Origin of the sequence: Mammaliicoccus sp. D-M19 (assembly GCF_022386695.1) — a bacterium.
GTDB lineage: Bacteria > Bacillota > Bacilli > Staphylococcales > Staphylococcaceae > Mammaliicoccus > Mammaliicoccus sciuri.
On record NZ_JAJNHW010000001.1, the window covers coordinates 173,014 to 403,699 of the forward strand.

Annotated in this window: 242 protein-coding genes, 1 tRNA gene, 1 pseudogene and 1 riboswitch (2 of these 245 running past the window's edge); of the genes and pseudogenes, 50 read left to right on the forward strand and 194 right to left on the reverse strand. The window is 31.7% G+C overall.

The window, feature by feature from the left end:
• The 40 genes from LQ675_RS00855 to LQ675_RS01050 all read right to left on the reverse strand — a co-directional run.
• On the reverse strand, positions 1-707 hold the 5' portion of the coding sequence (locus LQ675_RS00855; RefSeq protein ID WP_239726934.1) for a phage minor capsid protein. Its footprint begins 343 nt before the window's first position; 707 of the gene's 1,050 nt are visible here — the first part of the coding sequence; its start codon is at positions 705-707; its stop codon lies off the left edge, out of view.
• 8 nt (positions 708-715) lie between these two features.
• Positions 716-2,332, reverse strand: coding sequence for a hypothetical protein (locus LQ675_RS00860; RefSeq protein ID WP_239726931.1), 1,617 nt, complete (start codon positions 2,330-2,332; stop codon positions 716-718).
• Positions 2,333-2,349: 17 nt separating this feature from the next.
• Positions 2,350-3,630, reverse strand: a complete 1,281-nt coding sequence (locus tag LQ675_RS00865) for a PBSX family phage terminase large subunit (RefSeq protein WP_204184512.1) — start codon at positions 3,628-3,630, stop codon at positions 2,350-2,352.
• Positions 3,627-4,058, reverse strand: coding sequence for a terminase small subunit (locus LQ675_RS00870; RefSeq protein ID WP_204182433.1), 432 nt, complete (start codon positions 4,056-4,058; stop codon positions 3,627-3,629). Before LQ675_RS00870 ends, LQ675_RS00865 begins: the two co-directional genes overlap by 4 nt.
• Before the next feature lie 132 nt (positions 4,059-4,190).
• On the reverse strand, positions 4,191-4,376 hold the full coding sequence (locus LQ675_RS00875; protein ID WP_239726928.1) for a hypothetical protein: 186 nt from the start codon (positions 4,374-4,376) through the stop codon (positions 4,191-4,193).
• 40 nt (positions 4,377-4,416) lie between these two features.
• Positions 4,417-5,076: a hypothetical protein gene (locus LQ675_RS00880; protein ID WP_239726926.1), complete on the reverse strand. Its 660-nt coding sequence runs from the start codon at positions 5,074-5,076 to the stop codon at positions 4,417-4,419.
• 259 nt (positions 5,077-5,335) lie between these two features.
• Positions 5,336-5,740, reverse strand: coding sequence for a hypothetical protein (locus LQ675_RS00885; RefSeq protein ID WP_204174536.1), 405 nt, complete (start codon positions 5,738-5,740; stop codon positions 5,336-5,338).
• A gap of 26 nt (positions 5,741-5,766) precedes the next feature.
• Positions 5,767-6,261 carry a Holliday junction resolvase RecU gene (locus LQ675_RS00890; protein ID WP_239726924.1) on the reverse strand — a complete coding sequence of 165 codons (495 nt, stop codon included), beginning with the start codon at positions 6,259-6,261 and terminating at the stop codon, positions 5,767-5,769.
• 69 nt (positions 6,262-6,330) lie between these two features.
• Positions 6,331-6,528 (reverse strand): hypothetical protein, encoded by a 198-nt coding sequence (locus LQ675_RS00895; RefSeq protein WP_239726922.1) that lies wholly within the window; start codon positions 6,526-6,528, stop codon positions 6,331-6,333.
• Complete coding sequence (locus LQ675_RS00900; protein WP_239726920.1) at positions 6,525-6,710, reverse strand: hypothetical protein; 186 nt, start codon at positions 6,708-6,710, stop codon at positions 6,525-6,527. Before LQ675_RS00900 ends, LQ675_RS00895 begins: the two co-directional genes overlap by 4 nt.
• A gap of 214 nt (positions 6,711-6,924) precedes the next feature.
• Entirely contained in the window at positions 6,925-7,164 is a 240-nt protein-coding gene (locus LQ675_RS00905) for a hypothetical protein (protein ID WP_239726918.1), read from the reverse strand.
• Positions 7,161-7,313 (reverse strand): hypothetical protein, encoded by a 153-nt coding sequence (locus LQ675_RS00910; protein WP_239726916.1) that lies wholly within the window; start codon positions 7,311-7,313, stop codon positions 7,161-7,163. The genes LQ675_RS00905 and LQ675_RS00910 overlap by 4 nt, the downstream gene beginning before the upstream one ends.
• A 3-nt stretch (positions 7,314-7,316) precedes the next feature.
• Positions 7,317-7,508 (reverse strand): hypothetical protein, encoded by a 192-nt coding sequence (locus LQ675_RS00915; protein ID WP_239726914.1) that lies wholly within the window; start codon positions 7,506-7,508, stop codon positions 7,317-7,319.
• 3 nt (positions 7,509-7,511) lie between these two features.
• Complete coding sequence (locus tag LQ675_RS00920; RefSeq protein ID WP_239726911.1) at positions 7,512-7,904, reverse strand: YopX family protein; 393 nt, start codon at positions 7,902-7,904, stop codon at positions 7,512-7,514.
• A 66-nt stretch (positions 7,905-7,970) separates the two neighbouring features.
• Positions 7,971-8,486, reverse strand: a complete 516-nt coding sequence (locus tag LQ675_RS00925; protein ID WP_239726909.1) for a dCTP deaminase/dUTPase family protein — start codon at positions 8,484-8,486, stop codon at positions 7,971-7,973.
• Positions 8,487-8,705: a hypothetical protein gene (locus LQ675_RS00930; protein WP_239726907.1), complete on the reverse strand. Its 219-nt coding sequence runs from the start codon at positions 8,703-8,705 to the stop codon at positions 8,487-8,489.
• Between the two features lie 132 nt (positions 8,706-8,837).
• Positions 8,838-9,011, reverse strand: coding sequence for a hypothetical protein (locus LQ675_RS00935; protein ID WP_239727059.1), 174 nt, complete (start codon positions 9,009-9,011; stop codon positions 8,838-8,840).
• Positions 9,004-9,210 (reverse strand): hypothetical protein, encoded by a 207-nt coding sequence (locus tag LQ675_RS00940; RefSeq protein ID WP_239726895.1) that lies wholly within the window; start codon positions 9,208-9,210, stop codon positions 9,004-9,006. Before LQ675_RS00940 ends, LQ675_RS00935 begins: the two co-directional genes overlap by 8 nt.
• Position 9,211: 1 nt before the next feature.
• Positions 9,212-9,556 (reverse strand): hypothetical protein, encoded by a 345-nt coding sequence (locus LQ675_RS00945; protein ID WP_239726892.1) that lies wholly within the window; start codon positions 9,554-9,556, stop codon positions 9,212-9,214.
• The gene (locus LQ675_RS00950; RefSeq protein ID WP_204188772.1) at positions 9,557-9,733 is read right to left on the reverse strand and encodes a hypothetical protein; all 177 of its coding nucleotides are present in this window, start codon (positions 9,731-9,733) and stop codon (positions 9,557-9,559) included.
• A 13-nt stretch (positions 9,734-9,746) separates the two neighbouring features.
• A complete protein-coding gene (locus LQ675_RS00955; RefSeq protein ID WP_239726889.1) occupies positions 9,747-9,968 on the reverse strand; it encodes a DUF3269 family protein in 222 nt (73 codons plus the stop codon).
• Positions 9,952-10,434 (reverse strand): DUF3310 domain-containing protein, encoded by a 483-nt coding sequence (locus LQ675_RS00960; RefSeq protein ID WP_239726887.1) that lies wholly within the window; start codon positions 10,432-10,434, stop codon positions 9,952-9,954. The genes LQ675_RS00955 and LQ675_RS00960 overlap by 17 nt, the downstream gene beginning before the upstream one ends.
• Positions 10,428-10,847, reverse strand: a complete 420-nt coding sequence (locus LQ675_RS00965; protein ID WP_239753232.1) for a hypothetical protein — start codon at positions 10,845-10,847, stop codon at positions 10,428-10,430. Before LQ675_RS00965 ends, LQ675_RS00960 begins: the two co-directional genes overlap by 7 nt.
• Before the next feature lie 33 nt (positions 10,848-10,880).
• Positions 10,881-11,099: a hypothetical protein gene (locus tag LQ675_RS00970; RefSeq protein WP_191835905.1), complete on the reverse strand. Its 219-nt coding sequence runs from the start codon at positions 11,097-11,099 to the stop codon at positions 10,881-10,883.
• Between the two features lie 2 nt (positions 11,100-11,101).
• The gene (locus LQ675_RS00975) at positions 11,102-11,434 is read right to left on the reverse strand and encodes an SA1788 family PVL leukocidin-associated protein (RefSeq protein WP_191835904.1); all 333 of its coding nucleotides are present in this window, start codon (positions 11,432-11,434) and stop codon (positions 11,102-11,104) included.
• On the reverse strand, positions 11,406-11,735 hold the full coding sequence (locus LQ675_RS00980; RefSeq protein WP_191835903.1) for a hypothetical protein: 330 nt from the start codon (positions 11,733-11,735) through the stop codon (positions 11,406-11,408). The genes LQ675_RS00975 and LQ675_RS00980 overlap by 29 nt, the downstream gene beginning before the upstream one ends.
• Before the next feature lie 38 nt (positions 11,736-11,773).
• Entirely contained in the window at positions 11,774-12,268 is a 495-nt protein-coding gene (gene ssb / locus LQ675_RS00985) for a single-stranded DNA-binding protein (protein ID WP_239726885.1), read from the reverse strand.
• Positions 12,265-12,453, reverse strand: coding sequence for a hypothetical protein (locus LQ675_RS00990; RefSeq protein WP_239726883.1), 189 nt, complete (start codon positions 12,451-12,453; stop codon positions 12,265-12,267). Before LQ675_RS00990 ends, ssb begins: the two co-directional genes overlap by 4 nt.
• Before the next feature lie 17 nt (positions 12,454-12,470).
• Positions 12,471-13,265: an ATP-binding protein gene (locus LQ675_RS00995; RefSeq protein ID WP_191835900.1), complete on the reverse strand. Its 795-nt coding sequence runs from the start codon at positions 13,263-13,265 to the stop codon at positions 12,471-12,473.
• 9 nt (positions 13,266-13,274) lie between these two features.
• A complete protein-coding gene (locus LQ675_RS01000; protein WP_239726881.1) occupies positions 13,275-14,036 on the reverse strand; it encodes a DnaD domain protein in 762 nt (253 codons plus the stop codon).
• 15 nt (positions 14,037-14,051) lie between these two features.
• Positions 14,052-14,765, reverse strand: coding sequence for an MBL fold metallo-hydrolase (locus LQ675_RS01005; protein WP_239726879.1), 714 nt, complete (start codon positions 14,763-14,765; stop codon positions 14,052-14,054).
• The gene (bet, locus tag LQ675_RS01010) at positions 14,755-15,534 is read right to left on the reverse strand and encodes a phage recombination protein Bet (RefSeq protein ID WP_239726877.1); all 780 of its coding nucleotides are present in this window, start codon (positions 15,532-15,534) and stop codon (positions 14,755-14,757) included. Before bet ends, LQ675_RS01005 begins: the two co-directional genes overlap by 11 nt.
• Before the next feature lie 22 nt (positions 15,535-15,556).
• Positions 15,557-17,533, reverse strand: coding sequence for a hypothetical protein (locus LQ675_RS01015; RefSeq protein WP_239726875.1), 1,977 nt, complete (start codon positions 17,531-17,533; stop codon positions 15,557-15,559).
• A gap of 42 nt (positions 17,534-17,575) precedes the next feature.
• Positions 17,576-18,115, reverse strand: coding sequence for a helix-turn-helix domain-containing protein (locus LQ675_RS01020; protein ID WP_239726873.1), 540 nt, complete (start codon positions 18,113-18,115; stop codon positions 17,576-17,578).
• A 22-nt stretch (positions 18,116-18,137) separates the two neighbouring features.
• Complete coding sequence (locus tag LQ675_RS01025) at positions 18,138-18,422, reverse strand: hypothetical protein (protein WP_217843752.1); 285 nt, start codon at positions 18,420-18,422, stop codon at positions 18,138-18,140.
• 13 nt (positions 18,423-18,435) lie between these two features.
• The gene (locus LQ675_RS01030) at positions 18,436-18,609 is read right to left on the reverse strand and encodes a hypothetical protein (protein ID WP_204256601.1); all 174 of its coding nucleotides are present in this window, start codon (positions 18,607-18,609) and stop codon (positions 18,436-18,438) included.
• A 10-nt stretch (positions 18,610-18,619) separates the two neighbouring features.
• Positions 18,620-19,123, reverse strand: a complete 504-nt coding sequence (locus LQ675_RS01035; protein ID WP_239726870.1) for a helix-turn-helix domain-containing protein — start codon at positions 19,121-19,123, stop codon at positions 18,620-18,622.
• A gap of 194 nt (positions 19,124-19,317) precedes the next feature.
• Positions 19,318-20,094 (reverse strand): phage regulatory protein/antirepressor Ant, encoded by a 777-nt coding sequence (locus LQ675_RS01040; protein ID WP_239726868.1) that lies wholly within the window; start codon positions 20,092-20,094, stop codon positions 19,318-19,320.
• 286 nt (positions 20,095-20,380) lie between these two features.
• Complete coding sequence (locus tag LQ675_RS01045) at positions 20,381-20,557, reverse strand: hypothetical protein (protein WP_239726866.1); 177 nt, start codon at positions 20,555-20,557, stop codon at positions 20,381-20,383.
• 13 nt (positions 20,558-20,570) lie between these two features.
• Entirely contained in the window at positions 20,571-20,834 is a 264-nt protein-coding gene (locus tag LQ675_RS01050; protein ID WP_239726864.1) for a helix-turn-helix domain-containing protein, read from the reverse strand.
• A 205-nt stretch (positions 20,835-21,039) separates the two neighbouring features.
• Here LQ675_RS01050 and LQ675_RS01055 point away from each other — a divergent pair, with 205 nt between their 5' ends.
• Together LQ675_RS01055 and LQ675_RS01060 are read left to right on the forward strand one after the other, a co-directional pair.
• Positions 21,040-21,231 carry a hypothetical protein gene (locus LQ675_RS01055; RefSeq protein ID WP_167811883.1) on the forward strand — a complete coding sequence of 64 codons (192 nt, stop codon included), beginning with the start codon at positions 21,040-21,042 and terminating at the stop codon, positions 21,229-21,231.
• A 326-nt stretch (positions 21,232-21,557) separates the two neighbouring features.
• Positions 21,558-21,758 carry a hypothetical protein gene (locus LQ675_RS01060; protein ID WP_239726862.1) on the forward strand — a complete coding sequence of 67 codons (201 nt, stop codon included), beginning with the start codon at positions 21,558-21,560 and terminating at the stop codon, positions 21,756-21,758.
• Here the strand turns inward: LQ675_RS01060 and LQ675_RS01065 are convergent.
• A complete protein-coding gene (locus tag LQ675_RS01065; RefSeq protein WP_204168927.1) occupies positions 21,733-21,939 on the reverse strand; it encodes a hypothetical protein in 207 nt (68 codons plus the stop codon). The genes LQ675_RS01060 and LQ675_RS01065 overlap by 26 nt on opposite strands.
• 46 nt (positions 21,940-21,985) lie before the next feature.
• Positions 21,986-22,219 (reverse strand): helix-turn-helix transcriptional regulator, encoded by a 234-nt coding sequence (locus LQ675_RS01070; RefSeq protein ID WP_107590691.1) that lies wholly within the window; start codon positions 22,217-22,219, stop codon positions 21,986-21,988.
• Positions 22,220-22,359: 140 nt separating this feature from the next.
• On the opposite strand from LQ675_RS01070, the gene LQ675_RS01075 reads away from it, so the two are divergent.
• From LQ675_RS01075 to LQ675_RS01100, 6 genes are all read left to right on the forward strand, one after another.
• Complete coding sequence (locus LQ675_RS01075) at positions 22,360-22,728, forward strand: helix-turn-helix domain-containing protein (protein WP_107590692.1); 369 nt, start codon at positions 22,360-22,362, stop codon at positions 22,726-22,728.
• 206 nt (positions 22,729-22,934) lie between these two features.
• On the forward strand, positions 22,935-23,138 hold the full coding sequence (locus LQ675_RS01080) for a hypothetical protein (RefSeq protein WP_204255617.1): 204 nt from the start codon (positions 22,935-22,937) through the stop codon (positions 23,136-23,138).
• A 273-nt stretch (positions 23,139-23,411) separates the two neighbouring features.
• Entirely contained in the window at positions 23,412-23,975 is a 564-nt protein-coding gene (locus LQ675_RS01085) for a DUF4352 domain-containing protein (RefSeq protein WP_204255616.1), read from the forward strand.
• A gap of 95 nt (positions 23,976-24,070) precedes the next feature.
• Positions 24,071-24,442: a hypothetical protein gene (locus LQ675_RS01090; protein ID WP_239726859.1), complete on the forward strand. Its 372-nt coding sequence runs from the start codon at positions 24,071-24,073 to the stop codon at positions 24,440-24,442.
• Positions 24,443-24,458: 16 nt separating this feature from the next.
• Entirely contained in the window at positions 24,459-24,920 is a 462-nt protein-coding gene (locus tag LQ675_RS01095; RefSeq protein WP_058612451.1) for an ImmA/IrrE family metallo-endopeptidase, read from the forward strand.
• A gap of 11 nt (positions 24,921-24,931) precedes the next feature.
• The gene (locus LQ675_RS01100; RefSeq protein WP_239726857.1) at positions 24,932-26,134 is read left to right on the forward strand and encodes a tyrosine-type recombinase/integrase; all 1,203 of its coding nucleotides are present in this window, start codon (positions 24,932-24,934) and stop codon (positions 26,132-26,134) included.
• Between the two features lie 99 nt (positions 26,135-26,233).
• Here LQ675_RS01100 and priA read toward each other — a convergent pair whose 3' ends face one another.
• The 4 genes from priA to gmk all read right to left on the reverse strand — a co-directional run bounded on the left by priA (position 26,234) and on the right by gmk (position 30,830).
• The gene (priA, locus tag LQ675_RS01105) at positions 26,234-28,642 is read right to left on the reverse strand and encodes a primosomal protein N' (RefSeq protein ID WP_152291681.1); all 2,409 of its coding nucleotides are present in this window, start codon (positions 28,640-28,642) and stop codon (positions 26,234-26,236) included.
• The gene (coaBC, locus tag LQ675_RS01110; protein ID WP_152291682.1) at positions 28,639-29,841 is read right to left on the reverse strand and encodes a bifunctional phosphopantothenoylcysteine decarboxylase/phosphopantothenate--cysteine ligase CoaBC; all 1,203 of its coding nucleotides are present in this window, start codon (positions 29,839-29,841) and stop codon (positions 28,639-28,641) included. The genes priA and coaBC overlap by 4 nt, the downstream gene beginning before the upstream one ends.
• A gap of 165 nt (positions 29,842-30,006) precedes the next feature.
• Positions 30,007-30,207: a DNA-directed RNA polymerase subunit omega gene (rpoZ, locus tag LQ675_RS01115; protein WP_048542480.1), complete on the reverse strand. Its 201-nt coding sequence runs from the start codon at positions 30,205-30,207 to the stop codon at positions 30,007-30,009.
• Positions 30,207-30,830: a guanylate kinase gene (gene gmk / locus LQ675_RS01120; protein WP_025904573.1), complete on the reverse strand. Its 624-nt coding sequence runs from the start codon at positions 30,828-30,830 to the stop codon at positions 30,207-30,209. The genes rpoZ and gmk overlap by 1 nt, the downstream gene beginning before the upstream one ends.
• Positions 30,831-31,003: 173 nt before the next feature.
• Between gmk and LQ675_RS01125 the strand changes: the two genes are divergently transcribed.
• On the forward strand, positions 31,004-32,695 hold the full coding sequence (locus LQ675_RS01125; protein ID WP_048542478.1) for an Rqc2 family fibronectin-binding protein: 1,692 nt from the start codon (positions 31,004-31,006) through the stop codon (positions 32,693-32,695).
• Positions 32,696-32,777: 82 nt separating this feature from the next.
• Here the strand turns inward: LQ675_RS01125 and LQ675_RS01130 are convergent, their stop codons facing one another.
• The 36 genes from LQ675_RS01130 to bshC all read right to left on the reverse strand — a co-directional run bounded on the left by LQ675_RS01130 (position 32,778) and on the right by bshC (position 72,943).
• Positions 32,778-33,188 (reverse strand): VOC family protein, encoded by a 411-nt coding sequence (locus LQ675_RS01130; RefSeq protein WP_048542477.1) that lies wholly within the window; start codon positions 33,186-33,188, stop codon positions 32,778-32,780.
• 243 nt (positions 33,189-33,431) lie between these two features.
• A complete protein-coding gene (locus tag LQ675_RS01135) occupies positions 33,432-35,027 on the reverse strand; it encodes an SLC13 family permease (protein WP_454104994.1) in 1,596 nt (531 codons plus the stop codon).
• 137 nt (positions 35,028-35,164) lie between these two features.
• Positions 35,165-35,443: a hypothetical protein gene (locus LQ675_RS01140; RefSeq protein ID WP_048542476.1), complete on the reverse strand. Its 279-nt coding sequence runs from the start codon at positions 35,441-35,443 to the stop codon at positions 35,165-35,167.
• A gap of 25 nt (positions 35,444-35,468) precedes the next feature.
• Complete coding sequence (pyrE, locus tag LQ675_RS01145) at positions 35,469-36,077, reverse strand: orotate phosphoribosyltransferase (RefSeq protein WP_119649484.1); 609 nt, start codon at positions 36,075-36,077, stop codon at positions 35,469-35,471.
• A 5-nt stretch (positions 36,078-36,082) separates the two neighbouring features.
• Positions 36,083-36,775: an orotidine-5'-phosphate decarboxylase gene (pyrF, locus tag LQ675_RS01150; RefSeq protein WP_239726854.1), complete on the reverse strand. Its 693-nt coding sequence runs from the start codon at positions 36,773-36,775 to the stop codon at positions 36,083-36,085.
• A 1-nt stretch (position 36,776) separates the two neighbouring features.
• Positions 36,777-37,703 (reverse strand): dihydroorotate dehydrogenase, encoded by a 927-nt coding sequence (locus tag LQ675_RS01155; RefSeq protein WP_048542470.1) that lies wholly within the window; start codon positions 37,701-37,703, stop codon positions 36,777-36,779.
• Positions 37,700-38,458 (reverse strand): dihydroorotate dehydrogenase electron transfer subunit, encoded by a 759-nt coding sequence (locus tag LQ675_RS01160; protein ID WP_049319175.1) that lies wholly within the window; start codon positions 38,456-38,458, stop codon positions 37,700-37,702. The genes LQ675_RS01155 and LQ675_RS01160 overlap by 4 nt, the downstream gene beginning before the upstream one ends.
• A gap of 13 nt (positions 38,459-38,471) precedes the next feature.
• Positions 38,472-41,645, reverse strand: coding sequence for a carbamoyl-phosphate synthase large subunit (gene carB / locus LQ675_RS01165; protein WP_075577849.1), 3,174 nt, complete (start codon positions 41,643-41,645; stop codon positions 38,472-38,474).
• A complete protein-coding gene (locus LQ675_RS01170) occupies positions 41,638-42,738 on the reverse strand; it encodes a carbamoyl phosphate synthase small subunit (RefSeq protein WP_048542463.1) in 1,101 nt (366 codons plus the stop codon). The genes carB and LQ675_RS01170 overlap by 8 nt, the downstream gene beginning before the upstream one ends.
• A gap of 1 nt (position 42,739) precedes the next feature.
• Positions 42,740-44,014 carry a dihydroorotase gene (locus tag LQ675_RS01175; RefSeq protein WP_048542460.1) on the reverse strand — a complete coding sequence of 425 codons (1,275 nt, stop codon included), beginning with the start codon at positions 44,012-44,014 and terminating at the stop codon, positions 42,740-42,742.
• Positions 44,002-44,904, reverse strand: a complete 903-nt coding sequence (locus LQ675_RS01180; RefSeq protein WP_239726852.1) for an aspartate carbamoyltransferase catalytic subunit — start codon at positions 44,902-44,904, stop codon at positions 44,002-44,004. Before LQ675_RS01180 ends, LQ675_RS01175 begins: the two co-directional genes overlap by 13 nt.
• A gap of 19 nt (positions 44,905-44,923) precedes the next feature.
• On the reverse strand, positions 44,924-46,225 hold the full coding sequence (locus LQ675_RS01185; RefSeq protein ID WP_048542456.1) for a solute carrier family 23 protein: 1,302 nt from the start codon (positions 46,223-46,225) through the stop codon (positions 44,924-44,926).
• Positions 46,226-46,370: 145 nt separating this feature from the next.
• Complete coding sequence (gene pyrR, locus LQ675_RS01190; RefSeq protein ID WP_048542454.1) at positions 46,371-46,898, reverse strand: bifunctional pyr operon transcriptional regulator/uracil phosphoribosyltransferase PyrR; 528 nt, start codon at positions 46,896-46,898, stop codon at positions 46,371-46,373.
• Positions 46,899-47,113: 215 nt separating this feature from the next.
• Positions 47,114-48,037 (reverse strand): RluA family pseudouridine synthase, encoded by a 924-nt coding sequence (locus LQ675_RS01195; protein ID WP_048542452.1) that lies wholly within the window; start codon positions 48,035-48,037, stop codon positions 47,114-47,116.
• Complete coding sequence (gene lspA / locus LQ675_RS01200; RefSeq protein WP_037587555.1) at positions 48,034-48,513, reverse strand: signal peptidase II; 480 nt, start codon at positions 48,511-48,513, stop codon at positions 48,034-48,036. Before lspA ends, LQ675_RS01195 begins: the two co-directional genes overlap by 4 nt.
• A 187-nt stretch (positions 48,514-48,700) precedes the next feature.
• Positions 48,701-49,642 (reverse strand): MSCRAMM family adhesin SdrC, encoded by a 942-nt coding sequence (locus LQ675_RS01205; protein ID WP_239726850.1) that lies wholly within the window; start codon positions 49,640-49,642, stop codon positions 48,701-48,703.
• Positions 49,643-49,677: 35 nt separating this feature from the next.
• A complete protein-coding gene (locus tag LQ675_RS01210; protein WP_239726848.1) occupies positions 49,678-50,598 on the reverse strand; it encodes an LPXTG cell wall anchor domain-containing protein in 921 nt (306 codons plus the stop codon).
• Positions 50,599-50,622: 24 nt separating this feature from the next.
• On the reverse strand, positions 50,623-52,683 hold the full coding sequence (locus LQ675_RS01215) for a trypsin-like peptidase domain-containing protein (protein WP_207593110.1): 2,061 nt from the start codon (positions 52,681-52,683) through the stop codon (positions 50,623-50,625).
• Positions 52,684-53,095: 412 nt separating this feature from the next.
• Positions 53,096-54,028 (reverse strand): LPXTG cell wall anchor domain-containing protein, encoded by a 933-nt coding sequence (locus tag LQ675_RS01220; protein WP_239726836.1) that lies wholly within the window; start codon positions 54,026-54,028, stop codon positions 53,096-53,098.
• A gap of 288 nt (positions 54,029-54,316) precedes the next feature.
• Complete coding sequence (gene ileS, locus LQ675_RS01225; RefSeq protein ID WP_239726822.1) at positions 54,317-57,067, reverse strand: isoleucine--tRNA ligase; 2,751 nt, start codon at positions 57,065-57,067, stop codon at positions 54,317-54,319.
• Between the two features lie 201 nt (positions 57,068-57,268).
• Positions 57,269-57,853 carry a DivIVA domain-containing protein gene (locus LQ675_RS01230; protein WP_025904594.1) on the reverse strand — a complete coding sequence of 195 codons (585 nt, stop codon included), beginning with the start codon at positions 57,851-57,853 and terminating at the stop codon, positions 57,269-57,271.
• Between the two features lie 18 nt (positions 57,854-57,871).
• The gene (locus LQ675_RS01235; protein ID WP_239726809.1) at positions 57,872-58,645 is read right to left on the reverse strand and encodes a YlmH family RNA-binding protein; all 774 of its coding nucleotides are present in this window, start codon (positions 58,643-58,645) and stop codon (positions 57,872-57,874) included.
• 71 nt (positions 58,646-58,716) lie between these two features.
• The gene (locus LQ675_RS01240) at positions 58,717-59,013 is read right to left on the reverse strand and encodes a YggT family protein (protein ID WP_048542438.1); all 297 of its coding nucleotides are present in this window, start codon (positions 59,011-59,013) and stop codon (positions 58,717-58,719) included.
• Between the two features lie 13 nt (positions 59,014-59,026).
• Positions 59,027-59,608 carry a cell division protein SepF gene (locus LQ675_RS01245; RefSeq protein ID WP_107601779.1) on the reverse strand — a complete coding sequence of 194 codons (582 nt, stop codon included), beginning with the start codon at positions 59,606-59,608 and terminating at the stop codon, positions 59,027-59,029.
• Between the two features lie 11 nt (positions 59,609-59,619).
• Complete coding sequence (locus tag LQ675_RS01250) at positions 59,620-60,291, reverse strand: YggS family pyridoxal phosphate-dependent enzyme (protein ID WP_048542436.1); 672 nt, start codon at positions 60,289-60,291, stop codon at positions 59,620-59,622.
• 8 nt (positions 60,292-60,299) lie between these two features.
• Positions 60,300-61,091 carry a peptidoglycan editing factor PgeF gene (gene pgeF / locus LQ675_RS01255; protein WP_048542433.1) on the reverse strand — a complete coding sequence of 264 codons (792 nt, stop codon included), beginning with the start codon at positions 61,089-61,091 and terminating at the stop codon, positions 60,300-60,302.
• Positions 61,092-61,150: 59 nt separating this feature from the next.
• Positions 61,151-62,308 carry a cell division protein FtsZ gene (gene ftsZ, locus LQ675_RS01260; protein ID WP_025904600.1) on the reverse strand — a complete coding sequence of 386 codons (1,158 nt, stop codon included), beginning with the start codon at positions 62,306-62,308 and terminating at the stop codon, positions 61,151-61,153.
• A 28-nt stretch (positions 62,309-62,336) separates the two neighbouring features.
• Complete coding sequence (gene ftsA / locus LQ675_RS01265) at positions 62,337-63,710, reverse strand: cell division protein FtsA (RefSeq protein ID WP_048542432.1); 1,374 nt, start codon at positions 63,708-63,710, stop codon at positions 62,337-62,339.
• A gap of 109 nt (positions 63,711-63,819) precedes the next feature.
• Positions 63,820-64,764, reverse strand: a complete 945-nt coding sequence (locus LQ675_RS01270; RefSeq protein ID WP_239726807.1) for a cell division protein FtsQ/DivIB — start codon at positions 64,762-64,764, stop codon at positions 63,820-63,822.
• 26 nt (positions 64,765-64,790) lie between these two features.
• Positions 64,791-66,140, reverse strand: a complete 1,350-nt coding sequence (gene murD, locus LQ675_RS01275) for a UDP-N-acetylmuramoyl-L-alanine--D-glutamate ligase (RefSeq protein WP_048542430.1) — start codon at positions 66,138-66,140, stop codon at positions 64,791-64,793.
• A gap of 1 nt (position 66,141) precedes the next feature.
• Positions 66,142-67,107, reverse strand: a complete 966-nt coding sequence (gene mraY, locus LQ675_RS01280; RefSeq protein WP_048542428.1) for a phospho-N-acetylmuramoyl-pentapeptide-transferase — start codon at positions 67,105-67,107, stop codon at positions 66,142-66,144.
• 44 nt (positions 67,108-67,151) lie between these two features.
• Positions 67,152-69,416, reverse strand: a complete 2,265-nt coding sequence (locus tag LQ675_RS01285) for a penicillin-binding protein (protein WP_207593108.1) — start codon at positions 69,414-69,416, stop codon at positions 67,152-67,154.
• Entirely contained in the window at positions 69,403-69,783 is a 381-nt protein-coding gene (gene ftsL, locus LQ675_RS01290) for a cell division protein FtsL (protein WP_037587528.1), read from the reverse strand. The genes LQ675_RS01285 and ftsL overlap by 14 nt, the downstream gene beginning before the upstream one ends.
• A gap of 19 nt (positions 69,784-69,802) precedes the next feature.
• A complete protein-coding gene (gene rsmH / locus LQ675_RS01295; RefSeq protein ID WP_048542422.1) occupies positions 69,803-70,738 on the reverse strand; it encodes a 16S rRNA (cytosine(1402)-N(4))-methyltransferase RsmH in 936 nt (311 codons plus the stop codon).
• A gap of 11 nt (positions 70,739-70,749) precedes the next feature.
• The gene (gene mraZ, locus LQ675_RS01300; protein ID WP_048542420.1) at positions 70,750-71,181 is read right to left on the reverse strand and encodes a division/cell wall cluster transcriptional repressor MraZ; all 432 of its coding nucleotides are present in this window, start codon (positions 71,179-71,181) and stop codon (positions 70,750-70,752) included.
• A gap of 145 nt (positions 71,182-71,326) precedes the next feature.
• Positions 71,327-72,943, reverse strand: a complete 1,617-nt coding sequence (gene bshC / locus LQ675_RS01305) for a bacillithiol biosynthesis cysteine-adding enzyme BshC (RefSeq protein ID WP_239726794.1) — start codon at positions 72,941-72,943, stop codon at positions 71,327-71,329.
• A gap of 134 nt (positions 72,944-73,077) precedes the next feature.
• Between bshC and LQ675_RS01310 the strand changes: the two genes are divergently transcribed.
• A complete protein-coding gene (locus tag LQ675_RS01310) occupies positions 73,078-73,524 on the forward strand; it encodes an N-acetyltransferase (RefSeq protein ID WP_048542415.1) in 447 nt (148 codons plus the stop codon).
• 48 nt (positions 73,525-73,572) lie between these two features.
• Here the strand turns inward: LQ675_RS01310 and LQ675_RS01315 are convergent, their stop codons facing one another.
• A complete protein-coding gene (locus LQ675_RS01315; protein WP_229412510.1) occupies positions 73,573-74,568 on the reverse strand; it encodes a YdcF family protein in 996 nt (331 codons plus the stop codon).
• A gap of 162 nt (positions 74,569-74,730) precedes the next feature.
• Here LQ675_RS01315 and LQ675_RS01320 point away from each other — a divergent pair, with 162 nt between their 5' ends.
• On the forward strand, positions 74,731-75,789 hold the full coding sequence (locus LQ675_RS01320) for an aminotransferase class IV (RefSeq protein ID WP_075577844.1): 1,059 nt from the start codon (positions 74,731-74,733) through the stop codon (positions 75,787-75,789).
• A 336-nt stretch (positions 75,790-76,125) separates the two neighbouring features.
• Here the strand turns inward: LQ675_RS01320 and LQ675_RS01325 are convergent, their stop codons facing one another.
• On the reverse strand, positions 76,126-79,473 hold the full coding sequence (locus LQ675_RS01325; RefSeq protein ID WP_275066816.1) for an endo-alpha-N-acetylgalactosaminidase family protein: 3,348 nt from the start codon (positions 79,471-79,473) through the stop codon (positions 76,126-76,128).
• A 169-nt stretch (positions 79,474-79,642) separates the two neighbouring features.
• Entirely contained in the window at positions 79,643-79,879 is a 237-nt protein-coding gene (locus tag LQ675_RS01330; protein WP_037559882.1) for a hypothetical protein, read from the reverse strand.
• 155 nt (positions 79,880-80,034) lie between these two features.
• Here LQ675_RS01330 and LQ675_RS01335 point away from each other — a divergent pair, with 155 nt between their 5' ends.
• Together LQ675_RS01335 and LQ675_RS01340 are read left to right on the forward strand one after the other, a co-directional pair.
• On the forward strand, positions 80,035-80,472 hold the full coding sequence (locus LQ675_RS01335; protein WP_107601783.1) for a GNAT family N-acetyltransferase: 438 nt from the start codon (positions 80,035-80,037) through the stop codon (positions 80,470-80,472).
• A gap of 125 nt (positions 80,473-80,597) precedes the next feature.
• On the forward strand, positions 80,598-81,230 hold the full coding sequence (locus tag LQ675_RS01340) for a helix-turn-helix domain-containing protein (protein ID WP_107601784.1): 633 nt from the start codon (positions 80,598-80,600) through the stop codon (positions 81,228-81,230).
• Positions 81,231-81,492: 262 nt separating this feature from the next.
• On the opposite strand, the gene LQ675_RS01345 is transcribed toward LQ675_RS01340, so the two are convergent.
• A complete protein-coding gene (locus LQ675_RS01345; RefSeq protein ID WP_048542409.1) occupies positions 81,493-82,659 on the reverse strand; it encodes an FtsW/RodA/SpoVE family cell cycle protein in 1,167 nt (388 codons plus the stop codon).
• 926 nt (positions 82,660-83,585) lie between these two features.
• Between LQ675_RS01345 and LQ675_RS01350 the strand changes: the two genes are divergently transcribed.
• Entirely contained in the window at positions 83,586-84,158 is a 573-nt protein-coding gene (locus LQ675_RS01350; protein ID WP_075577842.1) for a GrpB family protein, read from the forward strand.
• Positions 84,159-84,185: 27 nt separating this feature from the next.
• A complete protein-coding gene (locus LQ675_RS01355) occupies positions 84,186-84,623 on the forward strand; it encodes a GNAT family N-acetyltransferase (RefSeq protein WP_107601785.1) in 438 nt (145 codons plus the stop codon).
• A gap of 176 nt (positions 84,624-84,799) precedes the next feature.
• On the opposite strand, the gene LQ675_RS01360 is transcribed toward LQ675_RS01355, so the two are convergent.
• The 16 genes from LQ675_RS01360 to zapA all read right to left on the reverse strand — a co-directional run bounded on the left by LQ675_RS01360 (position 84,800) and on the right by zapA (position 99,450).
• A tRNA-Arg gene (locus LQ675_RS01360) sits at positions 84,800-84,873 on the reverse strand.
• 122 nt (positions 84,874-84,995) lie between these two features.
• Entirely contained in the window at positions 84,996-85,211 is a 216-nt protein-coding gene (locus LQ675_RS01365) for a hypothetical protein (RefSeq protein WP_037587508.1), read from the reverse strand.
• A gap of 182 nt (positions 85,212-85,393) precedes the next feature.
• Entirely contained in the window at positions 85,394-85,900 is a 507-nt protein-coding gene (locus LQ675_RS01370) for a metallophosphoesterase family protein (protein WP_239372125.1), read from the reverse strand.
• Positions 85,897-86,481, reverse strand: a complete 585-nt coding sequence (locus LQ675_RS01375) for an XTP/dITP diphosphatase (RefSeq protein ID WP_048542319.1) — start codon at positions 86,479-86,481, stop codon at positions 85,897-85,899. The genes LQ675_RS01370 and LQ675_RS01375 overlap by 4 nt, the downstream gene beginning before the upstream one ends.
• Positions 86,482-86,493: 12 nt before the next feature.
• The gene (racE, locus tag LQ675_RS01380) at positions 86,494-87,291 is read right to left on the reverse strand and encodes a glutamate racemase (protein WP_239726791.1); all 798 of its coding nucleotides are present in this window, start codon (positions 87,289-87,291) and stop codon (positions 86,494-86,496) included.
• Positions 87,288-87,746, reverse strand: a complete 459-nt coding sequence (locus LQ675_RS01385) for a MarR family winged helix-turn-helix transcriptional regulator (RefSeq protein WP_075577841.1) — start codon at positions 87,744-87,746, stop codon at positions 87,288-87,290. Before LQ675_RS01385 ends, racE begins: the two co-directional genes overlap by 4 nt.
• Before the next feature lie 127 nt (positions 87,747-87,873).
• On the reverse strand, positions 87,874-88,683 hold the full coding sequence (sdhB, locus tag LQ675_RS01390; RefSeq protein ID WP_037587502.1) for a succinate dehydrogenase iron-sulfur subunit: 810 nt from the start codon (positions 88,681-88,683) through the stop codon (positions 87,874-87,876).
• A gap of 2 nt (positions 88,684-88,685) precedes the next feature.
• Positions 88,686-90,449, reverse strand: coding sequence for a succinate dehydrogenase flavoprotein subunit (gene sdhA / locus LQ675_RS01395; protein WP_107601787.1), 1,764 nt, complete (start codon positions 90,447-90,449; stop codon positions 88,686-88,688).
• A 32-nt stretch (positions 90,450-90,481) separates the two neighbouring features.
• Positions 90,482-91,093 (reverse strand): succinate dehydrogenase cytochrome b558 subunit, encoded by a 612-nt coding sequence (locus LQ675_RS01400; RefSeq protein ID WP_048542311.1) that lies wholly within the window; start codon positions 91,091-91,093, stop codon positions 90,482-90,484.
• A gap of 195 nt (positions 91,094-91,288) precedes the next feature.
• Positions 91,289-93,070 (reverse strand): excinuclease ABC subunit UvrC, encoded by a 1,782-nt coding sequence (uvrC, locus tag LQ675_RS01405; RefSeq protein ID WP_048542309.1) that lies wholly within the window; start codon positions 93,068-93,070, stop codon positions 91,289-91,291.
• Between the two features lie 150 nt (positions 93,071-93,220).
• On the reverse strand, positions 93,221-93,535 hold the full coding sequence (gene trxA, locus LQ675_RS01410) for a thioredoxin (protein WP_025904628.1): 315 nt from the start codon (positions 93,533-93,535) through the stop codon (positions 93,221-93,223).
• Between the two features lie 111 nt (positions 93,536-93,646).
• Complete coding sequence (locus LQ675_RS01415; RefSeq protein WP_239726789.1) at positions 93,647-94,393, reverse strand: enoyl-CoA hydratase/isomerase family protein; 747 nt, start codon at positions 94,391-94,393, stop codon at positions 93,647-93,649.
• 120 nt (positions 94,394-94,513) lie between these two features.
• The gene (locus tag LQ675_RS01420; protein WP_239726786.1) at positions 94,514-96,862 is read right to left on the reverse strand and encodes an endonuclease MutS2; all 2,349 of its coding nucleotides are present in this window, start codon (positions 96,860-96,862) and stop codon (positions 94,514-94,516) included.
• A gap of 26 nt (positions 96,863-96,888) precedes the next feature.
• The gene (polX, locus tag LQ675_RS01425) at positions 96,889-98,592 is read right to left on the reverse strand and encodes a DNA polymerase/3'-5' exonuclease PolX (RefSeq protein ID WP_048542304.1); all 1,704 of its coding nucleotides are present in this window, start codon (positions 98,590-98,592) and stop codon (positions 96,889-96,891) included.
• Between the two features lie 61 nt (positions 98,593-98,653).
• Complete coding sequence (locus LQ675_RS01430; protein ID WP_048542302.1) at positions 98,654-99,181, reverse strand: CvpA family protein; 528 nt, start codon at positions 99,179-99,181, stop codon at positions 98,654-98,656.
• Positions 99,178-99,450 (reverse strand): cell division protein ZapA, encoded by a 273-nt coding sequence (gene zapA / locus LQ675_RS01435; RefSeq protein WP_025904633.1) that lies wholly within the window; start codon positions 99,448-99,450, stop codon positions 99,178-99,180. Before zapA ends, LQ675_RS01430 begins: the two co-directional genes overlap by 4 nt.
• 177 nt (positions 99,451-99,627) lie before the next feature.
• Here zapA and rnhC point away from each other — a divergent pair, with 177 nt between their 5' ends.
• Entirely contained in the window at positions 99,628-100,554 is a 927-nt protein-coding gene (rnhC, locus tag LQ675_RS01440; protein ID WP_481817157.1) for a ribonuclease HIII, read from the forward strand.
• Positions 100,555-100,728: 174 nt separating this feature from the next.
• Here the strand turns inward: rnhC and pheT are convergent, their stop codons facing one another.
• From pheT to LQ675_RS01465, 5 genes are all read right to left on the reverse strand, one after another.
• Positions 100,729-103,134, reverse strand: coding sequence for a phenylalanine--tRNA ligase subunit beta (gene pheT, locus LQ675_RS01445; RefSeq protein WP_239726783.1), 2,406 nt, complete (start codon positions 103,132-103,134; stop codon positions 100,729-100,731).
• Positions 103,134-104,192, reverse strand: a complete 1,059-nt coding sequence (gene pheS / locus LQ675_RS01450; RefSeq protein ID WP_048542297.1) for a phenylalanine--tRNA ligase subunit alpha — start codon at positions 104,190-104,192, stop codon at positions 103,134-103,136. Before pheS ends, pheT begins: the two co-directional genes overlap by 1 nt.
• Before the next feature lie 297 nt (positions 104,193-104,489).
• A complete protein-coding gene (locus LQ675_RS01455) occupies positions 104,490-105,230 on the reverse strand; it encodes a TrmH family RNA methyltransferase (protein WP_048542295.1) in 741 nt (246 codons plus the stop codon).
• 122 nt (positions 105,231-105,352) lie between these two features.
• A complete protein-coding gene (gene rpmF / locus LQ675_RS01460; protein ID WP_025904638.1) occupies positions 105,353-105,526 on the reverse strand; it encodes a 50S ribosomal protein L32 in 174 nt (57 codons plus the stop codon).
• Between the two features lie 38 nt (positions 105,527-105,564).
• Positions 105,565-106,107 carry a YceD family protein gene (locus LQ675_RS01465; protein ID WP_025904639.1) on the reverse strand — a complete coding sequence of 181 codons (543 nt, stop codon included), beginning with the start codon at positions 106,105-106,107 and terminating at the stop codon, positions 105,565-105,567.
• A gap of 125 nt (positions 106,108-106,232) precedes the next feature.
• Here LQ675_RS01465 and LQ675_RS01470 point away from each other — a divergent pair, with 125 nt between their 5' ends.
• Complete coding sequence (locus LQ675_RS01470; RefSeq protein WP_239726772.1) at positions 106,233-107,378, forward strand: nucleotidyltransferase; 1,146 nt, start codon at positions 106,233-106,235, stop codon at positions 107,376-107,378.
• 19 nt (positions 107,379-107,397) lie between these two features.
• Here the strand turns inward: LQ675_RS01470 and coaD are convergent, their stop codons facing one another.
• Both coaD and rsmD read right to left on the reverse strand, forming a co-directional pair.
• On the reverse strand, positions 107,398-107,892 hold the full coding sequence (coaD, locus tag LQ675_RS01475; RefSeq protein ID WP_037587476.1) for a pantetheine-phosphate adenylyltransferase: 495 nt from the start codon (positions 107,890-107,892) through the stop codon (positions 107,398-107,400).
• Positions 107,885-108,439, reverse strand: coding sequence for a 16S rRNA (guanine(966)-N(2))-methyltransferase RsmD (gene rsmD, locus LQ675_RS01480; protein WP_048542292.1), 555 nt, complete (start codon positions 108,437-108,439; stop codon positions 107,885-107,887). The genes coaD and rsmD overlap by 8 nt, the downstream gene beginning before the upstream one ends.
• A gap of 81 nt (positions 108,440-108,520) precedes the next feature.
• Here rsmD and LQ675_RS01485 point away from each other — a divergent pair, with 81 nt between their 5' ends.
• Positions 108,521-108,910, forward strand: coding sequence for a DUF7147 family protein (locus LQ675_RS01485; protein WP_025904643.1), 390 nt, complete (start codon positions 108,521-108,523; stop codon positions 108,908-108,910).
• Here LQ675_RS01485 and LQ675_RS01490 read toward each other — a convergent pair whose 3' ends face one another.
• Positions 108,911-109,177 carry a DUF2129 domain-containing protein gene (locus LQ675_RS01490; protein WP_037587474.1) on the reverse strand — a complete coding sequence of 89 codons (267 nt, stop codon included), beginning with the start codon at positions 109,175-109,177 and terminating at the stop codon, positions 108,911-108,913.
• A gap of 158 nt (positions 109,178-109,335) precedes the next feature.
• On the opposite strand from LQ675_RS01490, the gene LQ675_RS01495 reads away from it, so the two are divergent.
• A complete protein-coding gene (locus LQ675_RS01495) occupies positions 109,336-110,250 on the forward strand; it encodes a glycerophosphodiester phosphodiesterase family protein (RefSeq protein ID WP_048542289.1) in 915 nt (304 codons plus the stop codon).
• Positions 110,251-110,300: 50 nt separating this feature from the next.
• Here the strand turns inward: LQ675_RS01495 and LQ675_RS01500 are convergent, their stop codons facing one another.
• Together LQ675_RS01500 and LQ675_RS01505 are read right to left on the reverse strand one after the other, a co-directional pair.
• A complete protein-coding gene (locus LQ675_RS01500; protein WP_048542287.1) occupies positions 110,301-110,741 on the reverse strand; it encodes a YlbF/YmcA family competence regulator in 441 nt (146 codons plus the stop codon).
• 14 nt (positions 110,742-110,755) lie between these two features.
• Positions 110,756-111,823, reverse strand: a complete 1,068-nt coding sequence (locus tag LQ675_RS01505) for a CAP-associated domain-containing protein (RefSeq protein WP_048542285.1) — start codon at positions 111,821-111,823, stop codon at positions 110,756-110,758.
• Between the two features lie 168 nt (positions 111,824-111,991).
• Between LQ675_RS01505 and LQ675_RS01510 the strand changes: the two genes are divergently transcribed.
• The gene (locus LQ675_RS01510; RefSeq protein WP_048542283.1) at positions 111,992-112,363 is read left to right on the forward strand and encodes a YugN family protein; all 372 of its coding nucleotides are present in this window, start codon (positions 111,992-111,994) and stop codon (positions 112,361-112,363) included.
• Between the two features lie 80 nt (positions 112,364-112,443).
• Positions 112,444-113,490 carry a sporulation integral membrane protein YtvI gene (gene ytvI, locus LQ675_RS01515; RefSeq protein WP_048542280.1) on the forward strand — a complete coding sequence of 349 codons (1,047 nt, stop codon included), beginning with the start codon at positions 112,444-112,446 and terminating at the stop codon, positions 113,488-113,490.
• Between the two features lie 51 nt (positions 113,491-113,541).
• Here ytvI and LQ675_RS01520 read toward each other — a convergent pair whose 3' ends face one another.
• The 7 genes from LQ675_RS01520 to cyoE all read right to left on the reverse strand — a co-directional run bounded on the left by LQ675_RS01520 (position 113,542) and on the right by cyoE (position 120,048).
• Positions 113,542-114,003 (reverse strand): DUF420 domain-containing protein, encoded by a 462-nt coding sequence (locus LQ675_RS01520; protein ID WP_037587463.1) that lies wholly within the window; start codon positions 114,001-114,003, stop codon positions 113,542-113,544.
• 11 nt (positions 114,004-114,014) lie between these two features.
• Positions 114,015-114,968, reverse strand: a complete 954-nt coding sequence (gene ctaG, locus LQ675_RS01525) for a cytochrome c oxidase assembly factor CtaG (RefSeq protein WP_048542279.1) — start codon at positions 114,966-114,968, stop codon at positions 114,015-114,017.
• Positions 114,969-115,127: 159 nt separating this feature from the next.
• The gene (locus tag LQ675_RS01530; RefSeq protein ID WP_048542277.1) at positions 115,128-115,481 is read right to left on the reverse strand and encodes a cytochrome C oxidase subunit IV family protein; all 354 of its coding nucleotides are present in this window, start codon (positions 115,479-115,481) and stop codon (positions 115,128-115,130) included.
• Between the two features lies 1 nt (position 115,482).
• On the reverse strand, positions 115,483-116,112 hold the full coding sequence (locus LQ675_RS01535; protein WP_048542275.1) for a cytochrome c oxidase subunit 3: 630 nt from the start codon (positions 116,110-116,112) through the stop codon (positions 115,483-115,485).
• Entirely contained in the window at positions 116,112-118,013 is a 1,902-nt protein-coding gene (ctaD, locus tag LQ675_RS01540) for a cytochrome c oxidase subunit I (RefSeq protein WP_048542273.1), read from the reverse strand. The genes LQ675_RS01535 and ctaD overlap by 1 nt, the downstream gene beginning before the upstream one ends.
• Positions 118,014-118,036: 23 nt before the next feature.
• Positions 118,037-119,104 (reverse strand): cytochrome c oxidase subunit II, encoded by a 1,068-nt coding sequence (gene coxB, locus LQ675_RS01545; protein WP_037587457.1) that lies wholly within the window; start codon positions 119,102-119,104, stop codon positions 118,037-118,039.
• Positions 119,105-119,142: 38 nt separating this feature from the next.
• A complete protein-coding gene (gene cyoE, locus LQ675_RS01550; protein WP_049319430.1) occupies positions 119,143-120,048 on the reverse strand; it encodes a heme o synthase in 906 nt (301 codons plus the stop codon).
• 357 nt (positions 120,049-120,405) lie between these two features.
• On the opposite strand from cyoE, the gene LQ675_RS01555 reads away from it, so the two are divergent.
• Positions 120,406-121,317, forward strand: a complete 912-nt coding sequence (locus LQ675_RS01555; protein ID WP_048542269.1) for a COX15/CtaA family protein — start codon at positions 120,406-120,408, stop codon at positions 121,315-121,317.
• 51 nt (positions 121,318-121,368) lie between these two features.
• On the opposite strand, the gene LQ675_RS01560 is transcribed toward LQ675_RS01555, so the two are convergent.
• The 3 genes from LQ675_RS01560 to LQ675_RS01570 form a co-directional block, all read right to left on the reverse strand.
• Positions 121,369-124,815, reverse strand: coding sequence for a pyruvate carboxylase (locus LQ675_RS01560; protein WP_239726769.1), 3,447 nt, complete (start codon positions 124,813-124,815; stop codon positions 121,369-121,371).
• A 136-nt stretch (positions 124,816-124,951) separates the two neighbouring features.
• Complete coding sequence (locus LQ675_RS01565) at positions 124,952-126,151, reverse strand: FtsW/RodA/SpoVE family cell cycle protein (protein ID WP_048542264.1); 1,200 nt, start codon at positions 126,149-126,151, stop codon at positions 124,952-124,954.
• Between the two features lie 66 nt (positions 126,152-126,217).
• Positions 126,218-126,493, reverse strand: a complete 276-nt coding sequence (locus LQ675_RS01570) for an Fpa/YlaN family protein (RefSeq protein WP_025904660.1) — start codon at positions 126,491-126,493, stop codon at positions 126,218-126,220.
• 141 nt (positions 126,494-126,634) lie between these two features.
• Between LQ675_RS01570 and LQ675_RS01575 the strand changes: the two genes are divergently transcribed.
• The gene (locus LQ675_RS01575) at positions 126,635-127,117 is read left to right on the forward strand and encodes a hypothetical protein (protein ID WP_239726757.1); all 483 of its coding nucleotides are present in this window, start codon (positions 126,635-126,637) and stop codon (positions 127,115-127,117) included.
• A 5-nt stretch (positions 127,118-127,122) separates the two neighbouring features.
• On the forward strand, positions 127,123-127,269 hold the full coding sequence (locus LQ675_RS01580) for a DUF2197 domain-containing protein (RefSeq protein WP_075578086.1): 147 nt from the start codon (positions 127,123-127,125) through the stop codon (positions 127,267-127,269).
• Positions 127,270-127,302: 33 nt separating this feature from the next.
• On the opposite strand, the gene LQ675_RS01585 is transcribed toward LQ675_RS01580, so the two are convergent.
• A complete protein-coding gene (locus tag LQ675_RS01585; RefSeq protein ID WP_037587446.1) occupies positions 127,303-127,641 on the reverse strand; it encodes a YlaH-like family protein in 339 nt (112 codons plus the stop codon).
• A 5-nt stretch (positions 127,642-127,646) separates the two neighbouring features.
• On the reverse strand, positions 127,647-129,494 hold the full coding sequence (gene typA / locus LQ675_RS01590; RefSeq protein WP_048542260.1) for a translational GTPase TypA: 1,848 nt from the start codon (positions 129,492-129,494) through the stop codon (positions 127,647-127,649).
• A 220-nt stretch (positions 129,495-129,714) separates the two neighbouring features.
• Here typA and LQ675_RS01595 point away from each other — a divergent pair, with 220 nt between their 5' ends.
• Positions 129,715-129,900, forward strand: a complete 186-nt coding sequence (locus LQ675_RS01595; RefSeq protein ID WP_048542258.1) for a DUF5325 family protein — start codon at positions 129,715-129,717, stop codon at positions 129,898-129,900.
• A gap of 221 nt (positions 129,901-130,121) precedes the next feature.
• Here LQ675_RS01595 and LQ675_RS01600 read toward each other — a convergent pair whose 3' ends face one another.
• A complete protein-coding gene (locus LQ675_RS01600; protein WP_048542257.1) occupies positions 130,122-130,943 on the reverse strand; it encodes an inositol monophosphatase family protein in 822 nt (273 codons plus the stop codon).
• 104 nt (positions 130,944-131,047) lie between these two features.
• Between LQ675_RS01600 and LQ675_RS01605 the strand changes: the two genes are divergently transcribed.
• Positions 131,048-131,659, forward strand: a complete 612-nt coding sequence (locus tag LQ675_RS01605) for a YktB family protein (protein ID WP_037587436.1) — start codon at positions 131,048-131,050, stop codon at positions 131,657-131,659.
• Between the two features lie 56 nt (positions 131,660-131,715).
• Here LQ675_RS01605 and LQ675_RS01610 read toward each other — a convergent pair whose 3' ends face one another.
• The 13 genes from LQ675_RS01610 to LQ675_RS01670 form a co-directional block, all read right to left on the reverse strand.
• Positions 131,716-132,234 carry a DUF4064 domain-containing protein gene (locus tag LQ675_RS01610; protein WP_058611428.1) on the reverse strand — a complete coding sequence of 173 codons (519 nt, stop codon included), beginning with the start codon at positions 132,232-132,234 and terminating at the stop codon, positions 131,716-131,718.
• Between the two features lie 47 nt (positions 132,235-132,281).
• The gene (locus tag LQ675_RS01615; RefSeq protein WP_158258865.1) at positions 132,282-133,271 is read right to left on the reverse strand and encodes a DUF4064 domain-containing protein; all 990 of its coding nucleotides are present in this window, start codon (positions 133,269-133,271) and stop codon (positions 132,282-132,284) included.
• A gap of 81 nt (positions 133,272-133,352) precedes the next feature.
• A complete protein-coding gene (locus tag LQ675_RS01620; RefSeq protein WP_107601794.1) occupies positions 133,353-134,426 on the reverse strand; it encodes an ABC transporter substrate-binding protein in 1,074 nt (357 codons plus the stop codon).
• Positions 134,423-135,235, reverse strand: a complete 813-nt coding sequence (locus LQ675_RS01625) for an ABC transporter permease (protein ID WP_049319340.1) — start codon at positions 135,233-135,235, stop codon at positions 134,423-134,425. The genes LQ675_RS01620 and LQ675_RS01625 overlap by 4 nt, the downstream gene beginning before the upstream one ends.
• A gap of 1 nt (position 135,236) precedes the next feature.
• Positions 135,237-136,040, reverse strand: coding sequence for an ABC transporter permease (locus LQ675_RS01630; RefSeq protein ID WP_088592420.1), 804 nt, complete (start codon positions 136,038-136,040; stop codon positions 135,237-135,239).
• Complete coding sequence (locus LQ675_RS01635; RefSeq protein ID WP_048542244.1) at positions 136,033-137,130, reverse strand: ABC transporter ATP-binding protein; 1,098 nt, start codon at positions 137,128-137,130, stop codon at positions 136,033-136,035. The genes LQ675_RS01630 and LQ675_RS01635 overlap by 8 nt, the downstream gene beginning before the upstream one ends.
• Positions 137,131-137,140: 10 nt before the next feature.
• Positions 137,141-137,683, reverse strand: coding sequence for a helix-turn-helix domain-containing protein (locus LQ675_RS01640; protein WP_048542242.1), 543 nt, complete (start codon positions 137,681-137,683; stop codon positions 137,141-137,143).
• A gap of 114 nt (positions 137,684-137,797) precedes the next feature.
• Positions 137,798-138,070, reverse strand: a complete 273-nt coding sequence (locus LQ675_RS01645; protein WP_048542241.1) for a UPF0223 family protein — start codon at positions 138,068-138,070, stop codon at positions 137,798-137,800.
• Between the two features lie 64 nt (positions 138,071-138,134).
• A complete protein-coding gene (gene lpdA / locus LQ675_RS01650) occupies positions 138,135-139,541 on the reverse strand; it encodes a dihydrolipoyl dehydrogenase (RefSeq protein WP_048542237.1) in 1,407 nt (468 codons plus the stop codon).
• 2 nt (positions 139,542-139,543) lie between these two features.
• A complete protein-coding gene (locus LQ675_RS01655; protein WP_049319345.1) occupies positions 139,544-140,830 on the reverse strand; it encodes a dihydrolipoamide acetyltransferase family protein in 1,287 nt (428 codons plus the stop codon).
• Between the two features lie 42 nt (positions 140,831-140,872).
• The gene (locus LQ675_RS01660; RefSeq protein WP_048542233.1) at positions 140,873-141,850 is read right to left on the reverse strand and encodes an alpha-ketoacid dehydrogenase subunit beta; all 978 of its coding nucleotides are present in this window, start codon (positions 141,848-141,850) and stop codon (positions 140,873-140,875) included.
• Between the two features lie 3 nt (positions 141,851-141,853).
• Positions 141,854-142,966 (reverse strand): pyruvate dehydrogenase (acetyl-transferring) E1 component subunit alpha, encoded by a 1,113-nt coding sequence (pdhA, locus tag LQ675_RS01665; RefSeq protein ID WP_048542229.1) that lies wholly within the window; start codon positions 142,964-142,966, stop codon positions 141,854-141,856.
• 164 nt (positions 142,967-143,130) lie between these two features.
• Positions 143,131-143,763: a YkyA family protein gene (locus tag LQ675_RS01670; protein WP_048542228.1), complete on the reverse strand. Its 633-nt coding sequence runs from the start codon at positions 143,761-143,763 to the stop codon at positions 143,131-143,133.
• Between the two features lie 121 nt (positions 143,764-143,884).
• On the opposite strand from LQ675_RS01670, the gene def reads away from it, so the two are divergent.
• The gene (def, locus tag LQ675_RS01675; protein WP_239726755.1) at positions 143,885-144,439 is read left to right on the forward strand and encodes a peptide deformylase; all 555 of its coding nucleotides are present in this window, start codon (positions 143,885-143,887) and stop codon (positions 144,437-144,439) included.
• Between the two features lie 445 nt (positions 144,440-144,884).
• On the opposite strand, the gene LQ675_RS01680 is transcribed toward def, so the two are convergent.
• Both LQ675_RS01680 and LQ675_RS01685 read right to left on the reverse strand, forming a co-directional pair.
• Positions 144,885-145,157 (reverse strand): hypothetical protein, encoded by a 273-nt coding sequence (locus LQ675_RS01680; protein WP_025905179.1) that lies wholly within the window; start codon positions 145,155-145,157, stop codon positions 144,885-144,887.
• A 12-nt stretch (positions 145,158-145,169) separates the two neighbouring features.
• On the reverse strand, positions 145,170-145,949 hold the full coding sequence (locus LQ675_RS01685; protein WP_239726752.1) for a Cof-type HAD-IIB family hydrolase: 780 nt from the start codon (positions 145,947-145,949) through the stop codon (positions 145,170-145,172).
• 236 nt (positions 145,950-146,185) lie between these two features.
• Here LQ675_RS01685 and LQ675_RS01690 point away from each other — a divergent pair, with 236 nt between their 5' ends.
• Positions 146,186-146,398, forward strand: a complete 213-nt coding sequence (locus tag LQ675_RS01690) for a DNA-dependent RNA polymerase subunit epsilon (RefSeq protein ID WP_048542221.1) — start codon at positions 146,186-146,188, stop codon at positions 146,396-146,398.
• Positions 146,399-148,072: a ribonuclease J1 gene (gene rnjA, locus LQ675_RS01695; protein WP_025905182.1), complete on the forward strand. Its 1,674-nt coding sequence runs from the start codon at positions 146,399-146,401 to the stop codon at positions 148,070-148,072.
• A gap of 43 nt (positions 148,073-148,115) precedes the next feature.
• Here the strand turns inward: rnjA and LQ675_RS01700 are convergent, their stop codons facing one another.
• Genes LQ675_RS01700 through LQ675_RS01710 form a run of 3 tightly spaced genes read right to left on the reverse strand, consistent with a single transcriptional unit; the run spans position 148,116 to position 151,168 of the window.
• On the reverse strand, positions 148,116-148,778 hold the full coding sequence (locus tag LQ675_RS01700) for a potassium channel family protein (protein ID WP_025905183.1): 663 nt from the start codon (positions 148,776-148,778) through the stop codon (positions 148,116-148,118).
• A 27-nt stretch (positions 148,779-148,805) separates the two neighbouring features.
• On the reverse strand, positions 148,806-149,822 hold the full coding sequence (locus LQ675_RS01705; RefSeq protein ID WP_048542219.1) for a cytochrome d ubiquinol oxidase subunit II: 1,017 nt from the start codon (positions 149,820-149,822) through the stop codon (positions 148,806-148,808).
• A complete protein-coding gene (locus tag LQ675_RS01710) occupies positions 149,822-151,168 on the reverse strand; it encodes a cytochrome ubiquinol oxidase subunit I (RefSeq protein WP_048542217.1) in 1,347 nt (448 codons plus the stop codon). The genes LQ675_RS01705 and LQ675_RS01710 overlap by 1 nt, the downstream gene beginning before the upstream one ends.
• Positions 151,169-151,353: 185 nt before the next feature.
• Here LQ675_RS01710 and LQ675_RS01715 point away from each other — a divergent pair, with 185 nt between their 5' ends.
• The gene (locus LQ675_RS01715; RefSeq protein ID WP_048542216.1) at positions 151,354-151,584 is read left to right on the forward strand and encodes a glutaredoxin family protein; all 231 of its coding nucleotides are present in this window, start codon (positions 151,354-151,356) and stop codon (positions 151,582-151,584) included.
• Positions 151,584-152,345 (forward strand): metallophosphoesterase, encoded by a 762-nt coding sequence (locus tag LQ675_RS01720; RefSeq protein WP_078355656.1) that lies wholly within the window; start codon positions 151,584-151,586, stop codon positions 152,343-152,345. The genes LQ675_RS01715 and LQ675_RS01720 overlap by 1 nt, the downstream gene beginning before the upstream one ends.
• A gap of 79 nt (positions 152,346-152,424) precedes the next feature.
• Here LQ675_RS01720 and ptsP read toward each other — a convergent pair whose 3' ends face one another.
• From ptsP to auxA, 7 genes are all read right to left on the reverse strand, one after another.
• Positions 152,425-154,137, reverse strand: coding sequence for a phosphoenolpyruvate--protein phosphotransferase (gene ptsP / locus LQ675_RS01725; protein WP_239726750.1), 1,713 nt, complete (start codon positions 154,135-154,137; stop codon positions 152,425-152,427).
• Complete coding sequence (locus LQ675_RS01730) at positions 154,137-154,403, reverse strand: phosphocarrier protein HPr (RefSeq protein ID WP_016912884.1); 267 nt, start codon at positions 154,401-154,403, stop codon at positions 154,137-154,139. The genes ptsP and LQ675_RS01730 overlap by 1 nt, the downstream gene beginning before the upstream one ends.
• Positions 154,404-154,539: 136 nt before the next feature.
• Positions 154,540-155,457: a pseudouridine-5'-phosphate glycosidase gene (locus tag LQ675_RS01735; protein ID WP_048542209.1), complete on the reverse strand. Its 918-nt coding sequence runs from the start codon at positions 155,455-155,457 to the stop codon at positions 154,540-154,542.
• Entirely contained in the window at positions 155,457-156,548 is a 1,092-nt protein-coding gene (locus LQ675_RS01740; protein ID WP_048542207.1) for a carbohydrate kinase, read from the reverse strand. Before LQ675_RS01740 ends, LQ675_RS01735 begins: the two co-directional genes overlap by 1 nt.
• Before the next feature lie 153 nt (positions 156,549-156,701).
• Positions 156,702-157,238: a hypothetical protein gene (locus LQ675_RS01745; RefSeq protein ID WP_058611473.1), complete on the reverse strand. Its 537-nt coding sequence runs from the start codon at positions 157,236-157,238 to the stop codon at positions 156,702-156,704.
• 72 nt (positions 157,239-157,310) lie between these two features.
• Positions 157,311-158,483: a class I SAM-dependent rRNA methyltransferase gene (locus LQ675_RS01750; protein WP_239726748.1), complete on the reverse strand. Its 1,173-nt coding sequence runs from the start codon at positions 158,481-158,483 to the stop codon at positions 157,311-157,313.
• A gap of 347 nt (positions 158,484-158,830) precedes the next feature.
• Positions 158,831-160,129: a lipoteichoic acid stability factor AuxA gene (auxA, locus tag LQ675_RS01755; RefSeq protein WP_048542200.1), complete on the reverse strand. Its 1,299-nt coding sequence runs from the start codon at positions 160,127-160,129 to the stop codon at positions 158,831-158,833.
• A 147-nt stretch (positions 160,130-160,276) separates the two neighbouring features.
• On the opposite strand from auxA, the gene LQ675_RS14950 reads away from it, so the two are divergent.
• From LQ675_RS14950 to LQ675_RS01770, 4 genes are all read left to right on the forward strand, one after another.
• The gene (locus tag LQ675_RS14950) at positions 160,277-160,402 is read left to right on the forward strand and encodes a hypothetical protein (protein WP_255201038.1); all 126 of its coding nucleotides are present in this window, start codon (positions 160,277-160,279) and stop codon (positions 160,400-160,402) included.
• A gap of 179 nt (positions 160,403-160,581) precedes the next feature.
• Positions 160,582-160,686: riboswitch (TPP riboswitch) on the forward strand.
• A 90-nt stretch (positions 160,687-160,776) separates the two neighbouring features.
• Positions 160,777-161,352: an ECF transporter S component gene (locus LQ675_RS01760; RefSeq protein WP_048542198.1), complete on the forward strand. Its 576-nt coding sequence runs from the start codon at positions 160,777-160,779 to the stop codon at positions 161,350-161,352.
• Between the two features lie 11 nt (positions 161,353-161,363).
• Positions 161,364-162,767, forward strand: coding sequence for an ABC transporter ATP-binding protein (locus tag LQ675_RS01765; RefSeq protein WP_239726746.1), 1,404 nt, complete (start codon positions 161,364-161,366; stop codon positions 162,765-162,767).
• Entirely contained in the window at positions 162,757-163,548 is a 792-nt protein-coding gene (locus LQ675_RS01770) for an energy-coupling factor transporter transmembrane component T family protein (protein ID WP_075577833.1), read from the forward strand. The genes LQ675_RS01765 and LQ675_RS01770 overlap by 11 nt, the downstream gene beginning before the upstream one ends.
• A gap of 92 nt (positions 163,549-163,640) precedes the next feature.
• On the opposite strand, the gene purD is transcribed toward LQ675_RS01770, so the two are convergent.
• From purD to purE, 11 genes are read right to left on the reverse strand one after another with little or no spacing between them, the layout of a single operon-like run.
• Positions 163,641-164,894, reverse strand: coding sequence for a phosphoribosylamine--glycine ligase (gene purD, locus LQ675_RS01775; protein ID WP_048542194.1), 1,254 nt, complete (start codon positions 164,892-164,894; stop codon positions 163,641-163,643).
• 9 nt (positions 164,895-164,903) lie between these two features.
• Complete coding sequence (gene purH, locus LQ675_RS01780) at positions 164,904-166,382, reverse strand: bifunctional phosphoribosylaminoimidazolecarboxamide formyltransferase/IMP cyclohydrolase (RefSeq protein ID WP_239726734.1); 1,479 nt, start codon at positions 166,380-166,382, stop codon at positions 164,904-164,906.
• A gap of 15 nt (positions 166,383-166,397) precedes the next feature.
• On the reverse strand, positions 166,398-166,964 hold the full coding sequence (gene purN / locus LQ675_RS01785) for a phosphoribosylglycinamide formyltransferase (protein ID WP_048542190.1): 567 nt from the start codon (positions 166,962-166,964) through the stop codon (positions 166,398-166,400).
• On the reverse strand, positions 166,961-167,995 hold the full coding sequence (gene purM, locus LQ675_RS01790; RefSeq protein WP_048542188.1) for a phosphoribosylformylglycinamidine cyclo-ligase: 1,035 nt from the start codon (positions 167,993-167,995) through the stop codon (positions 166,961-166,963). Before purM ends, purN begins: the two co-directional genes overlap by 4 nt.
• Entirely contained in the window at positions 167,979-169,475 is a 1,497-nt protein-coding gene (gene purF / locus LQ675_RS01795; RefSeq protein ID WP_239726732.1) for an amidophosphoribosyltransferase, read from the reverse strand. Before purF ends, purM begins: the two co-directional genes overlap by 17 nt.
• Positions 169,454-171,643, reverse strand: coding sequence for a phosphoribosylformylglycinamidine synthase subunit PurL (purL, locus tag LQ675_RS01800; protein ID WP_239726731.1), 2,190 nt, complete (start codon positions 171,641-171,643; stop codon positions 169,454-169,456). Before purL ends, purF begins: the two co-directional genes overlap by 22 nt.
• On the reverse strand, positions 171,636-172,307 hold the full coding sequence (gene purQ, locus LQ675_RS01805; RefSeq protein ID WP_048542181.1) for a phosphoribosylformylglycinamidine synthase subunit PurQ: 672 nt from the start codon (positions 172,305-172,307) through the stop codon (positions 171,636-171,638). The genes purL and purQ overlap by 8 nt, the downstream gene beginning before the upstream one ends.
• Positions 172,307-172,567, reverse strand: coding sequence for a phosphoribosylformylglycinamidine synthase subunit PurS (purS, locus tag LQ675_RS01810; RefSeq protein WP_239726728.1), 261 nt, complete (start codon positions 172,565-172,567; stop codon positions 172,307-172,309). Before purS ends, purQ begins: the two co-directional genes overlap by 1 nt.
• Before the next feature lies 1 nt (position 172,568).
• On the reverse strand, positions 172,569-173,270 hold the full coding sequence (gene purC, locus LQ675_RS01815) for a phosphoribosylaminoimidazolesuccinocarboxamide synthase (RefSeq protein WP_048542178.1): 702 nt from the start codon (positions 173,268-173,270) through the stop codon (positions 172,569-172,571).
• A 1-nt stretch (position 173,271) separates the two neighbouring features.
• The gene (gene purK / locus LQ675_RS01820; protein WP_239726717.1) at positions 173,272-174,399 is read right to left on the reverse strand and encodes a 5-(carboxyamino)imidazole ribonucleotide synthase; all 1,128 of its coding nucleotides are present in this window, start codon (positions 174,397-174,399) and stop codon (positions 173,272-173,274) included.
• On the reverse strand, positions 174,386-174,868 hold the full coding sequence (gene purE / locus LQ675_RS01825; protein WP_239726715.1) for a 5-(carboxyamino)imidazole ribonucleotide mutase: 483 nt from the start codon (positions 174,866-174,868) through the stop codon (positions 174,386-174,388). Before purE ends, purK begins: the two co-directional genes overlap by 14 nt.
• 206 nt (positions 174,869-175,074) lie before the next feature.
• On the opposite strand from purE, the gene folD reads away from it, so the two are divergent.
• Positions 175,075-175,932, forward strand: coding sequence for a bifunctional methylenetetrahydrofolate dehydrogenase/methenyltetrahydrofolate cyclohydrolase FolD (gene folD, locus LQ675_RS01830; protein WP_048542174.1), 858 nt, complete (start codon positions 175,075-175,077; stop codon positions 175,930-175,932).
• Between the two features lie 184 nt (positions 175,933-176,116).
• Here the strand turns inward: folD and LQ675_RS01835 are convergent, their stop codons facing one another.
• The 7 genes from LQ675_RS01835 to LQ675_RS01865 all read right to left on the reverse strand — a co-directional run bounded on the left by LQ675_RS01835 (position 176,117) and on the right by LQ675_RS01865 (position 183,473).
• The gene (locus LQ675_RS01835) at positions 176,117-177,451 is read right to left on the reverse strand and encodes a GntT/GntP/DsdX family permease (RefSeq protein WP_048542173.1); all 1,335 of its coding nucleotides are present in this window, start codon (positions 177,449-177,451) and stop codon (positions 176,117-176,119) included.
• A gap of 52 nt (positions 177,452-177,503) precedes the next feature.
• On the reverse strand, positions 177,504-178,229 hold the full coding sequence (locus tag LQ675_RS01840; RefSeq protein ID WP_048542172.1) for a GntR family transcriptional regulator: 726 nt from the start codon (positions 178,227-178,229) through the stop codon (positions 177,504-177,506).
• A 6-nt stretch (positions 178,230-178,235) separates the two neighbouring features.
• A complete protein-coding gene (locus LQ675_RS01845; protein WP_048542171.1) occupies positions 178,236-179,252 on the reverse strand; it encodes a sugar kinase in 1,017 nt (338 codons plus the stop codon).
• Complete coding sequence (gene dagF / locus LQ675_RS01850; RefSeq protein WP_376700366.1) at positions 179,245-179,997, reverse strand: 2-dehydro-3-deoxy-phosphogluconate aldolase; 753 nt, start codon at positions 179,995-179,997, stop codon at positions 179,245-179,247. Before dagF ends, LQ675_RS01845 begins: the two co-directional genes overlap by 8 nt.
• Entirely contained in the window at positions 179,994-181,100 is a 1,107-nt protein-coding gene (locus LQ675_RS01855; protein ID WP_048542166.1) for a DgaE family pyridoxal phosphate-dependent ammonia lyase, read from the reverse strand. The genes dagF and LQ675_RS01855 overlap by 4 nt, the downstream gene beginning before the upstream one ends.
• Positions 181,078-182,145: an amidohydrolase/deacetylase family metallohydrolase gene (locus LQ675_RS01860; RefSeq protein WP_239732942.1), complete on the reverse strand. Its 1,068-nt coding sequence runs from the start codon at positions 182,143-182,145 to the stop codon at positions 181,078-181,080. The genes LQ675_RS01855 and LQ675_RS01860 overlap by 23 nt, the downstream gene beginning before the upstream one ends.
• A gap of 170 nt (positions 182,146-182,315) precedes the next feature.
• Positions 182,316-183,473: a globin domain-containing protein gene (locus LQ675_RS01865; RefSeq protein ID WP_239726711.1), complete on the reverse strand. Its 1,158-nt coding sequence runs from the start codon at positions 183,471-183,473 to the stop codon at positions 182,316-182,318.
• 187 nt (positions 183,474-183,660) lie between these two features.
• Here LQ675_RS01865 and LQ675_RS01870 point away from each other — a divergent pair, with 187 nt between their 5' ends.
• From LQ675_RS01870 to qoxD, 7 genes and pseudogenes are all read left to right on the forward strand, one after another.
• On the forward strand, positions 183,661-184,089 hold the full coding sequence (locus tag LQ675_RS01870; RefSeq protein WP_048542161.1) for an RrF2 family transcriptional regulator: 429 nt from the start codon (positions 183,661-183,663) through the stop codon (positions 184,087-184,089).
• 131 nt (positions 184,090-184,220) lie between these two features.
• Positions 184,221-184,532 (forward strand): annotated as a pseudogene (locus LQ675_RS01875) (immunoglobulin-like domain-containing protein); the annotation flags it as partial.
• Complete coding sequence (locus LQ675_RS01880; protein ID WP_241893168.1) at positions 184,524-185,117, forward strand: immunoglobulin-like domain-containing protein; 594 nt, start codon at positions 184,524-184,526, stop codon at positions 185,115-185,117. The pseudogene LQ675_RS01875 and the gene LQ675_RS01880, both read left to right, overlap by 9 nt.
• A gap of 372 nt (positions 185,118-185,489) precedes the next feature.
• On the forward strand, positions 185,490-186,593 hold the full coding sequence (gene qoxA / locus LQ675_RS01885; RefSeq protein ID WP_048542159.1) for a cytochrome aa3 quinol oxidase subunit II: 1,104 nt from the start codon (positions 185,490-185,492) through the stop codon (positions 186,591-186,593).
• Positions 186,593-188,587 carry a cytochrome aa3 quinol oxidase subunit I gene (gene qoxB / locus LQ675_RS01890; protein WP_048542158.1) on the forward strand — a complete coding sequence of 665 codons (1,995 nt, stop codon included), beginning with the start codon at positions 186,593-186,595 and terminating at the stop codon, positions 188,585-188,587. Before qoxA ends, qoxB begins: the two co-directional genes overlap by 1 nt.
• Positions 188,580-189,188, forward strand: coding sequence for a cytochrome aa3 quinol oxidase subunit III (gene qoxC / locus LQ675_RS01895; RefSeq protein ID WP_048542156.1), 609 nt, complete (start codon positions 188,580-188,582; stop codon positions 189,186-189,188). The genes qoxB and qoxC overlap by 8 nt, the downstream gene beginning before the upstream one ends.
• The gene (gene qoxD, locus LQ675_RS01900) at positions 189,185-189,478 is read left to right on the forward strand and encodes a cytochrome aa3 quinol oxidase subunit IV (RefSeq protein ID WP_025905215.1); all 294 of its coding nucleotides are present in this window, start codon (positions 189,185-189,187) and stop codon (positions 189,476-189,478) included. The genes qoxC and qoxD overlap by 4 nt, the downstream gene beginning before the upstream one ends.
• A gap of 615 nt (positions 189,479-190,093) precedes the next feature.
• On the opposite strand, the gene LQ675_RS01905 is transcribed toward qoxD, so the two are convergent.
• The 14 genes from LQ675_RS01905 to LQ675_RS01970 form a co-directional block, all read right to left on the reverse strand.
• Positions 190,094-190,849: a nucleoside phosphorylase gene (locus LQ675_RS01905; RefSeq protein ID WP_048542153.1), complete on the reverse strand. Its 756-nt coding sequence runs from the start codon at positions 190,847-190,849 to the stop codon at positions 190,094-190,096.
• A 13-nt stretch (positions 190,850-190,862) separates the two neighbouring features.
• A complete protein-coding gene (locus LQ675_RS01910; protein ID WP_048542150.1) occupies positions 190,863-191,624 on the reverse strand; it encodes an alpha/beta fold hydrolase in 762 nt (253 codons plus the stop codon).
• 56 nt (positions 191,625-191,680) lie between these two features.
• Positions 191,681-191,962: a hypothetical protein gene (locus LQ675_RS01915; protein WP_048542148.1), complete on the reverse strand. Its 282-nt coding sequence runs from the start codon at positions 191,960-191,962 to the stop codon at positions 191,681-191,683.
• A gap of 145 nt (positions 191,963-192,107) precedes the next feature.
• Positions 192,108-193,433, reverse strand: a complete 1,326-nt coding sequence (locus LQ675_RS01920) for a glycosyltransferase (protein WP_048542146.1) — start codon at positions 193,431-193,433, stop codon at positions 192,108-192,110.
• Between the two features lie 23 nt (positions 193,434-193,456).
• Positions 193,457-194,299 carry an ABC transporter ATP-binding protein gene (locus tag LQ675_RS01925; protein ID WP_481817158.1) on the reverse strand — a complete coding sequence of 281 codons (843 nt, stop codon included), beginning with the start codon at positions 194,297-194,299 and terminating at the stop codon, positions 193,457-193,459.
• A gap of 58 nt (positions 194,300-194,357) precedes the next feature.
• The gene (locus LQ675_RS01930) at positions 194,358-195,569 is read right to left on the reverse strand and encodes a glycosyltransferase family 4 protein (RefSeq protein ID WP_048542143.1); all 1,212 of its coding nucleotides are present in this window, start codon (positions 195,567-195,569) and stop codon (positions 194,358-194,360) included.
• A gap of 12 nt (positions 195,570-195,581) precedes the next feature.
• Positions 195,582-196,394: an ABC transporter permease gene (locus tag LQ675_RS01935; RefSeq protein WP_239726701.1), complete on the reverse strand. Its 813-nt coding sequence runs from the start codon at positions 196,392-196,394 to the stop codon at positions 195,582-195,584.
• Between the two features lie 21 nt (positions 196,395-196,415).
• Positions 196,416-198,242, reverse strand: coding sequence for a hypothetical protein (locus tag LQ675_RS01940; RefSeq protein ID WP_239372140.1), 1,827 nt, complete (start codon positions 198,240-198,242; stop codon positions 196,416-196,418).
• A gap of 30 nt (positions 198,243-198,272) precedes the next feature.
• A complete protein-coding gene (locus LQ675_RS01945; protein WP_239372141.1) occupies positions 198,273-200,906 on the reverse strand; it encodes a glycosyltransferase in 2,634 nt (877 codons plus the stop codon).
• Complete coding sequence (locus LQ675_RS01950) at positions 200,906-201,850, reverse strand: hypothetical protein (RefSeq protein ID WP_048542139.1); 945 nt, start codon at positions 201,848-201,850, stop codon at positions 200,906-200,908. Before LQ675_RS01950 ends, LQ675_RS01945 begins: the two co-directional genes overlap by 1 nt.
• 18 nt (positions 201,851-201,868) lie before the next feature.
• Positions 201,869-203,152, reverse strand: a complete 1,284-nt coding sequence (locus LQ675_RS01955) for a nucleotide sugar dehydrogenase (RefSeq protein WP_239372142.1) — start codon at positions 203,150-203,152, stop codon at positions 201,869-201,871.
• Between the two features lie 209 nt (positions 203,153-203,361).
• Positions 203,362-205,350, reverse strand: a complete 1,989-nt coding sequence (locus LQ675_RS01960) for an acyltransferase family protein (protein WP_239726699.1) — start codon at positions 205,348-205,350, stop codon at positions 203,362-203,364.
• Positions 205,351-205,495: 145 nt separating this feature from the next.
• Positions 205,496-206,662, reverse strand: coding sequence for a glycosyltransferase (locus tag LQ675_RS01965; protein ID WP_207593094.1), 1,167 nt, complete (start codon positions 206,660-206,662; stop codon positions 205,496-205,498).
• A gap of 14 nt (positions 206,663-206,676) precedes the next feature.
• Entirely contained in the window at positions 206,677-208,350 is a 1,674-nt protein-coding gene (locus LQ675_RS01970) for a CDP-glycerol glycerophosphotransferase family protein (RefSeq protein WP_239372143.1), read from the reverse strand.
• Positions 208,351-208,485: 135 nt separating this feature from the next.
• Here LQ675_RS01970 and LQ675_RS01975 point away from each other — a divergent pair, with 135 nt between their 5' ends.
• Positions 208,486-209,913 carry a glycosyltransferase family 2 protein gene (locus tag LQ675_RS01975; protein WP_239726697.1) on the forward strand — a complete coding sequence of 476 codons (1,428 nt, stop codon included), beginning with the start codon at positions 208,486-208,488 and terminating at the stop codon, positions 209,911-209,913.
• A 51-nt stretch (positions 209,914-209,964) separates the two neighbouring features.
• On the opposite strand, the gene LQ675_RS01980 is transcribed toward LQ675_RS01975, so the two are convergent.
• Together LQ675_RS01980 and LQ675_RS01985 are read right to left on the reverse strand one after the other, a co-directional pair.
• Positions 209,965-213,156, reverse strand: a complete 3,192-nt coding sequence (locus tag LQ675_RS01980) for a CDP-glycerol glycerophosphotransferase family protein (protein WP_239372145.1) — start codon at positions 213,154-213,156, stop codon at positions 209,965-209,967.
• Positions 213,153-214,391 (reverse strand): CDP-glycerol glycerophosphotransferase family protein, encoded by a 1,239-nt coding sequence (locus tag LQ675_RS01985; protein WP_158259773.1) that lies wholly within the window; start codon positions 214,389-214,391, stop codon positions 213,153-213,155. Before LQ675_RS01985 ends, LQ675_RS01980 begins: the two co-directional genes overlap by 4 nt.
• Before the next feature lie 476 nt (positions 214,392-214,867).
• Between LQ675_RS01985 and tagD the strand changes: the two genes are divergently transcribed.
• Positions 214,868-215,260, forward strand: coding sequence for a glycerol-3-phosphate cytidylyltransferase (gene tagD, locus LQ675_RS01990; RefSeq protein WP_048542127.1), 393 nt, complete (start codon positions 214,868-214,870; stop codon positions 215,258-215,260).
• Between the two features lie 89 nt (positions 215,261-215,349).
• Positions 215,350-216,483, forward strand: coding sequence for a serine hydrolase domain-containing protein (locus LQ675_RS01995; RefSeq protein WP_239726695.1), 1,134 nt, complete (start codon positions 215,350-215,352; stop codon positions 216,481-216,483).
• A 27-nt stretch (positions 216,484-216,510) separates the two neighbouring features.
• Here the strand turns inward: LQ675_RS01995 and LQ675_RS02000 are convergent, their stop codons facing one another.
• The 4 genes from LQ675_RS02000 to LQ675_RS02015 all read right to left on the reverse strand — a co-directional run bounded on the left by LQ675_RS02000 (position 216,511) and on the right by LQ675_RS02015 (position 221,722).
• Positions 216,511-218,496 (reverse strand): acyltransferase family protein, encoded by a 1,986-nt coding sequence (locus LQ675_RS02000; RefSeq protein WP_075577823.1) that lies wholly within the window; start codon positions 218,494-218,496, stop codon positions 216,511-216,513.
• Positions 218,497-218,687: 191 nt separating this feature from the next.
• Positions 218,688-219,740: a glycosyltransferase family 2 protein gene (locus LQ675_RS02005; protein ID WP_107610478.1), complete on the reverse strand. Its 1,053-nt coding sequence runs from the start codon at positions 219,738-219,740 to the stop codon at positions 218,688-218,690.
• 4 nt (positions 219,741-219,744) lie between these two features.
• Positions 219,745-220,800, reverse strand: coding sequence for a CDP-glycerol glycerophosphotransferase family protein (locus LQ675_RS02010; RefSeq protein ID WP_075577822.1), 1,056 nt, complete (start codon positions 220,798-220,800; stop codon positions 219,745-219,747).
• Between the two features lie 118 nt (positions 220,801-220,918).
• Complete coding sequence (locus tag LQ675_RS02015; RefSeq protein ID WP_048542119.1) at positions 220,919-221,722, reverse strand: ABC transporter permease; 804 nt, start codon at positions 221,720-221,722, stop codon at positions 220,919-220,921.
• Between the two features lie 207 nt (positions 221,723-221,929).
• Here LQ675_RS02015 and tagH point away from each other — a divergent pair, with 207 nt between their 5' ends.
• Positions 221,930-222,724 (forward strand): teichoic acids export ABC transporter ATP-binding subunit TagH, encoded by a 795-nt coding sequence (gene tagH, locus LQ675_RS02020; RefSeq protein WP_048542117.1) that lies wholly within the window; start codon positions 221,930-221,932, stop codon positions 222,722-222,724.
• Between the two features lie 43 nt (positions 222,725-222,767).
• Here the strand turns inward: tagH and LQ675_RS02025 are convergent, their stop codons facing one another.
• From LQ675_RS02025 to LQ675_RS02050, 6 genes are all read right to left on the reverse strand, one after another.
• Positions 222,768-223,835 (reverse strand): acyltransferase family protein, encoded by a 1,068-nt coding sequence (locus LQ675_RS02025; RefSeq protein ID WP_048542115.1) that lies wholly within the window; start codon positions 223,833-223,835, stop codon positions 222,768-222,770.
• Positions 223,836-223,957: 122 nt separating this feature from the next.
• A complete protein-coding gene (locus LQ675_RS02030; RefSeq protein WP_048542113.1) occupies positions 223,958-224,209 on the reverse strand; it encodes a hypothetical protein in 252 nt (83 codons plus the stop codon).
• 8 nt (positions 224,210-224,217) lie between these two features.
• Complete coding sequence (locus tag LQ675_RS02035) at positions 224,218-224,580, reverse strand: hypothetical protein (protein ID WP_075577821.1); 363 nt, start codon at positions 224,578-224,580, stop codon at positions 224,218-224,220.
• Complete coding sequence (locus LQ675_RS02040) at positions 224,543-225,685, reverse strand: thiolase family protein (protein ID WP_239726692.1); 1,143 nt, start codon at positions 225,683-225,685, stop codon at positions 224,543-224,545. Before LQ675_RS02040 ends, LQ675_RS02035 begins: the two co-directional genes overlap by 38 nt.
• Complete coding sequence (locus LQ675_RS02045; protein WP_239726690.1) at positions 225,667-227,076, reverse strand: AMP-binding protein; 1,410 nt, start codon at positions 227,074-227,076, stop codon at positions 225,667-225,669. Before LQ675_RS02045 ends, LQ675_RS02040 begins: the two co-directional genes overlap by 19 nt.
• 85 nt (positions 227,077-227,161) lie before the next feature.
• Positions 227,162-228,010 carry a WecB/TagA/CpsF family glycosyltransferase gene (locus LQ675_RS02050; RefSeq protein ID WP_239726688.1) on the reverse strand — a complete coding sequence of 283 codons (849 nt, stop codon included), beginning with the start codon at positions 228,008-228,010 and terminating at the stop codon, positions 227,162-227,164.
• 230 nt (positions 228,011-228,240) lie between these two features.
• On the opposite strand from LQ675_RS02050, the gene LQ675_RS02055 reads away from it, so the two are divergent.
• From LQ675_RS02055 to LQ675_RS02065, 3 genes are all read left to right on the forward strand, one after another.
• Positions 228,241-229,482, forward strand: a complete 1,242-nt coding sequence (locus LQ675_RS02055) for an LCP family protein (protein ID WP_239732940.1) — start codon at positions 228,241-228,243, stop codon at positions 229,480-229,482.
• An 18-nt stretch (positions 229,483-229,500) separates the two neighbouring features.
• Complete coding sequence (locus tag LQ675_RS02060; protein WP_025905460.1) at positions 229,501-229,980, forward strand: DUF2538 family protein; 480 nt, start codon at positions 229,501-229,503, stop codon at positions 229,978-229,980.
• A 471-nt stretch (positions 229,981-230,451) separates the two neighbouring features.
• A protein-coding gene (locus LQ675_RS02065) for a GNAT family N-acetyltransferase (protein WP_239372151.1) crosses the window boundary here: on the forward strand, positions 230,452-230,686 show its 5' portion. The gene runs 188 nt beyond the window's last position; the window shows 235 of its 423 coding nt (coding positions 1-235); the start codon lies at positions 230,452-230,454; the stop codon falls past the right edge of the window.

The window sequence follows — 230,686 nt, forward strand, 5'->3', positions numbered from 1 at the left end:
CGTACATCTAATTGTGGAAATCTCGTATCTTGACCAGTTAAAGAAAATACTCTGTCTTGATACTTAGCACATTCTCCACATGTATTTAAATTGCCTGTAACATACACTAAGTCATTGCTAGTCTCTAAGTAATGGTTAACATGAGCATGCGTTCTAGCAGTGCTTATTTTCGTTCTCACTACTGTTTCTGTGTAGAAGTCTAAAGGTAATAGTTTATTATCTATTGTTCTAAATGATTTCATACCACCTTTAACAAAAGAATCAGACACCCGTTGAATTATCTTCCTACGATTTTGACCGTATAGGATACCTCTTGAAATGTCTGATTGAACTTCTAATAATGTTTGATTAATTGTTGAAACTGTTGTGAAGTATGCTTGCCTTAGTGCTGCTTGTAAATCTAGCATTGTATCACTTGTGATAGTGGCTAACGCACTTGTATGAACTTGTGAATTGAGTTCGTTTGATATTGGTATACCTTGCTTGCTTAATTCTTTCATTGCTATATTCAATTCCGATTCGTATACTTTTGCGAGTTCGGGTTCAATAAACTCAAAAACATCTGTACCAAATTGTTGAATCAAGTTTTCAATGTTTCTAAACATAACTTGTTTATCTCTAGCACTTAATAAATCAACTTCTTGAATTAACTTTAATATTTCATTTTGCAAAAACTCAACTGTAGGCTTAATTTGTTCAATCTTCATTCAATCACCTACTCAATCTCTTTTAATTCTTCATCAACTGGATTAGTTTCATCCTCGTCTTCTTTGTTGTCATTGAAGTTTAATCCTGTCATGTTACCTCTTAACAATGACATGCTATCTTGTGATGTTCGTTCAGCTTCAATCTTTTCTACTTCTTCCATAATCCATTCTTCTGACTTGTCTGGATTGTTGTTACGAACAGTTTGTTCAAGTGATTGCGTTCCAGCTGCGTAACTTTGATTGTTTAATGTTGAAGTTTCTTTTGAAGTAACTGGCATCATATCTTTTTGAACAATGATTGGTTTTTCAATGATGATGTCGCTATTAATCTGATTGAGTAACCACATACAGTTTTCAACGCCTTGTTGAATGAACTCGATGTATTCATCTCTCATTTGTTCAGCTTTCATAATCGATAAGAATAAATCGTAAAACTTAGCTGTACCCGATTGTGCTTGAGCGCCTTCCGACGTAAAGAAATCAATTGCCTTCTCACTTGTTTGTGTTTCCATTAACATCATCTTGATAACATCTTTCACATAAGTAATGTCACCAATCTTTGAAATATCAATTTGATGTATTTGTAATGATTGCCCGTCTTCATCAATTGTTGTAACTTCTAAATCACGATGATCAAACTTATCTTCAACACCATAACGTTGCCTAGATACATCTATTAATCGTTCCATTACTTCTTTCGAAACCGATATTCTTGGCTTTCCATTACGCTCGAAGATTTGCGCTGTACGTGTCATAGTCCAGTTCACTTCGTCCTGTTTGCCTTCTTGCCCCATTAGAACACTTCTACCATATCTATTCATAAACGTTGGATTGTAAGGTAGGTAAACAAATAATGTACGCTTACGACCTTTTAAAACATAATTACGTTGGTCTTTTTCAAGTTTAGTTATATCAAATATAATTTCTTCATCATCAACTATTTGTAAGTCTCCGTTGTCGTCCATATGATAAACTGTATGACTTCCTGTTAATTCGTTTTCTCCTTCGACTTCTTCATGAACATGTACATACTTGTCATCGCCACGTTCTACGATGTAGCGAAGTTGATATGTCTTACCGTCTTCTAGTTCGTAATAAACATTACGTTCTTTAAAAGATAACTTAACTTGTCCATTAACAACTTCTGGTACTGCCACAATGCCACCGTCTATTTGCCATTGTTTTATATTCATACCATGATGCTTGTTGAAGTTTGAGTTTACTTCAATTTGGTCTAACGTTTCTTGCTGCAAGTCAAACAGTTCTCCATTTAACGAATCATCTTGTGTTCCTTCGATATGATTATCTTCTGTGTTGAAGTCTTCATCATCTTCTATCTCGTTGATTGGATAGTTCGTTTGAAGTTTGCCCATTGACCTTGTAATAAACAGTGTAGGGATATCTACAATCATTTTAGATATGTTCACTACAATATATGGCGTTTGTACATTCTGTGCTTTAACATCTCCATATTCTATACGGTCGATAATTTCACCCTGTTCAATCAATGCTTTTGCTCTATCGAACAACTTCGAATGACGACCGTCATATAAGTCTCTATATAAAAACATATCACCATGTGTTTCAGTTATTTCTTCTTGCGTGAATGATTTTAACTCTGCCATTGTCTACCTCCTTATCCTTACCACATTGTTCTAGATGAAATGACTGCCTTAGGTTTCTTCTTCATGTCTTCACTAAAGGCATATCTTGTAGCATCTATTGTGTGGTTATCTTTATCTTCTAGTCTTGGTTTAGGGTTACCGTCTTTATCTGTTTCATAATCGATATTCTCGAATTCCTTTGCAATGTTTGGTGTACGTTTAGGGTCAATGATTATTGCATCTAAATCATCAAGCCATTGTTCACCGTATTCAACACTGTCCGGACCTTTCTTCACACCTTTAATACGTTTGATACCATGTTCGTTTTTTAACTCGTCAATACTTTTAGGTTCAGCACTATCAGCGAATATCTCATCAGACATATATTTCTTTCGTGTTAACCATTTAGCTAACTCTCTATTAGATATCTTCTGGCCATAGTATTCATCAACTGCATATATAACATTTTTCTTTTTGTCATAATGCCAACGAACAAAAGCTAATGGATCAGTAGCATAACCAAAATCGACTGCACTTCGAATGTTATCGAATGAGTTATATAATTCATCAGGTATCGTTTCAATTTGTAGGTTGTCGAATGGAACAACACCACTACCGATAGCTTCACCTAAATACTCCCAACGATATCTCATTTCACTTTTTTGTTTAGTTGCTTCTGCTTCTTCAACGAACTGCTTTGAAATATGTTGGTTATCTTTGTATGTACTGTGATGTACAAAAGTATTATCTGGTTGAATAGATGATTCGTACTTTTTATTAACCCATGATTGTTTTCTCTTAGGTGGGTTGTAACTATAAAAGAATTTATAAAAAAGACCATCGTCCAACTCTCCACGTAATAGTGAGTTAGTGATGGTCTTTACTTCATCTTCCGTTTTAAACTCTGCTAATTCTTCTATCCAACCAATAGCGAATGGAAAGTTAGCGTCTTTCAATGATTTAATTCTTTCTGGGTCTTTAGCACCTCTAAAGGCGATATAATTACCTCTAGGAATATAAGTAATCCTCATAGGCGATTTAGTTACTTTAAATAAATGCGAAACACCTTGATGGCTAATAGCCCACTTCAATTGTTCATATATTGATAATTCAATTGTGTTATCTACTTTACGTATACAAACTGCATTAACTGGATATCTCATAATCAGTTGAACAATAATGATTGCTAGATCAGTTGATTTCCCACTACCACGTCCACCTTTTTCCACAATGTGCAATATATTTGGGTCTTTAGCTGCTTTCCATGACTTGTGAAATTCCACAGGCAATAGTTCTGACAGTTTCTTTATGTTTGTCATTCTATATCATCTACAAACATAACTGCGCCACTATGTTCCACCTCTTGCTTTTCAGTCCACATTGCATAGCGTTTACCTAATAATTCAGCAGCTTTAGTTCTAGCAACTATATCAGCACGTTTCTCATGCCTTTCAACTTCGCTCATGAAATCGCCAGTAGGTACTAACATCAATTCTTCATCTTTAACTTTACCTCGCATAACTGAAGTGAGGTATTGGAGTATTTCATCTTGTTCTGCAATACTCTCTTTTTTCAATTCTTCTAATCTTGCATCAATATAAGATTTAACGCTCACATTTTCCAACAATTTTACAATGTTTCCTTTAGCATAGTTATGACTATAACCAGCACTTACTGCAGACTGATAAGCGTTACCTGTTCTAATATACTCATCTGCGAACAACTGTTGTTTTCTTGTTAATTTCATTTCATCTACCACCAACTCTCACGATAATCTCATTCATTTATTTTAGTTCCTTAACTTTAAACACTTTCATAATCACTAAATGCATATGTGCTTGAATATAAAAAATAGAGTTAATCACATATTTGAATTTCTTCATGTAATCAACTCTACTTCTATATCGTAATCTTTATCACCTTTAACAACTGGAACATAATCTATTAACACTTTACTTACATTAGCATCGTTTTTTAATCTCTTAATCATTGCTATTAAGTGACAATCATTATTCACTTTTCTAATGCCTTTTAAAGTTCCGTCGGCGACTACCATTACTCTCATATGTTCAACTCCAAATAAAAAACACCCACGTTAGTGAGTGTTAAAGTTTTTTAATTTTTTGCCATTCAAGCTTAGAATATTTAGAAACTTTATATGCATATTGCTTGATAGTTTCTTCAACTGTATCGTAATAATTCTTTTTTGAATCATTAGCATTACCAGTACCACAAAATATTGTAGTCCTAACTGCATTAACGTGTTCAATTACATCTTTATTTTGCACATTATCTTTTTCAGGATCATCACCTTCACCTTTAACAGGGTACAATAAAACTAGGGTGTAATATAATCTCCAAAATTCATTATCAAACTTGGTAATACTATCAGATTTACCTACAGTACCATTCTTCATTTTGTCTTCAATTAAGTCATAGCAGGCTTTTATAAACTGAACGTTAATATCTCTCGCTTGTTGGAGCCAGTCTATTCTAGCTTGCGCAATAATATTAGCATTAAGTTCTTTATTCTTCATTTCCTCAATAAATTTATTTTGTTTTTCTAATATTTCGTTATTGTTCGTTCTATTTTCTTTTTCTATTTGTTTAACTGTATCATTACTTCTTTTTGTATTAGCATATGTTACCCAAACAGTTGCTACTCCGATTAAAAAAGTCAATATAGGTGCAAAAAGACTAGACCATTTAAATCCACTAGCACTCTCTTGCATATATTCTACAATCATATTTCCATCAATATACATTCATTTTGCCTCATTCCCTAAATTAATTTATTGCAATCTAATTATACGAAATCCACCTAACTTTAGCTAGATGGATTTTCATTAATATTAGGGTTATAGAAAGGATATGGAAAATAGCCGTTAGGCTTGGTGTAGGGCGACGTACAAACTTAACCAGTTTGTCTGATTGAATGTTCAACGCTCCGACCTACCTCACATTTTACCGGAAATTTTGTATAAACTCCTAGCTTGTTAAATTCGTTAAGTTTGTCTAGTTTGTCTAGTCCGTTAATATGATTGCAATATCATTTATAATCTGATGTACCCTTTGTTTAGATATCCCCATTGTTTCAGCAATATATTCATAACTTGTTCCAGATAACACTTGGCTTAGAATCACTTCTTGTGTTTCATCTGTAACTCTATCCCAACGATTTTGAATATATTTCACTTTATTTTCGAACCTTTGAATAACTTTGTCTTGTTTAAGTAATCTGTTTACTTCTTTAAAAACTGGATCTGATGTTTGTCCTGCTGCTTTTGGCATTGATGATTCTATTCCATACTGAGCAATATTACCACCACATATACTTTCTAAATATTCTTTTCTCAAATGTGCAATAGCCTTTACATTCTTTTGATACTCTTTTATTAAAGTTAAAACTTGTTTAGTCGAATAAGTCATGTGTTCAATTCCTCCGATTAGTTTAGTTATTTGATGTGGTCAACATCATGTAAATAGTCGTAAATTACGCCATTACCACTCCTAACTAATTCAGCATATTCATTAAACCATTCATACGGAATACTTTTACGGTCATGTTGTTTCTTGAAATCATTAAACTGGTCAATGTCTAACTTAAAACATGTGTCATTAAATCTAAATAGTACGAGCAGGAAAGCTTCAGCACCCATTCGTTTAGTATCAGTCAAATACTTAACTTGATGATCACTCACATTTTTAAAAGGTAAATTCTTAATTTTAACTTCTTTCGTATCAAAGGCTATGTACTTACCTTTGTTGTTGCAGCCTACAAAATCAACTGTACTCTTTTCTTGATATCGTGCTTTACCTGTCCTAGTGTTATAACTTATAGGCGTTGCTACTTTATCGATTATTGCTATATTCTTTTGTTTGTACACACGATTGATATTGCCTATTACTGTTTCAAACCACATACCTCGATTGGCTTGTTTTCTATTCAATTTACCCCTCCTTAACTGCATTTATTATTAGTGCAATGACTATAACTGCGAATAGTATTAATCCGAATGTCATAAAAAACTACCTATCATTAATCCGATTATTGCACCATTAACTAAACCTAATAACACCGACTTTATAACTAAGCCTTTCATATACTTAATAGTGAATTCTTGCATTTCGTCATCATGCTTTTTCATTATTTTTCTATAACCCTTATGCATATCTTCCATAATTTCATCTACTTGCTCTTGAGTGTATGTTTTCATTCAACATCTTCCTTTCGTTTGAAAGCATTCCTAAAATTCTGACCAAACTTTCGAAATAGTAATGTAACCTTTTCAATATCATTCTCTGGTACATCTTTAAATTCTAATCGTGCAATAGGATGTTCCTTAACTTCGTCTTTGTATTTGTATGTGGGTTTTATGAATACTGGTTCTCGTTTCATTCAACATCACTCCTATTATTGATACGAAGTATTGTGACTTTCTCTTTTTCTAGTTTTTTAATGTCGCTAAGTTGTATTATGATTTGTAGACAAAGTATTATGATGAGAAATTTGTCCCATAGCAATGGATATAAACCATGCTGAACTTGGAACACTATTGTTGAAGAATTCAAAGTTATTACAATGATCATTAATATTTTCATAAACTCTCTCATTAGCAACGCCCCATTCCACTGAACCACGGCTCATTATCTTTATATGCTTGTGTGTCTTCATAATAGATTGGTGCCACATAATTTTTATCATAATGTTTGTAGTAATCATCGAATTTTTTAATTTCAAACATATCATTTGTAGCACCATAATAGATTTCCCATTGCTTTGCATCTTCCACATGCCATTTATCTCCCACTGCTATTGGGTCATTGTTAAAAATCAATACGTATTTAGTCATTTATACACCTCATAATCAATTGGTGCTGACATATCACTTGCGTAACTTTCGACGTCTATACTATCTTGCACACTCGCATACTTATATGATCGTTTGATGAATGTGTACAATACTAGAAGTGATATTGTTAATGTGATTAGTAGTTTCATAATTTAGTCCTCCTTAAATGACGACAGTGGTATAGGGCATCTATCGTTCATAATATCTTCTAGTAAATATTGAGCATCATATTGGCTTATATAACCTTCATTGTGTAAATCGTATATACAATCGTGAATAACTCCAAAATTAAAATTTTTGATGTTATCGTTTAATTTATTTACTATTTCTTCAAGTCTGTTCATAACTTATTCCTCCCCTAGTAAGTGTGGATGTTTAAATTTGTTTCCTAACACAGTACAATGTTCATGTACATCTAATAAAGAATCATCGTTATTAGTTGTCCAACCTAACCTCTCTTGATTAAGATAGCCGTCTGAATCATCACCAGTACCAAATTTCACGTAACCAATTCTGTCTACGATATCTATATTGCTATAACCCTTATCAATAATATCTCCCTCAAATATTTCTTTTCCGTTCTTGTCTAATAGTCCAGTTGATTGCATTAATTCAATATCCTTAAACGGATAAAAACACAAATTACTTGTTACTATCATTTCTGCTTTAAAATGAATACTGGCAACATCTTCTATCATTTCTTTATTGACTTTATCCCATGCTCTAACATTTGGTATCATTCTAATCACTCCCTGTTCAATATTTCTCGTACCTTATCTACAATATCTGGGTGACTTTCGCCACCCTTAATATCCACTTGATCCAAAACCGTTTGTTCCTCTTTCGCTTTCACTTTCAAACTCCTCTACAACATTTACTTCTGGTGTAACGATTGGTACGATAACCAATTGAGCTATTTTGTCGCCTTTGTTGATTTGGTATGTTCCTATTCTATAAGTTTCGTTATCTTTTGCTTTAATATAGCTATCATTTAAGTTTTTATACTTAGCTTGTTTTAAATTAGGTATTCTCGGCAAATCATCATTCTTAATGTTCACTTTCATTTGCCATTGATACCCTGCGTCAATCTTGCCAGTTTCAACGACTAAATGCGTTTTACTACTTACACCACTTCTGCTAGTTAATAGCCCTACATAACCCTCTGGAATGTCTACTGCTATATCTGTAGCAAGTAATATCTTTTCTTGTGGCTCAATCACAACTGTTTCTGCTGCGTATATATCTAGACCTGCACTCACACCATATGCCCTAGTTGGTGTTGTTGCGTTGTCTGATAGTAATTTGATGTTTAGGTTGTTCATTTATTTGTCCTCCAAATATTTATCTACAATTTTTGTGACTTCATGTGCATAATCATCAGGTGCTACTATATAATCAACATTTAAAATCTCATCAAATGCTTTTGCTTTAGCGTAAACTTCTTCTAACTCTTTTATAGGTTTAGTTTTCTTACTAGACCCTGTCATTACGTTGTACAACCTTACTTTTCTGATGTTTTCTCCCTCATAATCATACGCCATAGTCACTCACGCTCCTTTATATAATCAATTAACTTAATAATGTAATACGTAGCATATAAAGTTATACCTGACCAAAATAAAAGAAGCGCAATTAAAAAACTAATTGTTATACGAACTTGTTCATACATCTAATCACGCTCTTTCCATTCTTTTATTCATATAAGGTAAGTTTTTATAGAAATATCTAGCATGATGCTTATAATAAAACCTTTTACCGTGTGACTTTCCTTTATCATCCACCCACAATACATTCCATTGGTTCGTGTCGAATGTATCAGTGATATCTTGAAATATTTCTCTAATCATGAGTATCACCCTCCGTATCAAACGTATTTTTCGATTTCTTTCGTTTATAAATATTTATTTTGTTTTCGGTAGCAATTTTGTTAATTACTATAAAACCATTGAAATCATCTTCTTCTAAATAACTTTCAATCTCTTCTCGAGTGATAACGAATAATTCTTGACCATCTTCAAACATATTTAATTTAATGTGCTCTACCATGTTAATCACCTTCTATCTCATCAATGAAATGTACTAACGCAATATATCTACTGTTACCTGGATTATTCCATGCTTTATATTTGATGTGTTCAGTAAGATTAATATATTTAATTTGACTTTTAATCAACGCACCACGTAACTTCTCCACATCTTTGATAAGCGAGTCACGTTCGTTGTTAAGATTTTTATTTTCTTCTTTTAAATTATCGATGAGTTTATCACGAGTTTTTTGATTCTTTTTTAATAAAGCTATATCTTCTCGTAACAGATTACCTTGGTGTTTTAACTGATCTCGTTCATTCTTTAACTTAGTTATATCTTCTCTCGTGTATTTTATTGTTGGCATCTACTCCACCTCCACATATTCATCATCTAACTTTGCACCATTCTCAATCTGTTTCATCACTTCTCTTAACACTTCTTTACCGAAGGAATCTGTCATATTATCCATGTGCAAGTTACCTGTTTTATTTTTGTTCAAATTATTATTAGCTATGATAAGTTCGTCTAAGATTGTTGGCATGTTTTAGTCCTCCTTAAATATCAAATATACTTAACTGCATTCCTAATTCTTCTTCTAACTTCAAATCATGTGCTGCTTTGAATTGCCTTAACTCACTGTCAGTCAACTTATGTTCTTGTCTTACAAATGGTGTATGTGGCATACCTAGTAAAGTGTTAATTTCTTTACCAGGTACCACTGTGAACATCTTTTTGCCTTCTGAATTGTATAGATCATATTTATCTAGTAATCCCACTCTCTAACACCTCTTTATATCGTTTAGCGTAATCAATAATTTTATCTAACTCTTTAACTATGTCGTCTTTACGCCCTAAACGTGTTGGATATTTGATAAGGTTAAATTTCATAGCGCCTTTAAATTCTTCGTCAGTGAAATGTTGTCTACAAAACTCAATCACATCTATATCAGCTTGATAATGAGTTGGTATATCGTTATACATATCGTTAATACGCTGAATAACTGGTTCCTCTGTATCTTCTTCGTCTGTTGCTAGGGTGTAGTAGTCTTTTTTGTTTTTACCGTAGAGTTCCGAACGCTCATTCCAAACTCTTTCATTTTCATAATCTGAATTTGAACAGTTCTTTAATTTATGAAATATATGCGGATTATGAGCCAGTTTAAGCGTTGCGTAAAAATCTACATTTTCATAACAATACCTCGTCACATGCACTCTATCGCCTGCTTTGAATTTCATTAGCATATACCTTCTTTCTTCATTCTTTGTGCAAACGCTGGATTACTTTCGATATACTTTAATTGTCTTGGATTGAGTGGTAGTTTATTTTCAATAAATCGAATGATATCTTTTTCAGTTTCCTTCATTTTTTCTACTGATTTCAATGGCGTTGCACCATAACTTAACCTTTCTGTAGTTAAAGCTTTTTCCAATGACCAACCTCTTTTTGCTCTTCCAGTAAAAGTAGATATATTCACTTTGGCTTTATCTTCGTATAGTCGATAGTAATAAGTCGGACTTGTTTCAAATGTGGTTTTGTATTGATCGTTAATCATCTTGTAGATAACATTCTCACTAGGTGTTCTTTTCTTGTTGTTTAAATATCTGTATATTTCAAACAACATTGCCAGACTTCCTTTTCCATTTAACTTTTTCACCATCTATATCACCTTCTAAAATTAATAGCATGACTAAATATCAAATATGCTTAGTTGTTTTTTAACTTTTTCTTCATGTTCAACTTTGTATTTTTTATTAATAAACCCTTTAAAAGCTAGTAGATGACCATTAATATCAGCTACTCTATAGATGTCTACTACATCAACATTTACTCTCCACTCGGTAATAGTGCCTACGCCATTTTTACCAATTTCATAGCAAGATTTTTCATCACTAATTTTAGTGATCATATTTACCAACTCCCACAACAGTCATTGAATAATTGTTTAGCGTAATCTCCGAATTCTGTTTTCTGAGGATATTTTTCTAACCATGGTTTCGGTTTTGAATAATCTTTTTTAGGTTTTCTCTTACGTCCATCTAACTCTTCGAACTTCATATATGCTTCGGCATCACATTTCGGTACACCTTGAGGAACACTTACAGCTAAATTCAACGACCAACCTGCTCTTATACGCATTCTTATAAAAGTTTTATCAAAGTTGTTTTCTTCAGCCATTCTTACTTGTTGTGGCGTTAAAATGTATTCATTGCCATCAGCTGTTATTTTTTCTTTTTGTAACATTTTTTACACTCTCCATTTGGTCATTTAGTTTGTTTAAACTTTTTCTATTTGAAACCAATCTTTGTTTTTCAACCGACATCGTTACTCTAATTTCGTTCTCAGTGGTCATGCCGATGTATAAGATAAAGCCATATACATCATTTTTTCTTAAAAACCACTGCAAAGCATCTGTATCGTTTATATAGTGTCCAGATTGTTTAATACTTGCTATAAACGTCTGAAATTGGTCAATTAACGGACGTTTTAACTTATAGTTTTGTTTAACTGCATCTGATAACCTAAAAATCGGTTTTGTTGTCATATTTCGCACCTCGTCGAATAAAGGATATATTCTAAAATTTAGTCAAAAGGTAAATCTGTATCATCAAAATCACTGCCATTGTTGAATGGATTGTTTTGTTGGTCGTATTTCGCTTTATTTTGCCCTTGTTGAACGTTTTGGTTATTTTGGGTATAGTTGTTACCTTTTTGATAACTCGTTCCATTTTGATATGAATTTGAGCCGTTTTGACTATCTTTAGGCTCTAAGAATTGAACGTTATCGCAAACTACTTCAGTTACATAAACACGACGACCTTCTTGGTTCTCGTAGCTACGAGATTGTAGCCTTCCATCAACGCCTGCTAATTTCCCTTTAGATAAATATTGGTTTACATTCTCTGCTGTTTTTCTAAATACAACACAATTGATGTAATCTGCTTCACGTTCTCCTTGTTGATTAGTAAATGTTCGATTGACTGCTAAAGTGAAGTTGCCTACTTCAACGCCACTCGGAGTAGTTCTAAGTTCAGGGTCTTTTGTAAGGCGACCGACAAGGGTTACAGAATTGATCATATTGTTGCTACCTCCATTGGTTTATTAATTATGATTGCTGGTGTTGTTTCTCTTTTGTGAATTTGTCTTGCGAGTTCTTTTCTGATTAACGCTTGGTCGAAGTTGCATAAACTCATGAACTTTTGAGCGTATGCTTCACTGCAATTCAACCGTGTAATAATGTCTTTAACTGTTATTGGCATCATTAATTTCCTCCTGTTAATTACTTTAGACTTCTAAATCCTTTCATTCGGTAATCGTCACCCTCCAAAGTAATGCCAGTGGTGTTAGACATTAACCGGCTAAATAATCTTTGTTGGTCTTTTGTTTTCGTTAATTCTTTGACTGATAGATTAGTTGTTATGATGTTGTGCTTGCCTACTCTACTTTCAGCAATTTGAAATAGTTTTGACATGCCATAGTCTGTAACATTCATACCGAAGTCATCGAAAACCATTAAATCAACTTGTCCAATCGCTCTTTCTAAATCTGTTTCTGAATACTCGCTATCTTTATCAAAGGTAGATCTAAACTTCGAAATCAATTCAGTTAAATTAATAAAGAGTACTGAATAATTTTTATCTTTCACTTCTTTTAAAATCGACATAGCTAAATGAGATTTTCCTAATCCAAATGAGCCTTGTAATAAAAGCGACTGCTTATTATCTTTATCAAATGAATTGGCATATCTTTCGCAGATTACTTTTGCTTTTTCTTGGTTTTGATTTTCTGGAATGTAAGTTTCGAAAGTAGCGTTTTTAGTTTCTTCGTTCTCACTTGAGAAACTTAAAATTCTATTTATTTCTTTCTGTTTTTGACGTTGCTTGAAATTACGTGTTAACTCTTTACCGTGTTCAATCATGTCGCAGTCACAACCTAGTCTGTAGGTATAACCATTTTTAAATTGGTATTCCTCATAATCGCGACCACATTTCTCACACTTGCCTTTTTCTAATAACTTAGGCTGCATTTTTTGTTCTAACTTATTCGCTAACTTTGGATTGAATAGACCATTCATTTAATCACCTCAACTATTCATATATTTAAGATACGGATTATCTTCATCAGCTATTTCTTCTTGTTTACTACGTTTATTATTTCTTGCTAAAATATCATCTACTGATCTAATTCCATCGTTGAACCATGATTTCAAAATTGAATTCACATAATTCCATTTGTATACATTGTTGTTTAAAGACTCTTTCATTGCTTCGATAACAATTTCATTTCCATTCTGTTCAAAGTCATCTATCCATGCTCCGATTTGGTCAGATATATATGGTTTAAGAACTCCAAACCCATTAACTTGGTAAAAGTCGAACGGTGACTGTTGCTTACTACTACTGTTATTCTTATTACTATCAATATTATTTAAATCATTATTATTACTGTTATTATTAGTAGCTTGCCCTTTCGCGTTTTCCCCGACCGCGTTTTCCATTTTGGCGTTTTCCATTTTCGCGCTTTCCCCAAATGGCATATCGCGAATTTTCTTCGGTTTTTCATAAACATAGTATTCGTATTCACCAAAATCTCCGTTCTCTTTTCTGGTTTGTTTCCGTTCAATATATCCAATTGCGATTAGTTCATTTACGCCACTATTAACAGCTTTTAATCCATCGGTCATATGTTTTTGAATTTCACTTGTGTATATTTTCCAATTATTAGGTCGACTTAATAAGTACAGCAATATTCCCTTAGCTTTAGCCGATATATTTGGATCATATATAAACCCCTTATGAACTAATACAAAATCGCCATCTTCTTTAACAGTTCTAAAAGTTGCCATTCATATTCTCCTTTCTTAAAGTACATATACTGGTCTACCAGTAACTTTCTGAATAGATTTCTTAAACAATACTTCGTCTGAATTGCTGTCAGATAAATGAATTAAATATGTTTCTTTCAATCTCGATAAATCACAATCATTTAGAAAATCAATTACATTCTCTAAACTGAAATGACTTTTTCTAATTCGCTTTTTCAAAGATGAATTTAGTACGCCGTTTTCTACATTTCGATTTAATATTTCGATACTGTTATTACACTCAATAAGCATGTGTGTAAGTCCTGTAAACGTGTATTTGATGTAATAGGTATCAGTCGCAAACAGTAGCTTGTCGCCACTGTCTGACTGAATGAGATAACCTAATGGCTGACCTGTGTCATGCTGAACATCAAAGGGCAATATTGTTAATGTGCCAATCTTGAAATGTTCTAGTGGTTGAATACCTTTTAATCTAAAGTTGTTATACCTTTTATCTATTGCTATCAGTTCGTCTTTTTCGATTTCTCCGATATAACAGTTGATACCGTAGTTTAATAATTCTTTTAATCCTTTGATGTGATCATTGTGTCTATGGCTGATTAAACATGCTGAAATGCTTTTTAGTTGGTAATTTAAAGCTTGTTGTATCTTTTTGAAGTTAAACCCACATTCAAGTAATAATTCTGTTTCACCGTCTGTAATGTGGTAGCAGTTCCCACTGGAACCACTACCTATACAATTAATTTTCATTACCAAATAATCCTTCATCGAATATTGATTGTTTAGCTTGTTTCTGTTCTTTAACTTCTTCAAACTGTGCAGGCTCAACTTCAACTTTTTCTTGTTGTTTTGGTGTTTCAACTTTTTGAGGTTCTTCTTTCGGAATATCAATTGCTGTTTTGTTAGCATTTTGTTTAATTTCTTGCTGAACATCATCGTTTACATTGATTGGTTGAATACTTTCTTCTTCGGTATACATAGCACCTAAATTTTCTGGAAAAGCTTCACGTAGTGCGTTTACAATCGCTGTTTTTCTAATCATTGTTAATGGCATTTGTTTCCATGTAGATTGCTTTTTATCGTATTCTTCAAGTGATACTTTAGCTACAATCGGCATTTCTCTATCTTCTCGATAAACCTTCGCCCAACCTCCAATTAAAACATCATTTTTAAGCTTTACAGCACCTTCAATTTCGTGTAATTCGTTGTTACGTTCTACAATGATTCCTGCTGCAATACCTTTGTATTTAGTGTTAGACTCTGCGCGTTTCATAAATGCCTCTTTACCAACAATTATTTGAGCATCTCCACCAAACTTAACGATGTACGCCTCATTTAAGAATGGGTTCAATTTTTGATACTTACAAAGTGATAAGAACATCATAATTTCTTGATCATTAACTTCTTTGTTACCTCTTACTAAATATTTTTTGATGATTGAAGGTGATAACTTAACTGTTTCACCGTTAACCTCATATGTTGTACTTGATTTCTCTACTATTTGATTTTGATTTGTCATTTTAATTCCTCCATTATTTTTATTAAATTACTTCTACAGTTAAGGCTTTGTCCTTTTTACTTACTTCTAATTGAATTTGTTGAGATGTTGTTTTATGAACGTCTGTAACAGATTCTGCATTGTCAATCATGATTGGTGCATAGAAATTATAGTGCTTAGATAAAGCATTTATGATGTCTAAACCGACATTTATTCTTGCTGCGTTATTTAATCCACTATCAAATGGAACACCGTTATGTGTTGCTATACAAACATCTTGAACACCTTGATTAATTTGCACATCAAACAATTTAAATTTAGTGATTTCAAATTTGTCATTGATTGAGCCTTCCATCAGATTTACTTTTTGTTTCGTAAATTCTTCTGTTAAAAATGTTGCATGTTCTAATTCGTTATATTCTTGGGCTAATTGTTCTTGTTTAGTTTCAAGTTCTTTAATACGATCTATAGCGCGTTGACTTACTTGGATATCATCTAACTTTTGTTTAATCTCTTGTTGCTGGTTAATTAATGGTTCTTTTTTGCTCTTAACGATGTTCTGAACGTCTTCATTGATACTTTGGATAGATTGTCCCTTTTTCTCTTTTAAGGCTTTAATTTCACTATCTAATTGCTTGTATTCGTCTGTATCTTTCACATCTGTATTATTGCTTTCGATTTTTTTGATACTTTCTTTGATTTCTTCTACATTCTTTGTTTCTTTTTCAATTTCTTCTTTCAGTTCTTCCATAGTTGATTCAATTTCATCGTTTTGTTCGGATAGTTGTTTCACTTTATTTCTAATTTCAATACCTTCTGATTGTATTTTTTCTAATCTTTCAGACTTATCAGCGTTGTAATTCTCTTTCATTTTCTGTATTGCTTCTTGTTGCATATGTTCTGGTATATCTTGACCACAGCAATCACATACAGTTGCTGTAGTAAACTCTTTCTGTTCATTTACTAATTCTTTATGTTTAATACCTAATGCTTTGAATTTTTCGTTTTGTTCTTCAATTACACTTTCATTTTTTTGCAGTTCAGCTGTTAAATTGCTTAAATCTCTACGTTTTGTTGCAATGGCTCTTTGTAGTTCAGAATCTTGGTTGATCAATGACGATAATTCTCGTTTGTTACCATGATTGTGATTATCTTTTAAATACTGGATATCAAGTTCTTTTGATTTGATATCTTTTTCAATCTTTTCAATTTCCAAACCGTTCTCTACATCTTTAATTTCAATATCTACTTGCTTGATTTGATTGTTAATTTCTTTTAACTCTTCTTCTAAAGTTTGTTTATTATATTTTCGAACGTCTGGCATGTTGTGGTTGATTTCATCTACACGTACTGGAATAGCCTTTAAATCTTCATTGATAGATTTCTTATTTCGACTAATACGCATCTTAAAATCTTCTAGTGATCCGTCGCCTAATAGTTTTTTGAGTTCTTTCAACTTACTATCTGAATTAATTACATCTTTGTCTGTTACTTCATCAACTAAACTCATTAATATCTTTTTACGTTCATCTTGTTTTAAACTGTTAAACCAAAACGGATTAGTTGTTAGTTTGAAAATTTGTTCGTCACTGATGATTGAGTTGATAAATTCATTAAAGTCTTTTAATTTTTTAGGTGTTAATTCTTCTTCTGAGGAACCTAATTCATATACCGTTTCGTGTCCTGTGAAAGTTGATTTCGCTTGTCCTCGTTTTCTTGTCCATTTCTCTGAATACGTTTTTTTAATATGTTGTTCTTTACCGTCAATATCTAAAACTGCATAAACACTGTGCTTTAAATTGTTTATTTCTTCTCCTGCGCTATCTAATGTTTTGATTGAAAATTTAGTAGCACCTTTACTATCTTTGTTGAAAAGTAACCAATAAAAAGCATCTGCAATCGTTGTTTTACCTGTGTTATTTTCTCCTTTTACAACAATATCTTTACCTTCGGCGTTTAATTCAAAGTGTTTAGCGCCTTTAAAGTTATCTAGAACTAACTTAATAAGCTTGATTTCCATATCCATATCCTCCTGTGGTATAATATTTACAAATCTTATTTCTTATTTGGACACCTTGGTCGAGGTGTCTTTTTTATTGAGTAAATTTAATTGTTCTTTTAATACTTGAATTTCTTGTTCCAATAATGAATTACGTTCTTTTTCTAATTCGTATAATTCTTGATAGTTTGTAATGTCTAGTAATTCATCAACTGTAATGTTTCCTAGTTTTGCAATCTTTTTAAGCCTTAATTTATTTGGTATTTGTTTACCATTTTCCCAATTTGAAACTACTCCAGATTTAACGTTATCAATTAATTTTCCGAACTCAGTCATCGACATTCCATGCTTTAACCTTATTGATCTGATTCTTTTTCCAACCGCTAAATGTGGTGGTTCTTCGGCACCTTTCAATAATTCTTCTACGGTGATATTGGCGAAATTTGCAATCTTTCTTAACCTTTCTGGATTAGGTCTATTTCTACCACTCTCCCATTTAGAAACTAAACTTTTTGTACCTAAAAACCTGTCTCCGAACTCTTCTTGTGTTAATCCGTTTTGTAGTCTTATATTTTTAAGTTTTCTTCCTAAATCATTATTCATTACTTTCTCCTTTCATCTTTTTTTAGTCGAATAAATCACGTGTCCAATTGTTACTACATAAAAACTTAAATAATCTCTCTACTTCGGTCGTGTTTGCTAGTACATAATCTCTTATCGCATTTTCGATAATATCTCTCTGACATTCGTAATCTGATTGGTCATAAAAGAATGTACGAATAATCATTTGGTCAGTTTCGATACATTTGATATCTAATGAAATGCCAGATGGTAACAAAGTCACTTCACTCATAAATTGAAAACCGTGATAAGGAAATATTGTTTTGCCTGCTGTTCCTACTTCAATCATTTAGATCCCTCCTTTAAATTTCATCATTTTTCAAACTGTTAAATACATGGTCAAACATTTCGAAAAACAATACTGTTACAAGCCAAAACATAAAGGAATGTTCAATAGGTGTTACCGAAAAACTAGCTATGATAAAGAATTCAATTACTATGATTAAAGTGAGTAACGGATACTTTAAAATGTTCATATAATCCCTCCTATATTCTGCGTTCCATTTTCAATTTTTGTTCGTGCGCTTTTACTAAATCTCTAATATTTTTATTAATGTGTTCACATGTCTTGTTGATAAATACAGTTCCCTGGAACAATACATCTTCACATTCGGACATTGTCTTAACGATTTCTTCTTTTTCATCTCTAGTCATATATTCTGGTCTTTTTAAGAAATTACATTCTTCTAAGGCGTATATTGCTTCTTTCATTTCTTTTATAAGTTGATATTTAACTAAACCAGGGTGATCATAATAATATTCGTCACTATGTGCAGGTGTGGAGAAACCATCTGAAAATTCATTTAAGGTATCTGTTACAAAAACTCCGTCATTACTATTTGTTGCTAACGCTTTATAAGTGTCTGCCGATATATTTCTTTGACCGTTAATCATCATTGACATGTTACTCTTTGTTGTTAATGCCATATCTGCCAATCTCTGTTGTGTCATTCCTGTTCTATCAATTTGTCTTTTGATTACATGTGTCATATTGTTCTCCTTCTTTCTATAATCCTTAATGATTAATGCGTGTGTTTGGTTAACTGTTCCGTCTTTAAAGTTCACATCATGTGATGTATTATTTAGTTATCATCATTTGGTCGAATAAATGATGTGTTCTAAAATCTCAATTTGGTCATTGAGTGTAACTGGACTAGGTTTGGTCACCTGGTTCAGTTATTTTTTTATGCAATCTCACTCGATAACTGTGCTTCATAGCCTTTTTCAGTCAAAATTTCATGTATTTTCAATCGACCTTTTTGTGTCCATTTAGTTTGAAGCTTTGTATCTTGTCTTCCATCCGAACGTACAATTGAAATCGTGTTCGACTTTGTTAATCCTTTATTCATATGTTCTTTATACAAAATCCATTGATTACCCACTTTTCTTTGTAATCTCGCTTCGTTTAATATCTTGTTTAATTTGTTAGCTGATAAACCATAGTCTGCTGCGATTTGTGTCGCTGTCATTGTTCCGTTGCTTTTAAGAATTTCATCTACATAGTCTGCTTTAGGTTTTAATTCTCCTATTTCTTGTTCTAGCATTAGTTTTTCTTGCTGTTCCTCTATCCAACGCTTCGCTCTCTGTACTGGATCTTCAATCATGTAACTATCTGACATTGAAATTGCTGTTTGCTTTATTTGTTCTTGCATTTGATAAAAAGCATCTACATAAGTTGCAGTGAATAAAATTCCTTTCTCACCAGTCATTTTGTTTGCTACCATGTCACAACCTTTTTTTGTTAGAAGAAATCTTTTTCTTAACTCTCCTTTTTTATCTTTATAAGTTGAAGGTACGAAATAATCTAACGAACTCAATTTTGAGTCGGTTAAAATTACAGAAGAATAATTCTCAATATCTCTTACCAAATTTGCATGTCGCTTGTTTGTCATTTCTGCTATTTCTCTACTGTCTACATATAATTCTTTGTTTTGTTCAATCACTTTTAAAGTTGTGCTCATTTGAAATTCCTCCAATTTTTTGTTTTTCGCATTGTAGTCACTAACTATATTTATTTGATACAATTAATTTAATTTACAATGAAAGCGTGGTGAGAAAATATGAAATTCTATTATTTAAATTTACATCCAAAAAATAATAACTATGAAGTACACGAAGAAGACTGTGTATTTATGCCAACTCTAGGCAACAGGAAATATTTGGGTTACTTTAGTAGTTGTAAAGATGCTGTAGAAAAAGCTATATCTTTATATCCAACATATAAAATTGATGGATGCTACTATTGTTCTAAAGAGTGTCATCAATTTTAGGATGTAAATAATCAACAAGTTTGTTGTACTCTTCTTCAAATTTTTCTAATTCAATTAGTCTATTAAAATTTATTAATTGATAATTAGTACTCCTAATCTCCTCCGCCAAGATGATGATTAGGAGTGTTATTTTGATTAGCCTTATTTTTTTCATTTATATCTCTCCTTTACATCCATTCTTTGTGTCTTCTATTCAGATACTGTTTAAATTTCTGAATATCTACTAATGTCAACGTTGCTGATAAACTTACATATAATTCTTTGACTCCTTTATTGTCTTTGTTATAATCTTTTAGCAATTTATAAACTGTACTTCGTCCTATCCCAAATAATTTATGGAGTTGATTTGGTTTTGCATATAATTGTTCAACGAATTTTTCTCTACCTGTTAAAGTGTTTGTTTCATTAGGTGGTGAAATTACTTTTGGCATGTTTATATCCTCCTTTTCTTTAGTTGACGTCCTATTACAACGTTTAGTCTTGGCAATGACTATTAAATGTATTTAAGCGTGGCTCATATCGTCGCTCACTCTCGCTCTTAAACGCTCTAGTAGGACGTCAACATGTTCGTTTTAAGTTCTGTCTTACTTATTTACTTTCAAATTTGTAATATTAAATTTGAAGGGTGGTGATACTGTGGATATCGATAAATTTATTGAAGATAATTGGCAAGATCATAATTCTGATTTAGAAAAATTGTTTAATAAATTTTCTAAATTAAGACCATTAAACAAAACCGAAAAATATTTAATGGAAGAAGCTATGAAAACCAATTCAAAAATTCAATTATCATTAATTTCAAAATTCTTAGATGAACGTTCAAAATGATTAGTCGTTTTAAAATAAAGTTCAAAAGCATTTTCACAATCTTTGAATTCTAACCACCAATGTTTCAAAAATTGATACGTATAAGTTATAAGCACTATATTTAAAGTTATTAGATGTAGTGCTTTAAACTTCTTAGTACTAATTTCGTATTGATAGTGATTCCACAATTTAAATCTTTTCATTGTATCCTCTCTTTCTGTGAACTGACTGGTCTATCATGTTCACTTTATATTTCGTATTATTTAGTTAGTCGAATAAATCATATGGTCTGTATGATTTTTAGTTGGTATAATTCGTTTACACCTTTAGTAAAGGGGGTGTAAAACATGTCTAAACTTGAATATAAAAAGTTAAACGCTCTATTCGCTGAACGTGATGAAAGATATCAAGAAATATTTAATTCTAAAATGCAAAACACAGAAAATTTATCAGATTATAAATCATTGGAACTAAAATTCAGTGCTTATCAAGAAGCTAATGATGAATTTCTCTTGCAATTACTTAGAACAATGAATCAATTGCATTAGGATTTTTATTCTCGTGATATTCTTTAAACCATTTTTTTCTTATTTGTTCACCGCGATATAACTCAACTTCTCTAACCAGTTTTTCGAAGTTATCGAATTTTAATTTTTGTTCAAGTTTATAAATCTTCCATATTACAACGGCAATTGTAATGTGGGAGATTAATCTAAAAATCTTTACCATATTTGTTCCTCCTTTTAATTATTGGTCGAATAAATCAAGTGTTCTATTAAGTTTCCTTTTCGGTAACTTTCGGTGTAAAAAAAATATCTTCATAATTTACATCTAGTATCAAGCAAATTTTAGATATATCATTTGCACTAAATTGTCTTAACCCAACTTCTTTTTTGTAATATCCTTGATAACTATTGAAGCCCATTTTGTTTGACATCTGTTCGATTGAAATACCTTTTTGCTTGCGTATTTCTTTGATCCTGTTTGTATTAACTTCTGGGAATGTCATGTTGTCACCTCCTATTACCGTATCGGTAACTATAATATATATTACCTAAATGGTAATGTCAACAATTTTATTACCGAAAAGGAAATTTATTTAATTTTACCAATATGGTAACATATGAGTAGAGAGTGGAGGTATACATTATGCCTAATGTTTTAGGGAATAATATAAAGCTTTATCGCAAACAGAAAGGTATTAATCAAAAAGATTTAGCCACTAAACTTGGGGTTTCTAATGTTGTGCTTTCAAGATATGAAAGTGGGATAAGAACTCCAGATATAAGTACTCAAAATAAACTAGCTGATATTTTAGAAGTATCATTAGATGAATTACACGGTCGTAAAACTAAGAAAAGACTTAACCTCTTTGAAGATGCTGAAGTTTTGATGTTTTCAGACAAAGAAGGCTGGGACGAACTATCCGATGACCGTAAAAAAGAAATTATGCGAGAATTATCAGATTTAGCCGACTTCTATATCGAGAAAGACAAAAAGGCTAAAGGTGATCAATAGAAAAGAGTATGAACTAACACCCTGTTGGTTTATATTTTTTAACCAAATTTTAGATTGTACTAAATTAGTAAACTACGTTTTAAAATTTGATTTTAGCAAAAGAGTGCTAAATAAAAATATTTATAATTATAATGGGATAAACACATATGCTGAACTTTATGGAAACATAAAGAAGCCACCGATAAAAAACGGTGGCGATAACATAATTGAGTAACGGAACGACTACCAACCTTTCAACAATTGTAAGCAAGTCAATTGCTTCGGGTTCTTATAAAACAGTTAAATCACAGCGAGAAGGGACTGGTTCAACTATAGTGAAATCAACTTCAATTGGAGATATGCTCTCTCGTGTGACAGATACTAAATCAAGTCTTGGCAGTTTCGCTACAAACACGCTTACAGGTAATTAATTGCCCTACTGTATAGTAATATATAGTATGCATCGGGTGAATTCAAAGGAAACCTAAGTCTAATTTAAAGATATGGCAACTTTGAGCTAAGCTAACAAACTCAGTAAAAGTAGTTAGAAAGTGCAACGCATAGTCATTGAGTATGAGAACAATATTATGACCACGAGCGCCCGATATCCCTTTCATTATATCAATTATTTTTTAAAAATAAATGTATATATAATAATTATAAAAGGTAGTTATAAAAAATTTACATATAAAAGGAGAACAAGTATGAACAATCAAGAAGGTATCAATACTAAAAGTAACAAGAAAAAATGGATATGGGGATGTGGCGGTTGTTTAGGAATTTTTATAATACTTGCTATAATCTTTGGAGCATGTAGTGCAGTATTTGTTAATAGTGTTGATGAAGAAGTAAATGGAACTAAAGAAGAACAAAAGAAAAATAAAAAAACATCTGAAAAAAGATATAAAGTCGGTGACGATGTTACTATCAAAGATGTGCAATTTAAATTGGTTGATGCATATTATACTGATGAAAGAAATGAATTCGCAGATGTAGAAGCTGATAAAGTCTTAGTTGTAGATATGGAAATTAAAAACAATGGAGATGAAGACATTCCAGTTGGAACTGATGTAAAAGCATATGCTGATGGAAAACAGTTAGAGAGTTACCCTGTGGATGATGAATTATTAGATGGTTTATCGCCTGGTAGAAGTATACAAGGAAAAACCGGTTTTGCTATTACTGGTAACCCTAAAAAACTAGAATTAGAATTTAGTCCTTTTGCTGATTTCAGTGGGACAAAAGCAATATACAACTTAGAACCATAATAAACTTTATTTTTAGCTGACCACTAAATATTTTGGTCGGCTTTTATTTCAAACTAAAACCGAACATACGTTCTTATAAATTGGAGGAATAGAACATGAATACAAACACTTTAATTGAAATGCCAGAAAGATATAAACAATTTAGAACTGGAATATCAAAGTTTGCAACTTCAAGAGATAACAAAAGGATAGAAAATAACGATCAAGCAATTATTATTTACTTTGATGAAACAGACAATATTGAACCTTTACTGTTCGATAAAGATATTGTAGTTATTAATGATGAAATGAACGGTACTCCTTTTAACCAATTTGTTGCAGAAATTAATTTTATTGAATCAGATAGATTTGAAATAAAAAAATTATCAAACTATGTTGCTATTGATAACACTAGCTACTCTATTGAAGATATAAACAACGTAAATATAATCGGTAAAGTGATTAAGTTAATTAGATCATTTGATTAGATTTGGAGGATATTTTATGAGAGTCGAAGATATAGTAAATGATATCACTGCGTATACAATTTTAGATAACAGTGATTTGAATATAGAGTTTCTAAGCAATATTTATAACATTCTAGTCGTTTATAACTCCCCTATTACACTTTATGCCAAAGTAAGGAACAGAGACGTTATATTTGTTAAAAATGATACTACAGAAAACATGTGGAAAGCATTTTGTCATGAGTTTGCACATTTTCATTTGCATTTTGGCAATCAAACGAAAACAAAAAGCTTATTTAATTTTAAACAAGAAGCAGAAGCTGAAAAGTTTTCTTTATTACTACGTATGCCTGAAAGATTAATCGTTACAAATGAGTTGTGGACTGCTGAGCAGCTTGTGTATTACTTTAAGGTAACGTATTTAGAAGCTTATAAAAGATTAGAAATGTTGATAAATAGAAGTAAGACACATCGTCTAGTAGGCATTAAATCTATCTAGGAGGAATATTAATGTGGGTAGAAAAAATAAAAAATAAACATGGAAAGACACAATATAGATACTATGAGAAGTTTAAAGACCCATATACTACAAAATGGAGAAGAACAAGCGTAGTTCTAAATACAAACAACAAACAATCAAATCGTGAAGCAATTAGATTGCTTGAAGAAAAGATAAAAAAAGAGATTAATGATTATTCTAGGGAAAATAAGGAATTAACTTTTCACGCTGTGATTACTGAATGGTTTACATTACACACAAAAACATCAGGCATTAAGCCCACAACGTTACAAAATCATAAAATATTAATCAATCATTTAAAAGATTCAATAAATAAAGATGTATTACTATATAAAATAGATCATGCCTTTATGCAAAAACTTGTCATTAAATTATTTGATAATCATTCATCAAAAGTTTCAATTAGAGTATTAAATATGTTTGTAAGAATAATCAAGTATGCTGATAGTCATTTTAAAACTAATCTAAAAACAGAATTTGATACTATTACAATTCCAAAAAAACCAAAAACTATTGAAGAAATTGAAAAGGAAAAGAAAAAGCAATTTAATTACTTGGAAATGAATACTGTTTTAGAAATTAGAGACACCATTTTAAACAGCAAATATAATAACAAAAGGATGAAGTTCCTAGTTGCTAGTATTATCGAATTACAAGCATTAACTGGACTTAGAATAGGAGAAGTACAAGCGCTTAAAGTTGGAGATATTGACTTGCAAAACAAAACATTATCTGTAAATGGTACAATACACTGGTTAAAAAATGACGAAGGTTATGGTTATAAAGATACAGCTAAAACTATAGGTTCACATAGAACCATTTCATTGAATAAACGTTCATGTGATATATTAAAATCGGTTTTACTAGAGCATAAAGCAATGGCTAGGTGGGTTGATAAATATAAGGATAGAGGCTTTATATTTACTACTACTGGTGGAAATCCTATATACTCACATAAAATAAATAGACTCTTAGCAATGGCAGCTAAGAGCCTAAATCTTGATAAACATATTACAACACACACATTTCGACATACACATATTAGTTTGCTTGTTGAAATGAATATATCACTAAAAGCTATAATGAAACGTGTAGGACATACAGATGAACAAACAACTATAAAAGTGTATACTCACGTCACCGAGAAAATGGACAAATTACTTATTGAAAAACTCGAAAATATCCCATATTAGATAAAATCAATCAAATCTGCCCTTAATTTGCCCTTTGATAGTTTTAAAAATATATTTATTAGCTACAAACACTGGAAATTAAGGGTATTTTTCAATTATTTACATCATCATCTGCGGATTAATATCTATCTCTAGTGATAGTTTATCTTTCAAGTATTGCTCGTGATAAAAATCATCCAGATATTGTAAGGCTGTTAATAAATCTGGTTCATTCTTAAATTTAATTAATATTTGGAATCGATGTTTATTATTAATACGTGATAACGGGCTTGGTGATGGTCCTAATACAAAGGATTGTGTAGTAACGTGTTGCAACAATATGCCATGTATATGTTTGGATGCTTTTAATACTTTTTTAATATCTGTATGACTAATGGTCAAATTCACAAGATAGTAATATGGTGGGTACTTACCAATTTGTCTAAATTTCATTTCTTTTTGATAAAAGGACAGATAGTCATTACTTGTGACATCTAAGATAGCGTAATGATCCGGGTTATATGTTTGAATCATGACTTCGCCTTGTTTCTCGTGTCTACCTGCTCTACCTGCCACTTGAGTCAGTAATTGGAATGTCTTTTCACTCGATCTGAAATCTGGCAAGTTTAACATCGTATCTGCATTAAGTACGCCTACTAATGTAATATTTTCAAAGTCCAATCCTTTAGCAATCATTTGTGTTCCTAACAAAATATTTGCTTCTTGGTTTCCGAAAGCTGTTAATAATTTTTCGTGGGCACCTTTTTTCGAAGTTGTATCGACATCCATTCTAATGACTTTAGCGCGGTCGAATGTGTCGTATATAATTTCTTCGACTTTCTGCGTGCCAACACCCATTTGTCGTATATGTTCACTTTCACAACTTGGACATCTTTGAGGCATAGGTTCACTGTATCCACAATAATGACATTTTAAATCATCATGTGTTTTGTGATATGTAAGCGAGATATCACAATTTGGACATTGTGGCACATGCCCGCAATCTCTGCATAATACAAAAGATGAATGCCCTCTTCTATTTAAGAACAATACAATTTGTTCACCTTTATCAATGCGATCTTGAATGGCTTTTGTCAGGTCATTAGAGAACATCGAACGATTACCTTCTTGAAGTTCTTCCCTCATATCAATTAGTTCAATTTCAGGCATTTTCTGTTGATTCACACGTTCTGGCAATCCTAAATATTGATAAACATTTTTCTCTGCACGTGCAAATGTTTCAAGACTTGGTGTAGCTGATCCTAATACGACTGGGCATTTGTGATATTCACTTCTCCATATCGCGATTTCTCTTGCATGATATCTCGGATAATCTTCTTGCTTATACGTTGCTTCATGCTCTTCGTCAATTATAATAAGACCTAATTTTTCAAATGGTGCAAACACACTTGATCTCGCACCGACTGAAACACTTGCTTTACCATCTCTTATTTTTTGCCATTCATCATATTTTTCACCTTTAGATAAACCGGAATGTAATACAGCTACTTCATCACCAAAGCGCGCTTTAAATCGGTTAACCATTTGCGGTGTTAATGCAATTTCAGGCACAAGCATAATCGCCTGTTCGCCTTTTTTGAGTACATTCTCAATAGTTTGTAAATATACTTCTGTTTTTCCTGAACCCGTCACACCGTGTAAAAGAAACGTCTTCGATTCATTATTACGAACCGCTTCATCAATCTGTGTAAAAGCTTCATGTTGGGCTTCAGTTAATGCTTTATTATGTTCTTTTTCAAAAATACGATGCTCATACGGATCTCTATTCATGATGCCATCGTATTTTTCTAATATTTGATTTTTAACAAGCGTATTGATACTCGATTCTGAGAAGCCTTCTTCTTTTAATGTTCTGAGCATGACATCTTCTCGTCTATGCTCAATTAAATAGTTCATGACATCAAGTTGTTTTTCTTTTTTACTCAATGACATTAAAATCTCATCTAATCGATCTGTAGGTACGATTCTTACGCAAGTTACATATTTTCTTGTGAGTTGTTGACCTACGATTGTGTCTTTTATAATCGCATCATTTTCTACAAATTCTTCTAAAATAGAAACAATTTGAAGTTGTTGCGCTTGTTCAAATGTTAAAATACCTTCTTTATTAAAATGATTTAAATATTGTGCAGGAATCCCTTCTGAATCAGCAACACAATATACTTTCTGATATTTAGCTTTGACAGCACTCGGTAACATAATTTCTAAAGCAGAGATACGCTTTACTAAGTGAAAGTTAGACATCCATTCACTCAATTCAATGAGTTCCGCTGTTAGCTCTGGTTTAAAGTCTTTAACACGAATAATTGATTTTAATTTAGATTGATCAATGTCACTTGTTAATTCTTCACTTATGCCAATGACAAATCCTTGAATTTTACGTGGACCAAAAGGCACTTCAACTCTAACACCGACTTTGACGATATCTACAATATCTTGCGGAATTAAATAATCAAATATTTTGTCGACATTTTTAGCTGGAATATCTACGACTACATTTGCAATCAATCTTCCCACCTACTAGTAATTTCATTTAAAATTTTAATGGCAACTTTTTGTTTAGAAGCTTTAGCAATTGGTACTTTATCGCCATTTGCAAAATACATATCTACTTCATTATCTGAAGATCTAAAGCCAATTGCCTCATTCGCGACGTGATTTGCGACGATGACGTCTGCATTTTTCTTTTTCAATTTACCCATCGCATATTCTTCAACATTATCCGTTTCAGCCGCAAATCCAACTAAATATTGCTTATCTTTATGTTCCCCTAAATATTTAAGGATGTCTGTCGTTCTTTTAAATGTTAGCTGTAAGTCGCCATCTTTCTTTTTCATTTTATGTTCAGAAGTTTCAACTGGTGTATAATCAGCGACTGCTGCTGCTTTAATAATCATGTCCATATCATTCATACGCGATTTAACAGCTTGGAACATATCTTCAGCACTTGTTACTTGAACAAACTCTACGCCAACAGGTTGTGTTAAATTCGTTTCTCCACTTACTAACGTAACGTTCGCCCCTAAATCTCTTGCAGCCTCAGCTAATGCATAACCCATTTTTCCACTTGAACGATTTGTAAAATAGCGTACAGCATCTACTTTTTCAACTGTTGGTCCAGCAGTTACAAGTACATTTTTACCTTTTAAAGCAAAAGTTTGTGGTTGTGCTTGTTCTTTAAAATAATCATCAATAATTGTCAAAATGGTAATCGGTTCTTCCATTCTACCTCTTGCAACATAACCACAAGCTAAATAACCTTCCCCAGGCGCAATGAATTTATAACCATAATTTCTTAAACGAGACATATTTTCAACGGTAGAAGGATGTTCAAGCATATGAACATTCATTGCTGGTGCGATAAAAACAGGAGCAGTCGTAGCGAGTAATGTTGAAGTCACCATGTTATCTGCTAAGCCATTTGCTAATTTACTAATTGTATTAGCTGTTGCAGGTGCAACGATGACTGCATCAGCCCAGTCAGCTAACGTAATATGTTGAATTTCACTGACATCTTTTTCGTCAAAAGTATCTGTATAAACGTGATTGCGACTTATAGCTTGAAATGCCAATGGTGTCACAAATTGTTTCGCATGTTCAGTTAACATGACGCGCACTTGATAGCCGCTTTGTGTTAATTTGCTCGTTAAATCTATAGCTTTATAGGCAGCTATTCCCCCAGTTACAGCTAGAAGTATATTCTTCATTTGTGTAGTCCTCCGATTAATTCGATTCTTAAACTTTATACTTATTATACATTCTTTAAAAAAGACTGTCATGAATCTAAATTCCAATATACATATTCAATAAAAAGACCTTTCATGTATGGATTGGTCGTCCAAACATAAAAGGTCTTTCGTTAATTCAAATGATTAGTCTTCTAATTTAGCATATACTTTATGTGCTGCTATTTCTTCTAGTGCTTGACCTACATTTTTTAGTGAACGGTATTCATCTAATAATAAACTGTCAGGGTTTTCTTGTAGTTCACGTGCTCTCTTAGCTGCAGTTGTTACAACTAAATATTTAGAATTGATGCTGTCTTTTAATTCGTTTTGTGGTGGGTATAACATTATTTTTTTGCCTCCAATATCATTTTTCTGTAACGTGCTTCAACGCGTTCTCTTTTTAAGTGTTCAGCTTCTACGATGGCTTGAATACGCTCTTTCGCTAATTCAACTTCATCGTTTACAACAACATAATCGTAAAGGTTCATCATTTCAACTTCTTTACGTGCTTCAAGAATACGGTTCTGTATGATTTCATCTGATTCAGTTCCACGACCGACAAGTCTTTCTTTTAAATGCTCAAGACTCGGTGGTGCTAAGAAAATAAATAATGCTTCAGGAAATTTCTTTCTAACCTGTTTCGCACCTTCTACTTCAATTTCTAAAAATACATCATAACCGTTATCCATCGTATCTCTTACGTATTGTACTGGCGTACCATAGTAATTACCAACATACTCAGCATACTCTATAAATTGGTCATCAGCAATTAAAGCTTCAAATTCTTCTCTTGATTTAAAGAAATAATCTACGCCATCCGTTTCTCCTTCACGCATGTTTCGAGTAGTCATAGAGATAGAATATTTAAAATCCGTACTCGGATCATCAAATATTGATTTACGTACTGTTCCTTTACCAACTCCAGATGGGCCAGAGAGCACTATCAGTAACCCTTTTTCTATGTTCATGTCAAACGACCTTTCCTAATGAATACTTACGATTTATTATCATTTTGTTTTTTTATATCTTACCATATTTCAATTCTATATGGCTAGAGACGTTTAAAGATTAAACAGAATTATACTCATTTAATCTCTTACATGTTACAATAAATTGACTTTTGATAAAGGTGTGAATGCAAATGGCTTTTGATGGCTTATTTACTAGAAAGATCGTTGAAGATATACAATCGCTCGTAACTGGGCGAATTCATAAAATTACTGAACCGAGTAATGACACAATTATATTAACAATTCGAAGTGAACGAAAAAATAAACAATTACTATTGTCAACACATGCAAATTTCAGTCGTTTTCACTTAACTGCTGAAAAATTTGATAATCCTTTCGATCCACCTATGTTTCTTAGAGTACTACGTAAACATTTAGATGGCGGTATTATTCAAAGTATTACACAAATTGGTAATGACAGATTAGTAGAAATCGATGTTCATTCTCGAGATGAAATTGGTGATTTAAGAAAACGAACAATTGTATTAGAAATTATGGGTAGACATAGTAATATCATTTTAATTGATGGAGACCGTAAAATTATCGACGGCTTTAAACATCATACACCTAATACCAATACCGCTCGTACAATTATGCCAGGTTTCAAATATGAATATCCACCTACTGTTAAGAAATTAAATCCATTCGAAGTGGATGATATCAATAAATATATTGATTTTAATTCGGGTAAAATTGACCGACAGCTCCTTCAACAATTTGAAGGTTTTAGTCCACTTATAACGAAAGAAATTACATCAAGACGACCATTTATGAATCAAGAAACATTAGTAGAAGCTTTTAATGAAGTGATGGACGAAGTACAACAATCACCTAAACCTGTTATTTATAGTGATGATTCGACTGGAAAAGAAATTTTCTATTTTATGCCGTTACATTCATATGGGAATGACTATATGTCCTTTAATAGTTTACATGAATGTTTAGATAGATTTTATGAATCACGTGGTGAAAGAGAGCGTGTTAAACAACGTGCATTAGATTTAGTTAAGATTGTTGACCAACATCTTCAAAAAAATCGCCATAAACTAGAGAAATTAATTAATGAGCGAGAAGCGGCTCGTAACAAAGATGAGCAACAATTATTTGGAGAATTAATAACGGCAAATATGTATCAAATTAAACAAGGCGACAAATCGTTAGAAACTATTAATTATTATAACAATGAGCCTATTACGATACCTTTAAATCCAACAAAATCACCTTCAATGAATGCACAATATTATTACAAACAATATAACAGACTTAAGACACGTGAAATAGAATTAGATAAGCAAATCAAATTGACACAATCTAATATCTTATATTTCGAATCATTAGAACAACAACTTGCTCATATTTCTGTTGATGATATTGATGACATTAGAGAAGAATTAGAAGATCAAGGTTTTGTGAAGAAACGTAAAAATAAGAAAAAGAAAAATTCTAACAAAATTACGTTAACGACATTTATTTCTACAGATGGTCAAACGATTTTATTAGGTAAAAATAATAAACAAAACGATTACTTAACGCATCGTGTCGCAAGAAAAAATCAATTATGGTTCCATACGAAAGATATTCCAGGTTCACATGTTGTCATACAAGAAGATGAACCAACACAAAAAACAATCGAAGAAGCGGCAATGATTGCTGGGTATTATTCTAAAGCAAGTCAATCAGGTCAAATCCCTGTTGACTACACTGCTATAAAGAATGTCCATAAACCGAGTGGTGCTAAACCAGGATTTGTCACTTACGACAGTCAAACAACACTTTATGTCACGACTGATTATGACGACATTAAAAAATTACTTAAAAAATAACAAAAACTTTCATAACTTGATTGGCCAGAAATCATTTTCAAAGGCTGATAAGTTATGAAAGTTTTTCTATTATATATTGCATTTATGACTGTTGTTCAGGTAAAGCAAGTTGGAAGTTCACGCCAAATTTATCTTGAACCCACGCAAACTCTCTAAATGTTGGTGGTAATTCTGTTTTCGGCATGAGAATCGCGCCTCCAGATTTAAGTTTAGAATATAAATGTTCCATTTCCATTGCTGATTCACACGTTACATATAATGACATTGCAGGATTCATCTCAATTTCAACACCATTTGTTTGATCGATTCCCATAAATATTTGTCCATTTATTTTAAATATAGAATGTTGAACAGTCCCAGGTTCACCAGGTCCTTCTTCACCATACTTAACCATTGTTAAAATTTCACTATCTTTAAAAATAGACGTATAAAAATTAATCGCTTCTTCAGCTTCACCGTTAAACATTAAAAATGTCGTAATTTTTGGTATCATTGAATAAACACTCCATCAACAGATTTTAATCATTTTTTAAATCGTATATTATTTAGTATAATCTTATTAAGCTTTAAAGACAAAGGAGAGATTTTATGTCACTTTCATTATTGTTACCGATCGTTATTATGTTAGCCATCATCATTGTCGGATATATATTTATTAAACTATTTATGGATTAAAATACAACATAAAGAAATGCTTGGAACAATGTCCAAGCATTTCTTTTTTATTATATTTCAATTATTTACTTGCTACTAAATCTATTCCAAATAACCATGGAACCATGAACCATACAAATCCGACGATAATCACACAGCTGATTAAGTTTAACCAAAATCCGGCTGTCGCCATTTCTCGAATGGTTACTTTGTCTGTACCAAATACAATCGCATTTGGTGGAGTACCAACTGGTAACATAAATGCACAGTTTGCAGCCATTGCTGCTGGAATCATTAATGCTAGTGGATGAACATGAATACCAACTGCAATTGTAGCTAAAATTGGTAAGATCATTGTAGCCGTTGCAGTATTAGATGTAATTTCTGTTAAGAATAATACAAACAGCGTAACAATTCCTATAATTAAGATGATATTGACGCCATCTAATCCTGAAATTTGTTTACCCATCCATTTATCTAATCCACTTTCTGTAATGGCAGAAGCTACTGCTAAACCACCACCAAATAGTAATAAAATACCCCACGGTAAATCTTTAGCAATTGACCAATCAAGAATTCTAGCAAATTTGCGTCTTGCTGGAATTAAGAAAAGAATTACTGCTACGAACATTGAAATAGTGCCATCTTTAACTAATTCTGTAAAAGGTAATTGTGTTAATAAAAATTCTCTAGATACCCATAAAAATGCTGCTAAACAGAATAGTGTGAATACAACTTTTTCTTCATAAGTCGTCTTACCTAAAGACTTTAACTCTCTTGTGATAATTTCTCTTCCACCAGGAAGTTCTTTCATATCATGTTTAAATATTACGAAATTTAAATATGCCCAAGTTATTGCGAGTAAGATAATGACTGTAGGTACACCCATAACCATCCATTGACCAAATCCAATTTCTTCTCCGAAAATCTTTTCGTATTGACCTTTCAAAATAATAAGTGGCGGTGTCCCAATTAAAGTACCCAATCCTCCGATAGTACCTGCATAACCGATACCGAGTACTAAAGATTTTTCAAACTGTGATAAATTGTGATTGTCATTGCCTTCAGCTGTTAATTCATTCGCTTCTTTAATAATTGCCATACCGATTGGAATCATGATCATTACGGCTGCTGTGTTTGAAACAAACATCGATAAAGCACCCGTTGCAATCATAAATCCTAATAAAATTCTACCTGTACTCGTACCAATACTTTTAATAATGACGAGTGCAATTCTAGTATGTAAATTCCATCTTTCCATCGCAATAGCAATAATGAAACCTCCTAAGAATAGGAATACTATATCATCTCCATATGCACTTGAAACGGTCGCGCTATCCATAATTCCGCCTAAAGGAAAAAGGAATAAAGGCATTAAGCTTGTTGCTGGAATAGGAATCGCTTCAGTAATCCACCATATAGCAATCCATAAAGTAGCTGCCATAACGTAGACACCATTTTGACTTAATCCATCTGCTTTAAAAAATAGTAACACAACTAAAAATAGTAATGGTCCTAGTATTAATCCGATAAGTTGCGCAGTATTGTAAGCTTTTAATTCAGGATCTGGCTTATTTTGATTTTTCATTGCATCCGCAGAAAAGAATTTTAACATTTCTTTCGTACGTCCACTTTCTTTCCAAAGTTGATTCGTAAACTTATTGTCATGTTTATTCATAATTTTCGCCCCCTTTAAAAGTGTATACGTTTACATTTTAACAAAGGTTTTATGCAATTCATACAATTTTCTGAATATTCATGGTTATATATAAAAAAACTGCTGAAAAATTGAATATCAATTTTTCAGCAGTTTTTTTACTTTTCTTCATGTTGATCATCAAAGAATCCTTTTGCTTCTAATTCTTTTTTGATACTTTTGAATATATTTTTGTCGCCTAAATCATATCTTCTCTGTCTATTCACGTTTGTGTTATTTGAATAACCTGTACGTTCGTACATATTTTCGTCTCTTACTTCATAGTGATTAAAGTCAGGTTTCGCATTAGAATCTTTTTTAAGAAAATCATTAATATGTCCCCATTTTTTTATCTGCTCTTGTTCTTCTGCAGCAGATAATTTATGTTGGCTTTCCATAAAGACCCCCCTTATCTTGACTTTATTATAAAGTATCTTTCCAAGCTTTTAAAGTTTTTATATCTTTATTTTCGATATAACCTTCTTTTTCAGCTACTGAAATCAGTTCATCATAATTAGACAAAGTATAGAATGGAACATTGATTTCTTTGAAAGCTTCTTCTGCTTTGTTAATACCATATGTAAAGATTGCAAATACCCCTAATACTTCCGCGCCATCTTCAATTAAAGCTTCCACAGCATTAATTGATGAGCCACCTGTTGAAATTAAATCTTCAATTACAACTACTTTTTTCCCTTTGCTTAAAGCACCTTCGATTTGATTCCCTTTACCATGACCTTTGCTTTTAGATCTCACATAGCTCATCGGTAATTTTAGTTGATCCGCAACAAATGCTGCATGCGGAATACCTGCTGTTGCCGTACCAGAAATAATTTCAACATCTTGAGCATGTTCTTTAATCATTTGAATTAAACCTTGATAAATATTTTCTCTAATTTCAGGATATGCTAATGTCACTCTATTATCACAATAAATCGGTGATTTTATCCCTGAACTCCATGTATATGGATCCTCAGGTGAAAGTGTTACAGCTTTAATTTCTAATAATGATTGTGCAATATTTTGAGTCATATGAATTATCCTTCCCATCTTTGTAATATTTCTTGATATCTTGCTACTGGATCTTCATGTTGTGTAATTGAACGACCTACTACTATATGTGTTGAGCCTAATTTTTTAGCATCTTCTGGCGTTGTCACACGTTGTTGATCATGTGTCTTATCAGATTCTAAACGTATACCTGGTGTCACTTTCAAGAATATTTCACCGATATGGTCTTGAATTAAAGTAGATTCTAATGGTGAACAAACGACACCATCAAGTCCTGCTTCATGTGCTATTTTTGCATAGTGCACGACTGATTCATTGATGGATGATTGAATATTTTGTTCATCTTTCATTTGTTGTTCTGTAGTAGAAGTTAACTGAGTTACAGCTATTAACTTAGCATTAGGATTTGTCTCACGTAAGCCTTCAAGTCCAGCAGCCATCATGTTTTTACCACCTGCTGCATGCACATTGATTAAGTCGATATTGAGTTTACCTAATCCTTTTAATGCGCCTTTAACAGTGTTTGGAATGTCATGTAACTTTAAATCTAAAAAGATATCATGACCTCTTTGTTTAATTCGATTGATTGTATCAGGACCATTTTGCAAATAAAGTTCCATACCTACTTTTACAAATAGGGGTTCATTAAATAAATCTAAAAATTGATCAACTTCCTCTAGAGTTGCAAAGTCTAATGCAATTATTGGTGTATTCTTCATGTTATTTGACAACTCCTTGTTGGTTATAAGTTCTACCTTTAAGTTCTGTAATATGTTCAACGCCTAATTGGTCGAGTAATGTAGGTAATTCATCAATAATATCTTTACATACTGTTGGATTTTCAAAGTTTGCTGTTCCAACTGCTACTGCATCAGCACCAACTGAAATATAATCAATGACATCTTGAGCCGTTCTTACGCCACCCATTGCGATAATTGGAATATCAACATGTTGACTGACTTCATATACCATTCTTAATGCAACTGGCTTGATTGCTGGTCCGCTCAGTCCACCTATAACATTGCTTATGATTGGTTTTCCAGTCTTCGCATCGATTCTTAATCCTACTAAAGTGTTGATCATCGTTATACCATCAGCGTATTCTGCAATAGCTTTCGCCATTTCTACAATATTCGTTACATTAGGTGATAACTTTACATACACAGGCACTTCTGAAACAGCTTTTACTTTTCTCGTCAGTTCTTTAGCCACCTCAGGAACAGTACCGAATTGAATCCCACCTTCTTTAACATTTGGACATGAAATATTCAATTCTAGTGCATGAACATTTGATGCTTGTGAGATATGTTTTGCGACGTAAACATATTCTTCTTCAGTAGATCCTGCTACATTAGCAATAATGGGTACATCATATTGTTCAAGGTATTTCAACTCATGTTCCATAATATGGTGAACACCTGGATTTTGAAGGCCAATCGCATTAATCATACCGCTTGCCGTTTCAGCGACACGTGGTGCTTCATTACCGTATCTTGCAAATTGAGTTGCTGCTTTAATCATGATTGCGCCAAGTTCTGATAAATCATAAAACTGACTGAATTCTTTTCCGAAAGCAAAGCATCCACTTGCTGGCATGATTGGATTTTTCAAATTTAATCCTGGTAACGATACATTTAATCGACTCATATGATGACAGCTCCTTTTTCAAATACGGGACCGTCTGTACAAACTTTGACATAACCCGCTTCATTATCAGTATGGCATACACATGCGTAACAAGCACCGATGCCACAACCCATACGTTCTTCAAGTGAAATATAACCTTTCACATCACTTAATTGAAGTGTTAAAGCTTTCAACATCGCTTTTGGTCCACAGCTGTAAAAAATATCGAAGGGTGTGTCTAAATTTTCAATAACAGTTGTAACAAATCCTTTAGTACCAAGCGTTCCATCTGCAGTTGCAACATACGTATCACCTAGCGCACTAAATTCGTCTATATAAAATGCATCTTTAGCACTTTGAAAACCTAATACGTGAATTGTCTTTATACCTCTAGCATTGAGCTGTTTAGACAATTCGTACATTGGTGGCACGCCAATACCACCTCCAACTAGTAAGGCAGTATTTTGCGCTTCATCAACTGGGAATCCGTTCCCTAAAGGTGCAATCACATCAATTGGATCACCTTGTTTTAATTGTGAAATCAATTCTGTACCGTGTCCTTCTCTTCTAAAAAGCATTGTAAATGTTTCTTCTTCACGGTTCACTTCACAAATTGAAATTGGTCTTCTCAACATATGTTCAGTTCCTGTACCAGCTTTAATATGAACAAACTGTCCAGGTTTTTTCATATTTTTCGTAAGATTTCCACGTACTTTTAATTCAAAAATAGCATCTGCTATTTGATTATTTGATACAACTGTCATTATCTCGGACATTATAATCCCCCCACTACATTTGTTCAGTTCTAAATGTCATACTTTCCACTACATCTGCTAAAGCATTTGCCGTATCGAGTGATGTTAAACATGGTATACCATTTTCTACTGATTCACGTCTAATTTGGAATCCGTCTCTTTCGTAGACTTTACCTTTTGTCATTGTGTTAACCACAAGTTGTACTTCACCTTTTTGTATTACAGATAGCAAGTCATGTTCGCCGCCTATTTTACCAACCGTATACACTGGGATGTCATGTTCTTTAAAGTATTGTGCCGTACCTTCTGTTGCAAAAATTCTATAACCAATCTCATGAAATCTCTTAGCGATTGTTAATGCTTCAGCTTTATCTTTATCACTTACAGTAAATAATGCTGTACCTTGATCTTGTACTTTTAAACCACTTGCTGTTAAACCTTTATATAATGCTTTTTCTAAAGTACTGTCTTTACCCATTACTTCACCTGTCGATTTCATTTCAGGTCCTAATGTGATATCAACATTTTTAAGTTTATTAAAGCTGAATACTGGTGCTTTAACATATACACCTTCTTTATATGGCGCTAAACCACTTTCATATCCTTGCTCTTTCAAAGTGATGCCTGCAATTGCTTTAGTAGCAATCTTTGCCATTGGAATTTCAGTAATTTTACTTAAGAATGGTACTGTACGACTTGCTCTTGGGTTAACTTCAAGTACGAATACTTCTCCTTTAGAAAGTACAAACTGAATATTGATAAGTCCTACTATGTTTAAGCCTTTTGCCAATTTCGTTGTGTAATCGACTAATAAATTAATTTCTTCATCCGTTAACGTTTGAGGTGGATATACGGCAATTGAATCACCTGAATGGACACCCGCTCTTTCAATGTGTTCCATAATACCTGGGATGACAACAGTTTCACCATCTGAAATTGCGTCTACTTCAATTTCTTTACCTGTTAAATAACGGTCAATCAGTACTGGATGCTCTGGGCTTGCTTTAACTGCTTGTTCCATATAATTTCTCAATTCAGGTTCAGCATATACAATTTCCATCGCTCTTCCACCTAGTACATATGAAGGTCTTACAACAACCGGATAACCAATTTCATTTGCGTTATCTATCGCTTCTTGAACTGAAGTCGCTGTTTTACCTAATGGTTGTGGTACATCAATTTTTTGTAATAAAGCTTCAAATTCTTTTCTATCTTCAGCTCTGTTAAGATCTTCAAGCGTCGTACCTAATATTTGAATACCTTTTTGTGCAATTTTATCTGCTAAGTTGATTGCTGTTTGTCCACCAAATTGAACGACTACGCCTTTAGGTTGTTCGTGATTAATGATACTCATGACATCTTCTTCAGTCAGTGGCTCAAAGTATAACTTGTCAGATATCGAGAAGTCTGTTGAAACTGTTTCAGGGTTGTTGTTAATAATAATTGCTTCATAACCCGCTTCTTGAATAGCCCATACAGCATGTACAGTAGCATAATCAAATTCCACACCTTGTCCAATTCTAATTGGACCTGATCCTAATACGATGATTTTTTCTTTTTCAGTGACTATAGATTCATTTTCTTCTTCATAAGTACCGTAGAAATATGGTGTTTCTGATTCGAATTCTGCCGCACATGTATCTACTGTTTTGTAAACTGGGTTAATACCATGTTCTTGTCTTAAATCATATATGTCTCGCTCTGATTGTTCCCATCTATGTGCAATGACTTTATCACTAAAGCCGTATTGTTTCGCCCATAATAATGCGTCTAAATCGCCTTTTTTCTCTTTTAAATCGTGTTCAATATCGATGATGTGTTTGAATTTATTCAAGAAGAAATAATCAATTTGAGTTAATTCATGTATTCTTTCAAGTGATGTACCACGTCTAATTGCTTCGCCAATAAAGAATAATCTTTCATCATCTTGTGCTTTAATTCTCTCTTCAATAAAATCTAATTCAAATTCATCGCCATTTGGTAAACCTAAATGATGCACACCATATTCTAATGAACGAATCGCTTTTAATAATGATTCTTCATACGTTCTACCTATTGCCATGACTTCCCCAGTTGCTTTCATTTGTGTACCGAGATGACGTTCGCCTTTTTCGAATTTATCAAAAGGAAATCTTGGTATTTTAGAAACAACATAGTCTAGTGCTGGTTCAAATGCTGCATATGATGTACCTGTTACAGGGTTTAACATTTCATCTAAAGTCATACCGATTGCTATTTTGGCAGCTAACTTCGCAATTGGATAACCCGTTGCTTTTGAAGCTAATGCTGACGATCTTGATACACGAGGATTAACTTCTATTATGTAGTAATCTAGTGATTTTGGATCAAGTGCTAATTGTACGTTACATCCGCCTTCAATTTTTAAAGCACGAATAATTTTCAGTGATACATCTCTTAACATTTGATATTCTACGTCTGATAATGTTTGACTTGGTGCAACTACGATTGAGTCACCTGTATGAATGCCAACTGGATCGATGTTCTCCATGTTACAAACTACAATGGCATTATCATTTTTATCTCTCATCACTTCGTATTCAATTTCTTTGTAACCTGCGATGGATTTTTCTAATAAACATTGTGTAACTGGGCTATATTTCAAGCCATTTTGAACAACTTCTCTTAGTTCCTTTTCATCGTGACAAATTCCGCCACCAGTACCACCCATTGTAAAAGCAGGTCGCACAATTAGCGGGTAGCCAATTTCGTTCGCAAAATTTAAAGCACCTTCAATATCGTTCACGATATCACTTTCAGGTACTGGTTCATTTAATTCATTCATAAGTGTACGGAATAAATCTCTATCTTCAGCTTGTTCGATTGAAGAAAGTTGTGTACCTAATAAACGTACGTTATTTTCTTCTAATACACCATTTTCGTGTAATTCAATTGCCATGTTCAAACCAGTTTGTCCGCCTAAAGTTGGTAACAATGCGTCTGGTTGTTCTTTACGAATAATGCGACTCACAAAGTCTAAAGTTAAAGGTTCAATATATACTGTATCTGCTATTTCAGTGTCCGTCATAATTGTTGCTGGATTAGAGTTTACGAGAATAACACGGTAACCTTCTTCTTTTAGTGCTAAGCATGCTTGAGTGCCTGCATAATCAAATTCTGCAGCTTGACCTATAATGATTGGGCCAGAACCAATTACTAAGATGGATTTTATATCAGTTTGTTTAGGCATTGATTGTACGCTCCTTCGCTTTATGTAATTTGATCATTTCAATAAATTCATCGAATAAATAGTTTGAATCGTGCGGTCCAGGTGATGCTTCTGGATGATATTGTACTGAAAATGCTGGATATTTTTTATGTCTTAATCCTTCAATTGATTTATCATTTAATGCGATATGTGTCACTTCTAAATCAGTTTGTGCAATAGACGCTTCATCAATTGCATAACCATGGTTTTGACTTGTTAAATCTACTTTTCCAGTTTGTAGATTTTGTACTGGATGATTGGCACCTCTATGACCAAATTTCATCTTATAAGACGTTGCACCTTGAGATAATGCAAACAATTGATGTCCTAAACAAATGCCGAAGAATGGTATTTTACCGACTAATTGTTCAATTGTTTGAATGGTTTCTTGTACACTTTCAGGATTCCCTGGTCCATTTGAAACCATTATGCCATCTGGTGAGATATTCAGTATTTCTTCAAATGAAGTTTGGTATGGTACGACTGTTACATCACATCCTCTTCTATTAAGTTCTCTCACGATATTTTCTTTTTTACCGTAATCAATTAATACAACTTTATAGCCATCACCAGTTGAAATGTATGGTCTAACTGATGAAACTTGTTCAACTTCGTCCGTTCTTAACGATTCAGTATTTAAGCGTTGAACGAGACTTTCTATTTCATCAGCATTATCAGTAAATCCAGCTTTAAGGACACCGAATTTTCTAATTTTACGTGTTAAACTTCTTGTATCAACACCTGAGATACCTGGTATATGATAAAATTTTAACGTTTCATCTAAAGACTTACTTGATCTAAAGTTACTTGGGTAATCACACGCTTCTCTCACGACAACACCATTTAAAGTTGGTGTTAATGATTCAAAGTCATCTCTGTTTATCCCGTAGTTACCAATAAGTGGGTAAGTAAATGTAATAATTTGTCCAGTATAAGATGGGTCTGAAATGGTTTCTTGATAACCTGTCATTGCTGTATTAAAAACAATTTCTCCAACTGTTAAATCATCTGAACCTAATGCATAACCTTTATATGTTGTTCCATCTTCTAATACTAAGTATCTTTTATTTTTCATCTTATACTTCCTCCTTGAAGACGATTTCTCCATCACAAATTGTTAAAATTGGATATCCTGAAACGACTTCTCCTATAAATGGTGTGTTAGTACTCTTAGAAGCAAATTCTTCTGCTCGTATCGGTCTTTCTGTTTCCAAGTCTATGATAGTTAAGTCAGCGTAGCTTCCTTCTTCTAATCGACCATAAGGTAAGTTAAATGTTTCACTTGGCTTCGTTGTTAAAAATGCAACAAGTTGTTCTAATGTGAATTTACCTGTTTTCACAAAGTGTGTATATAATAATTGGAATGCTGTTTCACTTCCTACAATTCCGAAAGGTGCATCAATCATTGACACTTCTTTTTCTTCTTTAGCATGTGGTGCATGATCTGTTGCGATGCAATCAATTGTTCCATCTATTAAACCTTCGATTAAAGCATCTCTATCTTCTTTCGCTCTTAAAGGTGGATTCATTTTGTATATCGCATCGTCACCTGGTACGTCATCTTCTGTAAGTAATAAGTGATGTGGTGTAACTTCAGCTGTTACTTTAATACCTGCTTTTTTAGCATCTCTTATGACACGTACACTTTCTTTTGTAGACACGTGACACACATGGTAATGGCAATTTGCTGCTTCAGCTAATAACACGTCTCTAGCAATTTGTACCGCTTCGCAAATTGAAGGAATACCTGGAATGCCAAGTTCTTCACTTCGTTTACCTTCATGCATTGCACCACCATAAATTAATGAATTATCTTCGCAGTGTGCTACGATTGCTTTATCAATTTTAGCTGCTTCTTTCATAGCTTCGTACATCATTGAAGCTGTTTGTACACCTACACCATCATCAGTAAATTGGAACATGCCTCTATCTTTTAATGCTTTGAAATCAACATGTTCTTTACCAGCTTGTCTTACTGTAATTGATGCATAAGGTAAAACTCTTACCACTGCATGCTCATCAATGATTTTGTGAAGACGATCTAAATGTTCAACTGAATCTGGGACAGGCTTTGTATTAGGCATTGGACAAACTGTTGTAAATCCACCTCTTGCTGCTGCTTTAGTACCTGTTTCAATTGTTTCTTTATGTTCGCCACCAGGTTCTCTTAAATGTACATGTACATCAACAAATCCTGCTGAAATAAAATGTCCTTTCGCATCAATAACTTCTTGATTCTCTACTTCTATATAATCATCTATTTTTTTAATTTTGCCATCTTCAATTTCAATTTCCTTGTTAACTAATTGACCTTCTAATAAGATTTTTCCATTTTTGATTATAAGTGACATTTTACTTTTTCCTCCTTGTGATTAAGTACAGCATGTATACATGCCATTCTAATGAACACGCCGTTTTCCATTTGTTTAAAAATTCTTGATTTCGAACTTTCTACAAGTGAAGTATCTATTTCAACACCTCGGTTGACTGGTGCTGGATGCATGACGATTGCATTGTCATGAAGTTTGTTATATCTATCTATCGTCAGTCCGTATGCATTGTGATAGTCTTCTTTACTAAACGTTGCACCTGAATCATGTCTTTCATTTTGCACTCTTAACAACATACATACATCTACTTCATCTATCACATCATCAATTTCTACATATGGTACATCTGAAAAGTTACATTTCCATTGTTCCGGTGCAGAGAACATCACTTCCGCACCAAGTTTCGTTAAAGCATCTGCATTACTTCTTGCTACTCTTGAATTTTTTATATCACCTGAGATTAAAATCTTTAATCCTTCGAAATAACCGTATTCCTCATATATTGTCATAATATCTAGAAGACTTTGCGTCGGGTGGTGGCCACTACCATCTCCACCATTTAATACTGGAATATTAAGCCCTTGTAATGTGTCATAATATGCATTTTCGCTATGTCTAATGACTAATGCGTCTACACCAATGGATTCTAAAGTTTTGCAAGTATCATATAAAGATTCACCTTTTTGAACAGATGAAGTACTTATTTCAAAAGGAATGACTTCCAAACCTAATTTTCTTTCAGCCATTTCAAAACTACATTTTGTTCGTGTTGAATTTTCAAAGAATAAGTTTGCGACCGTCATGCCTTTACCAAAAGTTTCTGCACCATTTTCTTTAATGTCTTGTGCTTTCGTTATAATTTTCATGATGTCGTCTTTAGTTAAATCAGTCATTGTTAATAAATTTTTCATATGACACGCCTCCTGAGAATTATTTTATTTTCTTTGGCAATATAAGATTGAGCAAGATACCTACTGTTGCTGCTAAAGCCATACCTTCAATGTTTAAATGTATACCAATACCTGTGAAGTCTAAATGTGCTTTACCGATTCCTAATACGAGAATGACAGAAGCAATAATCAAGTTACGGTTGTCACCGAAATCGATATTGTTCTCCACCAACATTCTCAAACCACTTGAAGCAATGATTCCGAATAATAGTATGGAAACACCACCCATAACTGGTGTTGGTATTGTTGAAATCATCGCTGTGAATTTACCAACAAATCCTAAGATTAGTGCAAGTACTGCTGCACCTCCGATTACCCAAATACTATAAATTCTTGTAATGGCTAGTACACCAATGTTCTCGCCGTATGTCGTACTTGGTGGCCCACCAATAATTGAAGCCATCATCGTTGATACCCCATCACCAATTAATGAGCGATGTAAACCTGGATCTTTGAAGAAGTTCTTACCGACAATTTTATTGATGACGATTTGATGACCAATATGCTCACTAACCGTTACAAAAACGATTGGCAGCATGATTAAGATCAGCCCCCATTGTAGAGATGGTGTGTAATCATGAAACGGTAAGTAAATATCTGGCATTTGGATCCATTTCGCTTTTGAAATTGGCGCTAAGTCTACAATTCCAAATAATAATGAAGATATATATCCAACAATAATTCCGATAAGAACAGGAATGATTGATAAGAATCCTTTGAAAAATACTGAAACGATAATTGTTGTAATTAATGTGATGAGTGCGACTGTAATGTATATGCCACTATAGCCTTTCATTGCATTTGAATCTGTGTACATCGCCATGTTAACTGCTACCGGTGCTAATCCAAGTCCGATAACCATAATGACAGGTCCAACTACGACTGGTGGTAAAAGATTAAGCAACCAATTCGTGCCAGTAACCTTTATAATCAATCCGATAATGACGTAAAGAACACCACTCATAAATAATGCAACAAGCATTTCACCGAGGTCATGTGTCTTGAGCCCGACAATAATCGGTGTTATGAATGCAAAGCTCGAACCGAGATAAGCTGGTATCTTTCCTTTCGTTATCAGTATATAAAGTAGCGTTCCTAAACCTGATGCAATGAGTGCTGCTGAAACAGGTAAACCTGTTAGAAATGGTACAAGTACCGTAGCTCCGAACATTGCAAATAAATGCTGTGAGCTTAAGAAGAACCATTGTGATGCTTTAGGTTTATCATTAACATCTAGTATGGGTTCTACTGTTCGTTTAAACATTTCTTCATTTTGTGACATTTCCATTCTCCTATTCAAAAAAAGATCCCTTCACAAGATATGCAAAGGGATCTATGTATACAGTGATACCTATAAAGGTATAGTTATCTCCTGTAGCCATATATACTCCTTTGCCAGTCTCTCGTACTGATTTAAAAGGATTTATTTAATTTAATTTTACTGCTGTTTGTTGGTCGAACTCTTCTAATTCAACGACAACTGATTCATTAGATGATGTTGGAACGTTCTTACCTACATAATCTGCTCTAATCGGAAGTTCTCTATGACCTCTGTCGACTAAAGTTGCTAAACTTATTTTTCGTGGTCTTGCGTGATCTAATATAGCATCTAATGAAGCTCTAACAGTTCTTCCTGTATAAAGGACATCATCGACAATAATGACATGCTTATCATTAATATCTATATCGATATTAAATGATTTCACTTTAATCGTACCTTGTTGATTCTGAACATCGTCACGATAATGTGTAACATCAATTTCTCCAGTTGGTACTTGAACTTGTTCGATGTCTTGGATTTTCTGCTCAATTCTGTTCGCAAGAAATACACCTCTTGTCTTTACGCCTAACAAGACAATATCTTTAGTACCTTTGTTCTTTTCAAGTATTTCATGTGACATTCTTGTTAATGCTCTGTTTACAGCAGCAGCATCCATGATTAACCTCTCAGCCATATTCAATCTCCTTCCACAAAAAAATACTCACGTCTTTAGAAGACATGAGTATACACTAGTACCATACAAAGATGGTCTACACGCTCATATTATGTCTTCTCAGCCTCTCTGGACTGTCTGTTAAAGACGCTTTAATTGTTAAAACAATAATATCGTTTTTTTCATATGATGTCAAAGTTTAAATAAAATTAAATAAGTATTATTACACGTTGTACTTATTTTTTATCTTCTCGATTTCTTAATTTCTCTAATAATGTTTCAAAATACTCTGGTAATGGTGCTTCTTTTTCAATATATTCACCAGTAACTGGATGTTCAAATCCTAATAATCCAGCATGTAAAGCTTGTCCACCAATGTTCAATGTCTTCTTCGGTCCATATTTAGGATCACCTACTAAAGGAAAACCAATATGTTTCATATGCACTCTGATTTGATGAGTACGACCAGTTTCTAACTGACATTTAACCAATGTATATTTTTCGAATTTTTCAATTACATTAAAGTGCGTGACAGCTTCTTTACCATCATCAACGATCGCCATTTCTTGACGTTCTTTAGGATTTCTGCCGATTGGTGCTTCAATTGTTCCAAATTCGTGAGGTATATTACCATGTACAAGAGCTGTATATTCTCTAGTCACAGTTTTATCAACTAACTGTTCAACTAATCCTCTATGTGCAATATCATTCTTAGCAATCATTAATAAACCGGATGTATCTTTATCTATACGATGCACAATACCGGGTCTAATTTCACCGTTAATACCAGATAAATCTTTAATCACATACATTAATCCGTTTACTAACGTACCTGTATAATGGCCAGGTGCTGGATGCACAACCATACCTTTAGGTTTATAAACGACCGCTACATCTTTGTCTTCATAATAAACCTCAATACCTAAATCTTCTGCGACAATATCAACTTCTTCTATTACTTTTTCAGTCGCAACAATAACATCATTAAGCTTCGTCTTATAATTTGCTTTAATGACTTTACCATTTACTTCAACTAAACCTAATTTAATCCAATCTTGAATTTGATTTCTTGACCAATCTGGATTCAAATCAGGTAATAATTTATCAATTCTTACACCAATTTCATTTTCTGTCTCTATCTTAAATTCAAATGTATTCAAGCTTTTTCCTCCTTGCCCTCAAATAAAATCACAATTATCAATACAATGACACCTATCGTTAAAGCAGCATCTGCTACATTAAATATCGGGAAATTATAGCTGAAAATATATGTATCAACAAAATCAACAACTTCTCCTCTAAACAAACGATCTATAAAGTTACCAATTGACCCTGCAATTAATAAACTTAGTCCAAGTTGAACATCAGGTCGACCGTATCCTTCATTCTTAAAGAACATAAATAAAATAACAAGCACGACAATTGTTACGATATAAAATAACCACATTTTCCCTTGTAAAATCCCCCAAGCAGCACCTTGGTTTCTATGAGATGTAATATATAAAAAATTACTGATAACCTTTATAGACTCACCCACTTCTAAAGATTTAACAATTAAAAATTTAGTAAGTTGATCAAGCGCGATTAATATAATAATAAAAGTACTCCAAATCGGTACATTGTAACCTTTACGCATCTACTTTCCACTCCAATCTTGATTATTTTACCACATAACACGAACTAATTGTTAATATGATCTTTTAAATTACACATCTAATTCAAACACCTCATCACATATATTTTCTTTCATAACCAATTTAAAATTAAACAAAATAAAAAGAGATCAAGCAACAAAAATTGCTTAATCTCTTATATTAATTAAATTATACATTAGACATACGAGTTATTCTATAAATACCTAATAATGATATAACTACACAGGTAAATAACAAAGTACGGAATAATGGATTTTCACTTTCACCCGTCTTAGGTAATTCTTTTTGTTGTTTATCTGATTTATTATCTGCAGCTTTAGCTTTACTATCAGTACTCTTAGCCTTTACATCTTTATTATTATCTTCTTTTTTCACATCAACTTTTTTAGAAACATCAGAAGATTGAGGCTCAGACTTTTGATTATTCATCGCCACTTTATTTTGATTATCAGATTTATTATTAACTACAACTTTATTATCTTTATTTTGATCAGTAGCATACTTCTTATCAACTACATTACTCTGACTATCAGACTTTTTATCAACTTTCACATTATCTTTAGCCGGTTGTTCTACTTTAGCAGGAACATCTTGTTTTGGTTGGTCTGATATAGACTGATTGTCAGTAGTGTTTTTATTAGGTTCTGGTTGATCTTTTGGTTGATCAGATTTAGGTTCATCTTTTTGGTCATCTGCTTTTTGATCATCAGATGTATTATCAGACTTAGGATCGTATGTTACACCATCTAATGGTCTAGGGTGTTCTCCTACGAAAAGGTCATTTACTTTACCTTTAGATTTATAGAAATCATAATATCCCCATTGATCCCAAATGTGCTTATATTTAGGATTTAATTCATTCGTAGGCACACCATCCTTATAAATATAAAAATCACCTGGCTTTGCATCAATTTCTAATATTTCTCCACCTTGTTCAGGTACAGTCATTGAACCATCATAATTTACTCTGATAGGATATAACATTCCTCCGTTGTGAAACACATACTTCACAGGTTTGTCTTGTTTCACTTCTTCTGCATTAACTTTACCAATATCTGGTGTAGTTAGTGTTGTACATATTAATGTTGATAATAAAATTTTCTTTAACATAAACTTCTCCCCTTAATTATTCATAACTAAGAAAATTATGCTTTTGATTTACGATTTATTGTATAAAGGCCAATTAATGATAAGCCAACTAATGATAATATTCCTACTTGTATCCATGGATTTTCACTTTCACCCGTCTTAGGTAATTCTTTTTGTTGTTTATCTGATTTATTATCTGCAGCTTTAGCTTTACTATCAGTACTCTTAGCCTTTACATCTTTATTATTATCTTCTTTTTTCACATCATCTTTTTTAGAAACATCAGAAGATTGAGGTTCAGACTTTTGATTATTCACTGCCACTATATTTTGATCATCAGATTTATTATTAGCTACAGGTTTATTATCTTTATCTTTAACAGCTACATTACTTTGACTATCAGACTTTTTATCAACTTTCACATTATCTTTAGCCGGTTGTTCTACTTTAGCAGGAACATCTTGTTTTGGTTGATCTGTCTTAGATTTATTGTCAGTAGTGTTTTTATTAGGTTCTGTTTGATTATTCTGTTGATCAGATTTAGGTTCATCTTTTGGGGCATCTGCTTTTTTATCATCAGAAGTTTTATCAGACTTAGGAATAAACGTTACACCATCTAATGGTCTAGGATGCTCTCCAACGAATAAATCAGCAGTTCGACCTTTCGATGCATAAAAATCATAGTATGCCCATTGATCCTTTATATGTTTATACTTTGGAGTAACTTCATATGTTTTAACCCCATTTTTAACAACATAATAATCACTAGGTCTCTCAATGAAAACTTCTAATATTTCTTTTTCAGGTATAGTCATTGATCCATCAGAATTAATATAAATAGGACTAGCTTCTCCACCAGATTTAAACACATATTTAACTGGTTTATCTTGTTTCACTTCTTCTGCATTAACTTTACCAATAACTGGTGTAGTTAGTGTTGTACATATTAATGTTGATAATAAGATTTTCTTTAACATAATTTTCACTCCTCACTTAAATATTTATAGTACTTTTACTGCTTCCTTCTCAATATAACCTATCCATTTGTCTTTATTATCATATAATGAGTAGTAAACTCTTCCGCTACTTAATTTATATAAACATTTAGAATGTAGTTTTTTGTTTATATAATTCTGTGATTGGTTTCTTACTCTATCGAATAAGAAATGATAAAAATTATATTTAGTACTTATAATTTTTACATCTTTATTGAAACTTTGAGGTACAACTTTCTTAGTAGCATTTATATTCAATATTCCTAAATATTTGTCATTACTGTCATAAATTTTAATATAAGTATTGTTATTATTGTCTTTGTATATACCTTTTGCATTATAAACTTTATGATACATCGATTTAGTATTTAAATTTTCTTTACCAAAGAAGTTACCCCATACTGTATAATTATTCTTTATAATCTCAACACGTTCATCATAAGGCTCAAAAATAGTTTCTCTTACATCATTCTTATTTACATTTCCTATCCACTTACCATTCCCATCACATAATGTATATAAAGTTAGATTATTTGGTAAATTATATATTTCTTTTATCTTATAATATCTACTAAAAGATAACTTCTTATCAGTCTGTAAATCCCCAAATAAATTTCTATAAAGCTTTATATTTTCCTTTTTTAACTGAACTACTTTATCTGTGTAAATTGGTTTTATTTCAGTAGTATCATCGATATTTATAAAGCCTACAAATTGGTGATCTTTATCCTTAATCAATATATACTTTCCACCTGTTGAATCAGTATATACAGTTTGAGCTCTATAGATTCTTCCTTTTACATCTTGATTATTAAAAACTAATTCTTTTAAATTTAAATCTTTCCAAATTTTAGCTACACTTTTATTTACATATATAACTTTATCATACCGTTCAAATTTTAATTCCTTACCCCAATCATAAATTATCTCCATTTTGCTTGAAGATAATCTCACACCAGAATTATATTTATAAGTGTCATTTTCACCAAATCCACTAGTATGAATCGCGATTACATCATTATTGCTATTAAATACTGGACTACCACTTTGACCTGGTTCTGTATCGGAATCGTAATAAATTTTGTTTTTAGTTATATTTACAATTTCACCAGAACTAAAATACTGGTTGCCTGGTTTAATTTTGTCTATGTTACCTTCATGAGATCCAGGGTATCCAATAGTAGATATAAATTCACCTAATGTTAATTTGTCAGTTAAATTAAGTTTACCTAATTCCTTTCCTAATGGCCTATCTAAAATAAGTAATGCCATATCATAATAGCTATTACGTTTATTCAACCATTCAGGAGCTACATAAGTTTTTATTACTCTACTAATTCCTAAAGTTGGTATTTCATCTTTATATCCTGCATATACTAATACTTTGTTAATCTCTATATCCTTATACTTACTTGTAATAACATGTGCAGCAGTTAATACTGAATAATCATCAATCATAAATCCAGTACCACTTATATAATTATAATCATTAATATAAGATCTTATATGCACTATAGACTTATTAGGAAATTGATTTATATCTTTCACTAATTTTCTATCATCAGGACCAATTATAGATTCACCTTGATTACCATCTACTTTTTCAACTGGTAAAGCACTACTTTCATCATTAATATATTCTTCTCTTATTACATTTTTATCTGTTGACTCTACATCTTTTTCAGATTCTAAATTAGCTTTTTCATTTGTATTATTTTTTGATTGAGTATTTTGTTTTTCTGAATTATCCTTATTATTTTCATTGTTAACTGTATCATTAGCATTAATTTTTTCAGATTCCTCTAATATGGCATCTGAATTAGAATTTGATTCTTCACTATTAATATCTTCAACATCCTCATTTGAACTATTATCTGTTACTAAATTAGTAAGTAAGTCTTCGTTTTCATATTTAGCGATATCAATATTTGAGATATTACTTTCATTTAAATTACTTTCAGAAACTGGTTTATCTGATTGTTTATTTTCTTCTGCAAAGGCTTGATTACTAATTATTGAGATGTTGATTAAAAACAAAAATGTGATTAAAAAAATAAACTTCTTCATCATACACCTCTTTTTCACAATATTCAGAAAATAAAATCAAAAAAATTTCAATTTAATATTAGGGGTAAACATAATAGAGCAAAGCTAATTTAATAAAATAAACGTAAAATGATGAGTTAAACCATCATTATGATTCTCTTGTAACTTAGAATTAAATTATCACTCCTCTTCAATTTTTAACCTTCATATAACTCTCTTATATTTCGGTTTATTTTTTTATCGCCTATATTTTATCTATATTGAAGAAATTTATACCTCAGATTAATTAAGGATATTATACAATGTAAATTTTTACCTATCAACACATTTTTTTACATATTTCATATTAAATAATGCCAGATATAAAATTCGTTAGACATACTATTTTCCACAAAAAACTCACGAGATTTCTATCTCGTGAGTCGCTTTTATATTAAAAGTTAGCTTTTCGCTTTAATCTATGAATACCTAATAATGATATAACTACACAAGTAAATAACAAAGTACGGAATAATGTATTTTCACTTTCACCCGTTTTAGGTAATTCTTTTTGTTGTTTATCTGATTTATTATCTGCAGCTTTAGCTTTACTGCTAGTATCCTTAGTCTTTACATCTTTATTATTATCTTCTTTTTTCACATCAACTTTTTTAGAAACATCAGAAGTTTGAGGTTCAGACTTTTGATTATTCACTGCTACTTTATTTTGATCATTAGATTTATTATTAGCTACAGCTTTATTATCTTTATTTGTATCAGATTTATTTTGATCAGTAGCATCCTTCTTATCAACTACATTACCCTGACTATTTGATTTTTTATCAACTTTAGCCGGTTGTTCTACTTTAGCAGGAACATCTTGTTTTGGTTGGTCTGACTTAGATTTATTATCAGTATTGTTTTGATTAGGCTCAGTTTGATCAGATTTAGGTTCATCTTTTGGATTATTTACATTGTTATCATCAGATGTATTATCAGACTTAGGACCAAATGTTCCACCATCTAATGGTCTAGGATGTTCACCTACAAATAGGTCAGCTGTTCGACCTTTCGATGCATAAAAATCATAGTACGCCCATTGATCCCATATATGTTTATACTTTGGATTAACTTCATTAGTTTGTACACCATTTTTAGTAATATAAAAATCAACAGGTTTTACATCAACATCCCATAATTCTCCACCTGGTTCAGGAATTGTCATTGAACCATCATAATTAACTTCAATCGCAGAAGCTTTCCCACCAGATTTAAACACATACTTCACAGGTTTGTCTTGTTTCATTTCTTCTGCATTAACTTTACCTATTAAAGGTGTTGTTACTGTTGTACATAACAATGTTGATAAAAGTATTTTCTTTAACATAAACTTCTCCCCTTTTGAATACAAATATAGTATTTTAAATTTTTAACCTTCATATAACTTTCTTATATTTTGGTTTATTTTTTTATCACCTATACTTTATCTTTATTGAAGAAATTTATACCTCAGATTAATTAAGGATATTATACAATGTAAATTTTTACCATTCAATATATTTTTTACATTTATTGTATTAAATTATGCCAGATATAAAATGCGTTAGATATACTTTTTTCTACAAAAAAACTCACGAGATTTTTATCTCGTGAGTTCGTTTTATGATTGATTATTTTATACTAAAGTTTTAACAACTGTTTGACAGCGTGGGCATAGGTTATCTAATTCGCCTACTGAACCTAGTTCGTCTGAATAGTTCCAACAGCGTTGACATTTTTCTCCGTCAGCGTGTTTCACTTTAACTTTCACATATTCATATTCTTCACCGTCTGTTAATTCATCAACGACATCTACTTTAGATACAATGAAGAGTTGTTGTAAGTCTTGGAATTGACTTAAGAATTCAACTGTATCAAAGTCTTCTGAATTTGATAATATGATGTGTGCTTCTAATGATTTACCGATTACTTTTTCATTACGTGCAACTTCTAATGCTCTGTTAACATCGTCTCTTAATTTCATCAGTTTAGACCATTTTTCCACTAATTCTGTATCAACTTCATGTGGGTTTGGCATATTTGTTAAATGAACACTTTCTTCTTCAACATGTGGAATATGTCCCCAAATTTCATCAGCTGTATGTGGAATAATTGGTGCTAAGATTTTAGTTAATTTAACTAATGTTTCATAAAGCACTGTTTGCATACTGCGACGTTTTAATGAATCTACTTGTTCGATATAAAGGATATCTTTACCGTAGTCTAAGTAGAAGTTACTTAATTCTACATTAATGAAGTTTTGAATATCTTGATAAATATCTAGATAGTCGAATGCTTCATAGTGAGATAATGTACGGCCAATAAATTGATTTAATCTATTGTGCATATATTGATCGATTTCAAGCATATCTTCATATTTCACACTATCTGTTGCTGGATTGAAATCATTCACATTACCTAATAAGAAACGGAATGTATTTCTAATTTTACGATATACATCAGAAGTTTGTTTTAAGATGTCGTTTGAGATACGTACGTCAGCTAAGTAGTCTACACTACTTACCCATAATCTTGCGATATCAGCACCCATTTGTTTAACAATTTTATCAGGAACGATTACGTTACCTAATGATTTACTCATTTTCTTACCTTCTCCGTCCATTACAAAACCGTGAGAAAGTAACATTTTGTATGGTGAGATACCTTTAGTTGCTACTGATGTTGTGATTGAAGAGTTAAACCAACCTCTGTATTGGTCACTACCTTCTAAATAAATATCAGCTGGGTATGATAATTCTGGACGTGTTTCTAACACACCTCTATGTGTTGAACCTGAATCGAACCATACGTCCATAATATCTGTTTCTTTAGTGAATTCACCATTTGGGCTACCTTCATGTGTGAAGCCTTCTGGTAATAAGTCTTTCGCTTCTCTTTCAAACCAAATATTTGAACCGTGTTGCTCGAATAGATTTGCAACATGATTAATTGTTTCTTCAGTCATGATAATATCGCCATTTTCAGCGTAGAAGACTGGTAGAGGTACACCCCATACTCTTTGACGAGAGATTACCCATTCTCCTCTATCTCTGATCATATTGTAAAGACGTGTTTTACCCCAATCGATTTTAAACTTCGTATCATCAATTGCATCTAAAATATCTTGTCTTACTTTACTGATTGAAGCGAACCATTGTTCAGTAGCTCTGAAAATAACTGGTTTTTTAGTTCTCCAGTCATGTGGATATGAGTGTTTGAAGAATGTAAGTTTTAATAATGCGCCAACTTCGTCTAATTTTTCTGTGATATTTTTATTAGCTTTATCATAGAATAGACCTTCAAATTCTCCTGCTTCTTCAGTGAAAACACCTTTATCATTAATTGGACTTAGCACACCAAGACCATATTTTTGACCTACGATATAGTCATCTTCACCATGACCTGGTGCTGTATGAACACAACCTGTACCTGCATCAGTTGTAACGTGGTCACCTAAAATTAATAATGAAGTACGATCGATAAATGGATGTTGCGCTGTTGCATATTCTAATTCAGCTCCACTGAATTCTTTATCAATTGTAATTGTTTCTTTATCCCAGTCTAACGCTTCACATACCGAATCAAGAAGTGCTTGGGCAACAACGTATTTTTTGCCTTCTACATTTACTTGTACGTAGTTCAATTTAGGATTAACAGCAATTGCTAAGTTTGATGGAATTGTCCATGGAGTTGTTGTCCAAATAATAAATGCTGCATCTTCATCTACAACACCTTTACCATCTACTACATTAAATGCTACATAGATTGAAGGTGATTTTTTATCTTGGTATTCAATTTCAGCTTCAGCTAATGAAGATTCACTTGAAGGAGACCAGTAAACTGGTTTTTTACCTTTATAGATTAAACCTTTAGCAGCCATTTCACCGAATACTCTAATTTGTGCCGCTTCAAACTCAGGTTTTAACGTAATATATGGATTATCCCAATCACCGTTTACACCTAAACGTCTAAAATCAGCTTTTTGTAATTCAATTTGTTCTAATGCAAATTCTTTACATTTTTCTCTGAATTCAGCAACTGACATTTCTTTTCTTTTAACACCTTTGTTTGTTAAAGCTTGCTCGATTGGTAAACCATGTGTATCCCAACCTGGCACGTATGGTGCATAATATCCAGACATTGCTTTTTGTCTAACGATGATATCTTTTAAAATTTTATTTAAAGCGTGACCCATGTGTAAATTACCATTAGCATATGGAGGACCATCATGAAGTATAAATGGTGTATTACCTTTATTTTTTTCTAAAATTTTATTGTATAAATCTTTCTCTTTCCACTCTTCTTGAATTTGTGGTTCTTTATTTGGTAAACCACCTCTCATTGGAAAACTTGTTTTAGGCATAAGTAACGTATCTTTGTAATCCATAAGTCTTAATCTCCTTCTTAATAAAAATAATATAAAAAAACTCTAAGCTGAAATAATAGGGACGACATACATCGCGGTACCACCCTTATTAACTCAACTTAGAGTTCACTCATTAAACATATATCTTATTCGCAAACAGGTGATACCTAAAGAAATGAATTTATTAGGCTCTCACTATCCCTAACTCGCTTTTCAATTCGTTTATTCTTCAGACTTGTCCTCTTCACTTTTAACTGCTTGATTATTTATCTGTTCTTGATTATTTTCTTCTTCTTTGTTCAAAATGTCAATATTTTCTTCAGTAACTTTTTGTTGATCGACATCATAGTTCAGTAAATAATCCCAATCTTCATTTTTCAATAAATCTAATTGCGCTTCAACTAACATGCGGAAACGTGAACGAAAGACTTTTGATTGACGTTTCATATCTTCAGTTTGGAAACTGATATGACGCGCTTTTTGAAGTGCATCATTAACGATTTGATCAGAACGTCCTTCTGCTTCTTTAATAATAGCATCTGCTTTTAAAACAGCAGTATGTTTCGTTTCTTCACTTGTTTTTTGCGCTTGTAATAATACGTCAGAGATTGTATTTTCGACTGCTTTGAATCGACTAATATTCTCTTCTTTATCATCTATAATACTTTGCAAATGCGCTTTATCTGATTTTAATTTTTCAATTTCATCACTTAAAGTTTGTAGATATCCACGTACTTCAGTTTCATCTAATCCTTTATGAACTCTACTAAATTCTTTTTGTTTGATTTCCTCTGGGGTAAATGCCATAAGTTTTCCTCCTCAGCACTATTTAAACAATGTTCGATAAGCTATTCTTATCTTGCCTTTTTTTGAAGTTCCATTATTTTGAATGATCATCGCACGTCCATATCCTTTAATAGAAATCAAGTCATTTTCTTCGACTATAAAGTCTACTTGTTCGATTTCTCTATGATTGACTTTAACGCGTTTACTTTCAATCAATTTCTTACTAATTGTTCTACTCGTATTTGTAAGGTGTTTAATGATTACATCCAATCTTAATGCACTTACAGTTGCGTCATGTGTCTGCCAATTCTCACTTGATTGTATCATATTTTGGAATGGAATAGAACTCAATTTGATTCCTGCACCTTTAATCTTTGTTAATTCCATCATAATATACGATTCAAATCTCTTTGTCAAAACAAACTGTATACGGTCATTAACAACAATATCCCCTAGTTGATTTCTATCAATCCCAAGCGACATGATCGTACCTAATACATTACGATGCGTCAATTTAACAAATTTTGAAGGATAAGTAAGTTCAATAAGCACCATCTCATAATCCTCTTCAGTAGGCACAAAATAATCAGGTGCAACTATTGCACGTTTTCTTTCTGATTCTTCATTCCCACCAAAGTAATGTACATTCAAATCATCGAAGCCACCCACGATTGTTTGTAAAATAAATTGTTCTCTAGGGTCTAGAAATTCTGTAAGCACTGGTTGGTAATTTCGTTCAGCAACTTCACATCTATTTAAAAATAAATCAATAATCTCTTTTTCTTCTTTTCTAAAGTGTTGATATATATCCATTTTGACACCTCTAATTCAATAAAAAATAGGATGTGACATTACGTCTCACCCTACTGTCATTTATCGTTTAATTATAATATTGGCATTACAGGTACAATCATATTAAATATATTGACTAAACCAACATAGAATAAACTTAACGTTATAAATGCCACGATTGATGATATGTCTAACATACCTAATGGTGGGATAATTCTTCTAAATGGTTCTAAAAATGGTTCATATATTTTCCCTAAAAATTGTCCAAATGCGCCTTCCCTAACGCCTGGTAACCATGATGTAAGGAAATAAACGATCATACCATATTGATAAATTTTAACGACGAATAATACAAAGCCTAATATCGTACTTAATAGTCCACTATCCATATCTTAATTTCCTCTATTCTTGGTAAGGTTCAACTTGTTCTAATTGCTCAGTAATTGATCCTGCTACTTCAACATTATCAGGTGTACATAAGAAGATGTCTGTTCCCACGCGTCTTATATCTCCACCAATTGCATAAACAGTACCGCTCAAGAAGTCTATAATTCTTTTAGCTGATACTTTGTCAATGCGTTGTAAGTTCACTAATGTTGTACGTCTATTTTTAAGTTCATCAGCGATATCCTGCGTATCTGAAAATACTCTTGGTTCAAATAAGCACATTTTTGAACTTTGCGCAAAATCCATATTCCCGCTCATACTAACGACATTCGTTTGAGATGAATTTGTACGTTTCTCAGTCATAGCCTCTTTCCTTTCAGGTTTTTTGAAATCACGAGAACGTTGTGATTGGTATCTAGTAGTATTTGATTTTTGTGTTGGTACACTTTTTAAAGATTGTTGTTTTGGTTTTGGTTTTTGTTCTTGTATTGATGATTCTTGTTGTGGTGCTTTCGTTTGTTCTCTTTGTGGCTCTTCGTATACTTCTTCTTCTTCATCAACTACGAAAAAGCCTTTAAATACATCTTTAATTGCCATAATTTACACTCCTATTCGCCAACTAATTTTGTACCAATTCTTATATAAGAAGCACCTTCTAATATTGCTTCATTAAAATCATTGCTCATGCCCATAGATAATTCAGTGCAAGGTGCATATGATAAGTTTAAGGATTGTACTTTCTCTTTCAATAATCTTAGTTGGTTAAAATATTGTCTTAATTTTATTTTGTCTTCAGTTAATGGTGCCATAGTCATTAAACCAACTATTTCAATATGTTTAAAATCCTTAAGCTCTTGAATAAATGGGATAACATCATCAGGCGACATACCATGTTTTGATTCTTCTCCCGAAACATTCACTTGAACAAAGCATTTTACAACATGTTCTGCACGTTTTTCAATTTCTTTAGCTAATTTTAATCTATCTAATGCATGTAAATAATCAATTTCATTAATGATGTCTTTTACTTTTCTTGTTTGTAATGATCCAATGAAATGCATGATAGCATCATCTGGAAGATGCTTTTTCTTTTCCAAAAATCCTTCAATACGATTTTCTCCAAAGTTTTTCAAGCCAGCTTCATAAGCTTCTTTAGCTCGGTCTATTGTAACATATTTTGTCACAACAATCACTTGAGGCGCCGTATTAAATTCTGATTCTTCGCTACTGTTACAAATTTGTGAATTGATTTCTAATAAATTTTCTTTTACTGATTTCAAATCTATACCTACTTTCTACCTATAAATGCAAGCATTCTACCAGTTTGTCCTTTTTCTACTCTATATGAGAAGAATAAATCTGTTTCACTGGCCGTACAATGATTCGTCTTTACGATATGTTCAGGATTAACACCATAATGTATAGCAAGTAATGCATTTGCCTGTTTTAAATCTATGCCGTATCGATCTTGTCCTCTTTGCACAATGTATGCTTCAGAGTCTATCGGTAATGTTTTGAACTTTTGATAAATGTCTTCGTTAATTTCATAACTGTCAGATGTGGATGGACCTATAACGACTCTTAAATTAGAAACGTCACCTTTATATTGTTCAATCATCTCTTTAATAATTTGGGAATATGTGCCTCTCCATCCAGCATGACAAAGACCAATATAACCATTTTGAGTATCATATAAATAGATTGGTACACAATCTGCAAAGCACATCGTTAATAATAGATCAGATTCATAAGTATAAAGTCCATCTATTCCATGTAGTTCTTCAGTTAGTGCATTGATATTTGTACCTTTATCCTTTGAAGATACTTCTCGAACTTTATTCTCATGTGTTTGAATTGGAAATACCCAATTGGCACAACTGAAGTTGATTTCATTGGCTAAAATTTGCTGATGCTTTGAAATATTATCTGGATCGTCATTGATATATCTTGCCATATTAAAAGCATTCTCTGGATATGAACTATAACCACCTTGACGAGTTGTAATACCTATCGTTAAATCATTTCTGTCATCGGCTTCATATGATAAATAATGATTATGTTGATTAAAAATCTCTTTCATTTCATCTCTCCTAACAAAAAAAGTCATCAGGACTTAGCCTGATGACTTTTTAAGTTCATTTATCGTCTAGAGCGTCTAGAACGTCTATCTTCTCTATTTCGAATGAAACTTGGAATATCACTATCATCAGTTGATTCATTTGTTGATTTATTTTCAAATGAAGCTTTTCTTCCTAGTGATTCTCCTTCTTCTCTTTTAGAAGCAGGTTCTTCTGTAGTTCCACCAAATGCACCGCCACCTTGTGGTTTACGAGCATTAGAAGGTTTGTCATTAAATCCAGTAGCAATTACTGTAACAACTAATTCGTCTTGTAATTCTGGGTTAATAACTGTACCAAATATCATGTTAACATCTTCGTCTGCTGCATCTTGAACAATATCTGCTGCTTCTTGAGCTTCAAATAGTGAAAGTGACTCTCCACCTGTAATGTTCATTAAGACACCTTGTGCGCCAACGATTGAAGTTTCTAATAATGGTGAAGAAATAGCTTTTTTAGCAGCTTCGATTGCTCTATTTTCACCAGAAGATACACCGATACCCATTAATGCTGAACCTTGGTTAGACATAATAGTCTTAACGTCAGCAAAGTCTAAGTTAACTTCACCAGAAACAGCGATTAAGTCTGAGATACCTTGTACACCTTGACGTAATACATTATCTGCTTCTTTGAATGCTTCCATCATAGGTGTTGACTTATCAACGATATCTAAAAGACGATCATTAGGAATAACGATTAATGTATCTACTGCAGCTTTCATAGATTCTACACCGGCAGCAGCTTGAGTTTGACGTTTACGTCCTTCAAAGCTAAATGGACGTGTAACAACACCAACTGTTAATGCACCCATCTCTTTTGCGATTTTAGCAACAACTGGTGCAGCACCTGTACCAGTTCCGCCACCCATACCAGCAGTAACAAATACCATGTCAGCGCCTTGAATAGCATCTTCTATTTGTTCACGTGATTCTTCAGCAGCTTTTTTACCGATTTCTGGGTTTGCACCTGCACCTAAACCACGTGTTAATTTTTCACCAATTTGAATTTTAGATGAAGCTTTAGATAAGTTTAAAGCTTGACCATCTGTATTAATAGAAATAAATTCTACATTGTTCATTCCATGATCTATCATACGGTTAACAGCGTTATTACCGCCACCACCAACACCAATTACTTTTAAAGTAGCTAAATGATTAAACCCTTGCTCAAATTCTAACATTTATTATCCTCCTAATCTTTATGACCCATCAATCAAATAACGATTTCATTAATTTTTTTAATACACTTGGCTTCTCTTCTTGACTTTCCGAATCATATTCTGCTTCGGAGACTCTGTCATGCTCAGAATTTGAAGCTTTTGCGTCATTGTTTTTGTTTGATTTCTTTTTAAACCATTGTTCATATGGTTTAGCTTTAGTTTCTTGAGTTTCTTCTTCATATGTTTCTTCTTCGACATTATCAACGTCATAATTATTCATTGTAACATAATCTAGTAGCTCATCAAAGTTAATTCCACTAGATATAGTAGATATACTAGAAGTAAACTCAGGTTTACGTATACCCATTTGAGATGGTGTATGTACACGTACTTTTTCATTAACCATATCTTGTAATAATTCTTTAATACCAAGTAAGTTTGAAGTACCACCTGTTACGATGAATCCACCGTTAACATTTGTAATACCCATATCTTGTAATAAATCAAATATTTCAAAGAAAATTTCTTCTACTCTTGATTCAATAATTTCACTTAATTCTTTTTGAGTGAATTGTGCATGACCATCTTCGTTAATTTGTTCAACACTAAAGACGTCTTGATCAGATGCAGAGTCGTAGAATGCATGTCCATATTGTTGTTTAATCTTCTCGGCATTGTCATATGTAGTATTTAATGATTTCGCAATATCAGTTGTTATGCTTCTACCTGCCATTTCAATCGTATCGGCATCAACTAAATTGCCTCTCTCATAAAAACCTACTTGCGTTAAATCTTCACCAATATCAATGACGCAAGCACCAAGTTCAACTTCTGTTGGAGATAATATAGATTGATAGTTATAAGCATCAGAAAATACTTCTAAAACATCTACTCCACAAGATTCAACACATTTAATGATGTTGATTAATAATGATTTTGATGTTGCGATAACACCTGCTTCTACTTTTAATGATTGTGTTGCAACCATTTCTTTAGGATCAGAAACTTCATGTAAGTCATCTACAATAAATTTCATTGGGAATACACCAATGACTTCAGTTTCCGGAACATCATTTAATTCCCTAATGCCCTCTAATACTGATTCTATATGACTGCCATTTATTTCAGTTTCTGTACCATCAAAAGGTATTTCAAATTTTTCGTCGTAAATCTCTGTATTCACGATAGGCATTTTTAAAAATACTTCTTTAATATCTATTCCAGATGCAATTGCTGCTTTTTTGATTGTATCTTTAATTGCTTGTTTAGCGATATCAAAATCATCTATACAACCATTTCTTATACCATTCGTATAAGTTTGCCCTGTACCTATCACGTTAATGCCATTATGAAATTTTTCTCCTACTATTACTTTTACACTCGATGAACCTATATCTAAACTAATATAGTAATGTTCCTCCATCGATAGGCACCTCCTCTAACACATGATAATCAAATTTAAACTATTATTAGTTTACATGATACTTGATTTAATGTGAACTAATTATAGGTTTATTTATTGATTTTTTTACTTATTCTTCTGATTTCTCAGTTGATTCTGGTTCTTCTCCAGATTTATCCAATTCTTTAGATAAATCTTGTAATGCTTGGTCTAATTTTTTCTGTTCTGTTTTAGTGCTTTCATCTTGTTTTGTTTCTTTTTCTGAACGCTCTTTTTGCTGTTCTTCCGTTTCATATGGTAAGAATGTCACACCAACTTGTAAATCTAAAAATCCAGGTGTTTTGAGCGCACCAGAATTGTCTCTCTCTAATTTATCAGAAATACTCGGATAATAGTTGATTTTATTCGCAAAAGTTTGAATATCTCCTACAACTTCCACATTATCTGTCATAAATAGTTGGATTCTATTCTGATTGTTCTCACCAGGTTTATAATTTATTTCCGATATCATTGATTTAACTTTAGGTTTAACCTTTTTCAATTCAGGAATCATTTTATTTAACTTTTTTGAACTAAAGTCATTCAAAATCGGAACATCAATTGGTAAATCTGTTGATAAATTTTTAATTGTTTTCCCATTTTCTAATAACGGTACGTAATATTTTTTCTCTTTAACTAATCCAATTGTTTCATACTCATTTACATTAACCGTTAAGTCATTTGGAAAATGACGTTTAATTTCAACACTTTTAACGCCTTCAATTTCTTCGATTTTCGATTTCATATCACTTACAGGGATATTGTATATTCTAGAATCTTTTTTGATATCTAAAGCTTTTTCAATATCGTTTTTAGATACGATTTCTTCACCTTTAATATCCACTTGATCAACTTTACTGATGTCTGTAAACATATACAGTAAAATCAAGATAACAAGGAGTATAACACCTATGAATACACCTAATTGAATTTGACGTCTACGTTTTCTTTTCTTCTTTAAAATTTCTAATCGTTCATCTTCCGTAGTCGTTTCAAATTGCAATATATCATCATTGTTATCAGAACTTTTATTCACGGTTGTCACTCCTTTTTTCACAATTTCTAAAATGTTGGTAAATGTTTTTGGAAACTTTCAATAAATTCGTCGCCACGAGCTTCAAATGTATCATATTGATCCCAGCTCGCACACGCTGGTGATAGTAAGACAACATCGTTAGATTGTATATAATCTTGAATCAAATTAACGGCATCTTTAACGTCATTTGCCTGCAAGACTTCTTTACCTTGACTCGCACCTAACGCTTTTAATTTATCTTTTGTTTCACCAAATGTAACCATCAAACGGACATTATCCATATAAGGTATTAAATCATCAAAGTCATTCCCTCTATCTAATCCACCACATAACCAAATGATTGGAGAATTAAATGAACTTAAGGCAAATCGTGTTGCTAAAGTATTGGTCGCTTTAGAATCATTATAATACTTGTTGCCTCTATTGTTCCCAACATATTGAAGTCTATGTTTAATACCTGAGAACGTTGTTAAAGTATGTACAACTGACTTCACGTCAACACCTGATAATAATGCAGCTAATACAGCTACAAGTACATTTTCTAAATTATGTTTACCAGGTAATACAATATCGTGCGTATTGATAATTCTTATGCCGTTATATACGACATAATCATCTTCAATATAAATGCCATTCACTTTTTGATTAGTTGAGAAATATAACATTTTAGATTTAATATCATCTGTATTAATTAAATGTCTTTGTTCATAGTTGAAAATTAAATAATCGTCTTCGGTTTGATTCTTAAAAATATTTTTCTTAGCATTCTGGTATTCTTCTAAACTACCATGATAATCTAAATGTGCTGAATAAATATTTGTAACAATCGCGATATGCGGACGATAATGTATTGTTCCTAAAAGTTGGAATGAAGATAATTCAGTAATAAGATAATCGTCTTTCGTAACCTCTTGCGCAACTTTTGATGCAACTACACCAATATTACCGGAAACTTGACCATTTACTTTACTATTACCAAACATATCACCTATTAAAGAAGTCACTGTTGTTTTACCATTTGTACCTGTAATACCGATAATAGGTGCTTCTGAAATGTAATAACTTAATTCAACTTCTGTAATGATATCCAACCCTTGATTCATCGCTTCTTGCAATAGTGGAATATTGTAAGGTATACCAGGATTTTTTACGATTAACGGTTTATTATCAAGTAATGACAATGGGTGTTCACCACTGATCACACGTATTCCTTGCTGCACTAATTCAAGTGCGTGGGGATCAGATGATAAATCTTTACCATCATTGACAGTTACATTAGCACCTAATTTATGGCATAACTTTGCACTTTCATATCCACTTTTTGCTAAACCTAAAATAAGAACAGGTTTCTCTTTTAATGCATCATATGCTTTCATATTACATTACCCCTATCCATAAACCAATTGCACCAGTAACGATACCTGTACCCCAGAATACTAATACTATTTTCCATTCACTCCAACCAACTAATTCGAAATGGTGATGCAATGGGCTCATTTTAAATATTCTTTTTCCTGTAAGCTTGAACGATGTTACTTGTAACATCACTGATAATGTTTCAATTACAAATACTAAACCGATTAATAATAATGTTATTTCTTGGTTAAGCATGATTGAAATCGTTGCGAAAATACCACCAAGCGCTAAGCTTCCAGTATCTCCCATGAACACTTTTGCTGGGTACTTGTTGTAAATTAAAAATCCAAATAAACTTGCAAGCATCACTAAACAGAATAAGCCAATTTCTGGTTTATCAAGAATAAATGATAGTGCCGCGTAAAAACCAAATGCAATGATTGATAATCCAGTTGAAAGACCATCTAATCCATCTGTTAAGTTGACAGCATTACTGAATCCAACTTGCCAAAATACTATGAATATAATATAGAAAACAGACAATGGCAATGACCAATCTGTAAACGGTATGTTAATCGCTGTTTCAAATTCATAGTTTGGTAATATAACACTTACGATATAGAATACAACGGCTATCGCAATTTGAGCTAAGAATTTTTGTTTACTTGTTAAACCTTGGTTATTTTTCTTAACGACAATAATATAATCGTCTATAAAACCAATAAGTCCAAATCCAAGTGTTACAAATAATAACAGAATGAGCGGACCTACTTGCTCAACATAAAATAACGCGATGATTGTTACAACGATTGTTGCTAATAAGAACGTTAATCCACCCATAGTTGGAGTTCCTGTTTTCTTCATATGACTCTTAGGTCCTTCTTCTCGAATACTTTGCCCAAATTTCAATTTTTTAAGTGTTGGAATTAAAACGGGTACAAGTATCAAAGTCAATAAAAACGCAATGACAGGTAGCGTAAAATTCATAATTGTTCACCTTTTCTTTTGTATATTATCTATCATCCTGTGATTTATGATTCACTAGATGTTTTTTCTTCTTTTTCTTCTTTTTCATCTTTTTTATCATCTTTACTTTTGCTTTCATCTTTAGATGTTTCTTCATCATCTGGAACTTGTCCTATTGAATCATCACCATTCGGATGATTGTTAGAAAGTGTAAACTTAACTTTAGTACCAGATTTAATTGTTTGGTTCTGACTGACAGATTGCTCAGAAACATAACCAGAACCTTCTGATTCTACTTCAATACCTGTCGCTTCTTGTAATTTTAATAAGTCTCTTTTTGTCCAATTTTCAGTATCAGGCATTGTCATTTCACCGTCAGTAACAAGTAAAATTCTTTCTTTATCTTGGACATTTTTACCTTTAAGCGGTATTTGTTTCTTAATTTTATCACCTTTACCAACTACAATTGGCTCAAGTTTTTTACCTTTTATTGCATCAGTTGCTTTTTGTGTACTCATATTAACAACATCTGGTACATCTGAAGCATTCGTTTTAGCTTTGCCTTCAGTTTCTTCTACATCTAAATATTTTAATGTATTTTCCATAATCGGATTGAAACCTCTTGACACACCATATTCATAAGCCTCTAGGTCACGTTTTTGTGCAAGTGACATACCAGCATAAACAACTACTTCAGGATCTTTAGCAGGCGCATAGCCCATAAAGCTTACGAAATACGGATTTGCACCATCTACATAACCACCGTTTTTAGTATCTGGCACTTGAGCTGTACCAGTTTTACCTGCAACTCGGTATCCATCTATTTTATAGTTTGTAGCGTGACTTTCTTTACTATTTACTACTTTATCTAATTCTGTCATCGTCTTCTTGGCTGTATCTTTAGATATTGGATTACCGACTACTTTTTTCTCGCCTTTTTTAATCGTTTCGTTACTTTCTTTGTTTTGAATCGATTTTACATAATAAGGTTCGAGCATATTACCTTGATTTAAAATTGCTGTTTCAGCTTGAAGCATTTGGACTGGTGTAACAGTAGTAGACTGACCAAATGAAGATGTCTTTCTTTGAAGTTCATTATCAAATGCAATATTCCCTGGTGCTTCACTATCAAATAAACCACCTGTTTTCTTACCAAAACCAAATTTTTCATAATATGCCTTAGCTTTATCAGCGCCAACTAAATCTTGAAGTTTCATCATTAGCGTATTCGCAGAATATGTAAAACCAGTTGTCATAGGAATATTTCCCCAACCATCATCGTTCCAATCATAAATTTTAAATCCATCTATTTCTCTATGACCAGATTTAAATTTCTTGTTTGGTTCGAATTTACCTTCTTCAATTGCTGCAGCTAAACCATATGTTTTGAATGTAGAACCTGGTTCATAAGTATTTTGATATAAATCATTTGCCCATTTTTTCCCGAAGTCTTTTTTCGTATCAGGATTAAACGTAGGTCGCTGACTGTAACCTAAAATTTCACCAGTTTTTGCATCCATTACAACCGCAAATAAATCTTTAGGTTCATAGCGGTCTACCATTTCGTCAAGTGCATTTTCAACAAAGACTTGAATATTAGAGTCTAGTGTAAGATGTACATCATCACCATTTTGAGCTTTAATACTATCTTCGCTGTTCGGAACGAGCATACCCCATATATCTTGCTTATAAGAGTTTTTACCCGTTTTTCCTTTTAAATAGCTATCAAATACTTTTTCAGCACCTGATACACCTTTTAATTTGTTGGTATCTGGATCTTTATCTGCTAAACCGATAAGATGAGATGCGAAGTTACCATTAGGATAAAATCTTTTTTTCTCCGTTTCAAAAGTCAGTCCAGGTAATTTAAGCTTTTCAATTTGTGTTTTTTGTTTATAAGTTAAATCTTTACCTTTTTGACCAAACTCAACTTGAAAGGCATTTTTAGTTTTAAGTTTACTTAAAATATCATCTTCATCCATATCAAGAATTTTAGCTAATGCTTTAGCTGTTTTTTTCTTGTCTTTTACGTGTCGAGGCTTATCGCTACCTTCGCTCATTTTTTTATCTAATATTGCCACTAATTTATAACTATCTGTATCTTCGGCAAGCACTTTACCATTACGATCATAAATTTTCCCACGTTCAGGTTCTGCAACTGTTTGTCTTAAATATTTTTCACTTGCCCTGTACGCTAAATCTTCACCAGCTGAGTGACCACTGATCATTAAATACGAATATCTTACGGCCAATATAAAAAAGAGCAGTCCGAAAAAACTTACTAAGAGGACTGCTCCTATTTTATTTTTCTTTATTTTAATTTTGGGCATCACTACGCACTACCTTTACATTGTCATTATTCAACTTTAGACCGTAGTCTTCAGCTTTTTCGTAGATGCGTTCGTATGACGATTGTTTCATTGATTCCGTCTTCAAATCACTGTTTGTTGTTTGTTGTTGCTCAATTTTACTGTCTAATTCTGCGATTTGTGTCTTGTTATTATACGCATCCATTTTTAAAGATAGCATATAAATACTTATCAACGCAATCATAGTTATTAATGATATGTATACGACTTTTTCGATCCTCGATATTCCTACTACCTTGGTCTTTTTTACTTTTTTCTTTTGTGGTTCGAGTTGTGGCTCTTGCCACTCATCAGGTCTATAATTCGGATATACTCTTTCTACTGCCATTCAATTGCCACTCCTCTGTTTACTTCAAAATTTCCGCAACTCTTAACTTTGCACTTCTCGCTCTATTGTTATGCTCAAGTTCTTGTTCATCAGAAATAATTGGTTTTTTGTTTACTCTTTTTAGTTTCGGCTTGTACGCTTCCGGTATAACCGGCAATCCCCTTGGTACATCTGGGCCTTTTTCATATTCTTGAAAGACTTGTTTACACAAACGATCTTCTAAAGAATGGAATGTAATAACTGAAATTCTTCCGCCAACTTTAACGTGTTGTATTGCTGCTTCAATAGATGTTTCAAATGCACCTAATTCATCATTAACTGCTATTCTAATCGCTTGGAAGACACGTTTAGCAGGATGTCCACCCTTTCTACGTTTAGCTGCTGGAATACCTTCTTTAATTAAATCCACTAGTTCGAAAGTCGTTTCTATAGGTGCTTGTTCTCTTCTTGTTTCAATCTTTCTAGCTATTTGTTTTGAAAATTTCTCTTCACCATATCTAAAAAAGATTTTGACAAGTTGTTCATATGACCATTCATTTACCACTTCATATGCTGATAAAGATTGTGATTGATCCATTCTCATGTCTAACTTAGCATCATAATGGTAACTAAATCCTCGTTCTGGTGTGTCAAGTTGTGGACTGGATACACCAAGGTCATAAAGTACACCATCTACTTTACTAATATGTAGTTCTTCTAATATATGTTCTAAATTTCTAAAGTTGTTTTGTACAAAAATTACTTTATGCATATGGTCCTTTAAGATACCTTTAGCATGTTCAATCGCAGTTTCATCTTGATCGATTGCTATAAGTCGGCCTTGGTCATTCAATTGTTCAACTAGGTACAAACTATGACCAGCTCCACCTAATGTACAATCAACGTAAGTACCATCTGGTTTTATGTCTAATTTATCTACTGTTTCTTTCAATAGTACGGATACGTGATGAAACATTTAATTCACTCCTAAAAATCAAAGTCAATGAGATCTTCCGCAATGTCCTCAAAATTGTCTTCAGATTCATCATAAAATTCATTCCACGTAGAACGATCCCATATTTCAATTCGGTTAGAAACACCAATAACAGTACATTCTTTACTTAAATTAGCGTAACTTCTTAAATTTTGAGGGATGTTAATACGTCCTTGTTTGTCTAGTTCTACTTCAATCGCACCTGAGAAGAACATTCTCATGAATTTACGGGCATCTTTTTTTGTTATAGGTAAGGTTTTGAGTTTTTCTTCGATGCGCGCCCACTCTTCAAGTGTGTAGCCAAACAAACATTTATCTAGGCCCCTAGTGATAATAAAACGTTCGTTCAAATCATATCTGAATTTAGAAGGCACAATCATACGCCCTTTTGTATCCAATTGATGTTGATATTCACCCATGAACATTTTATCTCACCTCACCTTATTTATAATTTACCACATTCCCCCACAATCCTCCACTATTTATACAAGATTTCTTAAAATTTGTGTAAATAGTAAAAAAAACACCCAATTTACGATTTTGTAAATTGGGTGTTAATCCTTGTTATGACTATAGTTCAAGCGTTATATGTTTAAAAGTGTAACGAAGTGGTGGATAAGTGGAGGGACTGAACATAGTAATCCCAAATTGATTCATTACTTGAATAGGACTCCACACTCTTTCTTGTAATCCGTGGTGAGGATGTAATGTATGCTCCACTATTTCAAAATGTCTCATACTAATTTCATTTTCTCTTTCGATATTTAATAAATATCTATCTATTAAATATTGATATTGGTGCTGATGTATTTGATTATTTTTTTCGACTAATTTTCTGTTTTGATAATCATCGCCAATTTCTTTAATCAGTTTTTGATGAAATTGAGATTGGCTTTCTTTCATTTCTTCGATTTCTCTTAATACTTCATCAGAAGCTTTTGCTCTAATAAATTTTTCTTTATCGTTTTGAATACCATCTACTAAAACAGTATCTAGATCTAAGTTATAGTTATCGATACATTTTTTTGCTTCTTGCGTTAAATAACTAATTCGCATACGAGGTGTAACTATAGGCATTTCAATATTAAATAAATTGAATACACCTTTCAGTTCACCCCAATAAACAATTTCGCTTGGCCCACCAATGAAACTTAATGTATTAAATAAATATTCCTCCATTAGAGGTCTTGTTACGACATTATTAGAAAATCGTTCAGGATGTTCTTCTACAAGACTAAGCAATTCATCTTTTGTAAAAGTTACGTCTGTATCTTTATTTAAATAGAACTTTTCATTTTCACACATAATGAGCTGTCTTTTATCGTCATACTCATAGAATAAGTGAACATTGCCATCGGTTAAAATCATGCGCTTCTTAATAACTCCAGCAAATTGGTCTTGTGTAGTTCTAAATGCTGAATCTACCGCTTCATGATTTTCAATAATTTCCTTGAAGAATGGTACTTCTAATGTTCTTAGTTCTGGATCATTTGCATCAATTAATAACAAACCATATTCTTTAAATACTTCATGTGTCATAACCTTAAAAATTTCACTCCATGATTCAGAAGACTCGATTGCTTTATGAATCAATAATTGAATATCTTTAGAGTGAACAGTCTCCCCGATAGAACTGAACATGTCGTTTAAAGCATCTTTGATCAATGCTTTATCAAAATGATAATGAGAAACACTCTTTTCTGGTGGTTCTAACGTACTATATTTTACTTTATTTAACTGTCTTGAAATACGATCATACGCATATGTATGATTCACTTCATCAAAATCATGATCTTCGCCTGCTATCCAAAAAACAGGAATGACTGGCGTATTTAATTTTTCACTTTGTTCGTTTGCTAAAACGATAATCGAAATGATTTTATGGAATGTATATAAAGGACCAGTAAAGAGTCCGGCTTGTTGACCACCTATAATGACTTTGTGACCATGTTTTAAATTTTCAATATTTTCAAGTTGTTTATCTGTTAAATTTAATTGAGACATATAATTAAATATGACTTTTGAAAGTGCTTCTTCTCTGCCATTAGCTGATAAATTCGAACGTTTTTCGAATTCAGATTGGTCTCCTGGTTTATATCCATAAAAGTTTATAATTTCAGTATTATGATTTGTATATCTCTCTATAAAACTATTTTGTTGATCAATTACAGTCTTCTTACAGTCCATACGAGTCTTTCTCCTTCGAAATTAATTACTATCAATAGTATAAAGATTGTAGATAAATAAAACAATCTAACGGCTTATAATTTAAAATTTTATTCAAATGAAGTATAATTAAGGAAAGAACAAGGGGGATTATCATGGCTAAAGTAGAACATTTACAAATTAATTACAAAACTGAAGAAGCATTCGAACAATTTCGTAACTTCGGAAACGAAGGTTTATATATGGTTGAAGAATTAAAAGGAAAAATGATCGATGCTAGTTCAGATTCACCATTTTACGGTATTTATGTTGGCGACAAATTAGTTGCAAGAATGTGTTTATTTAAACAAGATGAAGTAGAAAAAACATACTTCCCAGCATTTTATGATTACCACATTTTATGGAAATTAGAAGTATTAAGAGATTATCAAGATAGAGGATACGGCAAACAATTATTAGATTATGCTAAAAGCTTCGATTTACCAATCAAATGTATTGCCCGTAATCAATCCAAAGATTTCTTCTTAAATCACGGTTTCCAAGATATCGAGCAACAAAATCAATCCGGTGAAGACATTGTTATATGGACACCAGATAAATAAAATACTAAAAGTCCCGTAGAGTCTGTGCTCTACGGGACTTTTAGTATTTTATATTCCCCACAATGTGTAGGAAGTAACTGCCAATAATAATATAATTATGATTAGTGCATGCGTCTTTTTAAACATATAAATGATTGCTAAATATTCTCTAATGTATGCATTTGGATAGAAATAAGATTTCGATGATCCACCCGTAACGCTTGCGTTCATTTTAACTTTCTTGGATAAAAATGCTGCTCTTAAAATATGAAAATGATTAGAAACAATTGTTGCAAGTGCATGTTTTTTATAAGTGTCCATTTTCTTCATAGAGAACACTAAATTTTCTTCTGTGTTAGTAGATTTGTCTTCCATTATAATTTCTTCATTACGTATACCTTGTTCCACTAAATATCGTCTCATCGCTTCAGCTTCACTGATTGCTTCATCCGAACCTTGACCACCACTTACAATCATTTTAGTATCTAAACTTTTTCGTTTTAATTTAATCGCTTTATCTAATCTCGCTTTCAAAAGTGGTGTTACTCTTTCGCCTATAATCCCTGCACCTAATACGATAATAAAATCTTGTTTCTTTCTTTTTGAAATACCACTTACAATCCAAGCATATAAGTTATGCAATATAAATATTAAATTTAAATAGTAAAACAAAGTTGAAATGGCAATTAATATTAATCCGTTCCATAATTCTACTAATAGATATGGTTTAAAAATAATGATTAAAAAATTAATTAAGATGAAAGAACCGTAACCAATGACAATCATGTTTGTTACAATTTTTCCTTCATTTGCTATTCGTTTTCTAGTATTTAATAAGGCTAAGAGCATTACCACAATAACAATTAAACAGTAAATAATATTAGCTATGATTATATAATTAATATTTAGATTTAAACCCAATGCTGGCACAATGATTTCAATCAATATCGTACTCATTAAACTGATAATGAATAGTCCTAATAAGAAGACATTTTTATATTGTCTAAAATCCACTATATAACTAATTATAAATAGAATTAAAAATGCTAACGTAACAAACATCATCGTCACCTCCTAGCCTATTATTTTCACAATCAAAGTATATCATCATAACCGACAAGATACACATAAAATTATTTTCAGAATTTTCAAAATAAATATTGAATTAGGTCAATATAGCTGATATACTATTTCACATTACTTACTTAAATATAGGAGGCAATTTATATGGAATATCAATCATCAAGTAGTCAAACAATGGACGAATGTGGATCCACTTTTGGTAACAAAATGTTAACAATGTCGTATCAAGCATCAAAAGGATGGTCTTCTCCTATCATTAAAGATTATGCACCTATCACTATTTCTCCAAGTGCACAATGTCTTCATTATGGTCAAACTGTTTTTGAAGATATGATTGCCTATCAAATCAATGACAATATTCATATCTTTAAACCTTTCGAACACTTTGAAAAGTTCAATCAATCATTGAATCGAATCGAAATGCCAGCTATAAATAAAAACGCATTACTTTTCGGTATCCAACACCTTATTAATCAAGAACGTCAACTATTCGATTTACATGAACATCACCCTGTTAACATTAGAACAGTTATGTTTGCATCAGAGAATAAATTAGGTGTTAGTAAATCTGATACATATGAACTCATTACGTTCTTATCTCCACTACCTAAAAAGCTGAATTGCCAAACACCAGAACTTATAAAAGCACACGTAGAAGATGAATATGTTAAATCTGTTACAGGTGGTGCTGGTTTTACACAATTTGGTGGTAACTACGCCGCTTCTTACGCTGCAAAATCTAAAGCAGCTCAATTTGGATACGACCATGTACTATGGCTAGATGGAACAGGGAGATCTTATATAGAAGAATTAAATAATATGAACATTTTCTTTGTTATCAATCATACACTGATTACGCCAGCTTTAGATGGTATTACAGTACCAGGTGTAACTCGACAATCAGTTATTGATTTAGCAAAAGAATTAGGCTATCAAATAGAAGAAAGACAAATTAGCATTGAAGAAATTCTTCAATCATATAAAGATGGATTATTAACAGAAGTATTTAGTACGAGTACTTTGAATGCCATCACTCCTGTTTGTGAAATCAAATATAAAGACAATATTTTAACAATTCATAACAATAAAATCGGACCTATTACACAACATTTATTTACAACTTATACATTTATTCAGCAAGGTAAGCTTCCTGATATACATCAATGGAACTATACAATAGAACGAGAACCAATTGAAATGTAATAGCTGTAAAAGACTGGCACAAGAAATGTACCAGTCTTTTTTATATGGAAAAATCAAGGTGAACGTGAGGTTCTATATTGCTTGTTTGTGGTGTCTTGCAATATTCGGTGCTTCTATGTTGCTAGTCAGCCTCGTCTTACAATATTGGTAATGTCTATTTATCTTGTTTGCTCTGTCTTGATAAATTCGAGGCGCCTATTTATCTTGTTTCACCAGTCTTGATAAATACAAGGTCCTCAATATTGCTTGTCACGCCTCACTTGCAATATTCAGACCCCTATTTCTGAAAATATGGAAAAGAGTCTAGAACATTTCTGTCCCAGACCCATTTTTAAATTATTTCTCTTTCACTTCTTTAATGACTAAATTATCTAATACGAAATCTTTTGTCCCTTCAAAGTTCACTTGACCTTCATTTTTAACACCTTTATTGTCTGCCTTTTTATCTGTTGATGCTATGCCAATCCATGTTTGACCATTTTTATGACCTTTAATTTTTGTTTTAAATTGACGATGTTTCTTACTTTCTACAGTACCTTTCAATGGTGTTTCTTTGTATTTTTGATTATCAATACTGTCGCTACCTGTAGCAAAAGCATATGTGTCATCAGATCCTGCTTCATAATCAAACGAAACTTCATATGTCTTATTTGGTTCAAATCTAAAGTTTTGCGGTATCGTTTGATAAGCAAGTTTATTCTTTTCTACTTGACCATTAATTTTTAATGACCATGTACCGTCGATAACATCACTTATACGTTTATTATTCCATCCGCGTTGTGTATATGGGGCATGTTTTTCAGATAAGTGTGTTCTATTATCTTCTACGCCTTCAATATCAGACACAACAAATGGGAATATGCCTTGAGGTACTTTTTCGAAATTTTGTTTAAACACTTTATCTTGTGAATATAATTGTTGATCATTTACGAAAATTCGAATGTCATCAAAATAAGTGAGACCTTCGCCTTTATCTCTAGAAATTGTTAAAATTGCTTTACCATTTTTAGGTGCTTTAAAGTGCACATACATATTTTGGAAGTAACTATCGTTACCTTTAGTTGCTGATTCTTTAGTTGTATTATGAGCGTTAGCTTTAACATAATTTTTAGCAATGGATTTAGTAGTATAATTTTGATGTGTTGTACCATCTGCATCTACTCTAATACGTGCTTTATGATCACTTCGATTATCCACACCTACATATACTGCATATTGTTTACCTGGTTTCAAATCTGTTAATTTTTGTTTCAATACAACATTTTTCTTCGGATTGTTAATCGTTAACATATTGTCGCTACTGTTTGATTTCGTAATAGAAACATCTTTTTTAGATCCTTTAATTTTCCAATCTTTAAGATTTTCTGCATTAAATCCTGGATCTTTAATGTGCATATCTTCTCCGTATTTCACTTTCTCTTTATGTTGTTTTGATTTATACAATACATATGGTGTATTCGCTTTGACATTGCTTAAGGTAACTTTACCATCTTTAACACGAACATTATCAACATATTGGCGACCATGCTCAGTTAATTGGTATAATTTTAAATGCTTACTGTTCCAACCTTTTGGTAATTCCCAAGTTGATTCTCCACCATCTTCATTATAATGATAAAGTTTTTGTTTCTTACTGCTTAATTGCTTACCATTTTCATCCCAGTTCCACGGAATTAAATATTTATTGCCATCCAATATTTTTTGACCATTTAATGTGATCGTTCTAGATCTATAATTTTCTTTATCATGTTCATAATCATTAGATTTACGCTTAATAACTACTTTGTCTTTACCATTTTTTAATTGGATTTCCATTTCAGGTGTCCAATCAACAGTTTGGTCATTTGCTGTCATTTTGACTGGCTTGCCATCTACCCACTTCGTAACTTCAAAGTGCTGTAGGTATTTCGTAGATAAATTTGTTTTAAAAATATTATTAATGTATTCATCAAAGTTGTTTCTACCTTGCCAACCTTCAAAGTCTTTCATATCATATCCACCGAGTAATGGATAATCAGCTGCACCTGAATAAGTTTGGTAATTACCTACCCAAGAGTCTTTCTCGTGGTTTCGAATAAATCTTGCGACTTTTGAATTAATACCTTTGTTTTCATAACCACCATAAGTTAAATCTGCAGCCCAATGTTGGAATGTTGAATCATATTCCATACCGTGCCCCCATTCAACAGCCACTCTCCAACCTAAATCTTGAATTTCTTTTGCTAATTGATGGGACATCCAAGCTTGGTTATCACCTGATTGACCATTGCCCCATACATCTACATAAATAAAGTTTAAATCTTTACCTACTTTATCTTTAAAAGCCTTTAATCGATCTTTTCTACCATGCAACATATCATATTTTGCATCAATGTTAATACCTTGATCTAACCAATTCCAACCATAATTATACGTACCGTCTTCATTTTTTCTTAAACGGTCAGGATTAAATGCTTTAGACTCTGGATATGTTTCACTCGCATTAATATGTACACCAAACTTTGCACCATATTTCTTACCGTTCTTAAGTAATTTCTTCATATCTTCAGCGCCACCGATACGTTGACCAATATTATCATAATCAAGATGACCAGAATCGTGACCCTCATTACCATATCCTTTTAATATAATTGACTGACCTAATCCATCTGTATTTAAATTAACTTTTTTAACACCATCAAGCGATTTTAAGAATGGATTTTGTGCTTGTGAACCGAAATTCATTGCGATACGGTGTGCAACTAAATCTGGTACAGATTCTGAACCTGTCGGATGATTCATGATAGCTCTATATGCAATAGCACCATCTTGCCAGTCTGTTTTTCCATCACCATTTTCATCATCCGTTATAACAACTTTTGTTTTTGGCATTAAATGTTGTTCTTTAGCATTTTCATAACTTTGACCCGGCTGCAATATCCATTTAGAACTAGATAAACCGACATATTTATCTTTATCTACTTGTTTAGAAGTCGCATTTATTCTCGTATAATCAAGCTCTCCTGTTCCTTCAGAATGTTGTGAATTACTCCAAACACCTGCACTCGTCTTATCGTTTGAAACAAAACCATACATCATTGGATAATTAAAATCATCTTCAATATCTTTATTGACTTTAAAGTTTTTGTCGCCACTTTTCATCGTATTTGTAGACATACGTGTTGTTTGTAAGTTAGCATTTTTCTGTTTAGAATTCACAGAAACTAATGAATGATTAGGTATCTCAAAATCTTTTATAACAGTATCATCACTTTTACCATCCAACTTATTTTGGTAATCCTTCATATCAAAATGCAATTGGTTATCTTTAACTTTCATCTCAATTGTAAATTCAGCATCTATTTTTTTATCCTTATTAGAAGCAATTAATTGATATTGAGCTGCATGCGCATTAATTTTTTTATACTTAACTTTCGGTTGAACCGATTTACCATTCACTTTAATCGTCTTAATCTCTTTAACTTGACCATCCATCTTTTTACCATTTTTCAAAGTATATTCAATAGCCCTTGGAAACGATTTATCAACCTTCACTTTCATCTTATTACTCTTTAATACGTCCCCTTTGACTTTTGCTTCTACATGATGATTCATCAGTGTTAATAAACTTAACAACATAACTGAAACAATTGAAACGACAAACAGTTTTTTCCTCCATACAAATGTTTTATTACTTAAATTCAAATTAAACACCCCTTATTAAAATTTGAAAACTTACATTAATTGTAGACTTTTATCTTATGATAGTCTAGCGTTTTTGTTCTATATTGTTTGATTTTACTTTCTATTTTGTTCATATAAACAAAAAGAACGAAATGATGAGATTCATCATTTCGTTCACATTTCATACTATTTATTTATAATTTTTAATTACTCTCACAATCAGTGCAATCATAGGAAAAATCATTAAAACAAGAACAATATAATATAAATTAACAATACTATTCTCCCATGTAATAGGCACAATCACACCAAGCGCCATAATAAGCACTAAAATGATAATATTTACAAACATACATACTAACAGATCACGAAAACTTGATTTATTTTTGTAATCGAATGTTTGCTTCCAAAAATTTATATATGTCATAAGCAACCCTCCATTCCATTTACAGAATATACCAAAAATATCAATTAATATCAATTGTTTTTTAGTGGATTATTAAAAATAATTAGAACATAATTTGTTATAAATTGCTCAAATAAGTTAAACTTAATCTACTATCAAGAATGAGGTGGCATATTATGAATTTAAGACATATTCAAGTTGAAGATTATAAACAATGCGCAAACAATTTAGTTGCAGCCTATGCTGGATCGCCTTGGTTTAATAAATGGACTGAACAAGAAGCTAAACTCAGAATTGAAGCTACAATGAGTGGATTTAATTCTAGAGGATTTGTTATCGAAGATGAAAATAAAATTATAGCAATGTGTTTAGGTCGTATAGACTATTATTTTAATGGTTTTAATCAATTCTGTATCGATGAATTTAATGTCATTCCCAACCTACAAGGGTCCGGTATAGGTAAACAATTAATGAACTTTGTCAAAGATGAATTAAAAAATGAGAACATAAATAATATGTTCCTAATAACGGGCGGAGAATTAGCAGCCAATTTTTATACTAAAAATAATTTCAAAGTAACAAATGAAGGTTATATGATGGAACTTGAATTTTGATTAATATAAAATTAATCCTCCTCAACTATTTCCAATCTCTATTCCATAATCATCACTGTTACTCATTTAAAAACGCAACTAATAACTGCGTGATTTTTAATATTTAGCGTTTTAAAATTAAAAGTATGGAGGTGGTCAACATCGATACAGGTCAAATAATAAAAAATTTAAGAAAAAGTAAAAACTGGAGCCAAGATCAATTAGCTGAAACACTCCATGTCTCAAGACAAAGTATTTCAAAATGGGAATTAAATCAAGGTTACCCAGATATAGATAATTTGACTCAATTATCTAAGATTTTTGATGTTTCACTTGAATATCTTTTAATTAAGAACAAACAAATAAAAAATGAGGAGAGTCTTTCAATGAATAGAGAATGGGGAACTGTAGAAATAGCAGAACAATGGGTGCAATTTTCAAATGATAAAAATATAGAAGCTTTAAAAAAAGTAACTTCTGAAGAATTAAAAGTTCAAGGACCTAAAGGGGAAAATATATTAAAACTTGATGATATAAAAAATTGGCTTGAAAGAGCTAATTTACAATTAGCGACTTTCGAAAGATATTTAAAGGATGACAAAATCATAATGGGTCAACATGGTACATGGATGAATCCAGACAATACGATTAAAGGTCAACAAAACGTCTATACTCTACTAATAGTAGAAAACAAAAAAGTTAAAGAATTAGCAAGATTTAACACTAAAGAAGAAGCTTTTAGTGTTTCAAATATAAATGAAAGTGATAAAATTTTATAATCCTTTTAAATATTGATAAAAATAACCCACTTTAATTAGTGGGTTTATTGATTAATATAGACCAAAAATTCTACCTACTAAGCCTATAAAAAGTGATCAACATGTTAATGAAGTACCAATTAACCATCTCTTTGTGCTTTTAGCATCTTTAGAAAATTCCACCATAAAATACGCACATAAATCCCCCACTAATGAGAGGTGTGATAGAACGAGTAATACTGCGCTTTATATGTATTATATGTAATAAATAAAAACTTGCCAATTATGTATAACTATTATTTTTTTCATTTTTTATATTTTTACTACAAGAAAGTAAAATTCCTATAGCGAAACTAATACTCAAAAACGATGATCCTCCATAACTTAGTAATGGCAATGTAACACCAGTTAAAGGAATTAGGCCAGATATACCTGCTAAGTTAATAAAGACTTGAAGAATAATGTAACTCGAAATGCCTATGCATATCATTTTGTAAAAATTATTATTTGTTTTATTAGCATATATAAGTGCTTTAAATGTTAAAAAACCATACATTAAAATAATGATTAAGACACCTATCAAACCTAGTTCCTCAGCAATAACCGCAAATATAAAATCTGTATGTGGTTCCGGTAAATATCCTAATTTCATAATACCGTTACCTAAGCCTTTTCCAAATATTCCTCCATTTCCAATAGCTAATAGAGAATTCGACAATTGATACCCATCACCATTTTCATATTTGAAAGGAGCTGTTAAAACTTTTATTCTTTTTAATCTATAAATATTACTTGTATCAAAAATTAATGTGTACAATATGTATATAAATAAGGGTGTAGCTGTAATCGTTAGTATTTGTAATTTAATCTTATTTTTTATATCAGAATAAAGCAACATAAATGCTATTATTCCAGCGTTTAAAAGCGCTCCCCCTAAATCACCCTGAACTAATATTAAAAGTATACCTAAACCTAATAGTAATAAAGGTGGGATTAGTGATTTCAAATTATAACTACTTTCATTTTTTAACCTGCGATCTAATATATATGACAAATAAAGAATAGAAGATATTTTTAATAATTCAGATGATTGAATACTAAATATACCTAAATTCAGCCAATTTTTAGAACCATTTATTTCACTTCCAAATAACAATGTGACTATTAGTAATAATAATACACCAATTAAGATTAACTGCTGTATATTTTTCTTTTTAAATATATCTATATTAAAAGAGTTACTCATCAATACTACAATAAAGCTACCTATCATAAAATATAAACTTTGTCTTATTACAAAGTGTTTATCACTAATGCTTATACCATTTGTTAATGCCCCATTGTATGCAGAAATCATACTGGCACTATAAATCATAATAATCCCTATTATCGAGAGTATGAAATACGTATACAAGATTCCCTTATCTCCATTTTTTCTCACTCTCCACATAATACTCACCTTTCATTTCATAATTAACATTCTAACTATTTTCTATATTTTTATCAACCTATTTTTAGGTAAACCTAAAAATAAATACAATAATATTAAAAAATATTTAAGGAATTTCATGAAATTGATTCTTTCATAATGAACTATTAAATAAAAGCAGTTTAACTTGATTAAATAAAAAAAGGTGACTGTCTGTAACAGCCATCTCATATAACCTTCTAACCACTTCCGCCTAATTAAATTATAGCAAATAAATAACATCCCACATTAGTTAGATGGTGCATCTTTAAAGTTTCTAATCGGTAAATAATTAAGAACCAATCGTATCATACAGAGATTTTTGAATAGCTTATATTCTTCAAAAGATTAGTTTTAGTAATTTGGTCGTATTTAAGAGTGAGTCGATTAATTCCAACTGTTTTCATGACTAGTGTTAAGAAAAGTACCCTTAAAAAATTTTATTTTCGTTGATTGTTCTACATTAATATATACCCGCAGTTGCTTTGATTCATTAGACTATTCTTTTTAATCATTCTAATACTTATAAGAATTGTTTAACCATTTAAGCATTCATAAACCTATTTAAAGGATCTTAAACACGCTCTATAAACGTTAAATAGTCATTTCTACACCAATTAATTACATATAATAGATAATTATTTATATACAATTCTTAATGCTACACTTACAAATGTAATGTAAATAGAGCAATCCTACGCTCTTGCATACTCGACTTACAATGTGATTGCTTACGATATATACCTATCGAGTTCTCCCCCATGATTTAAATTGTTTCGATTTCTTCATTAACTTTCACGATTGTTACACTCTCAATTTAAAACTTATAGAAACATAATTTGTTTTAAATAGCTCAAATAAGTTAAACTTAATCTACTATCTAGAATGATGAGGCATATTATGGATTTATGACATATTCAAAAGGACTGATAAAGATAAAGAAGGTTAATATCGAAAAATATAATTCTTATTGGGTGAATATTTTTGCCGAAGAATCAAATAATATAAAAAGAATATTTGGTGATGAATTACATTCAATCCATCATATAGGTAGTACATCAATTCCACATATATCTGCAAAACCAATTATAGATATTATGCCTATCGTTAATAATATAGACAATGTGGATAAATATAATCATGATTTTGAAAAGTTTGATTATGATGTGCATGGCGAATATGGAATAGTTAATAGAAGATACTTTACTAAATTTGATAAAGAAACTAATAGAAAACTTTACCATGTTCATATTTATGATTGTAAAGATGATAAAAACATTATTCGCCATCTCGCTTTTAGAGACTTCTTAATTGAGTTTCCAGAAGTAGCTAAAGAATATGAGGATTTAAAAATGATGCTCATTAATAAGTATTGTGGAGACAAAGAACAATATGTAAATGGAAAAAATGAATTTGTAAAAAAGAATGAAAAGCTTGCTATAAATTGGTATTTACAAAACAAAAAAGAATACAGACTATAATTCATTTCAAAAATATAGGTGATAACAATGATACATATAAAAGAGTTTTATAATACATTACCAGAGTCGAAAAATAAAGAACTATCTAAAATTCACAATGAAATCTTCGATACAAATGAAAATTTAAACGACAAATTCTTAAGTAAAAATAAAATTATAATTTTAGTAGCTTATAAAGAAAAAGCAATTGTTGGATATAAAATTGGATATGAAATGGATAGTTCTACTTTTTACAGTTGGTTAGGTGGCGTTGAAAAAAATAATCGAAATCATGGAATTGCACAGAAGCTTATGGATAAACAAGTAAGCATATTAAAAAGTAAAAGGTACGAAAAAATTCAAACTAAATCTTTTAATAAATGGAAAAGCATGCTCATTTTAAATATCAAAAATGACTTTCAAATAAGAAATTGTTATCCAGATAATAATGACTCAGCGATCATTTTAGAGAAAGATATCAAATAGAAAATTACAGAAAATATTCAACAACATTAAGATATCCTAAGTATTTTATACAACTTTTATAACGTTGGCGTACAGTTGGCGTAGTTACGCTATTTAACAAGCCATTTACATATACAAAAAAATCCCGTCATATCTTCGTTACAAGTAACGAGATACAACGGGATATTGGTAATTTACGTCCTGGGAGGGATTCGAACCCCCGACCGACGGCTTAGAAGGCCGTTGCTCTATCCAGCTGAGCTACCAGGACATTTTCAACACAAGAATAATTATATCGAATAGATACTGATTTATCAATACTTTTTAAAAAGAAAAAGGTTTATTAAATCGCTTTCGAAGTATTATTACACGTTTAGTTATTTTGTTTTACTTTTATTCGGTGATAACAATGTCATTAACTTTAACTGTATTGGCTTTTTCGGCTTTACACAAAGATTTATCTTCAAATATTTCTATAACACTCGCATGTACAAGTCCGTTTGCTGTTAATACATATATGTTTTCGTTCTTATGTAAGTCGTTATATTCGTTTTTATTTATACAAAACTCATCATCATTAATAACTGATGTAACGTGTGTTCTGCCCATTTCTACCCCTCCTATGTATGATAACTTATTAGTTTTTACATAAAATTAACGACATTCATAATTATAAAACAATTTTTGTTTAATTGAAAGTTTATTCTAATTTTTTAATAAAATTGAGATATTCGTAAGAATATCTCAATAAATAAAATCTATTTGCCATTTTTGTTTTGCAAAATATATATTTAAATTGCTAATGATAATTTTTCTACTTCTTCATTATTTCTATTTAAATATGTTAAAGTTGCATTATTTAATGCTTCATCGAATTCAATGATTGCATATGTTTCCTCCCATTGACCTCTTGTTTGAGAGATGCTTCCTGGGTTGATACAATAAACGCCATCTATTGTCTCACATAATGCAACATGACTATGTCCATAAAATGCAAATTTAGCATGATTATTTTTTGCATGAGCACTTAATACTTCTCTAGATCCTTTAATATCATATCTATGACCATGTGTATAGAAATAACCAATACCTTCTATTTGACCTTGTTCTTCTATTGGAAATTGTGGATCAAAATCACAATTTCCTTTAACTCTTTGATACAAACTTAGTTCTGTATCATCGTAGTCAAATTCAGAATCACCTAAATGTAAAAATAAATCTGCGTCTTTATTTTTTTCGTATATTTCATGAAGTATACCTTGTTCGCCATGATTATCGCTAACAATTACCCATTTCATTGGAATCGCTCCCCTATATCTTCATTCATTAATTTAATTGCATTTCCACGGTGACTAATTGCACTTTTTTCTGCAGCAGTTAATTCTGCCATCGTTCTGTCTTGTGAAGGTACGAAGAAAATCGGGTCATAGCCAAATCCGTTTTCGCCTCGTGGTTCATCTATTATTTCACCAGGTGCTTTACCTACATATGTAACAGTTTCTTTTCCAGGCTCACTTACAGCAATTGCACAAACAAATTCTGCTGCTCTATCTTCTATACCCTTTAAGTTTGTTAATAATTTTTCTATATTATCTTGATCATTTTTTTGTGTACCTGCATATCTTGCTGAATAAATACCTGGCTCACCATTTAAAGCTTTTACAGATAGTCCACTATCATCTGCAATAACGATTTTATTTAATTGTTTTGAAGCCGCTTCTGCTTTCAAAATCGCATTCTCTTCGAATGTTGTACCTGTTTCTTCTACATCAAAATCTGGTGCAATTTCAGAAATACCTATAACATTTGCTTTTGGAAAAATTGTTTTAAAGTCATTTATCTTTCCTTGATTGTTTGATGCAATAATAATATCTTTCATATTTATCTCTCCTTACAATGTTATTCGTTCAACTTGAGCATCTTCTATATGTAGCCATTCTTTTATCGTTCTCGTGATATGTTCAACATCACCATTTGCAAAAAATTGATGTTTCGGATTTGGTGTATAATATGAATGCTCATTACTAAAAGTCAATAATGCACTTACTTCTCTTGCTGTTTCTAAACCTGAAGATATGATTGTCTTGCCATCATCAAAATATTGATGAATCGCATCGTATAATAATGGATAATGTGTACATCCTAATATAACTGTATCAGAATCATCATATCGCCACTGTTTAAGAGTTTGATGGATAACAATACTCGTAATCGTCGGATCTTTATATCTCATTTGTTCAACTAAAGGAACGAATCCTGGACAAGCGACTCCTTTAACTTCTACTTGAGGATTAATAGATTTAATACTTCGTCTATATGCTTCAGATTTAATTGTTCCCTCTGTACCAAGAACAAGCACTCGATTATTTTTAGTTGTCATAATTGCTGTTCTTGAACCTGGATCAATAACACCAATCACGGGTATTGATAACATATCTTGCAAAGGTTTCAAAGCAACCGCAGTAGCTGTGTTACATGCGATAACTAACATTTTAATATCTTTTTCAACTAAAAAGTTAGCTAATTGAATTGTAAATGATTTAACTTCTTCTCTTGTTCTCGGGCCATATGGACACCTTCCAATATCACCTAAATAAAATATCGTCTCATTTGGCAATTGTCGCATGATTTCTTTAGCAACTGTTAAACCACCAATCCCTGAGTCAATTACACCAATTGGTTTATTCATTCATCTTCACTTCGCATTCTTTTTAACATAATTTCTAAAGCTTCATTAAATTTTATTTTATCTTTATCTTCCATAATAGAAAGAAGATCTTCAGTATAAATTTGTCTCGCTTGAACAACTTCGTCAATAAGTGCCATGCCTTTTTCTAATAACTTGACGTGGAATACTCTTTTATCTTTTTCAGATTGAATTCGTTGAACGAGTTCTTTTTTCTCGAGTTTATCTACGATATCTGTAGTAGTAGAATACGCTAAAAATAAACGTTTAGATAATTCACCAATTGTAATTTGATCATGCTCATTGAGCCATTGTAAAGCTATAAATTGAGGTGGTGTGATATCATAAACCTTTAATTGTCCTCTTGATTTTAATTTCGTTCTTTCTACTATATGTCTTAACGAATATTCAATCTGTTTTGTAATTTCTTCCATAGTTGTTTGTACCTCTTTTCTCATCAAACTTATATTAATAATAATAACACATACGCTTATATGCAGTTAATGAATTGGCCTTTAAGTTTTATAAATAAACAAATAAGAGGCTAGGACATAAAATTATGTCCCAGCCTCTTTCATATCTTTATTAGTTTACTTCGTGATCTGAACCGAAGAATGATTTAAACATTTGGAAAGTAGCTTCTCTGTTCATTGCTGCGATTGATGTTGTTAAAGGAATACCTTTCGGACAAGCATTTACACAGTTTTGAGAACTACCACATTCTTGTATACCACCATCAGACATCAGTGCTTTAATACGTTCATCTTTAGTCATGCTTCCAGTTGGATGCAAGTTGAATAAACGAACTTGAGAAATTGCTTGAGCACCCATGAAATTATTATTCACGTTTACGTTCGGACAAACTTCTAAACACACACCACATGTCATACATTTAGAAAGTTCATATGCTGTTTGACGTTTCTTCTCAGGCATACGTGGCCCTGGTCCTAAGTCATAAGTACCATCAATTGGTACCCATGCTTTAACTTTTTTCAAGTTATCGAACATACGAGAACGGTCAACTTGTAAATCACGAATAACTGGGAAGGTCTTCATTGGTTCAAGTTTAATTGGTTGTTCCAATTGATCAATAATAGCTGAACATGATTGACGCGCTTTACCGTTAATAACCATAGAACATGCACCACAAACTTCTTCAAGACAGTTCATATCCCAAGTTACTGGTGTCGTCTTCTCACCATTTGACTTAATCGGATTTCTTTGGATTTCCATTAAAGCTGCAATAACGTTCATATTTGGTCTATATGGAATTTCAAATTTTTCTTCATAAGGTTGAGATTTATCATTTTCTTGACGTTTGATAATGATAGAAATCGTTTTGTTTTCTTGGTTTTGACCTTGTGCATTGTTTTCAACTGTTTGAGTGTCTGCCATAATTATTTACCTCCTTTAGATTTCTTAGAGTAATCACGTTTACGAGGTTTAATGTGACTAATATCCACTTCTTCATATGAAAATTCTGGTGCTTCTTTAGGTCCTCTATATTGAGCAATCGTTGTTTTTAACCACTCTTCATCATTACGGTCTGGGAATTCTGGTTTGTAATGCGCACCACGTGATTCGTTACGATTATAAGCACCAATCGTAATAACTCTTGCTAGTACTAACATATTCCATAATTGACGCGTAAAGAATACAGCTTGGTTACTCCAAGTAGATGTATCTTCCATATCAATATTTTGATATCTTTCCATCAACTCAACAATTTTCTTATCTGTTTCTAGAAGTTTATCATTATGACGAACAACTGTAACATTGGCAGTCATAATTTCTCCTAATTCTTTGTGTAACTTATATGCATTTTCTGTACCTTTAAGTTGTAATAAATGATCGAATTTTTCTTGTTCTTCATTTATGCGTTTTTGGAAAATTTCTTCATCTATTTCTGTATATGATTTTTCGATATCTTTAACATATTTAACCGCATTTGGTCCTGCAACCATACCACCATAAATAGCTGATAATAATGAGTTTGCACCTAATCTATTACCACCGTGTTGTGAATAGTCACATTCACCAGCAGCGAATAAACCTTTAATATTCGTCATTTGATCAAAGTCTACCCAGATACCGCCCATTGAATAATGAACTGCTGGGAAAATTTTCATTGGGACTTTACGAGGGTCGTCACCAGTGAATTTTTCATATATTTCTATTATACCACCAAGCTTAACATCTAACTCATGTGCATCTTTATGTGATAAATCAAGGTAAACCATGTTTTCACCGTTGATACCAAGTTTTTGGTTCACACAAACATCGAATATTTCACGAGTCGCAATATCACGAGGTACTAAGTTACCATAATCAGGATATTTTTCTTCTAAGAAATACCAAGGTTTACCGTCTTTATACGTCCAAATACGTCCACCTTCACCACGAGCTGATTCACTCATTAATCTTAATTTATCATCACCAGGAATTGCAGTTGGATGAATTTGAATAAACTCACCATTTGCATATTTAGCACCTTGTTGATAAACAACTGAGGCTGCTGAACCTGTATTAATCATTGAGTTTGTAGATTTACCAAATATGATACCTGGTCCACCTGTTGCCATAATAACAGCATCTGAACCAAATGATTCGATTTTAGAGTCAGTTAAGTTTTGAGCGACAATACCGCGTGCGGCATCTTCCTCATCTTTAACTATCCCTAAAAATTCCCAACCTTCATATTTCGTAACTAAACCTTTTACTTCGAAACTTCTAACTTGTTCGTCTAATGCATATAATAATTGTTGTCCAGTTGTTGCACCTGCGAATGCAGTTCTATGATACAAAGTACCACCGAATCGACGGAAATCTAAAAGACCTTCTGGTGTACGGTTAAACATAACACCCATTCTGTCTAATAAATGTATGATACTAGGTGCTGCTGCAGTCATATTTTTTACAGGTGTTTGGTTAGCGAGGAAATCTCCACCATACACTGTGTCATCGAAGTGAATGTCAACAGAGTCACCTTCACCTTTAGTATTGACAGCTCCATTAATACCACCTTGAGCACAAACAGAGTGTGAACGTTTAACAGGAACTAATGAGAATAAATCAACTTGTGCACCTTGTTCAGCAGCTTTAATAGTTGCCATTAGTCCAGCTAAACCACCACCGACAACAATGATTTTGTTGTTTGCCATAAAAATTGTCACTCCCCTAAAAAGTATAAATCCTATACGAATGCAAAAATAGCTCTTAAGCCAATGATACTAATTACGATAAATACAAATAAAGTCACATAAGTCATAATACGTTGTGATTTTGGTGATTGTGTAATTCCCCAAGTGATGAAGAATGACCATAAACCATTTGAGAAATGGAATATAACACTTAATACACCAATAACATAAAGCGTTACAGAAATTGGATTAGATAAAATATCTGAAACCATATCAAAGTCAACGTGATGTCCTAATGCAGCTTGAATACGTGTTTGATATACATGAACAGCTATGAAAATAAATGATATGATACCAGTTATACGTTGTAATAAGAACATCCAGTTTCTAAATAGTGAATGTCTTCCTACGTTTTCTTTAGCTGTAAACGCTATGTATAATCCATAAATAGCGTGGAATAGTATAGGAATATAAATAACTACAACTTCTAATACAATTTTAAATGGTAAGTTCCACATAAAATCTGATGCTTTATTAAAAGCCTCTGGACTTATCGTTGCAAAATGGTTAATAACCAAATGCTGAATTAAGAATATTCCTATAGGAATTACACCTAATAATGAATGAATACGACGTAAAATAAACTGTTTTTCGCTTGACGCCAAAAGAAGTCCCCCCTAACTTTAATCTATGGCCCTATCGTTATATTAAGAACATAATAATCTGAAAACGATTACATACATCCCAAAAAAAATTCGATGAGCATTTACATGTATATTGTAACATCATTAAGTATGAATTTGGGCATGAGAATTATTCTCACACCCAAATATATAGATTTTTTGTTGTAATTTTACCATTTATTTACTAAGCTTATCTACTAGGTTTTGAGCAACCTTTTTAGGAACACCAATTTTCACAAAATCCTCTAAATGTGCTTCTCGCATTTTTTTAATTGAACCGAAATGTTTTAATAAGGTTTGTTTACGTTTTGGTCCAATACCTTCTATTTCATCTAAAGCTGACTTAAGTGTTGTTTTTTGTCGTGTTGATCTATGGAAACTAATTGCAAATCGGTGTACTTCATCTTGAATTCGTTGAAGTAAATAGAATTCTTGTGAATTTTTCTTTAGTGGTATAATTTCAGCTTGTAATCCATACAATAATTCTGAGGTTTGGTGTTTATCATTTTTACTTAGCCCTGCAATGGGTATATCAAGTCCTAGTTCATTTTCTAATACATCTCTAACTGAAGACATATGACCTTTACCACCATCGACAATAATCAAATCAGGTATTGGTAGACCTTCTTTTAATACTCTTGTGTATCTTCTTCGAACTGCTTCTTGCATAGACTTGTAATCATCTGGCCCTTTAACGGATTTAATTTTATATTTACGATAGTCTTTTTTACTTGGTTTACCATCCACAAAAGCAATCATAACAGAGACTGGATCCACACCTTGAATATTAGAATTATCAAATGCTTCAATTCTAATCGGTGTTTGAATACCCATTGCCTCACCTAAGTTCTCGATAGCTTTGACAGTTCTAGATTCATCTTTCGCAATTAATTCGAATTTATTTTTAAGTGAGATGCTCGCATTTTTTATAGCAAGATCCACCATTTCTTTCTTCTGACCTCTTTTAGGCTGAATCACTCTTGAATCAACAACTGATTCAACTGTTTTTATGTCTAAATTCTTCGGGATATGAATTTCTTTTGGTGTTAAATGTTGGTTTAAAGAATAGAATTGACCGATAAATGTATAGAATTCTTCTTCTGCTGTTTGAATAATGGGTATCATAGATGCTTGTCTTTCAATTAGTTTGCCTTGTCTAATAAAGAATACTTGAATACACATCCACCCTTTATCTACAGAATAGCCAAATATATCTCTCATCGTCATGTCCGCTGACATCATATTTTGTTTATAATTTAACATTTCAATATGTTGTATTAAATCACGGTATTCTTTTGCTTCCTCAAACTTCAATGCTTCACTCGCTTGATTCATCTTCTCGTTCAAATCATTGACAATCGTTTTGTCATCGCCATTTAGAAAATCAGTAATTTCTTTAATCATTGTTTGATACTGACTTTGTTCGACTGGATATACACATGGTCCTAAACATTGTCCAATATGATAATACAGGCATACTTTATTTGGCATTGTGACACATTTTCTTAATGGATAAATTCTATCTAGTAATTTTTTCGTTTCATGTGCAGCATAAGCATTTGGGTATGGTCCGAAGTATTTACCCGAATCTTTTTTTACAGTTCTCGTCACGATAAGTCTAGGGTGTTTTTCTTTTGTAATTTTTATAAATGGATAACTTTTGTCATCTTTTAATAATATATTGTAGCGTGGCTGATGTTTTTTGATTAAGTTAAGTTCAAGTAATAAAGATTCTATTTCACTTGAAGTCACGATAAATTCAAAATCTCTAATCTCACCTACGAGCCGAGTTGTCTTTTCATCATGTGCACCTGTGAAATAGCTGCGAACTCTGTTTCTTAATCGTTTAGCTTTTCCAACATATATAACCGTTTGTTGTCTATCTTTCATGATGTAACATCCAGGCTCCGTTGGTAATACATCAAGTTTTTGCTTAATTTTCTTTTGGTAGTCTTCCACCTTTATCACCTACCTTTTTAAATTCATTATATCAATAAAATTTACATTGACCAAAACATACGTTCTATATAAATATCTATCATCACACAAAAACTGCCTACAAAGTCATATGCTTTGTAGACAGTTTGGATTAATCATAGGTTATAACGATTAATAATGTTTAGATAATACTTGTTCTAGTTGTTCTTTAGGTTGGAAACCTACTACTTTATCTACAGCTTCGCCATCTTTAAATACGATTAAAGTTGGGATACTCATAACTTCGTATTTAGCTGCTGTTGCTTGGTTTTCATCTACGTCTAATTTAACGATGTTAGCTTTACCTTCAACGTCTTTAGCTAAATCTTCTAATACTGGCGCGATCATTTTACAAGGTCCACACCATGGTGCCCAGAAGTCCACTAAACTAACGCCTTCTTTAATTTGTTCATCGAAATTTGCATCTGTTGCTTTTAATAATGCCATTGGAAAAATCCTCCTTGTTAACTTATGATAATGAGAGTATAGCACGCTTTATTTTGCAATGCATGTTGTTTGCTCAAAGTGTATTGTACTTGATATGAACTATATTAGCAATCACTTAAATTCAGGTTTTCTTTTGTTCATAAATGCATCAATACCTTCTTTTGCATTGTCACTTTCAATAATATCAACGAAATGCCTTTCTTCAATTTGATCACTTTCTAATGATAAATCTAAATTAGACATTTGCTTAATAACTTTGATAGAGTCTAAAGATTTAGAAGCGATAGTATTAGCTAATTTTTCAGTAGCCTGTTCTAGTGCTTCTTTATCTTCTACTATTTCATTAAATAAATGTTTAACTTCATCTAAATTGATATTCTTACCTGTTAACGCAGTTTGTAATGCTTTATGTTGACCTACCATAGCTGATAATCGTCTAACACCACCAAAGCCTGGGAATATACCTAAATTAATTTCAGGTAATCCTACTTTTGTATCTTTCGTGATTAATCTCATATCACATGCTAAAGCAAGTTCAAAGCCACCGCCTAAACAAACACCATGAATTGAACTAATAACTGGCTTATGACATGTCTTAATCAATCTAAATAATTTAGCACTTGTAGAAGCTAAATCTAATCTTTCATGTTTAGTTAGTTCTGGGAATGATTTAATATCTGCACCTGCAGAGAAACGTTTTTCATTACCCTTTATAACGATGACTTTCACATCTTCATCGAATCCTTCTGTTTCAATTGCTTCAATAATACTATTTAATACTGCCTCATTTAAAGCATTTACCGGGCCATGATTTAATTGTATATAAAGAACGTGGTTTTCAACATTTGTATTTATCAAGAAAATTCCTCCTTATAAAAATATTAAGTATGCAATACCTGCTATAAATGTTAAAGCAGAAATAACGAGTAATACTTTAGCTAGTTTATACATATCAAAATTATCCAATATGTTTCCTCCTTATTTCAATGTTACAACTGTAACACCAAATCCACCTTCTGAAGGCATACCTGTACGATATGAATCTACAGAACGATGTTTTTTAAGATGGTCAGCTACACCTTTTTGTAATGCACCTGTACCTTTACCATGAATAATGTTTACTGTACCGTAATTAGAAAGTACTGCTTGATCGATATATTGATCTAATTCTAACATAGCATCTTCATATCGGTAACCACGTAAATCTAAATCCATTTTTATAGTAGATCGATTCGTTCTAGGAACAACTTTACTTGGTTGTTGTTTCTTTTTATCTATTTTTTCTAAATCTTTTACTTCTATTTTCATTTTTAGTATACCCATCTGAACTACTACTTCTTCATCGCTGATTACATCGATAACTTCACCTTTTTGACCGTATGATAATACTTTAACGTCATCACCTTTTTCAATCTTATCGTGACGTTCTTTCTTAACATTTTGTTTCAGAGATTGAGATGTATATTGATTATCAAGTCGTTTCTTTCGCTCAATGAGTTCATGCTCTTTTACATTTGCAGCTGAATTATCTCGCATATCTCTAAGTTCTTGAAGGATTGTTTCCGCTTCTTCAGTCTTCTGTTTAACTTCTTGATTGGCTTTATTTCTCGCTTCATCCATCAATTGTGTTTTGAAGTTTTCAAATCGTTGTAATTCCTGTGTTAATGATTGATGCAAGTCTATAGATTCTTGTTTTAATTTTTCAACTTCAATACGATCATTTTCAACAGATTTAGCATTTTTCTCAAGTGATTCTATCATGACATTGATTTCTTTTTCATCTTGACCAATCAGTGATTTTGCATGATTGATGAGTTCATTTTTAAGCCCTAATTTTTTAGAAATTTCAAATGCGTTTGAACGTCCTGGTATGCCCATTAATAATTTATAAGTTGGTCTTAAAGTTTCAAGGTCAAATTCAACACTCGCATTCATCACTTTCTCTCGATTATAGCTATATGCTTTAAGTTCAGGGTAATGTGTTGTAGCCATGATTAAAGCATCTCTTTCAATCGTATAATCTAAAATACTCATTGCTAATGCTGCACCTTCACTAGGATCAGTCCCTGCTCCTAATTCATCAAATAATATTAATGAGTCTTTATCCGCTTGATCAATAATATTGACGATATTTTTCATATGTGATGAAAACGTCGATAACGATTGTTCAATAGATTGTTCATCACCAATGTCACAAAATACTTTCTTAAATATCGTTATAATTGCGCCATCTAATGTAGGAATTAACAAACCAGATTGTGCCATTAACGTGATTAGACCAACTGTTTTTAAAGTGACTGTTTTACCACCTGTATTAGGACCTGTAATAATAACAGCATTAATATCTTCTTTAAATTCAATCGTATTGCTGACCACTTCTGATTGATTAATTAAAGGATGTCTTGCTTTAGGTAAATATATCGCTCTATCTTCAGATATGATTGGTTTAGTAGCTTTAATAGTTGCACCAAATTTAGCTTTTGCTGTTACAAAGTCTAAATGCCCCATAACTTCTGTGCTTGAAATTAATTCATAGCCTACTTCGCTAACTTGTTCTGTCAGAATATATAACAATCTATCTTTTTCTTCTTTTTCTTTAGCTTTAACTTGAGCGATTTGATTATGCATTTCAACAATTGCACTTGGTTCAATATATAATGTTTGTCCAGATGCTGATTGATCATGTACGATACCATTAAAATCTTGACGATACTCTGCTTTAACCGGAAGTACATGTCTATCATTTCTAACCGTTACAATTGAATCCGATAATTTCTTTTGATTAGCTGAAGATCTAACCATTTGCTCTAATCTCGATTTAATACGATCGTTCGTTTTTTTAATTTGATGTCTCAATTCAGCTAATTTCGGACTTGCCGTATCAAACAAATCGTGTTCGTCACACTGTTCATTTATTTGATTAAGCAATTCACTTAAAACTGGCAATTGCGCTACATAACCATCGATATTTGGATAAAGGATTGCTTCATCTTCATCAACGATACTTGCGTAAAATGTTTTGAATCTATTTTGAACTTGAATATTACGTTTAATTTGGTTTAATTCTTCAACGTTTAACAAACTGCCAATTTCTGCACGTCTCACATAAGACTTAATATCTTTTAGGCCTGAATAACCAGGTACTCTATGTTTATTATAAATTTGAGTCATTTCGTCTGTTTCATTTATGCTTTGCTGAACTGTTTCAAGTTCATCACTTGGTTTAAGTTCGTTAATAATACGTTCAGCAATATCACTTGTCGCATGAGTAGACAATTGTTGAATAATTAAGGGATATTCAAGAACTTTTAATGTTTTCTCATTCATATTATCTTCCCTCTTCTTTTAATACTTTATTTTGTTAATTGGATCCATTTTTTAAATGCTTCACGTGATTTAGCATTAATCACTTGTGATTTTTTAACCCAACCTTTTTGAGCCGTCCCAACACCATATTTCATGAAATCAAAATGATCAATATGATGGGCATCTGTATTGATTGTAATCATTAGGTCAGGATTATTTTTTAATACGTCAGCGTTTAAATCTAATCGTTGTGGATTAGCATTCAGTTCTAATACTGTATTAGTTTCTCTTGCCATTTTAATAAGTTCATCAATATTAGGACGGTATCCTTCTCTTCTACCAATAATTCTACCTGTCGGATGTGCAATATGTCTCACATATTGATTTTCACATGCAGTTCTAAGTCTATTCATAATTTCTTCTTCAGATTGATTGAAACTTTGATGAATTGCTGCAATAACATAATCTAATTCTTTCAATACGTCATCTGGATAATCTAAACTACCATCTGGTTTAATATCCATTTCTGTACCACTATAAATATCGATTTCTTTATACGATTCATTCAGTTTTTTAATTTTTTCGTTTTGTTCCAATAAACGTTCAATAGATAATCCATTTGCTACTGCTAAACTTCTAGAATGGTCTGTAATACAAATAAATTGATATTGACGTTCAATTGCCGCTTCAATCATTTCTTCAAGTTTAAAAGCACCATCACTATAAGTTGTATGCATATGAATATCACCGTTAATATCTTCTAACTGAATGATATCTTGAATATCTTTATCAAATTCTGTACCATCCTCACGCATTGTTGGTGGTATATATGACACGTTAAAATGATCATAAATTTCCTTTTCACTTTGATAAGTAATAATGTTACCATTTGCTTCTTCTATGCCGTACTCACTTACTTTTTCATTTTTTTGTTTAGCAAGTTGTCTAATTTTAATATTATGATCTTTTGAACCTGTAAAATGTTGCAATGTATGATAGAAAGCTTCTGGTTGAATCAGTCTAAAATCAACACCAATAACATCATCTTCAATTTGTAAATCTAGTGAAACTTTCGTTTGTCCAACAGCAATTTGTTCTTTAATATCTGGAAACTCGAGCAGAGCTTGTTGTACGTTTGTAGGTTCTTCAGTCGAAATAATATAATCTAAGTCTTTGCTCATTTCTTTCATTCTTCTGAAACTACCTGCAACTTGATATTGATTAATGTCTTCAATATTATCTAAAAATTGATTAATAACTTCATGTGCTTTAATCATAGTATTGATTGAATATTTTTCAGGTCGTTGACCTAACACTTTTGCTTCTTCAAGAAGTTTTTGTTCAGTCTTTTTCGCAAAGCCTGGTAATTCAGACACTTGATTATTTTCACACGCTTTGATTAAATCTTCTTTATTTTTTATATCTAATTCTTTATATAATTTCGCAATTTTTTTACTACCTAATCCAGGTATTTTTAGTAATGGAATGAGTCCTTCTGGAATTTCTTGTTTTAACTCATCTAAATAACTTTGCGTCCCATTATCTATATATTCATTTATGACATCGCCTACACCTTTACCAATTCCTTTTAAAGATGTCACATCTTCAATTTCATTTAACGTTCTTTCATCTGTTTCTAATGATTGACTCGCTTTTCTGTATGCGGATACTTTAAATGGATTCTCACCTTTAATTTCCATGTATATTGCAATTGTTTCTAACATTTTTACGATATCTTTTTTTGTTAACATGTCTATTCCTCCGTAAAAAAAGTCATAGGTTCTCCCATGACTTTTTTCAATATGAATTCATTTAATTTGAAAGCCATTTTACTAATTGTTCAGATAAGAATGGTGTCTTTGTTAATACTGCATTTCCAATAGAAGACTGTTGCAATGCATCTATAAAAGGTGCTACAGGAATAACTGCAAATGCTGCTAATATGATAATCACAACTAAATACGCTTCTATAAATCCAAGTACGATACCAAAGTACCTTGCATATTTACCGCCAAATTCCATTTGATGATAAAAATCAAATACTGTTGCTACAATTTGTAAAATTATTTTAGTGAAAACAAATAAAATGAGAATCGCCATAATATTATAAAATGCATTCTCATTGTTAATATTATTAAATATTGCATTCTTACCTTCTGTAGACGCACTCGGGTAAGGTAATATTAAATGCAATTGCTTGCTAAATGGTGCGTAACAAATGCTGGCAATCACCAATGAACTAATCGTGCCGATAGAATGTAATGATTGTAATACTAAACTACGTCTATATCCAATGATGACACCTATAATTAAACATAAAAATATAAGTAATGTTATCATTCTAAATGTCCTTTATTTTTTAATTGTTTGATTTCTTCTCTTAACTTTTCATTTTCTTCTTCTAATTTAACATATTCATGCATAACATTAACAGCTGTAAGAACAGATTTACGCGTTGTATCCAAGCCTGCATTTAATTGCCCGAGCGCTTGCAACTTTTCATCCACTCTACCAGCTACATATCGAATATGTGATGGATCGTCTTCACCAATAATTGTATAATGTTGATCATTTATAACCACTGTCACTCTATTTTTATTTTCACTCATTATACTACCCCTGTTCAAATTATAAATGGATTTCTATATATGTAATCATACTATATTATACATGACATAAGTTCATTTGTGTATGAATATCCACCAACTTGATTTGAGAAAATTCGTTTATATCATAAATTTATGCTACTCTATTTATAGAAAAAATTAAAAAGGCAGGACTTAAAAGTGGCAAACATCGTAAAAACAATTGACTCCAATACAATCAATCAACTTATAAAACAATATAATATGGAAACAAAGAACTTACCAACTGGCACTTTAGCCCGCAAGAAAATAAAAAGTACACAAGTCCAAATATACCGTTCAAAAAAAATAATGTTTCAAGGTAAAGATGCAGAACAAGTAGCAAGTGAAGTACTTAAACAAAACATTACGTCATCACCATCTAAAGCAACAACTGTTACAAAAAAATATGAATTTGATATACATAATACAATTGGTAGTGATGAAGCAGGAAGTGGCGATTATTTTGGACCACTCACAGTATGTGCAGCATACGTATCTAAACAAAACGCTAAAATTTTAAAAGAAATTGGTGTGATGGACTCCAAGTCTTTAACTGACCCTAAAATTGTAGAACTAGCTGAACAAATAATACAAATATGCCCTCATTCTCTAATTGTACTTGATAATCCCAACTACAATACAAAGCAATCAGAAGGTTGGAGCCAAGTTAAGATGAAAGCAGTCCTTCACAATCAAGCTATTAAAAATGTCATCTCACGAATAGACGAACAAGAATTAGAACAAATTGTGATTGATCAGTTCGTGCAAGCAAGCACATATGAGCGATATATTATTGGTCATATGCCACGTAAAGACATTACACACTTTGAAACAAAAGGTGAATCAAAATCAATCGCAATTGCAGCAGCAAGTATTATCGCAAGATATGCATTTGTTAAACACATGGATCAATTAGCAAAATCTTTAAATGTCATTATTCCTAAAGGTGCAAGTAATAAAGTAGATCTAGAAGCAGCAAAAATCGTCCAAAAATATGACATGCAACAGTTAGATAAAATTACGAAAACACATTTTAAAAATAGAGATAAAGTATTAGACCTTATTAATCGAAAAAGGAGAAATTAATATGTTACTTATCACATTCAGTTGGCAAGTCATTCTTGCCCTAATCATTATTTGCTATTTAATTTGGTTTATCGGTAAACAACTTACAAATTCAACAAACAAAAGAAAAAAATAATATAAAAACACAGCAACCTGATATGAATCTTCAGATTGCTGTGTTTTTATTTATATCTCTTATGCTCTTAATGTAGCACCATTTTGTTCTAATGCTGTTAAGATTTGCTCGTGTACTGCTGAAACTTTATCTTCTGTTAGTGTTTCATTAACGTCTAAATAATCTAAGCGAATTGCGACCGATTTCTTGCCTGGTTCCATATGTTCACCTTCATAAACGTCAAATACTTCTGCGTGATTTAATATATCTGCACCATTTTCATTGATTGTATGAATAAGTGTAGCTGCCGTAACTTCTGTGTTAACAACAAGTGCAATATCTCTTGAAACTCCTGGGAATTTCGGAATAGCTTCGTATTCAATTTTGCCGACAGGTTGTTTTAAGATTTTTGTGAAGTTTAATTCAAACACATAAGTGCGGTCTAAGTCGTTTTCTTTTTCAACTTTAGGATGTAGCTCTGCTATTAAACCAACAACTTCTTCATTTAATTTAACGTATGCTGTTCTACCTGGATGTAATAAGTCTAATGTCGTCGCTTCATATGTGAACGTTAAATTTAATTGTTCTGCAATACGTTCTACAATACCTTTTACTAAGAAGAAATCAACTGGCTCATCTTTTTGTTGCCATTTGTTACCTGTATATTGTCCTGTTAAAATACCACTTAAAAATTCAATTTCTGTTGGTAATTGATCTTTTCCGTTACTATAGAACACTTTACCAAGTTCATATAAAGCAACGTTTTTATTTTTACGTGCTACATTATAACGTGTAGCGTCAACAAGTCTAGGTAATAAACTTTGACGTAATACAGCTTGATCTTCACTCATAGGCATCATAAGTTCTACAACTTCTTGTTGTTCTATAGTATAGTTTTGAGCGATATCTTTACGAACTAATGAATACGTAATCGCTTGGTCTAATCCAGCACCTTCAAGAATTTCTTTAACTTTTCGTGTCTTCAATTGGTTATCGGTTAAATAGCCAGCAGTTGCATTATCAAAGTTTGGCAATGTCGAAGGTAATTGATCATATCCATAAATACGCGCAACCTCTTCGATTAAGTCCGCTTTAATCGAAATATCATTTCTTCTTGATGGCACTTCTACTTTAAAGGCATCTTCAGATACAATCGTTTCAAATCCTAAACGATTAAATATTGTATTAATTTCATCTGTAGAAAGATCGAAACCGATTAATTGGTTAACATCTTGTGTCGTAATGTCTATCGTACGAGACAATTCTGGTAAAGTACCGTCTGATACTACTTCGCTTAACACAGTTCCACCAGCAATATCTTGTAATAATTTTGCTGCTCTATCTAAAGCATCAAGTACTCTTTCACTCGCAATACCTTTTTCGAATCTGCTTGAAGCTTCACTTCTTAAGCCTAATCGTCTTGATGTTTGTCTAACATTTGTAGCATTAAATAATGCGCTTTCGATTACGACATTTTGAGTGTTTTCTGTAACTTCTGAGAAATCGCCACCCATTACACCAGCGATTGCAATTGGTTCTTCACCGTTTGTTATAACGAGGTCTGAAGTTAGTAGTTCTCTCTCAACATTATCTAATGTCGTGATTTTTTCATTTTCATGTGCGTAACGTGCAACAATTTGATCTGACCCAATTTGATCTTGATCAAACATGTGTAACGGTTGACCATACTCTAAAAGTACGTAATTCGAAACATCTACCACGTTGTTAATTGGACGGATGCCAGCTTTCATTAATCTAGACTGCATCCATGATGGTGATGCAGCAATTGTTACATTCTTAACAACTCTCGCTGCATAAAATGGAACACCTTCTTGATCTTGAACAGTCACTGATAATGATTGACTAGCTTGTTCTTCAGATTCATCTAAAGAAGTATTTGGGTATTGTATGTCATTGCCATATAATGCACTTACTTCATGCGCAGCACCAAGCATACTTAAACAGTCTGCTCTATTTGGTGTCAAATCAAAGTCTAATACATCGTCATTTAATAATAATGCTTCTAGTGCATCACTACCAGGCGTTGGTTCGTTTGAGAAGACGTAAATGCCATCTGCATATTTTTTAGGCATCACATTTGCATCGATACCTATTTCTTGTAATGAACAAATCATACCTTCTGATACTTCACCACGTAATTTAGCTCTTTTAATTTTAACGCCACCAGGTAAACGGCCACCTACTCTTACAACGATGACATATTGATCTTTATCTACATTTGGTGCACCGCAAACGATTTGTACGGGGTCTTCTTCACCTACATCCACTTTACAAATATTCAGTTTATCTGCTTCTGGATGTTTTTCTTTAGAAAGCACATATCCAACGACTAATTTTTTAATATCGTCTCCATAATGTGTAACACTATCAACTTCAATACCACTTCTTGTAATTTTCTCAGCTAAATCTTCAGTATTAGCATCTATATTTATATATTCACTTAACCACTCTTTACTTACTAACATTATGCTTCACCACCATCTTCTACAGGCTTAAATTGTTCTAAAAATCTCACGTCATTTGTATAGAAATGTCTAATATCTTCAATTCCATATTTCAACATTGCCATTCTGTCTGGTCCTAAACCAAAAGCAAATCCAGAATATTTATTTGAATCAAATCCTGCCATTTCTAATACATTTGGATGTACCATTCCTGAACCAAGAACTTCTATCCAACCTGTTTGTTTACAAACGTTACATCCTTTACCTTTACATTTGAAACATGACACATCTACTTCGACTGACGGTTCAGTGAATGGGAAGAAACTTGGTCTTAACCTAATTTCACGATCTTTACCAAATAATTTACGTGCTAATAATTCTAATGTTCCTTTTAAGTCACTCATTTTGATATTTTCAGCTACGACTAAACCTTCAATTTGTGTGAATTGATGACTGTGTGTCGCATCATCAGAGTCTCTACGGTAAACTTTACCTGGACAGATAATTTTAACTGGTCCAACACCATTACGTTTTTCTAAAGTTCTCGCTTGTACAGGTGATGTATGTGTACGCATTAAGATTTCTTCTGAAATATAAAAAGTATCTTGCATATCACGCGCTGGATGAGACTTTGGTAAATTAAGTGCTTCAAAGTTATAATAGTCAGATTCTACTTCATAACCTTCAACGATTTCATAACCTAAACCAATAAATAAATCTTCTAAATCTTCATTGATTTTAGTTAGTGGATGTTTCGCACCTAAACTTACTTTTCTACCAGGTAACGTTACATCGATTGTTTCATTCTCTAATTGTTGGTTTAATGCTTCCTCTTCTAAAAGTACTTGTTTAGATTCGATTTCTTTCTCAACAGCTTTACGTACTTCGTTCACAAGTTGACCGAATTCTGGTCTTTCTTCTTTAGGTAATTCTTTCATTTCTTTCATAAGGCCTGTAATAACGCCTTTTTTACCTAAATAATTTACTTTCACGTCTTGTAATGATCTTTCTGCTTTTGCTTCATTAATTCTTACAAGCGCATCTTGTCTTAATTCAGATAACTTTTCTCGTAATGACATATATATCCTCCTATTTTGGTCGAAAAAAAGACTTCGCCTCCTCAAATATAGAGGGACGAAGTCTTCCGTGGTACCACCCAAATTTATACATAGTTATGCATACACTTATATGTTGATAACGGATCTACATTCCGACTTAAATTTCTTTAAGTAGCTAAAAAGATGAAAAAAATTAAGTTACAACATAGGATTTTTCAGTCTCGAATCCATTCCCTTGTCATGTGTAAACATTAATTTACGTCCTTTTGTAAGCTCATATTGATTATGAAATCATTATATTAAATATTATATAATTGGTCAACCTTTCAAATGATAAAGCAAGATACCACAAGAAACAGCGACATTTAAACTTTCAGCTTTGCCATATAGCGGTATATGAAGATTCTTGGTCGTTTGTTCAAGTATTGCTGAATCAACGCCTGCCCCCTCATTACCCATAATTAATGCAAAGTTTGAATGACTTTTTACTTCTCGATATTCAACTGCATTTTGAAGACTTGTTCCATAAGTTTCGCCATCAAATTGTTCCATAAATTCAAATATATCTTCCTCAACAACTGGTAAATGAAAGACACTACCCTGTGAAGCACGTAATACTTTATCTTGATACGGATCTGCACTACCTTTTGAATAAACAACAGCGTCCATACCTGCAGCGTCAGCGTTACGAATCAATGCGCCCATATTACCTGGATCTTGAACTCTATCTAATACAAGGACTTGCTTAAAATTACTCGTTTCATATGTAGGCATCTCAACAACCGCAAATATACCTTGAGGTGTCGTTGTGTCTGATAATGATTCCGCTACTTTAAAGTTAATGACATATGCTTCCTTTGCATATTCAACAATTTTCTCATCAACTCTTGCATAATCTACTGCTAATAACGTAACGATAGTCAGTTGACTATGATAAGCTTCTTCGATTAAATGAAAGCCTTCAATAAGAAATTGTCCTTGTTTAACACGTTCTTTTTTCTTTTTTAATTTATTCATTTGTTTAATTTTATTATTTTGAACTGAAGTAATTTCTTCCATAGTAACGCCTCATCTTCTCATTATGATATAAAATTATTATAAACGAAAAAAGACTGCCAACAAAGTCAAAGACATTGATGACAGTCTTAAGCACCTTAGTTTAGGTGTTTAAATATTAATTATTATTTAGAAACGACTTCTTTACCCTTGTATGATCCACATGCTTTACATACACGGTGAGATAATTTCATTTCTCCACAGTTTGAACATTCTACCATACCTGGTACTGAGATTTTGAAATGCGTACGACGTTTTCTTTTAGCTGTTTTTGAAGTTCTTCTAGCTGGAACTGCCATGTCTTATTCCTCCTTAAATTTTATAAACACTTTTCCGATTATTTTTCGTCATCGAAGAATTGTTGTAATTTTTGAAGTCTTGGATCAACTTTCTTTTCAGTTTCTTGTTCTGAATCTTCGGTTGACTCAATTTGATCTTCGCCAATAACTTCCCAACCATCGCCTGCCATTGAAATATCTTCGCTACCTTCAGAGAATACTTGTAACGGTTTCTCTAAAATAACAAGTTCTTCAATGATTGGTAATAAATTAATCATGCCGCCTTCGAGTTTATGTCTCAATTCGTCATCATCATTATTACTTTCACTAAATTCATCTAGCTCAAATATTTCTACTGATGTAGTATCAAATGGTAGCTCTACTGGCTTTAAAGTACGGGCACATGGTAACGTCAATACACCATTAATGTCAAGATTGACAATTATCTCATGCATTCGCACTTGAACGTCTCCTGTTACTTTTATTGGAGATATATCGATAAGTTCATCTACCCTATCAATAAGGTATTTCATATCGATTTCTTTATCAAAAGTAAATGGTTCGTTTTGGTATTTTTTAAGTTGTGTTATTGACCACTTCATCTGGGTTCACCTCTTACAAACACAAAAATTATTGTAACCTTAACGACAATGTTTGTCAAGATTTTTTCTTAACATTCATTATCTGATACAATACTTATGATGAAGTGAAATGGGAGGAAATGCAAATGAAAAGCGTTGCTTTAATAACAGAATATAATCCATTTCATAATGGGCATGTATATCACGCAGAATCTTCTAGAAAATTAACAGAAAGTGATGTTGCTATTTCTATTATGAGTGGTTCTTTTACAATGCGTGGAGAACCAGCAATTTTAAGTAAGTTCAAGCGGGCTGAAATGGCTATTCAATATGTAGATTTAGTTATTGAATTGCCTCTTTTATATGCCATATCATCTGGTGATTTATTTGCTAAAGGCAGCGTTCAAATAGCAGAACAACTTGGATGTAACACATTATCTTTCGGTAGTGAATCAGGAAATATTGATGATATTAAAAAGGTCATACACGAAATAAACCAAGTATCTAAAAGTGATAAATATAAGCAAATGCTTAAAGAAGGTAAATCACATCCTAGAATCATTTCAGAATTAATACCTCATAATCAAATGCTTAAAGGTTCAAATAATTTACTCGCAATTGAATATGTGAAACATATTATGCAACATAACTTAGCAATAGAACCGACAACAATTAAAAGAAAAGACAATATGTATTTAGATGCTCACTTAAACGAAACGACACACATTTCAAGTGCGACTTCTATACGTAACGCCTATTTCAAACATGACGATACATATCAATTAAGTTTACCGACAACAAGTTCAAATATATTAAAGCACGCTCATGCAGTCAACTGGGATCACTTTTTCCCATTTTTAAAATGGACATTATTAAGAGCTACTCATGAAGAATTGAGAAACATATATATGATGACTGAAGGATTAGAATTCAAAGTAAAAAAAGAAATTAAAGATAGTATGAACTTTGAAATGTTTGTACAAAAACTCAAATCTAAAAGATATACGTGGACAAGAATACAACGCTTGTTAACCGCAATTTTGTTAAACGTTACGAATGAACAAGTTTCTGATTATAATCCAACTGCGATACGTGTACTTGCAATGTCTAAAAAAGGACAAGCTTATTTAAAATCTATTAAAGATGAATGTCCATTACCTATCGTCACAAATGTTAATAAACAAACTGCTATTCACTTCACAAATGAAATAAAAGCAACAGATTTATATCAATATATTTCAGGTGATTCTGATACTGATTTTAATAAACCAGTCATAATAAAAAACGCATGACATATGCATGTGTTTTTTATTATGACTCTTTATTTTTAATTTTTTCTTTCAATGCTTTATTCACATTTTCAGGAACAAATTCCGAAATATCGCCGTCAAATTGAGCAACTTCTTTCACAACACTCGAACTTATAAATGAATAATGATTATTTGTCATCATATATAATGTTTCAATGTCGTCATCTAATTTTTTATTCATAGATGTCAATTGCATTTCATACTCAAAGTCACTAACAGCTCTTAATCCTCTTACAATCGTGTTAGCATTTATTTCTTTACAAAAGTCTACAAGTAAACCATGAAATGAATGAACCACTATGTTTGGTACATCTTGTACCGCTTCTTTAATCAATTCAACACGCTCTTCTGTACTAAATAAGCCTTTTTTAGAACCATTTTTCAATACAGAAACATGAATCTCATCAAAAATTTTAGCACTACGCTTAATAATATCAATATGTCCTAATGTTATTGGATCAAAGCTACCTGGAACAACTGCTATTCTCTTAGTCATTGTCTTCTCCTTTTGTTAGCAACATAACATGCGTCAGTCCATATTCATACTTTTTAAGAACTTTAAACGCACCCGTATCTATGTCTTCACTTTTATCAAATTCGCAAATTATTGTACCATTTACATTTAATAAGTCAAACGCCTGAATTTTTTCTAATGATTGATCTATAAGCGATTTCCTATAAGGTGGATCTAGAAATATATAATCAAACTTAATGGCGCGCTTATTTAAAGCTTTTAACGCTCTAATTGCATCATTTTTATAAACTTCGTATTGAGTTTCAGATATATGTAATGTATTTAAATTTTCTTTTATCATTTTAGTCGCTTTGAAATTACCGTCCACAAAAATCACTTTATCTAAACCTCTAGATAATCCTTCGATACCAAGTCCGCCGCTGCCAGCAAACAAATCTAACCCAATACCTTCTAAATCTTGAAGGCCATTAAAGATATTCTCTTTCACTTTATCTGTTGTCGGTCTCGTTGATTGACCATCTATTGTTTTTATATGAAGTCTCTTGTATTTTCCACCTATTACTCTCACTGTTAATCATCACTTTCTTTATTATTAATTATTATTTATACTTATCCATATAGTATTTAAACGAAAACGAGGTTTATAAAAATGAAACAATCATTTATCGTCATCGGTCATGGTCTAACTGATTTATTTGAATTTCAAACGTTAATCGAATATAACCATGAACGTATTTCCGACATTATTATGTTACATACACCATTATCTAAGGAGAAACTATCTTCAGCTTGTATCATTATGAAGCCTACTAAAGGTCAACATTTCCAAGCGATTTACATGATAATGGAAGGTATTAAATATCCTTACCCTGATTCAAATAAGAAGTTTGATTTAATCAATGAATGGGCAAATGCATATCACATACAAGTTAAAGGTCTAGATGTTAAATCTCGTGCTGATTTCGCTGAAGATGAACTTTACTTCGCCTATTTAAAAGGTGTATTAAGACTTGAAAGATACTTGCCACCGCTTCAATAGTTAAAAGTTTAAATACTCTTTTTTGTCCGTATTCGAATTAGAGTAATCTCTTTTAACATATTTAAATGGTGAGACTTTTACATCTTTAACATATTTTAGTTTCATTAAATGTTGAACAGTGTCATCTATTTTATCTTCATTTGTATATAACATGACGTATTGTTCTTTTCTATGTGCAAAGTATATATTACCAAACTTGCGTAATTGTCGTTCATGTTTCATATTTTTTAAATATACGACAATACTTATTCGTTCTACTAATTCCATCAAAATAACCTCCTAACGCTTTTTATTTTTATATTAGCACTTTCTATAAAATGATGAAAGAAGATAACTTCAAGCGTATGTGACTTGCTTTCTTATCTTAAATCAATTTGATAGAATATATATAAGTCTTTATTTGCATTTCGAAAGGATAGGATAACATGTCAAAAATTAATTTATTAAAAACAACAGGTCTTATCGGAGGCATTGTTGCAGGTTCTTGGATTGTGACAAAAGCAACATCAAACGTTAAACCACGTACGATTAAACCATTCTTTACACAACCAGCTCCTTATGTATTCGCTCATCGTGGAGGCATGGCGTTAAGACCAGAACATACACGCTTAGCTTTTGATCATGCACTAAAATACGAAGTAACTGGATTTGAAGTAGACGTTCGACTTACTAAAGATGAAGTACTTGTCGTAACACATGACAACACTGTTGATCGTACAAGTAACGGTTCAGGGTATATAGGTGATCATACATTAGAAGAACTACGCCAATTAGATTTCGGTTACCACTTCAAAGATATTAATAACGAGCATCCTTATAGAGGAGATGCAAAAGCTAAAATCGTCACTTTAAAAGAGCTATTAACTGAATATCCAGATGTCTTAGTAAATATAGATATTAAAGATCATCCTGAGTCATATAGCGGTAGTTTAGCACCTTCTCACTTATACCGTTTAATTACAGAACTTAAAGCTGAAGATCGTGTTAATATTACGAGTTTCTATGATGAACAAATTGATCGCTTTAATTTATATGCTCAAGATTCTATTGCGTTGGGGACAGGACAAAGCGAAGTAGCAAAAGCTTTCTTAGCTTATCAATCAGGATATGGTCATACGTATCAACCTAAATCTGATACATTCCAAATACCAACACAAGCTAAAGGTCTTCCGTTAGACTCTGAAGGTTTCATTCAATTTTTAACATCACTTAATATATCTGTTGCTTATTGGGTTGTAAATCAAATCGATACAATGGACGATTTAATCCAAAAAGGTGCACATACGATTGTAACTGATCGCCCAGATACTGCGCACTTCTTAATTAAAAAACACTACTAATTTAAAAAGCTTTCCATCTGTCTAATGACAAATGGAAAGCTTTTTTTATGTTATGTTGAACAGCCACAAGATCCACCAGTAGAACAACCGCCACCGTGTGATTCGCTACTAAAGAATGGATTACCCGTATCCACTTTAACATTGCTTGAAACTGAATAAGAAACAATGCTAATCACTTCATCTAATAAATCTTGTAACGCAGTTTCTTTAGTCTTAAATTCAGAAACAACTGGATGCATTTCATATGCTCTCTTTTGTTGTCTTGTTTCTTTCATTACTCTATTGTAATCAGGATGATATCTACCAAATCTTAAACAATCATCATAATGTGATTTAATTTGATCAAATTTTTGCCTTAATATTTTAACTTCAAAATTTGTTTCAAGTTGATGTTTTGCTTCGAGATATTCTTGATAAATATATGAATCCTTAATACATGCGCTTAATTCATCTGATTGATCAAGTATATCAACTGTTTCTGCAGTAAACATAATATGATTCCCCCTTATTCTTTATTTTCTTTGAAAACAAGTGAATAGTATTCGCGAGAATTACCAGCACCAAATTCATCATATTGACTACCTAATAACTTTTCTCTATAGGTGTTGTTGTTTAACCAGCTATTGATAAGTGTTGGTACATCATAGAAATTGTAAGCTAAATTTTGGTTAATGGATTCATATTCAATCTTTTGATTATTGATATGTTTTGTAATGCCATCTTCTAATGATTTAACTGCTTCTTCCTCATTGATATCATCTTCAATTAAATCTGCTTCCATTTGTGTTATATACGTAAGTTGATCATTAATCTGTAATGGTTTGACATCTTTCATCTCTCTAATTTCATTAACGATTTCAAGAAGTGATAAATCTTTATTTATATGAGCTTGAAAGTCTTGTTTATCTGTTCTCTTTAGTTTGTTATCTTTATCACCATTTATTTTAGACATTGAAAAAGGTGCATTTTCAATAACAACATCTGAATCCATAAACTGTACACCCATAACTTCATTTGTTTCACTATCAATTAAGACCTGTGTATAAACATTACCATATTTAATCAGTAATTGTGTCTTAATATCACGTTCAGATAACTCTAATTGATATTTTCCATATGTACTTTCAATAACTGGTTCCATATCTATATTTGTACCATTGAAAATCTTTGTTGCATCTTGTTTCATTTTAATCGGTGAAACATTCACTTTATTTCCTGTAGCAAATACTGAAGAGACTTTATCATTTTTAGTAGATATTAAATAATAATGCTCTTTATTTTTGAAGACATAATTCTTTCGACCGTGCTCTGCCTTATATACCCTATCTGGTTGTCCTAAATCATTTATGACTTCTTTAATATTTTTATAGACATATGTACCTACGCCTTCTTTCAACTTTGCATTACCAGTTGATTTTTCAGCTTGCTGCTCATAATAATTCTCATTTGCTTTATCATGAGAGTAGTTAGGATTCTTTAAAACATCAAATTCTAATTTAGGTGAATAGAATAAATAAAAGAGTACAATGATTAAAATAGTTATTGCTACAACTTTTATGATAATATTTTTCAACTATTTACCTCCTCATTTATTCCTATATTCAATTATATCATTTTACAGGAAAACATTTACCTAAATCAATCGAAATGTTGTCATATTTGTTAAATATAAATGTACATTGCAACATTGGCGCTTTTATCATAAAATAAACTTAAAGGTACTTAGAGGGAGGAAAAATACATGGTATTTGATAATACAGGTCTTGAAAAGGTTATCATAGAACAAGAGCTATTAAAAGATGTTATGAATAAACATGGTTTTATTGCTGGAGGACATTGGGATTATGAACGTATCACTTATGATTTTAAATATGAAATAAGTGAAGGCGTCTATTACCTAAGAATTCCTGGTTATGCACTTAAAGGGGACATCGGTGCCAATAACGCAACAATTCAATTAATGGATCCATATCTCGGTAAACACTATTATCCAACAGGTGTAGAATATGGAGATGATGAAGTTTACCCAGATAATTTAGTTGCACATTGTAACTTACTAATTGAACGTATCACATCAGATATTAATGCATTAAATACATTAGGTACGCATTAATTAAAATAATACTAACAGAGTAGAGACGTGATATTTCACGTCTCTTTATTTTTATATAAATGAGCAAAGAGGTTATCATTATGAAAAAATGGATAAACAAACGAAACATAAGCATATTCATCATTATAGTTTTATCTATTCTATTTATTTATTTCATTTTACCGATATCAATTCCTTTAATAACAGCACTTGTTATCGCTTTAGCGCTCAACCCACTTGTTAATAAATTAGCACATAAAATTAAAAGTCGAAAATGGAGCGTTACGATTATTTATACGTTACTCCTCACAATAACAGGATTTATTATATTTTTATTTTTAACAAAATTAATAGACCAGATTGTACTATTTATTAAAGATTTACCTAATAAAATTAATATTCTCATCACTGTAATTGAACAATATAACGACAAAATGAAAGCTATATTACCCGATGAAATGGCAGTAACAATCAACAAAGAACTACAGAATTTTGTTGCTTCATTGAGAGATTCAATCGCAAATTATTTAAGTGTTGAAAATATAACAGAAGTTGTATCTTCTTTACCAGGTTTCATTATAAGCCTTGTTGTATTTCTTGTAGCATTATTCTTATTTATGCTAGAAATACCTAATATTCATAAATTTATAAAGCAACATCTTTATCCGTCGACTTATCATGAAGTTTATAAAATATACAATAAAATAGGTCATTCTATTATCGGGATGATATCTGCTACTGTTGTATTAAGCTTTATAACTTGGTTATTTACTTATGTTGGTCTACTGATTATCGGCGTTGACTCAGCGTTTGTCATCAGTTTATTTATATGGTTTATAGACATCTTACCGATTATTGGTGCGACAGGTTTTACAATTCCGTGGGCAATCTACGCATATATAGTTGGAGATTCGACACTCGGTATCCAACTGATTATTCTATCTGTTATTTTACTCGTTCAAAGAAAAATATTAGAACCTAAAATATTCGGTACGGGTGTCGGTTTATCTCCATTACCCACTTTAATATCCATGTTTATCGGTTTAAAATTACTCGGCTTTATTGGATTCTTTATCGGACCATTATTCTTAATCGTCATCAAAACGATACTAGAATCTGGTCTTATCAAAACAGACTTTAAAATATAATATGAGCAAAAAACCTCTCAATCCGTTATAAGCAGATTGAGAGGTTTTAATTTAATGTCCTAAAATTGCTTTTATCATAGATGTTGTATCTCCACCGTGATAGAACACATATAATAATAAATAAACGGCAACACCTGTAATAGCTGTACAGAACCAAATAATAGATGTTACTGGCCCAAATTTACGGTGTCTATCAAGTTTATTCGTCCAACCTAAATAAATCGTATAAATCCCCATCACTGCCCCGACAGTCGCTAGCGTTATATGGAAAATCAAGAAAATTGTATAATAAATTTTAATATTATCCGGTCCACCAAATGAAGTATTTCCAATAAATACTGTTCTACTAGCATAAATGGTAAAGAATACGACTGCAGCAACTGCAGCAGATATCATAAATTTTTTATGTGTTTCAATTTTTCGTTGTGCAATAAAGTACCATCCAATAGCAACTAAAATTGCGCTTAATACGATGAAAGTTGTACTTATTGTCGGTAAAATTGGTAAATTCATTTTCATACATCCTATCTAAATTGATTATATAATGCTTTTTGCTCTTGTAATTTTCTCAAGCTATCTTCAGTGATTTGCTTTTCATTTTTCCTCTCATATCTAAACCATCTCATGAAAATGATATATAAATAAATACCAAACACGATTTCTTGCATAACTTTCATGATGACGCCACCTGTTTGCTGATCTTCTAAAGGTGTGAAATTCGTAAAGTATTCTGGACCAGATAACCCTGTTCCTTGTACGACTGTATTTAACGTATCAGCAGGTACACATAAAGTCATCGCACCAAGCCATGCTTTACCTGATGTGTATGTTTCATACATTGCAGTTCCACTAAATATGATAAGTCCACATGAAGGTGTTAACAGTACACCGATAAAGAAGATATATAAGATTTTCTTAATATTACTCATGTGCAATTCTTCAGGAATATGTTTATTAAATATTGGATGCCACATAAACCATGCACTAATGAATAAAATAATCGTATATAACTCATGCAAAACAAGATCTTGTTTTAAAGTATCTAACACAAGTGGTATATGATATACAGAGAATAAACCGTTAAAAAGAAAAATTGCTAATATCGGCTTTGTAAATAATTGAACAATCTTATTAATTACGGGTAGCTCTTCCACATATTTGATGATGTACTCTGGGATAGCAAAATACAGTAACGGAACTACAATTAAAAATAACAAAGCCATTTGCAACATATGGAAACTAAAAATGATGTGTGAAAGCAGATCAATAGGTCCACCTTCTAAAAAGTATATCGTTAACATTAAGATAACGAAAAGTGTTGCTTCACCTTTTCTTAAAGGTCTTCCACCTGGTATATCTTTATACCATTTTCCACAAATTAAAAAGTATAAGATTATTACACATAATACGCCTACAAAGAAGAATGGCGTCCAGTTTGCCCAAAAACCGAATATAGATATTGAGGTTAAGTTACCCATCTCTTTACACTTCCCCACTTAGTCATTACTTTCATTATAAAATTTAATCCACCGTTAAACAACCCAACAATGTAAATAGTTATGACAATGATATGACCAATTATGAAAGATAAAAAGACTCGAGAACTTATATAACAAAGTTCTCGAGTCTTTTATAAATTATTTCGTTTTTACGAATAACGGATCGCCTAACCATACGATGTAAATAAACGTTACGACGAACGATAATCCAAAGAATACACCCGTAATCATGAATAATTTTGATATGCCATGTTTTTCAGCTTTCATATGCATGAAATAATAGAATTGTAATACAACTTGTAGTACTGCTAATCCTAAAATAACTGGAATAACGAACTCTTTAGGAAGTTCAGCAGCAACTAACGCGAAAGCAACAAAAGTAACAAAAATCATAATAGCAAAGTTTGTAACTTGCATACGCATTTCTTTTGTACTTTTACGCTTTCTATACTCTCTAAGTGCTTGTGCGTCATGATTTATTTGTTGACTCATATTATCCTAACGCTCCCATCAAGTATACTACTGTAAAGATAAACACCCATACAACGTCAATGAAGTGCCAATATAAAGCAGCAGTATTAAATTTATGTGCATTATAAATACTTAATCCTCTACCTCTATTACGGAAGATGAGTAATGTTAACCATACTAGTCCTATAAGTACGTGGAATCCGTGTGTTCCTACCAAGAAGTAGAAGGCACTACCAAACGCACTTGAACGGAATGTATGACCTTGATGTACATACTCTACGAATTCATAAATTTCTAATCCTAAGAATCCTAATCCTAACAGTATTGTAATACCAATCCAAAGGAATAATCCTTTAGCATTGAAATTACGCATATGATATAAAGCATATACACTTGTTAGAGATGATGTTAATAATAACATTGTCATTACGAACGCTAATGGTAAATGGAATAAATCTTTAGCTAATAAATGATCTTCACTTGGCACAGCATCTTTTAATGCTAAGTAAGTAGCGAATAGTGATGCGAATAATGCAACCTCTCCACCTAAGAACACCCAAAATCCTACGAGTTTATTCTTACCTTCCATAGATGCTGTTTCAGGATGGTTTGGCCAATTGTCAGCTGTAAATTTTGCTTCTTCATGTGACATTAACGCTCACCCCTTTCATACTCTAATAACTCTTCTTTAGAAATATGGTGACCATGATCATCTTTAAGTGATCTCACAATCATACTTCCTGCAGTAATACCTAAACCAAGAATCAATACATAAACTGCCCATGGTTTTTCATGTAAATCTTTAACTGCATCTAGAGCCCATTCTTTACCATCTGCAAAATACATAGCACCAAATGCTGCTACGAATAAACCGAACGCTTGCATGAATGGAATAAATGAATTGTTTGGCATATGAATCTCATCTAAAGATTCAGCTGGAAGAATTTTTCCGTCGCCTTGTGTTTTTTCAATCCATAATGCATCTAGTCCACGAACTAATGGTGTTTGTGCAAAGTTATAATGAGGTGTTGGTACAGGTAATGCCCATTCTAAAGTACGACCGTCTCCCCAAGCATCTTTTCCAACTTTTTCACCTTTAGCCAATGTCATGATTACATTGATAACTTCAGTAATAACAGCTACTGCCATGAAGAGTGCACCAATTGTTGATACTAAGTTTGGTATGTCATATCCTTGACCAGGTAAGTATGTAAATACTCGACGTGGCATACCCCATAGTCCTAAGAAATGTTGAATTAAGAATGTTAAATGGAAACCGATAAAGAATAACCAGAATGTTACTTTACCTAATTTTTCACTTAACATTTTACCAGCTATTAGCGGGAACCAATAATGTAAACCAGCTAATAAAGCGAATACTACACCGCCAACAATTACGTAGTGGAAGTGAGCAACGATAAAGTATGAGTCATGTAATTGATAGTCAGCTGGTGCTGATGCTTGCATGACACCTGTTACACCACCCATTACGAATGATGGAATAAAGAATAATGCATATAACATTGGTGTTGTGAATTCTACGCTACCGCCCCATACAGTCAGTAACCAGTTGAATATTTTCACACCCGTCGGAACAGCAATTGCCATTGTTGCAACAGCGAAAATCGCGTTAGCTACTGGACCTAAACCTACAGTGAACATGTGGTGAGCCCAAACCATGAATCCTAAGAAACCGATTAATACTGTAGCGAATACCATCGCTGAATAACCAAATAAACGTTTTCTAGCGAATACAGGTATAATTTCAGAGAATATACCAAAAGCTGGTAATACTAAAATATAAACTTCTGGGTGTCCAAAGATCCAGAATAAATGTTCCCAAATAATTGTGTTACCACCTTGAGAAGCAACAAAGAATGATGTACCAAACATTCTATCGAATATTAATAAGAAAATACCGATAGTTAATGGTGGGAATGCAAATACGATTAATGTAGAAGCAACAAATGTTGTCCAAGTCATTAGTGGCATACGCATATACGTCATACCAGGTGCTCTCATGTTAACGATTGTAGCTACAAAGTTAATACCAGCAATTAATGTACCAGCACCAGAAATTTGTAGCCCTAGAGCATAGAAGTTAATACCATGCCCTGCCGATTCTAAAGATAAACTTGCATAAGATGTCCAACCTGCGTTAGGCGCTCCACCTAAAATCCAAGATAAGTTTAAGAATATTCCACCAAAGAAGAATAACCAGAAACCTAATGCATTTAAGAATGGAAATGCAACATCTCGTGCACCAATTTGTAATGGAACAACTGCGTTCATATAACCGAATAATAAAGGCATTGCGGCTAAGAATATCATCGTTGTACCATGCATTGTGATAATTTCATTAAACAGTCCAGCTGTAACAAAGTCGTTTTCTGGAACTGCTAACTGGATACGAATTAACATTGCTTCGATACCACCGATAGCAAAGAATAATCCCCCAGCAATTAAATACAAAATAGCAATTTTTTTGTGGTCGACTGTTGTTAAATAGTCCCAAATAGTCGATCCAAACCCCTTTTTACTTTGAGTAGACACTAGAGTAACCTCCCTTTCAATTCTTACTTATCAACTTTTCTTTCCATTAAGTAGGCAGATAAAGCGTCAATGTCTTCATCAGAAACTTTATATTGACCAGTCATCTTATTACCAGGTTTAACGCTTTCTGGGTCTTTAATCCATTTTTTAAGATTTTCTTCATCATGTTTTAAGTAACCTGCAATTAAATCACGATCACCAAAGTTTGTTAAGTTAGGACCTTTAGCTCCATCTCCAGTTGGTGTAACAGCGTGACATCCTGCACATGATTTGTTAAATACCTTTTCGCCCTCTTTAGCTTGACTAGAAGTAGCGGCTACAGGTTTTTTAACATCTTTCATATCTTTAACCCATTTATCAAAATCATCTTGTGGTAGGGCTTTCACTTTAAAGTCCATTAAAGCATGTGATGGTCCACATAACTCAGCACACTTACCATAGAATAGATTTTTGACTTCTTTAGCTCTTTTATCATCGAATTTTAAGTAGAATTTATTAATACCTTCTACGTTTGTATCCAATTTCCCTCCAACTGCTGGTACCCAGAATGAGTGTTTAACATCAGCTGAATGTAATCTGAAGTAAACTTTTTTATCTGTTGGTACAACCAGTTCTTGGCTGGTAACAATTTTTTCATTTGGATAACTAAACTCCCACCAATAAAGGTTAGCAGTTACATCAATAACAAGTTCTTTACTTTTACCTTTTTCATCTACTTTATCGATTGCTTTAGTATCTCCAAGTGAGAACGTAAGCATAACAGTAGGAATTGCTAGAATAATAAGTAAAATAATTGGGATGATTGTCCAAACCAATTCTAATTTATGATTTCCTTCAACGTCTTTAGGTACATAATCTTCACCTAACTTTTTACGACGGAATTTAATCATTGCAAATAAGAATATAACAACAACTACAACAATAACTAGCAACATAATGCCTATTGAAAGCATTAGTAAAAAGAATTGTTTATCAGCAACTTCACCAGCTGGGTGAAGAACTGATAAATGTTTTTGTCCACAACCTGCTAATACAAACAGCAAAGTAGCAAGCAAACCGAACATTTTCGTGTTTTTTAAACGTGTCTTCATTCGTTTAACCCCTCTTTCATGCATTCATTCATAATTAATTATATTAATTGTATAACAGTTACGATAACTGTCATGACAAAGAAAATAACAAGATAATTTAAAGAAAAAACAAACATACTCGTAGCCCATTTTGATTTGTTTATTTCTTTTTTAAATCCATATAAAGCTAATAACATCCATGCTAAATTGAGCAGTGTTGCAATAACAACGAACACTGTACCAAGTTGTGTCATTAAGAACGGTATCGGTAATAAAAGAACTACCCAAAACAACATACTTAAACGCGTTCTATTAAAGCTTTTGACTGACGGTAACATTGGTATATTAGCTAAGGTATATTCATCTTTACGACGATAAGCTAAAGCATAAAAATGAGCAGGTTGCCATGCAAATAACACTAAGAATAGTGTCCATGCTAATGGGCTTAATGATGGATCAATACTCGCCCAACCAATTAACGGCGGTATTGCACCTGGAAAACTTCCTACAACTGTATTCCAAACAGTATGTCTTTTTGACCATATTGAGTAAAGTACAACATATCCAAATATACCAAGTAATCCAATTATGCCAGTTGGAATATTTATCATGAATAATAAAATTTCACCCACAACCATTAATCCGAAACTTAATTGAATTAAGTGGCGATTACTAATACGTCCATTTACTGTAGGTCTCTTTTGTTTAGAAGGCATGATAGAATCGATATCTTGGTCATAATAATTGTTTATAGCACATGCTCCGCCCATAATAAGGGTTGATCCTACCATCATTAATAGAACAACCGGTAAACTGTGGAAGAAGTTAAATCCACCAAATACTATTGCAAGCCACGCACCCGCAAATGTTGGGATCAGATTTCCTTGAACAAGACCCATTTTAATGATGGCTTTAATTTCATACAAAGTGAGACGTCCAGTTTCAATTTCTTTCTCAGAAGTCACACTATATTGATTTTGTTGCAATTTTGTCCCTCCTTCCATTATCTTTCACATATAACTCAATGATATATGAAAATTGTCACATAATCTATACATTTTTGAAACAAAATTTTGACATTTTATTACTTATCGTTTGTTCGCATAAAAAGTCATTATTGTGTAACATTTACAATGCACATTCATTGTTATACTATAGATATTAGTGTTTAAATTAGAATCGTATTAAAGTAAGAATAATTGTTAATGCGTTGTTCTCTTAAATTCTATCATATTTTGACATATAAATAAGGTTTATTTTAGAATAAAACTCATTTTATAGTACTATAAATATCAATTTTAATTTTACTTGAGGTGTTCGAATTGTTTAGTGATAAATTTTTAAAATGGCTATCAACTATAGCGACAATTGTGATGCTCTTTGTCCAATTAGGTGGCGCTTTAGTTACTAAGACTGGGTCTGCTGATGGTTGTGGAAACTCTTGGCCATTATGTCATGGCTCTGTTATACCTGCAGATTGGCCAGTAGAAACGATTATAGAATTAGCCCATAGAGGCGTATCTGGATTAGCACTTATTCTTGTTTGCCTACTTACTTATATAAGTTGGGTCAAACTTGGACATATTAGAGAAGTTAAACCACTTTGTATTACAAGCATTGCATTTATCTTTGCTCAAGCTTTAATTGGTGCAGCAGCTGTAATTTGGCAACAAAATAGTTTTATTTTATCTCTACATTTCGGAATATCACTCATTAGCTTCGCATCAGTTTTATTATTAACATTAATTATTTATGAAGTTGATCAAAAATTCGAAGCTACAAGCTTAATAATAGATAAACACTTAAAGTTCCACACTTATGCTGTTACATTATTTATATATTTTGTGATTTATTCAGGCGCACTTGTAAGACATGCAGATGCAAGTTTAGCATGTTTAAGTTGGCCATTATGTAGAAACGGTGAAGTCGGATTACCTCAAAACTTTTATGAATGGGTTCAAATGTCTCATAGAACTTTAGCATTCATTATATTTATTTGGATATTATATATTTTCATTCATGCATTCAAAAATTATACACAATACCGTGTAATTAAATACGGTTGGACATTAGCTTTTATACTTGTTTGTTTACAAGTAACGACAGGTGCTTTATCAGTTATTACACGTGTTAACTTATTTATCGCACTCTTCCATGCATTATTTATAACAATGTTATTTGGATTGTTATGTTACTTCATCATGCTAATATCACGTTCTAAACATCGAAGTTAACATTCAAAAAGCCGCTGGAATCATTTGATGATTTCAGCGGCTTTTATTTTATTATGCTTTATCGATTGTAATAATTAAATCTTGTGTTTGAATACTGTCACCAGCTGAAACGTAAATATTGCTTACCGTTCCATCAAATGGTGCTTGTATTGTTGTTTCCATTTTCATTGCTTCAGTAATGATAAGTGCATCACCTTGTTTCACTTCATCACCTTGTTTCACTTTCACTTCTGAAATTGTACCAGGCATTTGAGCACCAATATGAGATTCATTACTTAAGTCTGCTTTTTGTAATACTGCCTCAGATACTTTAACATACTCATCTTTAACGTATACTTTTCTAGGCTGACCATTCAGCTCATAGTAAACCCAACGATGACCATCTTCGTATACATGACCGATAGAAAGTAATTTAACGATTAAGATCTTACCTTTATCAATTGTTATTTCAACCGTTTCATTCTTCTTCATACCGAATAAGAATGTAGGTGTATCTAACAATGATAAGTTTCCGAAACTTTCATATGTCTTAATATATTGTTCGTAAACTTTAGGATAAATGGCATAACTGATTAAGTCTTGTTCCGTTACTTCCTCTTGTTGTTTAGCTTGTAGTTCTTCACGCAATGCATCAAAATCAACAGGCTCTAATAATTCTCCTGGTCGTTTTTCAATTGGTTGTTGCCCTTTTAAGATGACTTTTTGTAATTCTTTATTAAAGCCATTTACTGGTTGGCCAATTTCGCCTTTAAAGAATGAGACAACTGATTCAGGGAAATCTAGTGAACGTCCACGTTTAATGACACTTTCTTCATCTAAATCATTTTGAACCATGTATAATGCCATATCCCCAACTACTTTAGAAGAAGGTGTAACTTTTACGATATCACCAAATAATAAGTTAACACGTTTATACATGTCTTTAACTTCATTAAACCTTCCACCTAATCCTAAACTTTTAGCTTGTTGGCCTAAGTTAGAATACTGTCCACCTGGCATCTCATGTTGGTAAATTTCAGTATGTGGAGAACGAATATCACTTTCAAAATCAGAATAATAGTTTCTAACTGTATCCCAATATTGAGATAATCTTTCAAGACCATCAATATTTGTTCTAACATCTCTTTCATTTCCACTTAATGCATAGTATAAAGAGTTAGCTGAAGGTTGTGATGTTGTACCACTCATACTTGCTACTGCAGTATCAATCACATCGACACCTGCTCTAATCGCACTTTGATAAACAAGTAATCCGTTACCACTCGTATCATGAGTATGTAAATGGATTGGAATATCAATTTGTGTCTTCAATTCACTAATTAATTCATAAGCTGCTTTAGGTTTTAACAAACCAGCCATATCTTTAATGCCAAGAATATGTACACCTTCACGTTGTAATTCTTTAGCTAGATTAATGTAATACTCTAAAGTATATACGTTAGATCTTTCAGGATTTAAGATATCGCCTGTATAGCAAATTGCACCTTCAGAGATTTTACCTGATTTTTGTACCGCTTCATTTGCGACTTTCATTTGATCTAACCAGTTTAATGAATCGAATATTCTAAACACATCGATTCCAGCTTCAGCACTTTCTTTAACAAATTTTTCAATCACATTATCAGGATAGTTTTTATATCCAACTGCATTTGATGCTCTTAATAACATTTGGAATAACACATTTGGAATTTTTTTACGTAAGCGTGTTAAACGTTCCCATGGATTTTCTTTTAAGAAGTTATATGCCACATCAAATGTTGCACCACCCCACATTTCTAAAGAAAATGCGTCATTTAAATATTTAGCTGTTTCAGGTGCGATTTGTAACATGTCGTATGTTCTCATACGAGTAGCTAATAATGATTGATGTGCATCTCTAAACGTCGTATCCGTCAATAGTACTTCTTCTTGTTCTTTTAACCATTTACTTACGCCTTCAGGTCCATGTTGTTCTAGAATTTGTTTCGTACCTGATAATGATGCAATTTCTTCATTAGATACTTCTTCTAATTTGAACTTTTCAAAGTGTGGTTTTTCTCGTTTTTCAACACCAGGGAATCCATTTACCGAAATATTCCCGATATATTGTAACGTCTTTGTACCTCTATCTCTAGTCGGTGTAATATCAAAAAGCTCTGGGTTGTTCTCTAAAAATTTAGTTGTATATGTACCCTTTGCGAACTTCTCGTGATTTACCACATTATACAAGAATGGAATATTAGTTTTAATACCTCTTATTCTCATTTCTTTAAGCGAACGTAGCATTTTTTCAGTCGCTTGTCTTAATGACATAGCATGTGTTGAAACTTTCACTAATAATGAATCGTAATAAGGTGAAATTTCTGCACCTTCGAATCCATCACCAGCATCCAGTCTTACACCAAAGCCACCACTTGAACGGTAAGCAATAATTTTACCTGTATCTGGCATGAAGTCATTTAAAGGATCTTCAGTTGTGATACGACTTTGAATTGCAAAACCTAAAGTAGTAATATCTTCTTGTTGAGGCATTTCAATTTTGTTACCAAATAATGATTCACCTTCTGCAACTAAAATTTGTGTCTTAACAATATCGATACCTGTTACCATTTCAGTAATTGTATGTTCAACTTGTACACGTGGATTAACTTCAATAAAGTAGAATTCGTCACCAGATACTAAGAACTCAACCGTACCTGCATTGACATATCCAATTTTCTTCATTAAGTCTAATGCAACATTACAAATACGATGTCTTAATTCATCACCTAATGAAACAGATGGTGCAACTTCTACAACTTTTTGATGTCTACGTTGTACTGAGCAATCTCTTTCATATAAATGAACTAAGTTTCCATGCTCATCACCTATGATTTGAACTTCAATATGTTTTGGTTGATCTATGTATTTTTCGACATAAACTTCACTATTACCAAAAGATTTTCCCGCTTCTGATTTAGCTCTTTGATATGCATCTTCTAATTCACTCGCATTATTTACAATACGCATACCTTTACCACCACCACCAGAAATAGCTTTGATGATAACTGGGAAACCGTGTTCTTTAGTAAATGCTTCTACTTCCTCAAATGATTCAACCGCGCCATCAGTTCCTGGAATAACTGGAACATCTGCAGCTATAGCTGTCGCTCTTGCTTTTACCTTATCCCCAAACATGTCTAAATGTTTAAGTTCTGGTCCGATAAATTTAATGCCTTCTTCAGCACATCTCTTAGCGAATGTTTCATTTTCACTTAAAAAGCCATAGCCCGGATGAATCGCATCGACGCCTGCTTTTTTTGCAACTTTTATAATTGCTTCTATATTTAAATAACTTTCAGTTGGTCCAAGGTTTTCATCTACTAAATAAGACTCATCTGCTTTATATCTATGCAATGCGCCTAAGTCTTCATTAGAATAAATTGCTACCGTTTCAATATCTAACTCTGTAGCTGCTCTAAAAATTCTGATTGCAATTTCGCCTCGGTTGGCTACTAATAATTTGTTTATTTTGCTCATATTTGGAGGCTCCCCTCAATGTATTTGAATTTTCTAAAAACAATATATTAGTCCATTATATAAAAATTGCGGATTATATTCTACTATAATCCGCAGTTTTTATATAATTTATTAATTTGATTGATTAAATATGCATTTACCTCGTGCTTTGACGACTCTCAATTCTTATTTGTTTAGCCGTTAATAATAGTATACCTGTCGCGATACTTAAGCTTAACATAGAAGATCCTCCAAATGTCATAAACGGCAATGGAACACCTGTTAAAGGAATTGTTCCTGAAATACCAGCTAAATTGACAAAAGTTTGAATACCAATATAGCTTGAAATACCGACACACACTAATTTAAAGAAATATGAATCCGTAAGTGCTGCATATAAGAAACCTTTATATACAATGAAGCCAAGTAATCCTATTATAAATAACACGCCAACTAAGCCTAATTCTTCAGCAATAACTGCAAAGATAAAGTCTGTATGCGGCTCAGGTAAATAACCTAATTTCATAATACCATTACCTAACCCTTTACCAAAGAGTCCACCATTACCGATTGCTAATAATGAATTAGCTAAGTGATATCCAATACCACTTTCGTAGTTGAAAGGATTTTCAAGTACATGAAATCGGTCTGCTTGGTGTTGTGACAGAATGCCTCCTTTAAACACTATACTAAAGATAATCAGTAATACAACACCTGCAAATATTGGTCCAGACCATTTTATAATGGCTTTAATACCAATACCTGAATACGCAAATATACATAATACGATCATACATAGTATCAACGCTTGACCAGTATCATTTTGTAATAAGACTAATCCAATACAAGTACCGATTAAGAATAAAGGCATCATCAGTGCAAGTTTAAATTGTTTAAGTCGATTTCGCCTTTTATCAATAATGAAAGATAAGTATAAAATCATTGCAACTTTCAATATTTCCGATGCTTGTAAGTTCATAAATCCTAAGTTAATCCAACTTTTTGCACCATTAATCGTCGTACCAACAAGTAACGTTAACACGAGCAAACCAAATATTGTGAATATGACAATTTGTTGTACTCTTTTATTCTTTAAAATGTTGATGTGCATAAAATACGACATAAAAAATACAATAAAAAATCCAACTATACAATATAGTAGCTGCCTCACAAAAAAGTAAGTTCCCGATACTGGAATACCACCTGTTAAAGTACCTTTTGTAGCAGCAACCATACTTGCACTGTATACCATCACTAAGCCAATGAATGATAAAATGATATAAGTAATTAACAATGTAAAATCTATGTATTTTGAGTAATTCTTAATGTACTGGAAAAACCTCTTAATATATTCCATCGACTCATTCCAATTCTAAAAAAATAAGTCTAAAGAAAGATTTCTCCTCTCTAGACTTTGTATAATTTAAGCATTTGTGAAAGCATCATGCAATTTAGATAGTTCCTTTTCTAAACTTGCCATAAGTGTCTGACCCTTTTCTCTATCAACAAGTCCAATTTGTACTGCAAAATCTACTTCCTTTTGAAGACCAAACATTTGCGTATCTAAAACTTCCTCATATAAAGGACATTGTGGCATTGTTAAGTTGTCCATTTGTACCTTTATTAACTGAAGGATTTTTTCAGAATCGTTATATAATTGGTCATATGCCCTTTGACAAATTTCTGAATCGTAATGCATGACATACTCCCCCTTAATCTTTTTAAGTTTCTATACTTATAAAATTTTAGCCTACAAATCTGAAAATTGCAAGCGAAAACAGAAGGTTATTAATTACAAATATGTTAAAATTGAATTGTGAGATTGATAGGAGTGAAAAAATTGATACAAATTAAAGGAAATACGAAGTTTAATATTACGTTAGATGCAACAACATGGATTTTTGATGATCGCAAAGTAAAAATTGAAGATTTAGAGCAAGGTATCTTTAATGGCGAAAAGCCAATTGAATTTGAAAATAATGTTGCATGGAACCGTGCAATCCTTGAAGGGGCTACAAATCCTCCAACATTAAATAGTGAAACAACTTATAAAAGACGTTCATTTTTAAAAGATACTTATGTCATAAATGCGATGCCTTTTATCAAAAATGCAGAACCAAATGAAAGCGCTACAAAAGCAGTCTTAAAAAATGATCAAGATTCAATTGAGATTCCAATTGAACAATGGCCATATTTATTTTTCCAATTCTCTAAAGAAGGAAAAATGATATATAAAGATGGTAAAATCGACGCTTTTACTTATGATCAAGAAAATGGTTACCAAAATAAATTCAGTTATGTTTCTGACATAGAGGTTGTTTAACCATGATTATGAAAGTGAAATGCATTATTTGTGATTCTGTCGTTAATTTAGATTCTAAATCTAAAGAAGCAAAAAGATTAAGAAATCACCCAATCCGTACGTTTATGTGCGATGATTGTAAAGCAAGACTTGATAAACCTAAATCAGAATAAAATAAAAAAGGCAGCTCTCATGAGCCGCCTTTTTTATTGTTGTTTACCGCTACTTCGTTCTTTATGAAGTCTGTAACGATATAGACCTAAAACAATTGCTGCAATTATTAAACTTTCTCCTACTGGCAAGAATACCGCTAGAAATGTTAATAATAAACAACCTAAAAACAGTAATATATAGATAATAATGTTTTGCCAAAACTTTAGTTTTCTTGCAAACCCTAAATTATAAACAATCGCACTTAATACAAAAATCGTTAATAATAAAAGCCACATACCAAGCTCTGGGTTCTCATCTACTCTAAATAACTTACCAAAAAATGAAAGCCTTTCTGTTGGATTGACACTTACATTTTTAGCAACTAAGAGCATCTATATCACTCCTCTTCTTGTTCAGCCATTTTTTGTCTCTTCTGAGCTCTTTCTCTTTCTGCTTTATCTAAAATTTTCTTTCTTAAACGAATTGATTCAGGTGTTACTTCAACTAATTCGTCATCATTTAAGTATTCTAACGCTTCTTCAAGAGTTAAAATTCTAGGTTTTTTCATTGTTGTTGTTTGTTCTTTAGTAGCTGAACGGATGTTGTTAGCTGCTTTAACTTTTGTAATGTTAACTGTTAGATCGTTTTCACGAGTGTTTTCACCAACAATCATACCTTCATAAACTTCAGTACCTGGTTCCATGAAGTTTACACCTCTATCTTCTAAGTTCAAGATAGCATAAGTACTTGCTACACCTTTATCGATTGATACAAGAACACCATTTCTTCTTCCACCAATACGTCCTTTAATTCTTGGACGGTAAGAATCGAATGTATGGTTAATGATACCATAACCGCGAGTCATTGACATGAATTCAGTAGTGTAACCAATTAATCCACGAGCTGGAACGATAAAGATTAATTTAGTTTGTCCATTTTCGTTAGATTGCATATCAACCATTTCACCTTTACGTGATCCTAAAGATTCAATAATTGCACCTGTATATTCATCAGGAACATCAATTTGAACACGTTCATAAGGCTCTGATTTAACGCCATCTATTTCTTTGATAATAACTTGAGGTTTAGAAACTTGTAATTCATAACCTTCACGTCTCATATTTTCAATTAGGATAGATAAATGTAACTCCCCACGTCCTGCTACAACCCATGCATCAGGTGAATCGGTAGGTGTTACACGTAAAGAAACATCCGTTTCTAATTGTGTTTCTAATCTTTCTTCAATCTTACGAGCTGTTACGTAAGTACCTTCTTTACCAGCGAATGGAGAATTATTAACTGAGAATGTCATTTCTAATGTTGGCTCATCAATTCTTAAAATTGGCAAAGCTTCAACATGATCTTGAGGTGTAATTGTTTCACCTACGTTAATATCTTCCATACCACTAATAGCGATTAGGTCACCAGCGTATGCTTCATCAATTTCTATACGATTTAAACCAAAGAAACCAAAGATTTTTGTAACTCTAAAGTTTTTAACGGTACCATCAATCTTAACTAATGATACTTGTTGTCCAACTTTAATTGTCCCTCTGAATACACGCCCTACACCAATACGTCCAACATAATCATTATAATCTAATAATGCAACTTGGAACTGTAATGGCTCATCTCTATTATCAATAGGTGCTGGTACATATTCTAAAATTGTTTCATATAGACATTGCATGTTTTCGTCTTGTTTATCAGATTCTAAACTAGCAGTACCACTTAATGCAGATGCATATACAACTGGGAATTCAAGTTGCTCATCATTTGCATCTAATTCAATAAATAAATCTAATACTTCATCTACAACTTGTTCTGGTCTTGCAGAAGGTTTATCTATTTTATTAACAACTACTACTGGTTTTAAATTTTGTTCTAATGCTTTTTTAAGTACGAAACGTGTTTGTGGCATCGTTCCTTCATAAGCATCTACTACTAATACAACACCATCAACCATTTTCATAATACGCTCAACTTCTCCTCCGAAGTCAGCATGTCCAGGTGTATCTAGTATATTGATACGGTGATCTTTATAGTCAATTGCCGTATTTTTAGCTAATATCGTAATACCGCGTTCTTTTTCAAGGTCGTTTGAATCCATCGCACGTTCTGCTATATGTTCATTTTCACGAAAAATACCAGATTGCTTTAATAATTCATCTACTAAAGTTGTTTTTCCGTGGTCAACGTGGGCAATAATCGCAATGTTACGTACATTTTCTCTTAAATTAGTCATGCAAAAAATTTTCCTCTCCGATTTAAATTAATCGACATTTATTCGACTTAAATTTATAACTTGATAATTATAACATAAATCGTTTGAAAAATAACTATTATTGAACAGATTTACTCAAATTTCCATATTTTTTATTTGATAGCGTTTTAATCAACAGGTTGATTTTTCTTTAAATGTGAAGCATAATAAAATAATGAAAACGGTTAAAGGATGGATATAAATGAAGAAATCTAAAGCAATATTCGTACTACTTGCTTTAATTGTAACATGTCTCCTTTTAGTGTTTAGCTTTGCATTAGCAGAAGGTTCTATGTTGTTTATGTTATTAGCAGTATTGTTAATCGTTGCAACTATGGGATTTGGTTTTACACTTAAAAAGAAATACCGTGAAAACGGTTGGCTATAAACATCATACGACATCAAATGAAAAGCATATCACTTAACGAAACGTTATCGTGATATGCTTTTTTGTATTAAGGTTAGGTGTATAAAGTTGATGATATTAATTAGGATCTAACTTTCATTATTTCGAATTGTGGTAATTAGATAGACCACTCTTACGGACATTTCTCTGAATTCTGCCTTTATAAAAAAAGGCTTAAACAATAATTGTTTAAGCCTTGCACTCTACTTTCCTTTAAATCTTTCTGTATGAATTTGTTCTAACATTATCTTGTATGGTAAGAAGTATTCATTCAATAATTCTTGGTGAATTTTTTTATTGCCTATTAGTATTGAATTCGCTTCTAATATATTTAAGTGTTCTCCTAATTGGTTTGTTACAACTGCGCCTACTTCTTCAGCAATTATTAAGCCTCCTGCAAAGTCCCATGGATGTAATCGCATTGTTAAATATGCACTTGTATTGCCTTTTGCAACGTTAGCAAAGTCTAATGCTGCTGATCCGTATGCTCTTGTACTTCTTGCTTGATCAACAATTGGCATGTAGATTTTAGCTAATTTTTCTTTTGTTAACCATAATGGATTTGTTGAAATTAAACTGGTCTTCAAATCAGTGTCTTCTAAAGGTTTAAGTTGTTCATTATTTAACCATGCACCTTTACCAGCTATGGCGTGATACATTTTATCGTTCATCACATCATATACAAATCCTGCATATTTTTCACCATCAATAAAAATACCGATTGAAATGGCGAAATTTTCTTGTTGATGTACAAAGTTTAGCGTGCCATCTATTGGGTCAACAATCCATAGGACGCCCTCTGTATTATCAATATCCGTGCCGTGACCTTCTTCTCCTAAAATGCGATGTTCTGGATATGTAGATTTAATTTGATTAAATAATCTTTCTTCTGTTTCTTTATCTATATTTGTCACTAAATCATTAGGGTTTGACTTTGTTTCAATTTGAATATCGTCATCTATTGAATCACGAATAATTTGACCCGCTTCTTGTATTATTTGATAAGCAAATTTGTATATTTCCATGACAAAACCTCCTATGTTATTTTTATATTAGCATTGTTCTTTATATATTCAAAAAAATTTATGATAAAATATTGTTAAGTACCACAGTTATAAGGAGGACAACTATGACTAAGTATACGTTTAAACAAAAAGATTTTAAAGTTTTTAGTGTTGAAGGTTTAGAAAATAGGATGCAAGCACTAGACGAACAAGTAAGACCACAATTACATGCTTTAGGTGAAAGATATACAAAATATTTAACTGAACAAACTGGAGATACATTCCATTACCATGTTGCAAAACATGCAAGAAGAACTGTTAATCCCCCTAAAGATACATGGGTTGCCTTTGCGACTAATCAACGTGGATATAAAATGTTACCACATTTTCAAATTGGCTTATTTGAATCACAATTATTTATAATGTTTGGTGTCATGCATGAAAATAAAAACAAAGGTCAAATGGCTGACTTTTTAAATAAAAACTTTAACTTATTAGAAGACTTACCAAGTGATTATTCATTATGTTTCGATCATTATAATATTGATAAGTCTCCTATTGATTCATTATCTACAGAAGATTTGAAACATCATATTAAAAGACTTAAAGATATTAAAAAAGCTGAGTTCTTTGTAGCACGTACTTTAGATCCTAAGTCTGATGTGTTAAAAACAGATAAATCATTTACTGCATTTTTAGATGAAACATTTGATGAATTAATCAAATTTTATAGTTAATATTTAAAATAACAGCCCTTCAGTATTGAACTGAAGGGCTGTTACTTATATATTGATTAATAAATATATGGATCGTCATCTTTTTTCTTTTTATCTTCTGAATTAAACTGATTTTGTTGATGATTGTTATCGTCTAAATGATTATGATCATTTTGGAAATTCACATCTTCAAATTGATGATTTTTTTCTTTTCTCACTAATAACATAATACCCGCAATAATTAATACAAGGAATGAAATGATGTTAAAGATAAGTATTGAAACAATACCACCAAGTATAGCTGATATACCAGATAAAATTCTCTGTTTTTTAACAAATACTAATGCCACTATCGCTAATACAATACTAATGATTAGAACGATAAGTGCATAATTTGTAAAGCTACTCATAACAGATGACAATTGATCCGAAGATATTTCATTTTGTAACTCTGGATTATTTTGTATTTGTTGCTCAAATTCCATCTTAAATTGAGCAGTGTTTGAAACAGATTTCGTTATAAATGCCAATACAATTCCAATTAATGAAAATACTGCACCTATAACAAGTAATATATATTCTGTTGTTCTTTTCATTTTAACCCTCCTAAAATTTGTCAATTATTATTATCTCAATCTAAATTTTATTTATCAAGTTTATTATCGTTTTTTTCTATATTTTGTTCGTCCTTATTTTTTTCTTCAAAATATTTTTTCTGTTGTTGCATTCTTTTTTCGTAATTATTTCTTCTTTCAATCGTTGCATTAGGTTTTACTTTTTTAGGTTTCTTTTCTTTTTTCAGTTTATCAGGTTGAACTTGATACTCATCTGATTGTGTTGTTTCATAATTGTATGGATCTTCATGTCTTTGACCAATATCCTCTTGCAGATTAATATCTGACTGATTTGCATCATCTAAGTCTTCAACCTTTGTTTCTTCTTGTTGATTTCGTTGTTTTTTATTTTGATGCTTTTTACTACGAGAAAGCACTTCCTCACTATGAGCAGTTTCAGTTTGTTCTACTGAATCAACTTGTGCTGAGCGTTCTTTCTCATGTGATGACTCTTCTACATGTTCTTCTCGATATTGCTTTTTAGGTTCAACTCGTTGACGTTCTCTTGGCTGTGGTTGAATATTTTCTCGTTGATTTTCATAATAAGGTTGTTGTGGTGCCATACCTTGAACTGGTAATATTTTATCTTTTCTTACGAATAATAAAATACATACAATAAAGAAAAATAATGGTACAAGCACAATAAATAATGGAATTGTAATAATTGCTAATAGTAAAAATACAAAAGCCGAAAATATTCTCCATCTCATTAAAACTAAACCAATAAATGAAAATATTAAAACAATAATCAAGTAAATTATAAATAACCAAATACCATTTTGAATATTTAGCGCTACTTCACTAGCAGACATTAATTGTCCATTAGTCGTAATATTAATATTTAGTCTATTAATTAAAGTTTCTAGCCTATTTATATTTTCTGGATTATTTAATACGACAAGTGCAGCAAATAAAGATAAGGCTGTTATGCCCAATAATATAATCCAAGCAAACCAGCCGAGAAATTTTTCTACACCTCTACCAACTGGTTGTCTCACATGTTCTACATATGAATTCATCATGTTTACCTCCTAATAATGAATTGGTTTTAATTATAACAAAAAAAGGGCTTTGTTTCTCACAAAGACCCTTTATATTGACTAATTAAGCGACATTTTAAATTTTAAAAAGGCTTCATTATACGCTCCAATATTTTCTTTTCCTAAATCTTCATAAACTTCAAGTTTATTTCTTACTGAAGAATCAGGGTAGAAACGCTCGTCTTCTCTAACACTCTTATCTAAAAGATTATAAGAAGCTTTATTTGGTGTTGCATATCCAACCCATTCTGCATTTTGTTTTCCATTCTTCTCTTCTAATAAGAAGTTAATAAATTTATGTGCGCCATCAACATTTTGAGCTGTCTTAGGTATAACGATATTATCAAACCATAAGTTTGAACCTTCTTTAGGTACGACAAAATCCAATTTATCATTTTCAGTCATAATATCAGCTGCCATACCACTCCAAACAACGGCTACATCTGATTCGTTCTGAACCATCATTGTATTAATTTCATCACCTACAACACCTCGAACATTAGGTGATAACTTAATTAATTTATCTTGTGCTTTTTTCAGTTTTTGCTTATTCGTTTCATTTAAACTTTCATTCACGCTATTTAATGCAAATCCAATACCTTCTCTTGAACCATCAACGATTAATACATCATCTTTGAGACGTTTATCCCATAGACTATTCCATGTATTAAAATTGATACCTTTTGTTGTTTCAGGATTATACAAAATACCCACTGTTCCCCAAAAATAAGGTACGGAGTATTTATTACCTGGATCAAATGGTAAATTCATAAAATCTTTATCAATATTTTTTAAATTCGGTACTTTTTTATGATCAATCGGTATTAATAACTTTTCTTTTTTCATTTTTTCAACAGTATACTCACTCGGCACAGCAACATCATATGCTGTACCACCGTTTTTAATTTTAGCCATCATCGCTTCATTGGAATCAAACGTTTCGTATACGACTTTAATACCTGTTTGTTTTTCAAATTTTTTCGTCAAATCTGGGTCAATATATTCTCCCCAGTTATATACATAAATGACATTCTTTTTTCCTTTAGAAGGAGGCGGATCAATTAATTTAGTAGATAACATTAACAATGCCCCTACAACAATTGAAATGCCGACTAACTGCATTAATTGTTTCATCTTATAATGCCCCCTCTTTTTTCAAGTCTTTTTTGTTGGCCTCTTTTTAAGAAATAATATCCTAAAATCAGTATCATGACTAAAGCAAATAGCAATGTAGAAATCGCATTGATTTCCATCGTAATACCTTTTCTAGCCATAGAATATACTTCAACAGATAATACGCTAAAGCCACTACCTGTCACAAAGAAGCTCACTGTAAAGTCATCTAACGAGTACGTAAGTGCCATAAAGAATCCACCAATTGCACCCGGTAGAATATGAGGTATCACAACTTTAATAAGTGTTTGCCATGAAGTTGCACCTAAATCTTTAGCTGCATCGATCATTGATGTATTCATATCATAAAGTTTAGGAAGCACTAAAAGCACTACTATTGGTACACAAAATGCTATATGAGAAATTAATACTGACCAGAAACCGAGTCCCATACCTGTATAATGACCAATAACTGTAAATAACAGTAAAAATGACGAACCAATAACAACATCAGAACTTACCATTAAGATATTATTCAACGTTAGTAATCCCACTTTTAATTTTTTATTTCTTAAGTAGTAGATACCTATTGCACCACATATGCCGATTAAAGTAGAGATACTTGCTGCCAACAATGCGATCGCAATGGTGTTCACGATAATCACTAACAAGCGCTTATTTTGAAACACCGATGTATAATGATCAAATGTAAATCCTTTAAAATGCGTCATGTTACCCGCACCATTAAATGAATAAAATATCAAGAAAAAGATAGGCAAGTATAGAAATATAAGTATAAGTGTAAAATAAAGTTTTCCTGTTAATTTCATACTATACCTCCTTATTCTCTGATTTAGATTTCGTAATAATGAGTATCAGAGCCATAGCTAATATTAAGAACACTGCTATCGTAGAACCCATACCATAATTTTGTGTAACTAAAAACTGTTCTTGTATAGCTGTACCTAAGTTAACAACTTTATTACCTGCGATTAAACGCGTAATCATAAATAAAGATAATGCCGGTATAAATGTAATTTGGATACCCGTTTTCACGCCTTCTAATGTTAAAGGCACGATGACATTTTTAAATGTTGTAAAACTATTTGCACCTAAGTCTCTTGAAGCTTGTAATAAATTCTCTGGTATTTCATCCATTGAATTAAAGATTGGTAACAGCATAAAAGGAATATAAATATAAACCGAAACGATGATAAATGCTGTACTTGTAAATAATAATTCTGTTGATGGTACGTGAAATATGCTTAAAATTTTATTTAATAAACCATCATGACTGAGGATACCAATAAAGGCATACGTCTTAAGTAACAAGTTAATCCATGTAGGTAAGATAACGAGTAATAATAATATATCTTTATGTTTAGCATTTCTAAGTGTTAACGCTAATGGATAACTGATTAGCAAACAAAAGAAAGTAATAATTAATGCATACCAAGCTGAACTTAAAGTCATTTCTAAATAACTACTTGTAAAAAAGTTCTGGTAATTCTCGAATGAAAAGTGCCCATGAATATCAAGTAATGATGCATAAAAAATCATAGCAATTGGAACGATAATAAATAATACTATCCATATCATGTAAGGTACGAGTAATAATGATTTTATTTTATGCATGTTCCTCATCCTCATAGCTTTCAATTCGACGATCAAATTCTTCTTCTGTTTCACCTGGCAACATAATATGAATCGCTTCTGAATCAAAATCAAGTCCTACTGTTTCACCGATTGTTGCTTTTTTCGTCGTTTGGATTATCCATTCATTACCTTGTGCATCATAACAACAGATTTCATAATGAACACCTCTAAATAATTGAGAATCTACAACTGCAGAGATACGACCTTCATTCTCCGATTTAATCGTGATATCTTCTGGACGAATCACTACGTCAACTTTAGCATCTTTCTCAAATCCAGCATCTACACATTCATAAGGAATTCCGTACATTTCAACAACATAATCACGTTTCATGACACCTGTAACAATATTAGATTCTCCAATGAAATCTGCTACGAATTTATTGACCGGTTCGTCATATATGTCTACAGGTGTACCACTTTGTTGAATTTTTCCGTCTTTCATAACAAATATGTAATCACTCATTGCTAATGCTTCTTCTTGGTCATGTGTGACAAATATAAACGTAATACCTAATCGTTGTTGCAATTCACGTAATTCATATTGCATTTCTGTTCTTAACTTTAAGTCTAAAGCTGATAATGGCTCATCAAGCAAGATAATTTCAGGTTCATTCGCAATTGCTCTAGCAATTGCGACACGTTGCTTTTGACCACCACTCATTTCAGTGATTTTACGTTGTTCATATCCTTCAAGCTTCACTAATTTTAATGCTTCTTTTACTTTAGTTTGAATATCTTTTTTATTTAACTTTTTTATTTTTAGTCCAAATGCTACATTGTCGTATACATTTAAATGAGGAAATAACGCGTAATCTTGGAACACTGTATTAACTTTCCTATTATTTGCTGGCACTTTGTTTATAATTTTATTATTAAACAAAATATTACCTTTTGTTGGTATTTCAAATCCTGCTATCAATTTTAAAATTGTCGTTTTACCACATCCTGATGGACCTAATAATGTATAAAATTTACCTTCTTCAATTTCAAAACTGACATCATCTAATACTTGCGTGTTGTTAAAGTTCTTTGAAATGCCTTCGAACTTTATGATTGGTTGTTTCATACCTTACCTCCTATAAATACGATTCTGTAGCTACGATTAATACTTCAGCATCTTTGTTAGATTGATTTAAAAACTGATGCGTTTCATGCGCTTTAAAATAAAAACATTCTCCACTTTTAGCAGTATATGTTTGATTCCCTATATTTAAAGTTATGAATCCTTTTTTTACATATGCAAATGTTTCAGAATTTGATGGGCTAAATGCTTTATATTTAGATCCACTTTTTAAAGTGATAATAACAGGTTCCATTTCAAATTCATTTGAATCTGGAACGAGCCATTTGATTTTGTAACCTAAATCATATTCATCATATATCGTGTGTTCTTGTTCAGGATAATGTATACGGGCTTGATACAATTTCTCATTAAAAAACTCACTAGGCTCAACCCCTAATACATCTAAAATATTCAAAAATGTTTCCATAGATGGTGAAGATAAATTTCTTTCTAATTGCGAAATATACCCTTTAGATAAATCTGTACGCTCTCCAAGTTCTTCTTGTGTTAGGTTCTTTTGATACCTTAAATTTTTAAGTTTTTCTCCTATATTCATAAATCCCCCAAGAAAGTGTAATGTTTACTTTTACTAAACATTAAGTTTAGTACCTTTAATAAAATAACAGAAATCATTTTATAGTTCAACACTTTTTTGGGGGATTTTATAATATTATTTAACTGAAATCGTTGTCGCTTCTTTATTCTCTTTTAAAGCTTTAACAACTTTATAGCCATCATAGCCACTCTCATCTTTGAAAGCTTTATAAAAATTATTCTCATCAGATTTACCAGGAATAATTTTCTTAAAGTTTTTATAAGCTTTATCTAATTCTTCTACATTTGCTTCACTTTCATATGCATCTTCTATAAGATTATAAAATGCCATCACTTCAAGAATTTCTTCTTGCGACCAATCCACATCTATTGGATAACTATACTCCATATTTTCTACTCCTTTACAAAAAAAGGCTGGGACATAAATATGTCTCAGCCTTATATTTTTATGATTACATTGTATGGATAGGTGTTCCTAATGCTACTTCTGCAGCTTCCATAGAAATTTCACCTAATGTTGGGTGAGCATGAATTGTTAATGATACGTCTTCAGCAGTCATACCTGTTTCAATTGCTAAACCTAATTCAGCAATGATATCTGAAGCGCCTGTACCAGCAACTTGTGCACCAATTAGAAGACCATTTTCTTTTAAAGCGATAAGTTTAACGAAACCAGCAGTTTCATTTAATGCTAATGCACGACCATTTGCAGCAAATGGGAACTTAGCAGCTTTAATTTCTAAACCTTCTTCTTTAGCGCTAGCTTCAGTGTAACCTACTGTTGCTAATTCTGGTTCAGTGAAACATACTGCCGGAATACCTAAGTAATCTACAGCTGATTTTTCACCAGAAATTGCTTCAGCAGCTACTTTAGCTTCGTAACTTGCTTTATGAGCAAGTGGAGGTCCAGCAACAATATCACCGATTGCATAGATATTGCTGATTGAACTACGGCTTTGTTCGTCAACTTCAACTAAACCACGATCTGACATTTTTAGACCTAATTCTTCAAGACCTAATTCATCAGTATTTGGTCGACGTCCTACTGTAACTAATACATAGTCTGCATCGATTTCTTTTGTTTCTCCGCCAGCTTCATAAGTAACTTTAACGCCGTTGTCAGTTTCTTCAGCTGATTTAGCCATCGCTTCTGTAACGATTTCTACACCTTTAGCTTTAAGACCTTTTTTAACGATTTGAGTCATTTGCTTTTCAAATCCACCTAAAATGTCTTTAGCACCTTCAAGAATTGTTACTTCAGAACCAAAGTTAGCATATGCAGTACCTAGCTCAGAACCAATGTATCCGCCACCTACTACTACTAATTTTTTAGGAACTTCTTGAAGTGCTAATGCACCTGTAGAATCAATGACACGTTTACCAAATTTGAAATTAGGAATTTCAATTGGTCGTGAACCAGTTGCGATAATTGCATTTTTGAAAGTATAAGTTTGAGATGCTTTTTCAGTCATAACTTTTAAGTTATTTTCATCTACAAAGTATGCTTCTCCCTTAACAACATCGATTTTGTTACCTTTCATTAGTCCAGCTACGCCGCCTGTTAATTTTTTAACTACGCCATTTTTGAACTCTTGAACTTTTTCGAAGTTTAATGCTACTTTCTCAGCTACAACACCCATATCTTCTGAATGTTGAGCATTGTGGAAACGGTGTGATGCTGATAATAAAGCTTTAGATGGGATACAACCAACGTTTAAACATACACCACCTAATTCGCCTTTTTCAACGATTGTTACTTTTTGTCCTAATTGTGCTGCACGAATTGCTGCAACATATCCACCAGGACCTGCTCCAATTACAATAGTATCTGTTTCAATAGGAAAATCTCCAACTACCATTTTTACCCCTCCATTAATAATAATTCTGGATTATTTAATAATCTCTTAATATGGTTCATTGCGTTTTGTCCAGTAGCACCATCAATTTGTCTATGGTCGAAACTTAATGATAGTGATAATACAGGTGCAGCAATAATTTCTCCATCTTTAACGATAGGTTTTTGAGCAATACGACCGATACCTAAAATAGCAACTTCAGGATGGTTGATTACTGGTGTAAACCATTGTCCACCTGCTGAACCGATATTACTTATCGTACATGTTGCGCCTTTCATTTCGTTAGCTTGTAGTTTACCATCACGTGCTTTAACAGCTAATTCGTTAATTTCATCAGAAATTTCGAACATTGATTTGTGATCTGCATTTTTGACTACTGGTACTAATAAACCACGATCAGTATCCGCAGCTATACCTATATTATAGTAATGTTTATGAACAATTTCACCATTTTCTTCATCAAATTCAGTATTTAATGCTGGGTATTTCTTAAGTGCGGATACTAATGCTTTAACAACATATGGTAAGAATGTTAATTTAGTACCTTGCTCAGCAGCAACTTCTTTGAATTTTTTACGGTGATCCCATAATTCTTGAACATCAATTTCATCCATTAATGTTACGTGAGGTGCAGTATGCTTAGAGTTAACCATTGCTTTAGCAATTGCCTTACGCATAGCTGGTATTTTCTCACGAGTTTCAGGGAATTCTCCTTCTGGTACTTGTGGAGATTGTACTGCTTGTGTATCTTCAGATGTAGTTTGAGCTTCTTCTTTTGCTGGTTGCTCTGAAGTAGCACCACCATTTAAGTATGCTTCAACGTCTTCTTTTAAGATACGGCCATTTTTACCTGAACCTGAAACAGCTTTAATATTTACATCGTTATCACGAGCAAATTTACGAACTGAAGGCATAGCAATTACACGTTTAGACTCATCAACATTTTCTGATTGAGTTTCAGTAGTTGCTTCTTCTTTAGCTTCTTCAGCTGGTGCTTCTTCTTTAGTTTCTTCTTCATCGTCGTCATGACCTTTGAATTGTAAGCCTTCTGCGTCTGGTGCATCAATTTTAACAATTGTATCACCAACAACAGATACTGTACCTTCTTCAACCATAACTTCTTCAATTTTACCTGCAACAGGTGATGGAATTTCAACGACAGATTTATCATTTTGTACTTCACATAATACATCGTCTTCTTGAATTTCGTCTCCTGCTTTAACAAACCATTTTACAATTTCACCTTCGTGGATACCTTCACCGATATCTGGTAATTTAAATTCGAATGACACGATTTTTTCCTCCTAAATATTAAATCCGTATTTTAATGCGCATTAAAACTCTAATGTTTCTTTAGCTTGCGCTACGATATCTTTTTTGTTTGGTAACCAAACACCTTCTGCTTGTGTGAATGGATAAATAGTGTCAGCAGCTGCTACACGTGCAATAGGAGCTTCTAATGAAAGAACAGCTCTTTCAGAGATTTCAGCTACAACACTTGCGCCAACGCCTGCTTGTTTTTGAGCTTCTTGAACTACGATTACACGGTTTGTTTTTTCTACTGATTTAACAATTGTTTCAACATCTAATGGTTGAACAGTGATTAAGTCAATAACTTCAACTGAATAACCATCTTTTTCTAAATCTTCAGCAGCTTTTAATGATTCTTGAACCATTGCACCATAAGTAATGATTGTTAAATCTGTACCTTCACGTTTAACTTTAGCTTTACCGATTTCTACTTCGTACTCTTCTTCAGGTACCTCTTCACGGAATGAACGGTATAACTTCATGTGTTCTAAATAAACAACTGGGTCATTACTGCGGATTGCAGAAATTAATAGTCCTTTAGCATCGTATGGGTTTGAAGGAATAACAACTTTCAAACCAGGAGATTGTGCTACTAAACCTTCTAAGTTGTCTGCGTGTAATTCTGGTGTATGAACACCACCACCAAATGGCGCACGGATTGTGATTGGAGCCACTTTTGAGTTACCTGAACGGAAACGGTGACGAGCTATTTGACCAGCAATTGAGTCCATAACTTCAAATACGAAACCAAAGAATTGGATTTCCATGACAGGACGGTAACCTTCAAGCGTTAAACCTAAAGCTAGACCACCAATACCTGATTCAGCTAGAGGTGTATCAAATACACGATCTTCACCGAATTCTTTTTGTAAACCTTCTGTTGCACGGAATACACCGCCGTTTACACCAACGTCTTCACCGAATAATAGAACATCTTCGTCTCTTTTTAATTCGTTTTGAAGCGCATTGTTAATCGCTTGAATCATTGTCATTTGTGCCATGACTTATTTCGACTCCTTCTCTTTGTAAATTTCATATTGTTCAGCTAAATTGTGAGGCATTTCTTCATACATGTTTTCCATTAAGTCTGTAACTTTTTGTTTAGGCGTATTATCTGCCTCTTTGATAGCTGTTTTAATTTCTTCTTTAGCTTTTTCCATTACTTCGTTTTCTTTTTCTTCAGACCATAAGTTTTTCGCTTCAAGATATTTTCTGAAACGTACTAATGGATCTTTCTTTTCCCAATCAGAATCTTCATCAGAAGTTCTATAACGAGTTGGATCATCACCAGCCATTGTATGTGGACCGTAACGGTAAGTTAATGTTTCGATTAATGATGGACCTTCACCATTTACTGCACGTTCACGCGCTTGTTTAGTTACTGCATATACTGCTAATGCATCCATTCCATCTACTAATACACCTGGAATACCAACTGCTACTGATTTTTGAGCTAAAGTTTTAGCAGCCGTTTGTTTGTCACGAGGTGTTGAAATCGCATAGTTGTTATTTTGGATAACGAAAATTGCAGGTGCTTTGTAAGCAGAAGCAAAGTTGATACCTTCATAGAAGTCACCTTGTGAAGAACCGCCATCACCAGTGTAAGTAATTGCAACATTTTTCTTACCACGTTTTTTAAGACCTAATGCTACACCAGCTGTTTGGATAAACTGTGCACCAATAATAATTTGTGGACTTAAAGCATTAACACCTTCTGGAAATTGATTTCCAATAAAGTGTCCACGTGAGAATAAGAAAGCTTTTGTTAATGGTAAACCATGCCAAATTAATTGTGGCACATCACGGTAACCAGGTAATACATAGTCTTCTTTCTCTAACGCATAATGTGAAGCTAATTGTGAAGCTTCTTGTCCAGCTGTTGGTGCATAGAAACCTAGACGTCCTTGTCTATTTAATGAAATAGAACGTTGATCAAGAACACGAGTCCAAACCATTCTTTCCATTAATTCAACAAGTTCTTCGTCAGATAAGTCTGGTAACAAGTCACTATTTACGACATTTCCTTCTTCATCTAAAACTTGAACCATTTCAAACTTAGACTCTATTTCATTTAAAGTCGCTACTGCATCGAATTGGGCTTTTTTTCTCGGAGCCATTCAATTCACCATACCTTTCCCTATATTAAATAATCATTTCTTAATCATTCTAACACAAAACTGTTTTACTGTTAAATAAAAAATACTAACATCTTAAAAACCCCACTAATTAAAGGTTTTTATGTAACTGTACTAAAACATAATATTAGCTGTACTAATACAAATTATTTATCTAAAATAGCTGAAACATCTTTCTTTTCTTGTTGGACTTTTCTTAAAGTATTTTGATAATCTGTTACAACTTTTTCAGTCTTTTTATTAACTTCTGTCAATTTAGAAGAACGATCATTTGCACCTTTTTGCGTAGCATTGTCTTTTGATAAATAACTAAATAAATCTTTTTCCGTTTTTAATACCTCTTTATATGCATCCATCACTTCGTTATGTAACTTATACTTTTCGTCTAATGCATTCTTTAATTCTTTAGCTTCTTTTAATTGTTCTTCATCTTCTATATTTTTATAGTCCTTTTTAGACGTTTCATAAATATCTTTAGACTTCTTCATTGCTGACGTTTCATCTTTTACGATTTCTTCTCTATCTTTAATGCCGTCAGTTAATTCTTGCGCTTTTGTTTTAAAGTCATCATTTTTAGCTTTATTTAATGCTTCGATTTTTTTAACTTTGTCTTTTTCTGCCTTAGTCATTTTCTCATTTAAATCAACAATAACTTTTTCTTCTTTATTTGCTTTTTCAACTTTGTTATAAAAAGATTCAAGTGATTCTTTAGATTGACCACATGCTGTTAAAATTAATGAAGTCGCTAATGTTAATGTCACAAATTTCTTGCCAATCATTCGTAATTCCTCCTTTTAATCCTATCAATATGTTACTCTGTTTTTTTTATTTATACAATTAATAATAGATGTAAAAATGACCAGTTTTTGATAATATTTTATATGAGGAAGGTGCATGTAAATGATAACGATGGAAAATATTATTCGTGACGGCCACGAAACACTTAGAAAGAGAGCCGAAGAAGTAGAATTACCAGTATCGACTGAAGATAAAGAAATATTAAATGAAATGATGGAATTCCTAAAGAATTCTCAAAATGAAGAACTTGCTAAAAAATACAAATTACGTTCTGGCGTAGGTCTTGCCGCTCCACAAATCAATGTTTCTAAAAAAATGTTAGCAGTATATATTCAAGATGACGGAAAAGGAAACCAAATCGAACTTCAACTTATCAATCCTAAAATCGTAAGCCATAGTGTACAAAAAGCATATTTAAATGGTGGCGAAGGATGCTTAAGTGTAGATGAATCAAAACCAGGACTCGTACATCGTAATTATAAAGTAACGATTCAAGCATATGATATAGAAGGAAATCCATTTAAGAAAAGATTCAAAGGATATCCAGCAATCGTATTGCAACATGAAATCGATCATTTAAATGGCATCATGTTCTATGACTATATTAACGAAGAAGATCCATTCAAACCACTCGATGATGCAGTAGAAATTAATTAAATAAGTATGATGATGCAGTAGAAATTAATTAAATAAGTATGATGATGCAGTAGAAATTAATTAAATAAGTATGATGATAAAAGAGCGAATACCATTCAGTTGGTATTCGCTCTTTTTAATGTCATTATTCTGAATTGTGGTAATTAGAAACTGCTCACTTACGGACATTTCTCGGAATTATGTCCCTAACTGCACCTCTTACGGACACTTCTCGGAATTATGTCCCTAACTGCACCTCTTACGGACACTTCTCAGAATTATGTCCCTAACTGCACCTCTTACGGACATTTCTTGGAATTATGTCCCTAACTGCACCTCTTACGGACACTTCTCAGAATTATGTCCCTAACTTACACACCCGATGATTTCTATTTTATCAATAAAAAACAGTAATCTCAATCTTCCAATTGTAGATTACTGTTCTTCTGTCTCATGAATTTATTCATTACATAAATTCATCTCTTCGTTCGATGAAATGAATGTTTTTTTCTTTTAGTGCTTTTTGAATAGCGGTTAATTCATCCAAACTTAACCATTCTGGATCTTTGTTATGTCGAATGTAATGTGGATCTTGTTTAACGTTATTAATCATTTCATCATAGTTATAGATCATAACAACTTCATTTTTTCGAATATTAAATTCTATTCCTTTAAATTGTTTGTCAGATCTATTTTTTTCTGCATCGATTGTTTTGATGATGCGTTCGACCTTATCCATAAAATTCACATCCTATTCATCTATCAATCCTAATTCTATACATGCATAGTATATACCATTTTCACTTACATGTTTCGTTTCAAAATCACAAACTTCTTTTAGTGCGTCAACGGCATTACCCATTGCTACACCACACCCTACTTCAGTAATCATTTCTACATCATTTGGTCCATCACCGAATGCAACTACTTCGCTTAATGGGAATCCTAATTTATCACTGAGTTCTTTTATGCCTTCTGCTTTAGAACGATCATTTGGCACTACATCTCTACTTAGTGGATGCCATCTATAGAATTTCAACGCATTGAATTGATTATCGTACTTGTCATCTTCATCGTCAGCATGGAAAATAAGTGCTTGATAAACTGGGTAATCAAGATAATATGTATTGTGATATTCTGGATAATCCATCTTTAATGTTCCAAGACTTTCAGAAATGTCGTTATCACTTTCTACATTTGCATACACTGCTGTTTCGCCGAAGAATACTAGTGGATGATTATTCGCGTGTGCTTTGTTTACTATACTGGTAAGTTCCTCTTTATTTAATGGATATTTACTAATAATTTCTCCATTATTTACAACAATTTGTCCGTTTAGCGAAACAAAAGTATCAATACCTGTTTCTCTAATAACTTCTTTAAACATATACGGTGCTCTACCTGTTGCAATTGCGACGATATGGCCAGCTTCTTTTAATTTTTTTATCGCATCAATAGTTGATTCTGGAATTTCTTTGTTTTCATCATAGATTGTACCATCTATATCAAAAAATATTAATTTCTTATTCAACTTTCATCGCCTCCTTGTCTCTATTCTAGTTGATAATCAATATATATGAAAGATTTAGTTAAATATCTTTATTTATCTCTAATTTTCATGTAAAATGAACTTATTAAAAAGGTATTTATATATTTTCATATAATTACTTTTAAAAATGTACGGGAATCAAATTTTGAAATTGACAAACCCTAGACTTAAAAACTAGGGCTTTATTTATGTTAATTAACCTAGGAGGATTTATATATATGGCAGTATTTAAAGTATTTTTTCAAGAAGACAAAAGTGAAGTAATCGTACGTGAAAGTACACAAACAAAATATTTCGAAGGACAAACTGAAGAACAAGTAAGAAGATATTTATCTGACCGTAATTACAATATCGAATTTGTCCAAAAATTAGAGGGCGCTCATTTAGAATATGAAAAGAAATCTGATCACTTTAATGTGGAGACAATCTAAATGAAGCCTTTACAAAAAAATGAAGTAGGCGTATACGCACTGGGTGGTCTCGGTGAAATTGGTAAAAACACGTACGCCCTCGAATATCAAGATGAAATCATTGTCATTGATGCAGGTATTAAATTCCCTGATGACGATCTTCTTGGTATCGATTACGTGATACCAGATTATACGTACTTAATTCAAAATAAACATAAAGTGAAAGCTTTATTTATCACTCATGGACACGAAGACCATATCGGTGGTGTCCCATTTTTATTAAAACAAATGAATGTTCCGATTTATAGTGGACCACTTGCTTTAGGTCTTATTAGAAATAAATTGGAAGAACATAATTTATTGAAGACTGCTCAATTAAATGAAATTGATGAAGATTCAGTATTTGAATTTAAACATTTCAAGATTTCATTTTATTTAACAACTCATAGTATTCCAGAAGCATACGGGATTATTGCAGATACACCAGAAGGTAAAATTGTTCATACAGGTGACTTTAAATTTGATTTCACACCTGTTGGTAAACCTGCAAATATTGCCAAAATGGCTCAACTTGGTGAAGAAGGCGTGTTATGTTTGTTATCAGACTCTACAAATTCCGAAGTTCCTAACTTTACATTAAGTGAAAAGGAAGTTGGACAAAACGTAGATGAGATTTTCCGTAAGTGTTCAGGTAGAATTATTTTTGCAACATTTGCTTCTAATATTTATAGAGTTCAACAAGCTGTTGAAGCAGCCGTTAAATACAATCGTAAAATTGTTGTCTTCGGTCGTTCAATGGAGAACAATATTAAAATTGGTACAGAATTGGGTTATATTAAAGTACCACCTGAAACATTTATTGAACCAAACAAAATTAATACCGTTCCAAAACATGAAATTCTTATTTTATGTACAGGTTCTCAAGGTGAACCAATGGCAGCATTATCAAGAATTGCTAATGGTACACATAGACAAATCAGCATTATTCCAGATGATACAGTTGTATTCAGTTCATCACCTATTCCAGGTAACACGAAGAGTGTAAATAGAACAATCAACGCTTTATACAAAGCTGGTGCTGATGTTATTCACGGTAAATTATCAAACATTCATACTTCAGGTCACGGTTCACAAGATGAACAAAAATTAATGTTACGTTTAATTAAGCCTAAATACTTTATGCCAATTCATGGTGAATATAGAATGCTTAAGAAACATAGTGAAACTGGTGTAAACTGTGGTGTAGATCCAGATAATATATTCGTATATGAAATTGGTGATGTGCTCGCACTTACTAAAGATTCTGCAAGATATGCTGGCCGTATTCCATCAGGAAATGTATTTGTTGATGGTAGCGGAATTGGAGATATCGGTAATGTCGTAATTAAAGACCGTAAAGTCCTTTCAGAAGAAGGTCTTGTAATAGTTGTTGTAAGTATAGATTTCAAAACGAAACAACTACTCTCAGGTCCAGACATCATCTCTAGAGGATTTGTATATATGAGAGAATCAGGTCATTTAATTTACGATGCACAACGATTAATCAAAAAAGCTGTTATTGAAAAGCTAAACAATAATGATAAAGTAGAATGGCATCACGTTAAATCTACAATTACTGAAGCTTTACAACCTTATTTATACGAAAAAACAGCTCGTAAACCAATGATTTTACCAATTATCATGAAAATTAAATAAAACATAAAAACACCCGTAATTTCTAAAAATTACGGGTGTTTTTTTACTCATTTACAAGTTTCTTCTCAAATCTATTTAAATCATTGTCATGACCTATCACGATTAATATATCATGAAATTCAATATTTTCATTTGGATCTGGTGCTACGATGATATCTTTACCTCTTTTAACAGCAATGATATTTATACCGTAATTTGCACGTACATCCAATTCTAATATAGAACTACCAGCAAGTCTTTCCCCTGCTTTAATTTCTACAATTGAATACTCATCAGAGAGTTCTAAGTAGTCTAGTACAGATGCGCTAGCAACATTATGTGCGATACGACGACCCATATCTCTTTCTGGATGGACAACAGTATCCGCACCTATTTTATTGAGAATTTTAGCGTGATAATCGTTTTGAGCTTTAGCGGTAACTTTTTTAACACCTAATTCTTTAAGAATTAAGGTTGTTAATGTACTCGCTTGTATATTCTCACCTATTGCAACAATTACATGATCGAAATTACGTATACCTAAACTTTTCATGACCGCTTCATCTGTTGTATCTGCAATCACCGCATGTGTGGCGATATCACTGAACTCATTCACTCTTGCTTCATCTGCATCAATGGCCATTACATCCATATCTAAAGCATTGAGCTCTCTTACAATACTTCCGCCAAATCGGCCTAAACCTATAACTACATACTCCCTACTCATGATATGCCTCCATACTTTTTAATAATCTTATTTTTTACCTTTAACGTAATCAGCATCAAAGATAAATAATCTTAATAATAATATAAGCGATGGCACGAGTAAAAGTAAACCTAAAATAAATACGATTACAAGCATTAATGCCATTTGATCGTTCACAACTGCTTTATCAATATTAATAAACGGATCTAATATATATGGTAATTTACTTACACCATATCCAAAGAACGCTGTACCGAATTGTAATAATATCATAATAAAAGCAACACCATGTGCTTTTTTAAAGTATATTAATCCAACAGCAATGAGAAAGAATATAATACTTAAACCGAATAACCACCAATAACTGCCGACTGCATTATTAAAATGCGTTTCATTATGTTGTCTTAAAGATAAAAAAACGAACTGACAAATGATGATCATTGGAATTGCCCATATAAGGAACCACTGTCTCAATAAATGATATGCTTCAGAATCTTTAGCTTTGTTTGCATAAAATGTTAAAAATCCTGATGAAATATATAACACAGAAATAATTGCTAAAAATACGACTGCCCATGCATATGGACTTAATAATAAATCAACCCATTGTAGGTGAACACCATCACTTGTTTCTTTTATATAGCCACCTTCAGCAATTGTTAAAATTGTTGATAATGATGCTGGAATCAATAAACCTGTTCCACCATATAAGAATAACCACGATAACTTACTATCTTGTCCATAGTTTTCAAATGCATAAAAACTACCACGAATGGTCAGTAGAATTAATGCAATACTTCCAGGTATTAATAATGTTGACCCGAAATAATAAGCAGAATCTGGAAAGAATCCAACTATTCCTACAAAAAAGAATACGAAGAATACGTTTGTTACTTCCCAAACAGGGTTTAAATATCTAGAAATTAAGTTATTGATAATATGATCCTGTTTCGTTAATTTCGCGTGAAATGCGAAGAATCCTGCACCAAAGTCAATCGCACCAATAATAATGTAACCAAACAGAAAGAGCCAAAGCACTGTAATACCTATATGTTGATAATCCATTATACTTCACCCTTTCTGTCTATTATTTTGTTTACATCATCAGTCGCTTTACTGTGACTAAACATTCTAATAAGTACATAACTTGATGAAATACCAAGAACTAAATAAAGTATTGCAAATGCAATGAATACGAGTGCTAGTCCGTCAGCATTTGTTGCAGCTTGTGCAACTTTTAAGTAACCTCTTAATATCCAAGGTTGTCTACCCATCTCGGCTAAGAACCAACCAAATTCAATTGCAAGCATTGCAAGTGGTCCGGTTAATACTGCTAAATATAAGATTGGTTTACTATATTGTGACCATTTTTTCACCCATTTTAATACAATAAATAAAGCTGAAACGACAAAACAATAAACACCAAAGAATACCATCAAATCAAAGAAATAGTGAATGATAAGTGGTGGTGTTTCATCACTCTTAAATTCGTTTAATCCTTTAACTTCAGTATTAAAATTACTATCAGATAAGAAACTTAAAGCGCCAGGTATTTTAATAGCACCTTTTACTTCTTGTTTATCTTCATCTACTACCCCAAATAATACAAGGTCTGCTTTTGATTCACTTTCAAAATGCCATTCCATAGCTGCTAATTTTTCAGGTTGTTCTTGATGTAAGAACTTAGCTGATAAATCTCCTGCTAACATCGCAAGTAAACTCGCAATTAAACCGACTGTCATCGTAAGTTTGAGTGCTTTTTTATGATATTCTTTATCGTCTATAAATTTATTCTTAATTAAACGATATGCTGCTATACTTGCTAAAATAAATGCAGCTGTCATAAACGCAGTCGATACAACGTGAAATGATCTAATACCGAATGATGCATTAAACATCGCTGCAACTGGATCAATATTCATCAATTTTCCATTGATAAAATCGAATCCATTTGGCGTATTCATGAAAGAATTCACAGATGTTATAAAGAACGCTGAAAATGTACCACCAATAATGACTGGTAACGTAATTAAAAAGTGCGTCCATTTACCTTTGAATCTATCCCACGTATATAAATAAATACTTAAGAAAATAGCCTCAAAGAAAAAGGCGAATGTTTCCATAAATAATGGTAGTGCAATAACTTGACCACCTAATTGCATAAATGATGGCCACAATAATGATAATTGTAGACCAATAATTGTTCCCGTAACTACTCCGACCGCTACAGTAATCGTATAACCTTTAGACCAACGTTTTGCCATCGCAATATACATAGGATTATTGTTCTTAATACCTATGAATTCAGCAATTGCAAACATTAATGGGATACCCACACCAATTGTTGCAAAAATGATATGGAACCCCAATGTCATAGCAGTTAGTAAACGACTTATAACTACTGCATCCATAATATTCCTCCATTCAACGTTTGTGATATACATCACAATTTAATCTTATTATACAACACTTTAATCATTTGTGAAATGTTTAACATTTACAAAGTAATGACAAATTAATGGCAAAATAGGACTTAATCGTTGAACGCTTTAAAAAATCATTTATAATATGTCTATATAAAGTTGAGGTGAAAGCTATGAGTGAAGTTACAATTTATACTCAAGACCAATGTCCCCCTTGCCAATTTGTAAAACAATATTTTACTGAAAAAGAAATTCCATTTACAGAAAAAAATATAAAAAACAAACAGTTTAAAAATGAACTTATCGATCTAGACAGTTTTTCAACACCTACTGTTCTCATTAATGGAAAAGTTTTTTATCAAGTTGATATAGAATCTTTTAATAAAGCATTGGGCATTCATTAATGAAGATTCAATTTCCAAGTTCTAAAATTAAAATCACCAAACATTCTATTGATACAAACCTAAAATCAAATCTGAAACTTATTCATATAACAGATTTGCATTTAGGTTATTATTCTAATTTAGAAAATTTATATCAACTTGTACGTCTTATCAATAAGCAAGAAGCAGATATTGTTTGTTTCACAGGTGATTGTTTTGATGATATTGCTCAAATTTCTTTTGACCCTTATCTAGTTATACCTTTATTTCGTACAGTTCAATCAAAATATGGAAAGTTTTTTGTTCCAGGCAACCATGATTACGGTTCAAACGGCATTCATACAGTATTAGATATCATGAATAAATCCGGTTTTGAAGTCTTGTTAAACAGTTCTTACGTCGTAAACACACCTGACGGTAATATTCAGATTAATGGCATTGACGATTTATGTTTTGGTCTGCCTAATTTTAGCAGTTCATTCCAAGTACCAAATTGTCATATAAACTTTCGAATCGGACTCGTACATGAACCAGATAAAGTTAAATTATTAGATCCAAACATCCATTTAGTACTTTCTGGACATACTCATGGTGGTCAAGTTCGACTTCCTAAGATTGGCGCTATTTATACACCAACTTATGGAAAAGTATATAAACAAGGTTTGTATCAAATTAGAACTAGACAATTTCTTTACGTTAATCAAGGTATAGGCATGACAAGACTTCCTATTAGAATTTTTTGCTCACCTGAAATTGCGATATTCACCTTGAAATCTCATTAATGTCTGAAAGAAAGCATAACATATAAAAACAGAGCGATTATCACTTAAAGTTAAGAGATAATCGCTCTGTTTTTTAATTTTAAAGAATTTGATTAACGAGTTCTACAACTTCTTCTTCTGTTGCACAGTTAATTGCTTTGTTCGCTAATTCTTTCATTTCTTTTTGATCTAATTGTTTGATTTGTTTTCTAGCTTTTAGAATACTTGTCGCACTCATAGAGAATTCATCTAAACCTAATCCAAGTAATAATGGAATTGCTGTATTGTCTCCAGCCATTTCTCCACACATACCAGTCCATTTACCTTCTTTATGAGAAGCTTCAATTACTTGCTTAACTAAGCGAAGAATTGCAGGGTTATATGGTTGGTATAAGTAAGAAACACGCTCAGACATACGGTCAGCAGCCATTGTATATTGGATTAAATCATTCGTACCAATACTGAAGAAATCAACTTCTTTAGCAAAGATGTCTGCAAGTGCTGCAGTAGATGGAATTTCTACCATAATACCGATTTCGATATCATCCGCAACGTTAACACCTTCAGAAACTAATTTTTCTTTTTCCTCAAGTAAGATTGCTTTAGCATCTCTAAATTCTTTAATAGTTGCAATCATAGGGAACATGATATTTAACTTACCAAATTCAGATGCGCGTAATAAAGCTCTTAATTGTGTTCTAAAGATTTCAGTTTGATCTAAACATAAACGAATTGCTCTATATCCTAAGAATGGGTTCATTTCTTTAGGTAAGTTTAGATAAGATAATTCTTTATCTCCACCTATGTCTAAAGTACGAACGACAACACGTTTGCCGTCCATTTCTTTTAAAACTTTGCTATATGCTTCAAATTGTTCTTCTTCTGAAGGCATATTGTCTCTACCCATGTATAAGAATTCAGTACGGTATAAACCGATACCTTCTGCGCCGTTATTTTTAACACCTTCTAAGTCATTAGGTGTACCAATATTCGCAGCTAATTCGACATGAACACCATCTTTAGAAACAGATTCATCATTAACAAGTTTAGCTAATTCTTCTTTTTCAGCTAAGAAGTTTTTCTGTTTTTGTTCGTATGCTTGAACTTCGTCATCTGTTGGGTTAATGATTACATCACCAGATAAACCATCAATGATTAAACTATCACCATGGTTTACGCGATCTGTAATATCTTTAGTACCTACAACAGCAGGAATTTCCAATGAACGACTCATTATTGCTGAGTGTGAAGTTCTTCCACCGATATTTGTCGCAAAACCTTTAACAAACTCTTTGTTAAGTTGCGCAGTATCAGATGGTGTTAAATCTTCACCTACAATAATAACGCTTTCATTGATCATACTAGGGTTTGGTAATTCTACACCTAAAATATGTGCCAAAATACGTTTAGAAACATCGCGAATATCCGCTGCACGTTCTTTCATATATTCATTATCCATATTTTCAAAAATTGTAATGAAGTTTGTTGATACTTCATTTAATGCAGTAGGTGCATTTACTTTGTTATTGCGAATATTTTCTTCAATTGGATTTAATAATTCTGGATCTTCTAATACTAATAAATGGGCATCAAAAATCGCAGCTTTATCTGCACCAAGTTGTTTTTCAGCATTATTACGAATTTGAGTTAATTCAACTTTTGATTGATTAACAGCCGCTTTAAACTTTTCAACTTCGCCGTCTACATCGCTGATATTTTCGCTTGAAAACGATAAGTCAGGTTCAACTAATAAATATGCTTTACTAATAGCCACACCATCAGATGCAGCTATACCTTTTAATATTTCAGACATTATTTAGTTAATCCTTCTTTAGATAATACTTCAGTAATTGCTTCGATAGCTTCTTTCTCATCACTACCCTCAGCGTAGATAGTAATTTCAGCATCTTTACCAACACCTAGGCTCATTACACCCATGATTGATTTTAAGTTAACTTTTTTAGCGTTATATTCTAATTGTACATCTGAATCAAATTTAGATGCAGTTTGAACTAACATTGTTGCTGGTCTAGCATGAATACCCGTTTCGTCAATAATTACGTATGAATTTTGTTCCATTTTTATTGTCTCCTTCTGATACCTATATTAAATTTGTATAAAATCAAATTTTATCTATACGATTAAAGAATATCAAAAAATCACTTACAATTCAATCATATTACATAAGTATGCAATTATTTGAGCTGATTATTCTTTAATTTTGAAGGTTCGTATATTCAACTGCTATTTGTGTACCAATTTTAGCGTTATGCTCAACAAGTTTAATATTTGTTTCTAATGATTTACCTTCAGATTGCTTAACGATTTCACCTAATAGGAATGGTGTAGAATCTTTACCATGAATACCTTCTTCTTCAGCTTTAGCAACTGCTTTGTCAATAATACCATTGATGAAACTTGGTTCTAGTTGATCCTCTTCTGGAACTGGGTTAGCTACAACAATACCTGTTTCTAAACCTAAATCCCATTGCACTTCTGCTAGTTTCGCAATTGTACTTACTTCATCAATTCTTGTATTTAATTTAAGACCACTTTCTCTTGTAAAGAATGCTGGCAGTTCATCAGTTTGATATCCAACTACAGGTACTCCTTTTGTTTCTAAATATTCTAATGTTTTGTCTAAGTCTAGAATTGATTTAGCACCAGCACAAATGACAGCTACTTTCGTTTTAGAAAGTTCATCTAAGTCTGCAGAAATATCCATTGTATGCTCAGCACCTTTATGAACACCACCGATACCACCAGTAACAAAGAATTTAATGTCTGCTAATTGCGCACAAATCATTGTTGAAGCCACTGTTGTTGCACCAATTTTCTTAGTTGCTAATATTTCAGCGATATCTCTTCTAGAAACTTTTGATACATTTTCTGCACTTGCTAATAATTCTAATTCATCTTCGCTCAATCCAATTTTAATCTTTCCATCAATAATTGCGATTGTTGCTGGTACCCCACCATTATCTCTTACAATTTGTTCTACTTTTTGTGCCATTTCTACGTTTTGAGGATAAGGCATACCATGTGAAATAATTGTAGATTCTAAAGCAACAATTGCTTTACCTTCCTCTTTTGCTTTTTCTACTTCTTCTGAAAATTGAATATAGTTTTCCATTATAAAGCCTCCATGTCCTTAATTAATTGTTTTTTATCTAAATCTTGTCTCACTGTATAAGCTGTTTGAATTGTTTTAGATGCATTTGCTTTTGCCAAATCAATAATTTTGTCGATTTCAAATGATTTCAACCATCCATAAATTAAACCTGACGTAAAAGCATCACCAGCACCTGTTACATCAACGACATTATCTACTTTTTTAACTTCAAATTGACGTTGTCCTTCATCACCATCATAAATAATTTTATCTTTACCTGATGTCACAACTAAGTTCTTCACACCAAGTGATCTAATTTCACCAATGTATTGAATTAATTCCGCTTCTGTTTGTGCATCTTTACCTACGAAAGATTCAACTTCATCTTTATTTAATATGAGCCAATCAACCGCATGTAAGTTATGAGGTAGACGATTCATTTTAGGTCCAGATACTGCAATCAAGACTAATTTAATCTTTTTCTTCTCAGCGTATGAACATAAAAACTCTATCGTCTCTTTAGGACAGTTTAAATCTGCAATAATACATTTAGATTTATTAAGTAAGTATGTGTTCTTAATCATAAACTCCGGCGTAATTTTGTCATATACTGACATATCTGCAAATCCCATCGTCATACTGCCATGTTGATCTAACAATGCTGTATAACTTCCCGTTGATTCGCTAGAGATTTTCTCTACATAATCCACATTCATAAATGGTGATGATAAATCTGAAATATGTTGCCACTCTGCATCATTACCTGAAGTTGTTAATAACAGAACATCTTCACCGATACGTCCTAAATTCTCAGCAACATTTCTAGCAACACCACCAATAGAAGTTTCAGAGGTAACTGGATTTGAAGTACCTTTTACTAATTCGTCTGTAATATGAAATTTCCTATCTATGTTAGCCCCACCAATACAAACAATTGGATTTTGTTCATTTAATACATATGCTTTCCCTTGAACATATTCTTTCTTAACTAAACCTGAAATAATATTTGCAACTGCAGGTCTAGACAAACCAACTTTATCTGATAACTCTTGTTGGGATATAAAAGGATTTTCTTTTATTAAGTTAAGAATTAATTTTTCGTTTTCATTCATTGAATTCACCTCGCAAACATTTGTTTATTTTTCAAACTTTAGTTTACATTTTTAATTATAAAGCGTTTTCAGAATAATTGCAAATATAACATAAAAAAATTACACAAAAAGAAGCTAAGACATTACAAAATGCCTTAGCTTCGTATCAAAATTTTATTCACCTATAAAGTCTTGAATGACTGTTTCACATTTTTTAATGTGATCTTCGCCCATTTTTTTCATTAAATAATAACTAATTGAGCCAGCAACTGCTTGTCCAACTAATGGCACCCATCTTGATTGTTTTGCCGCTTCTCTTTTTACGACTGATCTAAAAATAACTTTTACCATTGCATTCGTTACTTTTTGACCTATAAACTGGCTACCTCTCATTGCAGCTGATGTTAAAACTTTTTGTTTTAGATCATCTTGCATTTTATTTACTTGCTTATGACTTAATCCATAAATTTTATTAATATCTTCAATGATATCGCCCATTAATTTAATATCCATACCAACACCAAGTCCTGGGATTGGTACTACATTTGCAGCTGAAGACATTAATGACTTCTTATGAATAAGTTCTTTAGCTTTTTTTCTACGTTCTAACAATTCTTCTTGTGAAATTGGTAATTCAGAACGCTTCTTTATTTCTTGTATACCAAATGCTTTATTGCCTGCTTTTGTCGTAATTTTATCGAAAATTCCCATTGTTTCCATTCTCCTCACAGTTCGATTATATTCAATCATTATTATAATAATATATACCCGAACTAGGAAATTTTAACCATTTATTTGTACGAATACGACTTTCAAGTATTTACTTGGTTTATAGTGAGGATGACTCTTGAAGTCTTTTGGTAATCCCATTACATCAGAGATTGTATAATCAACACCTAATTGATCTAATGTTTGATTTATCATTTTTTTGAATGCTTTTTGTGGGAAAGCACTTGAATTTGTACTTAACACTAAGTTACCATTCTCGTTTAATAATTCTAATGCACCTTCAATTAATTCAGGATAGTTTTTCTGAACACTAAAAGTCTTTTTCTTATTACGTGCGAAACTTGGTGGATCAATAACGACAACGTCATAACTTAAACCATGTCTTAAAGCATATTTGAAATAATCAAATACATCCATAATAAATATGTGGTTCTGATTAAGATCCATTGTATTTAAACCAAAGTTTGCTTCAGTTAATGGTCTAGCTCTATTAGCTAAATCCACACTTGTAGTTGATCGAGCATTTTCACTTGCTGCAACTGAAAATGCACCAGTATAACTAAATAGATTTAATATATCTTTATCTTGACTATAGTGATCTCTTAACTTTTTTCTAACATCTTTTTGATCTAAGAAAATACCTGTCATAGGTCCATCATCAAGATTAATATTATAGAACATATGGTTTTCTTCAATGACATACGGAAATTCTGGTGCTTCACCCGTTACGAAGTCTGACGCTGTTTCCATGCCTTTAAATCTTCTTTTTTCAAAAATTGATTTATAATCAAAGACTTCTTTAATTGCAGGTAATATTCTATCTTTCAATCGATATATGCCTACTGAGTACCATTGAACTAATAAATGACCGTCATAATGATCAATTGTCAGTCCACCAATTCCATCACCTTCAGCATTAAATAATCTATATGCATTGATACCATCTACATTTTCATAATATGCTCTATCATTTTTTGCTTCATCATATAACTTTACAAAAAAGTTATGATCAATCTTTTCAGTTGAGTCTAATGATAATACCCAGCCTATACCTTTATTTTGTTCACCATAATATGCAGTTGCAATAAATCTTTTACCCGCATCAACAAGTGCGACTAATTCACCTTCATCCATATTAGGCATATCAAAAACGTCGTCTTTTTCAACTAGAGGATATCCTCTTAAATATTTATCTTCTTTTCCTTTTTTGAGCATTAATTGTTTCATTATATATTAGCCATCCTTTCGAAATGTCTCACATATTATAACGTATATTATTGAAAACACCAAAAAACAGAGTATTCCCCTTTAGAATACTCTGTTAACCGAATTTTATTAATCAAAATTTCCCCCAGAAAGTTTTGATCCCCTTATATGTAAACGCTTACTAAAGTTAGTATAAAGGATAAGATTATTCCACGCAATACATTTTTTGAATAAATTCATTAAAATAGTTTACTTATTACATATTTAAACTTTTAAATACAGCAATTGCTCGCGTAAATTATAAAATAAAAGACACTTTATTAAGCGCATATTGCTCAATAAAGTATCTAACTATCTTGTGTATGATATTAAAATGATTTTTTCAAGTGAATGATAAATGCAGGTGTCACAAATAATAATAGTAAAAATGAAATTGGTGTGATAAACACGGAAAATTGTGAAGTTTGAATTGCTGATACAAAGAATGTCGTTGCAATTTCAAAGAATAATGCTGAAATGACAAACAACTTACCAAAATTATTTTTATTCTTATAATTTGTCGTGTAATTGAAGTATGCATATAAGATAATCAATAACATCAAAATAAATAATGTTAACCATTCAAAAACGTATTGAATTTGAGATAATTTCCATTCACCTGATAAGAATAAACCATTACGGTTATTAAACTCTATAAATGTAAATAAGAATAAAACTACAGTACTTATCCATTCTATATAACTTTTCTTTAACCATTTCGGTCTTCTCATCCATCTTGGAATATCGTCTTCTTCGATTTTAATAATCTCTTTCCATTTTTCATTACGTCGTTTTCTTTTAGCGATTGCCTCTTCAGAATTGAATTTTTCTAAAGTAGCCTGTTTGAAATTCTGTAATTTTTGGTAAAAACCTTCTGCTAAAGTATATATTTTTCTTGTTAAGCGATTATTTTTAACTCTTGAATATCTTTCTTCATGAAATTGTTCAATGTCTTCATCACTTACTGGTAATGATCTTCTTAAATATAAACTAATCCATACTGACATTTGACTCAGACACCATAACAGTATGAAGAATAAGTTTACACTCATAACGTCTATAGGTTTTACATTTTGAGTATCGATATTATGGTTCATTGCAAATTGTGAAATGAAATAACATAATCCATATGAAATAATAATCCATAAATAATGTTTCTTCCGATGCATTGGATTCAGTTCATTTTTATAAACGACATATCCCACATGAATTGCAAATGGAATAATAAATAAGAAAGATGCAAAACTATATACTTGGAACATGGTCATCATAATAACAATCATTAAAATAATTGTGAGTCCGATATAAAATATAGAAATATCATAATCGTAATGCGTCGTTCTTCTTAAAGTACGTCCTACTAATAATACAAACACACCAAATAGCAATACTATAATTGCTGCGATAACTGGAAAGTTACCGATATAATGGTGTAATATTCTTACTAATTCATCAAAAAAAGCTACAAAAAAGTCCCAAATATTATTGATATGGATATTACTTGAATCCTTGATATTATAATCTTTAATACGTGGTGCATTAAAAAGTATAAGTAATCCAGTAATCAAAATAAATATACCTATAATTCGACTAAAATGAACTTCCCAGCTTTTTTTCTTTATAGCCATGTTCTTCACCTCATTGAACATTATAATTGTTTCATTTTCAATTGTCTTTAATTATATTGAAAATCAGTCCCAAGTACTAGCAAGAAGTTTAAAACTTATATGTAGTTGGGTATATAATAATATCATAAATTTTAAAGGAGTGTTATTATGACTCATAATGATAAGCATAAAGAAGAAGCAGAAAAAGCTAAGAAAAAAGAACAAGAAAATAAGCAAGACAACAACAAAGGTCAAGATGAAACAAAAGAAAATATACAAGACACATTCGAATAAATAAATTTCATTATCGTGCCTAGTCGGGAGCGAAATCACAATTTGCGATTTCGCTCCCGATTTTATTTTGAATTTATTTTAATGACTTACAAATCATTTATTTAAGAAATTAATTTTATTTTTATGATTTACTATTGACAAAAAGATTAATAAGACTTATCGTATGGATAACAAATTAATAAATGCACTAGGGGTGTTTTGAAACTGAGACAGACATGAAAAGGTCTGAACCCTTTGTACCTGATCTAGATGATACTAGCGTAGGAAAGTGTTCGTAAATCATATAATATTCATTTTTAAATGATAACAATATTTTTGTGCGCTTCTATTTAGATATAGGAGTGCACATTTTTTATATAAAAGGAGAATTTAACATGTCAAAAAGATTAACGTTATCAGATATTTTAGTAACTGTATTAATTGGTGCTTTGTTTGCAATCATTTATAAGTTCTTATGGATACCTTATGAAATTTTAAAACCACTTGGTCTACACTTAGAACAATCTGTATATGGTGTATGGTTTATTGCAGCAATTGTCACTTATTTAATTATTCAAAAGCCTGGTGTTGCCATTCTTGCTGAATTTGCTGCTGGCGCTGGAGAAACAATTGTAATGGGGCAATTCGATATTCCAACATTTATATATGCATTATTACAAGGTTTAGCTTGTGAAATCATCTTCCTAGCTGTTCGATATCAATCAAGAAAATTATCAGTTGCAGTAATAGCTGGAATGGCTGCAGGTATTATTACGTTACCAATTGATTGGTTCTATAATTACTTAGGTGACGTTGCTTTATGGAATGTTATTTTAATGTTTACGATTAGAATTTTAAGTGGTGCAATCGTTGCGGGTGCATTAGGCTATGCAATTGTAAAAGCACTTGACCAAACTGGTGTTACGAAATTGTTCAGACCAGCATCTAAAAAAGATTATGACTTATTATAGGAGTTATTCAATTGTTATCACTAAAAAATTTAAGACTAAAGTATCCTGATGATGAACGCATTATATTTAAAAATTTAAACATCAATATTAACGATAAAGAAAAAGTTCTGTTACTAGGTCCAAGTGGATCTGGTAAAAGTACATTATTAAATATATTAAGCGGTATTATACCGAGATCGATGGACATACCGATGAAAGTAGATTCAATCAATATCGATTCACTTCCGGGTGTTATTTTCCAAGATCCAGATACGCAGTTTTGTATGCCTGAGATTAAAGAAGAATTAGCATTTGTGCTTGAGAATATGAACATCGAACCTGATAAAATGGACGGATTTATAAAAAATGTCATGAAACAGGTAAATTTAAATGCTGACCCTTCACTAAAAATCAATCGTTTAAGTGGTGGTATGAAACAAAAATTAGCGATTGCTTCTATATTATTACAAGATACAAATACGTTATTTCTTGATGAACCGACAGCAATGCTTGATCATCAATCAACGACTCAACTATGGGATTTGATTATGGATCATTGGACAAATCAAACCGTTGTAATCGTGGAACATAAAGTTGATTATATTTGGAATTATGTTGATAGAGTCATCGTGATGAATGAAAATGGTGAAATCACACATGATAGTACACCTCAAGATATATTAGATCATCATACAGACATATTAAATGAATACGGTGTATGGCATCCTAACTCATGGCGATATGCCCCAAAATTAACTAAACAGACTACTGAGCACAATCCGTTGTTAAATATAGAGCAGTTAGATGTACTACGTGGCTCCAAAAAACTATTTAGTATAGATGAATTAACGATTTCAAGTGGCGAATGGCTTACAATAACTGGACCAAATGGAACAGGTAAGACAACATTTTTAGAAACGATGATGCAGCTCATTAAATATAATGGTCAAATACTTTATAAGAATAAACACATCAAAAAAGTAAAAGATGCTTCTAAACATATGTATTTCGTTTATCAAAATCCAGAATTACAATTCATCGAAACATCTGTTTATCATGAAATATTTATCAATTATGCTTATCAAGATAAACAGACAGCTCATGACAAGACTCAAGACATGTTGACGTTATTAAAACTTAATCATGTGAAAGACCAACACCCTTTTGAATTATCAATAGGACAGAAAAAAAGATTAAGTGTCGCAACTGCATTAAGTACAAATTCTGAAATTATTTTACTGGATGAGCCAACATTCGGTTTAGACAGTCACAACACCTTTGAACTCATCAAATTATTTCATGAGCGTGTACAAAATGGTCAAACTATCTTAATGATTACACATGAAAATGAGATCATTAATCGTTATGCTACTAGAAGATTGACGATCAAAGACGAGCAATTACATGTAAGCGGTGGTGAATCTCATGTTAACTAATTGGAAGAAATACTCTACATTTATTGATGAAGTCAATATTCTAACGAAACTTATATTAGGTATCGCTCTATTTTTCTATGCGATATTTATTCATCAATTTGATTTCATGCTCTATTTAACGATTATTATGTTCCTTTATTTAATCATCATGAGCGGTGTGAGATGGTTACCACTATTAATCGTCATTGTAATCACTTTATTTTTCGGACTCACTTCTTCCTTATTTATGATTTTTTATGGTGAAGGAAGCGAAACAATTTTCAAGTTTGGCATTATTCATATTACTGAAGAAAGCTTTTTAAGAGGTATTCACGTAACCATGCGTACACTTGTTATTTCTTTTTACGGCATGGTTATACCATTTACTTCACAAATCATTTATGTGTTTTATAGTTTCATGCAACATTTAAAAGTCAAACCTAAAATTGCATATGCTTTCATGGCTTCTATACGCATGATACCTCTTATGTTTAGCTCTTTTATGCAGTTAAGACAAGCTTTAAAGATGCGTTATGCAGTTATAGATAAAAGTAACCGCAAAGCCTTAAAATGGATACACCATTTGCTCATTCCAACGTTAAGTCAAAGTATAAGAAAATCTCATAGGTTAGCTGTTGCAATGGAAGCAAAAGGATTCACAAACGGCAAAAGAACTTTCTATTATAAGGTACCTTTCACTAAAAATGATTTATATTTCATTTTAATGACGATTGCACTCGTTGCTGTTGCATATTTATTAAATATTTATTTACCTATAACACACATTTCAGATATTCGATAACATTGCGTTATATTTGACCATACCTTTCCCTAAAAGAATGAAATATAGCGCAATGAAAAGGCTGAGACAAACTTTGTTGTCTCAGCCTTTAATTATAATTTATATGCTTTTAATGCTTTATGCCCAATATCATTTCTATAGAATAATTGTTCACTTTTAATATGTTTGACTTGTTCATATGCATGTTTTTGAGCCGTTTCAATATTATCACCCGTACCGATAACTATCATGACACGTCCACCGTTATTTTCATACTTGCCTGCTGAATTCTTCTTCAAAGCACTCACAAAATATTGATCTACATGCTCTAAACCTTCAACTGAATATCCTTTATCATAATCACCTGGATATCCTTTAGATGCTAATACGACACCAACAACACTTTCATCTTTCCATTCTAATGTTATGGGTTCTTTATGATACACCTTGTTTAATATTTCAATAAAATCAGAATCTAATTTAGTCAATAATACTTGTGCCTCTGGATCACCGAATCTTGCATTAAATTCAATTACTTTTGGTCCTTCTTTTGTTAAAATTGCGCCAATATAAATCAAACCAAAATAGTTAATGCCTTCACTCACTAAAGCATCCGCAATAGGTTGTGCGATTTTTTGATTCGTTTCTTCCAATACATCATCCGTAATATGTGGTACCGGACAGTATGCGCCCATACCACCTGTATTTGGACCTTTATCACCATCGAATGCACGTTTATGATCTTGGGCGATACAATCAAATGGAACTGCATATGATTGATTCACAAATGTCATAACTGAATATTCTTCTCCATCAAGAAACTCTTCGAATACTACTTTTTCATGAGGTGTTTGATATAAAGTTTCTACGCCTTCCCTTGCTTCTTCACGTGTTAAAGCAACGATTACACCTTTACCGGCTGCAAGTCCATCTTTTTTAAGTACAATAGGTATTTTGCACTGCTCAACATAATTGATTGCTTCTTCTTTTGTTGTGATTGTCTTATATTCTGCAGTTGGAATATGATACTTTTCCATAATCTTTTTCGCAAATTCTTTAGAACCTTCTAATTGTGCTGCTTCTTTATTTGGTCCGAAGACTTTAGCATTTGTTTCCTCTAATACATCTGTTAAACCATCTATTAAAGGTTGTTCAGGTCCAATTATTACCCATTCAATATTGTTTTGTTCTACAAAAGATTTTATAGCTAAATGATCATTTTCTTGAATATCCGATACAATTGTCGCAACTTCTTCCATTGCATCATTACCCGGAATGACAAAGACTTCATTTACTAATTTAGACGATTGACATTTTTGAGCTAACGCATGTTCTCTTCCACCTGATCCTATAACAAGTACTTTCATATTGACCTCCTAATGTTTAAAGTGTCTCATACCAGTAAATACCATACTGATTCCATATTTATTTGCCATATCTATTGAATCTTGATCTTTAATTGACCCACCTGGTTGGATAATTGTTTTAATACCTGCTTTTGCTGCTGTTTCTACAGTGTCACCCATTGGGAAAAATCCATCTGAGGCTAATGCTACATTTTCATTCATTTCAATTGCACGATCAATTGCTATTTTTGCAGAGCCAACTCTATTCATTTGTCCAGCACCTACACCAACAGTTTGGTGATCGTTTGCTAGTACAATAGCATTACTTTTAACTGAGCGGACAACTTCCCATCCAAGTTCTAACGCTTTCCATTGTGCTTCAGTTGGTTCAACATCTGTAACGACTTTCATTTCTTCACGCGTTAATGTTGCATTATCTTTATCTTGAACTAAATATCCACCTGATACGGATACAAATTCTTGTTCGTCTTGCGTTTCAGTCATATCAATTTCTAGTAATCTAATATTCTTCTTCGCTGTTAAGACTTCTAAAGCTTCTTCGTCATAGCTTGGCGCAATAATGACTTCCAAGAAAATAGAATGTAATTTTTCAGCTAATTCCTTTGTAACGGGTCTATTTAAAGCGACAATACCACCAAAAATAGATTGTGAATCTGCTTCATATGCATAATCGTACGCTTCTTCAATTGATGCGCCTACACCAACACCACATGGGTTCATATGTTTCACTGCAACAGCTGCAGGTTGTTCAAACTTTTTAATAAGTGATAAAGTTGCATCAGCATCTTTAATGTTATTAAAGCTTAAAGCTTTACCATGTAATTGTTTAGCGCCAGCTAATGTATTTGGTTCATTTGAAGTCTTTACAAAAGTAGCATTTTGTTGAGGGTTTTCACCATATCTTAATGTTTCTGACGTATTTCCAAAAAATTCAACAATCGCATTGTCATAATCATTTGTATGTTTAAATACTTTAACCATTAATGATTTACGATAATTTTCATCAAGTTTGTCAGAAGCAATACGTTCAATGACTTCGTTATAATCAGCAGGATCTACGACTGTTGTAACAAATTTGAAGTTCTTTGCTGCTGCACGTAACATAGTTGGTCCACCGATATCGATGTTTTCAATTGCTTCATCTTCTGTTACACCTTCTTTCTTGACAGTTTCTTTAAATGGATATAAATTTACGACTACTAAATCAATTAAGTCGATGTCTTGTTCTTTTAATGCTGTTAAATGTTCAGGAATAGAACGATTTGCAAGAATCCCTCCATGTACACCTGGATGTAAAGTTTTGACTCTTCCATCCATTATTTCTGGAAAGTTTGTTAACTCTGAAACTGAATATACTTCAATCCCAGCATTTTCAAGTGCCTTTTTAGTACCACCAGTTGAAAAGATTTTATAATCATTTTCTATTAATTTGCTTGCGAAATCTTCTATATTTGTTTTATCTGACACACTTAATATTGCATTCTTCATTTTGTAAAGACTCCTTTATTGAATAATTTCTTTCATAACACGTGGATATAGTTCGTATTCTAAGTTCTGTATTCTTAATTGTAATGTCTCTCTCGTATCATCTGGATATACTTTACAGCTTAATTGATCGATGATTTCGCCAGTATCCATACCACTATCAACGTAATGAACAGTTGCTCCTGTAACACGTACACCGTAATCTAATGCTTGCCCAACAGCGTCCTTACCAGGAAAACTTGGTAATATTGATGGATGAATATTCAACATTTTACCTTCATATTGTTTTAATAATGTAGGACCAACGATTTTCATATATCCTGCTAAAATAACCCAACTTACACGATCTTGAGCTAATCTTGTGAGTAGTGCTTCTTCATATTCTTTTTTACTATCGTAAGTTCTTGGATCAATGATATAAACTGGTAAATTAAATCGTCTTGCTCTTTCTATGCAAAAAGCATTAGGGTTATCTGTATACAATGCTGTTACCTCTATATGGTCTAAATAACCTGCTTCGATATTTTCCATTATTTTCTCAAAGTTCGATCCATTTCCTGATGCAAATACTGCTATTTTAATCATGATTGAACCCCCGTCAATTTGACCTGACCTGTTCCGTTTGAAATTTCACCTATTACATATGCTTCTTCATTTTTTGCTTTCAAGATATCTAAAGTTTCTTGTGCATCTTCTTTATTGACGATAAGTACAAAGCCAATGCCCATATTAAACACATTATACATTTCCTGTGCTTCAATCTTTCCTTGCTCTTTTAACCAATGGAATATTTGTGGTACTTCATATGATTGAACATCGATATGTGCATCTTTATTTTCTGGAATAGCTCTTGGAATATTTTCAATAAATCCTCCGCCAGTAATGTGTGACATACCTTTAACTTTTACTTTATCTAATACGGCAAGAACAGGTTTAACATATAACTTTGTTGGTTCAAGAAAAGTTTCTAAATACGTTCTCTCATCATCAAATGCATCATTTAAGTTAATTTGACTTTCTTTAATTAAGTTTCTAACTAAACTGTAGCCGTTTGAATGTATACCACTTGATGTAATACCAATTATGACGTCACCTTCATCAACTTCACTGCCATCTATATAGTCATCTTTTTCAACAGCGCCAACACAAAATCCTGCGATATCATATTCTCCTTGATGGTACATTTCGCCCATTTCTGCAGTTTCTCCGCCAATTAATGCACAGTTCGTTTCTTTACAACCGACAGATACACCTGAAACAATCGCTTCAATCGTTTCAGGATTTACTTTATTCGTCGCAATATAATCAAGGAAATACAAAGGTTCTGCACCAGTCGTTAAAATATCATTCACACACATCGCAACGGCATCGATACCAATTGTGTCATGTTTGTTATAATCAATTGCAAGTTTAAGCTTTGTACCAACACCATCTGTTCCAGAAACAAGAACTGGTTTCTTCATATTTAATTGTGACAGATCAAATGCAGCACCAAAGCCGCCTAAACCACCTAGTACTTCCTTTCTCATCGTGCTTTGAACATGTGACTTCATTCTATTGACCGCTTCATAACCAGCTTCAATATCTACACCAGATGCTTTATATGCTTTCGACATTAAGATTACCCTCTTTATCAAAGTATTGTTTATTACTAGCTAAATAAGCTTTTTGACGTGGACTTAAGTTTTGATAATATCTTTCTTCATAGTCATAAAGACCTGCTGGATAGTCACCAGTAAAGCTTTCTACACATAGTCCACGATAAGGTACGTCTTTATCTAACCCTATTGATTGTATTAAGCCATCAACTGATAAATATGCAAGTGAATCTGCACCAATATAATCTCTAATTTCTTCAGGTGATTTATGTGCAGAAATTAGCTCAGCAGATGTCGACACATCGATACCATAGAAACTTGGAAACATGAATTCTGGTGATGCGATACGTACGTGCACTTCATTTGCTCCAGCGTCTTTTAACATTCTAACGATACGTTTACTCGTAGTTCCTCTCACAATAGAATCATCAACAAGCACGATATTTTTACCATGTACGATATCTTTTACAGCTGATAATTTCACGCGTACACCTTGTTCTCTTAATTCCTGTGTCGGTTGGATAAATGTTCGAGCGACATATTGATTTTTTACAAGACCCATTTCATAAGGTAAATGACTTTCTTCTGCAAAACCAGATGCTGCTGAAAGTGAAGAGTTTGGTACACCGATTACCATATCAGCATTTAAAGCCGGACTTTCTTGAGCTAATTTTTTCCCTGATGCTTTGCGAACTGCATGAACGTTCTTACCAGCAATTGTGGAGTCCGGTCTTGCAAAGTAAATGTACTCCATCGCTGAAATCGCAGTCGTTGTTTCCGTTGTGTACGATTCAACTCTTATACCATCATCATTTATGACAATATATTCGCCTGCATGAATATCTCTTACAAACTCTGCACCGAGTACATCAATTGCACATGTCTCACTAGCAATAATATAAGCACCCGTCTTCATTCTACCTACAGCTAATGGTCTTATTGCATTTGGGTCAACAGCGCCATATAATGCATCTTTTGTTAATAATGCAAATGTGAAACCACCTTTAACTGTATTCAAACTTTCTTTCAATGCTTCTTCGAAAGTAGGCGCTTTACTTCTTCTTATAAGGTGCATAATCACTTCCGTATCAGAAGAAGAATGGAAAATTGCACCTTCTTGTTCTAATTCTTTTCTTAAGCTTTGCGCATTGACTAAATTACCATTGTGGCAAACACCAACACTCATATCATAAAAGTGATATAAAAATGGTTGAATATTTTCAATTCCTTTGTTGCCTGAAGTTGCATATCTTACATGCCCTATTGCATGTTGATTCCCTTTAAAATCTTCTAATTGTGTATCCGTAATGGCATCAGATAATAAACCTAATCCTCTTTCACCTTTTAACTTGAAACCGTTTGAAGTTACAATTCCTGCACCTTCTTGACCTCTATGTTGTAAACTATGAAGACCCATATATGTGAGTTGTGCAGATTCTGGATGATTCCATATACCAAATACGCCGCATTCTTCATTTAAACTCTTGATTTCATGCATTGAGCTATTGCCCCTTTCAATTGCTCATTCAAATCAGATACATTGTATTTAATTTGAGCAGCATCATTTTTAATCGTAAATTGAGCATTATCAGTAACACGACCTATTTCAACGGCATCATCAATATCTATAGATTGTCCTTCTTTAACGACAACAATATATCTACCTTGAGTTTCACTAAATAATTGAGCATTTGTTACTGGTAAAGTCACATCTAATCCTAAGTTAAAGTGTGTAGCTATTTTTGCAAGTCCAATAGCAAGACCACCTTTACCAACAGCTTGCGTGTGTGAAATTTTGCCTGAACGTATTGCATCTTTAATTTGTTCTCCACGTTTTACTTCTACTGATAAATCAATTGAACTTGGTTCATGATTAACTTCTTTAAATATTAACTTTTCAATCTGACTACCACCAAAGTCATCTTTTGTTTCTCCGACTACAAATACACGATCATTTACTTGTGGTTGATAATCATTTAAATACGTGACATCTTCAATTAAACCAACCATACCGACTACAGGTGTAGGGAAAATTGATGTCCCTTTTGTTTCATTGTATAAAGAAACATTACCTGATACGACAGGTGTATTTAAAGCCTCACAAGCTTCTGCCATTCCTTTAGTAGAATCTGCAAGTTGTTGATAAATATCTTTCTTCTCAGGAGAACCATAGTTTAAACAATCCGTCATTGCTAATGGTTTAGCACCTACAGAAATTAAATTTCTATATGCTTCTGCAACAACCATTTTTCCACCTTCATATGGATTGTTATAAACATATCTCGCTTCTCCATCTATAGTAGAAGCAATAGCTTTATTTGTACCTTCCACTCTCACAACTCCAGCACTAATACCTGGCTTGATAATTGTATTGGCACCAACTTGTTGGTCATATTGGTCATATGCATAATGCTTAGATGCAATTGTTGGATGATTGATTAATTTCTGGAAAACTTCTTCAACATTGATTTCATCATATTGATTATCATTTTGATCAAATTCTTTTGCTTCACCTTCAAGAATATAAACGGGTGCTTCATCAGCTAACGGTTCCACAGGAATATCAGCGTATATTTCATCTTCATAAGATAAGACAAATCTATTTGTATCCGTTACTTCACCTATTACGGCAGAATCTAATTCATGATGTTCAAACAAATCTAAGAATTTTTGTTCTGTACCTTTTTCAACTACTAATAACATACGCTCTTGTGTTTCTGAAAGCATCATTTCATATGGTGAGATGCCTTTTTCTCTTGTTGGTACTTTCTCTAAATGCAGATGAATACCACTTTCACCTTTAGCTGCCATTTCAGAAGAAGATGATGTTAATCCTGCTGCTCCCATGTCTTGAATACCTACTAATTCAGGATAAGTAATTGCTTCTAAAGTTGCTTCCATTAATTTTTTACCTACAAATGGATCCCCAATTTGTACAGAAGGTCTTTTACTTTCAGATGCTTCACTTAGCTCTTCAGATGCAAAAGTTGCACCGTGAATACCGTCTCTACCCGTTTTTAATCCAACATAGATAACTGGGTTTCCAATACCTTTAGCAGTACCTTTTTGAATTTTGTCATGATCTATAATACCAACACACATTGCATTAACAAGTGGATTACCATCATATCTTTCATCAAATTCAATCTCACCTGCTACTGTTGGTATACCGATACAGTTTCCATAACCACCGATACCTTTTACAACACCACTAAACAATCTACGGTTTGTCTTATTTGATAATTCGCCAAATCTTAAACTATTTAATAAAGAAATAGGTCTTGCTCCGATTGATACGATATCGCGGATTATACCGCCAACACCTGTTGCAGCACCTTGATAAGGTTCAATTGCTGAAGGATGGTTATGAGATTCTACTTTAAACACGACTGCTTGATTATCACCGATATCTACAACACCAGCACCTTCACCTGGACCCATTAAGACATGTTCACCAGAAGTAGGGAATTGTTTTAAAAATGGTTTAGAATGTTTATATGAGCAATGTTCACTCCACATTACCGAGAATATACCTATTTCAGTAAAGTTCGGTTTGCGTCCTAAAATGCTTACGACCTTTTGATATTCTTCGTCAGTTAAACCCATATCTCTATATAAATATTCTTTTTCAATTTCTTCTATACTAGGTTCTAAAAACTTAGACATGTTGTTCCCTCCAACTTTCGATCATAGATTGAAATAATTTAACGCCACTATCTGAACCAAGTAATGTTTCCATGGCACGTTCTGGATGAGGCATCATCCCACAAACATTTCCTTCTTTATTCGTAATTCCAGCTATATCTTTGTATGAACCATTAGGATTATCATTGTAAGTTAAAATAATTTGATTATGATTAACAAGTTCTTCGTATAATACATCTGTACAATAATAGTGACCTTCACCATGCGCAACAGGATAAATGACAGTTTCATCTTTTTCATACTGATGTGTGAATTTCGTTTCATTATTCACGATTGTTAACGATTCATTTCTACTTACAAATAAATGACTGTCGTTATGTAACAGTGCACCTGGTAACAAACCAACCTCTGTTAAGATTTGGAATCCATTACATACGCCAAGTACTGGTTTACCTTCACTTGCAAGTCTTTTCACTTCACTAATAATTGGTGCTACGCGTGCCATTGCACCTGATCTTAAATAATCACCAAATGAGAAGCCTCCAGGTATTAATACACCATCAAAACCTTCAAGAGAAGTTTCTCTATAGTCTACATATGCCGCTTCGACACCTGAACGTTTAGCAGCATTATACATATCACGATCGCAATTAGATCCTGGAAATACTAATACAGCTAATTTCATTATGTGTTCTCCTTATCTTCTAAGATTTTAAAACTATATTCTTCAATAACCGTATTGGCAAATAGCTTCTCACTTAAAGTATTAACGACATTCTTGATTGAATTATCATCTGTTTCATCAACAGTCATGTAAATAACTTTACCAACTCTTATATCATTGACTTGTTCATAACCTAAATCATGTACCGCTCTATTTAAAGCTTGTCCTTGTGTATCTAATACTTGACCTTGTAACGTAATATGCAATTCAATCTTTTTCATTTTATAGTTCCTCCAATTTTTTGTAGAAAGTTTCATAAGTATCGATTAATGAGCCTGTATCTTCTCTATATACATCTTTATCAAAGTTTTCTTTTGTTTCTTTGTCCCAAATTCTGCATGTATCTGGAGAAATTTCATCTGCTAATAAAATTTCACCACCTGATGTTATGCCAAATTCGATTTTGTAATCTACTAGTATTAAATTCATGTCATCCATAATTTCACTTAATACTTTATTTACTTTTAATGCTTCTTTTTTAATGGTTGCTAATTCTTCTGATGAGGCAATATTCAATAATGACACGTGATCATCAGTGATAAGTGGATCATTTAACTCATCTTTCTTATAGAATAGTTCTAATAAAGGTTCTATAAATTCATGTCCTTTTTCAAAACCTAATCGTTTACAAATTGAGCCTGCTGCAACATTTCTTACGACAACTTCTAACGGGAAAATTTCAACAGCTTTAACAAGTTGTTCTGTTTCAGAAATTTGTTCTACAAAGTGGCTCTCAACGCCTTTTTGTCGCAATATTCCAAATATTTTTGATGTGATTAAATTGTTTAAACGACCTTTTCCAAGCATTTTATCTTTTTTAGCACCATTTCCAGCCGTCACTTCATCTTTATATTCGATTCTCAAAATACCTTCTTGTTCCGTATTGAATACTCTTTTAGCTTTGCCTTCATAAAGTAATGACATATTAATCGTTCCGCCCTTCAAATAATTGATTAAATTGGTTTTCATCTTTATTTAAATCTGTTGATAATTTTGTAATATGTCCCATTTTACGATTTACTTTATTGACCTTTTTACCGTAAATATGAACGTGCCATTCAGGATGCTCACTAAATAATTCTTGTAAATTCAACACATCTTGTCCTAGCAAATTCATCATGATTGCTGGTTGTAATAAAGTAATCTTTTTCGGTAAATGCCATCCTGCAACTGCAAGTATATGTGTATCAAATTGTGAGTAATCACATGCTTCGATAGAGTAATGTCCTGAATTATGTGGTCTTGGCGCAATTTCATTCACATACAGTTTATGTTCTTCCGTTACAAAAAATTCAACTGTAAACGTTCCTACAAAGTGTAACTTCGTCATAATTTTTTGAACTTCTTGAATTGCTTGTGCTTCTAAATCTACTCTAGCTGGAACAACTGTCTTATATAAAATTTGGTTTCTATGTTCATTTTCTTGTAATGGAAAATAAACTGTATGATCATATAGATCACGTGTAGCTGTTATGGATACTTCTTTATATAGAGGGAGATATTTTTCAACTACGCATTGTGTATCAGTAATTAATTTTTTAGCTTCATCTAAATCTTCTTTAGATTGAATGACAAGCTGACCTTTACCGTCATAACCACCAAAGCGTGTCTTTATAATAAATGGATAGCCAATTGTTTCAATAGCTTCATTCAAGTCTTCTGTTGACTTAACTTCCAAAAACGGTACAATTTGAACATTTGCACTTTCTAATGTTTGTTTTTCAGTTAAGCGATCTTGTAACAAAGCAACTGTTTGGCTCCCTTGAGGAATATTAAATTGGTTGGAAAGTTTTTCTAACTGCTCTGCATCTATATTTTCAAATTCATAAGTTACAACTTTAGAGATGTCACCAAATTGATTGAGTGCATCTATATCCGAAAATTCAGCGTTTATAAATTGGTGTGCTACAAATCTTGCAGGGCAATTTTCGTCAGGGTCTAAAACGGCAACTTGAAATCCCATTCTTTGAGCAGATTGAGCCATCATTTTACCTAATTGACCTCCACCGACAATACCTATCATGTCACCTGATTCTAGGTTATAATAAGTCATTTTGCATTTCCTCCACTTTATCGACTAAACTTTTTTCATAATTAACGAGTTGTTTTCTTACATTTTCATCTGTCATACCAATCATTCTTGCGGCTAAAATACCAGCATTTTTAGATCCGGCTTTTCCTATTGCAGTTGTCGCAACTGGTATCCCACCAGGCATTTGTACTATCGACAACAATGAATCCATACCTTTTAAGCTTTTTGATTCAATAGGTACACCAATCACTGGAACTGTTGTTAATGAAGCTACCATTCCTGGCAAATGTGCTGCCCCACCTGCTCCAGCAATAATAATATCTATATTATGATCAGTAGCATTTTTAGCAAAGTCAACCATTTCTAATGGTTTTCGATGTGCAGAAACGACCTTTTTCTCATATTGGATATTAAAATATTCAAGCATATCACATGCTTCTTTCATGATTGGCCAATCTGAAGAACTACCCATTATAACTGCCACTTTCATGTAGGTCACCCTTTCAAATAGTTGAAATATTTAATCTTTTCTGTGTATATTACAGATATAGCATAACAATTGATCATGCTATTTTCAATGAAAAAACGAACATTTTATATATTTTTTACAAAAAAGTTTGATTCATGTTCGTATTAAGGGCATAATTTTCATTGTATCAATCAAAATAGTTCGATTATTAATAGGAGGCAATTTTCATGGTAGCTAAGATATTAGACGGTAGAGAAATAGCGAAGACATATAGAGCGGGTCTTCAGGCAGAAGTAGAAAAGTTAAAAGAACATAACATCATACCTAAATTAACCGTTATACTCGTTGGTAATGATGGCGCAAGTCAGAGTTATGTTAATTCTAAGAAAAAGGCAGCTGAAAAGATTGGTATGATTTCTGAAATTGTACATATGGATGAATCATCTACTGAAGAAGAAGTATTATCTGAACTCGATAGATTAAATAATGACGATTCAGTAAGTGGTATATTAGTCCAAGTTCCACTTCCAAAACAAGTTTCTGAAGCAAAAGTATTAGAAGCAATCAATCCTGACAAAGATGTAGATGGATTTAATCCTATAAATATTGGTAGATTATATACTGGAGAAAGAACATTTATCCCATGTACCCCACTAGGTATTATGGAAATTCTCAAACATGCAGATATTGACTTAAAAGGAAAAAACGTAGCTGTAATCGGTAGAAGCCATATTGTTGGTCAACCAGTCAGTAAATTATTAACTGATCAAGATGCAACAGTTACTCTATTACATTCAAAATCAACAAATACAGAAGAAGTTTTAAAACAATCAGATGTAATCGTAAGTGCAGTCGGACGCGTACACCTCGTTACAAAAGACTTAGTAAAACCAGGAGCAGTCATTATAGATGTAGGTAACACACCAGATGAGAATGGTAAATTAAAAGGTGATGTCGATTTCGAAGCCGTTAAAGAAGTAGCTAGTGCAATCACACCAGTACCAGGCGGCGTCGGTCCATTAACAATCACTATGGTATTGAATAATACATTATTAGCTGAAAAATGGAAAAACGGACTTGAATAAAATGATAATATAGAAAAAAGCGGAACCGTCATCGGGTTCCGCTTTTGTTTTATGTGGAAGATGGAATGTGCTAACTTCCATTATTCTGAATTGTGGTAATTAGAGGGTACTCATTAAGGGACATTTCTCAGAATTTTATCCCTAACAACACAATCTTAGCATCTACTTTTTCCGATTAAAATACTCATATGATACTATTTAGTGCGAAAGCTATTAAGAAGGCAACTACGGATAACATCGTTTCCATTACGGTCCATGTCTTGAAAGTTTCTTTCACATTAAGTCCTAAATATTCTTTTACCATCCAAAAGCCTGCATCGTTAACATGCGATAACATTAATGATCCTGCACCTGTTGCAATTACTAACAGCTCTAAATTTACTCCTGATAAATTTTGAATAATTGGCGAAACTATGCCAGCTGCTGTCGTTAATGCAACGGTTGCTGAACCTGTTGCAACCCTAATTAAACCTGCAACTAAAAATGCTAATAGTAATGGAGAAAGTGATAGATTTTCTGTCATTTGAGCAATCGTTTCTCCTACACCAGTTTCAATAAGAATTTCTTTAAATCCTCCGCCTGCTCCTATTATTAGAATGATTGAACCTATTGGTAAAATACAGTCTTCTACTAATCTTTTGATTGTATTTCTATTCATACCTTGCTTAAATCCTAATAAATAGAAAGCTACAAAGCATGAAATTAACAATGCAATGACAGGGCTACCAACAAATAATAAGGTGTTTCTTAATAAGCTTGGTAAACTACCTAAATATGGTGTGATGATTGATAATAGCATTAGCAATACTGGTAGTACGATGATAAAGAATGATACAGGTACACTTGGTAAACTCGTCGTTTCATTATTGACTTTTAAAATGTTTGGTGAATTTTCAGGAGTTAATCTCTTGCTTATAAATTTACCAAATATTGGTCCAGCTATAATTGCAGTTGGTAAAGCAATAATGAGTGCATACAATAATACTTTTCCTAAATCTGCATCATAAATTCCAATAGCTGTCATGGCACCTGGATGTGGTGGTACAATACCATGAACGATTGATAATCCGGCTAATAAAGGAATAGCAATCAATAATATATTTGTTTTTGTCGTCTTGTGAATAGATATGACTAACGGTAATAAAATAACAATTCCAACTTCAAAAAATACGGGTATCCCAATAATAAAACCAGACAACATCATCGCCCATGGTAATTTCTTAGGTCCCAATACTTTTATAAGATAATCTGAAATTTGCATCCCTGCACCTGAATCTGACATTAATTTACCTAAAATTGTCCCTAATGCTAGAATACCAACTAAATGACCAAGGACATCACCCACTCCTGATTCATAAGCAGTAACAATTTTTTCTGGGGACAAGCCTGCCATTATTGCTAAGAATAATCCAGCAACAGTTAAGCTAATAAAAGCATGCCATTTCCATAAAGCAACTCCTAAAATAACAATTACAATTGACAGTAGCGTAATGATTAATAAATATATATTTGAATCCATTATTTTCCCCCTATAATGTTAGCGCTACCATTAAATCACAAAAGTTAAAGCATCAATTGTTTAAGCTGATGCTATACTTTTTCAAATCACTATTATAGTAACCAATACTATATTCAACTGTTTCACTGTTTTTATTAAAAGATTGACGTTCTCTAACAAGTAGTGATACAGATGGATCAAGTTCTAAATATTCCGAAGCCGTAATATCTTTTTTCACTGAAAATGAATCTTCAGTATTGATAATTTCTATATTCGCTTCTTCTATTATTTTATATATAGACAAATCATTATTTTGTTTTTGCTTTTCATATTCATTCAAACTATGAAGTGGATATGGTAAATAATGATTGAATAATATATATGGTCTATTATTTAATAAGTAAACTCTTGTAATTTTGTAGGCATTTTCGCCAAACATGTTATATAATTCACTATTTTTTAAATTGGATACGACAGCGATATCTTTAATAACTTTTTTAATTTCGTTACCTTCTTCAACCAATTTTTCTGTAAAGTTTTTATTTTTTGTAACTTTATTAAATGGTTTATGACTAATAACGCGCGTACCTTTACCGCTTTTCTTTTCTAAATAACCTAATGCAACTAATTCTTTGATTGCTGCCCTTACCGTAACTTTGCTCACATTAAATTCTTTTTCAAAATCTGTTTCAGTAGGGATATTATTTCCAACAGTATAAATACCATGAATAATTCTATCTTCAATTATTTGCTTAATTTGTAAATATAATGGTCCTTTTTCTGATGATAGTACCGTCATAAATGATTACCTCTCAATATCGTTAATTTCGTTTTTCATGACTTTTATTATATCATCTACATTATATAAAGGGGTATCCCCTGATATTGTATGTGCTAGAGCACAAGAAGCTGCTGAAAAATCTACTACATCCTGTGGGCTCATGTTAGTTAATTCGGCATGAATAAGCCCACTTGTATATGCATCACCAGTTCCAATTCTATCTAATATTGTGACTTCATAATTTTTTGAATAAAACATTTGATTATTTTTAAATAAATATCCCTTGATGGTATTATGATTGCTACTATTAACGATTCTGTTTGTACCTGCAATAATAGGTATATGATATTTCTCTGATACTTTAGGTAATATATCCTCTAGTTGTTCTGCTTTTATTTCTTTATCTGTCGTCATACCTAATGTATTAATTGCATCTTTTTCATTCATGAGAACGATATCCGCTTCATGTAAAATCGACTCATAATATGGTTTAGCTTTTTCATTTCCACCTTCACCCCAAAGAGATGGTCTAAAATTACAATCAAAAACGATTTGTATATTGTGTTCTCGAGCAACTTTTACGATCTCAAGAATGTTCTGTCGCATCATTTCGTTCATTGCTAATGAGATGCCACAAATATGAAGAACATCTATATTTTTAACAATTTCTTCTAAGGGATAGTCTGAAATATATACTGTATTGAAACTACTTTCAGTTCTATTTGTATATGTCACACTACTTGAACGATTACCGAATCCTTCTTCTAAAAAGTACATTCCAAGATTTTGATTTCTTTTTAATATGAATTGACTATCTATTCCAAGTCTTCTAATCGCACTAATCGCAGCTGTCCCAACTGAATTATCGGGAACAGCACTTATTAAGTTCGTTTCATATCCAAATTGCGCCATTAAACCTGTAACATTTACACCTGTTCCAGTAAAACTGTAATTTAATCTATCAGCTTGTCTTAATAGAAGATGGTCCGGGACTGTTAACCGCATCATGATTTCACCATACGCAGCAATTTTTTTATTCATAAGAATCAACTTTTTCTTTAATTTTATGATTTAACCATTCAACATCTTCTATTTTGGTCATACCTGTTTCTTTATCAATAATTGATGAATAAACATGTGGGATGATTTTAGGTACATTATTTTTTAAAGCGATATCTAAAATTTCTTCAAAGTTTTCTAATGTGATGCCACCAGTTGGCTCGAGTCCAAATTGTTCTTCACCACACGCTTTTGCAACAACTTTATACTCTTCAATTGTTTGCAATCCATTCATAGGGAAAAATTTAATAGATGATCCTCCCATATCTTTTATTAAATTAATTGCTGCTTTAATTGAAATGACAGCTTGTTCTTCACCTGCACCACTAATTGGACCAGTAGATATATTTACATATCCAGGTTTGCCAGAAGGAGATACCAATGAATTCACCCATGTTGTATTACCAGAATTAGCAAATGTTTGGCCAACACTTGTAAATACTTGATTGATATGTGATCCTTGGTAATGTTTCGCAATTTCAGAAACGACTTTTGCTTGTTTGTTATCACCTGCGCCCAATCCAATAGAAATAGCATCTTCTACATTGCTTCCAAAGTCTTTCATTACATTAACAGCATCATTTACATTATCAAAGTCTTTTGATAATACACCGATTACAACATTTCCTTCTGCCGTTTTATATATTTCTTCTATATTCTCTTTTCCTTTAGCCAAGACGTTTAAAGAAACGCGATTTTTATAAAATCTATCTAGTATTTTCATTATATTTCCCCTTCCAAAATTTGTACCATTGTATTGTAAATCGTATCTATTTCATTTTCTTTTAATGGTCTTGGATCTATATCAAAATGACCTTGTTTTACACCATAATCTCTTGTATAAATTGCAGTTTCAGCATTTTTTAATTTATTCACAACTTCTTCAGCAGTTAAATTAATCATTGAATCGTCTACTTTTATGCGACTTCTATAAATTTCTCTACCCGCTTCATCTTGTACAATACTGACGTTAATACCATCATATTGATTTAAAGCATCTAATTTTGTTAACGTTTCTTTCTCTTCTTTTGAATGATCAACTTTTTCATAGTATTCATCTATCGCTTGTAACAAGCCAAATACAGATTCTTTACCAACTTTCATACTTCTGCCAATAAAATGTAACTGTACTTTTACAAAATTAATCCATTCTTTTTTACCTGCAACGATTCCCGTTGTTGGTCCTTGTATCGCCTTTGACCCACTGTAAATTGCTAAATCAGAATGTTGAATGTATTTTTCCAAATCTTCTTCTGCAGCTGCATCGACAATTAATGGAATATTATTTCTTTGTGCAACTTCATATATTTCTTCAACTGATGCCATATTTTTTTGTACTGCATGATGAGATTTAACAAATAATATCGCTGCAGTATTTTGATTAATGGCTGACTCTATATGCTCTTCTTTTCCTTCGTTTGCATAACCAACCTCTACTAAAGCCCCACCTCCTAAATAAACCATCGTTTCTATTGGTGCTCCGTATTGAACATTATGTCCTTTAAATAAGATGATTTCATTTTGCTCAATACTTTGATTATGCAGGCGTTGACTTTTTCTTTTGTCTCCTTTTGTTACAACAGAAGCAACAGATAACGCTATTCCACTGGAGGCTGAATTTACGACAACAGCATCTTCTGCCTTTATTTTTTGTGCAATGTACTGTCCAGATTTGTCTACTAGATCAGCTATTTCAACATAATTCTGTCCACCATATTTCATAGCATCCATGACCGTATCTGTTGGTGATGAAACACCTAATATGCTCATTCTTCCACTAGCATTAATGACTTGTTTTAATCCGTATTTATAATTTAATGAACGCTCCATTTGCTAATACGCCTCTTTCTTTAATGAGTTTTGTACCTTTTAATATTTTTCTATCTGAATCGATTAAATCTACTTTTTTATCCATCACATCAAATATTGTCAAATTAGCAACTTGACCCTCAGTGAAGTCTGATAAATATGGTTTATTTATGATATGTGCTGGATTAATAGTTACTGCATTTATAACTTCTTCTAATGAATAACCTAAATTAATAAACTTTGATAAAACATTAGATAAACTAAATACAGGTCCTTCTAGTCTGTTCTTCTTATAAATATCAGAACTTATCGTATTAAAATGAATGTCGTGCTTTTGAGCTAATTTTGCAACTTCAAATGAGAAACTTGCATTACCATGACCGACATCTAAAGTCACGCCTCTAGAAATTGCATCTTTTAAAACATTTAAAGGATTGCCATTATTGTCAAAAAGATTATTTTCTTTACCATTCAAAAAGTGTGTAATAATATCGCCTTTCCTAAGTAAAGGTATAACATCTTCAATTTTAGGAGGTGCAGATCCTATATGCGTCATAATCGGCAATTTCAAATCATTACCAATTTCAACTGCTTTCTGTAATGGTGTAATGCCATTACCTTTTACAACACTATTGCTAATTCTAGCTTTCAATCCAATAATCATGTCTTTGTACTTATGAACTGCATCATGACATGCTTCAACATTAATCCAATCTAAATTAGATAACTCATCTATTCTTTCCAAACCAATTCTTGAAATATTTAAAAATGAAAATACATTCGTCTTACTCGATTGAGCTCTGTAATATAGTTCATCTATTCTATTTGCACCACAGCTTCCTGCATCAACAATTGTCGTCACACCTTGTTTAATACCGATGTCGTCGATATTGTCACCATAAGGAGAAAAATCCGAAAAACCATGTACATGCAAATCAATCCATCCTGAAGAAATAAATGAATGCTCACCATTAAACAACAATTCGCCATCAATAGAATTTGGTGTAGCAATTTTCTTTATAATCCCTTGTTCAATTAAAATATCTACTTTCTTACCATCAACCATTTCGATATTTTGTATAACACCTGTACTTTTCAAAATGATCACCTCTTTGAAAAACATTATAACATTATAATGTTTTATAACGCAAACATTATAATGTTATAATTTTTATACATAAAAAAACACCATTCCATTATGCTGATCATAATGGAATGGTGTTTTAAATACTTAAATTATACGTTTGTAATACTCATTTTTGGACCAAATGGTTCGAAGTGAACATCTGCTTGGCCAATATTTAATTTTTCTAGCTCATCAAATATTGTATCCATAAATGTGATACCACCACATAAATAGATGTCGACGTCTTCATTAATCCAATTGCTTAATTCATTACTTGTTAAATATCCATCTTTTTCTTTTAAATGATAAGTAACTTCTACATTTTCGTTCATTGCGTTTAATGCATCTACTTCTTCTTTAAATGGTACGTCTTTTTCTGCTTCATTTACATGTACGAAATGAACATTTCTACCTTTATATGCTTCATCTTCTAACATAGCAAACATTGGTGTAACACCTGCTCCGGAAGATAATAGTAATAATTTTTTATCTTTTTCTGATTCTACTTTGAAATCACCTGCTGGAGCTGAAAGTTCAATAGTATCTCCAATTGAATATTTATCATGTAAATCATGAGAGACTAGACCTTTTTTCTCGCCTTCTCCTTCACGTTTAACAGCAAATCTTATTTTACCGTCATTTTTTACAGAGTAAATTGAGTAATGTCTTAATGCTAAATTATCATCGTTAGTTGGTTTAATACGTACAGTGATATATTGACCTGCAACAAGTTCAGGAACTTTAATGTTATCTACTGGTTCAACTTCGAATGATTTCATTGAAGTACCTTGGTCTTCAATATTTGTAATTTTAAATGATTTAAAGTCATCCCAAGCTGCTGCTTCGTACATTGATTTTTCCATTTGAATAAATACGCCTGCGATTTCACCATATGCTTCTTCCCAAGCATTCATAATATCATCTGTAGCTGCATCGCCTAGAACTTCTTTAATTGCTTTTAATAGGAATTCACCAACAATTGGATAATGTTCTTCTTTAACTTGTAATGCACGGTGTTTATGTGCAATTTGATTTACGTTAGGAACGATTGCTTCTAAATGATCGATATGTTTAGCTGCTGCTAAAACTGTTTGTGCTAAAGCTATTTGTTGTTTACCTTGTTTTTGGTTAGATTTATTAAATATGTTCAATAATTCTGGATGTGCTTCAAACATTCTTTGATAAAAGACTTTTGTAATTTCATTTCCGTATTGTTCTAATACTGGTACTGTTTGTTTTACGATTTCTTTAGTTTGTTCTGATAACATCAGAAGTCCCCCTCTAAAAGATATATTTTAAATACATGTTTAATTGTAAAAAATTTCACAATGTTTTTCAATACAGTTCCCAAAAAGTTTACAAAGTTGTCACTCTTTCAAAAATACATATATTGATTGATTGTTTTTTAACCCTCATATTAAGTATAATTAATATATTATAAGGAGGTTGAACTTTATGAAGCTCACCCAATACACAGATTATTCCTTACGTGTCCTCATGTATTTAGCCCAACAAAATAAACAATCTCAAATAGAAGAGATTTCAAACTTTTATGGCATATCAAAAAATCATTTAACGAAAGTCGTACATCAACTTGTTAAGTTAGGATATTTAAAATCTATAAGAGGAAGAAATGGTGGCATAATCCTCAATCAGTCCCCTAACGACATTAATATCGGTAAACTTGTTAGACAAACTGAAGATCATTTTGAATTAGTAGAATGCTTTAATATGGAAACAAACACGTGCCCAATAGCATTAAATTGTGGACTAAAAAGTGCACTCAATCATGCTTTAACTGAATACTTACGTACCCTTGATCAATATTATTTAAGTGATATCATCCCTAAAAACACCCTAAAAGACACTGTTTACACACTTTAAGCTAGGAAATCGGTCTAAAGGTCGATGTAAATGTGAAAATATTACGATAATATATCATTTAGTAAGGAAATGAAAAACGAGACATGTTATTCTTTCCTTATAGCTTACAACAAAGGAGTACATAAAAAATGATGAATAAAATATTACAATCTCTTACAGTACTTGGTGTTTCTGCTTCACTTGTGACACCTTCATTAACTGCGAGTGCTACAGGAAACAGCCTTCCACAAATTAAAGGTGTCGAAGGTGACGTTGTTGAAAAAGGTGCTGACTACGATTCATTAAAAGGTATAAAAGCATATGATAAAGAAGATGGAGACTTAACAGATAAGATTAAAGTAACTGGTGACGTTGATACTTCTAAATTAGGGAAATACAAAGTACAATATAAAGTTACAGATTCAGATGGCGCGTATAGAACGAAATGGCATTACGTGTATGTTGTCAAAGAAGGTTCATTAAATGGTTCTAAAGACAACGATACGAAAGATAAAGATGAATCTAAAGCTGAAGTAGCATCTAACAAAAAGACATCTACTAAAGATTTAGATGAAAATATGCCAATTATTACAGTGCCAACTAAAGATTTAGTTTATCAAGGTGACCACTTCGATCCGATGAAAGGTGTTAAAGCATCTGACAAAAAAGACGGAGACATCACTGATAAAGTAACTGTTAAAGGTGATATTGATACTTCTAAAACTGGTTTACAATATATCACTTATCACGTTAAAGATTCTGATGGCTACTACTACACATACAAAAGAGGCGTTTACGTAAATGATGCCGATTTAGCACCTAATCCTGAATTATCAGGTATTAAAGACATTACAATTAAAAAAGGTCAAGAATTTGACTTATTAAAAGATGTAAAAGCTAAAGACAAATCAGGTAAAGATTTAACTTCTGATATTGTTACAAGTGGTGAAGTAGATACAAATAAACCTGGTAAATATAAAGTTGGCTATGCCGTATCAGATACTGACGGTCATATCTCAGCTGAAGGAAGAACAATTACAGTAAAATAATCATAATTTAGCAAACCAAATGAATGATGTCATTTGGTTTGTTTTTTATTTATCAAAAGTGTAATTTTTAAATTTTCATTTCATTTAAGCACTCATTAAAGAACATTAAAAATATTTTAAACTATTCTTAATAACCTGAAAACTCAATGTTTTTATCAATTTAAAGATGTTTTTTCGTTTTTTTAAATATTTTTAAAATGTACACAAAAATTTAACAATTAGGAAAAAACCCGTCATATCAAAGTTAATTAAATACATTTTTATATTATAACGCTTACACCCTATTTTATAGCCTTGTAAATATGTTTAAATCCTTTAAAATTAAGGTCTAGCCATATATATAGGTATATAGAAAATTGGGAGGTAAAAAACGTGGCAAAGTTAAAGTCAATACTTCTCATGTCAACATTAGGTATTTTACTTAGTGGTTGTTCAAATTTAGAAGTATTAAACCCCAAAGGCCCTATGGCAGAAGATCAACATTTCTTAATTATCTTTTCAATTATTATGATGGTCTTAATAGTTGTAGTGGTCTCCGTTTTGTTTTTAATATTTATTATTAAATATAGAAAAACAAAAAATGAAACATCAGGTACGATGCATCACAACTTCGTCTTAGAAGCTGTATGGTTTATTATTCCAGTAATCATACTTGTGATACTAGCTATACCAACAATTAAATCTCTTTATTCTTATGAAGAAGCACCTAAGTCAGAAGAAGATCCAGTTGTTATTTATGCAACAAGTGCAGGCTTTAAGTGGTTCTTTAGTTATCCAGATGAGAAAGTCGAAACTGTCAATCATGTAACGATTCCAGAAGGTCGACCAGTTCTATTTAAATTACAATCTATGGATACAATGACAAGTTTCTGGGTACCTCAATTAGGTGGACAGAAGTACGCTATGACAAGCATGACAATGGACTGGACATTGCAAGCTAATGAAACAGGTACATTTAAAGGTAGAAACTCTAACTTTAATGGTGAAGGTTTCTCTAGACAAACATTTAATGTTAACGCTGTAAGCAATAAAGATTATGATAAATGGGTCTCTAAATCTCAAAAACGTAAAACTATTGATCAAGACACATTCGATCATCAAATTTTACCTACAACTAAGAATGAGGAACTTACTTTTAGTGGAACACATCTAGCATACGTAGATCCTGCTGCGGATCCTGAATATATTTTCCATGCTTATAAACGTTTCCGCTATGAACCAAAAGATCCAAACTTCTATGATGAAAGTGAAGGTGTAACAGAAAAACCAGTATTACCTGCACGCAAAGTGACTGTTACAAACCCTAACTATGACCGTCATGGAATGAAACCTATGATTCTTAAAAATAACGAAAAATATGACAGTGACTTCAAAAAAGAAGAAAAACATCATATGGATGAAATGGAAAAAATGCAAGAAGATGCAAAAACTGATGATGAAAAATCTTCAGATAAGAACCATGGAGGTGACAAGTAATGAATTTTCCATGGAATGAATTTATCGTTCAAAGTGACTGGATGATAACAATGGCGCAAGTATTGCTTGTATTAACAGGTATATGCGTTGTTGGTGGTCTAACATATTATAAAAAATGGAAATGGCTTTATACAGAGTGGTTAACTTCAGTTGACCATAAAAAAATCGGTGTAATGTATATTATATCTGCAATCATTATGTTCTTCCGTGGCGGTGTAGATGCACTTCTTATCCGTTTACAATTAATGACACCTGATAATACATTACTTAAATCTCAGCATTATAATGAAATCTTTACAACACATGGTGTAATCATGATTATATTCATGGCAATGCCGTTCTTAATCGGTTTAATGAACGTTGTTGTACCATTACAATTAGGTGCTCGAGATGTTGCATTCCCTATGTTAAATAACTTAAGTTTCTGGTTATTTGCTGCAGGAATGGGATTATTTAATATTTCATTCGTACTTGGTGGTGCGCCAGCTGCTGGTTGGACAAACTATGCGCCACTTGCAACTGACTTCAGTCCAGGTACAGGAATTAATTATTACTTAATTGCAATTCAAATCGCTGGTATTGGTACGTTAATGACAGGTATTAACTTCTTTGTTACGATCTTAAAATTACGTACTAAATCAATGAAATTTATGCAAATCCCAATGTTCTCAATGACAACATTAATTACATCATTATTAATCATCTTAGCCTTCCCTATTTTAACTGTCGCACTTGCTTTAATGACGTTCGATCGTTTAATGGGAACAAGCTTCTTTGAAGTTGCTAATGGTGGTATGCCAATGTTATGGGCTAACTTCTTCTGGGTATGGGGTCACCCTGAAGTTTATATTCTAGTATTACCGGCTTTCGGTATTTACTCAGAAATTATCCCTACTTTTGCTAGAAAAAGATTATTTGGACATCAAAGTATGGTCTGGGCGATCTGTGGTATTGCATTCTTAAGCTTTATCGTATGGGTTCACCATTTCTTCACTATGGGTAGTGGTGCATTAGTTAACTCATTCTTCTCAATATCTACAATGTTAATCGCCGTACCAACAGGTGTTAAAATATTCAACTGGCTATTAACTTTATATAAAGGTAGAATTTCATTTGAATCACCAATGTTATTCTCATTAGCCTTTATTCCAAACTTCACATTAGGTGGGGTTACAGGTGTTATGCTTGCTATGGCAGCAGCGGACTATCAATATCACAATACTTATTTCTTAGTGGCACACTTCCACTACGTTATCATCGCTGGTGTTGTATTCGCATGTTTCGCAGGTTTAATATTCTGGTATCCAAAAATGTTTGGTCACAAATTAAATGAAAAAATTAATCAATGGTTATTCTGGACATTTACTTTAGGATTCAACTTATGTTTCTTACCACAATTCCTATTAGGTTTAGATGGAATGCCACGTCGTTTATATAAATACACTCAAGCAGATGGATGGTTCTCATTAAACTTCATCTCTACAATCGGTGCATTCTTGATGGGTATTGGTTTCTTAGCTCTAGTATGGAACGTTGTATACAGCTTTGGTAAAGCGAAACGTGAAGCAAACGGTGACAACTGGAATGGATTAGGTAGAACATTAGAATGGGCTACTGCTTCAGCTATGCCACCACACTATAACTTCGCTATTACACCAAAATGGTATGATACTGAAACATTTGTAGAAATGAAACAAAATGGTAAACACTATTTAGATGATAGAGATTATAAAGATATTCATATGCCTAACAATACACATATCGGATTCTGGATGGCAGTATGTTTCTTATTCGGTGGATTCTTCCTAGTATTCGAAACATATATACCAGCAATTATCTTTGGTGTTGGCGTATTAGCATGTATGGTTTGGAGAAGTTTCGAAAAAGACTACGGCTACCATATTCATGCTGAAGAATTAGAAGAAAATGAAGCAAAATTACGCGAATTACGTGAACAAGAATTACAGGAAAAGGAGGACAATAAAGATGAGTAATGAACACCACAATACAATTGATACTGTTAATGAAACAGGCCAATTAAATAAACTCGGATTTTGGGTCTTTCTTACTGCTGAGGTTGCGTTATTCGGTACATTATTTGCAACATTCTTAGTATTACAGAAAAGTGGTTCATACGGTGGTTTCACTACACCAGAATTATTTGAATTACCGTTAGTTATGATTATGACATTCCTATTACTTGTAAGTAGTTACACTTGTGGTATCGGTGTTTACTACATGCGTAAAGAAAATGTCAAAATGATGATGGTATGGATGATTATCACACTTATCTTAGGTGCAGGATTCGTAGGATTTGAAGTTTACGAATTTACTCACTATGTACATGAAGGTGTTACACCTCAATTAGGATCATTCTGGTCTTCATTCTTTATACTATTAGGTACGCATGGTCTCCATGTTACTGTAGGTATATTCTGGATTTCAGGTGTATTAATCCAAATCCTTACACGTGGATTAAATGAACACAATGCACCTAAAGTATTTATCGGAAGTTTATACTGGCATTTCCTTGATGTTGTATGGATCTTTATCTTTACATTAGTTTATCTTGTAGGGATGGTGAGTGGATCATGAATAAAACAGTCGTTACACATACAGTCGGTTTAATATTCTCAATTGTACTAACATTAGTAGCTGTTTATGTCATGTTATACACTGGCATGTCACTGCAAGTAAGAACATCAATCATTATTGGATTTGCTTTCTTACAAGCATTAGTTCAATTACTAATGTTCATGCATTTAACAGAAGGACCAGATGGACGCGCAACTGCATTCAAAGTACTTTTCGCAGTAATTATTACTTTATTAGTAATAATCGGTACTTATTGGGTTATGGTTGGCGGACACAGCGCCCATATGTAAAACCTATATATTTAAAGCTGTTAATAAAGTCAGAGACTTTATTAACAGCTTTTTTATTTTGGATAGAATGAATTAATGGTATGGAGTGTGAATTAGTTGAGAGTTGGTTGGCTGGTTCGTTGGTTAGGGATTTTATTGAGGGGCTATGTTGCTTGTTTGGGTCGTCTTGCAATATTCGGTGGCTCTATGTTGCTAGTCGGGGCTGTTTTGCAATATTCAACGCTCCAATATTGCTAGTCACGCTCCACTTGCAATGTTCGATCTTCCTATTTATCTTGTTTGGTCTTTCTTGATAAATACAGGGTGCCTATTTATCTTGTTTCGCTTGTCTTGATAAATACAGAGCTCCTATTTATCTTGTTTCACTTGTCTTGATAAATACAAGCCCCCTATTTATCTTGTTTCACTTGTCTTGATAAATACAAGCCCCCTATTTATCTTGTTTCACCTGTCTTGATAAATATAAGCCTCCTATTTATCTTGTTTTGCCAGTCTTGATAAATACAACGCTTCTATTTATCTTGTTTCACCTATCTTGATAAATAAAATCCCCCCTTACTTAAAAATTTAAGTAAGGGGGGATTTAACCTAATTGCGCTAGTAATATTCCATATATTATAAGTTAAGTTCTTCTATAATATTCAAAGCAATATTAAATTTATCTATATTATGATTTGCTTCTTTTAACCCATCAACATTATATGTACCTTCAGAGAGTACATCACCAGTTACTAGAAAACTAAATAGTTCAAATCCATGAAAGTCACAAACTGCTTGTACTCCAGCAAGCTCCATATCTACTGCAATACATCCTTCTTTTTTCCTTTTATTATACTGTATGTTTGTTTCTCTAAGTACAGCATCAGTTGTCCAAACTTTACCTTCAATAAATGGTAATGCTAATTTATTAAATACTTCAGTTACTTTATTAGCATTCTTCACTTTAATATAGTCTGATGGAGGGGCGTAATGATATGACATTCCTTCATCTCTATAGCTATGTGTAGGTATGATAAATTTATTAAAAGTTCTTTCGTTATCAAGACTACCTGCTGATCCAAACATTACAAATTTTGTAGCACCAGTTACCCAATTACATATCATGCAATATTGAGAAGCAAGCGTTGAACCAATTGCAGATAGATAAAATGCTACTGCTTTACCTTTATAAATGAACTGATATATAGGAAATGCTCCATTAGAGGCATTGATTTCACCGATTTTTTCACATTTATTTTCTCTTAAAATAGCATCGTATATTTCTTTAGAATATGTAATTAAGCATACTTCAACTTTGAATTGTTGTTCACCATAGAAGTCACTCAAATTTACAATTGGTTTCCCTTGTATATCAAATGAATCGGTTATCATTTAATTACCTACCTCATACATTTATAGTACTTAGCCAACTTTTTATTTCTTTTCCTACTTTTACAGGGTTATCTATATAAATATCGTGGCCACTGTCAGAGATTGTTTTACAGTGTATATGTGAAGGTATATTCTTAATTTTCATGTCTAATATGAATTGTTCCTGTTCTTGTGGTAATAAAACCAATATATTTCTGTCTAGTAATTGATTGAAGGTCGGTAAGTTGATTTGTCTTCTTATTTTCAATAATTTTAGGATTGAATGTTCATTAATATTAAGTTCATAAACTTGTTTATTTAAATTGAAAGTCATCCTTGTAGTTGATGCTTCTAATAAATATTGATTCCATGTTTTATATGCATCTTTTTCTGATTCTATAAAGTCGTCCAAGTTCTTGAATTGAAAGTTTTCTAAATGATTTTTAGTATCTTTAATTTCAATCTCACTACTGTATTCTAGGTCTTCAAGATTAAATAATCCACCGTCTAATAATATAAGATTTTTAATTTGTGGAACCTTGATACTTATATATGATAATAAATCCGCCCCTAATGAATGCCCAACTATTGTCAGTTCTTCATTATCATAAATTTTTATCTCTGTTTTAAACCACTCTACTAATTCATTTAAATCATTAACGATAACATCTAGATTCAAACCATGACCCGGCAGATCAATTTGAACTAAATTCATATTATCTAATTGGTTATTTAAATCTTTCAAAAATAATCTATGACTGCCTAAACCAGAAAGAAATAATATTTGCTTTTCCATATAAGCTCCTTCATTAAAGATATATGTAGTTTTTTCCTTACTTACCTCAACCAACACTACAAGATCAGGTTTTCAAAGTTACGACTGACTTGGGATACTTTTTCTTGGTTTCCGACTTCTCTATAATATAGGATTGCTTTTTGGTACATTTCGATTGCTTTTTTCCTATTTTTTTGTGATACGTATAATTCAGCAAATTTGTTGAATCCGTCTCCCATAATTTCAAAGTCATATCTCACGACATTTGCTTCTAAATCTCTTAGTAACATCATTGCTTCTCGTTCATTACCTACTTCAATAAAATTGCTTACCCGCTCTATACTCTTTTTAATGTACATCTTAGAATTACTCCTTTTACCGTTACTATCTTAATTATATTATTGTAATCCCAATATTTACAAAACACAAGTTACTAAATATAAATGGTAACTACTTCAAACAACGTAAAAAGGTCTACGATGCCGTGGCATGGTAGACCGTTCTTTATTTTGTATGAACTTGAGTTATTGGATGCTCTATTGGAACAAATTGATTATAAACTTCGAGTAATTTTGATTTTTCATTATTCCAATTATAGATTTCTTTTGCTTGTTTAGTGTTTTCGCTTAATTGATTTCTTAAGCTTGTATCTTTTACAAGTTGATTCACAGCATTAGCTATTTCTGAAGCTTTATGTGAATCCACAACTAAACCGGTATTGGTTTCTTCTACTACTTTCTTAATTTCTGGAAAGTCACAACTAATAACAGGTACGTGAGCCATCATATATTCAAACAATTTATTTGAACTTGCTGAATAGTGATTGAAGCAAATGTTCTGCAACACTTGGAATCCAAGGTATGCTTCACGAGTATATGATGGTAATTCTTGAAATGGTACTTTATCTAAGAAATGAATTCTATCAGCTTGTTTGGAAGCTTCGGCTTGTTCTTTTAAAGTCTGTGTTAACTTGCCTCCTCCGATAAATAGTAAATGTCCTTCTTCAATTTCATCCATTGCTTCAATAAGTAATTCAAGACCTCTTCCTTGTTGGAGTCCGCCTTGATAAAGTAAAATTTTCTCATCTTCATTGATGCTTATTTTCTTATGTAAATTGATTTGTGGCTTTTCTTCAATATTGTATTTCTCTGAGTAGTTATACAATGTTTTTGGATAGAATCCATATATATCTTCATTGTATTTTGCTCTTGTATGATTTTCTACAATCATTTGATCTACAAATTTTAACATGAACGACTCAATACGCTTAATTGTCTTTGGATTGTAACCCGTTCTGTCTGATTGAACTTCATGGCTATCATAAATTAAAGGTTTTGGTTTTAAGCGTAATTTAGAACATACGATAGCTTGAGGTAATGTGTTTAAATCATTTGCATGATATATATCAGCATTTTGTATATAACCTTTTACAATCATTCTCGTAATAATTGCACCATTTATAAACCATTTTCTTATTTTTTTAAACTTTATCATACCTGCAGCAACCACGAGTGATAACAGATAAGCTGCCATTAATGTGAAACTTATATAGAAAAGACTTGGTATAATAACAATTTGGACACCAGCTACTACTAATAAGAATTTCTTGCCATGATCTTGATAAGCTTGCAATAACCATGGATATCTCTTCACTCTATGAACTTTAAATGTGTTAGATATTTCTTCATAAGCTGAAATAGCAGTATTTTTTGGGTCATTTATCGCAATTAAATTTACGTCATAACCATTATCCGCTAAAGTTGTACACTCTCTATTGACTCTTGCATCATTCGTAAAATGATTCCATACAAACATTGTGACCTTTTTCATTTGATAACCTCATTCCATGCAAATTATAGTATCCCTACTTGGAATAACAGTATATATATCCAAGCCACACTCATTATTCCAATCATCGCTAATAAACTTGTTGGTCTTTTTTCTTTTTGTATGACTGAATCATCTACCTCTTTATTACGTTGTTGTTGGATTTTAATACGTTTATATTCTAATTGTTCTTGTTTCGATTTCTTCTTAACTTTCTGAATGAGATTAACGTACCTCGCCACGATATCATTGACTTCACCATACGCAACCATCTCACCGTAATGTATCCAAATCGCTTTTTTACATATTTTTTTAATTTGTCCTGCTGAATGGGATACAAAAAATATTGTTTTACCTTGTTCTTGTAAATCGTGCATTTTATCTATACATTTATTAGAAAAAGTTTCATCACCTACTGACAATGCTTCATCGACAATAAGAATATCTGGATCTGTATGAATTGCAATTGCAAAGCCTAATCTTGATTTCATACCACTAGAATATGATTTTAAAGGTTGATAAATAAATTCATCAAGTTCACTAAACTGAACAATATCATCAAATTTTTCATTAATTTCTCGTTGTGACATACCGTGCATTAAACATTTATAATGAATATTTTCTTCACCCGTAAATTCAGGATTTAACCCTGCGCCAATAGCAATCAGCGACGGCTTACCATTTGTATAAACTGTTCCGGAAGAAGGTTCAACGACTCCACCTAGAATATTAGATAAAGTTGATTTACCTGACCCATTCAGTCCGATTATGCCAACAGATGTCCCTTCTTCTACTTCAAATGATATGTCATGTAATGCATAGTAAGGTTTAGATTTATAACTTAATCCAAAAGTAAATAAAGATAGCAGCTTATCTTTTCTGTTTACATTTAAGTCGTAAACTTTCGAGACATTTTCACATTTTATTTTATAAGTATTTGTCATCTCTATCACCTTTTCTTAAAAATGTCATAAGCTTTTCAATATTATCTTCCCATATAAGGTGTTCATCACGATATTCACGTGCATTCCTTGCTTTAATGGATAAAGCTTGTTCATCATATTTTAATGATTCAATTTCGTTTACGATTGTATCTATTGAAGCTTGTTTTCTTGCAAATCCTAGATTATATTTTTGAATAATAGCTTCAGTTGGACCACTAATATTAGATATAGGAGGTGTTCCAACTCCAATTGCATCTACAATTTTTCCAGGCATCACATTCATAAACACATCAGAAGATTCTAAAATTGAAAGTGAAATATGATGTTTAGATATTTCAGTTAAACAAGCTGTTCGATCCATCGGTTTTTTCACTTGAATATACTTACAATCTCTTACAGCCTTTCTAAACTTGTCAGCTTGCACACCATAAACAATCGCTGTAACATTGATTTGTTTATCATTTAAAGCTAAGCATATTGAAATAAGTTTATCTACATCTTGAGCATATCCAATATTTCCTGTATAAATAACACTAAAATCATTATATTTTTCTTCAGTTATCAGTTCATTTCTTGAAATGCCATTTGGCAAATAAAATATGGGTACTTTTCGCTGTAATCGCTTCTGAATATGTGACCTAAATGCTTCATTATTAATGACAATTTTATCTGCAGAATTATACATTTTCTTCTCTAAATATTTTAATAGTGGCATAAATAAACTTATGTTAATATGCTTTAATCCATTTACGCTATCTGGCCATAAATCTCTAATTTCTAACACATATGTCGGATGTTTCGCACTTTTAAAAAATAACGTCGCCCAAGCTAGAAATATATTTGGACTAGAAACATACACAATATCATAATCGTCATTGTGCATTTTCAAGAAGACTCTTAATCTGACATATTGTTCTATATAATATACTAACCTCATGATAAAATTACTATTTTGCTTATTACCATGCATTTTCATTCGAATAATTTTCTTCTTTTCTAATTTATTTAAAGATGGATCTGTAAAATAAGATTGATCTTCAAATAGACTTTGGTTAGGATATGTTGGCTCGGTCGTTAACATTGTCGGGTCTGAACCACTTGAACGAAAAGCTTTGAACATCATTTTCATTCGATTTGCGGCAGACCCAAGTTCTGGATAAAAATTTTGTGAAATCATTAATAATTTCTTTGTCATATTATGAACACCCTATAAGTAGTCTAGTAATTTCCGTTTAAACCTTGAATGAACCAATGAACCTATTAATAATAATATAATTGTTAAAAGCCAAAAATATAAATGATCATGCCATTGTCCGTACACGGAAACATTACCATGCACAAACGCTGTACGATAAACACCTACTAAATATGCAAATGGATTTAAGCTTGCTAACCTTTGTAAAATACCGTGTGCTTCTTCCATCGCCCAAAAGATAGGTGTCATAAAGAATAGCATTCTTATAACATTTTGTAGTAAATTTTTAGTATCGCGAATAACAATAATTAATGTACTCATAATTAATGAAATACCAAAAATAATTGCATAAGATGCGACTAAAAAGTATATAAACCAAAAGTAATGCCACCAAGGTACATATCCATTAATGACAGATATGACAAATAAAATGGCCGATGTAATCATTAAATTAATCATATTATTAGTTAAAGCTATAGATATAAATATTGAAGATGGAAACTTCATTTTTGATAAGAGTCCTACATTGCCTTGAATAGCAGATGCACCTGTATTGATCCCTTGTGATATGAACAACCAAGGAAACAAACCTGAAATAAGATGTACTAAAAATGGTACACCTACTACTTGTCCACTCGCATCTCCTCTTAACCCTAAACCAAACACAAGATAATATACAGCAACTTGTAAGATGGGTTGTAATATATTCCAAAATACACCAAGATAATGATTGGCATATTGACTTTTCATATTATAAATTGCAAGTTTAAAAATTTTAGGTAAATTATTAAATTGTTCTTTAAAGATTTCAGTAACTATCTTCATATATAACGACCTACTTGATTTTTATTTTTCAATAAGTTCAAATTGTGAAGCGCTGATCCATGATGTTTTCTCAATTTTTTTACTTGCATAGACAGAAATTGTAATAGATGCTTGTGGTTCTATCGTCAATTCTAAATTGTTTTTACTCAAATCTACTAAGTCGATTGACTCACTTTCTATATCAAAATACACTGTATCTCTGCCATTTTTATTATGATAAAATGTTCTCAATTCAAGTTTAATCTTGTAATCCTCAGTATTCGTCAAAATCATTTTCTTTTGATTTTCATTACTAAATTTAGGTGTTAATGCACGAAATAACTTTTTTTCATTTTGTATAATTTGATAGAAATCTTCAGTTTGAATCATAACATGAGTCAAACTCTCAACATCCCTATTTGTATCTTCTTCTAATTGAATTAATCGATCCTCTAAAGTGTTAATTTCATTGATTTGAAAATAATTTAAAATTGGCCAATGATGTTTAATCATCAACTTATGTAACATTTGATTTTGCTTATCTTCCTGATTAATACTCATAAATTCAAATAAGATATGCCTCGTGTTGATTAAGCTAAACACATCTAAATAATCATCACTTTCTTGAACAATACAGCTATGCCAACCGTTCATTCTAGATTCATAATACAACGTTTCATAAGGATGATAACCTAATTCAATGGTCTTATAGAGCTCATTTCTTTTAACAAATTCTAATAAATAATCGTGAGATAATTGATCCACTGGAAAATCTTTAGCCCATTTTTTGATTGCATTTTCATACGGTAAAAATGAGTCTGCTCTTTGTATCCGCTTCGGAATAATACTTTTAGCAAGTTCAAAGATAGTAGATTTTAAATGTATACAATGATTAAACGACCTGTTCTCATGATAATAATTGATTAAATGAATACTATGATCTGTTTCATATAAATGATATCTATCAATCAAATTTGAATTGACTGCTAGTTGATCCATATTAAATAGCGTATGCTTTAAATTTAAATTATATGCCATTTTTTGAGAAATATATTCATCTATACGATAAATATGTGCAGCTTGTTCATGTTCTAATTCATCTATATTTTTTGTATAAGTAAAGAAATTCACATCATTGATATGTTCTTTAATATAAGATAATGATACTTTAGAATCATGACCAGCAGTGATAGAACAAATCACTTTTTGATTAAATCGAAATAAATAATCAACCGCTGCTTCAATTTCATGGTTAACGATTCTATATACTTCTTCTGCTGATTTCTTAACACATGGGTTGATTGGATAAATTCTTTTAATTGAATGGTCTGTTATATTAAATCTTGTATTGGCATTGAATTTATAAACATCTTTATATTTACTATAGTCTAAAAATCCATATGACTTATGTGCGATTCTTTCACAAGTCATATCAAAACATAATTTTACGAGTTGATTCACTAATTCAGAATGACTAGCATATAAATCATGAGACGCATGATAATACAATGATAAAAATGACGTTGCATCATTATATAGTAGCAAACGTCCATTATACTCTATCAACATAACATACCTGCCATTATAAAAACTCATCTCTTCAAGAAAATCATAAGAATCTATTTCGTGAGATAATAATTGGGCGCATATTTCAGGATATTTCAAGTCGACATGTTTCGTATGCACAAAATGACCTAATATGGCTACTTTGATGTCATTCTTTGTATACTCATAAGAACTTAAATCATTTGAAAAATAAATCGTAAAGTCAGTGAATTGAACAAATTGACGATAGTTTTTATCTTCAATTGAAATTTGTCGAGGAACGATCATATATGCTTTGTTAAAATTTATGAATATATTATCCATCATACACACCCCCTTATATCAATCACGTAATTATTGCTGAACCTCTTGTTTTAGGTGTTCAACATATTGATTTAAATCATGGTCTTCTGGACGTTTATATTGATCATACAAACTATATATTTCTAAAAATCGTTCTACCGCTTCATTTCTTTCTTCCGGTTTTACTTTTTCTAATCTTGGTAAATACCAGCCTTTAACGTAAAAATTAAATCTATGTTCTAAGTAGGATGTTAGTAATCCATGTTTTTCGTAAAATGGAATTCTTTCAATTTCTAACGTGTAATATTTATCAAATAGCTTCTTAGAAATCGAATTTGTAACTGATCCAGACACAGCAGCATAATACATATGAATAACATCTGTTACAGCTTTTACTTTATTAGAATGAATCATTAATTCTTGGAAGAATAAAGTATCTTGGCCAGCAGCACCTTCAATCATTCGAATATGATTATCTTTAATAATTTGTGATTTAATAATTAAAGCTTGAATACTTTGAGCACGTAAACCACATTTTTTCATATATTTTTTAGGATCTTCAATTAATAATTTTCCGTCGTTATACTTCATCACTGTACCAGCATAATTAAACAATGCTCTGCGCTTATTATCTTCTTTAATAATATTACCGACAACCATATCGACATCCTTATTCGATTCGATTTCTTCTAATAAAGTTGCATATCCATCACCAGTAGCTTCGTTATCAGGGTCTAAATAAGTAATATAATCTGTAGAGGCAAGTTCAGCACCTTTATTTCTTGGTCTTGAAGCACTGCCTGATCCTTCTTCATATGCATAGTAAACGATATCTGGGTATCGTCTTCTTAATCGATTAATAATAGATATCGTTTCAGAATCCGTACTACCATCATTTACGAATATAATTTCCATTTCTTTAAATATTGAAGATCTTCTTAAACTTCTCATACACTTATCTTCTAAATAAGTACCATTATTATGAATTGGGATAATAACACTTAATTTTTTCTTGTGGTTATTTTGACCATATAAAGATGCATCATAAATTTCTGATTGATCTAAATTATAGCCATTTTGAGACTGTGTGATATTCAATTGATAATCGAATATATTTTTATGATACAATGTTACATATTTATCTTGTGCATTTTCAATAAATTGATGTGCTTCATGCTGTTTATCTTTCGTAACAAAATCAACATCTACATATTTAAATGCTGTTAATAAATCTTCTAAATAGTACTCCTCATATTCAATTGAATCTTTCATGTAAGTTATAAAATCATATTGTGATACATCTTCTATTGTATCTTGAGCTTCTATAACATCAAACTGAACATGTAATTGTCGATATAGAATGTCTTTCATTTTATCCGTTAATGCATCAACAATTACGAGAATTTGTGATGCTTTTTGAGTCGGTTCAATGCCAATATATGATAGGACTTCATCTAAACGATGATACGTCGTACAATTTCTCATCACACTACGTATACTTTTAGCCTGCATATCTTCTATTTCATATTCTTGATATTGGTTCATGATTGGTGCCACATCTGTTTTATGATTAATCATAAATACATTTGGAAATTGATTATTAACACCTACCGAATAGTTAGATAAGATTAAATTCCCAAAAGCCTGCAATTCAAATATTCTATTCGCAAACATCGTTTCTGAATATTTTACTGAATTGACATTTACAGCCCATCTATATACTTTATGCAATTTCATTAGTTCTTCGTGATCAATTGGCATTGTTAAGTATGGGATATATTTCATTGGGAATTGATAACGTCTTCTTCTTAACGGTAAGTTTCTATCGACAATTGTTAAGTCATTTTCATTATTAATCAATTCATCAAAGATTCTTGCAGATTCTTGGTTTCTAACAGGATATTTCTCAGTCCAACTTCCTGCAAAAATAACATCGTTTTTAAATGATTTATTATATGGACTTCTCGTACCTACTGGATTATGGTAATGAGGATTAATACCAAATTGAAGTACATGTACTTTATCATTTTGACAATATTCTTTATAATCTTCTACCACTTCAGCAGCAGATGTCAGGATAATATCGCATTCTGTCGCGATATCTTTGTATAAATGGAAATTGACAGGGTCTTCTTTAGAATAAAAGACGATTGGTATATTGAACTTTCTAGCCTTTTGAATGCCTTCAATAAGCATTCTTCGCTTCTCACTATTTACTGAAGCTAAACCTGTCCAACTTCCGTCTATACCTCTCCATGCTGTCGCAACAATCACAACATCCATATCTCGACTTAAATCCGTAAATTCACTATCTAAATAAACGATATTCCCTATATCTTTAAATGAGTTATATAAAAATTCATCAGCAATGAGACCAACTTTGTATTTATTTTTAATAAATACACGTGACGTATCAGAATTCACAAGTTTTGATAAATGTTGTTGGTGATTTTCAAGGAAATCTAATTTGGATTCTTCTGCTACTTTTTTATAGTAATTATGATGATTTGTATGATCTTTAACCTTTTTTAATTTATATAGTCCATACATATAATCTTGTTCAACAATATCTAATACTTCTTCTAATTGTTCAACTTTTGTTTTATCATCAAAATTAACTAACGCCTCTTTAGTGGATTCGATATTACTTTTTTGATTGATATTTGTTGGCATATTTGAAGACATTATGATTTCCTCCTATTTCTCCAACTCCAGTATTTCGTTTGAATCTTTCCTAATTTAGAATTTTTCAAATTCATATATAGTCTTTCATACTGCGCTTTTTCTTCTTTTTTATTTGTTTTTTGTAATGAGATATTTTCGTTTATCAAACGAACAATTGCAGATTTTGACTCTTTTCTTTCTTCTTGAAAGTTTGTAATCATATCCAGCTGTTCTAGTGTTAACTCGTTATAATTTTCATATTGCTTAGCTTCTAAATCTTTAATAATACTTTTATCTTCTAAATCATTTAAGCTAATCCAATATTTTTTCTTTTTAATAATGATCCTTACCGATTCTGCCTTTAAGAACACCATATCAATCGAGACGTTATTGAAATCAAATTGTTCTTCATCCAATGATAAATCGATTGATTTGTGCAATGCACTATCTTGATAAAAGACTGTAGATTCTTCTATTGATACTTTTTTATTAATAGGAATTGCTCTATCTATATCTTTCGTAGGCACAAACCCTGTAAATGTTCCTTTATTAAATACAGCTTCTAACACTTCACCTTCAATTAAATACAACGCTCTAGATGAAAAGTTCTTTTCTTTAAACAACAAGTTATAATCAACTTTAAATCCTAGTTCTCTATTAATTTGTGGTGTAGAGAAATGACGTAAATCCACTCTTATCGTATCAATAGGTTTCGAAATTAATTTGATAGAATGATTTAATCTTGTCCATCCTATAATATTCGTACCTCTCACAATTAATCCGTAAAGTTCACTTTCTATCACTTTTACAGAAATAACTTTTAATGCTTTATTTAAATAGTCAGACGCATAGCCGACTGTAAGTTCATCATCATCTACATCAAATATTTCTTGATTTTCTGGTTCTCTTAAAATAATTTGAAAGCTCAATCCGCTTTGAATAATTGGACTTTTAACGTCTATCATATGAAGACCCCTCAATCTTTACTTATTAAATGAAAGTGCAATATCTTTTCCGAAAGTATATAAATTACCGTAGTTGTAATATTTAACTTGCTCAAATTGTGATTGAACAACATTTTTCGTATCGAAAATGACTTTGTCTTTCATACCTTCAAAATCTTGATCTACTAAAGTTTTGAATTCTGAATGGTCACTTAAAATCAATACAAGAGACGCATCTTTAACTGCTTTTTGAATATCTTTTTGGACAAATCCTAGCTCAACATGTGGATCATATGCTTCTATTTGAATATCATTTTCTTTTCTCAAATCATTATAAATATCAAATGCTGGTGATTCTCTGACATCGTCTACATCACCTTTATAAGTTAATCCAAATACAACAACCTTATGACCATTTAAAGTTTCTAAAATTTTCTTAGACTCATTAATCACATATTGAGGCATTGAACGATTAATACGTCTACCTTCTTGAATGAGACTCGTTGTTTCTGGATCTTTAGCGATAATAAAGTATGGATCAACTGCTAAACAGTGACCACCAACACCTGGACCTGGTAAGTGAATATTCACACGTGGATGTTTATTCGCCATCTTAATAACTTCTAATACGTTAATATCTAAATGATTACATACCATCGCAAGTTCATTTGCTAGCGCAATATTCAAGTCACGGTAAGTATTTTCCATTAACTTACTCATTTCTGCTGTCTTAGCATTTGTTTCAATCATTTCACCTTGTACGAATGTTCCATATACACGTTTACCTGCTTCAACACATGCTGGCGTTATACCACCAATAATTCGATTGTTATGAATAAGTTCATGTAATATTTTTCCTGGTAACACTCTTTCAGGACAATGTACTAAGAATATATCTTTACCAATTTCAAATCCTTGGCTTTCAAGATATGGTTTAACATGGTCATCCGTTGTTCTTGGTGCTATCGTAGATTCTACAATGACAGTATTACCTTTTTCTAAAAATGGTACGATGGATTCAACTGCACCCATTACTAATGAAATATCACATGATTCGTATTGATCATCATTATTTGGTGTTGGAACTGCAATGATAAATGCATCGGCTTTTTCAGGTTGCATACTTGCTTTAAATTTATTTTTAGCTAACACTTCTTCATAAGCTTCTTGTAAACCAGGTTCTTCAATATGAATTTGACCATTATTTAATTTATCTACTGCTTCTTTATTAATATCGACACCTACAACATCTACACCATGTTTCGCAAACATAATTGATGTTGGTAATCCAATGTATCCTAAACCAATAGTAGTTAATTTCATATTATATCCATCCTTTAATAATTAATTGTTAAGCTATTACTTTCGTAATGTTAAATATATTGTAACTTCTATGAATACAATAAACAGTCGTTTAACAGATACTTAAGGAAGGGTTTACACTCTTTTATCATTATTTACAATTGCTCAATATTTCGTGTAAAAAAAGTACCTCAATCATATAAAATCATATGATTAAGGTACTTTTTTTATTAATGATTGAGTTCTTTAAAGTATTGTTCGATATCTTTCTTTATTTTAGGACCAAACGTTTTGGAGTAACTATTTGATATATGTCCTTTATCCATATATACAATAACATTACCTATAACTGGCGCAAACTTTCCATTTACTTTGAAATACGATGTATAGTCTACATATTTAGTATCTTCTGGCTTTTGATCAAGTTGTTCCCATTTAGATACTTTTGGTAAGTGTTGTTTAGCATTCATCTTCTGAATCGTTTCTTGTTCTCCAAATTTATCTAAAGTTTCTGGGACATTAAACTCATATCTTGGATTATCCCTTATTGCCATAATCGATGTTTTTGTATTTGTAATGTTTTGATATTGTTTTAATTGTAATGGATCGATTTGTCCATTTACATCTGTACTTGAATCTGCAGTTGTTACAACTAAATCGACGTCTTGTTTATCAAGTTCTTTAATTAAATTTTTATTCCAATCGGTACAATCTTGGTCACTGTCTTTCGTTGTTAATACACAGCCACTTTTCGTCATGCTTAATACTCTATAATTTCCTTCTTCAGCTGCTTTTTGTAGTGCGCCTAACCAATGTTGTGCATGAGAACTCCCTACTAAGGCAATTGTCTTATCATAGTTTTCTTTTTTACCGTACTCTCCTACTAGAACTTTTGATTCACCTATTTTTTGATGAACTTTGTCTCTTGTAGAATCTGGTGATTCATTTCTGATTTTTGAAAACTCTGGTATCGCTTCTACATCTTCTTTAACTTTCACATGCTTTTCTACTGCCATTGCACCGGGATAATTTTCACTCAATGCTACCTTTTCTTTTTCAAAAGGATTATTAAAAATAACGAAATATAAAGATGCGATTGCCAATAACTGTATCACTAATCCAATGCCTAATTTTTTGAATGCAATTTTATTAGAAGATGCTGATCTGATTGGTTTTTCAATATAACGTGTCATTAAATATGATAATAACCATGATAGTAAAATCATACAAATACCTAATACAATTCCAGGTCGTTCATTATTATGATATTGATAAAATGATAAAATCACCCAATGCCATAAATATAAACCAAATGACAATCCTCCAACCTTTACCATGATAGACGAGCCTAAGAATTCCTTAACACCATATTTAGTTTCATAGTTACCGGAAACAAGTATAAATACGGCACATAACATTGGCCATAATGCAATAAACCCGGGAAACATTGTTGATACATTAAAAATAATACCTGTTAAGATCAAGCCTATTAAACCTAACCATCCAATCAAACTTGCTACTACACGGTTAATTTTAATTTTATTAAGATTGATTGCTAATAATCCGCCGAGTGAGAATTCCCAAACTCTTGTAAATGTATGGAAATATGCCCAAGGTTGATTGACGTGCGTTAAATAAATAGAATACGACAACGAAACGATAAATAATGTACCTAAACAAAGGTTAATTACATTAATAATTTTTAAGTTGGTGTATTTTTTATATAACATAAAAATCAAACTAAAGATGACAAACCAAATAATATAGAATTGACCTTGAATCGACATTGCCCAAAAATGTTCAACTGGTGTCTTCATTTGATCTTTATTTAAATAATCTGTACTCGATAAAGCGAGTTGCCAATTTTGATAATAAAATAATGAAGCAATGATTTCTTTTATCGTTTTGCCTAGTATTGACTCTGGTAATAAGAAAAAGCTTAAGATAACTGTTACAAGTAAAACTGTTATAACAGAAGGAAATAATCGTTTAATTAATCCTGTTATGTAAGGTATAAATTTAAATGATCCTGTTTTATTGTATTTTGAAATAATGGAAGTGGTAATTAAGAATCCTGAAACAACGAAAAATACATCGACGCCTCCAGACACTTTCCCAAACCAAATATGATATATTGCAACTAATAATGCTGCAATAACTCTTAGCCCTTCAATTTCAGGTCTAAATTTTTTGTCTAGATTAATAGGATTTGTCTGCATATTAAAATCTCCTTTAAGTATTATACAGTTGTAAGTATATATATAAGGATATTTATAAGAAAGGCAATTAATTAATATTTACAATATCTTAACACCCTATTAAAAAATCCCTAACAATTAGCTTGTTAGGGATTGAGATTGCATCTTATTTAAAGTGCTTGTATAAATCTTTCATGAATTGCTCATAAATGACATCACCGTCGAAATCGTTACTTCTTTCTATACCTTTTTGAATGACATTTTGAACATCATGATGATGATAATTTTCAATGACATTTGCAAGTTGCTCTCCATATTGTTTAGCATCTTGATAGTCTACTAAATAACCGTTTTTCTGATTTTCAATTAGAAATTCAGGACCATAACATCCTTTATAACTGATAACTACATTTCGTTGATACATAGCCTCTAATATAACAAGTCCAAATCCTTCAACTCTAGATGGAACAGCCGTAATCTTACTTTCAGCTAATACTTGTGATAATGCGTTTGTAGTAGGCTTAAGTTTCACAATATCTTGAATATTATATTGATTGATCAATTGGTGGTATTGTTCTTTTTCTTGTCCATCTCCATATAATTCTAATTGAAATTGGTATTTTCGCATTGTGTCTTGAATTAAATTGATACTATTCAGTAACAAATCAAACCCTTTTTCATGCTCAAATCTACCTGCAGCAACAATTGTATTTTGCTTATCTACGTTATATTGAGTTTCTTTTAGTATATTTGGAACAATGATTACTTTAGTGTGAGTTAAACCTTGTTGATAATCTTGTTGGTCTTCTTTAGTTAATGTCGTAACTAAATCAAGTTGTTCATAACTTTTAAGTATATCTTTTTGATAATGCTCATCATGTGCATGTAAATACATATGTTCCATACCAATTTTAAATACCGACTGACTTGCATATTTACTAACAAGTATATTGTAACTTGCACGTGTACCTACAATAATATCTGCATTCACATTCTGAATGACTTTAACAATTTGTTGCTCAATATAACTTGAAAATTGATGAAGTCCAGGTTCAGACGGATGAATAATTTTAGGACTCAAAAAAGGTGTATACTTATTGATTCTATTTACAAATATATTTTTTAAACCTTTGATAGTTTTGTTATATTCAATAATGGGTTGAATTTCAATATTTTCATGCAACTTAAAATAAGGTTCATCACTCGCTTTAAATACTGACAATATTTTAACAGAGTGACCTTTTTCACTTAATTTATTTGCCAGATTAGAAATCGATTTCGTCGTCCCACCCATATGATAAATATTGTGCACTAAAAATGTAAAAGATTTCATATAAATACCCCTTTTCAGTCCATAGCTTGTTCTATCAATTGCGTGATAGTTTCGTATGACTGATTATTTTTGTTGATAAATTGATCACTAATCGTATGATAATCGTCATTCATAATTGCATTAAACAATAATGACTGTTCAAAATATTGATTATCATTGATAGTTTCATAAACTTCTTTATATAAACCACGGTTATAATCATAATTATTAAAATCTGGTGTATATAAGTACACTTTTTTATCAATAGTTAATGCATCAAATACTATTGAAGAATAATCACTGATTACAATGTCAGAAACAAGTAGTAATTGTTGTGTTTCAAACTGTCTTGTATCGATATAATTATGCTGTTTATTAGCATGATCTTCTTCGTGATATTTATAAATGATGTTATATTTCGCTTTCATCTCATCTGTAAATTCTAATAAAAATTCTTCTTCTTGATTATCTCTCCATGTCGGCGTATACAGAATTGTTTCCTTTTCAGTATTTAAATTTAACTGTTGTTTAATTTTATTTATTTCATTTGAATTTGTGTGTTGCTCTAATAAATATTCATTTCTAGGATAACCACATGCAACAATTTCTGTTTCTTCCAATGGAAATGCAGATTTAAATACATTATTTATAGATTCTACATCTGTTATAAAATAATCTTGTTTAATTAACTTATTATATTTACGTGCTCTATAATTATAAATATCAATATTTTGTTTAGGTTCTTTGCTATCTAAAAATAGTCGTTTTAAAGGTGTACCGTGCCATAACTGAATGATCGTACCATTAGGCTTAAAATCATCTGGCAAGTAGCTTTCAAGTATCACTACATTAGCTTCTTCTATAATTTGTTTCGTATCAGAATGAGATGGTGACACAAAGTGATCACCCTTTTCTTGGTCCGTAATAAAGTAAACAGTATATTTAGGGTGTTGTTTTACTAAATACTCAAATAAATATTTTGAATTACCTCTGTAACCATAATCGAAACCTAAAAATACAATATGTGGCTTTATTTTCGATTGATCTTTGTCATAAATATTAATTGCCTTCATTTGTTTTTGTAGTGCCTTATGATTTAATTTTTGATACGCAATTTTAGGTAATTGAAATTGTGATTTTAACATGACTTTATCAATTGTTCTTGCGATAGAAGGAAGCCTTGTCTCTTTCGCCTTAAATAATGGCGTTATACCATTTAAAAGTGCAAATTTGTTTAAATAGAATTTTTCTTCATAACTGAGACTTTCATTTTTAAATGCTGCTAAACAGTTTGCACTTGGTTTACTTTGATGAACATAATCAAAAATAACGTGAGAATCAATCTTAATTTCATCCAAGTGGAAAATCGCGTTCAATGTAATATCAAATATTGTTTCCCACTTATAATTAGAAATTAGCCATAATAGCTCATCTTTCTTAAAAATAATATTTGGTTGAAGCGTAATATTATTAAACCAATCAGCAACAGTAATAAATGCCTTCCCCATATATTTACTATCGTTTGTATAATAACCATTGTTTGTATAATCAACCATATAAGATTGGTTATCCAACTCTAAATTGTTCAACACTTCTTCCCTAACTTGCGTATATCTATCTATTAAAATAATATGATTTTCTTCACGACATTCTGCAATTATATATTTTTCCAAATTATGCTGGTCATGAATATTTATAATTTTAATCATTTTACACCTCATATATTTTAAGTTAATACAATAAATTGACTTCTCTATTTATTCATATTACATTATATAAACAATGTGAGACAAATATGCCACATTGCTTATACAATTTGATTTTTTAACGAATGGAGTTAACTTATGTTATTCAAAAGTAAAAAGCTTTTTTCTATTATTGTCACATCATATAATAATGAAGATAAAATAGAACGTGCAATTGATTCAATATTAAATCAATCACTAGATAAAAAATATTACGAAATCATCATTGTAGACGATCATTCTACAGATAATACTCAAAACTTAATTCAAAACTATGAAGCTAAAAATATCAAATTTATCATTTTAGATGAAAATTCAGGTGGCCCTTCAAAACCTCGTAATATCGGTATTGAAGAAGCAACAGGTCAATATATTTATTTTCTAGATGCAGATGATTATTTAGCAACAGATATATTAGCAAGAATTGCTAATGACGATAAACTACTTAAATCAGACATGATTGTTGGTAGAACATTACGCCAAAATGACCATTCTTTAACAGTACATGCCAGATTTATGAGTAATAATAATCGTTATAATTATAACATCAATGACATCCCATATATATATAATCACTTTGGTCCGCCATCAAAATTTATTAAACTGAGTCATATTAAAAAACACAATATAAAGTTCCCAGAAAACTTACATTTTGGGGAAGACAAAATGTTTTTCACATATTTAAGTCCTTATATTAATAATGTATCTACGGTGACAAATAATTGTTCAATCATTGACAGAACAACATCTAATGAATCACTTACAAGAGGTGTAGATTTCTATGAAAAACGTGCTTCAGATTTAGAAATTATTCATCATTTACTAGAACAAGAATCAAACTCTAAAAACATTCGATTGTTAAATCGTTTTTTAGAATATGATCTACTGAAAAGTTGTAATAGTCATGTATTCCTAAATAGTGATAAAAAGCAACAAGTTCATTATTTTAAACAACTGAACGAACTTTTCAATCAATCATATATAAAAGCTGATATCATTCAAACAATCAGTCAAGAATATACAGACGCAATTAAGTTTATTCAAAATAATGATTATGAGTCATTTATGAATTTCTTTACTTGGCTGAAAAAACAACCTAAAATCATTCAAAAGCAACAAAAACAGACATTATTAACTGATGCTAATGAAAGATTCACAATACCATTTCAACAGTCAACGTTATTAAATATAGCTGAATTAGACAAATCCATTAAAATACAAATTGAAATAGACGGTGTTGATACTGACAAAATATGTAACTTGTCTCTTATGTCTCGAAAAGTTTACAAAGATGATATCGTTATTGAGAATATAGATGTACAAGATAACCTCTTAACCATCTCAATACCTAAAATTGAAATCAATAATAAACCAGCAGCAATTTACAACTGTATCATCGTATATGATGGATTTAAGCATTTAAATATTAAATTTGGTTATGACAAAAAAATCAATTTAACAGATAAAAATGGTATTTTCTACCCTACTATAAATGGAAACCTTTCTTTAAAGTTAACAAATAAATAAAAAAAGCAGAACTGATACACAATTACAGCGTCAGTTCTGCTTTTTGTTTATTTAAAATAATTTATCGACTATTTGTTTCGTTGCTGTTCCTTTTTCAAATGAGCAGAATTTTTCATAGAATTTATCATACTTATCTTTATATGATTCATTAACCGTTTCTATATTCTGAATAGCATCAATTAAACTTTCATTGTCTTTTAATAATGGTCCTGGTGCTTCGTCTTCGAAGTTCATATAGAATCCTCTTAAATTATCTTTATAATGCTCTAAATCATATGTGAAGAAGAGTAATGGTTTTTGAGTATTAGCATAATCAAACATTACAGATGAATAGTCTGTAATACAAATATCACTAATTAAATATAAGTCACTAATATCTTCATAGCTCGCAACATTATAAATAAAACCTTCTAATGATTTATCGATAATAATATTATTACTAATAATGATATGAGGTCTTAAGAGAAGTACATACTCGTCTCCAAGTTTTTCTTTCATTTGATGTAAATCTAATTTTAAATTAATTAAATGTTTTTTCGCAGATGATACTTCATCATCTCTGAACGTTGGCGCGTACAATATCACTTTTTTATCTTTAGGAATTGAAAGTTTACGTTTAATAATATGTTGTTTTTCTTCAATATCATTTTCATAGAAGATATCATTACGTGGATAGCCCACTTCTAGCATTTCTTTTTTAAAATTAAATGCAGATTTAAAACAACTTGTTGCGTATGGACTTGGTGAAACTAAATAGTCCCATTGTGAAACTGAGCGATTAATTCTGTCAATATAGCCTTCATCTCTACCTTTAAAGTCATCGACATCATTTAACATTTTTTTCAATGGCGTACCATGCCATGTTTGAATATATGTTGTGTTCTTCTTTTTCTCAATATAATGAGGGAAGTTTTGATTATTAATCCAATATTTAGCGATTGATAAATATTTATAATAACTAGGGCTTAACCGTTTCACTGTTATAACATTTTCATCATCGAATGGGTAAATTTTATTAGATACCCAAACAATTTTATAACCTTTATCGAGCGCTTTAATTTGATCATAAATCATTTTAGGACTATCTGTAACTTGTTTACCTAAATTACTTTCTATCACGATTAATTTTTCATCCATCTTTCCGAATCTTACAAGGAATTTATTCATATAAGACATAATATCAAAGTATTTTTTATGTCTTCTGAATCGTTTAAATACATGCTGTGAAAGAATATCATATTTCAATGCATCTTTAATGATATTTCTGCGTTTAAATGATTTAGCTTCTTCATATATACGCTGTGAATTGTTTGTATCTTTATATGCTACAAATTTATTAGCTTTATTGATAATTTGTTGTTCGTTCTTGAAGCCGTTATCAACATAATGGCTTGCAGCTTCTATTACAGCTTCTACATTATCAACAATTCTACCAGGCAGTTCTTTATCAAGATCTAAATGTGATGGTAATTTACCGATAAATCTATCTCTATCAAATTGATAGTAAATAACTGGTTTTTCTAAGAAACTAAAGTCAAATGCAACACTTGAATAGTCTGTAATCATCAATTTACTTTCTTTAATAAGTAATTGAACATCTACTTCACCTTGTCTAATGACTTTAATGTAATCAGGTATATCAAAATATTCAACAAATGCTTGCATATTTGGATGTAAACAGAATATGATGTCTACATTTTTTGATTGAGAAATTGTTTTCCATTCTGGTCTATTCAATAAGTCATTATAATTTTGTAGATAATCTGATTCTAGAAGACTATTAATATTTGTTATCCAGTCACGCCATGTAGGTATAATTAAGATTTGATTTTTAACTTCTACGTTTTCCTTAAATAATTCATCAAATCTTGATAGACCCGTAACTTTTGCTTGATATGAATCAAATAATAAATCTCTATTGACGATTTGTTTTTCTCGATTAGAGCTTGTTATAAACATATCAACGTTAAAATCTTTCAGTTGTTTACCATTAATCTGCGTTAGGTTTTTAGCACCTAACACGCCATGTTGTAAGAAGACACGTTTAGCTCTAATTTTTTTTACATAACTTGCTTCATGACTTGGGAATAATAATTCTGTGTGATGTGTACTGCAAATCACATCTGCTTTGATCATAACTTCGAAATGTTCTTTTGATTTAAAATCAATAACATTTCCGTATGGTTCTACATTTTTTCGTTCTTCAGAATTTTTATCAATAACATAATATACTTCTTCGTTAGGATGCTCAGTTCTCATGTATTTAAAGAAGTGATAACCGTTATCTTGAGCTTTATATGATTTTTCACCAATTACCCAAACTTTATTTTTATTCAAATTATTTTTGATTAACGTTGGATAGTCATGCATTAATTTTTTATACGCTGCATAGTCTTCTTTTGCATATTCATTAATTCTAAACGATAAGTTTCTACCTTTCATCGTGAAATATGGTATAGCTGTTTTTACTGTTTGACCAAGATTAATTGATACTTCGCCTTTAGCAAATCTTTCTACCATAATTCTAGGATTACCTAATTTTACATCAATTACATTTTTAAATTCTTTTACTTTTATACTTAGGAAGATATCGATAATATCTTCTGAGTCAAAGTCATTTGCTAAATACTGCTTAAGTTCATTTAAAATATCAATTTCAAAATCATAACTTGTAGAGTTTAGCTTCTTATATACATTAAATACAGTAGGTTCTAATGGTATTTCAATTTCATTTTCACTTAACCTTGAAGTGATTCTTAAATGAGCATATTCGAGTGTTGAATTTTGAATCGAGAACTTTCCTTTTAAAAAGGCTTGTTTATTATTTATGACAATTTTATCTATATGTCTTCTAGCAAAATAAGTAGAAACTGGCAATTCTGGCTTTAATGTAAATTGAATAATGCCATTTTTAGTAATATACGGGGTAATAGTCGTTTCATCATTAATGATTGTTTCGAAGTTTTGAATATAATATTCATATTTTTTTATGTTTATTTTTTGAATGGATTGCGTAATACCATCAGATTGCTCAAGTAGAATAAAGATTGTTTCTCTATCATATTGTGAAAATTTCTCCAAGACTTCATTTAAATTAATTTTAAATTGATTTTTGATATTTGATTGTGGAACCATTATTTCATCAAATTCATTTTTTATATAAACATTTTTAATATTATCTAATGTTTGATCAAACTCGAAGATTAATAATTCACTTTCTTGATAAATATTTAATATTTTCATAGTTCATGAAACTCCTTTTCTTTACCTAGAGTACGAATGATTTTTTCACTTACTCTTTTAGTTGCTTCTCCATCATCAAGATGATTATATTTATGATTAAATGTTTTATAAGTATCTGATTGAGGTATGTCTTCATATTGCATTGATTTAATATAATCAATTAGTGCTTCACTTGTTTCAAAGACAGGTCCTGGTAAGTCTGATTCATATGGTAAATAGAATCCTCTAATATCATTTGCATATTCATCTTTATCATATGCAAAAAATAAGATTGGTCTTCGTAGATTCGCATAATCAAAATAAACAGACGAATAATCTGTGATTAATACATCACTCATTAAGAATAATTCATTAATGTCATTAGCATCTGATAAATCATACACATTTTTATAATCTTCTAGGTTTAGATGTTCTGATACTAAATAATGCGCTCTAATGAGTAATACATATTCATTCGATAGCTCTTTACTAAAAGCATCTAAATCAAGCTTCAGTTTAAAATTGTATTTACCAACATCTGTACGATCATTATCTCTCCATGTTGGCGCATACAGTATTACTTTTTTATTAGAGGGAATATCATATTTTTGTTTGAGCTGCTTAATATATTTTTCATCATTTAACTGAACTAAATCATCATTTCTTGGATAACCTAAAGTCAACATCTGTTCTTCTTTTAAATTAAATGCAGATTTAAATCGTTCAGTTGCAGTTTCACTTGGTGATATGAGGAAATCCCATCTACTTGTTTCTTTATTAAAGCCATAAAGATACTCTTCTAGCGTGACATCTGGTATTGAAATAACCGTTTGATCATTAGCTAATTTCTTTAAAGGTGTACCATGCCATGTTTGAATATATAGTTGATTATCTTTCTTTTCTATCTGTGATGACAATCTCGTATTGGCAATCCACACTTTAGCTTTTTGATAGATTTTGAAATATTGCTTTGAATTTTTCTCAACAGTAGCAATATTTAAAGCTCTTAGTTCTTTGTCTAATTGCTGATTGTCAGTTACTACAATATGCTCATAATTAGGTAGATTTTCACTTAAGTATAAATAAAGCATTCTCGGAGAATCTGTAAATGATTTACCATTAAACGATTCATATACAATTGTTTTTTCTATTTTGCTTGAGAATATATCTGAAGTATAATGTTTAGAACGAATTGTAGATAAATGTTTACGAAATTGGGAAATCATATAACTATATTTATATTCCCCACGCTTCATAGCTTTAATCTCCATATATTGAAATACACTTTTTTTAGATGTATTATAATTAATTTTTCTTAACAAAATTGACAAACCATTTCTATTTTTTAGTATAAAGTCAAATTTATAAGGAAATAGAGGATTGAAAACTTTGTTAAAATAAAAAAGTAGTTTCTCTTTATTTGTATTATCAATTTCTTCCTTATTATTAAAATATGTAATCGTACTTTTAAATGAGTTTTCTGTCATCAGAAATAATTTATCTTCCATAAATACTCCTCTAATTCATAATTTACACTAAATTAACATATTCTATTATAATACACTACTGATTTATAAATTTAAACTAATGACTATACAACATGTTGTAAAATAGCTTTTAAAATTAATTTTTATACCATCATCCTTTAAGTTGAATTTACAAACTTTTCAAACTATTTACAATAGGTCCTATATATATTAAGATTAAACATATAAAATAATGAGGTGAAGAAATGCGTAGAGTACTTACTTATGGAACATATGATTTACTGCATTATGGTCATATTGAGCTTTTAAGAAGAGCTAAACAATATGGAGATTATCTAATTGTTGCTTTATCAACAGATGAATTCAATAAGTTAAAAAACAAAAAGTCATATTATAATTATGAACAAAGAAAAATGATGTTAGAATCTATTAGATATGTTGACTTAGTTATTCCAGAGAATAATTGGGAACAAAAAACAGATGATGTAAAGAACTTTAAAGTAGACACATTTTTAATGGGTCACGATTGGGAAGGTGAATTTGACTTCCTAAAAGATCATTGTGAAGTGATATATCTTAAGAGAACTGAGGGTATTTCAACAACTCAAATTAAAAAAGAGCTTTACGGTAATGAATAGGACACAAATATGTGTTCTATTTTTATGACATTAAATGTAATTTTTTTGCATTCATGGTAATATAATGTAAAAAACATCAGGAGAAGATCATGAAGAACATATATAAACTTATATTATGCATAATCGTTGCTTTACTTTTAGTCATATTTAAAGATTTATATCAAATACGACACTATAAAAAAGAACATACAGAGACTCATATCCATAAAAAGCAAATTCAGAATAAAGAAAATCATGAGAAACAAACATTAACTAATGATTTTAACGAATTCGATGAGATAGATAAATACTTAAAATCTAAAGGATTCAATGGAAATATAACCATTTATAAAAATAACCGCCCCATTATGAGTAAAGCATATGGTTTTAAAGATATTGAAAAAGGTGTGGAAAATGATGATAAATCAATGTATCTTCTTGGATCAGCTAACAAATTTGTAACAGGCTTAATGTTGAGAGAGTTAGAAGAACAAGGCGTTATTAATATAAATGACAATGTAAATAAATATATACCTAATTTCCAGAATGTATATCCTATCACTATTAAAGACTTAATGTTACATAGAAGTGGTTTAGCTAAAGCAAACTTTCCACCTAATGTTAAAGGTTTAAATGGTGCTATAGAACGTATTAAGTTTAATGGTGTTGTACCTCAAAATTATCATAAATATTTTTATAACGATGCAAACTATATCACGATTGCTAAAGTTATAGAAAATGCTACGCATAAATCATTTAAGCAAAACCTTAATGAACTCATTATTAAGAAAGTTCATTTAAAATATACAGCTCGTTATGACTCTAATAACCACCAACAGTACATGGTAAAAGGTTATAAATTAAAAAATAATCAGTACAAATATTTCTATCCAACAACTCTCGATAAATACGATGGTGCTGGAAATATATACATATCTACAAATGATATGGCAAAGCTTGTTAATCAATTCAAAATGAAACAAATATTAAATGAATCATCTACTGATATTTTACTTTCACAAATTGATACACATATATACCCAAGTGCTTATAGATATGGATTTTACAGATATCCTAATCATCAAAGATATAGAGGTATATTCTTTCAAAATGATTTTGTGACATACTCTAACGATCAATATATCGTTTCAATTGCAAGTAATGTATTAAAAGATCATTATCAAAGTGATACGGAGAACATGTTAAAGCATATTTTTAAAGATATACTTAAACAAAAAATGTAAAAATAGAGAGTGGACTTTCTCCACTCTCTATTTTTTAACGACAGATTTAATTTCTTTACCTAAAATAGGTCCAAAAGTTTCTGAATAGGTATTTGTCATATGGTCCATATCTCGATACACGACAATATTACCTATAATTGGTCTATATTCACCGTTCATTTTAAAGTATTCAGATGGATCGAATTTTGGTAAATCTTTGTTTGTTTCTGATAGTTTTTTCCAATATGAAGAGTCTTGTTGATTATTTCCTTTATTCATAAGTTTAATTGTTTCTTTTTCACCAGATTTTTCTAGTTCTTCTGAAACATTAAACTCATATCTTGGAATATCTCTTATTGCCATTACTTCAATATTATAATCATTTTTAACTTTTAATAATTCATCTACCATTTGTTGTTGAATCTTATCGCTATTTGAGTCAGCTGCTGTAACATGTGACAACACTAAATCAATATCATCAGATTTCTTTAAATAGTTTTCCACATTTTTAACCCATTGTCCTTTTAATGAATTATCATCATAACCAGTAGAGAATCTTGTACCTGATCTCGTGATATTAATCACTCTGTAATCATGCTCTTTAGCCGCTTCAATAACTGCTCCTAACCAATGTTCAGAATGTGAACTACCTACTAAAGCGATTGTTGCTTTATAGTCCTTTTTCTTACCATAAGTACCAATTTTTAAATCTGATTTTTTTAAACCTTGATTAGAATCGTCTATGTGTGATTGTGGCAAATCATCAAACACATTGGCGAATTCAGGCTTAGGATCATTTTCTTTAATTTTTTGTTTTGAAGTTGCAGCTAATGCTCCTGGATAATCTTTCGATGCTAGCGCTTTGTCGTCAGACATTTTTACATAGGCATTATGAGAAACTAAACCAGCGATTAAAATAATATTAGCTAGTGCAATGATACCAATTCTCTTGAATGCTACTTTATTTAATTCTGCACTTCTAATTGGTGTTTCAATATATTTTGTCGTAATGAATGAAAGTGCAATAGATAATGCAATAATGAGCACCCCTGAAATAATACCTGGTGTTTCTGAAATATTGTATTTGTAGAATGATAGTAATACCCAGTGCCATAAGTAAATTCCGAATGAAACCCCACCAAGTTTAATCATGATCGGCATAGATAAGAAGTTCTTAACACCGTATTTAGTATCTTTATTACCTGATAAAATAATCAGTAATGCACAAGTCATTGGCCATAAAGCGATATAACCAGGAAACATCGTTGATACATCAAATATTGCTCCTGTTAAAATTAACCCTATAAGACCAATCCATCCAATAATTTCAGCTGTTAAATTACTAATTTTAATTCTGCTTAAGTTAATACAAAGTAAACCACCTAATGCAAATTCCCACACTCTTGTAAACGTAATAAAATATGCTAAAGGTTGATTTACAGCAGTTAAATAAACTGAGTATGCAAATGACACAACAAATATAAAACCAAGTAAGTAATTGACTAACTTTTTGCCATTTGATAAATCATATCTTTTTATTAGGAACAATACACCTGTAAATAATAAGAACCAAATGATATAGAACTGCCCTTGAATAGACATTGCCCAATAATGTTCAAGTGGACTTTTCATTTGCTGTGCATCTAAATAATCAGTATTACTCAATGCCAATTGCCAGTTTTGATAATAGAACATAGATGAAACGACTTCTTTCATTGTCTTATCAAAAATGGTTGATGGTAAGAAGAATATGCTTAATACCAATATGACTAATATAATGATAAATGCTAGTGGAAATAACCGCTTCATTAATTTAGATATGTATGGCCAAAACTTAAATTCTCCAGTTTTATTGATTGTAGATATAATAGATGTTGTAATCAAGAAGCCAGATACAACAAAGAAAACATCTACCCCACCAGATACTTTACCAAACCAAATGTGGTAAATAGCGACTAATAAAGCCGCAATAATTCTTAAACCTTCAATTTCAGGTCTAAATTTTCTTTCTATATCAATCATATTTTTATTCATTTTTAAACTCCATCTTATATTAGTTTGATATGCAATTATAAATTATATCAAACAATTAACCGATGTAAAGTATGTGTAATAAATATTTAATTAGTGTAAATATTGATTTTAATTATAAATTCATCTACATAATACAAAAAACTACTAACAACATTTTACAGTTGTTAGTAGTTTTTGAAATTTTATAATATTTAATGAGATATTTTTTTACTTTTATTTCTGATATTTCTTAAGTTCATTTTTGTCTTTAGTTTCAGTAGCTTAAATTTATAAGAACGATAAGCTTTTTTATCAATTTGCATATCTAAATTACTTGCCACTTCTTTAAATCTTTCATAATTGTAATTCGCAGCAATTGTTAATACGAGCTCTTTCAAGTCTATCACACTATTCGTTTGAAGTTGTTGAACGACTTTTAAATACTTTATCGCTGGATCAATAACATGATTTAAGTTCTCTACTTTCATAAAATTATTTCGAATTAAAAAGTATATGATGAGATAATCCATTCTATAACTATAGTAGTTACTCACTTTTTCTTTTAAACCATTTAAAATGTCCATTGTTCTTTTTCTAACTTCAATGGCATCATTTAAATATTTTTCAATATTTTTGTAACTTGTCGCTACTATAGAATCTTCAATGCCTATGTTATATAAGTAAGCTGGATCATCTAATATTGTAATACGACTCTTTGACCAAGCTTTTAAATTAAAGGTATGCTCTTCACAAAAAGTAATATCTTCATCAAATCTAATATTTTCTAATATCTCACGTTTATACAATTTACCATAAGGACCTATAGACTGCGTAACTTCTGGTGTTAAGTTTAATGTCGTATGATCCACAGCTTTTAAATCATTGTAAGTTTGAATCGGCCTAATCTGATCACCAATTAAATGAGAAACTTTACCGACAACGATATCTGTATCATTTCTTTTTATCGCATCAATCATCTTGTCGATAATACCTTCACCTAATTTATCATCTGCATCACAAAACATAATATATTTACCTTTTGCGATACTAATGCCTTCATTTCTCGTTGCCGCAGCACCTTTATTTTCTCGATTTACAAGTACAATATTAGGATTATTAATTTTGCTAATTACATCTGCACTATTATCTTTAGATCCATCATTGATACAAATGATTTCATGCTCATAATGACTTTTAATTGATTCAATGGTTTGCTCTATTGTTTTTTCTGCATTATAAATAGGGATGATAACACTTACTTCCATATTGTTAAGCTCCTTTGTTTATAAAATCAACTAACTTTTGAGTTGCATCAAAGTTTGTATACTGATGCCACATTGGTTTAATTTTATTATTCATTTTATTCAGATTCACAAGTTTATAAAGTGTTGCTAAATCATAAGCTTTGTTCTCTTTCGTCATTTCATAATAGTATTGATTGAGTCCTCTCATTTCATCATACTTTGCTTCATCATAACTATAGAAAATAATCGTCTTATTTAATAGTGCGGCTTCAATACTTAATGAACTATAATCTGTAATGATGATTTCTGCCATTTCAACTAGATCTTGTATATCTCTCGGATCTGAATCATGTGAAGTAATGCTTGGATGTAATTTAGTCACAAGTTCGTATTCAGGGCACATTTTTTCAAATTTCTGTTTATCTATCGTATGAATTTCATTTGTATAGTCTCGATAAGTAGGAACATATAAAGCTATTTTTTTAGTTTTATTAGGATACTCATGTTTATGTTTATATTGGTCTAATCTTGGTAATCCAAAAGGTAATATTTGATTGGGCTTGGCATCTAAACTTTTAATAAAGACATCTTCCATAATATCTGAACTTACTAAATAATAATCAGTAAAATGATAAACTGATAAATAATTTTTTATCAGTTGTTTATGCTCAAGATTAATACTTTTATCTTCTAATCCAAATTTCTTCAAGGCACCGGCAGCATGCCAAGTTTGTATAACTTTTTGTTCAGGTGTTTTACTGATACTTCCTAATAATAAATAATATGTATCGATAATGATTATTTTACTACTTTTAATTGCTTTTAACTGTTGCAAGACATATTTATTACTTAAATTGATCACTTTATCTACTTCTAAATCATTCAAAAAATTAATCCACTTTGGATGTGCAATAACTGTAATATGATATTGTTCCTTCTTTAATGCTTCAATAATAGGTAATACATCTTCTTTAAAAGTCATAAATATTACAACATTTTTACGTTTCACATTACTTTTAAATAATTTATTAAATACAAAAATAATTGAAAGATAGACTTGTTTAATTATGTTTCTTACCACATTGACACTTCCTTACGTAAAATTTACTAAAGTTAAAAAATTGACCATGAGAAGCTCTAAATTGAGATAAAGGCTGAGACAATCATCGATGTCTCAGCCTTATCATTTATTAATCATTTTAAATAAAGTCAGCAAATCTTTGTCTAAATCTAACATGCAATATTGCACCTACTACAAAGAATAACACTGTCACACATATATTATAAAGTAATAATTGCCAATGATCTATGAAGTACCAATTATCATATAATATTGCCGCTCTGTAACCTTCTGCAAAAAAGAAAACTGGATTTAATTTCATTATCATTTCAATCACTGAACCTTTATCAGGTACCCAAAGAATTGGCGACATGTAAAATAGCATTCTCAAAATAGCTTGCATTGCCATTTGTGTATCTCGAATAATAACACCTAAAGTTGACGTTAATAATGAAACTGAAAATGCAAATAAATACACTAAAGGTAAATATATAAATAATTGTAAAATATAAATCGAAGGTATAATACCAGTTGGTATACATAATAAAATAATAACTAAAACTAAAATAATATGACCATAAAATCTACTTGTTAAAACATAAGCAGGTATTGCTGACAACGGAAAATTCATCTTTGCAACTTGATTAAACTTAGTGCCTATTGACTTAGTCCCTTCAAGTATACCTTGGTTTACAAAGAACCACATACTAATACCGACTAATAAATATAAGATAAACGGTACACCATTTATCGGAGCATTCTGACGTATACCAAAACCAAATGCAAACCAATATACAAATATTTGTAGTATAGGATTAATAAGCTCCCAAGCTAATCCTAAATAATTATCATGATTCGAAATTTTCAATTGGAATTGTGCTAATCTTTGAATCAAATAAAAGTTTTTGACGTGCTCTTTTATTACTGTAAAAACAGCATGCATGAATATCACTCTCTCGCTAAGACATTTATAACTTAATCTTTAATATAGCATCAAATGAGCATAGATGATATATTAAACTTTAGGTTAATCTCGTAATTATAGAACATATATAATTTACATGATTCTAACAGAATTTACAATAAATTTACTAAACTCATAAAATAATGCATAATAGAACTGTTAATAATTATAAGGAATGAAGTACATATGAAAGAATCAGTTATCATTAATAATCTAACAAAAGAATATAAAATTTTCCGTAGTAATAAAGATAGATTAAAAGATGTGTTTTTACCAAAGCATCAATCACAAAGATTTTTAGCGCTGAATGATATATCATTCACTGCTTACGAAGGCGATATTATCGGTTTAGTAGGTATTAACGGATCAGGAAAATCAACATTAAGCAATATTATTGGTGGTTCACTACAACCAACAGACGGTGTAATCGAACGCCACGGTGATGTTAACGTTATTGCAATTAACTCAGGTTTAAACACTCAATTAAACGGTATAGATAATATCGAATACAAAATGTTATTACTTGGTTTCTCTAAAAAACAAATTAAAGAACTTACACCTCAAATTATAGAATTCTCTGAATTAGGTGAATTTATATATCAACCTGTTAAGAAATATTCAAGCGGTATGAAATCTAAATTAGGTTTCGCAATCAATGTAACCGTTGATCCTGATATTCTTGTTATTGATGAAGCATTATCTGTTGGTGACCAAACATTCACTAAGAAAAGTTTAGATAAAATGAATCAATTTAAAGAAGCTGGCAAGACTATTTTCTTTGTCAGTCACAATATAGGTCAAGTTAAAGATTTTTGTACAAAAATAGCTTGGATTGAAGGCGGCATACTAAAAGATTTTGGTTCTACTGAAGATGTACTTCCAAAATACCAAGCATTCTTAAAAGAGTTCAACAAAAAGTCAGCAAACGATAAAAAAGCTTTTAAAGACGAGTTAGATGCTACACGTTTTTATTTTAAATAACCAAAAGCACGTCACCTCCTATAATGAAGGTGACGTGCTTTTTTTATTCTACTCTATAGTTTCCTCTAATCATTGAGTTAATAGAATTTCTTCCAATTATAAATCTAGAAAGTGGTAAAAATGAAAGAACAACTGCTAAACCGACACTTAACGATAATGCAAAGATATACGTTGCAATATTATACATAAAGAATTGATCTATAAAATGAAATGTATATTTTGCCATGTAATAGACCATAATTTTATGTGTTAAGTATATAAAGAATGATATTTCTCCAATAAAATATAAAAAGCTAATATTAAATTTAGACAGCTTTTTAGAAATGACTAATATAAATATAAACGCTAATGAAGAATATAATAAAATGTCATAGCGATTAGATTGAACGACTGTTACATCATTTTGATAAATTGAATAAATAACTAAAAGTGTTACGGCAGCTAAACTTCCTACTAACCACATAAACTTCTTCTCCACAAACGTTAGAACTTCATTGTAGTACCTACCTAAATAATAACCAAATACAAAATAGAATAACCAATAAAGAATATTCGTTCTATGGAATAATGGGTAAAATTCATTCCACCAATTCGTATACGCATCATTATCATACATTAAATATGAGTGCGCCAGACTGATTGCAAAGCTGATGACCAGCATAACAACTGGATTTGCTTTGCTTAATGCTTTATGGAAGATTAAATGTAGAATATAAAATTGGAATATGACAACGACAAACCAACCATACCAATTCCCAATTAATAAATTTTCTTTAAACAACTGCCAAAATGTTTCTTCATTTCCATCAACTTTATACTTTGTATACACATAAAATGTTCCAATTGAAAAATATGGAATCATAATATATTTAAAGCGTTTGACTAGAAAATTTTTCGGTAATTTATCTTTATAAACCATAGATATCAACGATTCTGACAAAATAATAAAGCACGGCGTCGCAAACAAAATTAATATTTGAAATGTTAATACAACCATGCGATTATGATCTTGTAATTCTACGTCTCTCAAGTAATTTGATAATATATGCACTGCTACTATAATTAAGCAAAATATTGCCCTTGCATAAGTAATTTCATGTTTTCTATTCATAAGTACTCCAACTCACAATTTTTTGTCACTTATGAAGATTACATGATTTTAAATTAATTGTAAAATAATTATATAATCTGTTTATAATTATACTTTTGTTAGAGATAAATTAAGTACGTACTTTATTGCTTTTCAATCATAATCTTTACCATCCCTTGTGCATTGATACATTTAATCTTATTATCCTGCAAAGATTTTTCTAATGTTTCATCTATATAAATTGGATTTTTGTATCTTACAGTAAAATGTTGCCACTCAACATCTTCTAACAACCATTCACATACAAGTTGCCCTGGTACAATTTCTTGATGAATCGGATTTGAATCATGAATAATAGATAAATATTGATTAACAAGACTAATATCAAATTTCATACTATACCTCACTTTCCAACGAATGTTTGGTTGAGCCTAGTGTATATGTCATCTCCGCTTTTAATCGTTAAACTAAATTCGTAAATCGTAAACGACTTCACTTTTTTTATTTTCTCATTTTTTAATTTTGCTTTATAAATTGTATCAACATCTAATGCTTTAAACTGTTCAACTGAGGTTTCTTTTAAGTAAATCTCTTTTTCTAAAAAACGTTCAAACAATGAAAATTTTGGCCATATACTTGCTAAATACAATACTGGTACAGAAGATGCATTCTTTTTTATAGTAAGTGTCTGTATATATGCTTCAACCTCTTCTTTGTTGAAAATAACCTCAATTATTTCGATGCCATCTTCTAAATAATGTTGCATGTCCCATGCCTCCTCCTATTCCCATTGTTGCTATCGATGTCTCAATATCTTTCATATGATATAAACGTGTAACGAGGCTTGCACCACTAGCTCCATATGGATGTCCAATAGCTAATGCGCCACCATACAAATTAAATTTATCGTCGGGAATATTTAACATATCTTTTGAAGCAAGCACTTGAGAACTAAATGCTTCATTAAATTCAACACAATCAATTTCTTTCATTGTTAATTGTGAATTTTTCAATACTCTTTCTACAGCAGGTACTGGTCCTATACCTAGTAATCTTGGATCAACACCTTTTACAGAACTATCGATAAATTCCAATCCTTCATGATAACCTAAAGCAGTCGCTTTTTCTTTACTCATAATTAAAAGTAAAACCGCACCGTCATTTTTCATACAACTATTACCTACTGTTACAGTTCCATCTTTAATAAGTGGTTTTAAACGTGATAACGTTCTTAAAGTTAATTTAGGTTTAACGCCTTCGTCATGTTGGATCCATTCATTCCCTACTTTAATCGGATAAATTTCATTTGATAAATAACCTTTTTCCATAGCTTTTATTGTCTTTTGATGGCTATTGTATGCAAATTCGTCCTGACTTTCTCTAGAGATTTGATAGACTTGTGCAACATTTTCAGCCGCTTCAATCATTGAAGGATCTTCTCCATCAGGTGCAAATGAAGCGCGCTCAAAAAATTCAGGTGCGTCATAAACTGATTGTGGTCTCTTGATTTTCCAAGGTGCTCTACTTGTACTTTCAACACCACCAGCAATATAAACTTCACCAGCACCTGCTTGGATCATTCTACAAACATACGTTACCGCTTCTAGTCCTGCACCACATTGCCTATCTATTGTGACACCAGGAATATCAATTGATACACCAGCTTCTAGCAATGACTTTCTAGCAATGTTCCCTCCATTACCTACTATGTTTCCTAAAACAACATCACTTAAATGTTCAAGTGCTTCAGCATGATCAGCAAATAAATATTCATATAAAGGTTTCAAGAGCATTTCAGGTTCTAAGTGTTTAAATACCCCACCATATTTACCAAATGGCGTTCGTTTTGCAGCTACAATAACTGGTTCCATGCTTCTCCTCCTAATTCATAAATAGATTTCATCTTATATCTCGCTATCTTCCCACTAAATGTATATTTCATCTTTTTAACCCGTATCATCTGAGATGGTATTTCATAACGACTTAATCCACATGCTAATAAATACTTTTTCATGCTTAAATATTGCAAATGATCCTTACCTTTATATAATAAAATTGCTATTTCTCCGAATTTATTATGTTTCTTACTTATAATAATTGCTTCATCAATAATATCTAGATTTAATAGTTTTTGCTCAATAATCTCTGGATACACGTTTTTACCACCAATTATTAAACGGTCACTTTCTCGTCCAAATAATCGTAGTTCTTGGTCTGCAGAAATTGATGCCCAATCACCTATTTTAATCCACTCATCATGAACTTCTTCATTCAAATAACCACTAAATGTCATGTCACTTTTGACATATAATTTACCTATATCATTTTCATCTTTGTCTTTAATTTGAACTTGAACAGATGGAAATAGTTTACCTACAGATTCTGAATCAGCTTGTCCATTGATATTGTAGCTTATAAAACTCGCTTCAGAGCTACCAAAGAATTCAATTAAATCAATATAAGGATACTTATGCTTAAATTTTTCAAATATTTGAGTAGATAATTTTGCACCTGATGAAAAAATACTTGTAACATTCATTAAATGAACGTTATGATTCAATAAACTATATAGCATTGTAGGTACTATAAACATCGTTTGATTTTCACTAAATTTATTGATTAATTTATTAAGTATTTGAGTATTAAATTTCTTTTGCCCAATAAACGTTCTACCTGTATATAATGTATAAATCATAGCGTATAGTGTTAAAGAATGTGCATGTGGACCAGGAGCTATAATAATGTTTGTATAACCCTTAAGTAAGTCTTCATTATATTTAAATGACTGAATCCAAGATTGATGATTTCTCATATAAGCTTTAGGTATGCCTGTCGTCCCAGAAGTAAATCCAATATGTAAAATATCTCGCGGTAATGATGTATTATTTTCTATTTTTCGATACGTAACTTTACTACTGTCATCTACTAATAATGGAATATGATATAGCGTTAACAATTCATTCGTTTTCTCTTCAGATATATAAGGATCAAGGACACATGGTATTAGTTCACACTTTAAAGCTGCAATATACCATTTTATAAACTGAATGGGGTTTTTCATCGTAATACCAATCATAATATTCTTTGGATATTGTATTAACGCTGTGGCAATTTTTTCAGATTCTATCATTAAATCGTTATAAGATATATGCATCTCATCAATATACATGGCAATTTTATCTTCATTTGTTATTAATTGTTGATTTATGAGTTCCAGTACTCGCATTACAAAGTCACCTACTTTTATTGTTACCTCCATCATAACATTTAGTTAACAATTAAATAGCTAAAAATCCTCATAAAATAAAACACCTTAATGTTAAATTTCAACATTAAGGTGTTACTATTTATCTATTCTTCATATAATCATATTTATTCTTTTTAGGTGTACATGATTTTTGAAATTGAACTTCTTTTAAAAACAGTGGGATTTTAAGTGCTCTATTCACACGTTTCAAATCAGTTATAATTCTATATAACCATTCTAAATTAAGTTTAATAAACATTTTTGGTGCACGCTTAACATTTCCACTTATAACATCAAACGAGCCACCCACACCCATCATTACCGTGTGTTCAAAATGATGACGGTTATAATAAATCCAATCTTCTTGTTTAGGAAAACCCATTGCCGCAAAAATAAAGTCTGGATTAAATTTCTTAATTTTCTTAGTTACTTTATAATCTAGTACATGTTTATATCCATGTTTATGATCAAACGTAATATTAGGGTATTGTTCTTCTAGAATTTTACGAGTCGCTTTAACGCCTTCTTTAGAAGATCCTAATAAGAATACTCTCTTGCTACTTGCGTTTGCAATATTCAACATTTCTTCCATTAACTCTATTCCCGGAACACGTTCTTTTAATGGCGTATTTAAATATTTAGCTGCTTTAACTATACCAATTCCATCTGGTACAATATAATCTGCATGTTTAATACGTCGTTGATAGTGATTATTACTATAAGCATAATGTGCAATTTCAGGATTAGCTGTTACAATAAATAAATTATCATTCGTTTCCTGATTTACAAAATATTTAATACGTTCTACCATTTCATTTGCCGTCAGGTTTGCAAATGGCAAACCTAGAACATTAACGGTTGGAGGCTTAATCACATCATACGAATTCTCTCTATTTAATTCTATTTGTTCACTAATACTATTTAAATCTTTTTCTAGTACTTTTGCCATTTGTCTCACCTCTCATTCTTCACTATAATTTACACCATTTCCATAAATTTTACAACAAATTTACATTCTACATTTGATAAGTAGTACACATAATTCATTTAAATTGTTGAATTTTACTTGTATAATCATATATGATGTATAATATGCAAAAATAGATATTTCAAAACACAATACGAATAGAAGGGTAAATATATAATATGAAAAGATTCGCAAAAATAGGTTTACTTTTGATGTCAATAGTACTCATGATTCTACCCGTAGTATTTGGACTCATGCTTTATCTTGAAACTAAAGGTGCAATTAATGATTCATTTCTTGATTCTAAAAAAAGCAAATCATCTTTAAGAGATAAACCAGTAGATCCTAGTTTAGATCATGTATCGGTATTATTTCTAGGTGTCGATGATAGTACATCAAGACGTGAAGGTGGTCAAAAGGCTAACCAATCTCGCACTGATGCTATGATTTATACAACTTTTAATAGAGATAAAAAACAAATACGTATGGTTAGTATTCCACGTGATACATTAAGTTATATACCAGCCGTAAAATATTATGATAAAATCACGCATGCTCATGCAATAGATGGGCCAGAAGGTTCAATGGAAAGTGTTGAAAGTACATTAAATGTTCCAGTAGATTACTATGCAAGAATTAATATGGAAGCTTTTGTTGAAGTTGTTGATGAACTTGGTGGTATTGAATATAACGTACCGTTTGATTTAAATGAGCCAAACACTGAAGATAAAGGTCGAATTAAAGTCAAAAAAGGTAAACGTAATTTATCTGGTGACGAAGCGCTTGCCGTTGTTCGTTCAAGAAAACAAGATTCAGATTTAGAACGTGGTAAACGTCAAATGGAAATGATTAAAGCCATTATCAAAAAAGCTCAAGAAACAAATTCAATTAATAAATTAGATGACTTAGTTAAAATCGTTGGTAAAAATGCGAAACACAATTTCTCATTTGAAGATATCCAAAACTTAGCAACGACTTATTCATCAAGTAAAGTAAAAATTAAAACCGAACAAGTTACAGGAACTGATGCTAATTTTAATGGTGTTTACTTCTTCAATCCTGACTTAGATAATTTATTAGAACTGTCTAATAAACTTAGAAAAGACTTAAACTTGCCTAAGACTAAGAAAACAGAATTAATGAATTATTTGATGATTCAAGCATATGGAGATCTAACACCTTATATTGAAGTATCTAAGAAAAGTCTAAAGAGTGGAAACACATCTATTAATAGCGATTCAGCTGAAACAGTCGAACCTGCTATAGAGCCTGATACTGAAGAATCAACTCAGCAGCAAACTGAACAACCGTCTGAGCAGCCTGTAGAACAACCTATAGAACAAGCACCATCACAAGAAGTACCTCAACAAGAAATACCTCAACAAACAACACCAGATCAAAGTGGTCAAGCACCGGATCAAAGCGCTCAACAACCTGGTCCAGAAGTTTACTAGGAAAGGAGGCAAATTATGATTCAACGTAAAACATATGAAAAATATGAACAAATCAATACAATGTTTGATGCACTTGAAAATCAAATAATTCATTCTGGAGATTTGTCTCACTTTAGACAAAATTTGTACTATGTTAATCACGAACATCATGAGAATTATGAAGCGTTATTACTATACTATAATCAAGCAAACAATGATCCAATTGTAGATGGCGCTTGTTATATCATTGCCATCCCAGAAATATTTAATGTTATCAATATCTTTGATAACCCCTTACCTTTTTCATGGGTATATACAGAAACAGGTTTAACAGAAGAAATGAAATCATTAAGTGTTCATTTACAATATCTAGTAGCAGCAGCACTAGAAACAAGCCAAATTCAAATATTTACACCGAGCGGATATACAATGGGTATGACAAATTGGAGTATTCACCAATTAAGATTATTCTGGCAATATACCGCAATCGTTAGAAGACAAGCAGTTCAAACAATATAAATTAAAAGCTGATCCATATAAAATGGTTCAGCTTTTTTGTGTGAACAGAAATAATATGGAACTCATTGAGAATATGTAACGTGAATGTTGCTAAATTGGGATGACTAGCAACATACGGAGCTTCTATGTTGCTAGTCAGCATCGTCTTGCAATTTTGGCAATGTCTATTTATCTTGTTTCACTAGTCTTGATAAATACAGCGTCCTTATTTATCTTGTTTGATCAGTCTTGATAAATAAAGCGTCCCTATTTATCTTGTTTGCCCTGTCTTGATAAATACAACGCCTCTATTTATCTTGTTTGCCCTGTCTTGATAAATACAACGCCTCTATTTATCTTGTTTGCCCTGTCTTGATAAATACACCCCTATATTTACCAACTATTTATTATTTCTTGAGTTTTTAATTTACTACATCAATTAGAATAATCATAATGTATAATAAATTGAATCAAAACAATGGAGGTATCATAATGATCAAAATTGCAGAAAGCCAAAAAGATATACAAGATGGGTTAAATATTAGAAAAATTGTATTTGTTGAAGAACAAGGTGTTTCTATAGACGCAGAGATAGATGAATTTGAAAATGTTTCTAAGCATGTTGTTCTATATCACAATGATAAACCAGCTGCGGTAGGTCGTTTTAGAAATTATAAAAATGGTTATGCGAAAGTAGAGAGAGTTGCCGTTTTAAAACCTTATAGAA

Excerpts from the sequence above, each read along its gene's own strand:
- LQ675_RS01980 (WP_239372145.1), bottom strand. The coding sequence starts at position 213,156 with ATGAAAATATTAAATATTTATCAAGAAAGTGAATTATTAATCTTCGAG.
- LQ675_RS01745 (WP_058611473.1), bottom strand. The coding sequence starts at position 157,238 with ATGGGAATTTTCGATAAAATTACGACAAAAGCAGGCAATAAAGCATTT.
- LQ675_RS01025 (WP_217843752.1), bottom strand. The coding sequence starts at position 18,422 with ATGATTGAAGTAGGAACAGCAGGCAAAACAATATTTCCTTATCACGGT.
- pgeF (WP_048542433.1), bottom strand. The coding sequence starts at position 61,091 with ATGAAAGAGATTTTTAATCAACATAATCATTATTTATCATATGAAGCC.
- ytvI (WP_048542280.1), top strand. The coding sequence starts at position 112,444 with ATGAAAAAATGGATAAACAAACGAAACATAAGCATATTCATCATTATA.
- rnjA (WP_025905182.1), top strand. The coding sequence starts at position 146,399 with ATGAAGCCTTTACAAAAAAATGAAGTAGGCGTATACGCACTGGGTGGT.
- LQ675_RS01715 (WP_048542216.1), top strand. The coding sequence starts at position 151,354 with ATGAGTGAAGTTACAATTTATACTCAAGACCAATGTCCCCCTTGCCAA.
- LQ675_RS00995 (WP_191835900.1), bottom strand. The coding sequence starts at position 13,265 with ATGAATGGTCTATTCAATCCAAAGTTAGCGAATAAGTTAGAACAAAAA.
- LQ675_RS02025 (WP_048542115.1), bottom strand. The coding sequence starts at position 223,835 with ATGAATAGAAAACATGAAATTACTTATGCAAGGGCAATATTTTGCTTA.
- LQ675_RS00905 (WP_239726918.1), bottom strand. The coding sequence starts at position 7,164 with ATGACTAAATACGTATTGATTTTTAACAATGACCCAATAGCAGTGGGA.
- LQ675_RS01945 (WP_239372141.1), bottom strand. The coding sequence starts at position 200,906 with ATGTCTTCAAATATGCCAACAAATATCAATCAAAAAAGTAATATCGAA.
- coaBC (WP_152291682.1), bottom strand. The coding sequence starts at position 29,841 with ATGAAGAATATACTTCTAGCTGTAACTGGGGGAATAGCTGCCTATAAA.
- LQ675_RS01205 (WP_239726850.1), bottom strand. The coding sequence starts at position 49,642 with ATGTTAAAGAAAATTTTATTATCAACATTAATATGTACAACACTAACT.
- qoxB (WP_048542158.1), top strand. The coding sequence starts at position 186,593 with ATGAATTTTCCATGGAATGAATTTATCGTTCAAAGTGACTGGATGATA.
- LQ675_RS01510 (WP_048542283.1), top strand. The coding sequence starts at position 111,992 with ATGGTATTTGATAATACAGGTCTTGAAAAGGTTATCATAGAACAAGAG.
- LQ675_RS01185 (WP_048542456.1), bottom strand. The coding sequence starts at position 46,225 with ATGTCACAAAATGAAGAAATGTTTAAACGAACAGTAGAACCCATACTA.
- LQ675_RS01365 (WP_037587508.1), bottom strand. The coding sequence starts at position 85,211 with ATGGGCAGAACACACGTTACATCAGTTATTAATGATGATGAGTTTTGT.
- LQ675_RS00870 (WP_204182433.1), bottom strand. The coding sequence starts at position 4,058 with ATGAAATTAACAAGAAAACAACAGTTGTTCGCAGATGAGTATATTAGA.
- LQ675_RS01090 (WP_239726859.1), top strand. The coding sequence starts at position 24,071 with ATGAATACAAACACTTTAATTGAAATGCCAGAAAGATATAAACAATTT.
- LQ675_RS01915 (WP_048542148.1), bottom strand. The coding sequence starts at position 191,962 with ATGTACATTAAAAAGAGTATAGAGCGGGTAAGCAATTTTATTGAAGTA.
- LQ675_RS00885 (WP_204174536.1), bottom strand. The coding sequence starts at position 5,740 with ATGACTTATTCGACTAAACAAGTTTTAACTTTAATAAAAGAGTATCAA.
- LQ675_RS01315 (WP_229412510.1), bottom strand. The coding sequence starts at position 74,568 with ATGATGTTTGTTACGTTAGCATTTTTAATTCTATTTATAATTAGTTAT.
- LQ675_RS01370 (WP_239372125.1), bottom strand. The coding sequence starts at position 85,900 with ATGAAATGGGTAATTGTTAGCGATAATCATGGCGAACAAGGTATACTT.
- LQ675_RS01860 (WP_239732942.1), bottom strand. The coding sequence starts at position 182,145 with ATGGTTGATGGTAAGAAAGTAGATATTTTAATTGAACAAGGGATTATA.
- LQ675_RS01570 (WP_025904660.1), bottom strand. The coding sequence starts at position 126,493 with ATGCATTACGATTCAGAAATTTGTCAAAGGGCATATGACCAATTATAT.
- LQ675_RS01940 (WP_239372140.1), bottom strand. The coding sequence starts at position 198,242 with ATGGATAATATATTCATAAATTTTAACAAAGCATATATGATCGTTCCT.
- bshC (WP_239726794.1), bottom strand. The coding sequence starts at position 72,943 with ATGGACTGTAAGAAGACTGTAATTGATCAACAAAATAGTTTTATAGAG.
- LQ675_RS01985 (WP_158259773.1), bottom strand. The coding sequence starts at position 214,391 with ATGAAGCGTGGGGAATATAAATATAGTTATATGATTTCCCAATTTCGT.
- tagH (WP_048542117.1), top strand. The coding sequence starts at position 221,930 with ATGAAAGAATCAGTTATCATTAATAATCTAACAAAAGAATATAAAATT.
- purE (WP_239726715.1), bottom strand. The coding sequence starts at position 174,868 with ATGAAAGTGGCAGTTATAATGGGTAGTTCTTCAGATTGGCCAATCATG.
- LQ675_RS01600 (WP_048542257.1), bottom strand. The coding sequence starts at position 130,943 with ATGGAAATATACAAATTTGCTTATCAAATAATACAAGAAGCGGGTCAA.
- LQ675_RS01490 (WP_037587474.1), bottom strand. The coding sequence starts at position 109,177 with ATGGAATTAGTAGAACGAATAAGTATTGTCGTATATTTAAAAAATATG.
- LQ675_RS01130 (WP_048542477.1), bottom strand. The coding sequence starts at position 33,188 with ATGATACCAAAAATTACGACATTTTTAATGTTTAACGGTGAAGCTGAA.
- rsmH (WP_048542422.1), bottom strand. The coding sequence starts at position 70,738 with ATGTTTCATCACGTATCCGTACTATTGAAAGAAACAGTAGATAAATTA.
- LQ675_RS01175 (WP_048542460.1), bottom strand. The coding sequence starts at position 44,014 with ATGTCACTTATAATCAAAAATGGAAAAATCTTATTAGAAGGTCAATTA.
- LQ675_RS01595 (WP_048542258.1), top strand. The coding sequence starts at position 129,715 with ATGAAGAAATCTAAAGCAATATTCGTACTACTTGCTTTAATTGTAACA.
- LQ675_RS01335 (WP_107601783.1), top strand. The coding sequence starts at position 80,035 with ATGAATTTAAGACATATTCAAGTTGAAGATTATAAACAATGCGCAAAC.
- LQ675_RS01005 (WP_239726879.1), bottom strand. The coding sequence starts at position 14,765 with ATGAAAATTAATTGTATAGGTAGTGGTTCCAGTGGGAACTGCTACCAC.
- LQ675_RS01345 (WP_048542409.1), bottom strand. The coding sequence starts at position 82,659 with ATGTGGAGAGTGAGAAAAAATGGAGATAAGGGAATCTTGTATACGTAT.
- sdhB (WP_037587502.1), bottom strand. The coding sequence starts at position 88,683 with ATGGCAGACACTCAAACAGTTGAAAACAATGCACAAGGTCAAAACCAA.
- pheS (WP_048542297.1), bottom strand. The coding sequence starts at position 104,192 with ATGTCATTACGAGAAAAGTTATCTGAATTAAGACAAGATGCGCTTGTA.
- LQ675_RS01155 (WP_048542470.1), bottom strand. The coding sequence starts at position 37,703 with ATGAGTCGATTAAATGTATCGTTACCAGGATTAAATTTGAAAAATCCA.
- LQ675_RS01310 (WP_048542415.1), top strand. The coding sequence starts at position 73,078 with ATGGCTAAAGTAGAACATTTACAAATTAATTACAAAACTGAAGAAGCA.
- LQ675_RS00930 (WP_239726907.1), bottom strand. The coding sequence starts at position 8,705 with ATGGCGTATGATTATGAGGGAGAAAACATCAGAAAAGTAAGGTTGTAC.
- LQ675_RS01585 (WP_037587446.1), bottom strand. The coding sequence starts at position 127,641 with ATGCTCTTAGTTGCTAAAAATGTAAGTGTCAATCCAACAGAAAGGCTT.
- LQ675_RS00915 (WP_239726914.1), bottom strand. The coding sequence starts at position 7,508 with ATGAACAGACTTGAAGAAATAGTAAATAAATTAAACGATAACATCAAA.
- LQ675_RS01170 (WP_048542463.1), bottom strand. The coding sequence starts at position 42,738 with ATGAAAAATAAAAGATACTTAGTATTAGAAGATGGAACAACATATAAA.
- LQ675_RS01495 (WP_048542289.1), top strand. The coding sequence starts at position 109,336 with ATGTCAAAAATTAATTTATTAAAAACAACAGGTCTTATCGGAGGCATT.
- typA (WP_048542260.1), bottom strand. The coding sequence starts at position 129,494 with ATGACTAATTTAAGAGAAAATGTACGTAACATTGCGATTATTGCCCAC.
- purS (WP_239726728.1), bottom strand. The coding sequence starts at position 172,567 with ATGAAAAAGATTGAATTGCATATTACGTTACAAGGTCAAGTATTAGAT.
- LQ675_RS01535 (WP_048542275.1), bottom strand. The coding sequence starts at position 116,112 with ATGTCACATGAAGAAGCAAAATTTACAGCTGACAATTGGCCAAACCAT.
- LQ675_RS01920 (WP_048542146.1), bottom strand. The coding sequence starts at position 193,433 with ATGAAAAAGGTCACAATGTTTGTATGGAATCATTTTACGAATGATGCA.
- LQ675_RS01485 (WP_025904643.1), top strand. The coding sequence starts at position 108,521 with ATGAAACAATCATTTATCGTCATCGGTCATGGTCTAACTGATTTATTT.
- LQ675_RS00975 (WP_191835904.1), bottom strand. The coding sequence starts at position 11,434 with ATGTTACAAAAAGAAAAAATAACAGCTGATGGCAATGAATACATTTTA.
- LQ675_RS01500 (WP_048542287.1), bottom strand. The coding sequence starts at position 110,741 with ATGTTTACTGCAGAAACAGTTGATATACTTGATCAATCAGATGAATTA.
- LQ675_RS01350 (WP_075577842.1), top strand. The coding sequence starts at position 83,586 with ATGACATATTCAAAAGGACTGATAAAGATAAAGAAGGTTAATATCGAA.
- LQ675_RS01430 (WP_048542302.1), bottom strand. The coding sequence starts at position 99,181 with ATGATAACATTACTTATATTTTTATGTTTAATTATAGGTGTCATCATT.
- LQ675_RS01045 (WP_239726866.1), bottom strand. The coding sequence starts at position 20,557 with ATGAAAAAAATAAGGCTAATCAAAATAACACTCCTAATCATCATCTTG.
- LQ675_RS01065 (WP_204168927.1), bottom strand. The coding sequence starts at position 21,939 with ATGGTAAAGATTTTTAGATTAATCTCCCACATTACAATTGCCGTTGTA.
- polX (WP_048542304.1), bottom strand. The coding sequence starts at position 98,592 with ATGTTAACAAAAAAAGATATCGTAAAAATGTTAGAAACAATTGCAATA.
- LQ675_RS01455 (WP_048542295.1), bottom strand. The coding sequence starts at position 105,230 with ATGGAAGAAATTACTTCAGTTCAAAATAATAAAATTAAACAAATGAAT.
- coaD (WP_037587476.1), bottom strand. The coding sequence starts at position 107,892 with ATGACTAAGAGAATAGCAGTTGTTCCAGGTAGCTTTGATCCAATAACA.
- LQ675_RS00920 (WP_239726911.1), bottom strand. The coding sequence starts at position 7,904 with ATGATACCAAATGTTAGAGCATGGGATAAAGTCAATAAAGAAATGATA.
- purD (WP_048542194.1), bottom strand. The coding sequence starts at position 164,894 with ATGAAAGTACTTGTTATAGGATCAGGTGGAAGAGAACATGCGTTAGCT.
- LQ675_RS00900 (WP_239726920.1), bottom strand. The coding sequence starts at position 6,710 with ATGAAACGAGAACCAGTATTCATAAAACCCACATACAAATACAAAGAC.
- ileS (WP_239726822.1), bottom strand. The coding sequence starts at position 57,067 with ATGGATTACAAAGATACGTTACTTATGCCTAAAACAAGTTTTCCAATG.
- LQ675_RS01560 (WP_239726769.1), bottom strand. The coding sequence starts at position 124,815 with ATGAGCAAAATAAACAAATTATTAGTAGCCAACCGAGGCGAAATTGCA.
- LQ675_RS02040 (WP_239726692.1), bottom strand. The coding sequence starts at position 225,685 with ATGGAACCAGTTATTGTAGCTGCAAAACGAACGCCATTTGGTAAATAT.
- LQ675_RS01565 (WP_048542264.1), bottom strand. The coding sequence starts at position 126,151 with ATGGAATATATTAAGAGGTTTTTCCAGTACATTAAGAATTACTCAAAA.
- LQ675_RS01960 (WP_239726699.1), bottom strand. The coding sequence starts at position 205,350 with ATGCAGACAAATCCTATTAATCTAGACAAAAAATTTAGACCTGAAATT.
- LQ675_RS01215 (WP_207593110.1), bottom strand. The coding sequence starts at position 52,683 with ATGAAGAAGTTTATTTTTTTAATCACATTTTTGTTTTTAATCAACATC.
- purL (WP_239726731.1), bottom strand. The coding sequence starts at position 171,643 with ATGTCTAAGTTTTTAGAACCTAGTATAGAAGAAATTGAAAAAGAATAT.
- rpoZ (WP_048542480.1), bottom strand. The coding sequence starts at position 30,207 with ATGTTATACCCACCACAAAACGAATTAAAAGACAGCATCAATTCTAAA.
- LQ675_RS01935 (WP_239726701.1), bottom strand. The coding sequence starts at position 196,394 with ATGAAGATAGTTACTGAAATCTTTAAAGAACAATTTAATAATTTACCT.
- LQ675_RS01670 (WP_048542228.1), bottom strand. The coding sequence starts at position 143,763 with ATGATTGGCAAGAAATTTGTGACATTAACATTAGCGACTTCATTAATT.
- purH (WP_239726734.1), bottom strand. The coding sequence starts at position 166,382 with ATGAAGAATGCAATATTAAGTGTGTCAGATAAAACAAATATAGAAGAT.
- mraY (WP_048542428.1), bottom strand. The coding sequence starts at position 67,107 with ATGAATTTTACGCTACCTGTCATTGCGTTTTTATTGACTTTGATACTT.
- purC (WP_048542178.1), bottom strand. The coding sequence starts at position 173,270 with ATGTCATTACTTTATGAAGGCAAAGCTAAAAGAGTATTCAATACGGAA.
- LQ675_RS01705 (WP_048542219.1), bottom strand. The coding sequence starts at position 149,822 with ATGGATTATCAACATATAGGTATTACAGTGCTTTGGCTCTTTCTGTTT.
- trxA (WP_025904628.1), bottom strand. The coding sequence starts at position 93,535 with ATGGCATTATTAAAAGCAACAGATGCAAATTTCGATGAACAAATTAAA.
- LQ675_RS00960 (WP_239726887.1), bottom strand. The coding sequence starts at position 10,434 with ATGCTAATGAAATTCAAAGCAGGCGATAGAGTGCATGTGACGAGGTAT.
- LQ675_RS01530 (WP_048542277.1), bottom strand. The coding sequence starts at position 115,481 with ATGAGTCAACAAATAAATCATGACGCACAAGCACTTAGAGAGTATAGA.
- LQ675_RS01735 (WP_048542209.1), bottom strand. The coding sequence starts at position 155,457 with ATGGAAAACTATATTCAATTTTCAGAAGAAGTAGAAAAAGCAAAAGAG.
- LQ675_RS01285 (WP_207593108.1), bottom strand. The coding sequence starts at position 69,416 with ATGCCCAAAATTAAAATAAAGAAAAATAAAATAGGAGCAGTCCTCTTA.
- LQ675_RS01245 (WP_107601779.1), bottom strand. The coding sequence starts at position 59,608 with ATGGCAATTAAAGATGTATTTAAAGGCTTTTTCGTAGTTGATGAAGAA.
- LQ675_RS01050 (WP_239726864.1), bottom strand. The coding sequence starts at position 20,834 with ATGCCAAAAGTAATTTCACCACCTAATGAAACAAACACTTTAACAGGT.
- pheT (WP_239726783.1), bottom strand. The coding sequence starts at position 103,134 with ATGTTAGTAAGTAAAGAGTGGTTAAGTGAATATATAAATATAGATGCT.
- LQ675_RS01845 (WP_048542171.1), bottom strand. The coding sequence starts at position 179,252 with ATGAATAAAAAAATTGCTGCGTATGGTGAAATCATGATGCGGTTAACA.
- LQ675_RS01835 (WP_048542173.1), bottom strand. The coding sequence starts at position 177,451 with ATGGATTCAAATATATATTTATTAATCATTACGCTACTGTCAATTGTA.
- LQ675_RS01125 (WP_048542478.1), top strand. The coding sequence starts at position 31,004 with ATGGCTTTTGATGGCTTATTTACTAGAAAGATCGTTGAAGATATACAA.
- rpmF (WP_025904638.1), bottom strand. The coding sequence starts at position 105,526 with ATGGCAGTTCCAGCTAGAAGAACTTCAAAAACAGCTAAAAGAAAACGT.
- LQ675_RS01235 (WP_239726809.1), bottom strand. The coding sequence starts at position 58,645 with ATGGATATATATCAACACTTTAGAAAAGAAGAAAAAGAGATTATTGAT.
- LQ675_RS00940 (WP_239726895.1), bottom strand. The coding sequence starts at position 9,210 with ATGGTAGAGCACATTAAATTAAATATGTTTGAAGATGGTCAAGAATTA.
- purF (WP_239726732.1), bottom strand. The coding sequence starts at position 169,475 with ATGCATGAAATCAAGAGTTTAAATGAAGAATGCGGCGTATTTGGTATA.
- LQ675_RS14950 (WP_255201038.1), top strand. The coding sequence starts at position 160,277 with ATGACTCATAATGATAAGCATAAAGAAGAAGCAGAAAAAGCTAAGAAA.
- sdhA (WP_107601787.1), bottom strand. The coding sequence starts at position 90,449 with ATGGCAAACAACAAAATCATTGTTGTCGGTGGTGGTTTAGCTGGACTA.
- LQ675_RS01630 (WP_088592420.1), bottom strand. The coding sequence starts at position 136,040 with ATGCATAAAATAAAATCATTATTACTCGTACCTTACATGATATGGATA.
- lspA (WP_037587555.1), bottom strand. The coding sequence starts at position 48,513 with ATGCGTAAAGGTTACAATGTACCGATTTGGAGTACTTTTATTATTATA.
- LQ675_RS01605 (WP_037587436.1), top strand. The coding sequence starts at position 131,048 with ATGACTAAGTATACGTTTAAACAAAAAGATTTTAAAGTTTTTAGTGTT.
- LQ675_RS01870 (WP_048542161.1), top strand. The coding sequence starts at position 183,661 with ATGAAGCTCACCCAATACACAGATTATTCCTTACGTGTCCTCATGTAT.
- LQ675_RS00860 (WP_239726931.1), bottom strand. The coding sequence starts at position 2,332 with ATGGCAGAGTTAAAATCATTCACGCAAGAAGAAATAACTGAAACACAT.
- LQ675_RS01730 (WP_016912884.1), bottom strand. The coding sequence starts at position 154,403 with ATGGAACAAAATTCATACGTAATTATTGACGAAACGGGTATTCATGCT.
- purK (WP_239726717.1), bottom strand. The coding sequence starts at position 174,399 with ATGACTTATTATAACCTAGAATCAGGTGACATGATAGGTATTGTCGGT.
- mraZ (WP_048542420.1), bottom strand. The coding sequence starts at position 71,181 with ATGTTCATGGGTGAATATCAACATCAATTGGATACAAAAGGGCGTATG.
- lpdA (WP_048542237.1), bottom strand. The coding sequence starts at position 139,541 with ATGGTAGTTGGAGATTTTCCTATTGAAACAGATACTATTGTAATTGGA.
- LQ675_RS01840 (WP_048542172.1), bottom strand. The coding sequence starts at position 178,229 with ATGACGGTACTATCATCAGAAAAAGGACCATTATATTTACAAATTAAG.
- LQ675_RS01075 (WP_107590692.1), top strand. The coding sequence starts at position 22,360 with ATGCCTAATGTTTTAGGGAATAATATAAAGCTTTATCGCAAACAGAAA.
- ftsZ (WP_025904600.1), bottom strand. The coding sequence starts at position 62,308 with ATGTTAGAATTTGAGCAAGGGTTTAATCATTTAGCTACTTTAAAAGTA.
- LQ675_RS01060 (WP_239726862.1), top strand. The coding sequence starts at position 21,558 with ATGTCTAAACTTGAATATAAAAAGTTAAACGCTCTATTCGCTGAACGT.
- LQ675_RS02035 (WP_075577821.1), bottom strand. The coding sequence starts at position 224,580 with ATGCAACATTATTTAGAAGATGGCATCGAAATAATTGAGGTTATTTTC.
- LQ675_RS01030 (WP_204256601.1), bottom strand. The coding sequence starts at position 18,609 with ATGAACATTTTAAAGTATCCGTTACTCACTTTAATCATAGTAATTGAA.
- LQ675_RS01160 (WP_049319175.1), bottom strand. The coding sequence starts at position 38,458 with ATGTCCGAGATAATGACAGTTGTATCAAATAATCAAATAGCAGATGCT.
- auxA (WP_048542200.1), bottom strand. The coding sequence starts at position 160,129 with ATGGCTATAAAGAAAAAAAGCTGGGAAGTTCATTTTAGTCGAATTATA.
- LQ675_RS02050 (WP_239726688.1), bottom strand. The coding sequence starts at position 228,010 with ATGGCAAAAGTACTAGAAAAAGATTTAAATAGTATTAGTGAACAAATA.
- qoxD (WP_025905215.1), top strand. The coding sequence starts at position 189,185 with ATGAATAAAACAGTCGTTACACATACAGTCGGTTTAATATTCTCAATT.
- LQ675_RS01710 (WP_048542217.1), bottom strand. The coding sequence starts at position 151,168 with ATGGATGCAGTAGTTATAAGTCGTTTACTAACTGCTATGACATTGGGG.
- pyrR (WP_048542454.1), bottom strand. The coding sequence starts at position 46,898 with ATGGCTGAGAGGTTAATCATGGATGCTGCTGCTGTAAACAGAGCATTA.
- LQ675_RS01465 (WP_025904639.1), bottom strand. The coding sequence starts at position 106,107 with ATGAAGTGGTCAATAACACAACTTAAAAAATACCAAAACGAACCATTT.
- murD (WP_048542430.1), bottom strand. The coding sequence starts at position 66,140 with ATGAAAGCATATGATGCATTAAAAGAGAAACCTGTTCTTATTTTAGGT.
- LQ675_RS00950 (WP_204188772.1), bottom strand. The coding sequence starts at position 9,733 with ATGCCAACAATCTTAGACGAACTTATCATAGCTAATAATAATTTGAAC.
- LQ675_RS01635 (WP_048542244.1), bottom strand. The coding sequence starts at position 137,130 with ATGAAACAACCAATCATAAAGTTCGAAGGCATTTCAAAGAACTTTAAC.
- LQ675_RS01100 (WP_239726857.1), top strand. The coding sequence starts at position 24,932 with ATGTGGGTAGAAAAAATAAAAAATAAACATGGAAAGACACAATATAGA.
- LQ675_RS01470 (WP_239726772.1), top strand. The coding sequence starts at position 106,233 with ATGAAAAGCGTTGCTTTAATAACAGAATATAATCCATTTCATAATGGG.
- LQ675_RS01910 (WP_048542150.1), bottom strand. The coding sequence starts at position 191,624 with ATGGAAAAGCAAATATTATTTCTTTCTGGTTTAGGCAGTCATAGATTA.
- LQ675_RS00970 (WP_191835905.1), bottom strand. The coding sequence starts at position 11,099 with ATGATCACTAAAATTAGTGATGAAAAATCTTGCTATGAAATTGGTAAA.
- LQ675_RS01690 (WP_048542221.1), top strand. The coding sequence starts at position 146,186 with ATGGCAGTATTTAAAGTATTTTTTCAAGAAGACAAAAGTGAAGTAATC.
- qoxC (WP_048542156.1), top strand. The coding sequence starts at position 188,580 with ATGAGTAATGAACACCACAATACAATTGATACTGTTAATGAAACAGGC.
- LQ675_RS01855 (WP_048542166.1), bottom strand. The coding sequence starts at position 181,100 with ATGGAGCGTTCATTAAATTATAAATACGGATTAAAACAAGTCATTAAT.
- pyrF (WP_239726854.1), bottom strand. The coding sequence starts at position 36,775 with ATGAAGAATACACCAATAATTGCATTAGACTTTGCAACTCTAGAGGAA.
- LQ675_RS01770 (WP_075577833.1), top strand. The coding sequence starts at position 162,757 with ATGTTAACTAATTGGAAGAAATACTCTACATTTATTGATGAAGTCAAT.
- LQ675_RS01645 (WP_048542241.1), bottom strand. The coding sequence starts at position 138,070 with ATGGAGTATAGTTATCCAATAGATGTGGATTGGTCGCAAGAAGAAATT.
- LQ675_RS01420 (WP_239726786.1), bottom strand. The coding sequence starts at position 96,862 with ATGAATGAGAAAACATTAAAAGTTCTTGAATATCCCTTAATTATTCAA.
- LQ675_RS01015 (WP_239726875.1), bottom strand. The coding sequence starts at position 17,533 with ATGGAAATCAAGCTTATTAAGTTAGTTCTAGATAACTTTAAAGGCGCT.
- LQ675_RS01750 (WP_239726748.1), bottom strand. The coding sequence starts at position 158,483 with ATGAAACAATTAATGCTCAAAAAAGGAAAAGAAGATAAATATTTAAGA.
- pdhA (WP_048542229.1), bottom strand. The coding sequence starts at position 142,966 with ATGGCTCCGAGAAAAAAAGCCCAATTCGATGCAGTAGCGACTTTAAAT.
- LQ675_RS00980 (WP_191835903.1), bottom strand. The coding sequence starts at position 11,735 with ATGACAACAAAACCGATTTTTAGGTTATCAGATGCAGTTAAACAAAAC.
- LQ675_RS01640 (WP_048542242.1), bottom strand. The coding sequence starts at position 137,683 with ATGAATATAGGAGAAAAACTTAAAAATTTAAGGTATCAAAAGAACCTA.
- purN (WP_048542190.1), bottom strand. The coding sequence starts at position 166,964 with ATGATTAAAATAGCAGTATTTGCATCAGGAAATGGATCGAACTTTGAG.
- LQ675_RS01865 (WP_239726711.1), bottom strand. The coding sequence starts at position 183,473 with ATGTTATCAGAACAAACTAAAGAAATCGTAAAACAAACAGTACCAGTA.
- LQ675_RS00925 (WP_239726909.1), bottom strand. The coding sequence starts at position 8,486 with ATGAACAACCTAAACATCAAATTACTATCAGACAACGCAACAACACCA.
- LQ675_RS01625 (WP_049319340.1), bottom strand. The coding sequence starts at position 135,235 with ATGAAATTAACAGGAAAACTTTATTTTACACTTATACTTATATTTCTA.
- LQ675_RS01320 (WP_075577844.1), top strand. The coding sequence starts at position 74,731 with ATGGAATATCAATCATCAAGTAGTCAAACAATGGACGAATGTGGATCC.
- bet (WP_239726877.1), bottom strand. The coding sequence starts at position 15,534 with ATGACAAATCAAAATCAAATAGTAGAGAAATCAAGTACAACATATGAG.
- LQ675_RS00910 (WP_239726916.1), bottom strand. The coding sequence starts at position 7,313 with ATGAAACTACTAATCACATTAACAATATCACTTCTAGTATTGTACACA.
- ptsP (WP_239726750.1), bottom strand. The coding sequence starts at position 154,137 with ATGTCTGAAATATTAAAAGGTATAGCTGCATCTGATGGTGTGGCTATT.
- LQ675_RS01210 (WP_239726848.1), bottom strand. The coding sequence starts at position 50,598 with ATGTTAAAGAAAATCTTATTATCAACATTAATATGTACAACACTAACT.
- LQ675_RS01620 (WP_107601794.1), bottom strand. The coding sequence starts at position 134,426 with ATGAAACAATTAATGCAGTTAGTCGGCATTTCAATTGTTGTAGGGGCA.
- carB (WP_075577849.1), bottom strand. The coding sequence starts at position 41,645 with ATGCCTAAACAAACTGATATAAAATCCATCTTAGTAATTGGTTCTGGC.
- LQ675_RS01035 (WP_239726870.1), bottom strand. The coding sequence starts at position 19,123 with ATGACACATGTAATCAAAAGACAAATTGATAGAACAGGAATGACACAA.
- LQ675_RS01955 (WP_239372142.1), bottom strand. The coding sequence starts at position 203,152 with ATGAAATTAACTACTATTGGTTTAGGATACATTGGATTACCAACATCA.
- LQ675_RS00875 (WP_239726928.1), bottom strand. The coding sequence starts at position 4,376 with ATGAGAGTAATGGTAGTCGCCGACGGAACTTTAAAAGGCATTAGAAAA.
- LQ675_RS01905 (WP_048542153.1), bottom strand. The coding sequence starts at position 190,849 with ATGATAACCGATTCATTTGATATACAAGGGAAACCAATTGTAAATTTG.
- LQ675_RS01385 (WP_075577841.1), bottom strand. The coding sequence starts at position 87,746 with ATGAGAAAAGAGGTACAAACAACTATGGAAGAAATTACAAAACAGATT.
- gmk (WP_025904573.1), bottom strand. The coding sequence starts at position 30,830 with ATGAACATAGAAAAAGGGTTACTGATAGTGCTCTCTGGCCCATCTGGA.
- LQ675_RS01040 (WP_239726868.1), bottom strand. The coding sequence starts at position 20,094 with ATGAGCACAACTTTAAAAGTGATTGAACAAAACAAAGAATTATATGTA.
- ftsL (WP_037587528.1), bottom strand. The coding sequence starts at position 69,783 with ATGGCAGTAGAAAGAGTATATCCGAATTATAGACCTGATGAGTGGCAA.
- LQ675_RS02055 (WP_239732940.1), top strand. The coding sequence starts at position 228,241 with ATGTCAATAGTACTCATGATTCTACCCGTAGTATTTGGACTCATGCTT.
- LQ675_RS01085 (WP_204255616.1), top strand. The coding sequence starts at position 23,412 with ATGAACAATCAAGAAGGTATCAATACTAAAAGTAACAAGAAAAAATGG.
- LQ675_RS01975 (WP_239726697.1), top strand. The coding sequence starts at position 208,486 with ATGTTATTCAAAAGTAAAAAGCTTTTTTCTATTATTGTCACATCATAT.
- LQ675_RS01095 (WP_058612451.1), top strand. The coding sequence starts at position 24,459 with ATGAGAGTCGAAGATATAGTAAATGATATCACTGCGTATACAATTTTA.
- LQ675_RS01020 (WP_239726873.1), bottom strand. The coding sequence starts at position 18,115 with ATGAATAATGATTTAGGAAGAAAACTTAAAAATATAAGACTACAAAAC.
- LQ675_RS01140 (WP_048542476.1), bottom strand. The coding sequence starts at position 35,443 with ATGGAAAGCCAACATAAATTATCTGCTGCAGAAGAACAAGAGCAGATA.
- LQ675_RS02030 (WP_048542113.1), bottom strand. The coding sequence starts at position 224,209 with ATGAAATTTGATATTAGTCTTGTTAATCAATATTTATCTATTATTCAT.
- LQ675_RS00990 (WP_239726883.1), bottom strand. The coding sequence starts at position 12,453 with ATGATGCCAATAACAGTTAAAGACATTATTACACGGTTGAATTGCAGT.
- LQ675_RS01615 (WP_158258865.1), bottom strand. The coding sequence starts at position 133,271 with ATGAATTCATATGTAGAACATGTGAGACAACCAGTTGGTAGAGGTGTA.
- LQ675_RS00945 (WP_239726892.1), bottom strand. The coding sequence starts at position 9,556 with ATGCCAACAATAAAATACACGAGAGAAGATATAACTAAGTTAAAGAAT.
- LQ675_RS01180 (WP_239726852.1), bottom strand. The coding sequence starts at position 44,904 with ATGAAAAATTTATTAACAATGACTGATTTAACTAAAGACGACATCATG.
- LQ675_RS00880 (WP_239726926.1), bottom strand. The coding sequence starts at position 5,076 with ATGTATATTGATGGAAATATGATTGTAGAATATATGCAAGAGAGTGCT.
- LQ675_RS01000 (WP_239726881.1), bottom strand. The coding sequence starts at position 14,036 with ATGGCAACTTTTAGAACTGTTAAAGAAGATGGCGATTTTGTATTAGTT.
- LQ675_RS01220 (WP_239726836.1), bottom strand. The coding sequence starts at position 54,028 with ATGTTAAAGAAAATACTTTTATCAACATTGTTATGTACAACAGTAACA.
- LQ675_RS01965 (WP_207593094.1), bottom strand. The coding sequence starts at position 206,662 with ATGAAATCTTTTACATTTTTAGTGCACAATATTTATCATATGGGTGGG.
- purM (WP_048542188.1), bottom strand. The coding sequence starts at position 167,995 with ATGTCGAAAGCATATAAAGCATCTGGTGTAGATATTGAAGCTGGTTAT.
- LQ675_RS01070 (WP_107590691.1), bottom strand. The coding sequence starts at position 22,219 with ATGACATTCCCAGAAGTTAATACAAACAGGATCAAAGAAATACGCAAG.
- LQ675_RS02045 (WP_239726690.1), bottom strand. The coding sequence starts at position 227,076 with ATGATGGAGGTAACAATAAAAGTAGGTGACTTTGTAATGCGAGTACTG.
- LQ675_RS01720 (WP_078355656.1), top strand. The coding sequence starts at position 151,584 with ATGAAGATTCAATTTCCAAGTTCTAAAATTAAAATCACCAAACATTCT.
- LQ675_RS01970 (WP_239372143.1), bottom strand. The coding sequence starts at position 208,350 with ATGATTAAAATTATAAATATTCATGACCAGCATAATTTGGAAAAATAT.
- LQ675_RS01135 (WP_454104994.1), bottom strand. The coding sequence starts at position 35,027 with ATGAATAAACATGACAATAAGTTTACGAATCAACTTTGGAAAGAAAGT.
- LQ675_RS01610 (WP_058611428.1), bottom strand. The coding sequence starts at position 132,234 with ATGAAAAGAACAACAGAATATATATTACTTGTTATAGGTGCAGTATTT.
- LQ675_RS02015 (WP_048542119.1), bottom strand. The coding sequence starts at position 221,722 with ATGCATGCTGTTTTTACAGTAATAAAAGAGCACGTCAAAAACTTTTAT.
- purQ (WP_048542181.1), bottom strand. The coding sequence starts at position 172,307 with ATGAAATTAGCTGTATTAGTATTTCCAGGATCTAATTGCGATCGTGAT.
- LQ675_RS01930 (WP_048542143.1), bottom strand. The coding sequence starts at position 195,569 with ATGACAAAGAAATTATTAATGATTTCACAAAATTTTTATCCAGAACTT.
- folD (WP_048542174.1), top strand. The coding sequence starts at position 175,075 with ATGGTAGCTAAGATATTAGACGGTAGAGAAATAGCGAAGACATATAGA.
- LQ675_RS02005 (WP_107610478.1), bottom strand. The coding sequence starts at position 219,740 with ATGGAAGTAAGTGTTATCATCCCTATTTATAATGCAGAAAAAACAATA.
- LQ675_RS01330 (WP_037559882.1), bottom strand. The coding sequence starts at position 79,879 with ATGACATATATAAATTTTTGGAAGCAAACATTCGATTACAAAAATAAA.
- zapA (WP_025904633.1), bottom strand. The coding sequence starts at position 99,450 with ATGAGTGAAAATAAAAATAGAGTGACAGTGGTTATAAATGATCAACAT.
- pyrE (WP_119649484.1), bottom strand. The coding sequence starts at position 36,077 with ATGACTCAAAATATTGCACAATCATTATTAGAAATTAAAGCTGTAACA.
- LQ675_RS01660 (WP_048542233.1), bottom strand. The coding sequence starts at position 141,850 with ATGGCACAAATGACAATGATTCAAGCGATTAACAATGCGCTTCAAAAC.
- LQ675_RS01375 (WP_048542319.1), bottom strand. The coding sequence starts at position 86,481 with ATGAAAGATATTATTATTGCATCAAACAATCAAGGAAAGATAAATGAC.
- LQ675_RS01520 (WP_037587463.1), bottom strand. The coding sequence starts at position 114,003 with ATGAATTTACCAATTTTACCGACAATAAGTACAACTTTCATCGTATTA.
- LQ675_RS02000 (WP_075577823.1), bottom strand. The coding sequence starts at position 218,496 with ATGAATAAAAATATGATTGATATAGAAAGAAAATTTAGACCTGAAATT.
- LQ675_RS01340 (WP_107601784.1), top strand. The coding sequence starts at position 80,598 with ATGGAGGTGGTCAACATCGATACAGGTCAAATAATAAAAAATTTAAGA.
- ftsA (WP_048542432.1), bottom strand. The coding sequence starts at position 63,710 with ATGGAGGAACATTACTATATTAGTTTAGATATAGGTTCATCGAGTGTA.
- ctaG (WP_048542279.1), bottom strand. The coding sequence starts at position 114,968 with ATGGGTAACTTAACCTCAATATCTATATTCGGTTTTTGGGCAAACTGG.
- def (WP_239726755.1), top strand. The coding sequence starts at position 143,885 with ATGATAACGATGGAAAATATTATTCGTGACGGCCACGAAACACTTAGA.
- ssb (WP_239726885.1), bottom strand. The coding sequence starts at position 12,268 with ATGATCAATTCTGTAACCCTTGTCGGTCGCCTTACAAAAGACCCTGAA.
- tagD (WP_048542127.1), top strand. The coding sequence starts at position 214,868 with ATGCGTAGAGTACTTACTTATGGAACATATGATTTACTGCATTATGGT.
- LQ675_RS01240 (WP_048542438.1), bottom strand. The coding sequence starts at position 59,013 with ATGGATAGTGGACTATTAAGTACGATATTAGGCTTTGTATTATTCGTC.
- LQ675_RS01680 (WP_025905179.1), bottom strand. The coding sequence starts at position 145,157 with ATGGATAAGGTCGAACGCATCATCAAAACAATCGATGCAGAAAAAAAT.
- LQ675_RS01700 (WP_025905183.1), bottom strand. The coding sequence starts at position 148,778 with ATGAGTAGGGAGTATGTAGTTATAGGTTTAGGCCGATTTGGCGGAAGT.
- LQ675_RS01355 (WP_107601785.1), top strand. The coding sequence starts at position 84,186 with ATGATACATATAAAAGAGTTTTATAATACATTACCAGAGTCGAAAAAT.
- LQ675_RS00935 (WP_239727059.1), bottom strand. The coding sequence starts at position 9,011 with ATGATTAGAGAAATATTTCAAGATATCACTGATACATTCGACACGAAC.
- racE (WP_239726791.1), bottom strand. The coding sequence starts at position 87,291 with ATGAATAAACCAATTGGTGTAATTGACTCAGGGATTGGTGGTTTAACA.
- LQ675_RS00865 (WP_204184512.1), bottom strand. The coding sequence starts at position 3,630 with ATGACAAACATAAAGAAACTGTCAGAACTATTGCCTGTGGAATTTCAC.
- LQ675_RS01995 (WP_239726695.1), top strand. The coding sequence starts at position 215,350 with ATGAAGAACATATATAAACTTATATTATGCATAATCGTTGCTTTACTT.
- LQ675_RS01740 (WP_048542207.1), bottom strand. The coding sequence starts at position 156,548 with ATGAATGAAAACGAAAAATTAATTCTTAACTTAATAAAAGAAAATCCT.
- LQ675_RS01950 (WP_048542139.1), bottom strand. The coding sequence starts at position 201,850 with ATGATAGACGTTAAAAGTCCAATTATTCAAAGCGGATTGAGCTTTCAA.
- LQ675_RS01760 (WP_048542198.1), top strand. The coding sequence starts at position 160,777 with ATGTCAAAAAGATTAACGTTATCAGATATTTTAGTAACTGTATTAATT.
- LQ675_RS01230 (WP_025904594.1), bottom strand. The coding sequence starts at position 57,853 with ATGGCATTTACCCCAGAGGAAATCAAACAAAAAGAATTTAGTAGAGTT.
- LQ675_RS00895 (WP_239726922.1), bottom strand. The coding sequence starts at position 6,528 with ATGAAAACATACACTCAAGAGCAAGTAGATGAAATTATGGAAGATATG.
- coxB (WP_037587457.1), bottom strand. The coding sequence starts at position 119,104 with ATGAAGACACGTTTAAAAAACACGAAAATGTTCGGTTTGCTTGCTACT.